This is a genomic window from Mesoterricola sp. JemC181 (genome assembly GCF_055384585.1).
In genome coordinates this window covers 3837060-4065545 of the sequence record NZ_AP045076.1, presented here as the reverse complement: position 1 = coordinate 4065545, position 228486 = coordinate 3837060, and the positions used below count along the sequence as shown (strand labels likewise).

Annotated in this window: 189 protein-coding genes (1 of these 189 cut by a window edge); 95 read left to right on the top strand and 94 right to left on the bottom strand. The window is 69.1% G+C overall.

Annotated elements, in window-relative coordinates; translation table 11 throughout:
* Window positions 1-174 precede the first annotated feature (174 nt).
* The 5 genes from ACZ5MC_RS17890 to ACZ5MC_RS17870 all read right to left on the bottom strand — a co-directional run bounded on the left by ACZ5MC_RS17890 (window position 175) and on the right by ACZ5MC_RS17870 (window position 5543).
* Entirely contained in the window at window positions 175-1422 is a 1248-nt protein-coding gene (locus tag ACZ5MC_RS17890; protein WP_464516421.1) for an ATP-binding protein, read from the bottom strand.
* A gap of 337 nt (window positions 1423-1759) precedes the next feature.
* The gene (locus tag ACZ5MC_RS17885) at window positions 1760-2176 is read right to left on the bottom strand and encodes a DUF1398 domain-containing protein (protein ID WP_464516420.1); all 417 of its coding nucleotides are present in this window, start codon (window positions 2174-2176) and stop codon (window positions 1760-1762) included.
* A 243-nt stretch (window positions 2177-2419) separates the two neighbouring features.
* Window positions 2420-3319 (bottom strand): hypothetical protein, encoded by a 900-nt coding sequence (locus ACZ5MC_RS17880; protein ID WP_464516419.1) that lies wholly within the window; start codon window positions 3317-3319, stop codon window positions 2420-2422.
* Window positions 3282-4322 carry a type IV toxin-antitoxin system AbiEi family antitoxin gene (locus ACZ5MC_RS17875; RefSeq protein WP_464516418.1) on the bottom strand — a complete coding sequence of 347 codons (1041 nt, stop codon included), beginning with the start codon at window positions 4320-4322 and terminating at the stop codon, window positions 3282-3284. The genes ACZ5MC_RS17880 and ACZ5MC_RS17875 overlap by 38 nt, the downstream gene beginning before the upstream one ends.
* 573 nt (window positions 4323-4895) lie before the next feature.
* Complete coding sequence (locus ACZ5MC_RS17870; RefSeq protein WP_464516417.1) at window positions 4896-5543, bottom strand: cysteine hydrolase family protein; 648 nt, start codon at window positions 5541-5543, stop codon at window positions 4896-4898.
* A 335-nt stretch (window positions 5544-5878) separates the two neighbouring features.
* On the opposite strand from ACZ5MC_RS17870, the gene ACZ5MC_RS17865 reads away from it, so the two are divergent.
* Window positions 5879-6292: a response regulator gene (locus ACZ5MC_RS17865; RefSeq protein ID WP_464516416.1), complete on the top strand. Its 414-nt coding sequence runs from the start codon at window positions 5879-5881 to the stop codon at window positions 6290-6292.
* 277 nt (window positions 6293-6569) lie between these two features.
* Window positions 6570-7016, top strand: coding sequence for a carboxymuconolactone decarboxylase family protein (locus ACZ5MC_RS17860; protein WP_306601835.1), 447 nt, complete (start codon window positions 6570-6572; stop codon window positions 7014-7016).
* A gap of 45 nt (window positions 7017-7061) precedes the next feature.
* Here ACZ5MC_RS17860 and trxA read toward each other — a convergent pair whose 3' ends face one another.
* The 5 genes from trxA to ACZ5MC_RS17835 are packed head-to-tail and all read right to left on the bottom strand — an operon-like array spanning window position 7062 to window position 13114.
* Entirely contained in the window at window positions 7062-7376 is a 315-nt protein-coding gene (gene trxA, locus ACZ5MC_RS17855) for a thioredoxin (protein WP_306601834.1), read from the bottom strand.
* Window positions 7369-8364 carry a thioredoxin-disulfide reductase gene (gene trxB, locus ACZ5MC_RS17850; RefSeq protein ID WP_464517793.1) on the bottom strand — a complete coding sequence of 332 codons (996 nt, stop codon included), beginning with the start codon at window positions 8362-8364 and terminating at the stop codon, window positions 7369-7371. Before trxB ends, trxA begins: the two co-directional genes overlap by 8 nt.
* A 4-nt stretch (window positions 8365-8368) precedes the next feature.
* Window positions 8369-10111 (bottom strand): protein-disulfide reductase DsbD family protein, encoded by a 1743-nt coding sequence (locus ACZ5MC_RS17845; protein WP_464516415.1) that lies wholly within the window; start codon window positions 10109-10111, stop codon window positions 8369-8371.
* Window positions 10112-10124: 13 nt separating this feature from the next.
* Complete coding sequence (locus tag ACZ5MC_RS17840; protein WP_464516414.1) at window positions 10125-11600, bottom strand: M16 family metallopeptidase; 1476 nt, start codon at window positions 11598-11600, stop codon at window positions 10125-10127.
* On the bottom strand, window positions 11600-13114 hold the full coding sequence (locus ACZ5MC_RS17835) for a M16 family metallopeptidase (RefSeq protein ID WP_464516413.1): 1515 nt from the start codon (window positions 13112-13114) through the stop codon (window positions 11600-11602). Before ACZ5MC_RS17835 ends, ACZ5MC_RS17840 begins: the two co-directional genes overlap by 1 nt.
* Window positions 13115-13496: 382 nt before the next feature.
* Here ACZ5MC_RS17835 and ACZ5MC_RS17830 point away from each other — a divergent pair, with 382 nt between their 5' ends.
* The 4 genes from ACZ5MC_RS17830 to ACZ5MC_RS17815 all read left to right on the top strand — a co-directional run bounded on the left by ACZ5MC_RS17830 (window position 13497) and on the right by ACZ5MC_RS17815 (window position 20243).
* Window positions 13497-14207: a response regulator transcription factor gene (locus ACZ5MC_RS17830; protein ID WP_464516412.1), complete on the top strand. Its 711-nt coding sequence runs from the start codon at window positions 13497-13499 to the stop codon at window positions 14205-14207.
* A 213-nt stretch (window positions 14208-14420) separates the two neighbouring features.
* The gene (locus tag ACZ5MC_RS17825) at window positions 14421-17405 is read left to right on the top strand and encodes a TonB-dependent receptor (protein ID WP_306601828.1); all 2985 of its coding nucleotides are present in this window, start codon (window positions 14421-14423) and stop codon (window positions 17403-17405) included.
* Between the two features lie 65 nt (window positions 17406-17470).
* Complete coding sequence (locus tag ACZ5MC_RS17820) at window positions 17471-18607, top strand: TlpA family protein disulfide reductase (protein ID WP_464516411.1); 1137 nt, start codon at window positions 17471-17473, stop codon at window positions 18605-18607.
* A gap of 10 nt (window positions 18608-18617) precedes the next feature.
* Window positions 18618-20243, top strand: coding sequence for a sensor histidine kinase (locus tag ACZ5MC_RS17815; protein ID WP_464516410.1), 1626 nt, complete (start codon window positions 18618-18620; stop codon window positions 20241-20243).
* A 61-nt stretch (window positions 20244-20304) separates the two neighbouring features.
* Here ACZ5MC_RS17815 and ACZ5MC_RS17810 read toward each other — a convergent pair whose 3' ends face one another.
* Window positions 20305-21201 (bottom strand): hypothetical protein, encoded by an 897-nt coding sequence (locus tag ACZ5MC_RS17810; protein WP_464516409.1) that lies wholly within the window; start codon window positions 21199-21201, stop codon window positions 20305-20307.
* A 147-nt stretch (window positions 21202-21348) separates the two neighbouring features.
* A complete protein-coding gene (locus ACZ5MC_RS17805; RefSeq protein ID WP_464516408.1) occupies window positions 21349-22389 on the bottom strand; it encodes a redox-regulated ATPase YchF in 1041 nt (346 codons plus the stop codon).
* Between the two features lie 161 nt (window positions 22390-22550).
* Between ACZ5MC_RS17805 and ACZ5MC_RS17800 the strand changes: the two genes are divergently transcribed.
* The 6 genes from ACZ5MC_RS17800 to ACZ5MC_RS17775 all read left to right on the top strand — a co-directional run bounded on the left by ACZ5MC_RS17800 (window position 22551) and on the right by ACZ5MC_RS17775 (window position 27473).
* A complete protein-coding gene (locus ACZ5MC_RS17800) occupies window positions 22551-22712 on the top strand; it encodes a hypothetical protein (RefSeq protein ID WP_306601823.1) in 162 nt (53 codons plus the stop codon).
* A 240-nt stretch (window positions 22713-22952) separates the two neighbouring features.
* A complete protein-coding gene (locus ACZ5MC_RS17795; RefSeq protein WP_306601822.1) occupies window positions 22953-23885 on the top strand; it encodes a cyclase family protein in 933 nt (310 codons plus the stop codon).
* Between the two features lie 127 nt (window positions 23886-24012).
* Entirely contained in the window at window positions 24013-24243 is a 231-nt protein-coding gene (locus ACZ5MC_RS17790; protein WP_464516407.1) for a hypothetical protein, read from the top strand.
* Between the two features lie 2 nt (window positions 24244-24245).
* On the top strand, window positions 24246-25370 hold the full coding sequence (locus tag ACZ5MC_RS17785) for a serine hydrolase domain-containing protein (protein WP_464516406.1): 1125 nt from the start codon (window positions 24246-24248) through the stop codon (window positions 25368-25370).
* A gap of 80 nt (window positions 25371-25450) precedes the next feature.
* Window positions 25451-26137, top strand: coding sequence for a response regulator transcription factor (locus tag ACZ5MC_RS17780; protein WP_464516405.1), 687 nt, complete (start codon window positions 25451-25453; stop codon window positions 26135-26137).
* The gene (locus tag ACZ5MC_RS17775) at window positions 26130-27473 is read left to right on the top strand and encodes a sensor histidine kinase (protein WP_464516404.1); all 1344 of its coding nucleotides are present in this window, start codon (window positions 26130-26132) and stop codon (window positions 27471-27473) included. Before ACZ5MC_RS17780 ends, ACZ5MC_RS17775 begins: the two co-directional genes overlap by 8 nt.
* A 4-nt stretch (window positions 27474-27477) precedes the next feature.
* Here the strand turns inward: ACZ5MC_RS17775 and ACZ5MC_RS17770 are convergent, their stop codons facing one another.
* The 3 genes from ACZ5MC_RS17770 to ACZ5MC_RS17760 all read right to left on the bottom strand — a co-directional run bounded on the left by ACZ5MC_RS17770 (window position 27478) and on the right by ACZ5MC_RS17760 (window position 29994).
* Entirely contained in the window at window positions 27478-28464 is a 987-nt protein-coding gene (locus tag ACZ5MC_RS17770; protein WP_464516403.1) for an alpha/beta fold hydrolase, read from the bottom strand.
* 105 nt (window positions 28465-28569) lie between these two features.
* On the bottom strand, window positions 28570-28989 hold the full coding sequence (locus tag ACZ5MC_RS17765) for a hypothetical protein (RefSeq protein WP_464516402.1): 420 nt from the start codon (window positions 28987-28989) through the stop codon (window positions 28570-28572).
* 105 nt (window positions 28990-29094) lie between these two features.
* Window positions 29095-29994, bottom strand: coding sequence for a LysR family transcriptional regulator (locus ACZ5MC_RS17760; protein ID WP_464516401.1), 900 nt, complete (start codon window positions 29992-29994; stop codon window positions 29095-29097).
* A gap of 109 nt (window positions 29995-30103) precedes the next feature.
* Between ACZ5MC_RS17760 and ACZ5MC_RS17755 the strand changes: the two genes are divergently transcribed.
* Together ACZ5MC_RS17755 and ACZ5MC_RS17750 are read left to right on the top strand one after the other, a co-directional pair.
* Window positions 30104-30451 carry an HPF/RaiA family ribosome-associated protein gene (locus ACZ5MC_RS17755; protein WP_306601820.1) on the top strand — a complete coding sequence of 116 codons (348 nt, stop codon included), beginning with the start codon at window positions 30104-30106 and terminating at the stop codon, window positions 30449-30451.
* A 63-nt stretch (window positions 30452-30514) separates the two neighbouring features.
* The gene (locus ACZ5MC_RS17750) at window positions 30515-30694 is read left to right on the top strand and encodes a hypothetical protein (protein ID WP_306601819.1); all 180 of its coding nucleotides are present in this window, start codon (window positions 30515-30517) and stop codon (window positions 30692-30694) included.
* Window positions 30695-30812: 118 nt separating this feature from the next.
* Here the strand turns inward: ACZ5MC_RS17750 and ACZ5MC_RS17745 are convergent, their stop codons facing one another.
* From ACZ5MC_RS17745 to ACZ5MC_RS17725, 5 genes are all read right to left on the bottom strand, one after another.
* Window positions 30813-31661 carry a hypothetical protein gene (locus ACZ5MC_RS17745; RefSeq protein WP_464516400.1) on the bottom strand — a complete coding sequence of 283 codons (849 nt, stop codon included), beginning with the start codon at window positions 31659-31661 and terminating at the stop codon, window positions 30813-30815.
* A 164-nt stretch (window positions 31662-31825) separates the two neighbouring features.
* Window positions 31826-33373: a glycoside hydrolase family 30 protein gene (locus ACZ5MC_RS17740; RefSeq protein WP_464516399.1), complete on the bottom strand. Its 1548-nt coding sequence runs from the start codon at window positions 33371-33373 to the stop codon at window positions 31826-31828.
* Window positions 33370-34962 carry a glycoside hydrolase 5 family protein gene (locus ACZ5MC_RS17735; RefSeq protein ID WP_464516398.1) on the bottom strand — a complete coding sequence of 531 codons (1593 nt, stop codon included), beginning with the start codon at window positions 34960-34962 and terminating at the stop codon, window positions 33370-33372. The genes ACZ5MC_RS17740 and ACZ5MC_RS17735 overlap by 4 nt, the downstream gene beginning before the upstream one ends.
* Before the next feature lie 8 nt (window positions 34963-34970).
* Complete coding sequence (locus tag ACZ5MC_RS17730; RefSeq protein WP_306601815.1) at window positions 34971-35813, bottom strand: glycoside hydrolase family 16 protein; 843 nt, start codon at window positions 35811-35813, stop codon at window positions 34971-34973.
* Window positions 35814-35928: 115 nt separating this feature from the next.
* The gene (locus ACZ5MC_RS17725; RefSeq protein ID WP_306601814.1) at window positions 35929-37107 is read right to left on the bottom strand and encodes a XylR family transcriptional regulator; all 1179 of its coding nucleotides are present in this window, start codon (window positions 37105-37107) and stop codon (window positions 35929-35931) included.
* Between the two features lie 273 nt (window positions 37108-37380).
* On the opposite strand from ACZ5MC_RS17725, the gene ACZ5MC_RS17720 reads away from it, so the two are divergent.
* Genes ACZ5MC_RS17720 through ACZ5MC_RS17690 form a run of 7 tightly spaced genes read left to right on the top strand, consistent with a single transcriptional unit; the run spans window position 37381 to window position 51536 of the window.
* Window positions 37381-40836, top strand: coding sequence for an Ig-like domain-containing protein (locus tag ACZ5MC_RS17720; RefSeq protein ID WP_464516397.1), 3456 nt, complete (start codon window positions 37381-37383; stop codon window positions 40834-40836).
* Window positions 40837-40882: 46 nt separating this feature from the next.
* Window positions 40883-41650 carry a hypothetical protein gene (locus ACZ5MC_RS17715; protein ID WP_464516396.1) on the top strand — a complete coding sequence of 256 codons (768 nt, stop codon included), beginning with the start codon at window positions 40883-40885 and terminating at the stop codon, window positions 41648-41650.
* 27 nt (window positions 41651-41677) lie between these two features.
* Window positions 41678-45103, top strand: a complete 3426-nt coding sequence (locus ACZ5MC_RS17710) for a carboxypeptidase regulatory-like domain-containing protein (RefSeq protein WP_464516395.1) — start codon at window positions 41678-41680, stop codon at window positions 45101-45103.
* Between the two features lie 12 nt (window positions 45104-45115).
* Window positions 45116-45703, top strand: a complete 588-nt coding sequence (locus ACZ5MC_RS17705; protein ID WP_306601810.1) for a hypothetical protein — start codon at window positions 45116-45118, stop codon at window positions 45701-45703.
* Window positions 45704-45716: 13 nt separating this feature from the next.
* Complete coding sequence (locus ACZ5MC_RS17700) at window positions 45717-47174, top strand: MFS transporter (RefSeq protein WP_464516394.1); 1458 nt, start codon at window positions 45717-45719, stop codon at window positions 47172-47174.
* 7 nt (window positions 47175-47181) lie between these two features.
* Entirely contained in the window at window positions 47182-48147 is a 966-nt protein-coding gene (locus ACZ5MC_RS17695) for a glycosyl hydrolase family 17 protein (protein WP_306601808.1), read from the top strand.
* Entirely contained in the window at window positions 48144-51536 is a 3393-nt protein-coding gene (locus ACZ5MC_RS17690; RefSeq protein ID WP_464516393.1) for a hypothetical protein, read from the top strand. The genes ACZ5MC_RS17695 and ACZ5MC_RS17690 overlap by 4 nt, the downstream gene beginning before the upstream one ends.
* A gap of 33 nt (window positions 51537-51569) precedes the next feature.
* Here the strand turns inward: ACZ5MC_RS17690 and ACZ5MC_RS17685 are convergent, their stop codons facing one another.
* The 3 genes from ACZ5MC_RS17685 to ACZ5MC_RS17675 are packed head-to-tail and all read right to left on the bottom strand — an operon-like array spanning window position 51570 to window position 53860.
* Window positions 51570-52283 carry a LytR/AlgR family response regulator transcription factor gene (locus ACZ5MC_RS17685; RefSeq protein WP_306601806.1) on the bottom strand — a complete coding sequence of 238 codons (714 nt, stop codon included), beginning with the start codon at window positions 52281-52283 and terminating at the stop codon, window positions 51570-51572.
* On the bottom strand, window positions 52276-53373 hold the full coding sequence (locus tag ACZ5MC_RS17680) for a sensor histidine kinase (protein WP_306601805.1): 1098 nt from the start codon (window positions 53371-53373) through the stop codon (window positions 52276-52278). Before ACZ5MC_RS17680 ends, ACZ5MC_RS17685 begins: the two co-directional genes overlap by 8 nt.
* Window positions 53374-53389: 16 nt before the next feature.
* Complete coding sequence (locus tag ACZ5MC_RS17675; RefSeq protein ID WP_306601804.1) at window positions 53390-53860, bottom strand: Spy/CpxP family protein refolding chaperone; 471 nt, start codon at window positions 53858-53860, stop codon at window positions 53390-53392.
* 445 nt (window positions 53861-54305) lie between these two features.
* Here ACZ5MC_RS17675 and ACZ5MC_RS17670 point away from each other — a divergent pair, with 445 nt between their 5' ends.
* The 6 genes from ACZ5MC_RS17670 to ACZ5MC_RS17645 all read left to right on the top strand — a co-directional run bounded on the left by ACZ5MC_RS17670 (window position 54306) and on the right by ACZ5MC_RS17645 (window position 58700).
* On the top strand, window positions 54306-54950 hold the full coding sequence (locus tag ACZ5MC_RS17670) for a class I SAM-dependent methyltransferase (RefSeq protein WP_306601802.1): 645 nt from the start codon (window positions 54306-54308) through the stop codon (window positions 54948-54950).
* A gap of 22 nt (window positions 54951-54972) precedes the next feature.
* Window positions 54973-55872, top strand: a complete 900-nt coding sequence (locus tag ACZ5MC_RS17665) for a sensor histidine kinase (protein WP_306601801.1) — start codon at window positions 54973-54975, stop codon at window positions 55870-55872.
* On the top strand, window positions 55869-56621 hold the full coding sequence (locus ACZ5MC_RS17660) for a LytR/AlgR family response regulator transcription factor (protein WP_306601800.1): 753 nt from the start codon (window positions 55869-55871) through the stop codon (window positions 56619-56621). Before ACZ5MC_RS17665 ends, ACZ5MC_RS17660 begins: the two co-directional genes overlap by 4 nt.
* Before the next feature lie 29 nt (window positions 56622-56650).
* Window positions 56651-56998 (top strand): type II toxin-antitoxin system VapC family toxin, encoded by a 348-nt coding sequence (locus ACZ5MC_RS17655; RefSeq protein ID WP_464516392.1) that lies wholly within the window; start codon window positions 56651-56653, stop codon window positions 56996-56998.
* Between the two features lie 179 nt (window positions 56999-57177).
* Complete coding sequence (gene yidC / locus ACZ5MC_RS17650) at window positions 57178-58485, top strand: membrane protein insertase YidC (protein ID WP_464516391.1); 1308 nt, start codon at window positions 57178-57180, stop codon at window positions 58483-58485.
* Between the two features lie 29 nt (window positions 58486-58514).
* The gene (locus ACZ5MC_RS17645; protein WP_306601797.1) at window positions 58515-58700 is read left to right on the top strand and encodes a hypothetical protein; all 186 of its coding nucleotides are present in this window, start codon (window positions 58515-58517) and stop codon (window positions 58698-58700) included.
* A gap of 266 nt (window positions 58701-58966) precedes the next feature.
* Here the strand turns inward: ACZ5MC_RS17645 and ACZ5MC_RS17640 are convergent, their stop codons facing one another.
* Window positions 58967-59455: a cysteine hydrolase family protein gene (locus ACZ5MC_RS17640; RefSeq protein ID WP_464516390.1), complete on the bottom strand. Its 489-nt coding sequence runs from the start codon at window positions 59453-59455 to the stop codon at window positions 58967-58969.
* A 102-nt stretch (window positions 59456-59557) separates the two neighbouring features.
* On the opposite strand from ACZ5MC_RS17640, the gene ACZ5MC_RS17635 reads away from it, so the two are divergent.
* Both ACZ5MC_RS17635 and ACZ5MC_RS17630 read left to right on the top strand, forming a co-directional pair.
* A complete protein-coding gene (locus ACZ5MC_RS17635; protein WP_464516389.1) occupies window positions 59558-60481 on the top strand; it encodes a GlxA family transcriptional regulator in 924 nt (307 codons plus the stop codon).
* Between the two features lie 168 nt (window positions 60482-60649).
* On the top strand, window positions 60650-62407 hold the full coding sequence (locus tag ACZ5MC_RS17630; RefSeq protein WP_464516388.1) for a multicopper oxidase family protein: 1758 nt from the start codon (window positions 60650-60652) through the stop codon (window positions 62405-62407).
* Window positions 62408-62454: 47 nt separating this feature from the next.
* On the opposite strand, the gene ACZ5MC_RS17625 is transcribed toward ACZ5MC_RS17630, so the two are convergent.
* Window positions 62455-65226: an MASE3 domain-containing protein gene (locus ACZ5MC_RS17625; RefSeq protein WP_464516387.1), complete on the bottom strand. Its 2772-nt coding sequence runs from the start codon at window positions 65224-65226 to the stop codon at window positions 62455-62457.
* 156 nt (window positions 65227-65382) lie between these two features.
* Window positions 65383-65826, bottom strand: a complete 444-nt coding sequence (locus ACZ5MC_RS17620; protein ID WP_306601792.1) for a hypothetical protein — start codon at window positions 65824-65826, stop codon at window positions 65383-65385.
* Between the two features lie 302 nt (window positions 65827-66128).
* Here ACZ5MC_RS17620 and ACZ5MC_RS17615 point away from each other — a divergent pair, with 302 nt between their 5' ends.
* From ACZ5MC_RS17615 to ACZ5MC_RS17595, 5 genes are read left to right on the top strand one after another with little or no spacing between them, the layout of a single operon-like run.
* On the top strand, window positions 66129-66965 hold the full coding sequence (locus ACZ5MC_RS17615; RefSeq protein ID WP_464516386.1) for an ArsA-related P-loop ATPase: 837 nt from the start codon (window positions 66129-66131) through the stop codon (window positions 66963-66965).
* The gene (locus ACZ5MC_RS17610; protein ID WP_464516385.1) at window positions 66962-68017 is read left to right on the top strand and encodes an ArsA family ATPase; all 1056 of its coding nucleotides are present in this window, start codon (window positions 66962-66964) and stop codon (window positions 68015-68017) included. Before ACZ5MC_RS17615 ends, ACZ5MC_RS17610 begins: the two co-directional genes overlap by 4 nt.
* Window positions 68017-68466 (top strand): polyhydroxyalkanoate synthesis regulator DNA-binding domain-containing protein, encoded by a 450-nt coding sequence (locus tag ACZ5MC_RS17605; RefSeq protein ID WP_306601788.1) that lies wholly within the window; start codon window positions 68017-68019, stop codon window positions 68464-68466. Before ACZ5MC_RS17610 ends, ACZ5MC_RS17605 begins: the two co-directional genes overlap by 1 nt.
* Window positions 68467-68508: 42 nt before the next feature.
* On the top strand, window positions 68509-68940 hold the full coding sequence (locus tag ACZ5MC_RS17600) for a phasin family protein (RefSeq protein WP_306601787.1): 432 nt from the start codon (window positions 68509-68511) through the stop codon (window positions 68938-68940).
* Window positions 68941-68947: 7 nt separating this feature from the next.
* Window positions 68948-70144 carry a patatin-like phospholipase family protein gene (locus tag ACZ5MC_RS17595; protein WP_306601786.1) on the top strand — a complete coding sequence of 399 codons (1197 nt, stop codon included), beginning with the start codon at window positions 68948-68950 and terminating at the stop codon, window positions 70142-70144.
* Here the strand turns inward: ACZ5MC_RS17595 and ACZ5MC_RS17590 are convergent.
* The 3 genes from ACZ5MC_RS17590 to ACZ5MC_RS17580 form a co-directional block, all read right to left on the bottom strand.
* The gene (locus ACZ5MC_RS17590) at window positions 70131-71393 is read right to left on the bottom strand and encodes a WS/DGAT domain-containing protein (protein WP_306601785.1); all 1263 of its coding nucleotides are present in this window, start codon (window positions 71391-71393) and stop codon (window positions 70131-70133) included. The genes ACZ5MC_RS17595 and ACZ5MC_RS17590 overlap by 14 nt on opposite strands.
* A gap of 2 nt (window positions 71394-71395) precedes the next feature.
* Window positions 71396-73093, bottom strand: coding sequence for an ABC1 kinase family protein (locus ACZ5MC_RS17585; RefSeq protein WP_464516384.1), 1698 nt, complete (start codon window positions 73091-73093; stop codon window positions 71396-71398).
* 164 nt (window positions 73094-73257) lie between these two features.
* A complete protein-coding gene (locus tag ACZ5MC_RS17580) occupies window positions 73258-73602 on the bottom strand; it encodes a hypothetical protein (protein ID WP_306601783.1) in 345 nt (114 codons plus the stop codon).
* A 337-nt stretch (window positions 73603-73939) separates the two neighbouring features.
* Between ACZ5MC_RS17580 and ACZ5MC_RS17575 the strand changes: the two genes are divergently transcribed.
* The gene (locus tag ACZ5MC_RS17575; protein ID WP_464516383.1) at window positions 73940-77086 is read left to right on the top strand and encodes a TonB-dependent receptor; all 3147 of its coding nucleotides are present in this window, start codon (window positions 73940-73942) and stop codon (window positions 77084-77086) included.
* 239 nt (window positions 77087-77325) lie between these two features.
* Here ACZ5MC_RS17575 and ACZ5MC_RS17570 read toward each other — a convergent pair whose 3' ends face one another.
* The 11 genes from ACZ5MC_RS17570 to argF form a co-directional block, all read right to left on the bottom strand.
* Entirely contained in the window at window positions 77326-77559 is a 234-nt protein-coding gene (locus ACZ5MC_RS17570; RefSeq protein WP_306601781.1) for a hypothetical protein, read from the bottom strand.
* A gap of 99 nt (window positions 77560-77658) precedes the next feature.
* The gene (locus ACZ5MC_RS17565; protein WP_464516382.1) at window positions 77659-79023 is read right to left on the bottom strand and encodes an aminotransferase class I/II-fold pyridoxal phosphate-dependent enzyme; all 1365 of its coding nucleotides are present in this window, start codon (window positions 79021-79023) and stop codon (window positions 77659-77661) included.
* Window positions 79024-79033: 10 nt separating this feature from the next.
* A complete protein-coding gene (gene alr, locus ACZ5MC_RS17560) occupies window positions 79034-80170 on the bottom strand; it encodes an alanine racemase (protein ID WP_464516381.1) in 1137 nt (378 codons plus the stop codon).
* A gap of 18 nt (window positions 80171-80188) precedes the next feature.
* Window positions 80189-81268, bottom strand: coding sequence for an alanine/ornithine racemase family PLP-dependent enzyme (locus ACZ5MC_RS17555; RefSeq protein WP_306601778.1), 1080 nt, complete (start codon window positions 81266-81268; stop codon window positions 80189-80191).
* A complete protein-coding gene (locus ACZ5MC_RS17550) occupies window positions 81268-82593 on the bottom strand; it encodes a glutamate mutase L (RefSeq protein WP_373432572.1) in 1326 nt (441 codons plus the stop codon). Before ACZ5MC_RS17550 ends, ACZ5MC_RS17555 begins: the two co-directional genes overlap by 1 nt.
* Window positions 82594-82603: 10 nt before the next feature.
* Window positions 82604-84808: a D-ornithine 4,5-aminomutase subunit OraE gene (oraE, locus tag ACZ5MC_RS17545; protein WP_464516380.1), complete on the bottom strand. Its 2205-nt coding sequence runs from the start codon at window positions 84806-84808 to the stop codon at window positions 82604-82606.
* Entirely contained in the window at window positions 84805-85179 is a 375-nt protein-coding gene (gene oraS / locus ACZ5MC_RS17540) for a D-ornithine 4,5-aminomutase subunit OraS (RefSeq protein WP_306601775.1), read from the bottom strand. Before oraS ends, oraE begins: the two co-directional genes overlap by 4 nt.
* Before the next feature lie 17 nt (window positions 85180-85196).
* Window positions 85197-86600, bottom strand: coding sequence for a 2-amino-4-oxopentanoate thiolase subunit OrtB (gene ortB, locus ACZ5MC_RS17535; protein ID WP_464516379.1), 1404 nt, complete (start codon window positions 86598-86600; stop codon window positions 85197-85199).
* On the bottom strand, window positions 86597-86878 hold the full coding sequence (ortA, locus tag ACZ5MC_RS17530) for a 2-amino-4-oxopentanoate thiolase subunit OrtA (protein ID WP_373432553.1): 282 nt from the start codon (window positions 86876-86878) through the stop codon (window positions 86597-86599). Before ortA ends, ortB begins: the two co-directional genes overlap by 4 nt.
* Window positions 86879-86944: 66 nt before the next feature.
* Entirely contained in the window at window positions 86945-88000 is a 1056-nt protein-coding gene (gene ord / locus ACZ5MC_RS17525; protein ID WP_464516378.1) for a 2,4-diaminopentanoate dehydrogenase, read from the bottom strand.
* A 13-nt stretch (window positions 88001-88013) separates the two neighbouring features.
* Window positions 88014-89000, bottom strand: coding sequence for an ornithine carbamoyltransferase (gene argF / locus ACZ5MC_RS17520; RefSeq protein WP_306601771.1), 987 nt, complete (start codon window positions 88998-89000; stop codon window positions 88014-88016).
* A 76-nt stretch (window positions 89001-89076) separates the two neighbouring features.
* Between argF and ACZ5MC_RS17515 the strand changes: the two genes are divergently transcribed.
* On the top strand, window positions 89077-89631 hold the full coding sequence (locus ACZ5MC_RS17515) for a helix-turn-helix domain-containing protein (RefSeq protein WP_306601770.1): 555 nt from the start codon (window positions 89077-89079) through the stop codon (window positions 89629-89631).
* A gap of 148 nt (window positions 89632-89779) precedes the next feature.
* Here ACZ5MC_RS17515 and ACZ5MC_RS17510 read toward each other — a convergent pair whose 3' ends face one another.
* Both ACZ5MC_RS17510 and ACZ5MC_RS17505 read right to left on the bottom strand, forming a co-directional pair.
* On the bottom strand, window positions 89780-90004 hold the full coding sequence (locus ACZ5MC_RS17510; RefSeq protein WP_306601769.1) for a MoaD/ThiS family protein: 225 nt from the start codon (window positions 90002-90004) through the stop codon (window positions 89780-89782).
* Window positions 90004-91734 (bottom strand): aldehyde ferredoxin oxidoreductase family protein, encoded by a 1731-nt coding sequence (locus ACZ5MC_RS17505; RefSeq protein ID WP_464516377.1) that lies wholly within the window; start codon window positions 91732-91734, stop codon window positions 90004-90006. Before ACZ5MC_RS17505 ends, ACZ5MC_RS17510 begins: the two co-directional genes overlap by 1 nt.
* A 223-nt stretch (window positions 91735-91957) precedes the next feature.
* Between ACZ5MC_RS17505 and ACZ5MC_RS17500 the strand changes: the two genes are divergently transcribed.
* Complete coding sequence (locus tag ACZ5MC_RS17500; protein WP_464516376.1) at window positions 91958-93931, top strand: sigma-54-dependent Fis family transcriptional regulator; 1974 nt, start codon at window positions 91958-91960, stop codon at window positions 93929-93931.
* On the opposite strand, the gene ACZ5MC_RS17495 is transcribed toward ACZ5MC_RS17500, so the two are convergent.
* A complete protein-coding gene (locus ACZ5MC_RS17495; protein WP_306601766.1) occupies window positions 93928-95097 on the bottom strand; it encodes an acetate/propionate family kinase in 1170 nt (389 codons plus the stop codon). The two genes, ACZ5MC_RS17500 and ACZ5MC_RS17495, sit on opposite strands and share 4 nt — an antisense overlap.
* Window positions 95098-95129: 32 nt before the next feature.
* Between ACZ5MC_RS17495 and ACZ5MC_RS17490 the strand changes: the two genes are divergently transcribed.
* From ACZ5MC_RS17490 to ACZ5MC_RS17470, 5 genes are all read left to right on the top strand, one after another.
* Window positions 95130-96395, top strand: coding sequence for an ATP-binding protein (locus ACZ5MC_RS17490; protein WP_464516375.1), 1266 nt, complete (start codon window positions 95130-95132; stop codon window positions 96393-96395).
* Window positions 96392-97096 (top strand): response regulator, encoded by a 705-nt coding sequence (locus tag ACZ5MC_RS17485; protein WP_464516374.1) that lies wholly within the window; start codon window positions 96392-96394, stop codon window positions 97094-97096. The genes ACZ5MC_RS17490 and ACZ5MC_RS17485 overlap by 4 nt, the downstream gene beginning before the upstream one ends.
* A 105-nt stretch (window positions 97097-97201) precedes the next feature.
* Window positions 97202-98956 (top strand): flavocytochrome c, encoded by a 1755-nt coding sequence (locus ACZ5MC_RS17480; protein WP_464516373.1) that lies wholly within the window; start codon window positions 97202-97204, stop codon window positions 98954-98956.
* Window positions 98957-99072: 116 nt separating this feature from the next.
* Window positions 99073-100170, top strand: coding sequence for a class II fructose-bisphosphatase (gene glpX / locus ACZ5MC_RS17475; protein WP_306601762.1), 1098 nt, complete (start codon window positions 99073-99075; stop codon window positions 100168-100170).
* Window positions 100160-101077, top strand: coding sequence for a class I SAM-dependent methyltransferase (locus ACZ5MC_RS17470; protein WP_464516372.1), 918 nt, complete (start codon window positions 100160-100162; stop codon window positions 101075-101077). The genes glpX and ACZ5MC_RS17470 overlap by 11 nt, the downstream gene beginning before the upstream one ends.
* On the opposite strand, the gene ACZ5MC_RS17465 is transcribed toward ACZ5MC_RS17470, so the two are convergent.
* Window positions 101052-102128, bottom strand: coding sequence for a hypothetical protein (locus ACZ5MC_RS17465; RefSeq protein ID WP_464516371.1), 1077 nt, complete (start codon window positions 102126-102128; stop codon window positions 101052-101054). The genes ACZ5MC_RS17470 and ACZ5MC_RS17465 overlap by 26 nt on opposite strands.
* Before the next feature lie 72 nt (window positions 102129-102200).
* The gene (locus ACZ5MC_RS17460; RefSeq protein ID WP_464516370.1) at window positions 102201-104072 is read right to left on the bottom strand and encodes a malate synthase; all 1872 of its coding nucleotides are present in this window, start codon (window positions 104070-104072) and stop codon (window positions 102201-102203) included.
* A gap of 168 nt (window positions 104073-104240) precedes the next feature.
* Between ACZ5MC_RS17460 and ACZ5MC_RS17455 the strand changes: the two genes are divergently transcribed.
* Window positions 104241-104648: an HIT family protein gene (locus tag ACZ5MC_RS17455; RefSeq protein ID WP_464516369.1), complete on the top strand. Its 408-nt coding sequence runs from the start codon at window positions 104241-104243 to the stop codon at window positions 104646-104648.
* Between the two features lie 160 nt (window positions 104649-104808).
* On the opposite strand, the gene larA is transcribed toward ACZ5MC_RS17455, so the two are convergent.
* Genes larA through ACZ5MC_RS17430 form a run of 5 tightly spaced genes read right to left on the bottom strand, consistent with a single transcriptional unit; the run spans window position 104809 to window position 109792 of the window.
* On the bottom strand, window positions 104809-106089 hold the full coding sequence (gene larA, locus ACZ5MC_RS17450) for a nickel-dependent lactate racemase (protein WP_464516368.1): 1281 nt from the start codon (window positions 106087-106089) through the stop codon (window positions 104809-104811).
* Window positions 106086-106490, bottom strand: a complete 405-nt coding sequence (locus ACZ5MC_RS17445; RefSeq protein ID WP_306601756.1) for a DUF1893 domain-containing protein — start codon at window positions 106488-106490, stop codon at window positions 106086-106088. Before ACZ5MC_RS17445 ends, larA begins: the two co-directional genes overlap by 4 nt.
* Complete coding sequence (locus ACZ5MC_RS17440) at window positions 106480-106983, bottom strand: ECF transporter S component (protein WP_464516367.1); 504 nt, start codon at window positions 106981-106983, stop codon at window positions 106480-106482. Before ACZ5MC_RS17440 ends, ACZ5MC_RS17445 begins: the two co-directional genes overlap by 11 nt.
* A gap of 27 nt (window positions 106984-107010) precedes the next feature.
* Window positions 107011-108153, bottom strand: coding sequence for a glycerate kinase (locus ACZ5MC_RS17435; RefSeq protein WP_464516366.1), 1143 nt, complete (start codon window positions 108151-108153; stop codon window positions 107011-107013).
* A 4-nt stretch (window positions 108154-108157) separates the two neighbouring features.
* Window positions 108158-109792, bottom strand: a complete 1635-nt coding sequence (locus ACZ5MC_RS17430) for an L-lactate permease (protein ID WP_464516365.1) — start codon at window positions 109790-109792, stop codon at window positions 108158-108160.
* 144 nt (window positions 109793-109936) lie between these two features.
* Between ACZ5MC_RS17430 and ACZ5MC_RS17425 the strand changes: the two genes are divergently transcribed.
* From ACZ5MC_RS17425 to ACZ5MC_RS17410, 4 genes are all read left to right on the top strand, one after another.
* Window positions 109937-110524 (top strand): isochorismatase family protein, encoded by a 588-nt coding sequence (locus ACZ5MC_RS17425; RefSeq protein ID WP_306601752.1) that lies wholly within the window; start codon window positions 109937-109939, stop codon window positions 110522-110524.
* A 115-nt stretch (window positions 110525-110639) separates the two neighbouring features.
* Window positions 110640-112685 carry an FUSC family protein gene (locus tag ACZ5MC_RS17420; protein ID WP_464516364.1) on the top strand — a complete coding sequence of 682 codons (2046 nt, stop codon included), beginning with the start codon at window positions 110640-110642 and terminating at the stop codon, window positions 112683-112685.
* Between the two features lie 72 nt (window positions 112686-112757).
* A complete protein-coding gene (locus tag ACZ5MC_RS17415) occupies window positions 112758-113405 on the top strand; it encodes a TetR/AcrR family transcriptional regulator (RefSeq protein ID WP_306602293.1) in 648 nt (215 codons plus the stop codon).
* Between the two features lie 49 nt (window positions 113406-113454).
* Entirely contained in the window at window positions 113455-115212 is a 1758-nt protein-coding gene (locus tag ACZ5MC_RS17410; RefSeq protein WP_306601750.1) for a methyl-accepting chemotaxis protein, read from the top strand.
* A gap of 61 nt (window positions 115213-115273) precedes the next feature.
* Here the strand turns inward: ACZ5MC_RS17410 and ACZ5MC_RS17405 are convergent, their stop codons facing one another.
* Window positions 115274-118330: an AAA family ATPase gene (locus ACZ5MC_RS17405; protein WP_464516363.1), complete on the bottom strand. Its 3057-nt coding sequence runs from the start codon at window positions 118328-118330 to the stop codon at window positions 115274-115276.
* On the bottom strand, window positions 118327-119475 hold the full coding sequence (locus ACZ5MC_RS17400) for a metallophosphoesterase family protein (RefSeq protein WP_306601748.1): 1149 nt from the start codon (window positions 119473-119475) through the stop codon (window positions 118327-118329). Before ACZ5MC_RS17400 ends, ACZ5MC_RS17405 begins: the two co-directional genes overlap by 4 nt.
* A 168-nt stretch (window positions 119476-119643) precedes the next feature.
* Between ACZ5MC_RS17400 and ACZ5MC_RS17395 the strand changes: the two genes are divergently transcribed.
* The 3 genes from ACZ5MC_RS17395 to ACZ5MC_RS17385 are packed head-to-tail and all read left to right on the top strand — an operon-like array spanning window position 119644 to window position 121536.
* Complete coding sequence (locus tag ACZ5MC_RS17395) at window positions 119644-120813, top strand: ATP-binding protein (RefSeq protein ID WP_373432552.1); 1170 nt, start codon at window positions 119644-119646, stop codon at window positions 120811-120813.
* A 41-nt stretch (window positions 120814-120854) separates the two neighbouring features.
* A complete protein-coding gene (locus ACZ5MC_RS17390; RefSeq protein WP_464516362.1) occupies window positions 120855-121340 on the top strand; it encodes a YaiI/YqxD family protein in 486 nt (161 codons plus the stop codon).
* On the top strand, window positions 121333-121536 hold the full coding sequence (locus tag ACZ5MC_RS17385; protein ID WP_306601745.1) for a hypothetical protein: 204 nt from the start codon (window positions 121333-121335) through the stop codon (window positions 121534-121536). The genes ACZ5MC_RS17390 and ACZ5MC_RS17385 overlap by 8 nt, the downstream gene beginning before the upstream one ends.
* 58 nt (window positions 121537-121594) lie before the next feature.
* Here the strand turns inward: ACZ5MC_RS17385 and ACZ5MC_RS17380 are convergent, their stop codons facing one another.
* From ACZ5MC_RS17380 to amrS, 4 genes are all read right to left on the bottom strand, one after another.
* Window positions 121595-122014, bottom strand: coding sequence for a GxxExxY protein (locus tag ACZ5MC_RS17380; protein ID WP_306598196.1), 420 nt, complete (start codon window positions 122012-122014; stop codon window positions 121595-121597).
* Window positions 122015-122234: 220 nt separating this feature from the next.
* Window positions 122235-123275, bottom strand: coding sequence for an IS630 family transposase (locus ACZ5MC_RS17375; RefSeq protein WP_464516361.1), 1041 nt, complete (start codon window positions 123273-123275; stop codon window positions 122235-122237).
* Between the two features lie 389 nt (window positions 123276-123664).
* Window positions 123665-126856: a S41 family peptidase gene (locus tag ACZ5MC_RS17370; RefSeq protein WP_464516360.1), complete on the bottom strand. Its 3192-nt coding sequence runs from the start codon at window positions 126854-126856 to the stop codon at window positions 123665-123667.
* A 55-nt stretch (window positions 126857-126911) separates the two neighbouring features.
* Window positions 126912-127955: an AmmeMemoRadiSam system radical SAM enzyme gene (amrS, locus tag ACZ5MC_RS17365; RefSeq protein WP_306601743.1), complete on the bottom strand. Its 1044-nt coding sequence runs from the start codon at window positions 127953-127955 to the stop codon at window positions 126912-126914.
* A 99-nt stretch (window positions 127956-128054) separates the two neighbouring features.
* Between amrS and amrB (ACZ5MC_RS17360) the strand changes: the two genes are divergently transcribed.
* The 4 genes from amrB (ACZ5MC_RS17360) to ACZ5MC_RS17345 all read left to right on the top strand — a co-directional run bounded on the left by amrB (ACZ5MC_RS17360) (window position 128055) and on the right by ACZ5MC_RS17345 (window position 132617).
* Window positions 128055-128840 (top strand): AmmeMemoRadiSam system protein B, encoded by a 786-nt coding sequence (gene amrB, locus ACZ5MC_RS17360; protein WP_306601742.1) that lies wholly within the window; start codon window positions 128055-128057, stop codon window positions 128838-128840.
* A complete protein-coding gene (gene amrA, locus ACZ5MC_RS17355) occupies window positions 128818-129384 on the top strand; it encodes an AmmeMemoRadiSam system protein A (protein ID WP_306601741.1) in 567 nt (188 codons plus the stop codon). Before amrB (ACZ5MC_RS17360) ends, amrA begins: the two co-directional genes overlap by 23 nt.
* A 54-nt stretch (window positions 129385-129438) precedes the next feature.
* Complete coding sequence (locus tag ACZ5MC_RS17350) at window positions 129439-130848, top strand: sigma-54 interaction domain-containing protein (RefSeq protein ID WP_306601740.1); 1410 nt, start codon at window positions 129439-129441, stop codon at window positions 130846-130848.
* A gap of 155 nt (window positions 130849-131003) precedes the next feature.
* On the top strand, window positions 131004-132617 hold the full coding sequence (locus ACZ5MC_RS17345; protein WP_306601739.1) for an acyl CoA:acetate/3-ketoacid CoA transferase: 1614 nt from the start codon (window positions 131004-131006) through the stop codon (window positions 132615-132617).
* Between the two features lie 149 nt (window positions 132618-132766).
* On the opposite strand, the gene ACZ5MC_RS17340 is transcribed toward ACZ5MC_RS17345, so the two are convergent.
* From ACZ5MC_RS17340 to fadB, 6 genes are read right to left on the bottom strand one after another with little or no spacing between them, the layout of a single operon-like run.
* Window positions 132767-133738 carry an electron transfer flavoprotein subunit alpha/FixB family protein gene (locus tag ACZ5MC_RS17340; protein WP_306601738.1) on the bottom strand — a complete coding sequence of 324 codons (972 nt, stop codon included), beginning with the start codon at window positions 133736-133738 and terminating at the stop codon, window positions 132767-132769.
* Window positions 133738-134505: an electron transfer flavoprotein subunit beta/FixA family protein gene (locus tag ACZ5MC_RS17335; RefSeq protein WP_306601737.1), complete on the bottom strand. Its 768-nt coding sequence runs from the start codon at window positions 134503-134505 to the stop codon at window positions 133738-133740. The genes ACZ5MC_RS17340 and ACZ5MC_RS17335 overlap by 1 nt, the downstream gene beginning before the upstream one ends.
* A gap of 15 nt (window positions 134506-134520) precedes the next feature.
* Window positions 134521-136545: a (Fe-S)-binding protein gene (locus ACZ5MC_RS17330; protein ID WP_464516359.1), complete on the bottom strand. Its 2025-nt coding sequence runs from the start codon at window positions 136543-136545 to the stop codon at window positions 134521-134523.
* 2 nt (window positions 136546-136547) lie between these two features.
* The gene (locus ACZ5MC_RS17325; RefSeq protein WP_306601735.1) at window positions 136548-138365 is read right to left on the bottom strand and encodes an acyl-CoA dehydrogenase; all 1818 of its coding nucleotides are present in this window, start codon (window positions 138363-138365) and stop codon (window positions 136548-136550) included.
* A 48-nt stretch (window positions 138366-138413) separates the two neighbouring features.
* Entirely contained in the window at window positions 138414-139577 is a 1164-nt protein-coding gene (gene fadA / locus ACZ5MC_RS17320; protein WP_306601734.1) for an acetyl-CoA C-acyltransferase FadA, read from the bottom strand.
* A gap of 2 nt (window positions 139578-139579) precedes the next feature.
* On the bottom strand, window positions 139580-141736 hold the full coding sequence (gene fadB, locus ACZ5MC_RS17315) for a fatty acid oxidation complex subunit alpha FadB (RefSeq protein ID WP_464516358.1): 2157 nt from the start codon (window positions 141734-141736) through the stop codon (window positions 139580-139582).
* Window positions 141737-142002: 266 nt separating this feature from the next.
* Here fadB and ACZ5MC_RS17310 point away from each other — a divergent pair, with 266 nt between their 5' ends.
* Together ACZ5MC_RS17310 and ACZ5MC_RS17305 are read left to right on the top strand one after the other, a co-directional pair.
* The gene (locus ACZ5MC_RS17310; protein ID WP_464516357.1) at window positions 142003-143811 is read left to right on the top strand and encodes an AMP-dependent synthetase/ligase; all 1809 of its coding nucleotides are present in this window, start codon (window positions 142003-142005) and stop codon (window positions 143809-143811) included.
* Window positions 143812-143885: 74 nt separating this feature from the next.
* Window positions 143886-145973: a prolyl oligopeptidase family serine peptidase gene (locus ACZ5MC_RS17305; protein WP_464516356.1), complete on the top strand. Its 2088-nt coding sequence runs from the start codon at window positions 143886-143888 to the stop codon at window positions 145971-145973.
* A gap of 1 nt (window position 145974) precedes the next feature.
* On the opposite strand, the gene ACZ5MC_RS17300 is transcribed toward ACZ5MC_RS17305, so the two are convergent.
* Both ACZ5MC_RS17300 and cadR read right to left on the bottom strand, forming a co-directional pair.
* Window positions 145975-148089: a hypothetical protein gene (locus tag ACZ5MC_RS17300; protein ID WP_464516355.1), complete on the bottom strand. Its 2115-nt coding sequence runs from the start codon at window positions 148087-148089 to the stop codon at window positions 145975-145977.
* 32 nt (window positions 148090-148121) lie between these two features.
* The gene (gene cadR / locus ACZ5MC_RS17295) at window positions 148122-148553 is read right to left on the bottom strand and encodes a Cd(II)/Pb(II)-responsive transcriptional regulator (RefSeq protein ID WP_306601730.1); all 432 of its coding nucleotides are present in this window, start codon (window positions 148551-148553) and stop codon (window positions 148122-148124) included.
* A 59-nt stretch (window positions 148554-148612) separates the two neighbouring features.
* Between cadR and ACZ5MC_RS17290 the strand changes: the two genes are divergently transcribed.
* On the top strand, window positions 148613-150754 hold the full coding sequence (locus ACZ5MC_RS17290) for a heavy metal translocating P-type ATPase (protein WP_306601729.1): 2142 nt from the start codon (window positions 148613-148615) through the stop codon (window positions 150752-150754).
* Here ACZ5MC_RS17290 and ACZ5MC_RS17285 read toward each other — a convergent pair whose 3' ends face one another.
* Complete coding sequence (locus ACZ5MC_RS17285; RefSeq protein ID WP_464516354.1) at window positions 150755-151354, bottom strand: YceI family protein; 600 nt, start codon at window positions 151352-151354, stop codon at window positions 150755-150757.
* Between the two features lie 149 nt (window positions 151355-151503).
* Between ACZ5MC_RS17285 and ACZ5MC_RS17280 the strand changes: the two genes are divergently transcribed.
* Genes ACZ5MC_RS17280 through ACZ5MC_RS17265 form a run of 4 tightly spaced genes read left to right on the top strand, consistent with a single transcriptional unit; the run spans window position 151504 to window position 154357 of the window.
* Window positions 151504-151950 (top strand): MarR family winged helix-turn-helix transcriptional regulator, encoded by a 447-nt coding sequence (locus tag ACZ5MC_RS17280; protein WP_306601727.1) that lies wholly within the window; start codon window positions 151504-151506, stop codon window positions 151948-151950.
* A 45-nt stretch (window positions 151951-151995) separates the two neighbouring features.
* Window positions 151996-152916: a metallophosphoesterase family protein gene (locus ACZ5MC_RS17275; protein ID WP_306601726.1), complete on the top strand. Its 921-nt coding sequence runs from the start codon at window positions 151996-151998 to the stop codon at window positions 152914-152916.
* On the top strand, window positions 152913-153326 hold the full coding sequence (locus ACZ5MC_RS17270) for a Rieske 2Fe-2S domain-containing protein (protein ID WP_464516353.1): 414 nt from the start codon (window positions 152913-152915) through the stop codon (window positions 153324-153326). Before ACZ5MC_RS17275 ends, ACZ5MC_RS17270 begins: the two co-directional genes overlap by 4 nt.
* A 29-nt stretch (window positions 153327-153355) precedes the next feature.
* Window positions 153356-154357 (top strand): RNA polymerase sigma factor, encoded by a 1002-nt coding sequence (locus tag ACZ5MC_RS17265; RefSeq protein WP_464516352.1) that lies wholly within the window; start codon window positions 153356-153358, stop codon window positions 154355-154357.
* Here ACZ5MC_RS17265 and ACZ5MC_RS17260 read toward each other — a convergent pair.
* The gene (locus ACZ5MC_RS17260) at window positions 154332-155936 is read right to left on the bottom strand and encodes a serine hydrolase (RefSeq protein WP_306601723.1); all 1605 of its coding nucleotides are present in this window, start codon (window positions 155934-155936) and stop codon (window positions 154332-154334) included. The genes ACZ5MC_RS17265 and ACZ5MC_RS17260 overlap by 26 nt on opposite strands.
* A 103-nt stretch (window positions 155937-156039) precedes the next feature.
* Here ACZ5MC_RS17260 and ACZ5MC_RS17255 point away from each other — a divergent pair, with 103 nt between their 5' ends.
* The 4 genes from ACZ5MC_RS17255 to ACZ5MC_RS17240 are packed head-to-tail and all read left to right on the top strand — an operon-like array spanning window position 156040 to window position 162202.
* The gene (locus tag ACZ5MC_RS17255) at window positions 156040-158808 is read left to right on the top strand and encodes a PAS domain S-box protein (protein WP_464516351.1); all 2769 of its coding nucleotides are present in this window, start codon (window positions 156040-156042) and stop codon (window positions 158806-158808) included.
* 25 nt (window positions 158809-158833) lie between these two features.
* Window positions 158834-159928, top strand: coding sequence for a S1C family serine protease (locus ACZ5MC_RS17250; protein WP_306601721.1), 1095 nt, complete (start codon window positions 158834-158836; stop codon window positions 159926-159928).
* Between the two features lie 4 nt (window positions 159929-159932).
* Window positions 159933-160970, top strand: a complete 1038-nt coding sequence (locus ACZ5MC_RS17245; protein WP_306601719.1) for an alpha/beta fold hydrolase — start codon at window positions 159933-159935, stop codon at window positions 160968-160970.
* A 59-nt stretch (window positions 160971-161029) separates the two neighbouring features.
* Window positions 161030-162202, top strand: coding sequence for a pentapeptide repeat-containing protein (locus ACZ5MC_RS17240; protein WP_306601718.1), 1173 nt, complete (start codon window positions 161030-161032; stop codon window positions 162200-162202).
* 10 nt (window positions 162203-162212) lie between these two features.
* Here ACZ5MC_RS17240 and ACZ5MC_RS17235 read toward each other — a convergent pair whose 3' ends face one another.
* The 8 genes from ACZ5MC_RS17235 to ACZ5MC_RS17200 form a co-directional block, all read right to left on the bottom strand.
* Window positions 162213-163055 (bottom strand): DUF3667 domain-containing protein, encoded by an 843-nt coding sequence (locus ACZ5MC_RS17235; RefSeq protein ID WP_306601717.1) that lies wholly within the window; start codon window positions 163053-163055, stop codon window positions 162213-162215.
* Between the two features lie 67 nt (window positions 163056-163122).
* Window positions 163123-163533 carry a hypothetical protein gene (locus tag ACZ5MC_RS17230; RefSeq protein WP_306601716.1) on the bottom strand — a complete coding sequence of 137 codons (411 nt, stop codon included), beginning with the start codon at window positions 163531-163533 and terminating at the stop codon, window positions 163123-163125.
* Between the two features lie 653 nt (window positions 163534-164186).
* Window positions 164187-165830, bottom strand: a complete 1644-nt coding sequence (locus ACZ5MC_RS17225; RefSeq protein ID WP_464516350.1) for a serine/threonine-protein kinase — start codon at window positions 165828-165830, stop codon at window positions 164187-164189.
* A 10-nt stretch (window positions 165831-165840) separates the two neighbouring features.
* Entirely contained in the window at window positions 165841-167463 is a 1623-nt protein-coding gene (locus ACZ5MC_RS17220; RefSeq protein ID WP_464516349.1) for a SpoIIE family protein phosphatase, read from the bottom strand.
* 89 nt (window positions 167464-167552) lie between these two features.
* Entirely contained in the window at window positions 167553-168776 is a 1224-nt protein-coding gene (dsrP, locus tag ACZ5MC_RS17215; protein ID WP_464516348.1) for a sulfate reduction electron transfer complex DsrMKJOP subunit DsrP, read from the bottom strand.
* 4 nt (window positions 168777-168780) lie between these two features.
* Window positions 168781-169713: a 4Fe-4S dicluster domain-containing protein gene (locus ACZ5MC_RS17210; RefSeq protein ID WP_464516347.1), complete on the bottom strand. Its 933-nt coding sequence runs from the start codon at window positions 169711-169713 to the stop codon at window positions 168781-168783.
* Window positions 169714-169736: 23 nt separating this feature from the next.
* Window positions 169737-170276 carry a hypothetical protein gene (locus ACZ5MC_RS17205; RefSeq protein WP_464516346.1) on the bottom strand — a complete coding sequence of 180 codons (540 nt, stop codon included), beginning with the start codon at window positions 170274-170276 and terminating at the stop codon, window positions 169737-169739.
* A gap of 721 nt (window positions 170277-170997) precedes the next feature.
* On the bottom strand, window positions 170998-172416 hold the full coding sequence (locus tag ACZ5MC_RS17200) for a pyridoxal phosphate-dependent decarboxylase family protein (protein ID WP_464516345.1): 1419 nt from the start codon (window positions 172414-172416) through the stop codon (window positions 170998-171000).
* Window positions 172417-172564: 148 nt separating this feature from the next.
* On the opposite strand from ACZ5MC_RS17200, the gene ACZ5MC_RS17195 reads away from it, so the two are divergent.
* Window positions 172565-174154, top strand: coding sequence for a methyl-accepting chemotaxis protein (locus ACZ5MC_RS17195; protein WP_306601707.1), 1590 nt, complete (start codon window positions 172565-172567; stop codon window positions 174152-174154).
* 7 nt (window positions 174155-174161) lie between these two features.
* Here the strand turns inward: ACZ5MC_RS17195 and ACZ5MC_RS17190 are convergent, their stop codons facing one another.
* The 4 genes from ACZ5MC_RS17190 to ACZ5MC_RS17175 form a co-directional block, all read right to left on the bottom strand.
* Window positions 174162-174968, bottom strand: a complete 807-nt coding sequence (locus tag ACZ5MC_RS17190) for an acyltransferase (RefSeq protein WP_464516344.1) — start codon at window positions 174966-174968, stop codon at window positions 174162-174164.
* A 65-nt stretch (window positions 174969-175033) separates the two neighbouring features.
* Window positions 175034-175414 carry a PilZ domain-containing protein gene (locus ACZ5MC_RS17185; protein WP_464516343.1) on the bottom strand — a complete coding sequence of 127 codons (381 nt, stop codon included), beginning with the start codon at window positions 175412-175414 and terminating at the stop codon, window positions 175034-175036.
* Between the two features lie 19 nt (window positions 175415-175433).
* A complete protein-coding gene (locus ACZ5MC_RS17180; RefSeq protein ID WP_464516342.1) occupies window positions 175434-176402 on the bottom strand; it encodes a LacI family DNA-binding transcriptional regulator in 969 nt (322 codons plus the stop codon).
* A complete protein-coding gene (locus tag ACZ5MC_RS17175; RefSeq protein WP_306601703.1) occupies window positions 176399-177442 on the bottom strand; it encodes a glucokinase in 1044 nt (347 codons plus the stop codon). The genes ACZ5MC_RS17180 and ACZ5MC_RS17175 overlap by 4 nt, the downstream gene beginning before the upstream one ends.
* Window positions 177443-177697: 255 nt before the next feature.
* On the opposite strand from ACZ5MC_RS17175, the gene ACZ5MC_RS17170 reads away from it, so the two are divergent.
* From ACZ5MC_RS17170 to ACZ5MC_RS17115, 12 genes are all read left to right on the top strand, one after another.
* Window positions 177698-179362, top strand: a complete 1665-nt coding sequence (locus ACZ5MC_RS17170; RefSeq protein WP_464516341.1) for an alpha-amylase family glycosyl hydrolase — start codon at window positions 177698-177700, stop codon at window positions 179360-179362.
* A gap of 45 nt (window positions 179363-179407) precedes the next feature.
* Window positions 179408-180763 (top strand): maltoporin, encoded by a 1356-nt coding sequence (locus ACZ5MC_RS17165; protein ID WP_306601701.1) that lies wholly within the window; start codon window positions 179408-179410, stop codon window positions 180761-180763.
* Window positions 180764-180855: 92 nt separating this feature from the next.
* A complete protein-coding gene (locus ACZ5MC_RS17160; RefSeq protein ID WP_306601700.1) occupies window positions 180856-182529 on the top strand; it encodes an alpha-amylase family glycosyl hydrolase in 1674 nt (557 codons plus the stop codon).
* 56 nt (window positions 182530-182585) lie between these two features.
* On the top strand, window positions 182586-183680 hold the full coding sequence (locus tag ACZ5MC_RS17155) for an ABC transporter ATP-binding protein (RefSeq protein WP_306601699.1): 1095 nt from the start codon (window positions 182586-182588) through the stop codon (window positions 183678-183680).
* Between the two features lie 38 nt (window positions 183681-183718).
* The gene (gene malE / locus ACZ5MC_RS17150) at window positions 183719-184918 is read left to right on the top strand and encodes a maltose/maltodextrin ABC transporter substrate-binding protein MalE (RefSeq protein WP_306601698.1); all 1200 of its coding nucleotides are present in this window, start codon (window positions 183719-183721) and stop codon (window positions 184916-184918) included.
* Window positions 184919-184976: 58 nt separating this feature from the next.
* Window positions 184977-186512 (top strand): maltose ABC transporter permease MalF, encoded by a 1536-nt coding sequence (gene malF / locus ACZ5MC_RS17145; protein ID WP_306601697.1) that lies wholly within the window; start codon window positions 184977-184979, stop codon window positions 186510-186512.
* 9 nt (window positions 186513-186521) lie between these two features.
* Window positions 186522-187412 carry a maltose ABC transporter permease MalG gene (gene malG, locus ACZ5MC_RS17140; RefSeq protein ID WP_464516340.1) on the top strand — a complete coding sequence of 297 codons (891 nt, stop codon included), beginning with the start codon at window positions 186522-186524 and terminating at the stop codon, window positions 187410-187412.
* A gap of 63 nt (window positions 187413-187475) precedes the next feature.
* Window positions 187476-187922 (top strand): pullulanase-associated domain-containing protein, encoded by a 447-nt coding sequence (locus tag ACZ5MC_RS17135; RefSeq protein ID WP_306601695.1) that lies wholly within the window; start codon window positions 187476-187478, stop codon window positions 187920-187922.
* 82 nt (window positions 187923-188004) lie between these two features.
* On the top strand, window positions 188005-189669 hold the full coding sequence (locus tag ACZ5MC_RS17130) for an alpha-amylase family glycosyl hydrolase (protein ID WP_464516339.1): 1665 nt from the start codon (window positions 188005-188007) through the stop codon (window positions 189667-189669).
* Between the two features lie 15 nt (window positions 189670-189684).
* The gene (glgP, locus tag ACZ5MC_RS17125) at window positions 189685-191313 is read left to right on the top strand and encodes an alpha-glucan family phosphorylase (protein ID WP_464516338.1); all 1629 of its coding nucleotides are present in this window, start codon (window positions 189685-189687) and stop codon (window positions 191311-191313) included.
* A 17-nt stretch (window positions 191314-191330) separates the two neighbouring features.
* Complete coding sequence (locus tag ACZ5MC_RS17120; protein ID WP_464516337.1) at window positions 191331-193571, top strand: alpha-amylase family glycosyl hydrolase; 2241 nt, start codon at window positions 191331-191333, stop codon at window positions 193569-193571.
* Between the two features lie 58 nt (window positions 193572-193629).
* Window positions 193630-195507 (top strand): AMP-dependent synthetase/ligase, encoded by a 1878-nt coding sequence (locus ACZ5MC_RS17115; RefSeq protein WP_306601691.1) that lies wholly within the window; start codon window positions 193630-193632, stop codon window positions 195505-195507.
* On the opposite strand, the gene tsaA is transcribed toward ACZ5MC_RS17115, so the two are convergent.
* On the bottom strand, window positions 195478-195984 hold the full coding sequence (gene tsaA, locus ACZ5MC_RS17110) for a tRNA (N6-threonylcarbamoyladenosine(37)-N6)-methyltransferase TrmO (RefSeq protein ID WP_306601690.1): 507 nt from the start codon (window positions 195982-195984) through the stop codon (window positions 195478-195480). The two genes, ACZ5MC_RS17115 and tsaA, sit on opposite strands and share 30 nt — an antisense overlap.
* 70 nt (window positions 195985-196054) lie before the next feature.
* Here tsaA and ACZ5MC_RS17105 point away from each other — a divergent pair, with 70 nt between their 5' ends.
* On the top strand, window positions 196055-196555 hold the full coding sequence (locus ACZ5MC_RS17105; protein ID WP_306601689.1) for a hypothetical protein: 501 nt from the start codon (window positions 196055-196057) through the stop codon (window positions 196553-196555).
* On the opposite strand, the gene ACZ5MC_RS17100 is transcribed toward ACZ5MC_RS17105, so the two are convergent.
* Window positions 196552-196962: a bacteriohemerythrin gene (locus ACZ5MC_RS17100; protein WP_306601688.1), complete on the bottom strand. Its 411-nt coding sequence runs from the start codon at window positions 196960-196962 to the stop codon at window positions 196552-196554. The genes ACZ5MC_RS17105 and ACZ5MC_RS17100 overlap by 4 nt on opposite strands.
* A 63-nt stretch (window positions 196963-197025) precedes the next feature.
* The gene (locus tag ACZ5MC_RS17095) at window positions 197026-197388 is read right to left on the bottom strand and encodes a proteasome assembly chaperone 4 family protein (protein ID WP_464516336.1); all 363 of its coding nucleotides are present in this window, start codon (window positions 197386-197388) and stop codon (window positions 197026-197028) included.
* 115 nt (window positions 197389-197503) lie between these two features.
* Between ACZ5MC_RS17095 and ACZ5MC_RS17090 the strand changes: the two genes are divergently transcribed.
* The 5 genes from ACZ5MC_RS17090 to ACZ5MC_RS17070 all read left to right on the top strand — a co-directional run bounded on the left by ACZ5MC_RS17090 (window position 197504) and on the right by ACZ5MC_RS17070 (window position 202626).
* Window positions 197504-198163: a methyl-accepting chemotaxis protein gene (locus ACZ5MC_RS17090; protein WP_306601686.1), complete on the top strand. Its 660-nt coding sequence runs from the start codon at window positions 197504-197506 to the stop codon at window positions 198161-198163.
* A gap of 121 nt (window positions 198164-198284) precedes the next feature.
* Window positions 198285-199229, top strand: a complete 945-nt coding sequence (locus ACZ5MC_RS17085; RefSeq protein ID WP_464516335.1) for a sensor histidine kinase — start codon at window positions 198285-198287, stop codon at window positions 199227-199229.
* A 6-nt stretch (window positions 199230-199235) separates the two neighbouring features.
* Window positions 199236-200576, top strand: coding sequence for a sigma-54-dependent transcriptional regulator (locus ACZ5MC_RS17080; RefSeq protein ID WP_306601683.1), 1341 nt, complete (start codon window positions 199236-199238; stop codon window positions 200574-200576).
* A gap of 32 nt (window positions 200577-200608) precedes the next feature.
* Window positions 200609-202054, top strand: a complete 1446-nt coding sequence (locus tag ACZ5MC_RS17075; RefSeq protein ID WP_464516334.1) for an amidohydrolase family protein — start codon at window positions 200609-200611, stop codon at window positions 202052-202054.
* A 68-nt stretch (window positions 202055-202122) separates the two neighbouring features.
* Window positions 202123-202626, top strand: a complete 504-nt coding sequence (locus ACZ5MC_RS17070; protein ID WP_464516333.1) for a DinB family protein — start codon at window positions 202123-202125, stop codon at window positions 202624-202626.
* A 22-nt stretch (window positions 202627-202648) separates the two neighbouring features.
* Here ACZ5MC_RS17070 and ACZ5MC_RS17065 read toward each other — a convergent pair whose 3' ends face one another.
* Genes ACZ5MC_RS17065 through ACZ5MC_RS17055 form a run of 3 tightly spaced genes read right to left on the bottom strand, consistent with a single transcriptional unit; the run spans window position 202649 to window position 206725 of the window.
* Complete coding sequence (locus ACZ5MC_RS17065; RefSeq protein WP_464516332.1) at window positions 202649-203482, bottom strand: aldo/keto reductase; 834 nt, start codon at window positions 203480-203482, stop codon at window positions 202649-202651.
* Between the two features lie 28 nt (window positions 203483-203510).
* Window positions 203511-206051 carry an ABC transporter permease gene (locus tag ACZ5MC_RS17060; protein ID WP_464516331.1) on the bottom strand — a complete coding sequence of 847 codons (2541 nt, stop codon included), beginning with the start codon at window positions 206049-206051 and terminating at the stop codon, window positions 203511-203513.
* Window positions 206048-206725 carry an ABC transporter ATP-binding protein gene (locus ACZ5MC_RS17055; protein WP_306601677.1) on the bottom strand — a complete coding sequence of 226 codons (678 nt, stop codon included), beginning with the start codon at window positions 206723-206725 and terminating at the stop codon, window positions 206048-206050. The genes ACZ5MC_RS17060 and ACZ5MC_RS17055 overlap by 4 nt, the downstream gene beginning before the upstream one ends.
* 30 nt (window positions 206726-206755) lie before the next feature.
* Between ACZ5MC_RS17055 and ACZ5MC_RS17050 the strand changes: the two genes are divergently transcribed.
* Window positions 206756-207385 (top strand): arylesterase, encoded by a 630-nt coding sequence (locus ACZ5MC_RS17050; RefSeq protein WP_306601676.1) that lies wholly within the window; start codon window positions 206756-206758, stop codon window positions 207383-207385.
* On the opposite strand, the gene ACZ5MC_RS17045 is transcribed toward ACZ5MC_RS17050, so the two are convergent.
* The 5 genes from ACZ5MC_RS17045 to ACZ5MC_RS17025 are packed head-to-tail and all read right to left on the bottom strand — an operon-like array spanning window position 207357 to window position 212630.
* On the bottom strand, window positions 207357-207905 hold the full coding sequence (locus ACZ5MC_RS17045) for an NADPH-dependent FMN reductase (RefSeq protein ID WP_464516330.1): 549 nt from the start codon (window positions 207903-207905) through the stop codon (window positions 207357-207359). The genes ACZ5MC_RS17050 and ACZ5MC_RS17045 overlap by 29 nt on opposite strands.
* A 31-nt stretch (window positions 207906-207936) precedes the next feature.
* Window positions 207937-208989: a lipocalin-like domain-containing protein gene (locus ACZ5MC_RS17040; protein WP_464516329.1), complete on the bottom strand. Its 1053-nt coding sequence runs from the start codon at window positions 208987-208989 to the stop codon at window positions 207937-207939.
* Window positions 208986-211481 carry an FtsX-like permease family protein gene (locus ACZ5MC_RS17035; protein ID WP_464516328.1) on the bottom strand — a complete coding sequence of 832 codons (2496 nt, stop codon included), beginning with the start codon at window positions 211479-211481 and terminating at the stop codon, window positions 208986-208988. The genes ACZ5MC_RS17040 and ACZ5MC_RS17035 overlap by 4 nt, the downstream gene beginning before the upstream one ends.
* Window positions 211478-212146, bottom strand: a complete 669-nt coding sequence (locus ACZ5MC_RS17030; protein WP_306601672.1) for an ABC transporter ATP-binding protein — start codon at window positions 212144-212146, stop codon at window positions 211478-211480. The genes ACZ5MC_RS17035 and ACZ5MC_RS17030 overlap by 4 nt, the downstream gene beginning before the upstream one ends.
* Window position 212147: 1 nt before the next feature.
* Complete coding sequence (locus tag ACZ5MC_RS17025) at window positions 212148-212630, bottom strand: hypothetical protein (protein ID WP_464516327.1); 483 nt, start codon at window positions 212628-212630, stop codon at window positions 212148-212150.
* A 74-nt stretch (window positions 212631-212704) separates the two neighbouring features.
* On the opposite strand from ACZ5MC_RS17025, the gene ACZ5MC_RS17020 reads away from it, so the two are divergent.
* The 4 genes from ACZ5MC_RS17020 to ACZ5MC_RS17005 all read left to right on the top strand — a co-directional run bounded on the left by ACZ5MC_RS17020 (window position 212705) and on the right by ACZ5MC_RS17005 (window position 218483).
* Complete coding sequence (locus ACZ5MC_RS17020; protein ID WP_464516326.1) at window positions 212705-213169, top strand: (2Fe-2S)-binding protein; 465 nt, start codon at window positions 212705-212707, stop codon at window positions 213167-213169.
* On the top strand, window positions 213166-215256 hold the full coding sequence (locus ACZ5MC_RS17015) for a xanthine dehydrogenase family protein molybdopterin-binding subunit (protein WP_464516325.1): 2091 nt from the start codon (window positions 213166-213168) through the stop codon (window positions 215254-215256). The genes ACZ5MC_RS17020 and ACZ5MC_RS17015 overlap by 4 nt, the downstream gene beginning before the upstream one ends.
* A 15-nt stretch (window positions 215257-215271) precedes the next feature.
* Window positions 215272-216408, top strand: coding sequence for an AmmeMemoRadiSam system protein B (gene amrB, locus ACZ5MC_RS17010; protein WP_306601668.1), 1137 nt, complete (start codon window positions 215272-215274; stop codon window positions 216406-216408).
* Between the two features lie 110 nt (window positions 216409-216518).
* Window positions 216519-218483 (top strand): PAS domain-containing hybrid sensor histidine kinase/response regulator, encoded by a 1965-nt coding sequence (locus tag ACZ5MC_RS17005; RefSeq protein WP_306601667.1) that lies wholly within the window; start codon window positions 216519-216521, stop codon window positions 218481-218483.
* Here the strand turns inward: ACZ5MC_RS17005 and ACZ5MC_RS17000 are convergent.
* On the bottom strand, window positions 218473-219237 hold the full coding sequence (locus tag ACZ5MC_RS17000; RefSeq protein ID WP_306601666.1) for an alpha/beta hydrolase family protein: 765 nt from the start codon (window positions 219235-219237) through the stop codon (window positions 218473-218475). The genes ACZ5MC_RS17005 and ACZ5MC_RS17000 overlap by 11 nt on opposite strands.
* Before the next feature lie 104 nt (window positions 219238-219341).
* Between ACZ5MC_RS17000 and ACZ5MC_RS16995 the strand changes: the two genes are divergently transcribed.
* From ACZ5MC_RS16995 to ACZ5MC_RS16970, 6 genes are read left to right on the top strand one after another with little or no spacing between them, the layout of a single operon-like run.
* A complete protein-coding gene (locus tag ACZ5MC_RS16995) occupies window positions 219342-220634 on the top strand; it encodes a 4Fe-4S dicluster domain-containing protein (protein ID WP_306601665.1) in 1293 nt (430 codons plus the stop codon).
* Window positions 220635-220646: 12 nt separating this feature from the next.
* On the top strand, window positions 220647-221591 hold the full coding sequence (locus ACZ5MC_RS16990; protein WP_306601664.1) for a CsgG/HfaB family protein: 945 nt from the start codon (window positions 220647-220649) through the stop codon (window positions 221589-221591).
* A complete protein-coding gene (locus ACZ5MC_RS16985; RefSeq protein ID WP_306601663.1) occupies window positions 221588-221884 on the top strand; it encodes a hypothetical protein in 297 nt (98 codons plus the stop codon). Before ACZ5MC_RS16990 ends, ACZ5MC_RS16985 begins: the two co-directional genes overlap by 4 nt.
* Window positions 221881-222246, top strand: coding sequence for a DUF4810 domain-containing protein (locus ACZ5MC_RS16980; protein WP_306601662.1), 366 nt, complete (start codon window positions 221881-221883; stop codon window positions 222244-222246). Before ACZ5MC_RS16985 ends, ACZ5MC_RS16980 begins: the two co-directional genes overlap by 4 nt.
* On the top strand, window positions 222243-222905 hold the full coding sequence (locus ACZ5MC_RS16975) for a DUF799 domain-containing protein (protein WP_306601661.1): 663 nt from the start codon (window positions 222243-222245) through the stop codon (window positions 222903-222905). The genes ACZ5MC_RS16980 and ACZ5MC_RS16975 overlap by 4 nt, the downstream gene beginning before the upstream one ends.
* A complete protein-coding gene (locus ACZ5MC_RS16970; RefSeq protein WP_306601660.1) occupies window positions 222906-223664 on the top strand; it encodes a YdcF family protein in 759 nt (252 codons plus the stop codon). It begins immediately after the preceding gene.
* Here ACZ5MC_RS16970 and ACZ5MC_RS16965 read toward each other — a convergent pair whose 3' ends face one another.
* The 4 genes in view from ACZ5MC_RS16965 to ACZ5MC_RS16950 are tightly spaced (at most 7 nt apart) and all read right to left on the bottom strand, a layout consistent with a single transcriptional unit that may run on beyond the window.
* The gene (locus ACZ5MC_RS16965) at window positions 223665-225665 is read right to left on the bottom strand and encodes an ATP-binding protein (protein WP_464516324.1); all 2001 of its coding nucleotides are present in this window, start codon (window positions 225663-225665) and stop codon (window positions 223665-223667) included.
* Complete coding sequence (locus ACZ5MC_RS16960; protein WP_306601658.1) at window positions 225665-226501, bottom strand: enoyl-CoA hydratase-related protein; 837 nt, start codon at window positions 226499-226501, stop codon at window positions 225665-225667. Before ACZ5MC_RS16960 ends, ACZ5MC_RS16965 begins: the two co-directional genes overlap by 1 nt.
* Window positions 226498-228360 (bottom strand): acyclic terpene utilization AtuA family protein, encoded by a 1863-nt coding sequence (locus ACZ5MC_RS16955; protein WP_306601657.1) that lies wholly within the window; start codon window positions 228358-228360, stop codon window positions 226498-226500. Before ACZ5MC_RS16955 ends, ACZ5MC_RS16960 begins: the two co-directional genes overlap by 4 nt.
* 7 nt (window positions 228361-228367) lie before the next feature.
* Window positions 228368-228486 carry the 3' end of a carboxyl transferase domain-containing protein gene (locus ACZ5MC_RS16950; protein ID WP_306601656.1) on the bottom strand. It continues 1489 nt past the right edge of the window, so 119 of the gene's 1608 nt are visible here — the last part of the coding sequence; its start codon lies off the right edge, out of view; the stop codon is at window positions 228368-228370.

Here is a 228486-nt window from a genome sequence, read left to right as displayed (position 1 = left end):
TGGCCCCAGGCAGTCGCATGAAACTGGCCTTCGGCTGCCTCGAAACTGTGTGATCAATGGCGACTCAGGAACGGGCGCCGGGGAATGGGCCTGCGAACGGCGTCAAGGAACCATGTGATGCACCTGGATAATTTCATTGCGGATCCGCCGTTCGGTTCCGAAGGCAGGGCGCGTTCAGTGATCTTCCCAGAGCATCCTGATGGGCACGGCGTACAGTCCCTCCCCGAAACCCACACAGGCCTCGCCATCATAGAGCACGACCCCTGCCTTGAAGCGTGAACCTGCGGTCTCCTTGAGTTTTCGCAAGCCTCTGAAATCGGAGGGGGTGACGGTCGCCGAAGCCTTGACTTCGATTCCCGCCAATTCCTGAGCGCCCCGTTCGATGACCACGTCCACTTCCACCCCGTCCCGATCCCTGAAGTGGAAGAACCGGCAGGGTGTTTCCGCCCAGTCAGCCTGGCGGCGCAGTTCCTGGAACACGAATGACTCGAGCAACTGCCCCAGGAGTGCCCGGTCTTTCCACAGGCCGGCCGCATCCACACCGAGCAGCGAACAGGCCAGGCCGGAATCGCCCAGGTGCAGTTTGGGCGTCTTGATGAGTCGGCTAAGCCGGTTGCTGTGCCAGGGCTGAAGTTCCTCCATAAGGAACACCCGCTCCAGCAGGGTCGTGTACTCCCGGATGGTCGCCCTCCCCATCTGGAAGGGCGATGCAAGATCACTGATATTTAGCAGACGGGCAGTTTGCCCTGCGGCAAGTTCCATGAGGCGAGGCAGGGAGTCCATGGATGCGATCCTGGCAAGGTCCCTGACGTCCCTCTGGATGATCGTATCCACGAAGTCGCGGTACCAGGCTGCGCGGCGGCCCGCGGTGGCCCTTGCCAAGGCTGCTGGGAACCCCCCAGAGGCGATCCTTTCAGCCAGTGCCGGGCCGAGTCTGGGCAGGGTACGGACGGTGAAGGCTGGCTGGAACAGCTTGTCCAGGAAGTGGCCATCCTTGCCGGCCAACTCGCACTGAGCCAAAGGGTGCAAGCGCAGGATGGCCATTCTCCCCGCCAGGGAATCCGCCAGTTTGGGGACCAGGAGGACATTGGCGGAACCCGTTAGCAGAAACCGGCCTGGGGTCCGGTTACGATCCACTGCCACTTTTATGGGCATGAATAGGGCCGGCACCCGCTGGACTTCATCCAGGATGGTCTTCTCTCCCAGATCGGCCACGAAGCCAGCAGGGTCCGAAGTCGCCGCCGCTAGGAGCGCGGTGTCATCAAAGGAGAGGTAGTCATAGCCGAGGGGTATGCCGACGGTGCGGGCCAGGGTGGTCTTGCCGCATTGCCTGGGGCCATGCACCAGGACCACGGGGGAGTCTTGCATGGCTTCAAGCAGGCGGGGAGCGGCGAATCGGGGGCGGAGGTGGGATGCGTTCATGTCGGCAGATTGTAATGCCATTGTTCGGCAGATTGTAACTAAACCGGTCGGCCAATCGATGATTTTGCCCTCGGCCAATTGTAAATTTGAACATAGAACCCCGCCTTCACCCACGCTTTCACGGCGATTACACAGGTTCGAATCCCGTTGGCCCTGCCAGTAAGCACCCTTGAGAAATCAAGGGTGTTCTTGCCTTTAAGCGGCGCTAATCGTTCTCTGGATGAGACTTGCTCCGCAAAATGCTCCAAAATGGGTAAGGCTTCGCTCCGACAGGATCTGGTGTGGGAGGAATATTGCGAGGCCCCATCGACTGATCTCGCTTTGAGCCGTCAGGCGCTCACTCCACCTCTACAGCAGGGTAGGCTTCGAGGTATTCCTCACCATTGCAGCCGTAGTAGGCGACCGTACGCGCTGCAAAGTCAACATCGTAGCGGACAACCCCAGCCCGCCAGGAGGCCTCCAGGAATTCGGGGAAGGTGCTCAGCCCCTCCTGATCGGTGCGCAACGCGGTGATGAGGGCCTCCTGGTCGAAGGGGAGGATGTCTGCGGGACCTTGCAGCAGGGGTGTTCCCTGAATCACCACCGGACCATCCTTGGTGAGGAAGGTGCTTTGGCAGGCGGGCAGAAACCACAGATTCCGGACAACGCCGGCCCGGCGAAGGGTCTCAGCCAAGTAGGGGAAGCCTCCGACCCTGGGCCTGCCGGCGGCCGCCCGCTGCATGGCCGCCTGCAGGTTTTCGATTGCCTTGCTCATGGCATTCCTCCGTTCAAAGGTCTTGTGGGGGCAGGGCGGTTGTTCCACGGGCACGTCGCGAAGCTGATGGAAATCCGTCAGCTTTTTCAGAAGGCTGCTTAGGGTGGCCCTTTCGTCCGGATCCAGACACCCTCTCAGTGTGATCCGATGCCGCGTGTGCGACGCGGTGCGGGGAAACTCCCTCCAGTTGTTTCCCAATCCCTATCGTCGGGATGAACCCCTGGCGATTTTTCCGGTCGATTTTCATTCCTGACCCAACCTTCTCAAAGGGGGGGTGGGTCCTTGAAGGCCGTTCAGAAATGATTCCAAGATGTTCATGATGGATTCATTCCGCTCCGTGGTAGGCATTCCCCCGCTCCCTTCAAGTAGCTGCGTTACGAGGTTTTCAGCCATGCCTTTGACCAAAATGGATGCAACTTCCTGGGCCATGACGGCTCCCACCGCCATTCTTGCTTCGGCACCCAGGACCTGCGCGGCCGCGAGTTGAAGGTCCCCGCCTTTGGCTTCCACAATCCCCAGGTGGTCGTCGTAAAGAACTTCCAGTCCGAAAATATCCTCAGCGCGGAGGAGCAGCTCAACCAAATCGAGCGCATCCCGGCCCCGGGTGGCCATTCCTCTGTCCTTCCAGGCCAAGGTCTTCATGACCGTCATGCACGCAGGGTTCGGCAGGAGAATTTCCAGGCCCGGTTTGATTTCAATCTGGATGCCATGGATGAGAGCCACTCCGAAGCCCCGCACGTCCATGACGAATTCTCCGTCAGGGGGCCAAGAGAGGGACCCCTTTGGGGCCTCGACGCCTCCGAATGGGACCAGGTCCACGGGCATCCGAATGCCCATTCGTTCGGCGACGGAGTAGATCCGGTGCGGGATTTTCAGGTCGGGCTGAAAATCATTCGCCGCAAACAAGGTTGTCTTCAGGGTTTCGAACGTCGCCCAGTTCGCCACCTGCATGCCGAAATCCACATCGCGAGTCGCCCGTCCCGGAGCGAGCCCATAGGCATGGACCAGGAGAATCTCCCGGGCCATGGCTCCTGTCAGGAGATAGGGAATTCCGACGATTCGGCATGCCTGATCCAAACCTTCCAGGATTCGGGTCAGGGGCTGGTCAAGAGCCCGTTCCTGGGGGATTGAGATATGTTTCATGGATCATCCTGGCAATGTCGAGGTTCCGCGGTTCTCCGCTGGCAATGAGATCGGTATAGACCAGCAGTGGAGGGGCCACCCCTGGCGGGATAGCTTTGGGATTCGGGAAATCCCAGAAGCGTTCCAGGAGTTCGATCGTTCCCCTTGGGTCCGGGCGCAGGCGAAGGGCAGCGGCGATCTTTCCGAACGGTTGCCGGGTGTAGATCCGGGCTCCCATCGGCTGGAGATTGGCGGTCAGAAGATCCCCTCCCGCTTCACCGCTCACGAAAGCGTCGATGCTTGCGAAGTCCACCGATCTCCAATCCTGGGGGATGGCCATCCGGAATTTCATGGGCCCAAGGCGAGGCCGGAGTTTCTGGGGATAATTCGCCACCCAGGCCTCCAGCAAGCGCTGGAAGTGGATGATCACCCTCCCCCCTGGCAAATCGGCCAGCAATCCGGCTTCCAGCAGATCATTCAGGACCATGCCGACCGTGCCCCGGGCCACACCCGACGCTTTGGCCAGATCCCGGTAAGTCGCGTTGGTCAACGCGGGGGCACTCAGCAAGGTGAACAGCACCTGGAGGCCTTTGCTGTTGTAGGGCCGGAAGGAACGCGGAACGCATGCCGTCAGAAGGTCCGGTTTCGGGTGCTCGCCGACCTGCAGGATGCGCAGCCCAGGCGCGGTCAGGTATGCATTCCCAGCTCCATCCAGGAATGGGATGCCCAGTTCAACGCATTTCCTCGCAAGGTTCTCGGTAAGGTAGGGCGTGAGCAGGAGGAAGTCTTCGGCGGGGGGGCGGCTGGCTTTGATCCGCCCTAAATCCTCCGCACGATGAATGCGCCGGACCACCAGTTGGTAGATTTTTTCGCGATCCTCCCACCTGATGGCCAACCGATCCCCGGATTCGCCAAGACCGACCGTTCCGGGGACGACCTCCCAGCCCAGCCCCAGCCCTTTGGGGAGCGCTGATTCGGCTGCCTGGAGGAGCGGTTCAGGAGGAATCGATATGAGATTGGGCATGGGAGGCCTGCAAGGGTGACGGGTTTGTCCATGATTCATGGACACGATTGATTTTTGGACAAGCCCGGTTCGCGAAACAGGATATGTCCAAAAATTTGGTTTGTCCATGATTCATGGACAAGCCTTGGGAAGATACAGTCTCGAATTGAACATGCAATTACTAAATGTCATTATCATTTAACTTGTGCGATGCCGTTGGTAGACAAGCCCTTTCACGGCGATAACACGGGTTCGAATCCCGTTGGCCATGCCCGTAAATACCCTTGAGAAGTCAAGTATACTCTTGTATATAAACGTCGTGGCATATAGCCGGCAGGACCTGTTCCGGCATAGATCCGGCATGGTTCTGGACCCGCAACCCGTTCTAAAGCCCCTCGAGGATTCTCGGGCCGAAGAACCTTGGCGATGTGGATGGGTGCTTGTGGAACTCACTCAAGGAAGAGGAGCTCCAGTTCAAGGCGATCGAGCGACCTCGAAACCTCACACCCCTGCCAGGTTGTCAACCCAAGCGGTCCTGCCCGCTTGCCGGAAAGACACTCTTCAACAAGGCTCTTTCTAAAATGACCCCGGAGCCTATTTGATGACGGCCCCCGCCTCCCGCCAGCCTCGGGCAAGCGCCTCCATGGGAACTCGGCCATGGATTGCAATACCCCCGGTGAACATTGTCACGGCATAGCCCCGCCCCAAGGCCCCTCTGGCCGTGGCGTCCACGCACATCGCGCCGTCCAGGCCGGTGATGAGGACCTGATTCACCTGGTTGGCCCGGAGGAAGGCGTCGAATTCAGGATTGGAAAATGCATCCGAATTCCGTTTCGTGAAGGTTTTGGCTCCCGGGACTTGGAGGAGGCGCCGGTCCATCTCCGTTCCCGGCGCGCCAGGCGCATTGATGCCCCCCACGAGGAGCTTGAGAATGGGATTGGCGATTTCATTTTTGATGTGGACGACCAGGATCCCCTTGGCTTGGGCCGATGCCAGGAGCCCATTGGCGAAGGATACGATCCTGTCCGCGTCACGGTAGGGTTGCTTGGCCTGGGGTCCGGTGTAGTCCTCCTGAAGGTCCACCACCAACAAGGCGGTCCGCGGGGTTGCGTATTCAGGGATTTTCGGACCTTTGGAAGGACCGGTCGCCGGGGCCACACTCAAGATGAGAGCCACCCCTGCGGCAAGGGCTCCGAAGATGCTGCCGGTGGTCCATAAGACAGCCTTTTTCCCGCGTTGCATTGGGTGCTCCTTGTGGGGACAGGGCATGGCATTGGTTCGTATGCTTGAGCCAGAAATGGGTTGGGATAACTGCAAGGTGTGCCGGCCCGTAGGGTTGGTTTCATCCTTCTGCTTTCCATCCCCAAAATCTCCCCCATTGCTGATGCTGAACCGGGGGGGCACACCCGTGCGGGGGCGCCCTATTCGTTGCTGCCAAGGGCCGGAGGACAGGCCTCCTATCCTTAATTCATACTTGAAAAGTCGACATTGAAAAATATGCAGGGAAGCCTATCCTGTGTAGGTTGGGACTGTGAAACCGCCCATTGCCTATCACCCTCTCGATAAGGGGGGGGGCTATGGATAATTACCCGACGTCTGCCAATTTCCAAGGCCGTAAGGTCCTCGTCCTGGTCGTCGATGATGAGGAAATGATGCGGAGAATGGCGCTGATGGCCCTTACAGCCGTTGGGTTCGAGGTTGTGTTGGCGGAAGACGGCATTGATGCTTTGGAGGCGTTTTCTGCCCGCCATGCCGATATTGCCGTGGTGCTGATGGACGTCACCATGCCTCGCCTGGGTGGCATAGAAGCCGCAGAGAAAATGCGCGAGGTTGATCCTTCGGTCAAGATCATCCTTAGCAGCGGGTACACGGACAAGTGCCCGGAGGCCGCAAAACCCAATGCCTTTCTGCCAAAGCCCTACACGGTCGATTCGCTTTTTGAAACGATCCGGAATGTGATCGGGAGTGGGTCCGAAATGGTTACCCCTTAGGGGCGGTGGGTGGCAGGCGGACGAACCAAACCGGGCCTCCGGGGATGGGGGCTTTGCCTCGATCTTCTGCCTGCTGGAGGCGCTCAGCATCCTGGGGGCTCCCCTTGACCCTGTCTTGATCGGCAGGTGCGCGGAACCGCGTCGGGCGATTGACCTGGAGCAGGGCCCTTGGACCCTCCGGCCCTCGGCCTTTGCCGACGGAGGTGTTGACAGGGCGGAATGGAAGCATAAACTAAGACATGTGAAGTAGCAGTTAATGAATTTCTCTGGAGTCAGCATGCATCAGCGTTTCGATATCACCCAGGCCGCCCCGGCGGGGTATGCCGCCATGCTCGGCGTGCACAGCTACGTGCAGAAGAGCGGCCTGGACCTGGGCCTCCTGGAACTGGTCAAGGTCCGGGCTTCCCAGATCAACGGCTGCGCGTTCTGCCTGGGAATGCACGTTCCCCTGGCCCGCAAGCACGGCGTCAGCGACGACCAGTTGAACCTGCTGGTGGCCTGGCGCGAAGCCCCGGTCTTCAGTGCCCGGGAACGGGCCGCCCTGGCCTGGACTGAAAGCCTCACGCTCCTGACGGGCGGCGACGTGCCCGACGCGGTCTACGCGGAGGCCTGCGCCCATTTCTCGACCCGGGAGATCGCGGACCTCGCGTTCGCCGTTGCCGAGATCAACGCCTGGAACCGGCTGATGATCTGTTCCCGGACGCCGCCCCAACTGGGCGCCTGAGGTCCCGGCAATTCGCGGCGCCTTCGGCGGTCCGCCGGAGCGGGCTCAGAGCGCCGATTCGATCAGCGCCCTGATCTGGGCCGCGGACTGGGATCCGCGCTGGTCGATGCGCTTGCCGTCCTTGAAGAGCACCAGCGCCGGGATGCTCATGATGCCCAGGGAGGCGGCGGTATCGGGGTTGGCGTCGATGTCCATCTTCACGATCCTCGCCCGGCCTTCCAGGTCGGCGGCGACCTTCTCCAGCACGGGGGAGAGGGCCTTGCAGGGGCCGCACCAGGGGGCCCAGAAGTCCACCAGGGTGACGCCCTGGGCGATGGCGGCCTGGAAGCCGGCGTCCGTGAGGGAGGCGAGGTCAGACATGGGTGGTCTCCTTGGGGATTGAGGTGGAGGTCTCCGCGAGCCAGCGCTCCGCGTCGATGGCCGCCATGCAGCCCGAGCCCGCGGCGGTGATCGCCTGCCGGTAGACGCTGTCCTGCACGTCCCCGCAGGCGAACACGCCCGGAATGACGGTGCGGCTCGAGCCCTTCTCCACCAGGAGGTAGCCGTTGGCGTCCACGGGGAGCTGGCCCTGGAGGAAGGCGGTGTTGGGGCGGTGGCCGATGGCCACGAAAAGGCCGTCCACGGCCAGGGAGGACTCGCGCCCGTCGCGGATGTCACGGAGCAGGAGGCTCCCGAGCTTCTCCACCTCGTTGCCGGGGGAGGCTTCAAACCGGCGCGTGCGCAGGTCGGCGACCACCTGGTTCCAGTGGACGGTGATCTTCGGGTGGGCCAGGGCGCGGTCCTGCATGGCCTTGGAGGCCCTGAAGCTCTCCCGGCGGTGGACCAGGTGCACACGGCTGGCGAAGTTGGTGAGGTAGAGCGCCTCCTCCAGGGCGGTGTCGCCCCCGCCCACCACGGCCACGTCCTTGCCGCGGTAGAAGAAGCCGTCGCAGGTGGCGCAGGCGGAAACCCCTCCACCCTTGCGGCCCAGGTCCTCGTCCTTGCCGATGCCCAGCCACTTGGCGGAGGCGCCCGTGGCGATGACCAGGGCGTCGCAGGTGTAGGCGCCGGATTCCGTCACCAGCCTGAAAGGGCGCTGGCCGAGCTCGACGGACAGGACGGTCTCCGAGGCGATCTCGGTGCCCAGGCGCTGGGCCTGGGCCCGCAGCTCCTCCATGAGCTCGGGGCCCTGGATGCCGTTACGGAAGCCGGGGAAGTTCTCCACTTCGGTGGTGATGGTGAGCTGGCCTCCGGGCTGGACGCCCTCCAGCACCAGGGGCTGCAGGTTGGCGCGGGAGGCGTAGATGGCAGCGGTGTAGCCCGCGGGCCCGGTGCCGATGATGATGATCCTGCGGTGGGTCATGGGAATCCCTCTACTGTTTGAGCCAGGCGAGCATTTCGGCGGGTTTCTGGAAGCCCAGGCTGCGGCGGACTTCGCGGCCTTCGCCGTTCAGCAGGACGACGGTGGGGAAGCTCCGGATCTGGAGGGTCCTGGCCAGGTCGGGGCGGTCCCTGTCGGCGTCGATCTTCACGGGCACGGCATGGTCCCTGATCCAGGCGGCGATCTGCGGATCGGGCCAGGTCTTCTCGTCCAGTTCCTTGCACTGGGCGCACCACACGGCGTAGGTGTCCAGGAGCACCAGCTTCTTTTCGGCCTTGGCCCGGGCCACGGCCTTCTCATAGTCGGAGCCCCACGGGTCCGGGGCCTTCTCCGTGGAAATCGCGCCGCCGGCGGGCAGAAGCTTGACCTCCAGGCCCGTCTCCACGGCGCGCAGCCCGAGGAGGACGGCCAGCGCCACCATCGCCACGGCGAAGCCCTTGCGAAGCTGGCCCGTGAGGCCCTCGGCGGCCTCGAAGGCGCCGAAGACGGCCGCGCCGGCCAGGGCGGTGACGAACCACATGCCGTAGTTGGCCCACTCGGGCACCACCAGCCTCACGTTCCAGGCCGCGAAGCCCAGCACCACGAGGCCCATGACGTACTTGAAGCGCGTGAGCCAGTCGCCGCTGCGGGGCAGCCCGGCCGAGAACGTGCCCACCACCAGGAACAGCACGCCCATGCCCAGGGCGAAGGTGAACAGCTGGATGCCGCCGCGCACGGCGTCGCCCTGCTGGGCGATGCCCACCAGCACGGTGCCGATGATGGGCCCCACGCACGGGGCCGCCAGGGGTCCCAGCACCAGGCCCATGAGGAAGGCGCCCAGGTAGCCCTTGCGGGGCCCGTTGCCCTGGAGCCGGCTCTGCAGGCCCTGGGGCAGCGCGATCTCGAAGGCCCCGAAAAGGGACAGGGAGAAGACGGCGAAGAGCACCGACACGGGGATCAGGAAGGCCGGCTTCTGGGCGAAGGCCCCGAAGGTGGCGCCGCTGCGGGCGGCCACGACGCCCAGCACCGTGTAGGTCACGGCCATGCCCAGCACGAGGACCAGGGAGAGGGAGAACCCCTTGAGCTTGCCGCCGCCCTTGGCGCCGATGATGGCCATGGTGATGGGGATCATGGGGTAGACGCAGGGGGTGAGGCTGGCGCCCATGCCCGCCAGGAAGACCACCACCAGGGCCAGCAGGAAGCCCCGCCGGGGGGCGGGTGCCTGGGGCGCCGGCGCGGCCTCGGGAAGAGGAGCCGCGGCGGCGGCGGGCGGATCCTGGGGAGCCGCGGGGGCCGTGGCGGTGGCCGCGGCCTTCTCGGGGCCGGCGGTCTTGGCGGGCTCCGCCGCCTTTCCCGCCGGGATCTCCGAGGCCTGGACCTTGATCGTCCGGGTCGTGGGCGGGAAGCAGTTGCCGCCCGCGCCTTCCGTGCAGGCCTGGTACTGCACGTCCAGGGCCACCTCGCCCTTGAGGCCGTTGCCGGTGACGGGGATGAGGATGGTGCCGTGGTAGACGTCCTCGTTGAGTTCGTCCCGGGCGTCGGCCTTGGGCAGGGGGCTCGCCTTGATGGCGCCGGGCTTCGAGGCCAGCATGACCTCGGTGAAGGATTTCTTGATGTGGGCGCCCTTGGGGGTGGTGATGACCACCGCTCCCTTCTGGAAGGACACCTGGACTTCCGGGTCGCTGTCAAAAGCGGATGCCGAAAGGGCCAGTGCCGCGGCCAGGGCAAGGAACTTCAGGATGCGGGGAAAGGGCATGGGGGCCTCTGAGTCAGGAAAGGGGCTTGAGCGTGAGGGGGTCGCGCAGGGGCAGGCGCGTCAGGGGCAGGGGCGCGACGTCCTTCAGGGCGCCGGGGTGGTCCTTCCCGTCGCCGGCTTCGGCCTCGCCGGCCTTGCCCACCACGAGGATCACCAGCTGGGCGGGGTCCAGGTACTTCCTCGCGGCGCGCAGCACGTCCTCGGCGGTGACGGCCTGGATCTTCTCCCGGTAGCCGGCCCACCCGTTTTCGGGCCAGCCCGTGAGCTGCTCCTGCGCGAACAGGTTCACGACGTTGGCCTTCTTGCCCCACTGGGAGGGGAAGGCCTGCACGATGCTGTCCTTGATGACGGCCAGTTCCTCGGGCGGGACGGGCTGGGCCTTGATCCGCTCCAGCTCCGCCAGGGCCAGGCGCAGGACGTAGGCCACCGACCGGTTCTTGGTCTGCACCGAGCCGGACCAGTTCCCCTTCCAGTGGGCGCCGTCGCTGAAGCCCGTGCCGATGCCGTAGGTGAGGCCCTCGTCGCTGCGGATCTTCTTCATGAGCCGGGAGGTGAAGCCGCTTCCGCCCAGGATCTGGTTCATCACCTGGGCCGCGTGCCAGTCGGGATCCGTGCGGCGGAGCCCCGGCAGGGCGAAGCGCACCAGGCTCTGGGGCACGTCCTTGTCCACCACGTAGATGCCCGGCCTTCGCCGGAAGGACGGGGCGGGAACCCTTGGGCTGACCTGTGCGGCGGCGCCGGGCTTCAGGGCGCCCAGGGTGCGGTTCAGGAGGTCCAGCATGGCCTCCTTCTTGAACCTGCCCGACACCGAGACCACCAGGTTCTCCGGGTGCAGGAGCCGGGCGTGGAAGGCCGCCAGGTCCTCGCGGGTGATCGCCTTGAGGCTGGCCCCGGTCATCTGGGCGGAACTGAAGTGGTCCTCGCCGTTGAGCAGGCGCGGCAGTTCGACCTTGGCGATCCCGTCGGTCTTGTCGTTGCGGGCCTGGAGGCCCTGCAGGAGGTTCTCCTTGGCCTGGTCCAGGCGGTCCTGGGCGAAGGCGGGGCGGGTCAGCACCTGCATGAACAGGTCCAGGCCCTCCTTCAGGTCCTTCTCCATGAACTCCATGGCCACGGCGCCGGAGGTATCCCCGATGTTGGAATCGATGTCCCCGGCCAGGAACTCCAGCCGCTCGTCCAGGGCCGCCGCGGGGGTCATCGCGGTGCCGCCGGCGCGCATCTGCATGCCGGTGAGGGAGGCGAGGCCCTCCTTGCCCCTGGGTTCCAGGAAGGAGCCGCCCCGGATGAACACCCGAAGCCGCACGAAGGGCACGCCGGCGGGGTCCGCGGCCACATAGACGGGGATCCCGTTCTTGAGCTTCGCCTTGAAATCCGCCGCGCGGGGGACCTCGAAGGCCAGGGGCTTGAACGTGAGCTGCTCCGGCCTCGGGGGCGGGGCCTGGGCCAGAAGGGCCCCTGTCACCAGCAGGGCCAGGATCGTTGCGCGGGCCATCACTTTGCCTCCTTGCGGCGGATCACCATCGTGTTGCGGGACTCGGGGCCGAAGTAGGCCTTGGCCACGCGCTGGACGTCCTCGCGGGTCACCGCGTTCAGGCGCGCGGGCTCTTCCAGGAAGTCCCTGTAGCTGCCGGCCCCTTCGGCCTCGGCCAGCTGGTCCCGGAGGTCCCCGTTGTTCTCCATGCGGGCGTAGGTGGAAGCCTGCACCTGGTTCTTCACCTTCTGCAGCTCCTGGCCGGTGACGCCCTCCTTCTGGATGCGCTCCACCTCCTGCAGGAGGAGGCCTTCCACCTCCTCGGGCGTGTGCCCGGGGGCGGGAACGCCCCCGAGATAGAAGATGCCGCCGAACTTCATGCCGCGGTTGCCGGCGCCGGCGTTGACGGCCACCCGCTTGCGGACCACGAGCTCCAGGTTGAGGCGCCCCGACTGGCCGTTGAGGATGGAGCTGAGCACGTCCAGGGCCGCCGCGTCCTTGTGGACGGAAGGGACGGTCTTGTGGGTGACCTGGACCATGGGCATGGCGTTGGCCGTGGCCACCAGGCGCTGCTCGGCGCCCTGGGGCGGCTCGAGGGTCGTGACCCTGGGGGCCAGGGTGGTCCGGGAGGGGATGCCGCCGAAGTACGTCTGGAGGGTGGCGAAGGCCTCCTCGGTCTTGAAGTCGCCCACGATGATCGCGGTGATGTTGTTGGGAGCGTAGTAGGTGGAGAAGAAGTTGTCCGCCTGGTCCCGGGTGACGGTGGTGATGTCGCTGGGCCAGCCGATGACGGGCCAGCTGTAGGGGTGGGCCTGCCAGATCAGGGCGTTGAAGGTCTCCTGCACCTTCCCCGTGGGCGTGGCCTCCACCCGGAGGCGCCGCTCCTCGAGCACCACGTCGCGCTCGCTGTAGAACTCCCGGAAGACCGCGTTCTTCAGGCGGTCCGCCTCCAGCCAGGCCCAGAGCTCCAGCTTGTTGGCGGGCACGTCGATGTGGTAGAAGGTGCGGTCCGAGGTCGTGTTGGCGTTGAGCCCGGTGGCCCCGGCCTGCTTGTAGACCTTGTCCAGCTCGTCCTTGACGATGAGGCCGCGCTGCTCCTGCACCAGCTTGTCAAGCTCGGCCAGGAGCTGCTGATGGCGGGGGCTGCGCGCCCCGGGATCGTTGATGTCGGCGATCTCCCCACGTCGCGCCTTCTCCCGGAGGGTGTCGAGCTCCTTGCGGATCTCGCCCACGGTCCGGTCCTGCAGGGCGTTCAGCTCGGCGTCGCGCTTCGCGTCCCGGGTGCCGATGACCTTGGTTCCCTTGAACATCATGTGCTCGAAAAGGTGCGCGATGCCCGTGATGCCGGGGCGCTCGTCGGCGCTGCCCACCCGGGCCACCCAGCCGCAGGAGATGGTGGGCTCGTCGTGGCGCTCGACCATGAGGACCCGCATTCCGTTGGGGAGGGTGCGCTCGGTTACGGGGATGTCCTGGGCCGAAAGGGGCGCCAGGGTGCATAAAGCGGCCGCGGCAACCCGGCCTGGGGTGCGGAACATGAATCCTCCTGGGAATGGCTACGGGAGCGGTGACGTGGTGGGAGACCTCAGCGGATCGAGGAAAGGAGGGAGCGTCATTTTGGGGATTTCCCCATGCTTCATCTTTTTCGGTGCCTCGCAAGATGACAATGTATCGTTCAGTGAAAAATTCGACACGATTTAAGACTGGAGGCAAGGAGCCATTAGTTCCTTTAGCTAGAGACTTTGCGCGACGCTTCGCATCAGGTTCCTGACAGGGAAGCGGTACCGGTTTTCCAGTATCGGGGATCAGCCCGGCCTGGTGACGGTCCAGTTTCGAAATTTGCAGGTAGTCCGGACGGTCCTGCGGGGAATTTCGGTCCTTGACATCGCGCGGGGCCAATCTTGTGGTTGAATCGGTTCCATGCGCCCCAATCCCCAGCGACCGCGCCGCGTCCTCGTCATCGAGGACGAGGAGGCCCTTGGGACGCTGCTGAAGACCAACCTGGAGTCCGAGGGCTTCAATACGGCGCTGGAGGCCGACGGCGAGGGCGGTCTCGCCGCCCACATCCGGGAGGCGGCGGACCTCATCGTCCTGGACCTGTCCCTGCCGGGCATGGACGGCTTCGAGGTGCTGCGCACCCTGCGCCGGCGCCAGGACAAGGTGCCCGTGCTCATCCTCACCGCCCGCTCCGGAAGCGAGGACCGGATCCAGGGGCTTTCCTACGGCGCCGACGACTACCTGGCCAAGCCCTTCGCCATGCTGGAACTCACGGCCCGCATCCGGGCCATCCTGCGCCGGGCCGCGCCGGAGGACGAGGGGCGGCGCATCGCCCGCAGCGGGCCCTACAAGATCGACTACCTGCACCTGTGCGTGCACCGGGGCCGCACGGACACGCTGCTGAGCCTGCGGGAATTCCGGCTGCTGGAGGTGCTGCTGGCCCACCCCGGGCGGGTCCACGGGCGCCAGGACCTGGTGAACCTGGCCTGGGAGGCCGACGCCCATCCCACGTTGCGCACGGTGGACAAGCACATCAACGCCCTGCGGAAGAAGCTGGGGGACTCGGACGAGAACCCGGCGATCCAGACCCTGGAGCGGGAGGGCTACCGCTGGACCCTGCCGGTGAAATGGTGAAGTCCGTTCGTCACGCGGAAACGACTTCTTTGTGACGAGAGGCCTGGTTTAATAGCGCAAGGCTAATAATTAGATATCTTAGCGCGCATTTGGATAACCTTGTTATGGAGCATTCTTTTCTCTTGATTTCTTCTTGCTGGAGGTATATCGAGCCCTGACCATGGTAACCAACCAAGGGAAAACCAACCCAACTCGATCCCCAGGAGGAATCCCATGATCAGACCCGGACATTCGTCGGGGCCAGGAAGGCTCTGCGCCCTCATCGTCGCCTCGTCCACCCTGCTGTTCAGCCAGAGCGCCGCCGTGGGCAACCTCACGGGCCAGGTCACCGGTCCGGGCGGAAAACCCATGGCGGGCGCCCTGGTGCAGGTGGACACCGGGCGCGGCGTGCGGGAGTTCCGCACCGCCGCCGACGGCCGCTTCATGGCGCCCCAGCTGATGCCCGGAACGGTGAAGATCCATGTCACCGCCAAGGGCATGACCTCTTTCCGCACCCAGGTCAACATCGTCTCCAACCAGAACGTGACCGTCAACGTGCCCCTGGCGCTGGTGGCGGAGGCCTTCGTGGAGGTGGTCGCCATCCAGGCGCCGGAGGTCGGGGTGGACCCCAACGTGGCCGTGACCGGCCGGAACTTCGATTCGGCAGCCATCGCCAACCTGCCCAACATCGGCTCCAACCCATACAACGCTGCACTCAAGACCCTCCCCGGAACGCCATCCGGGGGATACAATTTCCACGGAGCCGAGGACGGCGGCAACAACTACACCATCAACGGCGTCGAGTCGCGGTCCGCCAGCGGCGGCATCCAGCTGCTTCCCCTGAACCCCGATCTCATCGAGCAGTTCAACGTCCTCTCCGCAGGCGTATCCGCGAAGTACGGCCGCTTCGTGGGCGGGGTGGTGAATACCGTCACCAAGAGTGGCAGCAACACCTTTGAAGGGTCCGTGCGCCACGATTTCACGAGCGATTCCTGGAATGCGCTGCCACGCCAGTCGGCCTACACCACCAGCAAGAGAGTGCCCAGGCATGTCACGGATGTGCAGTCCTACACCTTCCTGGGTCCCATCATCAAGGACACCCTGTTCTTCGCGGTGGGCTACAAGACCACCACGCCGAGCGTCACCACCGTGCAGACCGGTTCCGTGGGCAGCGGCCTGTTCGCGCCCTACACCTTCACCACCACCAGTGGCGACGAACTCAAGGACATCCGCCTGGACTGGCAGGTGAACGCCGATAACCGGGTGTCGGGATCCTGGAGCCGCTACCTCTCCACCCGTTCAGGCTCCTCCAGCGGCCGGGGCATCTCCACCATTGCGGCCGGCAACGGCCCCCTGCGCTCGGAGAAATCCTACAAATCGCTGAGCTGGACCAGCACCCTGGCCAGCAACCTCCTGCTGGACGTCATCGTCAGCGAGACGCTCAAGAAGGACGGTGGCCCCGGAACCGGCTCCCAGGGCGGCGCCGGCGTCGTGACCTGGATGGACACCAAGGGCGCGGGCAACAACGACCTCTACGACAACGGCGTCAACGCCGGAAACCTGAACCAGGAGAAGATCCGCACCCTGGGCGTCAACCTTGCCTGGAGCAATGCCGGCCACTCCGTGGAAGGCGGCCTGCAGTACTACCACAGCCGCATCGATTCCATGGGGAGCTATGCCGGCTCCGATGGTGGCTACGCCGCCATGTCCCCTTCCCACGCCATCATCCGGTTCTACGGCTGGGAGGTGGCCGCGCCGCCCTCCATGGACCGGGTCTACCGCAACCTCGAGGTCAACGACTCCAACCGAACCAAACTGGTGATGTTCGATCCCCTCCAGGGTGGGGCCGACACGCGGATCATCGGCCTGTTCGCCAACGACGTGTGGACCCTGGACAACCACTGGACCATCAATGTAGGTGTGCGCTACGACCGGAACCAGGTTGACCTCGATCCCGAAGGGGACCGTTTCACCGCCACGTCCGTGACGCCCCGGCTTTCGGCCTCCTATGACCTCCAGGGCAATACGCGCCACGTCTTCACCCTGAGCCTGGCGGAATACGCGGGCCAGTACAACGTCAGCACCTTCTCGGCCACCAGCGTCTCCAATACGGTCCCCGTCCGCCAGTACAAGTACTACGGCGCCGGCAACGGCGGCGACGCCCTGAACGCCAACGGCTCCGTGAACTGGTCCGTATGGGGCAAGTCCGCCACGGAGCTCGGGGAAGGCAACCCCTACCAGGCCACCGCCAACCCCCTCGCCAGCCGCAAGGTGACAGCCGACCCCAACATCAAGCCGCCCCGGTCCCGGGAGGCGACCCTGTCCTACCGCTACACCGATCCCCGCCAGTCCCTGTCGGCCACCTTCATCCATAAGATCCAGGACAACTACGTGGGCCTGAAGTACCTGGGCGCACCCGGCACCGCCGCCGCCGCGGCTCCGCAACAGTACTTCACGGACTCGGGCATGGAAGCCCGCTACGAGGGCCTGGAAGTCCAGTACAAGCGCCAGATCACGCCTGAGTTCAATGTCGGCGGCAACTTCAGCTGGTCCTACACCCGGGCCAACGCGGGCCAGGGTGTGGGGAACAGTTCCCGCAACCAGTTCGGCAACTTCATCCCCAACGATCTGGTGGACCCCTTCGGTCCCCAGCCCGGCCAGTGGTCCTCCTCCTCCACCCCGCTCACGATGCACCTGGACGCCACCTACACCCACTCCTTCGGCAAGGCCGGCAAGCTGGAAGTGTCCATGCTGGGCAACTACTGGGGAAGGAGTTTCCGGGGCTACCGGACCTTTAACGGCCCCACCTCCGCCGCCGTACAGAGCTACGGATACCCCTCCAGCGTCACCCGGTACTACGCGGACTCCCCCACCTGGTGGCCGGAACAGTTCGGGTTTGACCTGCACGTGGGCTACGAAATCGAGCTCTACAAGAAGATCACCTTCTTCACCGCCCTGGACGTGCTGAACGTCTTCAACCACATGCAGCCCATGTTCGTGAACTACAGCACGGCGCTCACGGACGGCACCCAGGTCTTCAAGCCCTACGATCCGACCATTGCCACCGTCTACCCGGATTGGTACACCAATCCGAACCTCAGACCCGTGCCCTACAACGCGCCGAACCCCACCAACAACCCCTCCATTCTTGCGGATGGCCAAACCGGCGACTACACCGCCCCCCGCAAGATCCAGGTGCGCGTCGGGTTCCGCTTCTAGCCATCCATTCGTCCCACGGCCTGCCCGGAAATCCCGGGCGGGCCAACCTGAAAGTGAGTTCCTTCATGCTCCTCCGTCTCTCCGCAGCAGCCCTCCTGCCCGTCATGCTCATCGCCCAGGCCCCCGGCGAAGACACCCGGGCCCTGGTCGCCAAGTACGCCGCCATCGTCAAGAACTACCCCAGCCAGCTCAAGGAAGCCAAGGCCGGCAAGATCCACCTGTCCCTGGAGGGAACGCCCGAGGGCATCTCCGTGATGATCGCCCACGAGACCCGCCCCGGCGTCCGCCAGCTCCTGCTCCAGGCCCGCTACTTCATGCTCCGGTCCCTGGCGGCCGAGGCCGGAAAGCTGCCCGAGGCCCTGGCCAACTTCAGTTCCACCGTGAGCCAGAGTTCCATGCTGGAACTGGCCGGGCAGATCACGCCCGATTCCCCCGCCCTGGACCTGGTGGCGGAGGTGGATCCCCAGTTCCTGGGCTGGATCGCCTGGCACGCCAGCGGCGGGGGCTTCGCCAAGCAGACCGAGGCCGCCGCTGCGGCCAAGGCCTTCGCCTTCTATGACCAGGTCTTCGAGAAGCACCCCACCCGCGCGGTCAGGCTCATGGCCCTGGAGGGCGCCATCGAACTGCACTCCCGGCCCCGGATGATCCCGGAGGTGCGCAGCGGCCTGGCCCGCCTCCAGGCCTTCGAGCCCGGCTCGCCCGCCATCGCCAAATGGAACGCGTGGATCGCCAAGGCGGAGGTGGAGGACAAGGTCGCGCCCAAGGCCGGCAATCCCATGCCCGCCTTCAAGGTCGCCGAGCTGGGCAAGCCCGGGACCGTGCTGACTCCCGCCAGCTTCAAGGGCAAGTACTGGATCCTGGATTTCTGGGCCACCTGGTGCGGCCCCTGCAAGGGCGAACTGCCCTTCGTGCACAAGGCCTACGCCAAGTACCATCCCGCCGGCCTCGAGATCCTCAGCGTCTCCAGCGACAAGAAGGCCGGTGACATCGCGGCGTTCCGCAAGAACGCCGCGACCCCCATGCCCTGGCACCACGCCTTCCCCGAAGGCAAGGAGCGGGAGGCCCTCATGAACCTCTTCCAGGTGCGGGGCATCCCCCACGTGATCCTGGTGGGCCCCGACGGGAAGATCATCACCGTCAACGAGGGCCTTCGGGGCGAAGAGCTGGACAAGACCCTAGGCAAGCTTCTCAAGACGAAGTAGGGTTCCTTCCATGCCCCTCGTCCCGATCGCCAGGCCACGACCTGGCACCCGGCGCCTTCGCGCGGCCCTGCGGATCCTCCCGGGGCCGCGCGCGGCCGTGTGGCCCCTGGTGGTGGCCTGGGCCGCCATCTGCGCCATGCTGGCCTTCCTCCCGGGATGGTGGCTCACCGACTGGAAGGACCTGACCCTCAACCAGTGGTTCGCCGCCACGCACACCCAGGCCGCCAGGCTCACCCAGGAATGGGAGCACTGGACCCTGCGGTTTCCCGATTTCACCACCGGGACCGAACCCGCGCTCAGGACCTGGCTGGCCCGGGAGGCCCTGGTCACGGCCGTGGTGGATTCGGATTCAGGACGGGTCTGGCTCCGGGACGGCGACCGCCTGCGCGCGCCGGTGAACCCCGAGGAATCCCGGGAGCCGGCGGACTGGGCCCGCAGGGCCCTGGAACTGGCCCCCATCGAGCCCTACTCCAGCCCCGCCGCCAGCCGCAGGGCCCGCTCCGTCGACCTCGGCGCGTGGTGGCTGGTGGGGACCCTGGACCCCCAGAGCAGGAAACGCTGCTCCATCGTCGCCTTCTATGGCAAATGGTGCCTCATCAAGATCTGGGTTCCCGGCAGCCCCGAGGTGGAGCGGTGGCTCCAGGGCACCCTCAAGCCCGGCGCGCCCTACCGGTTCGGGGTGGTGTCGGGGTTCCGGAATACCGCCGACCTGGAGAGGCCCCGCAGCATTTCCAGCTTCCGGCGGCACTGCCCGGGCGATTCCCCGGAACGGCTGCAGTATGCGTGCCCGGACACGGCCCCCTTCCGGGTGGACAAGGAACTGAGCCATTCCTTCGGAGGGATGTGGCACGTGGTGCTCCAGATGTCCCCGGAGGCCTACCGAACCTTCTGGAAGGCCTACACCCTTCGCCGGCTCATGGCCTGGACCTCGTACGCCCTCGTCGTCGCCGCCAGCGGCCTCGCGGTGGCCCTCGTGCTCTTCGCCCGCAGCCGGGAGCGCCTCCTCGCCGACCGCCTCGCGTCCCTGACCCACAGCCTCAAGACCCCCCTGGCCGTGCTCAAGCTCCGCTGCGACACCGCCCTCAACCTCGACCTGCCCCGTGAGACCCAGGAGGCCCGCCTCCTGGAGATCCGCGGCGAGGTGGACCACCTGGTGCGCACCATCGAGGGCGGGCTGGAGGAGATGCGCTCCCGCTACTCGGGGCGGGTCCAGGACCGGGTGGACGCGGCCTTCTTCGAACAGCTTGACGAGGACCTGACCCCCGCCTTCGAAGAGCGGGGCCGCCCGCTGGAGGTCTACGGAGGCGAGGTCACCCTGCGGTGCAGCGCCAGCGTCCTGCGGGCCGCGCTGGACACCCTGGTGGAGAACGCCCTGGTGCACGGCCGCGGCCGCGTGGTGGTGAAGGCCTCCCGGCTGGAGGGCAGGGTCCGGGTGGAGGTTTTTGACGAAGGCGACGGGATGGATCCGGCCATCCTGGAGGGCCTGCGCAGACGGGCTCCGGCCGGTCCGGCTCCCCGGACGGGAGAGGGCATGGGCCTGCTGGTCCTGGCCCAGGTGGCGAGGCAGGAGGGGTGGGGACTGGCCTTCGGCAGGGAGGAAGCGGGTTTCACGGCCCGGCTGGAGCTTCCCGACTGACGCCCGGGCCCGGGCGTATGGATGGAAAGCCGTTCGCCTGGGGAGATTCGCGTGGCCTGCGTCACCGCAGGATCGGTTGCAGGGGCGCCGGCGCGGGCGCAGAGGCCAGATGTGCCCAGACGACCTCGCTCATCCACAGGTCGGCGCGAAAGCGCTCCAGCAGGGCCATCTTGGCCCTCCGGCGCAACATCAGCAGGTCCGGGTGTTCCAGGTTCGGGGCCCTGCGCTCGAGTTCCACCAGTTGCATGGCGCGGGCGTTCTGGTGGTCCACGAGGGGTTGCCAGGCAACCTGAAGGTCTGGCACGGCCGCGTTCGCGGCGCGAAGGGTCTCCTGGCTGGCTCGGGTTGCCCTGACCTGGGCGGCGAAAACCCTGGCCTGATCTGGGGTAAGCGCCTGTTCGCTCAGGCTCGGGCCCGGATCGAACGCCTCGTCCGTCCTGGCGGCGCTCAGTTTCGTGGCAGTCGTGAAGTAGCGCCGGTTCTGGCCCACGACCTCCTTCACCTTCCGGACGGTTTCGGGGTCAGGCTGGGTCGCGGCGGTACCTGGCGCTGTCCGTTCGGGTTCGGCCAGGCCACTGGCCACCAGCCCCTCGCGCATGCCGTTCCAGATTCCCAGGCAGGTCCGCCGCAGGGACGCATAGGAGCCGTCGGCGATGATGCCCAGCAGGGTCCGGGCATCCTCTCCCCGCCCGAGCGGAACCGACAGGGTCGAAGGAAGGGGCGTCCTGGGCCCGTTGGCCCGGTACAGATCCAGCAGATCCCGCTCCAACTCCTTGATTGCATTCACGTTCTGTCTGCTGATCGCGCGCTGGCGAGACCGGGCGTCCGCGACGGTTGCCGGCATGCCCTGGAGGACGATCATCCGGCCCTCCATCGAGACCTCGGCCGCCAGGCCGGGGTGGGGGGGCGCAGGCGTCTGGCCCAGCAGCGCCAGAACCAGAAGCGAAGACGGCATCATGGTCACTCCTCACGCATCAGTTCAGGCCGTACCTGGAGGACCTCTGCCGCGGGTGGGGGTAGTTGCAGGAGCATGCCGGAACTCCGATGGCCCATGGTGGCACCCGGTCAACGCATCGTTGACCAAGCCTTTGACCTGGCCAATCGCTCAGACGTTGAAGCGGAAATTGATCACGTCGCCGTCGTGGACCACGTACTCCTTGCCCTCGCTGCGGAGCTTGCCGGCCTCGCGGCACTTGGCCTCGCTCTTCAGGCGGACCAGGTCGTCCCAGCGGGTCACTTCTGCACGGATGAAGCCGCGCTCGATGTCGGAGTGGATCTTGCCGGCGGCCTTGGGGGCCGTGAGGCCGCGGTGGATGGGCCAGGCGCGGCACTCGTCCTCGCCGGCGGTGAGGAAGCTGATGAGGTCCAGGAGGGCGTAGGCCCCGCGGATGAACCGCGCGATGGCCGGTTCGGCCAGGCCCAGGGACGCCACGAACTCCTTCTGGTCCTCGGGCGACATCTGGGCGATGTCCATCTCGATCAGGCCGGCCAGGACCACCAGGCCCAGGCCCGCCTCGCGGGTGTGGCGCTCCAGGTCCCCGGGGGCGGGAGCGGCGGCCTCCTCCTCGGAGACGTTCAGGACGAGGAGCAGGGGCTTCTGGGTCAGGAAGCGGTACCCCGCCAGCGTCGCCCAGGCTTCGGCGGTGATGCCTTCCACCTTGCGCAGGGGAACGCCGGCCTCCAGGGCGGCCTTGAGGGTGCCCAGGAGATCGCCCTCGCCGGTCTTCGCCTTCTCCTTGGCGAGCCGCTCCAGGCGCTTCTCGATGAGGATGAGGTCGGCCAGGTTCATCTCGTCCTCGAGGCCCTTGGCCTCCGCGAGGGGATCGGCAGCCTCGCCCGCGGCGCCCGTGAAGCCGCGGACCACCTGGCACAGGGCGTCCACCTCGCGCATGGCCCGCAGCGTCGCCTCGTCCAGGCTCTGGCCGTGGCCGCCCGCGGAGGCCGCGGCCACGTCGCAGAAGGTGATCTCGGCCAGGGTGGTCTTCTTGGGGTGGTAGAGGCCCGCCAGGGCCGCGACCCGGTCGTCGGGGACCTTCACGGTCCCCAGGTTGGTCTTGCCGCGGGCCGCGCTGAAGCCGGTCTCGGCGGAGAGCCCCGTGAGGGCGTTGAACACGGTGGTCTTGCCGCTGCCTGGGAATCCGACCAATCCAACCTTCATGGCATGCCTCGAAAAGGACTGAACGAGCGCTGCGGCGATGACGGACTTCCTGCCATCCCGATCCCTGGAACCTGATCCGATCAGCCGATTGTAACCCCTGATCGCCGGGATGGGGCCCCCGCCGTGCGCCCGAATGGAATGCCAAGCCGGTGGGCGGCTCCGCGGGCAGCTTCAGCTTCGCCCCCTGCGGCCTGACCGTGAGGATCGGCGCCCGGACGTTCGAAGATGTCCGCGGCACGGAAGCAGGGGAATCCGTGCGCGTCTTCCACCTGGTCCAGGTGCTGGCGGAGGCCCGGTGTGGAACACCTTGACATATGACCTTTGCAACTGTGCAGTTTGGCCTCGGGGCCGCGGGTGTGGCGCCCGACAGCTTAATTTGTAATTATTGAAATAATTAAAGATTATATTAAATCGCAATGTGGCACGAATGATGAATAAGACAGTCCGAACCAGCTCTCCGGCCTCACCCCGGACAGGTCCATTGCCAGGTCCAAGCGGCCCAGGGCCTGGATTCCAATTTCCATTCCAACCCATCCAAGCGGAGGTCCCCCATGGGGAAGAACGTCATTGTCGACCTGAGCCACCCGTTCTACGGCGATATGCCCCTGTGGCCCTACTTCTCCAAGCCCGAGATCGCCCCGATGCACAGCCTGGCCAAGGGCGGCGTGCTCACCCAGACCCTGAAGATCACCATGCACACGGGCACCCACTGCGATGCCCCCCGCCACGTCATGGAGCGCATGTTCGACGGGCGCCGCGCGCTGTACACCCACGAGCTGCCGGTGGACGCCTACATGGGTGATGCGGTTTGCCTCGACGTGCGCACGGACTACTGGCAGCTGATCACCGCCAAGGACCTGGACGAGGCCGTGGCCCGGGCCGGCATGAAGCCGGACGAGCTCAAGGGCATGGTCGTCTGCCTGCGCACCGGCATGCACCTGAAGTGGGACGACAGCAAGGAGTACTACCACTACGCCCTGGGCTGCGGCATCGAGGCGGGCGAGTGGTTCGTGCAGCACCAGGTCAAGTGCGTGGCCATGGACCAGCAGGCGCTGGACCACCCCCTGCACACGTCCATGGGCAACAACGGAACCCGCATGAAGCTGGAAGGCTACACCGGCAAGCCGATCACGGAGGAGTTCATCGAGCGCTACGGCATCGAGGCCTACGCCGAGTTCGACAAGGACGTCTACATCCACGTCCACGGCATCGAGAAGTACAACAGGAAGTTCGGCAAGCTGGAAGCCGTAGGCTGCTACGGCACCTGGGAGCCCTGCCACAAGCTGATGCTCGGCAACGGCATCGTCGGCGTCGAGAACCTCGGCGGCGACCTGGAGAAGGTCGTGGGCAAGCGCTTCCGCTTCATCGCCCTGCCCATCCGCTGGCACATGGGCGACGGATCGATGGTCCGCGCCGTCGCGGAGATCGACGAGGACGACATCATCCCCCAGCCCCAGCGCATGTATCCCTACGGGGCCATGTAGAACCTGACATTTCCTGACAATTGTCCGACGAAACCCCACGGGCCGGACCGGGTCCAAGGCTCTGTGAACCACGCGGCCGGATTCCCCCTTTCCGGGAATCCCGCCCGGGTCACCGGAGGGCATACCCATGCGAATCACGCACAACCTTCTCCTTTCCACCCTCGCCCTGCTGGCCGTAACCGTCCAGCCGGCCCTGGCCGCCTCGCGGACCGTGACCCGGTCGGTCACCGGGCCCCAGGGCAGGACGGTCACCCGTTCCAGGACCGTGACGAGAGATGCCGCCGGGCGGACCGTCACCGGCACCGTCACGGGGCCCAACGGGACCACCGTAAGCCGCTCCCGAACGATCCGGCGCTAGTAATGAGAGGCATCGGGTATTGGGCGAAAGGCGCGGGGCCCGGGATCGCGCTCCTGCTGGTGGTCGGCCTTTCGGGCTGCCTCCGGGCCGTGCGGCGCGTGGCGGCCGAGGTGTCGACCCCGGACGTCGTGGTGAGCGGTGAACCGGGCCGGGTGCCGGCCGGGGTCCGGGAGGCCCTGACGGCCGCCGTCAGGCGAGGCGCCAAGGGCGTCACGGCCATCGTCATGCGGGACGGGAAGGAACTGTTCAGGCTGGACGTGGGGAAGATCGACCCGGAAGCCCCGTACCCGGTGGCCTCGGCCTCGAAGTGGATGACGGCGGCGCTGGTGATGACGGTGGTCGACGAGGGCAGGCTCTCGCTGGACGAACCCGTCTCGAAGCACCTGCCGGAATTCCAGGGCGGGAAGGGCCGCACGACGCTGCGGCACCTGCTGGCCCAGACCTCAGGCCTGGGCAGCCTGAAGGGCAGGGTGGACCTCCGCCAGGATCCGCGGCTCACCCTGGCTGAATCGGCCGCGGAGGTGGCCAGGCTGCCGTTGGAGAACCCGCCGGGCGCGGTGTTCGCGTACGGCGGGCCCGGTTTCCAGGTTGCGGGCGCGCTGGTGGAGAAGGTCACCGGCAGGCGGTGGGCGGACCTGTTCAAGGCGAGGATCGCCGGACCCCTGGGCATGGACCGGACCTTCTGGGAGCACCCGCCCGGCAGGGTCCCCTCCGGCGAGACGTCCAATCCCCTCCTCCAGGGGGGCGTGACCACCACGGCGGGGGACTACATGCGGTTCCTCTCCATGCTCGCCCAGGGCGGCGTCTACGCCGGACACCGGGTGCTGTCGGCCCAGGCCGTGAGGTCCATGGAGACGGTCCAGACCCTGGGACTGCCCAAGGACTACCTTCCGCCCGGCATCCCGGCGGAAGCGGACCTGCAATACGCCCTGGGGAACTGGTGCGAAACCTGGTCGGCGGACGGGCAGGGCGTCATGGTGTCCAGTCCCGGGGCCCTGGGGACCTACCCCTGGATCGACCGGAAGAGCGGGTTGTACGGGATCTTCTTCACGAAGCACAGGCTCCCGAAGGTCAGGGACGATTTCCTGAAGGCCAGGGCCGCGATCCTGCGGGGAATTGACGGCTGAAGCCGGCGGGAACCATCATGGTCCTGGGCCCGCCGGCCGCGACCCCCTGGAACGAAGGGCCCCCTGGAACAAGGAACGGCATGCCCACCGCGGTTCTCCTCATCGACGACGACCTGGCCCTGTGCGAGTCCCTGGCGCGCTTCCTCGCCATGCACGACCTTCAGGTCACGTGCCTTCCCACGGTGCGGGAGGGCGAGGCCGGGATCCAGGCGGGGGGCTGGGACCTGGTCCTGCTCGACGTGGGGCTGCCCGATGCCGATGGCCGGGAGCTGCTCCGGTGGATCCGGGGCCGGTCCCAGGTCCCCGTCATCATGCTCACGGCCCAGGGCGACGCGGGGGACCGCATCGCCGGGCTGGAGGACGGGGCCGACGACTTCGTGCCCAAGCCCTTCGTCCCCAGGGAGCTGCTCGCCCGGATACGGGCGGTCTTGCGCCGGAGGGGCGGAGCCGCCGGGGGATGCCTGGCGGTCGGGGACCTGCGGGTGGACGTGCCCACCCGGCGGGTGCTCCAGGGGGGCGGGGAACTCCCCCTCACCGCGGCGGAATTCGATATCCTGCTGATCCTGCTCCGGCGGTGCGGAACCTGCGTGACCCGCGAGGAACTGTCCGAACAGGCCCTGGGGCGGCCCCTCGGTTCCTGTGACCGGACCATCGACAACCACATCAGCAACCTGCGGCGCAAGCTCGGGCCCCGGTCCGGGCCCATCGACCGCATCCGGAGCATCCGCAACCTCGGGTACTGCTACACCGGGTTCCTGGATGCGTGATTTCTTCCTGAGGGTCTTCTTCACGTTCTGGGTCGCCTCGGTGCTGATGCTCCTCGGGTTCTGGGCCGTCACCGAGGCCACCGACGCCAGGCCCGTGGCCCGGCGGTGGATGGTGGACACCGTGGAGACGCTGGGGGCCACGGCGGTCGACCAGTTCGAGTTCGGGGGCAGGGACCGGCTGAACCTCTTCCTGGGCGCGCTCCGGGACCATTCCGGGATCCAGGCGACCCTGGTGAAGGATGGCGTCGATCTGGGCGCCTCGCCGCCGCCGCCGGAACTGGCGGACCTGATCGCCAAGGCCAGGGTGGAACGGCGGCCGGACTACGTCCTTCGGTCCCCCTGGCGCGGGGTGGTCGTTTCGGAGCGGGGGGCGAGCACCTACGTGTTCGCCGCCCAGGTCCGGCCCCGCCGGATGCTGGCCCAGTCCCTCACGACCGGCGTCCCCCAGATGAAGCTCGCGCTGGCCGTGCTGATATCGGCCGCCCTCAGCTGGCTGCTCGCCAAGAGCGTGACCGGTCCCATCGGGAAGCTCCAGGCCGTGGCCAGGGATCTCGCGGGGGGGAACCTGGCCGCCCGGGCGCGGCCCGCGGTGGCCGCCGGGGCGCCCGGGGTGGTCGCCGCCCTGGCGGAGGATTTCGATTCCATGGCCGCGCGGATCCAGACCCTGATGGACCAGCAGAAGGAATTCCTCCGGGACATCTCCCATGAGCTCCGCTCCCCGCTCTCCCGCCTCAGCGTGGCCGCCGGGCTCGCCCAGCGGGGGGACCTGGCGGGCGCCGAACGGATGGAGCGGGAAATCGGGATCCTGGAAGGCATGATCTCGGATCTCCTGACCCTTGCCCGCATCGACGCGTCCGTGCCGGCCTCGCGCCGGACGCCCGTGCATCTGGGCCGGCTGGTCCAGCAGATCGTCATGGACGCCTCCTTCGAAGGTGCGCCGGACCAGAAGACGGTAGTGCAGACGGGCCCCTTCGAGGTCCACCTCCAGGGCGACGCGGGCCTGCTGCACCGCTGCATCGAGAATGTCGTCCGGAACGCCTTGAGCTTCACCCCGCCCTGCGGGGAGGTGGAGGTCGAACTTTCCCGCGAGGCGCGTTCGGGCATGGACGGCTGCCTCGTGGCCATCAGCGACGGGGGCGTGGGCGTGCCGGAAGCCGACCTGGAGCGGCTCTTCGAGCCCTTCTACCGGGGGGCCGGCGAGCTGAACGCCGCCCGGGGCGGGGCCGGGCTCGGGCTCGCCATCAGCCGGAAGGTCGTGCAGTGCCACGGGGGAGCGATCGAGGCCGGGAACCTCGCCGGGGGAGGGCTCCAGGTCCGCCTCTGGCTTCCCCTCTAGGAGCTCAGTTCTGGGCGGCCAGGAAGGCCATCACCGCATCCATGACCACCGTCGGCGAAGCTGGGTCCATCCGGGCGGCGATCGCGTCGACGCCGTGGTCCGCTCCCCGCACCCGCTTGAGCACCAGCTTCCCTCCACAGGAGGTCCAGGTGTCGACGTTGCCTGTGTTCACGTAGCCGCCGAGGTCCAGGGTGGTGCCGCAGACCTGCAGGACCCGGTCGCTGTGCTGGTGCCATTCCCCGATCATGGTGCCGTTCAGGAAGGCCGCGTTCCCGGCCCAGACCACCACGGGATCGATGTACCAGTTCAGCTTCGTCCAGTTGCCGGAGGTCTGCATCACGGAATCGGCGTCCCCGAAAACGCCGAGGTAGGGAGGCGTCGCGTTGCCCAGGGTGCAGGCGCAGGGCGTGGCGGCCTGCTGGAACTGGGAGGAGGCCGGGCCGGCCAGGGAAACGTAGGCGTTGAACGTGGATGGGGATTCGCACCACATCCGGTTCGCCATCGTGCCTCCCATGGAGTGGCCCATCAGGGTGACGTGCGCAAGGCCGTAGGCCGTCCGGACCTTCGCCGCCAGGGCCTGCAGGAAGGCCTTGTCGTCCTGTCCGGAGGTCATCGCGTAGTTGGACCAGGTGGTGGCGCCTGACGACCCTTCGATGTGCTGGCCCTGGGGCAGGACGAGCATCACCTTGTTGGCGCTGAGCCAGGTCCAGTTGACGGTGCCGGTCGTGGTCGCGGCCGCGCTGGAATTCAGGGCCAGCTGGTACGCGATGGCGCTGCTGTTCCCCCCGCCGCCGTGCAGCGCCACGATGGCCCGGGTGGCGCCGGCGGGAATGCAGAAGGTCACGGCATGGGGGAAGCCGGGAAGCTGGGCGGTGATGACCTGGTTGCCCTGGGTGGCGGGCGGCTGGGATCCGGTCGCTCCTCCGCCGCAGGCGGTCATCATCCCGGACAGGACCAGAGCCGGGATCAGAAGGGCTGGACGGCAGTTCATCGGAAGGGGTCCTCCAGGGCTGGGTGCCTTCCTTAGGGAAGGAACGGTATCCCCATTAGATCCTGCGTCCGGCCGCTCCCCGGGGGATGGAATTGTAAGGAAGTGTCAGGGGAAGATCTCCTCCTTGGCGGCCTGTCCGGAGGTCATCGCGTAGTTGGACCAGGTGGTGGCGCCTGACGACCCTTCGATGTGCTGGCCCTGGGGCAGGACGAGCATCACCTTGTTGGCGCTGAGCCAGGTCCAGTTGACGGTGCCGGTCGTGGTCGCGGCCGCGCTGGAATTCAGGGCCAGCTGGTACGCGATGGCGCTGCTGTTCCCCCCGCCGCCGTGCAGCGCCACGATGGCCCGGGTGGCGCCGGCGGGAATGCAGAAGGTCACGGCATGGGGGAAGCCGGGAAGCTGGGCGGTGATGACCTGGTTGCCCTGGGTGGCGGGCGGCTGGGATCCGGTCGCTCCTCCGCCGCAGGCGGTCATCATCCCGGACAGGACCAGAGCCGGGATCAGAAGGGCTGGACGGCAGTTCATCGGAAGGGGTCCTCCAGGGCTGGGTGCCTTCCTTAGGGAAGGAACGGTATCCCCATTAGATCCTGCGTCCGGCCGCTCCCCGGGGGATGGAATTGTAAGGAAGTGTCAGGGGAAGATCTCCTCCTTGGCGGCCCTGAGGATGGCGAGCACGGCCGGGTGGACCAGCTTGCGCTCCGCCGAGACGGCGTAGGTGCGTTCCCGGACCCCTTCCAGGCTGCCCAGGGACCGCACGCCGTAGGTCCGCGCCACCTCTCCGCTGATGGCCGCGGGCGCGGCGAAGAAACCCAGGCCTTCGGCGCCGAAGGTCTCCAGCAGGGCGGTGTCGTCGAACTCGCCCACGATCACCGGCACGACGCCGTTCCGCTCGAACCAGGCGTCCAGGGACCGGCGCAGCGCGTTGCCCGGCGAGGGGAGGAGGAGGGGCGCACCGTTCAGACCGCCCGGGAACGGGCCCGGGTGGCGTTCCGCCAGGGCCGGGGTGCCGAAGAGCTCCACGCCGGATTCGCCCAGGAGGTGGTTGTAGGCCTTCGCTCCGCTGCGGGGCGTGCAGGGCGCGTCGGAGAGGACGATGTCGATCTCGTGGGTCTGGAGGGCGTCCAGGAGCCTGGGCAGGGGCGCCTCGCGGCAGGCGAGACGCAGGGGCTCCCCGAGCTCCAGGGCGGGGCGCAGGAGGCGGTGCACCATCAGCTTGGGGAGCACGTCCGAGATGCCGGCCACCAGCTGACGGGCCCGGCCCGTGGGGTGCCCCTTGAGCTGGTGCTGGAATTCCCGCCCCAGGGAAAAGATCTCCTCCGCGTACCGGAATGCCGTCTGCCCGGCGGACGTGAGCCTGAGGCCCCGGCCGGATTTCTCGAAGAGCTTCTCCCCCAGGCTCGCTTCCAGCTGGCGGATCTGGGTGCTGAGCGCCGGCTGGGAGAGGTTCAGGGTCCTGGATGCGGAAGTGATGGACCCTTCCTTGGCGGCTGTCCAGAAATAGAGCAGATGATGGTAGTTGAGCCATTCCATGCCAGAAGGATACATCCATTAAATGGATGGGATGGATAATAACAATATATAAAACATATCTTCATTTGCTCCCATCCTGTAGGTGCACGCGTCGTGCGGGGAGTGATCCATGAAGATCCTGATGAAGGCCCTCGGTTTCAACGCTGGCGATGCCTTGCACCAGCACGCGGTCACGCGCCTGGGCACGGCCCTCGAGCACTGGGAGGACCGCCTTGAAGGCGCGGTGGTGCGCATCGCGGATGCCAACGGACCCCGGGGCGGGGTGGACAAGGTCTGTTCCATCCAGATCGCCCTTCCGCACCGGGCCTTTGTCGTGGTGACCGCCGCGGCCTCGGACTACTACGCCGCGGTGGACCTGGCGATCCACCGCGCCTGCCGGGCCACGGCCCGCGCCTTCGGGCGCCTGTCCCAGGCCAAGGGGAGGGGCGTTTCCTGGCCCCTGGCCGCCTACGAATGATGCCGGGGCGCAATGGCGCCGCCTCGCTAGAATGGCATATCCACCCCATTGCCAGGAGGCGCCATGCCCACCGAAACCCCGACCCTCTTCACCGCCGGCGCCATGGCCAAGGAACTGGGCGTCTCCGACGCCAAGGTCAAGAAGGCCATCCTTGAACTGGGCCTGGTTCCGGCGGCCAAGAAGGGCTGCTGCTCCTACTTCACCGCAGAGGACCGGAAGAAGCTCACGGCCGTCTTGAAATAGCTGCATCCGGCAATCAACTTGACCGGGATCTCCATCTGGCCGGAGTTGGTGCATGCGTCCATGAGCAGTCCCTGGCATGCCTCTCCAAACCGGGCAGATGCTCTGCTCTAACCGTCAATCAAGTGCTTGATAGACGCCTGGTCAGATCGGCGATCAGGCGGTCCTTCATGACGAGGGCCTGATCCTTCTCCAACAGGGCCTGACGCAGGTCTGAAGACTCCCTCGCCTGCTCCTGAAAGGCTGTGAGCATGTCATCCTCCACGTCCATCCTGTCACGGACGTCCTGTTCGGCGCCGGCCCGCATGAGCCGGCGCAACACTTCCCGGTGGTGCTCCGGGAAATTCTCTTCCAGGATGTCCAGCACGTGGGGATCCGAACGGGAGGCCAGGCCCTGGTCGAACACCTCCAGCAGCCGCTCCAGTTCCGTGCGCCGGCGGTTCTTGAGGCGATTGATCTGAACGACGATCGCATCGTGGGTGAGCGCCTCCACGAACGGGTCCGTGATGCGCACTTCGTCGCCCGTGGCCACGTCCAGATAGTGCCTGTTGATCTTGAGCACCGGCACGTCCACGCATTCCAGGCCTTCACCCAGGAAGTAGATTGTAACGATCGGCAGCGCCTGCTTCTTCCCGCCCGGGTCGATGTAGACGTTCTCCGGACTGGCATAATTGGAGCCAAGGTAGCGCCGGAAGCGCTGCACGTCCCAGGCGCTGCGGGCCTTCTGGATCTCGATCAGGACCAGCTTGCGGCCGCCGTCCTCCAGGCGCACGGCGGCCGCGAAATCCAGGCGCAGGACCAGGAGCTGGGTGCCATCCGGCTTGGCCGCCTCATGGTGCACTTCGGTTGGGCGGAACTGCAACTCAAGCACCTCTTTGCCCAAGAGGGCAGAAAGCACGAGCCGGGCGACCTTCTCGTCATCGAGCAGGTACTTGAATACCACATCATAGATGGGGTTGGCGATGCGCACCGGCCGAAGACCTCCTGGGCGAAGTGTAGCGACCTCGCGCACCGAGGTGCCACAGAACGGCTCATGGCATGTCGAACGACAGGAGGGCCCAGTTGCCTGAAATGGGATCCAGGATTGAACACGCCTTCTTCTGCCGTTCCCGGCGCCTTCCTTCCTACCTTCAATTAGATTGGGATCCGAATGGACTGGAGGCTGTTGGCCGGGATGGCGACCGCCGCGCGGGATCCGCCCACCTGGAGGGTGTAGGTGATCGGACGATCGGACGGATTGAAGGCGATGACGGCCAGGTGCCGGCCGTCGCGGCTCCGGGCGGCGGTGGCAAGGAGGGCGCCGGGGTTCCGGGCCGTCACCCGCACGATGCGGTCCCCGGGGCGCAGGTAGCGGCTGAAGTGGGCCAGCACGGCGTGCAGGGGGGTGAGGTAGGCGTCGCCGGTGGCGGTGTCCACCATCACGGGGGCGGCGCAGAAGTTGCCCACGTGGTTGGGGCCGCCCTGGCGGTCCAGGACGATGTTCCAGTCGATCCACCCTGCCAGGCCGTGGTTGAGGCCCTCCAGCAGCTCCCGGGCGTAGCGGTGGACGGGGGCGTAGAGCGGGTGGTCGCCGCGCTCGGCTTCGGGGGCCCAGCGCCAGCCCCAGTCGGCGGCGCCGGGGCGCCACCACCAGGCGTCGTTGCGCCAGCCCAGGAAGGTTCCGCCGGGGGCGTTCTCCTTCAGGCTGATGGCGTCCACACAGCCTTCGGTGTGCAGGAGGGGCAGGGCGGGCCAGCGCGAACGCAGGGTCTCCAGGACCGCGCTGCCGCCGGGGCCGGTGCGCTCGTACCAGTGGACCCCGGTGCCCCACACGAAGGGCGCGGCGGCGGGGTCGGCCATGATCGCTTCGGAAAAGGCCAGGGCGTTGGCGTCGCGGTTGTGGTCGAACTGGATGATCTTCACGGCGCCCAGGCCGGCCTCCCGGAGCCGCGGGCCCAGGTGGCCGCCCACATATTGCGCCATGGCCGCGGGCGTGAATTCCATGCTCTCCCACTGGCCCCCGTTGCCCATGGGCTCGTTCTCCGGGGTCACGGCCCAGATGGACACGCCCGCGTCCCGGTAGGCCTGGAGGTAGCGCACCATGTAGCGCGCGAAGGTGTCGTGGTGGCGGGGCAGGAGGGTGCCGCCGCGGCCGGCGCCGTACCAGTCCTGGTTGTCCTTCATCCATGCAGGTGCGGTCCAGGGGCTGGCGACGAGCTTCAGGGCGGGCTCCCGGGCCAGGGCGTCCTTCACCAGGGGCAGCAGGGCGTAGGCGGGGTCGAGGGCGCCCTTGAAACTCCGGGTGTCGGGGGCGATGGAGAAGTGGGCGAGGGCGACGTCTCCGGCCACGTCGTCGTAGGAGAACCGCCCCTCCACGGAGAAGTCGCAGGCGCCCACGGGGATCCGGGCCATCGTGAAGGCCGCGCCGCCCGGGCCGAAGAAGAGGTCGAGGACCTCGTCCCGCCTGGCCTTCGGGAGCCGGGCCAGGACGCAGGCGGAGCTCTCGGTGAGGGCGCCGCCGATGCCTTCGAGGGTCTGCCGCGCATCGCCGGGATGCACGGTCAGAAGGGGGCCCCGCGCGGGCGCGCCCTTGCGGAACCTGGGCGCCGGCAGCTCCCGGAGGCGGTCCCCGGCGGCGCTGGACTGGACGAAGGGGGCGGGCGGGGCCGCCAGGGCCAGCAGGAGGAGGGCCTCCGGGATCATTCCCGGACCCGCAGGGGATCGGCCCAGGTCCCGGGGTACAGGAACCGGCGGGCGGTGACGGTCTTCACGAACTTGCCGAAGCGCAGGTCCACGCCGCCGTAGACCGCCAGCACGGGGCAGCCCGCGAAGGGCCGGAACGCATCGTCCACGGGCGTTCCGGGAAGGATGCGGCGGGCGCGGGTCTCGGCGGGCTCCCAGCCCTTGTGGGCGGAGAAGGCGTAGCGCAGGTCGCCGTCCACCTTGAAGGGACCCGTGGCCCCCAGGCGGAACGTCACGGGCACGGCCGCTTCGCCCTCCAGTCCCGCCGCGCCGGCAGTGAGTTCCAGCCGCGGCCACTCGATGGGGTCCTTGCCGGTGAGCACCACGAAGGTCTCCCACTTCACCACGCGGCCCGCGGCGTCCAGGGCCTCCACCACCAGCTCGCGGTCGGTGAGGCCCTCGCCGGGGAAGTCCAGCTCCCCGGTGGCGAGGCCCCGGGCGTCGGGCACCGCCTCCAGGAGAACCCGGTCCCGGAAGACCACCCGCAGGCGCCTCACGCCGGGCTGGCAGTGGGCCTCCAGGGGCACGCGGTTCCGGTAGAAGGCGTGGTTCTTCGGGGAGGCCACCAGGGCCTGGTTGTACTGGGCCAGGGCGTGCCAGGCGGGGCGGGGGTGGCCCGTGGTGTCCTTGAGGGAGGCGAAGCCGAGAAAGCCGAACCACTCCTCGGCCTCGTCGTCGTGCACCGCGGGGTTGCCGGCCTTCCACCAGCCGTCGGCGTAGTAGAAGGGGCACAGGCCCGTGCCGCCGGCGTCGAGGAAGTCGCGGTAGTACTGGGTCATGGCGTCGGCCTGCTGGCGAAGGGTATTGCCGCCGTAGAGGCCCTCGCCCTTGCGGGACACGGACCGGCCGAATTCCGTGAGAAGCGCGGGCTTGCCGTCGGTGCCCGAAAGCATGCGCTGGGCCTCGGCGAAGCCGTGCGTGTAGTTGGCGCTGTCCTTGTAGTCGTAGGCGTTGCGGCCGCGCACGTCGAACAGCGCCATGTCCACCCACTCCGTGATGGCCGAATTGCCCGAAATGGTCACGGGGATGCCGGGGTGGAGCTCGTGGATGAGGCCCACGGCGCGGGTCCACAGGTCCCGCGTGGCCTTCGCGCCCACCTTGCGGATGTGCTCGGGCATGGGCTCGTTCATGATCAGGTACGTGATCACGCAGTCGTAGTTCCGCGTGTAGGCCAGGGTCGCGCGGATGAGCTCCAGGTCCCGGGCGACCACGGCGGGGTCGGCGAAATCCTCGTCGGGCTTGAGCCAGATGCCGTAGACGAGCTTGAGGCCCGAGGCCTGCACCACCTTGAGCTCGGCTTCGCTCATCTGGGACCAGGTGCGGATGCCGTTGAAGCCCGCGGCCTTGATGACCGCCAGGTCCCTGCGCACCTGCTCCAGGTCCCGGCCGCGGGCTTCGTAGGGGGCCTCGCCGGGGCGGGCCCCGGTCTCGTAGCCGATGGCGTTCACCAGGAACCGGTGGCCGTCCAGGTGGTACCAGCCGTCCTTGAGTTCCAGGCCGCCGGCGGCGCAGGGATAGGCCAGGGCAAGGCCGAGCAGCAGCCGTCGCATGGTGCCTCCTAGGAGCGGCGGTAGACCCGCACGTAGTCCACGTACATCTTCTGGGGCCAGGGGGTGGAGCCGGTGGGGCTCCCGGGCCAGTTGCCGCCCACGGCGACGTTCAGGATGATGAAGAACGGGTGGTCGAAGACCCACAGGCCGCCGGTGGGGAGGTTGGCGGCGGAGCGGGTGGAGAAGAGCACGCCGTCCAGGTAGAAGCGGATCTCGGTGCCTTCCCATTCCAGGGCATAGATGTGGTAGTCGTCCGACAGTTTGCCGGAAGCTAGGGACTTGCTGGCGGAAAGGCCGTTGGCGCCGGAATAGCCGGGGCCGTGCAGGGTGCTCCAGGCCGTCGAAGGCTGGCTGCCCACGGCCTCCATGATGTCGATCTCGCCGCAGTTGGGCCAGCCGCTGGAGGACACGTCGGTGCCCAGCATCCAGAAGGCGGGCCAGATGCCCTGGCCCGTGGGGGCCTTGATGCGCGCCTCGAAGCGGCCGCCGGTCTGGGAGAACAGGCCCTGGGTCTTGAGCCGGGCGGAGGTGTAGTTCCGGGTGATGCCGTCGGTGCCGGTGTAGCTCTCGGGCTGGGCGGTGATCACCAGGTCGCCGCCCTGGATCTGCGCGTTCACGGCGCGGCTGGTGTAGGTCTCCAGCTCGTTGTTGCCCCAGCCGCCGCCGCCCAGGTCGAAGCCCCACTTGGCGGCGTCGGGGGCGCTTCCGTCGGCCCCGCCGAACTCGTCGCTCCAGCTGAGCACCCAGGAGCCGGAGGGGTTGGGGTTGGGGTGGTCGTTGGAGGACGAGCCTCCGCCGCAGCCCAGCAGGAGGGTCGCGAGGGCGAAGGGCAGGGCGGCGGGGATCTTCATGGGGGGAGCTCCATGCGGGGGACAGGACTGGCGGGGAATCGGAACCAGAGTGCCAAGCGAAAGAGGGTTATCCTATAGTCTTATTTCGTAACGGGTGTTCATTTTCCGTGGCGGGTCAGCGCGGGGCGTGGGCGGCCCGGTACTGGGTGGGGGTGGTCCCGCTCTCCCGCTTGAAGAACCGGCAGAAGTAGGTGGCCGACTGGAAGCCGCAGGCCTCGGCGATCTCCTCCAGGGTGGAGGGGGTGTTCTCCAGGAGGCGCATGGCATTGCCCAGGCGCACCCGCACCATTTCGCCCGCGATGGAGCGGCCGAGGTTCCTCCGGAACAGGCTGTCGAGGGTGGACCGGGAGCACCCGGCCAGTTCGCACACCTGCTCCACCGAGATGCCCCGGCAGGCGCGGTCCCGGATCACGCGGGAGGCGGCGAGCACCAGGGGGTTCTCGGCGGTGGTCACATCCGTGGAGCCGCGTTCCACGACCCGGAGGGGCGGCTGCTTGTACAGCCGGGCCTCCACCTTGTCGCCGTCCAGGATGCTGGAGAGGAGCCGGCCCGCCAGCTGGCCGATGCCCTCCGTGTCCGGGGCGATGCTGGTGAGGGTGGGCCGGCAGAGGCGGCAGAGGATCTCGTCGTTGTCCACGCCCATGACGGATACGTCCCCGGGCATGGAGATGCCCAGGTCCCTGCAGGCGGTGATGAGCTGCTGGCCCCGGGTGTCGTTGCAGGCCAGGATGGCCACGGGCTTGGGCAGGCGAACCAGCCAGGCCGCCAGGTTCGGCTCGTATTCGAGGCCGCGCATCTCGCGGAACTGCTGGCGGATGGCATTGGAGACCTTGGGTGGCGGCTCGTACACGTGGGGGTTCAGCCCCCGGTCCCGCACCAGGGCCGTGAAGGCCTCGGAGCGGCGGTCGGAGAAGAACACGCCGGGGTAGCCGCAGTAGGCGAAGTTGTTGAAGCCGGCCTTGGCGAAGAAGTCGTCGGCCAGGCTGGCCACGACGCCGGGATCCGTGTCGATCCAGGGGTAGTCGGGGCAGTTGCCCTCCCCCTGCACGTCCACGATGGGCACCCCGAGGGATTTCATCTGCCGGCCCAGGTCGGGGGTGGAGATGAAGCCGATGATGCCGTCGATGTGGCCCTTCTTGAGCCAGTGGGGGAGTTTCATGAACTCCGCCCGCTCGTACGGGAAGATCAGCCAGTCCTCCTGCTCCAGGGCGTAGGTGGCCACGCCCCGGCAGATGCCCCGGCTGTAGCCGCCGGAGGCGGGAACGAGGAGGGCAATGTGGCGGATCCTGGCCATCGGATGTCCTTTCTTGCCTCGGCTGGTGTGGGGAAAGGGCCGGCAAAGCCCAGAATCCAACGGCAAACGGGGGCTGTGCAGGTTTCCGAAAGCTTATCTCGAAAAATAAAAAAAGACCATTTACTTATGATTTTTTATAACGCAACCTTCTCGAGTCCTCTTTGAGTTGGTCTGCACTTCCGGTTCCCGTGCTCGGGTCCTGCACCCGCCACGGGGGGACCTCCCTCCATGTCTGTCTTGACGCACTTAATTCTTCTAAAAAAAGGAGATATCATGTTCACCCCACGACTCCGGGCTAGCTTCGCGCTGCTGGCGTTGATGCCCCTGATCTGGCTGCTGGCCTGCTCCAGCTCCAACAAGGGGGGCCGTGACCTCACCTACCTCTCCGTGGCCCCGACGCACGTGGCCCTGTTCCCCGGGGAGACCGCCCAGCTTGGGGTGACCGCCCACTACAGCGACGGCTCCACGGCGACGGTGACCTCAGGCGCCGCCTTCGTGGCCGCCGCCCCCACCGTGGCCTCCATAAGCGCCTCCGGCCGGATCACGGCGGTGGGCGCGGGCACCAGCGTCGTCTCGGCGGTCATCGGCGACAAGAGCGCCGACGCCGTGATCGACGTGGCGCCGGCCTTCTACCCGGTGTTCACGGACGCCTACCCCAAGAACGTGACCTTCGTTCCCTTCGGCGGGTCCGCCAATTCCCTGGCGGCCGATGCCGCCGAGAAGCACGCCGGCGCGGCCTCCCTGCGCATCGACGTGCCCGCCTCGGGCTACACGGGCGGCGCCCTCAAGGCCGGCGCGGCCCAGAACCTCTCCCTGTACAACGCCGTCACCTTCTGGGTCAAGGCCAGCAAGGCCGCGACCCTGAACGTCGCGGGCCTGGGCAACGACGGCGGCAACTCCGACTGGGCCGCCGAAGTGGCCAACATCCCCCTCACCACGGACTGGGTCAAGCAGATCATTCCGCTGCCCAACAAGGCCAAGCTCACCGCCACCACCGGGCTCTTCCACTTCGCCGAAGGGGCCGACGAGGGCGCCTATAGCATCTGGATCGACGACATCCGCTACGAGAACCTGCCCGCGGCCGAGCTGGCCGCCCCCACCGGCGCCACCATCGCCTGGGCCCCCACCAGCGTCGAGATCTCCAAGTCCAGGTCCCTGGGACTGACCGGCGCCATCACCTACGCCACCCCCGCCGTGACCGTGAGCAACGCGAGCCTGCGCTGGTTCGACCTGGCCTCGGCCACCACCACCGTGGCCACCGTGGACGGCACCGGCCTGGTCTCGGGCCTGACCCTGGGCACGTCGGAGATCACCGCCACCCTGGGCGGCCTGGCCGTGCCCGGTTCCGGCACCGTCACCGTCATCACCCCGATCGTGCCCACCGTGGCCCCGCCCCGTCCCACCGTGGACCCCTCCAAGGTCATCTCCCTGCTGTCCAAGGCCTACACCAACATCGCCGTGGACACCTGGGGCACCAGCTGGTCCAACGGCAACGCCGGACCGAACCTCACCAGCCTCACCGTCGGCGGTGACGACGTGAAGAAGTACACCAGCCTCGCCTACGTGGGGGTGGAGTTCTACGCCGCCGGCAACACCGTCGACGCCACCGGCATGACCTACCTCCACGTGGACGTGTGGACCCCCGACATCACCGACTTCCACGTCAAGCTGGTGGACTTCGGCGCCAACACCATCTATGCCGGCGGCGACGACTCGGAGTCCGAAGTGGCCGTGAACGCCACCACCACCCCGGCCCTCAGCGCCACCAAGCAGTGGGTGGGCCTGGACATCCCCCTCGCCAACTTCGGCAACCTGGCCAGCCGCAAGCACCTGGCCCAGCTCCTGTTCATCGGCGCCACCCCCTCGGGCACGGGCACCGTCTACGTGGACAACGTCTACTTCCACAACTCCCCCTTCATCGACACCGTGGCGCCGACCCTCGCCATCACCGACGACGCCGCGGCGCCCGTGGCCTACGGCCCCGTCACCTTCTCCTTCACCTTCAGCGAGGATGTGGGCACCAGCTTCCTGGCGTCGTCCATCACCACCACCGGCGGCACCGCCGGCACCCTCACCAAGGTCAACGGCACCACCTACACCCTCACCGTGACCCCGCCCGCCACCACCGCCGGCACCATCACGGTGAACGTCCCGGCCGGAACCTATGCCGACGCCGCGGGCAACGCGGGCGCCGTGGCCGCCACCCGGAGCCAGGACTTCGACACCCGGGTCATCATGCGCCAGATGGACCTGCCCCTGGTCACCTTCGACGCTGGCAACGTGGCCTACGGCTTCACGGACTTCGGAGGCGTGACCTCGGCCCTGGCGGCCGATCCCGTCACCGCGGCCAACAAGGTCGCCAAGGTCGTCAAGCCCACCTCCGCCCAGTTCTGGGGCGGGACCACCCTTTCGGCCAACGGCACCCTGGGCTTCCTGCACGGGATCCCCTTCGACGCCGCCCACACCCGCATCACGGTCCGGGTCTATTCCCCCGACGCCGGCACCCCGGTTCGCCTCAAGGTCGAGGATCACGCCAACGGCACCATCAGCTGCGAGGCCGAGGTGAACACCACGGTCGCCAACGCCTGGGAGACCCTCACCTTCGACTTCGCCACCCCCGCCAGCGGCACCGCCGCCCTGGACTTCACCAAGACCTACGACAAGGCGTCGATCTTCTTCAACTTCATGTATGGCGCCGGCGGCACCGCCCTTACCGCCGAGAAGACCTACTACTTCGATGACGTGGCCTTCGACCACTTCACCACGATCACCTTGGACGACCCCGCCATCGCCTACACCCTGGCCGGCTTCGGCGGCTCCGAGGACGCCTCGGTGGCCACCGACCCCGCTGTCAGCTCCAACAAGGCCGTCAAGGTCGTCAAGGCCGCCGGCGCGCAGACCTGGGCAGGGGCCACCTTCGCCCTGGGCTCCTCCAACCTGGCCGTCTCCCGCATCCCCCTGGGCCACGGGTCCACCCGCCTCCTGGTGCGCACCTACTCCCCCGACGCGGGCGTCAAGGTCAAGCTGAAGGTCGAGAACGCAAGTGACGGCACCCTCTCCTGCGAGACCGACGCCACCACCACCGTGGCCAACGCCTGGGAGACCCTGGTGTTCGACTACGCCAATCCGTCCAGCGGCACCGCCGCGCTGAACGCCGGCACCGTCTACAACAAGATCTCGATCTTCTTCGATTTCGGCAATGCCGGCACCGGCAAGACCTACTACTTCGACGACGTCACCTTCGACGCCTTCGAGGGGCCGGTCAGCTTCGACAACTTCCTGGTCACCTACGCCCTCGCCGGCTTCGGCGGCGACGAAGGCGCCTCCGTCGCCCCGGATCCCGCGGGCGGCGCCAACCAGGCCGTGAAGGTCACCAAGATCGCCGGCGCCCAGACCTGGGCTGGCGTGACCGTCTCCACCGGAGCCAACTTCTCCATCGGCCGGATCCCCTTCTCCGCCGCCGGACTCAACACGTTCACCCTGCGGGTGTACTCCCCGGCCGCGGGCACCCCGGTGCTCCTCAAGGTCGAGGACCAGGGCAACGGCACGATCTCCTGCGAGAAGCAGGCGACCACCACCCTGGCCAACGCCTGGGAGACCCTCACCTTCAATTTCACGGGGCTCTTCGACGTGACGAAGACCTACGACAAGGTCTCGATCTTCCCCGGCTTCGGTTCCGCCGGCACCGGCGCCGTCACCTACCTCGACGACCTGGCCTTCCTGCCCTGACCCTTTGCCAAGACATTCAAGGACATTTCCCCATTCGGAGGACGTCATGACTGGAGCAAATAACCTGGTTCGCGGGGGTTTGGCCCTGTGCCTCTGCGGCGCGCTGGCCCCCTTGCGCGCCCAGGATACCGGCTTCTCCAAGAGCTTCAAGTTCCGGCTCGCCGTGGCCGGCAGCCAGAAGGATCACCTGCGCGCGCCCTACAGCGGCCTGGGCTTCAACGTGGGCTACGGTGTGGGCCGCGGCATCGTCGGCCTGGAGCTCGGCTACATCTACAAGACCGGCGACGACTACTTCACCACGCCGGACGACTCACGGCTGGACCCGGCCCTGCTGCCCATGAACCCCGCCAAGGCGGTGGAGTCCAAGCGCAACGAGTTCGCGGGGCTCACCGTCCGGGCCTCGTACAGCCAGCCGCTGAACGCCGCCTGGCGCTGGCAGGCGGGGCTGCAGTTCGGCGGCAGCTTCAAGCACCAGTACGTGGGCGACGCCCAGAGCGCCCCCTGGGACGTGGCCTCGGGCGCCAAGGCCTGGCGGGACTTCTACCTGGCCTCGGAACGGAAGGCCAAGTACGTGCCCTCCCCCTACGCCGGCGTGACCTGGAGGGCCGACAAGGACTCCAGCGTGGAGTTCAATGTCGTGCTCCTGAGCTACACGGCCATGGAATACCACCACTACGTGGGCACGGCTTCGGCCTACGACACGGGCGCGCCGGGGCGCCGCTCGGCCTCCGGCGCCTCCTGGCCCATGGACGCGCTGGCCACCCGCAACCGGATGGTGCCCCACGCCGAAGTCGCCTATGTGTTCCATTTCTAGGCCCCCCAGAGAATCGCGGAGACTCAGATGACCATGCGCAATTTGCTGTTTCGCTCCAGCGTCGCGGTGATGCTCACCGGGGGCGCGGGCCTGATGGCCCAGACCACCACCGGCGCCCTGAGCGGCATCCTCACCGATGCCGCGGGCAAGCCCCTCCGGGGCGCCCGGGTCGCCCTGGAAAGCCCGGCCCTGTTCCAGACCAAGGTGTTCACGACGGACGCCAAGGGCGAGTACCACGCCCTCCTCCTGCCCGTTGGCAACTACACCGTCAAGGTGAGCGCCACCGGCATGATCGGCCGCACCGCCACCAACGTCCGGGTGGGCCTGGGCTCCAACCAGACCCTCAACTTCTCCCTGAAGGCGGTCCAGGCGGCCTCGGCCATCGTGGAGGTGGTGGCCACCTCCTCGGCCGCGGAGGCCAAGACCAGCGACAAGATCGCGGTCAACTATTCCGCCGACCAGCTGCTCAAGATGCCCGTCTCCATGCAGGGCTTCGACTCCATCACCAACATCGCCCCGGGCGTGACCGGCTACGGCAAGGATGCCCGGGTGCGCGGCTCGGACATGAACCAGATCCTCTACAGCATCGACGGCATCAACGTGAAGGACGACACGGGCACCTACTCGTCCCTCTACGCGCCCCTGCCCGACAGCATCGAGGACGTGCAGGTGGTGACCTCGGGCCTGAACGCAAGGAACGGCCTCGTCAGCGGCGGCCAGGTGAACATCGTCACGAAGACCGGCTCCAACACCTTCGAGGGCACGCTGCGGGCCAACATGAGCCGGGCCTCCATGGCCGCGGACTTCCCGCTCACCAACGCCAACAACAACTCCAACCTCCTGCGCGAGGACCTGACCCACACCACCGACTTCACCTTCAGCGGGCCCCTCATCAAGGACCGCCTCTGGTTCACCCTCGGCACCCGGGTCACCCCCAGCCAGGCCACCTCGGGCCTGCTGGGCTACACCGTGGTGGGCCTCAAGGCCGGCCAGCCCAACATCCCCTGGAGCCAGGTGCAGAGCCTGCTGCGCCCCATGTCCACCTTCGGCCTCAATGCGAACGTGGACAACGTCGTCAACACCGGTCCCGGCGGCAGCTACGGCAACACCGCCGAGGACGCCGGAACCAAGCTGAGCTCCTCGATCAGGTTCCAGAAGTTCGAAGGCAAGCTGACGGGCCTCCTCACCACCAACCACTCCCTCAGCGCCACCTTCCTCACGGAGAAGACCACGCAGGGCGGCGTCCAGGGCCAGCGGAACACCGATCCCTGGGAAGGCAACATCATGCGCGGCATCGGCGACATGGTCACCGAGACCAAGGCCTGGACCCTCGGCTGGAACGGCATGCTGGCCCCCAACTGGTCCATCGAGGCCCGCACCACCTACGCGGCCAACACCTTCAACGACGTCAAGAACCCCAACCCCGGCGTGTCGGTCTCCGGGTACTTCGCCAGCCCCGATCCCGCCATGGTCCTGCGGGGCGAGAGTGGCCCGCACTCCTGGCTGGGAAGCCCCGACAGCTACGACTACGGACCGCTGCTCACCAACATGTCCACCTACGACATCAGCCCCCTCAAGAAGGGCAACAGCACGTGGTCGATCAACGTCAAGACGCTTCAGGCCTACCTGGGCAGCCACGACATCGACATGGGCGCCGAGAGCGTGGCCACGCTCTACAATTTCGGCCGGTCCAAGTACGGCAACCGGGGCGTGTTCACGGGCGGCTGGTACCGCGATTCCGCCACGGGCAAGTACCTCTATCCCACCTTCCACCGCGGCGAAGCGGGCTCGGATCCCACCGAGATCCTCCAGGTCGGCCCCGGCGAGAACCCGGTGGCCAACGGCTGGAACGCCTGGGCGAACATGCCCAACGGCCTCGGGACCCAGGCCCCCTTCCTCCACTGGGAGGCCATCCGCGGCCCCAGCGCCCACATGGAGAAGTTCTACGACAACCCGGGCGACTCCAAGAACCGGACCACCTCGGTCTACGTGAACGACAACTGGACCGTCAACAGCTTCCTGAACGTCATGGCCGGCGCGCGGTACAACAAGCTCACCATGCAGGACCAGGGCGGCAACCGCCTGGACGACATGAGCGTGTTCGAGCCGCGCCTGCTCCTGAAGTTCAACCCCGACGGCAACAACCGGGAGATCTGGTCTCTGTCGGCCGCCAAGCTGGCCTCGGCCTATTCGGACGCGGTGGCCAACAACTTCCGCGGCAACGCCTGGGAAGTGCGCACCGTCCACCTGTGGAACGGCGCGAACCTGGACGGGGGCCAGCCCGGCTTCGACACCAACGGCGCCCTGGGCGACGCCCCCACCGGCACGCACAACGGCTACACGTACACCGGCCAGAACATGAACGGCGTGCGCTTCGTGGACTACGACACGCTCATCGACCCCAGGAACTACGGCCCCGCCTACGACATGCTGGACGCGCGGCAGACCTACCTCGCCAAGGGGCTGCGCGCCCCCTACGCCTACGAGTTCAGCGTGGGCTACCAGCGCAACTACGAGTCCGGCTACTTCAAGGCCAACGTCATCCGGCGCGTGTACAAGGACAACATCGTCAGTTCCATCCATGACTACGGCATGGATTCCATGGTCCACATGACCAGCCCGGACCCCAACGATCCCCTGCGCATGTGGAAGCAGAAGACCTCCTGGCTCAACTCCAGGTTCGACCGGGTCTACACCGGCCTGGAGATCGCCTTCCAGAAGCAGCTCAGCTCCCGCTGGAGCCTGATCGGGTCCTACACCTACGACCAGTCCACGGGCACCAACGACCTGGACTACTACAACTACAAGAACCTGCGGGAGAAGCTGCTGACCCCCGAGCAGCAGGAGCGCGCCGTGGGCAAGGGCCTGCTCAGCCGCAACCAGATCGCCCACGTGTTCCTGACCTACGCCCACCCCGTGGGCAAGGGCAACGTGTCCTTCTCCGTGAAGGCCGACGCCTGGACCGGCGGGGTCATCCAGGCCCAGGGCTGGACCGACTACCGGACCCTGTCGGGCTTCTCCGCCCTGCAGCTGCCCGGGTCCATCAACGGCGAGCGCGTGATCGACGTGGACCAGCGCACCGCGAACTGGCAGACCTTCTTCCCGACCTACTACGGGGACATGGGCGCCTTCAAGACCGGCGTGGACTACTACCAGGTCGGCGCGAAGGTCCAGTGGGACATCCCCCTGGGCCTGGGCAAGGTCCGCCTGATAGGCTTCGTGTCGATCGACAACATCTTCAACCACTTCGTCATGACCAACGTCTACGGCTACTTCACGGGGGATTCCCCCAGCGCCACCAACAACGTGGCCGCGGGCAGCCCCATGGCCCTGTTCAACGGGAACCGCTTCTACGGCCAGACCCCCGGGGACCTGGGCGCCAAGTACGGCGACTACAACCAGGGCTACGGCGGGCGGAAGGTCGGCGATTTCAGCATCGGGCTCAAGTTCTAATTGGAGAATGCCATGAACCACCTCCGCACCATCCTGATGGGCCTCCTGGCGCTTCCCCTGGCCGCAGGCCACCCCGGCTTCTCCGCCGGCGGCGGCCTGATCCTGGGCCTCGACAGCTACAAGAAGGCCGTGAACAGCACCACCGGCTTCATGATCAACGCGGGCTGGGAGACCACCCTGGCCAGGACCGACATTCCGGCCCGGGTATCCCTGAACCTGGGGACGATGCCCGGCAAGGCGAAGAACGGCCTCACGACGTCCCTGACCCTGGCCCAGCTCTCCGGGGACATCCTCTTCGACACCGGCACCCCGAAGCTGCGGGGGATCTTCGGGCTGTCGCTGAACAGCTACACCGCGAAGTTCAAGGGCGACGAGAGCCAGTCCATCTTCGACGCCGAGCACCATTTCCCGTTCCACGACTGCAAGGGGCTCAAGGGCGGCCTGCGCGTGGGGGCGGAATACGCCCTTACGCCCCGGGTCACCCTGGAGGCCCTCCTCCAGGCCACGGAACTCGCCGGACGCCAGCGCAACGACGTCCTGATCCGCCAGGGGGCCATCAACCCCGCCTGGCTGCAGCTCGGCGCCCGCTACCAGTTCTGATTCCGGAGTCCTCGTGACCACGACCCCCCAGACCGAAGAAGCCGGCCGCCTCGGATTCGCCGAGAAGGCCGGCTACGCCCTCGGCGACGCAGGCTCCAACTTCTACTGGAAGACCTTCGAGTTCTTCATCATCTTCTTCTACACCGACGTCTTCGGCATCCCGGCCGGGACGGTGGGCACCATGATGCTGGTGACCCGGGTGGTGGACGCCATCGCCGATCCCATCATGGGCACCATCGCGGACCGGACCCGCACCCGGTGGGGGCACTTCCGCCCCTACCTGGTCTGGTTCGGCCTGCCCCTGGCGGCCGCGGGGGTGCTGACGTTCACCACGCCCGCCATGGGGCACGGCGCCAAGGTGGTGTACGCCTACGTCACCTACTGCCTCCTGATGCTTCTCTACACGGCCGTGAACATCCCCTACAGCGCGCTCATGGGGGTGATGACGCCCAACAGCAAGGAACGCACCTCCCTGGCCTCGTTCCGGTTCGTGGGCGCCTTCTCGGTGGCGGTGCTGGTGCAGTACTGCACCCCCAGCCTCGCCCAGTGGTTCGGAATGGCGCCCGCCCTTCGGGCCCAGCACAGCCTGCTGGCCCACCCCGGCGAATGGATCCGCTGGTTCCTCTCCAAGGAATTCCTGGCCCTGCCGGCCGATCTGGCCAAGGGATGGCAGCTGACCATGGCCCTCTACGGGGTCATCGCGGTGGCGCTGTTCGCGCTGTGCTTCCTGGCCACCCGCGAGCGGGTGGCGCCCCCGGCCGACCAGGCCGCGGACCTCAAGGGGGACTTCAAGGCCCTCATGGGCAGCCGCGCCTTCGTGGTGATGATCGTGGTGGCCGTGGCCATGATCAGCGCGTTCGTCCTCAAAGGCTCGGTCTCGGCCTACTACTTCAAGTACTACGTGCACCGCAACGATTTGCTGGGGCCCTTCCTGGTGAGCAACGCCCTGGCCTTCCTGGCCGCGGTGATGCTGGCCCCGCCCGTGGCCCGGAGGTTCGACAAGAAGGTCATCTTCATGGCGGCCATCGGCCTGGGCGGCGCGATCGTCCTGGGGTTCTGGTTCGCCGGGCCCGGGGACGTCGCCCTGATGTTCGCCCTCCAGATTCTTTCCAGCTTCGTGATCGGGTTCAACTCCCCCCTGCTGTGGGCCATGTTCGCCGACACCGCCGACGACGCGGAATGGCGCTCGGGCCGGCGCAACACCGGACTCGTCTTCGCCTCGGCCATCTTCGGCACGAAGATCGGCCTGGCCGTGGGCGCGTGGATCACGGGCATCCTCCTCACCTGGTTCGGATACGTGGCCAACGTGGACCAGACGGCCCGCTCCCTGGTGGGCATCCGGCTCTCCATGAGCCTCTTCCCCGGGGCGCTGCTGATCGTTTCCGCCCTGCTCATGAAGCTCTACCCCCTCGACGACCGGATGATGGTCCGGATCGAGAAGGACCTCAAGGACCGCAAGCCCCAAGCCTGAGATGCGAATGCGTTATTTCCTCTGTCTGTGCCTCGCCCTATCCGCGCGCCTGTGCGCCGCCGAACCCGACCTGGCCCGCCAGGCCTGGTGGGGGAACGCGGTGTGCTATTCCGGATACCGGGAAGGCCAGGATCCCGACAAGGGTCTCTATCCCTCCCCCGCCCAGGTCCTGGAGGACCTGCGCATCCTCGACCGCAGGTGGAAGGTCATCCGCCTCTACGGCTCCGACCGCCACGCCGCCGACGTGCTGGAGGCCATCCGGGCCCACAAGCTGGGCCTGCGGGTCATGCTGGGCATGTGGCTCAGCGGCAAGCCCGGCAAGGCCCCCGAGAACGAGCGCCAGGTCGCCGAGGGCATCCGGCTGGCCAACGCCTACAAGGACGTCGTCGTGGCCGTGAGCGTGGGCAACGAGGCCCTGGTGGACTGGTCGGACCACAAGCTCACCGAACCGGTGGTGATCGCCTTCGTGAAGCGCGTGAAGGCCGGGGTGGCCTGCCGGGTCACCGTGGCGGACGACTTCCTGTACTGGGCCAAGGCCGGCAACCGCCTGGCGGAGCACCTGGACTTCATCACCCTGCACAGCTACCCCCTGTGGGGGAACCAGGACATCGACGAGGCCTTCGCCACGACCCTGGAGAAGTTCGCGGAAGTGCGGCGCGTCCATCCCGGGAAGACCATCGTCTTCGGGGAGGTGGGCTGGGCCACCTTCACCCAGGGCCCGCAGCACGCGCCCAGGGCCGGCAGCGAGGCCAAGCAGAAGCGCTACTTCGAGGAGATGAGCGCCTGGGCGAAGTCCATGGGCGTGACCACCTTCATCTTCGAGGCCTTCGACGAGCCCTGGAAGGGCGCGGGGACGGAAGGCCACTGGGGCCTGTTCTCGGTGGACCGCAAGGCCAAGCCGGCGGTCCTGGGCTGGTTCCCCGAGCTGCGCCCCGCGGGGCCCACCTCGCCGAGCTACGGGGAGCGGCCATGACCGGCGCCTGCGTCCCCCTTCAGCCCGCGGCCCCGGAAGTGGGCGGCGGCATCGTGGACCTTGACGGCGGGCGCTGGTTCCGCGTCTCCGGCCTGGACGGGATGCCCCCGTTCTTCATGAGCGTGGTGAGCGATTCCGACCACTGGCTGTTCGTGTCCAGCAACGGCGCGCTCACCGCCGGCCGGCGCGATCCGGACCACGCCCTGTTCCCCTACCACGCCGACGACCGCATCCACGACAGCCTGGAGCACACCGGAAGCAGGACCGTCGTGCGGGTGGCGCGGGACGGGCGCACCTGCCTGTGGGAGCCGTTCTCCGACCGCCACCAGGGCCTCTACCGCATCCGCCGCGACCTGCTCAAGAGCGTCCACGGCGACCGCATCGTCTTCGAGGAGACCAACGAGGACCTGGGCCTGGCCTTCCGGGTGTGCTGGATGACCAGCCACCGCTTCGGCTTCGTGCGCCGGTCCGAACTGGTGAACCTCGGCTCCGCGCGGGTTGAGGCCGACATCCTGGACGGAATCCAGAACGTCCTGCCCGCGCAGATCGGCTGGCGCTTCCAGTTGGAGTTCAGCACTTTGGTGGACGGCTACAAGCGCACCGAGCTCCTGCCCGGAACGGGCCTGGCCCTCTTCCGCCTGAGCTCCATCCCCGCCGACCGCCCCGAACCCAGCGAGGCCCTGCGGGTGAACACCGCCTGGAGCCTGGGGCTGGAAGCCCCGGTGCGGCTCCTCTCCACCGTCCAGCTCGCCGCCTTCCGCAGGGGGGAAGCCCTCGTGGAGGAGACGGACGTGTGCGGGCGCCGCGGCGCCTACCTGGTGAACGCCGCCCTGGCCCTCGAGCCCGGGACCTGCCGCGAGTGGTTCGTGGTGGCCGACCTGGCCCTGGACGCACCGGCGGTGGTGGCCCTGGAGGCACTCCTGGCCGGGGGCGGGGACCTGCGCGCGCAGCTCCTGGAGGACGTGGAGCGCGGCACCGAGGGCCTCCTGCGCCGGGTGGCCGGCGCCGACGGGCTCCAGGCCGGCGAGGACGAGCGCAGCGCCAGCCGCCACTTCTCCAACACCCTGTTCAACATCATGCGGGGCGGGATGCCCGGGCTGGGCACCCGCATCCCCCGGGACGACTTCCGGCGCTTCCTGGCCGCGTCCAACCGCGAGGTGGCCGCGCGCAATCAGGACGTCCTGGCAGCCCTGGAGGAGGCTCCCGGGCGCCGGGACTTCCTCGCGGCCCTGGAGGCCTGCGGGGACCCCGACCTGGAACGCCTGGGCCGGGAGTACCTGCCGCTGACCTTCAGCCGCCGCCACGGGGACCCCAGCCGCCCCTGGAACATCTTCTCCATCCAGGTGCGCGAGCCCGGCGGCTCCCAGCTCTACAACTACCAGGGCAACTGGCGGGACATCTTCCAGAACTGGGAGGCGCTGGCCTTCAGCTACCCCACCTTCCTGGAGGCCATGATCGCCAAGTTCCTGGCCGGCTCCACCGCCGACGGGCACAATCCCTACCGCGTCCTGCGGGAGGGCTTCGAGTGGGAGACCCACGACCCCCACGATCCCTGGTCCTTCATCGGCTACTGGGGGGACCACCAGGTGGTCTACCTCCTGCGGCTCCTGGAGGCCTCCGAGCGCACCTTCCCCGGCGCCCTGTCCCCGCTGCTGCACAGGCGGGTCTTCGGGTACCTCGACGTGCCCTACCGCATCAAGCCCTACGAGGACCTGCTGGCCGACCCCCACCGGACCATCGACTTCGACGCCGGGGCCCACCGTGCCATCCTGGCCCGGGCCGCGGCCCTGGGCGCCGACGGGCAGCTCCTGGCGGGACCGGACGGCCCGGTGCGGGCGGGCCTGGCCGAAAAGCTCCTGGTTGTGGCCCTGGCCAAGCTTTCCAACCTCATCCCCGGCGCCGGCATCTGGATGAACACCCAGCGGCCCGAGTGGAACGACGCCAACAACGCCCTGGTGGGCTACGGCGTCTCCATGGTCACCCTGTGCCACCTGCGCCGGTTCCTGGCCTTCTGCGGCGGACTCCTGGCCGGCGACGCCCCGGTGGCCCTGGAGGTGGCGGGGTGGTTCGGCGGCGTCGCCACGGCCCTGGAAGGGACCGCCCCGGAGGCGGCCGACACCGTCCCCGGCCGCAGGCGCATGCTGGACGCCCTGGGCCGCGCCGCCTCGGACTACCGGGAAGGCCTCTACGCCCGCGGACGCTCCGGCCTCCTCGCCCCGGTCTCAGCGGCGCGCCTGCGGTCCTTCTTCGCGGCGGCCCTGGGCCACCTCGACCACGCCATCCGCGCCAACCGCAGGGACGACGGCCTCTACCACGCCTACAACCTCATGCGGCTGGAGGTGGACGGCATCGCCATCCGGCGCCTGCAGCCGATGCTCGAAGGGCAGGTGGCCGCCCTGGGCGCCGGGGTGCTGTCGCCGGACGAGGCCGCCGGCCTCCTGGACGCCCTGCGCCGCAGTCCCCTGCGCCGGGAGGACGTGGACAGCTACCTGCTCTATCCCGACCGCGAGCTGCCGCGCTTCCTGGAGAAGAACATCCTCCCCCCGGACGCTCCCGCCCGGATCCCCCTGCTGGGGGCCCTGCTCGAGTCCGGCGACACCGCCATCGTGGCCCGGGACGTGAAGGGCAGGGTGCACTTCAACGCCGGCTTCCGCAGCCGGCGCGAACTGGAGGCGGCCCTGGGCGCCCTGGCCTGGGACGGTCCCGGCCGCGAGGAGGTGCTGGCCCTCTACGAGACGGTCTTCGACCACCAGTCCTTCACCGGCAGGTCCGGAACCTTCTACAAGTACGAGGGCCTGGGCTGCGTATACTGGCACATGGTGGCCAAGCTCCTCCTGGCCGCCGACGAGGCCCGGCGCGCCACGTCCCCGGACGATCCCGCCTTCCCCCGCCTCCAGCGCCACTGCCGGGAGATCCGGGAAGGCCTGGGCGTGCACCGGAGCCCCGCCCAGGTGGGCGCGATCCCCATCGACCCCTACTCCCACACTCCGGCCCAGGGCGGGGCGCAGCAGCCCGGCATGACCGGCCAGGTGAAGGAGGACTTCCTGTCCCGCTTCGGCGACCTGGGGGTGCAGGTGGAGGCGGGGCGCATCGTCTTCCACCCCGCGTGGATGCCGGAGGGGGAATTCCTGACTCGCCCCGCGGTCTTCCGGTATTTCGATCTGGAGGGCCGGTCCCGCACCTTGGGTCTGCCCGCAGGCTGCCTGGCCTATACGCTCTGCCAGGTCCCCGTGGTGGCCCAACGCGCCGGAACTCCGTCCTTGCGGATCCTCCTGGCCGATGGTTCCTTCCGGAGCTTCCCCGGGCTGTCCCTCGACCTTTCCACGAGCCGGGCCCTCTTCGACCGGACCGGGGAAGTGGAACGCATCGAGGTCGTGCTGGGAGTGTGATTCTCATGGCCGTGCTCGACCCCGGTTCCGGGCCTAGGGCAGGCCCAGCCGTTTCTTCAGCGCCGGCGCCGCCCCCCGGCTGATCTCCACGTCCAGTCCCCCCGCGAGCTTGACCTGCATGCGCCCCGAATCCAGGTTCCTCGCCCCCAGGATCGCCTCGGGGCGCAGGAGGAGGTGGCGGTGCCCGCGGATCAGGCCGCGGCCCTCCAGGGCCTGTTCGGCCTCGGCCAGGGTCTTCCAGAGGGTGCGCCACTCGCCCCCGGCGTGGGCCCACACGGCCCCGTCCTTGAACTCGAAATGGGAGGTCCGGGCCAGCTCCAGGAGGACCAGGCCTTCGCCGGCCTTCACGGGGTAGCGGAAGGGGCCCGCGGAGGGGGGCTTCGGGGGGCGGGCGGTCCTCAGGCGCTCGAGGGTCAGGGCCAGCCGTTCCTCCGTGACGGGCTTCAGGAGGTAGTCCAGGGCGGCGTGCTCGAAGGCCTTCACGGCGTGCTCGGCGAAGGCGGTGACCAGCACCACGGGCAGGCCTGCCTGGATTTCGGCCATGACCTCCAGGCCGGTGAGGCCGGGCATCTGCACGTCCAGGAACAGGGCATCCGCCGTGCCGCCGGCTTCCAGCCATTCCATGACGGCGAGGCCGTCCTCCAGTTCCGCCACGACCTGGCAGCCCTGGTCCTTCAGCAGCCGGACCAGGCGCTTGAGGTTGTAGGGCTCGTCCTCGGCCACGACGATGCGGAGCGGTTCAGGCACGGTCCCCTCCCGGCAGCTGGATGACAGCCCGGGTCCACTCGCCTTCCCGCCAGAGCCGGAAGGAGGTGGCGGGATCGGCTCCCAGCAGGGCCAGACGCTCCCTGAGGTTGCGCAGGCCGATGCTGTCCGGCGCGCCTTCGCCCGGGGGCCGGCCGGTGTTGGCCACTTCCAGCTCCAGTCCGCGGCCCCAGGGGCGCAGGCTGATGTGGAGCTCGCCTCCGGCGCGCTCGGGGCCGATGCCGTGCCTGACGGCGTTCTCCACCAGGGGCTGGAGGAGGAGGGGCGGCACTTCGCGGGCGTCCAGACCCGGATCCCAGGACCACCGGACCTGGAGGCGCCTGCCCAGGCGGAGCTGCTCCAGGGCCAGGTACTGCTCCACCACCTTCCGTTCCTGGGCCAGGGCCAGGGAGGCGCGGTCGCCCAGGTCCAGAAGGTGGCGCAGCAGGCCGGCCAGGTCCACCAGCACCTTCTCGGCGCCGGCGGGGTCCTCCCGGACCATCTCGGCCACGCCGCTGATGGCGTTGAAGAGCACGTGGGGATTCATCTGGTTCTGCAGGGCCTTCAGGCGGGCCTGGGCGGCGGCCTTCACGGCCCGGTCCTCGCTGCGTTCGGCCCGTTCCATCTGGGCCAGGACGCCCCCGAGGAGGACGGCGAAGCAGAGGTAGGCCGCCGCCAGGATCAGGAGCCTGGGCGGCAGGGCCCCCCCCATGGACCCGTGCATGCCCATGCCGCCCCGGCCCATCATGCCCCGGCCCATTCCGCGCGGGCCCATGGGCGGGGCGCCGGCGCCGAGCAGCACCAGAAGGAGGAAGGCGCAGGCCGCGTTGAAGGGGATGGCCTGGAGGAGACCCCGGAACGGCCCGGCCACGGCGTCCGCGGTGCCGGTCCACTGCCAGGGCAGGGGGGAGAGCACCAGGAAGAAGAAGCCCCAGGCGAAGGGCGCCAGGGCCTCCCCGTCCAGCGGGAGGCTCCCGGGCCCCAGGGCCCACCGGGTGAGGTTCCAGAGAAGGCCGAACACAAGGATGGCGCCCCAGGTGAGGGGGCGCCGGATCCTGTGGACGGTGGTCCTGAAAAGGTGCTCAGCCTGCATGATGAATCAGTCTAGTTCAGCGCATGCCCTGGGGACAGGCACCATTGCCGCGGCCCATGCCCCTGCCGTGACCCATGCCCCTGCCCATGCCGGGGCCTTCGCTCCAGCGCTTTTCCCACTGGGCCTTCTGCTCGGGGGTGAGGAGCTTCTCCATTTCCATGCGGTTGGCCTGGCGCGCTTCCAGGAGGGCGAAGCGGGCCTGGCTCTCCTTGTCGAAGAGGGCCTTGAGGTCGGCGCCGGGCTTGGCCATGGCCTGCCGGAGGGCGTCGTGGGCCTCCCGGACGGCCTTCCTCTTGGCTTCCATGTCGGGCCGGTGCTTGGCCTCCAGGGCGGCGAAGGCCGTCTTCTGGGCTTCCGTGACGCCCGGGAGGTTCGCGCAGACGCCGCCGCGCCGGCAGGACCCCGGTCCGCCCTGGGCCAGGGCGGGCAGGGCCATCAGGGCGAAGGCGCCGGCGCAGAGGATGAGGGTTCGGATGGATGTCTTCATGGTTGCCTCCAGGGTCCGGGGAACCTTGCCCCGTCCACAGCATTGGAGGCGCCTTTGGCCGGGAGGGCTGTCCGGGACGGTCGGGATGCACCGGGGAGGGATCGAACGACACGAAGCGGGGGTCGAATGACATGCGGATTGTTTTCCGGAATTCCTTCGGCACGGGACGGAGGTGGTCCTGCCCTGCAGGCCTTGACTCGGTTGTAGGCGCGCTTGATCTCGACGGCTTCCGCCATGAGTGGCGCCGCCAGCTGGAAGCCCCCCCGTTCCTTCCAGAAGGGCAGCTGCTCATGACGACCCACGTATTTCTGGGGGATCGGGCGCGAGCCGATCTCCACCGGCAGGCCATAGGCAGTCTCGACCAAACACCAGGTGAGGCTCGGACGGTTGGTTTTCATAGCCGGGCTCCGGACCGGGACCACGAAGTGCGGATAGGGTGGAGGGGATGTTCACCCGCTTTTTGGCCCACCAGCTTGCCCACCCTTCCGGCCTGTTCGGGCGCCTCGTCATGGCCCGCTGGCTCCGGAGCCACACCCGGTCCGTGAACGCCTGGGCCCTGGACCTGCTCGGGATGGGCCCGGGCGACCGGTTGCTGGAGATCGGCTTCGGGAGCGGGGACCTGCTGTTCGAGGTGCTGGACCGGGACCGCCAGGCCCGGGTTGCGGGCCTCGACCTGTCGGAGGCGATGGTCCGCGTGGCCTCGAAGCGGCTTCGCTCCTTTCTCCGGGAGGGGCGCTGCGAGCTCGCCCAGGGGTCCGTCGAGGCCATCCCCTTCGGCGATTCGGGCTTCTCCCGGCTGGTGAGCGTGAACGCCCTCTACTTCTGGCCCTCGCCCGCCTTGGCCCTGGCCGAATGCCGGCGGGTCCTGGCGGAGGGCGGGGTCCTCCTCCTGTGCTTCGACGCCAAGGCCAACCTGGAGCAGTGGGCGGGGCACCGCTTCGGGTTCCGGCTCTACGAGCCGCCCGAGGTCGAGGCCCTCCTGCGGGACGCGGGGTTCCAGGTCCTGGACCTGCAAAGCCGCTCCTTTCCGGGCTACGGGGAGGCACACTGCGTCCGGGCCCGGGCCGGATTCCGGGGGGGACAAACCTGACCGGTTGCCCGACAATGCTGGAATGCCCGAGACTCCAAGCGAACGCGCGCTGCCGACGTACCAGGACCTCCCCGTCTTCAACTGGTCCTGGCTCCTGGCGCGGTCCATGCTCTACAGCTCCTTCGGGCTGGGCATCAGCCTGGTGGTGGGGGTCAGCTTCCTGCTGGGGTCGGGGCGGTGGGCGCTGGGTGGGCTGCTGCTGCTGAACTACCTGCTCATCGGCGGGGGGTTCGCCCTGCGGTCGAGCATCAACCGGCGGCGCCACCTGGCGCGGGGCCGGCAGCGGCGGGAGATGGACGAGGCCCGCCGGGCCCGGCAGCGGGCCGAGCTGCGCCTCACGGTGCTGCAGGCCCAGGTGGAGCCGCATTTCCTCTTCAACACCCTGGCTTCGGTGCGGTCCCTGGTGCGCCAGGATCCGAAGCGGGCGGAGGCCACCATCGACGCCCTGGTGGGCTACCTGCGGGCGGCCATCCCGAGGCTCCGCCCGGACGACGGGGGCGCGGTGAGCACCCTCGAGGGGCAGTTCGCCATCTGCGAGAGCTACCTGAAGGTCATGAAGGTGCGGATGGGCGACCGCCTGTCCTACGGGGTGGACCTGCCGCCGGAGCTGGCCCAGACCACGTTCCCCGCCCTCATGCTCATCTCCCTGGTGGAGAACGCCATCAAGCACGGCCTGGAGTCCCGGCCGGGGCCGGGGCGGGTGGAACTGCGGGCGGACCGGCCGGAACCGGGCCGGGTGCGGGTGGTGGTGGCGGACGACGGCCTGGGCCTGGCGCCGGGGCTGGGCTCTGGCGTGGGGCTGGCCAACATCCGGGAACACCTGGCGACGCTCTACGGCGCCGAGGCTTCCCTGGAGCTCCAGGGCGGGGCCTCGGGGGGCGTGACGGCCACCATCCGGCTCCCGGAAAGGCGGGCGGCATGATCCGGGGCCTCATCGCGGAGGACGAGGAACCCCAGCGCCTGGAACTGGCGGGGCTGCTGCGGGAGGCGTGGCCGGAACTGGAGCTGGTCGCCGTGTGCGGGGACGGCCTCGCGGCCCTGGAGGCGCTGGAGGAGCACCGGCCCCAGGTGCTCTTCCTGGACATCCGCATGCCCGGGCTGAACGGCCTGGCCGTGGCCCGGGAGGTGGGGGCGCGGGCCCACGTGGTCTTCCTCACGGCCTACGACGAATATGCCGTCGCGGCCTTCGACGCCGGGGCCGTGGACTATGTCCTGAAGCCCGTCCTGCGCGAGCGCCTGGCCCAGGCGGTGGAGCGGGTCCGTGGGCGCCTGGAGCGGGACGCGCCGCCTCCGTCCATGGACGAGCTGCTGGAGCGGCTCATCACCCGCCAGCGGGAGGGCGGAAGGCGCCTGCAGTGGATCACCGCGGGCGCCGGCGACACGGTCAAGCTCTTCCCCATCGGGGACGTCATCTACTTCCAGGCCGACGAGAAGTACACCCGGGTGGCCACCCGGGAGGAGACCGCCCTCATCAGGGTCCCTCTGAAGGACCTGCTGGAGGGCCTGGACCCCGACCAGTTCTGGCAGGTGCACCGCTCGGTCATCGTGCGGGCCCCGGCCATCGAATATGCCAGGCGGGACGAACTGGGCCGGCTGCGCCTGAAGCTCAGGGGCCGGGACGAGCTGCTGCCGGTGAGCGCTGCCTTCCAGCACCGGTTCCGGGCCATGTGAGCCCGGGCGGGGACGAACCTTCCGCAGGGATGGACATTCCAGCCGGGAGGCCTGAACGCCATCCTCTTGCGGATTTCGCAGCGATATTGATTATGCAATTACAGAAATCCGACCACCCAACGAAGGACATGGAAAAGGCTGAAGCGTTCCTGAGGCCCATCACCATCATCCCGTTGGGACGGGAGGAATCGATGGACTGGGGTTTTATCGAAGCACGACTCCGAAAAGAGGGAACTCCGATCGAAGCCGAAGACGGCATGATTGGCGCCACCGCGCATAAGCATGACCTGACCCTTGTCACCGGAAATAGTAAACATTTTGGTCGGATCAAGGGGTTACGCATCGTTGATTGGGAACAACACCCACCCGAAGTCTGAACCCCTCTTGCGCTCCGGGACCGGCTCCTCGCTTCGTGGCGGTGGCGGGCCGTGACGGGGGCAGGTCCGTCGCGCCAGGGAGGGGTTCCATCCCGTGGGGAGGGGTGTCCGTCGCAATCCCCCGCGGGGCGGGCGGGGCATGACTAGGCTTGGGCCATCACCTTTCCCCGGGACGCCCCTTGAGAATCCTCCTCTCCCTCCTCCTCGCCCTGCCGCTCCTGGCGGGGGACACCCTGACCCTCGAGAACGCCGAACTCCGGATCACCTGGCGGAATCGCGACGCGGCCATCGAACAGGTGGAATGGAGGGCGGACCACGCCCGGTTCTTCCAGGGGCCGGGCCCGGGCGCCGCCGCGGCGGCCTTCGCGGGCGAGCCCGTGGTCGCGGACACGCCCCGGGGCCGGGAGGTCACCTTCGCCGGGGCCGGCGGCGCGCGGGTGGTCTACCTCCTGCCCGCCCAGGGGCACGTGCTGGAGCTGGTCGCCTCCACCGTGCCGCTGGAGCTCCTGCCCGCCCAGGCCGCGGGCCGGGTCTTCACCCTGGAGGACCGGCGCATCCACGCCGTGGCCTGGGCGGACATCGTGAAGGAGCCGTTCTTCGGGTTCCTGGGGGCCCGGCGCAAGGAACTGCCGCCGGCCGCGCCGCGCCTGGGCATGGACGCCGGGCCCTTCGCGGCCATCTGGCACCTGGCCTCGCCGCCCCAGCGCGGGCCCGGCGGGTACCTCCTGCCCCCGGGGGGCGCCGGGCGCCTCTACCTGGGGCCCAGGCAGGAATCCGCCCTGGGGGCGTTCGGGAAGCCCTTCACCCAGGTGCTGGACTACGGCTTCTTCGGTCCCCTGGGGAGGGCGCTGTACCTGGGCCTGAACCTGATCCACGCCGCGCTCCCGAACTGGGGGTGGACCCTCGTGGCGTTCTCGGCGCTGCTGCGCCTGCTGCTCTGGCCCCTGAACACGAAGTCCGTCGTGCAGGCGCTGCGGACCCGGGACCTGGAGCCCCACGTGAAGGCCCTCCAGGCCCGCCGGAAGGACGCCGGCGGCTCCCGGGCGGAGCAGCAGCAGGAGGTCATGGCCTTCTACAAGCAGAACGGCCACAACCCCATGGGCGGGTGCCTAGCCGCCCTCATCCAGATGCCCGTCTTCCTGGCGCTCTACAGCATGCTGGGCAACGTCTTCGAGCTGCGGAACGCGCCGTGGATGTTCTGGATCCGGGACCTGTCGGCGAAGGATCCCACCTATGTCCTGCCCATCCTGCTCTGCGTGGGCATGTTCGCCCAGCAGGCCGCGGCCCCGCCCGCCGGCGACCCGGCCCAGCGCCGCATGATGCTGGTGGTCCTGCCCGTGATGATGCTCTTCATGTTCGCGAGCCTGCCCGCGGGGCTGAACCTCTACTACCTGGTCTTCAATGGGGTGGGCATGATCCAGACCTGGTGGGTGACCCGCACCTACCGGTCCGGGCCGGTTGTTGCGATTGACATGCAATCACGTTGACCGATACTTCCGTATCCTGCAGGGAGGACATGGTCATGGTGGATTTCCGCGACAAGACGCCCCCGACGCGCTGCGCATGGTGCGGCTTCATCCGCATGGGCCAGGTCTGGCGCTCCGACCGGAGGGGGCTGAAGCTGGGCGGCTACCGCCACGCCATCTGCGAGAAGTGCCTGGGCGCCCATTTCCCCGGGGTCCAGCCCGCCCCCCGGGACTAGCCGAAGGTTTCCCGGGTACCTGGGAGAAGCAGCCTGGAAAGCGTATCTTTCTTTTTATCTGCTTTTATACCCGTCCATCCCCGGCTGGATACCGCCGGGGTGGGTCGGGAATGCCTGGGCTTGGTTCCGGTCTTGCCTCGGCATCATCCAGACACGGGTTTTGCCGAGGATGGAAAGGGATAAAAGCTGAAATACCAAAACCTAGCTTACCTGGCGCAGCCGGTGGTTGGGGCGTTGGGAGCAAGGCTGGTTCTGGATTTGCGCGACTAGGAAACCTTGACCCGGATCGAAAGCGCCTTCAGGGCCACGAGGTGCAGCAGCTGGCTCGCCGTCGCGCAGCAGTCCCCCAGGACGGTCACCTGGTAGGGCTCCGCGGCCCGGGAGATGGCGGTGTGGGTGACGCAGTTCTGGGTCATCATGCCCGCCACCACCAGCTCGGTGACGCCGAGGTCCCGCAGCGTGCGCTCCAGCGTGGTCTGGTGGAACGCGTCGGCGTGGTGCTTCACCACCACCGGCGCCTGCGGCGCGGCGGCGAGGATCCTGGGATGGATCCGGACCCCGGGCGTGCCTTCGTTGAAGAAGGGGGCCGGGCCCTCGGCGATGTGCTGGATGAGGATGACGGGGATGCCTTCCGCCGTGGCCTTGGCGATGGCTTCCACCACGTTGTCCAGGGCGGCCTCCGCGTTCCAGAGGGGATAGGCCCCTCCGGGGAAGTAGTCGTTCTGGACGTCGATGACCAGCAGGGCCTTGTTCATGGGTGTCTCCTTGGGCGGGCGCGCCGCAGGTCCAAGGTAGGACGCGGGGGTTGAACGATGGAGTGGCGGAAATGACAATCTTCGGGCTATAACTGACAGATCATGGCGACCCGCATCGGCATTCTGGACTATCCCGGCGCCCAGGCCTCGGCGGTGCTGGGCTTGAGGGATCTGCTGGAGGAGGCCTCCCGGCTCCACAAGCTGCGGGGCGGCGCGGGGCTGGACGTGGCCGTCCTGGCGGGTCTGCCGGCGCTGGACGCGCCCCTTACGGCCCTGGTCCTGCCCCCGGCCCTGGGGGGCGAGCCGGCTTCCGATCCCAAACGTCCGGCATGGCTGACGGCCCGCCACCGGGAGGGGACCCTCCTGTGCTCGGTGTGCATGGGCGCCATGCTGCTGGCCGAGACGGGGCTCCTGGCCGGCCGCCCCGCCACGACCCACTGGGGCCTGAGGGCCCGTTTCGCCGAGCGGTTCCCGGCCGTCCTCCTGGACACCGACCGCCTCGTCATCGACGACGGCGACCTCATGACGGCCGGAGGCCTGATGGCCTGGGTGGACCTGGGCCTGCGGCTGGTGACCCGCTTCCTGGGCCCCGAGGCCATGCTCGCCACCGCGCGCCAGCTCCTGGTGGACCCCGGGGGCCGGGAGCAGCGCTTCTACAGCACCTTCGCCCCGGTCCTCACCCACGGGGACCCGGCCATCCTGAGGGCCCAGGCCTGGCTGCAGGCGCACGGCGGCGGCAAGGTGGACGTGCCGGCCATGGCGGGGGCGGCCCGCCTGGGGGAGCGCACCTTCCAGCGCCGCTTCAAGCGGGCCACCGGGTTGAGACCGACGGAATACCTGCAGCACCTCCGGGTGGGCAGGGCCCGCGAGCTGCTGGAGCGGCCGGGCCTCGGCGTGGACGAGATCGCCTGGCGGGTGGGCTACGAGGACCCGGGCGCGTTCCGGAAGATCTTCCTGCGGCTGATGGGGCTGTCCCCGGGCGAGTACCGGCGGCGGTTCGGGACCGGCCCCTCCCGGGACGCCTAGGTCGAGGAACTACATGGAATTCCTGGGGGATATGGGGGGTACCACCCATACCGGGACGATGGCGCGGCCCCTATCCTGAGGGCGTCTTCAATGCCCAGCCCGCCTCCGGCCCCGGCTCCCGTCAAGGGCGTCCGCCAGGGGCCCACCCCTCTCTCCTGGAGGTTCCCGATGCGATCCGTCCTCGTCCGGAGGCTGGCGGGGCTCGCCGCCTTCGCCGTCTCCACCCTCGCGGCCCAATCCCCCGGCGTCAGCCCGGTGCTGACCAAATACGTGGACCTCCTCCCCGTCCCCCCGGTGGCCACCCCCGTGCACAAGGCCGGCCTCCCGGCCCTGGCCGACTACTACGAAATCGCCATGACCGAGCACAAGCACCAGTTCCATTCGGAGCTGGGGAAGGCCACGGTGTGGACCTACGGCCTCGGCGGCCAGCCCGGGGTCTACCTGGGGCCCACCATCGTGGCCCAGCGGGACCGTCCGGTGATCGTGAAGTGGATCAACAAGCTGCCCAACGACCCCGCCACCTTCCCCCTCCGGGATTCCATCGATCCCACGATCATGGGGGCGGACCTGCCCACGGGCCGGGCCATCCCCCACCTGCACGGCGGCAAGACCGCCGCGCGGTTCGACGGGACGCCCGAGCAGTGGTGGACGTCCACGGGCCAGAAGGGCGCGGCCTTCGTCTCGGATACGTTCATGTACACCAATGAGCAGCCCGCCACGCTCCTGTGGTACCACGACCACGCCATGGGTGCCACCCGGTTCAATCCCTACCTGGGCCTGGCCGCCGCCTACCTGATCTTCGACAAGGTCGACACCGGAACGGCCATCAACGGCCAGAAGGTGCCCTCGGGGGCCTACCACCTCCCCATCGTCCTCCAGGACAAGATCTTCAACCCCGACGGCACGCTGTACTACCCCACCCAGGGCAACAACGCCCTCCATCCCGTCTGGGTGCCCGAATTCTTCGGCGACACGCCGGTCATCAACGGCAAGGCCTATCCCCGGCTCAACGTGGAGCCCCGGCGGTACCGGCTCCGGCTGCTGAACGGGTCCCAGGCGCGCTTCTTCAACCTGGCCTTCGACCACGACGGCTCCCCGCTGGCCTTCCACGTCATCGGATCCGAACAAGGTCTCCTGCCGGCCCCCGTCCGCAAGACCTCCCTGCTCATCGCGCCCGGCGAACGGTTCGACGTGATCATCGACTTCTCACGTCTCCGCCAGGGCGCCCGCATCACCGTCACGAACGATGCGCCCGCGCCCTATCCCGACGGCGGCATGATGGAGATCCCCGAACTGATGCGCATCGTCGTGGACAAGCCCCTGGCCGGCCCCGATGCCACCGTGCCCGCGGCCCACCTGAAGCTCCCCCCGGTGCCCAGGCTGGCGCCCACCCGCGGCCTCGGGGCGCGGGAAATGGTCGGCGAGGAGACCGAAGACCCCGCCACCGGCACGCCTGTGGACATGAAGTTCAACGGCTACGGCTCCATGGATCCGACCACCGATTTCATCAAGGTGGGCACCACGGAGACCTGGGAGTGGATCAACCTGACGGGGGACGCCCACCCCATGCACGTGCACCTCATCGCCTTCCAGGTGCTGAACCGCCAGCCCTTCGATGCGGACGCCTACAAGGCCGCCTGGGACAGCTACCTGGCCGGAGGAAGGCAGCCCTCCCAGAAGCCGGACATCCGCCATTTCCTCACGGGCCCCGCCCAGGCTCCGGAACCGGAGGAGCTGGGCTTCAAGGACACGGTGAAGGCCTATCCGGGGTTCGTCACGCGCATCCGCGGCACCTTCGACGTGCCCTACACCTCCGCCCTGGACCTGGACTTCCGGAAGCGCTCCCTGGGCTCCTACGTCTATCACTGCCATATCCTCGAGCATGAGGAGAACGACATGATGAGGCCCTTCGAGGTCGTCTTCTGACGAAGGAGGGAAGGGGGCCGGAGCGATCCGGCTCCCTTTCCGTGGGGTCAGCCGTTCCTCCGGGTACGGCAGTCCTGGATGGCGGCGAGGATGGTGTCGACGGGATCGCTCTTGGAGACGAACCCCCGGGCCCCGGCCTCCAGCATCTCCCGGGTGATGTCGGGATCCTGGTGCATGGAGAGCCCGATGACGCAGATGCCAGGCAGTTCGGCCTGGAGGAGCCGCGTGGCCTCGATGCCGCTGATGCCCGGCATGTTGATGTCCATCAGCACCACCTCCGGGTGGTGCTGCCGGGCGAGCCGGAGGCCCTCGAAGCCGTCGCTGGCCTCGCCGACGACGTGGATGTGGCGCCGGCCTCCGAGGAGGCTGGAAAGCCCCTGCCTGACCACCTGGTGGTCATCCACGATCAGGAGGCGGATGCGGGTGTCCACCGGGACCTCCGGATGGGCGGGGCGCGGCGGCCGGGCCCCGGCGTCCGGGCGGGAGGCGGCTTCGGGTTCCTGCGCCCCGGCCAGGGGTTCCTCCAGGGGCACCATGAGGTGGAACTGGCTCCCCTGGCCGGGAGCGCTCTCGATCAGCATCCATCCGCCCAGGTGGGTCAGGCGCTCCTGGATGCTGAAGAGGCCCAGGCCGGTGCCGCTCCGCGCCGTCTTCGCCAGCTCCACGTCGAAGCCGGCGCCCGCGTCCTCGACGGTGGCCTCGAAGTGCGTGGCCGACTGCCGGACCCGGATCCGGGCCCGGGCCACCCGGGCGTGCTTGATCACGTTGAACAGCAGCTCGCGGATGGCGTCGAAGAAGAATTCCGTGAGGTGGGGCGGAAGGGGATGGAGGTCCTCCTCCATCTCGAGGTCCACGTCCAGGGCATGGCGTTCCTTCATGCGCTTGCCAAGCCAGGCGAGGGCCTGGGCGAGCCCCTTCTCGTGGAGGACCGCCGGGCTCAATTCGGCCGCGAGGTCGCGGGACGACTGGATGGCTTCGTCCATCAGGTCCTCCAGCTGGCGGCAGGATTCAAGGAATCCCTCCCCCTTCGGACCGGCGGCCAGGGCCCCGGCGCGCCACTTGGCGGCCACCAGGATCTGCTGCAGGTGGTCGTGGAGGACCTTCGCAAGGCGGCGCCGCTCGCGGTTGTCGGACTGCACAAGCTCCGACGCCAGGGCCCGGAGCATCCGGGTCCGGTCCTCCAGTTCCTGGCGGGCGCGGTCCCGCTCCGCCCGGGAACGGATGGTGAGGATCCCGGAGGCCAGATCGTTCGCGAGCTTGCCGAGCATGTCGGTCTCGACGGCCTTGAACCGCCCTGCCGCCGGGGAGAAGATCTCCAGGACGGCGCCGGTCCGGTCGCCGAAGCGCAGGGGGAATCCGAGGGCGTACCGGGCAGACCCCTTCGCCTGCTCCCGCAGGAGGACGGGTTCGGAGTCCAGGCAGGCCTGCCCGCCCAGGCAGCGTTCGCCGGTGTGGAGGCACCGGCCCGGCAGGCCGGTGTCGATGTCGCCCGGCGCATCGACGTACCGCAGGCAGGCCTTGGTGTAGCCGCCGATGGAAACGGCGATGCGGCAGATCTCCAGCACCAGTTCCTTCTCGTCCGTGGCCCGCACCAGCGCCTCGTTGCACGCGGAGATCACCCGGAGCAGGCGGTTGGCCTGGTCCAGGGCCGCCGTCCGTTCCGCGACCTTGTATTCGAGGCGCTCCTCGAGGTGCCTGCGGGCCGTCACGTCCAGGATCATGGGGAGCATGTACCTCGGGCCCTCGGCGCCATCCTGGAGCATCTTCAGGTTCAGGTGGCCCCACGCGACGGAGCCGTCCTTGCGGAGGTAGCGTTTCTCCACCTCATAGCGCTCCAGTTCGCCCGAGGCCAGCCGGGCCACCTGGGCGAGGTCCACGGGGCGATCGCCGGGATGGGTGACGTCCAGGTAGCCCATGGCCAGAAGTTCCTGCTCGGAGTAGCCCAGGAAGCGGCACAGGGCGTCGTTGACCTTGAGGAACCGGCCGCCGGGATCCACGATGGCCGTGCCGATGGGCGACTCGTCGAAGGTGCGCTGGAAGCGGCCTTCCGTGGCCTGGTGGGCGCGAACCTCGGCCTTCAGCCGCCCGTTGGCGTCCGCCAGTTCCCGGAAGACCATCTCGTAGGGCTGCTCCACGCCGTGCTGCACGATGGCCAGGTAGGTCAGGTAGTAGGTGAACACCTTGAAGTAGTGGCCCACCCGGTTGGCGAGGCCGTAGTTGCTCACGTAGAGGGTGAACATCACCTCGGTGAGGATCGCCAGCACCGTCGCGGCCAGGAGGGTCAGGTAGATGCTGCGGTGGAACCGCTCCCGGTTGCGGACCAGGAGGGCGGCGTCCACGGCGAGGACCGAGATGATGGCGTATTCGCTGAGGATCTTGAACCGGGTCTGGCCCTGGCCCGCCACGAAGCAGGCGGGGAAGACGCGCCACAGGAAGATGGCGGCGATCACCAGGGCCGTCACGGCCATGAAGGCGCTGAGCGTGAGCGCCGGGTTGGGCCGGCGCCCCGTGGTCAGGTAGGCGAAGCCGAGCAGGAGGGAGAGGCTCTCGATGAGCCGGGCCGCGACCCAGAGCTGGTTCGCCGCGAAGGGGTGCCCGGGGAAGGTGGGCATCCCGGTATACCCGATGGTGTGGAGCAGGTCGAGGAGACCCAGGGAGAAGTAGGCGATGCCGACGAACAGGAGGAAGCCGTTCCGGATGTATTTCCGGGCATTCCACGCGATGCTGAAGATCGAGCAGGCCACCACCACGCTGAACATCTCGGCCAGGGTGTGGAAGAGCAGATAGCTGGACCGGCTCGTCAGGTAGAGGCCGGCCACGACCGCACCGCCAAGGCCGAGTTTCCATCGCTGGTCCAGGACGAAGGCCACCAGGGGGTTGCCCGGGCCCGGGGCCCATTCGGACGGTTGGATTGAAGCCTCGCCTGCCGGCTGTTGCATCGCCTGCCTTTCGGGACGTTTCCTGCTCCGGGCGGCCTAGTTGGCCCGCTTCAGGGCCATGCCGCAGCCGCAGGTGCCGGGTTCGGCCGACAGCGTGTTGCAGGCGCAGGAGCCGCCGCAGTTGCAGAAGTACAGGCCCGTGCCCTTGAGCTCGACGGACTTGAGGGCCTGGCCGCAACCGCATTTCGTGGCGTCCTTGGCGTCGATCCTGCATTTGCATTTCTCGCCGCACATGCAGACGAGGGCGGTCGATCCCTCCACCTTGACCACGTGGCCCCCCTTCAGGGGCTTGCCGCAGGTGCAGTTCCCGGGCTTGATGGAGGCCGACGTGCAGTGGCAGTCCGGGCCGCAGGCGCAGGTGTACAGGACATCCGCCCGCGCGGCCTCCTTGGCGGGCTGGCCCTTGGGCGCCGCATGGGCGAACGCGGCGGAAGCCAGCAGGACCGAACCGCAGAGGACGAGGGATCGTATTGCGTTCATGGTCACTCCTTGCAGAGGCGGGGAAGACCTGGAGGGTTTTCCCGGAGGGTGGCAGGGGTGGGATGATGGATTTTGCAAAAAGCTACCATAGTCGGCGGGATTCCACCACGGGCAGAAACCTCCTGGATAGCGCCATTTGCCGCTTGCTTGCCAGGTGGTCGGCCATGCTCCGGAGGTCCCCCGGGCTCCCCGGATCCTGGGCCCGGAAGGCCGCCCCGGACCCGAAAATTTGCCTTCAACCCCTTGCCCCTCCGGTGGTAGGTTGACGCGTCGAATCGCCCCCCAGCCGGAGTCCCCTCCCCATGCCAGCCCTGGATCGGCTCGCCGAACGCCAGTTGATCGTCGTCACCGGCAAGGGCGGCACCGGCAAGACCACCCTTTCCGCTTTGCTGGGCCGGCTCCTGTCCCTGCGCGGGCTCCGCGTGCTCCTCCTGGAGGTGGATCCCCGGGAGAGCCTCCACCAGGCCCTGGGCACGGAGCCCTCCGGAGGCCGGGTGGTGGAGGCGGGCCGGGGCCTGCGCATCCAGAACCTGCAGCCGGAGGCCGTGATCGAGGCCCTGGTGCGGGAGAAGGTCCCCATCGGCTACCTTGCGAAGCTGGTCACGGAGAGCCCGGCCTTCCACACGTTCATCGAAGGGGCGCCGGGCCTGAAGGAGACGGCGCTGCTGGGCCACGCGTACCGGAGCCTGGAGGGGGCGGACATCGTGATCGTGGACGCGCCGGCAACCGGTCACAGCGCCGCGCTGCTGGCGGCGCCCGGGCTGCTGGCCGGGGCCGTCCGGGGGGGGCAGCTGGGAGCGATGGCGGCCGAACTGGCGGGGTTCCTGGCCGATCCGAACCGCTGCGGCGTGACGCTGGCCACCCTGGCCGAGGAGATGCCGGTGCAGGAGACCCTGGAACTCATCGAGCGGCTCCCGATGCGTCCGGAACTGGTGGTGGCCAACATGCTCTTCCCGCGGCTGCCCCGGGGGGCGGCCCAGGGGCTCTGGAAGGCCCGCCGGCGCCTCCACGAGGCGGAACTGGCCCGGCTGGCCGCGGCCTGGGACGGGCCCCTGCTGGAACTGCCCATGCTGGCCCTGGACCGGGGGCCCGAGCTGGTGGAGCGCCTGGCCTCCGTCTTCCTGGAGGTGGACCGGTGAGCGGGGAGCTGACGGTGGTGGTGGGGGCGGGCGGCGTGGGGAAGACCACCCTGGCCGCGGCCCTGGCCCTGGGGTCGGCCCGGGAGGGGCTGCGCACCCTGGTCATGACCTTCGACCCGTCCCTGCGCCTCAAGGACGCCCTGGGGGTGGGCGACGCCGCCCGGGACGACCCGGTGCCGGTGGTGGCGGGCCTGGACGCGGCCCTGCTGGACGCCCGGCGGACCTTCGATCGGCTGATCCGCGCCTACGCTCCGGACTCCATGGCCGCAAGGCGGATCCTCGCCAACCGCTTCTACCAGGACATGGCCGGCCACCTGGCGGGCATCCTGGAATACATGGCCATGGAGCGGCTCTTCGAGATGCGGGCCTCCCGCCGCTACGACCGGATCATCCTGGACACGCCCCCCACCCGCCAGGCCCTGGATTTCCTCCAGGCCCCCCAGCGGATGATGGACCTGGTGGACAGCAAGGCCATCCGTTTCGCCCTGGACCCCTGGTGGGACGACCCGGGCCACGGGAGCCTGCCCCTGCGCATCGCGGGACGGACGGCCCTGGGCCTTTCGGACCGGATCGTCGGGCGGCGCTTCCTGCTGGACGTGGTGGAGTTCATCCGGGCCTTCGCGCCGCTGTTCGAGGGTTTCCGGAGCCGCGCCCGGGAGGTGGGGGAGCTGCTCCGGGCCCCCGAGACCCGGTTCCTCCTGGTGACGGGGCCGGGCTCCGAGCGGGTGCCCGACGCCATGTTCTTCCTGCGCAGGCTGGAGGAGGCCGGACACCACCTCGGGCCCATCCTGGTGAACCCCGTGACCCCGGATCCGGGCCCCGGGGCGGGGGAGGGGGTGGTCCTGCTGCGCCACCTGGCGGACCGGGACCGGCGGGGCCTGGCCCTCCTGCAGCGGCTTTTCCCCGGCGAGCGCCGGATCCTCCCCGTGGCCCTGGAACCCTCGCCCCCGGCGGATCTGCCGTCCCTGGAGCGGCTCTACGGAAAGCTGGCGGAGAACCGGGCTTTTTTGCCGCAATGCGGTATATTTGGGGCGTACGGTAAGGGGTCGTGATGATCCGCCTCATCAAACGGTACGGCGGCACCAGCCGGAAGCTCTACGACACCGAGGAGAGCCGCTACGTCTCCCTGGAGGAGCTTTCCGCCTGGATCCGGGCCGGCCAGGAGCTCCAGGTGGCCGACAGCGCCACCGGGGAGGACGTCACCGCCCAGACCCTCGCCCAGAGCATCTACGAGGACCAGCGGGGCGGGCACGCCCTCCTCTCCGGGGACCTCCTCCACCAGATCATCCGCCGGGGGAACCAGGCCCTGGCGGAGGGGTTCGGGCAGGTCCAGGCCAAGGTGGACCGCATGCTCCGAACGTCCGTGGACCGGATCCAGGCCGTGAGCGGGGCACGGGAGGACATCACCCGGCTCCGCCAGCGCCTGGCCGAACTGGAGGCCGCCCTGGCCGATCTGGAGGCCCGCGCCGGGCGCCGCACGAAACGGAGACGACCCAGCTGACCCAAACCGCCGGCCCTTGCGCCGGATGAAAGGAGAGTGGGTATGGTTACCAGGAAGAAGGCACAAGCTCCCACCGGCCTGAAGGGCACCGCCAACGACATCTGGCTGGCGGGCCTGGGCGCGTTCAATCTCGCCGGCGAGGAGGGCGGTAGGATCTTCAAGGCGCTCGTCAAGCGCGGCCGCGAGCAGAAGAAGACCAACGCGGAGTGGATGGCGGGCCTGCAGGAACGCACCGACGGCCTGAAGGAGGACGCCAAGGGCCTCCTGGAGCGGGTCGCCGCCCCCATCGAGGACGGCCTCGCCGCCGCCATGCAGCGGCTGGGCGTGCCCACCCGCAGCGAGATCATCAACCTCACCCACCGGGTGGAAGCCCTCACCCGGAACGTGAGCAAGGCCGCGCCCAAGGCCGCTCCGAAGCCCAAGCCCAAGGCCAAGGCACGGCCCAAGGCCAAGGCCCAGGCCCCCACCGCCTGATCCGGCCATGGCCCCGCCCCGCCGCACGAAAGCGCGGAAGGTGGGCCTTGCCCTGGCTTCCGGGGGACTGCTGGGGGGCGTCTACGAGGTGGGCGCCCTCCGCGCCCTGGAGACCTATGTCCAGGGCCTCGACCTCAACCGCATGGACGTCTACGTCGGCGTCAGCGCCGGCGCCTTCGTGGGCTCCCACCTCGCCAACGGGATCACGGTGGCCGAGATGGTCCAGGGGATCCGGGCCGAACCGGAGGAGGACGGGCTCTTCGACGCCTCCATCTTCTTCCGGCCCGCCCTGCGGGAGCTGCGCAGGCGGGGGCTGAAGCTGCCCTGGGTGGTGGCGGACGTGGTCAGGCAGATGCTCACCGGCGACGCCTCCTTCCTGGGGGGCCTGGAGGGCCTCGGGGCCTCGCTCCCGGTGTGCCTGTTCGACAACGAGCCCATCCAGGCCTACCTCCACCGGCTCTTTTCCGCGCGGGGGCGCACCGACGATTTCCGCAGGCTGCCCCGAAGGCTGTTCGTGGTGGCCACGGACCTGGAGACGGGCTCGGCCATGGTCTTCGGGTCCAAGGGGCTGGACCACGTCCCGATCTCCCGGGCGGTGCAGGCCAGCAGCGCCGTCCCCGGCCTCTACCAGCCCGTGGACGTGGAAGGCCGGGTCTGCGTGGACGGCGTGCTGCTCAAGACCGTCCATTCCACCGTCGCCCTGCGGGAGGGCGCGGACCTGCTGCTGTGCGTGAACCCGCTGGTGCCCATGGACACGGGCTCCCGGGACGCCCGGGAGGTCCTGGGGCGCCGGGCGGTGCAGAAGGGGGGCCTGCCGGCGGTGCTGGGGCAGAGCTTCCGGATCCTCATCCATTCGCGGGTGGGCCTGGGCATGGAGCGGGCCGCCCAGGCGTTCCCCGGCGCGGACCTGGTGATGTTCCAGCCCCGGGCCACGGAGCACCGGCTCTTCACCAACCTGTTCCGGCTGCACTCCCGCCACAAGGTGTGCGAGATCGGCTTCGACCAGACCCGCCTGGACCTGTGGACGCGGCGGGAGGCCCTGGGGCCGGTCTTCGCGCGCAACGGGCTGGAATTGCGGGAGGACCTGCTGGCCGAGGCCGGGCGCAGCGTGTGGGACGGCCTGGAGCCCCGCCGGGCCCCCCGGGTGGCCCTGCGGCTGGATGAGGCCCTGCGCGCGCTGGAGGGGAGCCTCAAAGGCTGCTGAGCGACTCGAACTCCTCCTCGAAGGCCCGCACCAGGACCGAAGGGTCCGGCACCAGGGCCTCGTCGGCGATGATGCCCACCTGCACCCGGCCCGAGAAGCTGAGGATGGAGATCCCGATGCCGATGCGGGCGCGCTGGGGCACCCAGAAGATCATGGACCGGACCCGGCTCCCGGCCAGGGTCACCTCGCCCCGGGGCCCGGTGACGTTGGTGACCACGGCGGTGCATTTGTTGGCCAGGAAGTCGATGAGGCCCCTGCTCATGCGGTCCGGCAGGAGCGCGAGGGCGGCCCGTTGCAGCCCGTAGATGGCCCTGGGCACCGCGGAACCCTTCACACGGTCCATGCTGGCCTTCACCTCCAGGATCCGCCGGGCGCGGACCCCGGGGCCGGCCGGCAGCTCCAGGGGCACGGGGGCGAAGTGGTTGTCGCACAGGAGGGGCGCGCCCGGGGCCCGCACGTTCATGGGCATGGATACCAGGAACCGGGACGGCGGGGGGTCGCCGTGGTCCTCCAGGTAGTGGGAGAAGGCCGCCGAGACGGAGGCCATCAGCACGTCGTTGACCGTTGCCCCGATGGCCTGCCGGGCCCGCTTGACCACCGCCAGATCCATGGGCCGGGTCCAGGCCACGTGCTTGTGCCCCGAGAGCGCCGGGCCGTGCATGGGGCTGTGGTCCGGGTGCCAGGCCAGGCGGCGCAGGAGGATGCCCGGCGCCGCGAGCGGGACCGCCGCGGCCCGCAGGAAGCCGCCCCGGTCGGGCGGGACCTTGGCCGGAGGCTTGCCGTCGATGGGCTCGTCCACCAGGGCGAAGAGGAGGGACACGAGGGCCTCGCCGTCCCCGATGCTGTGGTGGACCCGCACCAGCAGCGCCGTGGTCCCGGGTTCGTAGCCGTCCATCACCCGGATCGACCACCGGGGATGGGCCCCGTCCAGTTCGCGCCCCGCCTCGTGGCCCACATAATCCTGGAAGGCCTCCTGGCTCTCCAGGGCCACGCGGTCCTCCACGATGTGGCGGTCCAGGTCGAAGTCCGGGTCCCGCTCCCAGTACTGCCGGTGGCCCCCGCCCGTGATCCGGCACCGCAGCCGCTCGAAGCGCGGGGCCTCCGGGCCCTCGAGGATGCGCCTCCGGAAGGTGGCCCGGAGGTCCGCGGCCTCCAGGCGGTCCGCGAGGAGCACGGCGTTGATCACCATCCGGTTGCAGGCCGAGTCCTGAAGCCAGATGGCATCGTTGGAGGCGACGGGTTCGCGCATGCTCACCTCCGGCGCAGGGCCAGGATGAAGGCGGAAAGGAGCAGGCCCGTCCACACGGGCCAGGGGGACCTGAACCACAGGGCCGCGGAGCCCGCGGCCAGGAACGCGATGGCGGAGAGGGCCGGCCCCAGGGAGGCCCAGGCGGGCTCCCGGGGCTGGCGGGTGAGCCGCTCCAGCACCCGGAGGCCGTCCGTGATGAGGAGCGGCATCTTGATCATGGCGTCCACCATCTCGGGCACCCCGCGCATGCTCTCGCTGAGCAGGCGCAGGGGGCTGAACTGCTCGAGGAAGAGCCCCCGGATGTGCTTGCGGCTCACCTCCGCCACGTTGAAGCCCGGCAGCAGCACGTTGCCCACGCCCTCGAAGGTGACCAGGGCCTTGACCATCAGCACCAGCTCCACCGGGAAGTACATGCGGTGCTCGGCGCCCCGGGCCAGGGACTGGAGGATGAGCTGGCCCAGGGAGAAGTCCTTGAAATTGGCCGCGAGCTTCCACCGGTTGGCGATGTCCGCGGCGTCCCTGCGGAAGGCCGCGGGATCGGCCCCGGGCCCGGGGATGGCGATGGCGGTGAGGTGGCGCGCGGCGTTCTCGCCGTCGCCCATGACCAGGGCGAAGTAGTAGTACATCAGGGACCGGCGCAGGTCCTCGTCCAGGCGGCCCACCATGCCCAGGTCGATGAACCCGACCTTGGGCCCGGGCAGGATGACGAGGTTGCCCGGGTGCAGGTCCGCGTGGAAGAACCCGTCCTGGTAGAGCATGCGGATGATGGCCATGGCGCCCAGGTCCGTGAGCCGGCGCCGGTCCTCCTCGGGGAGCTCCAGGGCCTCCTTCGAGTCCGGGCTCAGCCCGTCCAGGAATTCCATGCACAGGACGCTGCGCCCGCACCAGGCGCGGTGGATGCGGGGGAACACCACCTCGGGCGTGTCCGCGAAGTGCCCCGCGAAGATCTCCGCGTTGTCGGCCTCCAGGCGCAGGTCCACCTCGCGGAGGGTGTAGGTGCAGAATTCGTCGACGATCTGCCGGGGCTGGTAGCGGGGCAGAAGCACCTGGGCCACGGCCCCCAGCATCCGCAGGAGCCGCGCGTCCCGCTCCAGGGTCTGGCGGATCCCGGGCTTGACGACCTTCAGGAGCACCCGCCGGCCGTCCAGGGTCACCGCGGGGTGGATCTGGCCGATGGAGGCCGAGCCCATGGGCACCGGGTCGATGGACCGGAACAGCTCCCCCGCGGGCCGCCCCAGGTCCTTCTCGATGATCCTCCGGATCGCGTCCAGCGGCACCACGGGCAGGTTGTTGAGCAGGTGCTTGAGCTCGTCGGTGACGGGCCGGGGCAGCAGGTCCTCGCGCAGGCTCAGGATCTGCCCCAGCTTGATGTAGGTGGGCCCCAGGCGCTCCAGGCGCCGGCGCAGCTGCACGGGGAAGGGCAGGGCGCGCAGGTCCCGGTCCACGAACCAGCGCCCCGGGAGCGCCGCCGCCCAGAGCAGGGCCCGGCGCGGTCCCCCGCCCGAAGTGGCGGCCCACTGCCAGGCCAACCCGCCGAAGAGCAGGCCCGAGAAGTGCCGGACAGTGACGGCGAGGCGGCGCAGGTGCCCCTGGGGCCGCCATTCCGGCATGACCTCGAAGCCCAGGTCCCGGAGCTGGGCCTCCTGGTCCTGCGCGGCCCCCTCGAAACCGGGTTCGGCGGTCGCGGCCGTGTCACCCATGGGGGGAACCTCCTGCCGCGTCCTCGGGCAGCGGGCCGTACGGGTCGAGATCCTGGAGGACCAAGGGCGGAGTCATGCGGCCACCACACAGACGGGCCACAAATATACGGACGGAATTATCGCCCTGCAACTCCTTTATTGATGGTTCAGCACTTGGAGGGTCCTCAGCGCATGCCGGCCTTGAAGGTGGCGATGTCCTGGCGGAGCTGGCCGGCCTGCTTGCGGGCCTCGGGGGAGGTGAGCCTGGGCAGGAGGTCCGCCAGGTCCGCCTCCAGGCGCTCCAGTTTCACGAGCGGGGTCTCGGTGATGGTGCCGGTGTCCATTCCGAAGGTGCCGGCCCGGCCGGCCTGCTTCCATTGTTCCCGCACGACGTCGAAGGCCGCCCGCTGGGCGGCGACCAGGGTCTCGTCGGGCGACGGGGCGGCCCAGGGAAGCCTGCCGGTCCGGACGTAGTAGCCGCCCACGCCGGCTCCGGCGATGAGGACGAGGGCGATCAGCAGACGTTTCATGGCAGCCTCCGGGGATGGTTCAACTTTCAAGGGTTTGCCGAGAATAGCGAGGATTTTCAAAAACCGAATGTCCGTTATCGTATGTGCGACGTATGGGGCGACTTACGGGAAATGGCCGGCGGAGGGCGAGGCCGCATAATCAACGATCACGGGATCATTTTTTCCCTTGCAATTTCATCTGCCCAAGGGATTAATAGTGCACCACTCATTACCACCCCATTAGCACCGAAATTCCACCCCCTACGGATCCCGCCCATGGGCAGGGCTCCTTCGGTGCACCTCGAAAACCATCCTGCCGCCCCCAGGGGCGGCCGAATCGCAGAGGGAGGACTTCGTCATGAGCAACATCCGTTCCAGGGTTCTCTGCACCATCGTCGCGGGGCTGTGCTCCGGCGGGGTGCTGATGGCCCAGCAGACCTTCGGGGCCTTCAAGGGCCGGGTCACCGACAAGGCCACGGGCAACCCCAAGGGGGCCGTGACCATCACGATCCTGAACCAGGGCACGGGCTACACCCGCACGGCCGTGACCGCGGCGGACGGCACCTTCCGGTTCCAGGCGGTGCCCCTGGGGAACTACCGGATCCTCTTCAAGAGCGCGGATTCCACCTCCTCGGTGACCCGCACCAGCCAGCTGGGCGTGGAGACGGATGCCTCCATCGCCCTGGCCCCGGCCCTGGCGGCCACGGTCACCGTGGTGGCCACCGCCGACACCGTGGACCAGGCCAACACCAACTCCGCCGAAGTGGGCGTGAACGTCTCCGCGGACCGCCTGGAGTCCCTGCCGGTCCTGTCCCGGAACGTGGTGGCCGCGGCCGTGCTGGCGCCTGGCGTGCAGCTCATCGCCGGCTCCAACGTGGATCCCACGAAGAAGACCAGCACCTACATGTCCACGGGCGAGGGCCAGGGACGCGGCACGAACTTCAACATCGACGGCGGCGACAACAACTCCACGGACGTGGGCGGCTACGTCTCCCCCATCCCCATGGACGCCATCGGCGAGTTCCAGGTGGTGACCAACCAGTACAAGGCCGAGTTCGGGCGCTCCAACGCGGGGTTCCTCAACGTGGTGTCCAAGTCGGGCTCCAACGCCTTCACGGGCATCGTGAGCGGCCAGTACACCAACCAGAGCATGCGGGCCCGCAGCACGGACGAGGGCACCAAGAAGGACAACAACAGCCAGACGATCTCCGCCACGGTGGCCGGGCCGATCATCAAGGACAAGCTGTTCTACATGTTCTCGGTGGAGCGGAAGAAGGAGGAGGCGGTGCCGACCACCTTCGCCACCAACGCCGTGGCCGCCTACCCGTCCCTGGGCGGGCTCATGGCGGAAGTGAAGGAGACCAACGTCTACGCCCGCCTGGACTGGTCCGCCAGCCAGACCGTGAACGCCACCTTCACCTACGGCTACGACAAGAACGAGACCCCCAACCAGGCCTTCTCGCACACCACGGCCGTCTTCGGGCGCGTCGACCCCTCCATGCTGGGCAACGGCCTGAACAAGACCAACCGGTACGGCGTGAAGGTCACGACGAACCTCACGCCCAACATGATCTGGGAAAGCAACCTGGTGTACTTCGACTACACCAACCTGATCCAGCCCGGCAGCCAGGGCGACGGCGTCGGCAACCTGCAGATCCGCACCCGCAACAGCACGCTGCTGCCCCTCCAGCCCACGGAACTCGGACGCGTCGGCCATGACCCCAACGCGATCCAGAACACCGGCATCAAGCGGACCCAGTGGCGCAACGACGTGGCCTACCAGACCGGGGACCACTTCCTGAAGGCCGGCATCGACTACCAGGCCTACACCTACGCGGACCAGACCCTCTTCTACCCCGAGACGGGCCCCTACGTCTTCTTCGAATCGGGCATCACCTTCGGCCCGCAGCTCTGGGGCAACGTTCCGGCAAACACCAACGTCGTGGGCCTGATCATGCGGCCCAAGGGCGTCCAGGAAGGCGACAAGATCAAGCAGTACGGGTTCTACGCCCAGGACGACTGGACCCTCACGCCCAACTTCTCCATCTACCTGGGCATCCGGGCGGACAAGGACACCTCCTTCGACTTCCTGAAGAACTGGGCGGGCCTCTACAGCCAGATCGGCTCAGCCAACCCCATGCTCCTCCACGGCACGACGCCCCCCGACAACAAGACCTACATCTCGCCCCGCCTCCAGGCCATCTACAAGCCCCGCGGGGATGACAGCCTCACCCTCAAGCTGGGCTACGGGCGCTTCGTCGCCAACGTCATCGACAACGTCACCGGGTTCAGCCGGGCCCTAAACGACCGGGCCAACGGACTTTCCCGTTCCACCTTCAACAACCAGGCGGCGCTGACCGCGAGCGGCGCCTCGGCGCCGGGCACCGTCAACGTGGCGAACTTCTCCCAGGGAACCACGCTGACCAACGTCAACGGCCACGCCCTGGTGCTGCCCGCGGATCTCACGCCCTACAACTACACCCACAACGTCAACGGGCTGCGGGACTACTTCCTCAACACCGTGGACGGCTGGCTCACCCAGGCCTCCTTCGGCACGGCCGGCAAGCAGCTCATGGCCTCGGACTTCGAGTATCCCACCACGGATACGTTCAACCTGGGCATGACCGTCCGGATCGGCGAGCACCAGAACATGGACCTGCAGTACATCCACAGCAAGACCAAGCACGCCTCCTCCCAGTTCGCCTCGGACGGCAGCGCCCCCGAAGCCTGGTCCCCCGCCGCCCAGGGCGTCACCTGGGCCCCCGGGGTCGCCGACATGGGCGACACCGTCTTCCTGTCCAACCAGACCAGCAGCAGCCACCAGCTCCAGGTGAAGTGGTCCTACACGTCGCCGGCCTTCACGGGCATCATGACCTTCGTGGCCAAGGACGTGCGCTCCTCCTACGGCGGCTCCTCCAGGTCCTTCGACAACAACGGCAGCGCGGACTTCTACGGGGCGGGCGCCGTCTATCCGTACAAGACGAATCCCGAGCGCCCGAGCGTGGGCACCGAGCACTTCTCGGGTTCCTTCGCCTTCACCTACAACTTCGACTTCGGCACCCACGTGGGCGTGCTGGGGACCTGGCACAGCGGCAAGTTCTACGACATCTACAACGGCTACAACAACGATGCGGATCCCGTCACCGGCTACCCCATCTACATGGGCGCCGCCTCCCTGGCCCATCCGAACTACGTGATCGGCACGGGCGTGGGCGACTGGAACCTGGACATGGGCCTGCGCATCTCCCACACCATCAAGTTCACGCCCCGGATGATCCTCGAGCCGTTCGTGACGATCTCCAACCTGCTCAACAACTACGACTACGGCTCCAACTACAACAACCAGCTGAACTCCACCGCGGCCATCACCGGCAACCCGCTCTTCCCGGGCACCACGGTGCGCATGCGCGCCGCCTACAAGAACAGCACCTTCGGCAACCGCGGGTTGAATTACCAGGCCAACGGGCCACGGACCGCCGCCTTCGGGTTCAAGTTCGTTTTCTAGATTTGGGATGGCGGGGATCCTTCAGGGGGTCCCCGCTTTTTGGTCATTCATCCTTTTTATCCTGTTGATCCGATTTATCCCTGTTCCAGCAGGGCCAGCCAGGGTGTGGGTCGGCGCGACGCATTCCTTCGCGTGCCGACCCATCCGTTCGCTGGCCCTGCTGAACGGGGATGAATGGATGCGGGGGATGAAAGGGATGAAAAGGAAGCGGGAACGGGGGGCGGTGAGGGCCCGTCCGTTCATGCCAGCAGGTTGATCGACGACTTGGCCGGTTTCCCGAACAGGTCCTGTTCAAGGGCGAGCTTCGTTTCGGCCCGCAGGTTGCCCTGGGCCGCCTCCAGGCGGAGATCCGCCAGCGATTCGGTCGCTTCCTTCAGTTGCTCGGCCGGTGTGGGCGCGCCAGGGAGCTTGAAGGACGGCTGGGTGGGGATTTGCGGAACAGTCGTACCGGTGATTCCGGGAATCGAGGCCATGGGTTGCCTCCCTGAAGCCGCCGGGGCGGGAAGGCCCCGGCTCTTAAATTATCGGCTTCCTGTCAAGGGAATGGAGGTGAAATCCAGGCGGCCGTCCGTTCAGACCCGGGCGCTGTAGGCCCGGTGGAAGGCGGCCAGCTTCTCCACCACCGCGCGGATCTTCTCGGTGGGGGGCAGGATGGTGGTGCGGAAGTGGGCGGTGCCCTCGGCCTGGCCGAAGCCGGAGCCGGGCACCACGCAGATGCCGGTCTCCTCCAGGAGCGCCATGCACCAGGCGTCGTCGGTGACGCCGGGGGGCAGGGCGACCCGGGGGAAGGCGTACATGGCGCCGGCGATGACGTTGCAGGTGATGCCTTCGATGCGGTTCAGGCCCTCGGCCAGGATGACGGCGCGCTGCTTCATGCTCTCGAGGATGCCGCCGCGCTCCTGCTGGTAGAGCGCGTAGGAGGGGGTTCCGGGGCGGGGGGGGCGCACCATGGCGTACGTGGCCACCTGGCCGGCCAGGTTGGCGCAGAGGCTCACCGACTGGAGCTTGAGGATCTGGGCGGCCACGTCCTCGGGGACGTTGCGGTACTCGAAGTAGCCGCCCCGCACGCCGCACTCGCCCTGGAAGCCCTTGGAGCAGGAGTGGAAGCTGAAGAGCGACACGTCCCGGATCCCCCGTTCCTGGAGGACCTTGTCGAAGGAGACGAACCTGTCGCCGGCCAGGTAGATGTTCTCCTGGTAGACCTCGTCGGCCAGGACGGAAAGGCCGTGCTTCCGGGCGAACTCCAGGACCATGGCGATGTTCGCCTCGTCCAGCACCGCGCCGGTGGGGTTGCCCGGGTTGATGACGCAGATGGCCTTGACCCGGGTGCCCTCGGCCTGGGCCTTGGCCAGGGCGGCCTCCAGGAGGGCGGGGTTGAGCCGCCAGTGGTCGGCCTCGTCCAGGCCGTACGGCACGATGCGGCCCTCGTAGAGGGTGATGGTGGCGCTGTAGAGGGGGTACTGGGGAATGGGGATCATGATCCCGTCGGCGGGCCCGGCGATGAGGAGCTTCAGGATGCTCTGGACGCCCTTGCTGGCGCCGTCGGTGAGAAACACCTGGTCGGGGTCGATCCCAGCCCCGTCGCGCTCCTGGATGAACTCGGCCACGGCCTCGCGGATGAAGCGCACGCCGCGGCTCTCGCTGTAGGCCCCCAGGCCGTGGCGGGAGCCCTTGAGGATGGCCTGGGCGGTCTCCAGGACGTCGGCGGGGAAGAGGCCGGCGGCGGCCGTGATCAGCTCGGGATACTCGCACAGGGCCAGGAGCTGGCGCACGTAGGTGATGGGGCGCTGGCCCAGGGACTGGGGGTTTCCGATGTTGCAGTAGATGACCTCCCGGCCATGCTTCTCCAGCTCCTGGGCACGGGCGACGATGGGGCCGCGCACCGCGTATTCCGTGTCCAACACGGCTTTTCCGAGATCCTTGAGTTGCATGGTCATGGCTGCTCCCTCAGGCTGTTTCCGGGTCGAAGACCCGCTCCACGCGGGCGTTGATCTGGCAGGTGACTTCGTAGGTGATGGTTCCGAGGACGTCCGCCCACTCCTGGGCGGTGATCTCCTCGCGGCCGCTGCGGCCCATGAGCACCACCTCGTCGCCCGGGGCGGCGGAGGTCTCGGGGCCCAGGTCGATCATGCACTGGTCCATGCACACGCGGCCGACGACGGGGTAGGAGCGCCCCTGGAGCAGGACCCGGCCGCGGTTGGAGAAGAGGCGGTTGAAGCCGTCGGCGTAGCCCGCGGGGATCGTGCCGATCCAGGTGTCCCGTTCGGCCACCCAGGTGCGGCCGTAGCCGATGGCGGTGCCGCCGGCGACCTGCTTGACGAAGGCGAGGCGGGTGACGACGGACATGCCGGGGTGGAGGGGGATGGTCCGCGGCGTGGTGGCGTCCGGGTAGTGGCCGTAGATCATGACGCCGGGCCGCACCATGGAGAGCCAGCCCTCCTCGTGGCCCAGGACCGCGCCGGAGTTGGAGCAGTGCACCAGGCCCGGCATGCGCCCGATGGCGGCGGCCAGGGCCGAGGCGGTCTCCCGGAAGAGGGCGATCTCGGCCCGGGTGTAGGGGATCCCGGCCTCCTCGTCGCTCACCGGCAGGTGGGTCATGAGCCCTTCCAGCACCAGGTCCGGGCAGTCGCGCTCGATGAGGAGCGCCAGGGCGGGCGCCTCTTCCGGCGTCACGCCGATGCGGCCCATGCCGGTGTCGATCTTGAGATGCACCCGCGCCTGCCGCCCCAGGCCGCGGGCGACGGCCTGAAGGAGGCGGATGTTCTCCGGCTCGCAGACGGTCAGGGTGAGGTCCGCCGCCACCGCCGCGGCCATCTCTTCCGGGAACGTGGGGGAGAACTTGAGGATCGGCAGCCTGAGCCCGGCCTCCCGCAGTTCCAGGCCTTCGGGGACGGTGGCCACGCCCAGCCAGTCGGCGAGACCCAGGCCCTCGGCCATGCGCGAGACCGCCACCGCCCCGTGTCCGTAGGCGTTCGCCTTGACGGCGATGAGGACCAAGCGGTCCGGGCCCACCTGGGCGCGGATGCCCTCGAGGTTCCTGCGGATGTTCCCGAGATGCACCCGGGCGTGGGTCTGGTAGAGCATGGGTTCCCCTGCTTGATTCTAGCCCCTGATGACGGCCTTCTGCACGTAGGGAGAGGTTGATAAAGCCAGCAAAGCACTGTAGTTGGGTGAAAATCCCAGCTCCATTCCCAGCTTCACGGGCGTTTCGGCCTCCTCCACGTCCAGCACCAGGTGGTCGCTGCTGCCGCCCAGGACGATGATCCCCTTGTCCTCGGGCACGATGCCGTCCACGGTGACGTCCTGGCGGCCCAGGTTGCAGATGGCCCGCAGGCGCACGCCCCGGTCCGTGAACTCCTCGAAGCCGCCGAAGGCGTCCTGGCCACGGTCGCCCACGGGCACCGAGGGCTTTCGCTCCAGCTCCACCACCTCGGCGACCATGCGGAACGTGTCCTGGCGGGTGCCGGTCCAGGGGCTGCGGTCCAGGACGTTGCGGCCCAGGACGATGGCTTCCCCGATGCGGAACTGGTTGATTTCCTTGGGCATGAGACCGGATTCCAGGAGCGGGAGGCTGGCGCTGTTGCCCCCGGACAGGGTGGCCAGCTCCAGGCCCGTGGCCCGGCGGCAGGCGTCGCGGACCTCGATGAGGGCGTTCATGTTCTCCACCGACGGGATGACCCCGCCGTAGCAGGCCAGGTTGCAGCCCAGCCCGGCCACGTTGATGTTGGGCAGCCGGCTGGCCTCGCGCACCACGCGGATGGCCTGGTCGGGCCAGACGCCCTCCCGCAGGTCGCCCACGTCCACCATGACGATGATGTTGTGGTGCACGTTCAGGAACTGGGCCGCCTCGGAGAGGAGCCGGATGGTCTCCACGCTGGAATTGAGGGTGGTGTCCGCGCAGCGCACCACGTCGGCGGCCCGCGAGGGCGCCGGGATGCGAAGGAGCATCAGGGGCAGGGCCTGGCCCGTGTTGGCCATGGACATGAGGTTGGAGATGCGGGAATCGGCGATGAGGTCGGCCCCCCCCAGCTCCAGGGCGTGCACCACCGCGGGGTGGGCGCAGGTGACCTTGGTGACGCAGGCCACCTTGGCGCCGTGGGCGTGGCAGCGGGCGATGACGGACCGGGCGTTGGCCGTGATGCGGTCGGGGTAGATCTCGAGGCGGGGGGTCCGGTAGTACATCAGGGCTCCGATTCGGCCCAGCGGCGGAAGGTGGTCCTCACGTCGTCCGGGTAGGCCTGGGCCAGGGTGCCCAGGGCCGAGAAGAGGTAGTCGCGGTCGATGAGGATGCGCGCCTCCGGGGGGGGCAGCAGGTGGGTGCCGGCACCGGTGCAGACGGCCCGCAGGCACTCCGAACCCCCCGGGACCCGGGTGAGGGCGCCGCCGGTGGCCACCACCCACTTCACGGAGGTGAGGTCCTTGCCCTTGATGATCTGCTTGCGCCCGGTGGGGGTGTAGAGGTCCGAGACGATCCCGGCGTGGCGCCGGATGCCCACCTCCACGGCCCGGGCGCAGAGCCACCGGGTGAGCTCCCGCTCCCGTTCCGTGGCGGGCAGGGCCTGCAGGTCCAGGAGGCGCGCGCGCCACTCCTCGGTGCCGAAGGTGTCCACGATGTGGTGGGCGTTCACGTAGACCCCCAGGTCGCCCTCCACGGTGCGCTTGGCCCGTGGCTCGGGGTCCACCAGCCGGCTGGCGAACTCCAGGCTGCCGTCGGTGACGGAGTGCACGTCCGTGGTGGCCCCGCCCACGTCGAAGACCAGGCAGTCCCCCATGCTCTCCGCGAACAGCTCGGCCCCCCGCAGCACCGCGCCCGGGGTGGGCAGGATGCCCCACCGGGTGAGGTCCGCGAAGGGGGCCATGCCCGGGGCGTGGACGATGTGGCGGCTGAAGAGGTCGTGGATCTGGCCGCGCAGGGGCTGGACGTTGAGGACGTCCACGTCGGGGAAGACGTTGTCGGCCAGGAGCAGCTCGAGGCCGGCCTCCTGGAACAGCCTGCGGATGGGGCGCTGCAGCGCGATGTTGCCGGCGTAGACCACCGGCACCTTCAGGCCCAGGCCGGCGATGCGCTCGGCGTTGCGCATCACGATGTCCTTCTCGCCGTAGTCCACGCCCCCTGCGAGCAGGATCATGTTCGGGGCGATCTCCCGGAGCTCCTCCAGGTCGAAGTCGTCCAGGGGGCCCGCGGTCACCTGCTTGACGATGGCCCCGGCGCCCAGGGAGGCCTCCTGGGCGGCGCGGGCGGTCATGCCCTTCGTGAGCCCGTGCACGGTCATGCGCAGGCCCCCTGCGGCGGAGCTGTTCACGAAGGTCTCGGGCGTCCCGGCGGGGCCGCCGAAGCGGCCCTCCAGGTCGGCCACGGCCTCCCGCACGCCGATGCCCACGTCGCCCAGGGCCACGCTGGTGGGCGCGAACCCCTGGGCCAGGTGCCGGAACCCGTCCCGGCCATCCCGCGCGAAGCCGTTCACCTTCGTGATCGTGCTCCCCACCTCGATGGTCAGGACCTGGATTCCGTCCACGCTACACCACGCCCCGGGCCCGGAGGACCTTGACCATGGCGTTGACGACGTGGATGCCCTTGGTGCCCCGCCCGAAGGTGGCGTCCAGGCCCGTCTCGGCGGCCATGTCCCGGTTCACCTGGGTGCCCCCGGCGATCAGGACCACGCTGTCCCGGATGCCCTTTTCCCGGCAGAGTTCCGCCAGCTTGCGCATCTGGGCGCGGTGCACGTCGTTGTGGCTGATGATCGTGGAGATGAGGATGGCCTGGGCCCCGGTCTCGATGGCCGCGTCCACCAGCTTGCCCAGGGGCACCGAGGTGCCCAGGTAGGTGTACTTGACGCCGTACTTCTCGATGCCGCCGTGCTTGATGTCCAGGATCTCGCGAAGGCCCACGCTGTGCTCGTCCTCGCCCACGGTGCCGGCCACCACGCGCAGGCCCGTGGCCTTCACGGCGGCGCGCAGGACCTCCTCGGGGAGGATGATCTCCTTCTCGGGGATCTTCAGGGTGCTCTTCTCGATGTCGAAGGCCACCTTGCCCTTGACCTCCACGAAGCAGCCTTCGGAGGGGTGCAGGACCATGGTGTTGATCACCTCGGGGTCCGTGAGGCCCATCTTGCGGGCCATCTCGGTGGCGTACACCGGGGCGATGTCCTCGTTCTCGGGCACGAAGAGCTGGATGAGCACCGTGCCGTCCCCGGCCCACTCGGCCTCGGGGCGGATGAGGCCGCCCTTGCGGTAGGGCAGGGTCTTCTCCAGGCGGCGGTCGCAGGAGTCCTCGGGGTCCAGCTCGTCGATGTAGACGATCTTCCCGGGCACGCAGAGGGTGCAGCCCTGGATGGGGGCGCAGGGCTTGTCCAGGCCTTCGGGCACGTGGTTGTGGCCGAAGTGGCTGCACACGGGGGCGAAGTAGTCGGCGTCCCGGGGGATCAGGGAGCCCGCGCCCACGCCGCCCTTGGCGTCGCGGGCGATGCCGTCGCCGCTGCGCTCGGGGTACTTGGCGGAGTCCACGAAGAAGCCCTGCTCCACGGCGGCGAAGTAGCCGCCCTGTTCCACCACCTCCTCCAGGAAGGCCACGGCGCGCTCCTTGAGGTCGCGCACCATGCCGCCCAGGGGGCCGTCGTGGTTGAGGGTCAGCAGCTCCTTGATGCCGTCCAGGGCGGCCCAGGTCTGCTTGACGGTCTGGACGCCGCGGATGTTGTTGTAGTGCCAGGGCACGTTGCGGCCTTCGTCCGGGGTGATGGTGGACTGGATGTCGGCGCGGGTGAGCATGGAGATGAGGGTGTCCACCGTGTGGGTGCGCACGGCCTCCTCGATGTCGGCCTCGATGTAGCGGGTGTTCTGCTGGGCCCGCATCTTGTACTCGCTGAAGAAGTCGCGCAGGGCCACGGCGTAGGGCAGGTCGAACCAGAGCTTGGGGGCCGGGGGGGAGTTGGGGGGCACGGTGGACAGCCCGATGAGGCTCCGGTCCATGCCCGCGGCCACGGAGAAGGCGCAGTTGATGCCGTGCTGCACCATGAGCTCGGGCATCACCAGCCAGCCCGCCTTGGCGGTGGCGTTGGCGTTGTGGGCCCCGTCGATCTGGAAGATGCCGGCGCCGGCCATCACCGACTTGGCCTCGGCGGCGTCCACGAAGGAGCGGTACATGTTCACGTTGCGGTAGAGGACGTTGTACTGGGGGTCCTGGTGGGCGCCGTTGATGCCCTCCTCGGCGAACAGCACGGCCACTTCGGGGCCCGCCACGCCCGAGACGTAGGAATGGAAGTTGATGGGCCGGCCCACCTCCTCCTCGATGAGGTCGCAGGCCTTGCGGCTGGCGCGGATCTGCTTGCGGGTGATGGGCACCCCGCCGATGCCCTCGGGGGTGCCTTCCAGCAGGCCGTCGATGTGGCTCTGGCCGGTGGTGCGGATGACCATGATGTGGTCCGCCCCGTGCCAGGCCGCCATGCGCATGCGGCGGATGTCGTCCTCGAAGCGCCCGGAGGCGATCTCGGTGGTGACCACGCAGGAGGGCTGGGGGTCGATGTGGTCGAAGTACTTGGAGGCGGGGAGCCCGATGGAGTTCTTCAGGGGCTTGGACATGTCCCGGAAGTGGAAGGGGCCCATGTTGACGCCCTCGGTGGGCACGTCGCGCCAGGTCCAGCCCTTGCGTGGGGGATGGTAGTCCTCCAGGCCCTCGAGGATGTGCTCGATGTCGAGCTTGACGTTGGGTTCGAGATGCTCGCTCATGCGTTCACGCTCTGGAAGAGGTTCTTGAGGACGTCCTTGTTCTCGAGGATGGCCGCGGCGGCGCCGCGCACGTCCTTGCCTTCCCGCTCACCCACCTTCAGGAGCACGTTGCCCGCGCCCTTGGGCAGCAGGCCCGCCTCGAAGATGCGGTCCACCACGCCGTGGGAGCTGACGCTGTCCACGCCCATGCGCAGGAGCACGGAGCGCTCGATGGACGGGCTGGTGTGGGTGCGGGCGAGGTCCACGATGGGTGCCACCACCTGGTTGCAGAGCTGCCAGAAGCGTTCCTTGAGCTGGGCGTCGCTCAGCTGGGCCAGTTCGGCCTGGCGGAGCGCGAACCGGTCTTTCCGGGCCTGGGTTTCATCCGTCATGGGGTTCTCCGTTGGGTTCAGAGGGTCGCGGCGGCCTGGGCCACCCAGTCGAGGTCCTTCTTGAGGTCGGCGGCGAGGAAGGCCCGGTCCGCATCGCTCCACAGCGGGATGGGATGGGCCTTGGCGGCGTTGCGCAGGTAGGACAGACGCAGCTTGTCCATGTCCTGGACGCTGCCCCGCACCTGCTCCAGGCGCTCGGGTATGACGATCACCCTGCCGGGGACGTTCTCCCGGGGATCGCCCACCCGCACCTCGATGCCGTTCTCCCGGGCGAAGGAGAGCTGGCGGTTGTGGTGCTTGCCGGCGCCGGTGTACTCCGTCTCCTGAACCACCACGATCTGGTCCCGGTCCATGGCGCGGGCCAGGGTCACGGCCGCCGTGAGGCTGGTGTTGCCCGCCGGGCCCCGTTCCAGGCCCTCCAGCTTGGCCAGGAGTTCGGTGACGTAGAACACCTCGCCCTGGGTGACCAGCTGGTACTCGTCCATGTAGCGCAGGCTGCGGGCCGCGTTGCGGGGCACGTCCACCCGGTCCGGCCAGGTGGCGAAGGGCACGCCGAAGCCCGTGTGGCCGGTGGTGAAGGACTTGCGGTTGAAGTCCGTGTCGGAGGCCATGTGCAGGCCCCCCAGGTCCACGGAGCAGGCCACGACGCGGGTGCCGGTGCTGCCGGCCGCGATGAGGCCCCGGGCGGTGCCCGTGAGGTTGCCCCCGCCCGCGTGGGTGATGACCACGGCGTCGGGGTCCTTGCCGTAGCGCGCCCGCACCTGCTCGGCCACCTCGACCCCCAGGGTCTCCACGCCCTTGATGCCGAAGGGGGTGTAGAGGCTGGCGTTGAAGAAGCCCGTGGTCTCGAGGGTGAGCAGCAGCTGGAAGAAGAGCTCGGGCCCCACGGAGAGGCGCTGCACTTCGGCCCCGTAGGCTTCGCAGGCCCGGCTCTTCTCCAGGATCTCGGGCTGCCCCACGCCGCGGCTGTCGAAGACCTCCTGGACGATGATGCACTTCAGCCCGCGCATGGCGGCCTGGGATGCCACGGCCGCGCCGTAGTTGCCGGAGGTGGCCGCCACGAGGCCCGCGTAGCCGCGCTTTTTCGCCTCGAAGGCGCTGATGGCCGCGCGGCGCGCCTTGAAGGACCCGCCCGCGTTGGCGGCCTCGTCCTTGACGAGGATGCGGGCGCCCTTGCCGGGGCCCGCGAAGGCGCGCACCGCCTCGGTGAGGTTGGTCAGTTCGAACAGCGGCGTGTTGCCGACCTTGGTCTCCGCCTGGATGCGGACGATGTCCTCCAGGGCGTACCCGGTCTCGCGCATCATGCGCTCGTAGTCGAAGGCGATGGGACTCTGGATGTAGTCGGTGAAATCGATCCCCAGGCTGGCCTTCATGATCTCGTTGCGCCGGCCCATGACGGCCTGGTAGGACATGTCCTTCATGGGCGCACCCCGATGTGGAGGAGTTCCGGAACGGTCGTGCCGAAGCTGTGGGAATAGCCGGGATTGACGACCTTCAGGGCGCCCTGGTGGGCATGGCCGATCAGGCTGTGCACCGTGACCTGGGCCCCCAGTTCGGCATCCTCCTGGAGGAAGCCCGAGATTCTGAGGACGTAGGGACAGATCCGGGTCTCTTCCGGGAGATTGGGGGCCCGGTCCCCGGGCTGAAGCAGCACCCGCTCGATCTCGACCCAGGTGCCCTTGGGAATGACGTTCATCATTGGCTCCCTTTTTTGGCTTATCCGGCGATCCTCCGCGAGGCCTCGCAGAGGATCGCCGGGGAAAAGCTACGGATGGATCTGTTCCCTCATGTCGCCCATGATGGCGCGGGGCACGGGCAGGTCGATCATCGTGAACAGGCCCGGGCGCGCGTTGATCACCTGGGGGATCATGTTGATGCACATGGCGATGGTGCCGATGCCGCCGGGGATCTCGGGCTTGTTGGACAGGTTCACGTTGGGGGTGCCCTTGATCACCACGTAGTCGCCGGTGTCGGTGCCTTCGAGTTCGGGTTCGATCTGCTGGGGGTGGACCATCTCGACGGCCAGCTTGCCGTCCACGGTGCCGAAGCCCAGCATGGTGCAGCCGGCGACGTTCCCTGGCTTCACTTCCGCGTACTTCGTCTTGCGCAGGACGTTCGAGACGATCGGGGCCATGGACTGCTCCACGGGCTTGTCCAGCTTCCAGCCGATGGCGTCGCAGATCATGTTCACGGACTCGTTGAAGCCCACGTGGCCGGCCAGGTGCCCGGAGGCGGACTGGGCGTTGAACTCGTCCAGGGTCAGGCCCACGCCCTGCTCCTCCATGACGGCGGGGCCGAAGGGGGACAGGCTGTTGACGCGCTCGGCCTTGATGTAGTCCACGTCGGTGCAGGCGCCGGTCATGAGGATCACCAGCAGGTCCATCATCAGCCCGGGGTTGATGCCGGTGCCCAGGATGCTGACGCCGTTGGCCTTGGCCAGGCGGTCCAGTTCCTCGGCCAGGGCGGGCTCCTTGGCCTTGGGGTAGGCCATCTCCTCCGCGGTCGAGATGACGTTGATGCCCTGCTCCACGATCAGCTTGATCTTGTCGAAGGCCTTGCGGGTGAAGCTGTCGGTGGCGAGGATCACCACGTCGGCGCTGCCGCGGGTGACCACCTTGTGGATGTCGCCCTGGATGACCACGTCCCGGCGGTCCCCGCGGGGCACGCCCAGGACCTCGAACATGCTCTTCCCGACGCGGTCGGGGTGGATGTCGCACACGCCGACGATGTCGACGCCCTTCTTGCGCAGGAGCACTTCGGCGATGCCGCCGCCCATGGCTCCGAATCCCCAGATGGAGACCTTCACGTTTTCCTGTCTCATGTCTTCTCCCGGTCTACAGCGTGGCGACCATGACGGCCTTGATGGTGTGCATCCGGTTCTCCGCCTCGTCGAAGGCCTTGGAGTGGTGGCTGCGGAAGACCTCGTCGGTCACTTCGCGGATGTCGTAGCCCTTGTCCATCATGTCCTTGGCCAGCTTCGTCTCGAAGTCGTGGAAGGCCGGCAGGCAGTGCAGGAAGATCATGTCGGGGTTGTTCGTCTTCTTCACGAGGTCCATGGTGACCTTGAAGGGGGTCAGGAGGCGCACGCGCTCGGGGATCTGGTCCTCCTCGCCCATGGAGGCCCACACGTCGGTGTAGATGACGTCGGCGCCCGCGACGGCGTTCACGTCGTCGGTGATCTCGATCTTGGCGCCGGTGAGCCTGCCCACTTCGCGCACCCGGTCCAGGATCTCCTGGCTGGGGTAGAGCTCCTTGGGCCCGAGGCCGACGAAGTGCATGCCGGTCTTGGCGGCGCCGTACATCAGGGCGTAGCTCATGTTGTTGCGGATGTCGCCGGCGAACACCAGCTTGACCTTGTTGAGGGGCTTGGCCACGTGCTCCTCGATGGTGAGGAAGTCGGCAAGGATCTGGGTGGGGTGGTCGACGTCCGTGAGGCCGTTCCAGACCGGCACGCCGGAGAACTTCGCCAGGTTCTCCACCACTTCCTGCTTGTAGCCGCGGTACTCGATGCCGTCGAAGAACCGGCCCAGGACCTTGGCGCTGTCCTCCAGGGACTCCTTCTTGCCCATCTGGGAGCTGTTGCTGTCCAGGAAGGTGACGTGGGCGCCCTCCTCCAGCGCCGCCACCTCGAAGGCGCAGCGGGTGCGGGTGGAGGCCTTCTCGAAGAGCAGGACGATGTTCTTGCCCTTCAGGAGGTAGTTGTAGATGCCCATGCGCTTCTTGGCCTTGAGGTCCCGGGAGAGGTCCAGGAGGTAGCGCACCTCCTCAACGGTGAAGTCCATGAGGCTGAGGAAGCTGCGACCCTTGAGGTTGACGGCCATGGTGGTTCTCCTTTTCGGCATGGCAAGTATATTGCGCATTTTTGGGATGTGCAATATATTACCCTTTGAGGTTCCCATGGCCTTCGACCCGCGAAAACTCTTCCTCCCCATCTCCCTGAACATTGTCAAAAAGCGGCACGACCTGAAGTGGAGCCAGCAGGAGCTGGCCGACCGCGCCGGGCTCTCCCGGCGCATGATCGGCATGATCGAGAGCGGCGAGAGCAACGTGAGCCTGGCCACCCTGGGCCACATCGCCGCGGCGTTCGAGCTGACCTTCTCCGAGCTGGTGAACGCGGCCCAGGAGGCCCCCCACCCCGACCGGGGCGTCCAGCTCTGGCAGGGCAGCAGCCCCGGCACCAAGGTGGACCTGCTCCAGAGCTTTCCCGCGAAGCGCACGGTGGAGCTGTGGAAGTGGACCATCGCGCCCGGGGACCGCTACCAGGGCGAGCCGGACCTGCCGGGATACCGGGAGATGGTGTACGTGGTGCGGGGCGAACTCACCCTCGAGCAGGGCGGCGCGACCCAGGTGCTCAAGGCCGGCGAGTCCATCGCCTTCCCCTCGGACACGCCCTACGCCTTCGCCAACACGGGCAAGGGGAGCCTGAGTTTCATCCTGAACGTCGTGGCCTAGCTTTTCCTCGGCGAACCTCGGCCCCTCGGCCACCTCGGCGATGCATTCTGTTTCAAGACGGTGCGGCGCAATGGATCTTCGCGCCGCGGCATCCATGAATAGAAAGGCATCGCCGAGGTGGCTGAGGGGCCGAGGTTCGCCGAGGAAACTACCCGCCCCCGACCAGGGGGAACAGGGCCAGGATGTCCCGGTCCTCCAGGGGCCTGTCCAGGGCGGCATGCAGTCCGTTCACCATCACGATCCCCATGTCCCTGGCGGTGAATTCGAGGCTCTGGATGACGTGGAGGCAGTCCACGCCATCCGGGAAGGCCTTCTCGGCCTCCTTGAACCTGCCGTTGCGGAAATGCGCGAAGAGCTTGACGGTGACGATCATCAGAAGTTCCAGAACGCGTCGACCTCTTCGTCGGTGAAGTCCCACACGGCGTCGTGCGGAGCGACGGGATCGGTGCGGAAGAACTCGGGAAGCCGGTCGTGGACGCTGGTCATGCCGGCGGCCATGTTGAAGCCGCGCTCGGTCTTGAGGACGGTCTTGCCCAGGGCCACCACGTCGTCGCCGGTGAGCTCGGCGCCGTACCGGGCGTTGATCATGTCGATCATGGCCGGCAGGCACTCGGGGATGTCCAGGGCGGGGAAGGCCACGAAGATGCACATGCCCGTGGAGTCGATGGCGGCGGTGGCGATCTGCAGGTTGCGGCTGAGCTCGACCTGGCCGTCCTTCTTGAGGGGATCCACCTGGCCGCCCACGTTGAGGATGTTGGTGGCGATGGTGTAGCCGGCGGTGTGGTCGGCGCCCATGGGGGTGGTGGCGTACGTGATGCCGATGCCCTTGACCGAGCGCGGATCATAGGCGGGGATGCCCTGGTTCTTCACCACGGGGACGCGGGTGATGCCGTAGGTGCGGCCCACGGCGCCCGCGCCCGAGGCGATGACGCGGCCCAGGGCGGTGCCCTGGCCCACTTCCTCGCGGAGGATGCGCAGCATCTCCTTGCCGTCGCCCCAGGGGAGGATGCCGGCCTCCATGGCCACGCCGAAGGCGACCGCGGTCTCGATGGAGTCGATGCCCAGGTCGTCCATGATGCTGTCGGCCGTCGCGATGTCGTCCAGGTCGGTGATGGTGCAGTTGGCGCCCAGGCCCCAGATGGTCTCGTACTCGAAGCCGGAGGTGAGGTAGTTGCCGTCCTTGTCGTTGTAGACCTGGGAGCACTGGATGACGCAGCCGGCATGGCAGCCGTGGCGCGGCTTGCCGCCGCGGGCGACGATGGTTTCGTGCATGGTCTCGCCGCAGATGGACTCGTGCCCGTCGAAGCGGCCCGAGGTGAAGTTGCGGGTGGGCAGGCCCCCCGCCTCGTGCAGGATGTTCACCAGGACGTTGGTGCCGTAGGTGGGCAGGCCGGTGCCGCTCACGGGATGGTCCATGAGGGCCTTGGTGAAGACGCGGGAGGCCGCCTTGAACTTGTCGGGATCGGCCAGCTGGATGCCGGGGGCGCCTTCGTCCTCGATGGTGATGAACTTGACGCGCTTGGAGCCCATGACGGCGCCCAGGCCCCCGCGGCCGTGGCTGCGGAGCTTGCCCGAGGGGTCCCGGACGGAGATGTTGGCGGCCGTCACGCGCATCTCGCCGGCGGTGCCGATGGAAAGCACGCCGGCCTTCTTCCCGAGGCGGCCCTCGATGGCCTCCAGCACCGCGAAGTTGTTCTTGCCGACCAGCTCCCGCTCCTCCTGGATGGCCACCCCGTCCCTGGTGACCCGCAGGCCGTACCACGCGGCGCCCTTGGGCATGCCCTCGACGATCAGGGCCTTGATGCCGAGCCGCGCGAACATCTGGGCCGCGGTGCCGCCCACGTTGCTCTCCTTGATGCCGCCGGTCAGCGGGCTCTTGGCCCCGCAGGAGAGGCGGCCCGAGTTGGAGGCCGACGTGCCCGAGAGGAGGCCGGGGGCGAAGACGAGCTTGTTGTTGGGGCCCAGGGGGTGGCAGGCCGGGGGGACCTCCCTGGCCACGATGGTGGAGGTGAGGGCGCGGCCCCCCAGGCCCGCCCACTCCCCGGGCGTCTCCTCGATCCGGGTGGTGAGGTCGGTCAGGTTGACCCTGAGAATCCTGTCCATCGTGTTCTCCCTTTGAGCCGCATGGCGGAACCCGTGTAAATGCATGGGTTGTGCCACGGGTGGCGCTGGGGTCCGGATGCCAGCCTCCATCAGGGGCGGTTCAGGAAAAAAGATGGGATTATCAATGTTCCATGCATGTGCAACTCCGTCACATGTTGCGCAACAGCGTACCGCCGCCCGGACGATATGTGACACTTCGGTACGGTCCACGCCAGGAGCAGTCATGGGTTATCGCAAGATCAACACGCCGGCCATCCTTTCCGCCTGGGAGCAGTTCGTCAGCACGGGGGACCTGGAGCCGGGCGTCCTGGCCCCGGAGGTGGAGGCGTCCTGGCGCCGGTGCCAGGAGGCGGGGGTGGATCCCTTCGCGGGCCGGGCCATGGGGGTGCTCCGCCCCTCGGCCTTCGCCGCGCTGGTGGAGCGCAAGCAGGACCTGATCCGGGTCGCCAAACCCTTCATGGACAACCTGTTCAGCCTGGTGGCCGGAGCCTTCGTGGTCCTGCTCTTCGACGAGAACGGGATCCTGCTGGAGGCGGTGGGGGATCCTGAGCGCATCCGCACCTGCCAGGACCTGAACCTCAACGGCGGGGCCCTGTGGGACGAGCACGAGGTGGGGACCAACGGCGCCGGCACCTGCCTGGTCCTGGGGCGGCCCTTCCAGGTGTCGGGCCCGGAGCATTTCTGCCGGAAGCACCACCGCTGGACCTGTTCGGGCGCCCCCATCCTCGACCCGGAGGGCAGGGCCCTGGGCGTCCTGGACCTGTCCGGGCCGGTGGACGAGACCCACTCCCACACCCTGGGGCTGGTGATGGCTTCCGTGGCGGCCATCCAGAACTCGCTGGTCCTGGAGCAGCGGAACCAGGAGCTGACCCTCCTGAACGACCGGCTCTCCCGCATCCTGGGCACCGTCACCGACGGCGTGATCGTGGTGGACGCCCAGGGCGCGATCGGCCGGATCAACCCCGTGGCGGAGCGCATCCTGGCGATCCGGGGGCCCCAGGCGGAAGGGACGGCCATCCAGGACCTGGTCCTGGACCCCGAGCCCCTCGCGGCGCTCCTGGCGCAGGGGCGGGAATTCCTGGACCGGGAGGTGGACGTGCGCAGCGGCCAGGGCCTGCAGCACTGCCTGGCCAGCGGAAAGCCCATCCTGGGCGCCGCCGGGGCGGTGCGGGGGGCCGTGCTGTTCGTGAACCCCATCAACAAGCTCAAGCGGCTCGTCAACCGCTTCTCGGGGGCCCAGGCCACCTTCCGCTTCGAGGACATCCTGGGGGGCGGGGAGGCCCTGGTGAAGGCGGTGCAGCTGGGGCGGGCCGCCTCGGAGAACGACAGCAACGTCCTGCTGACGGGCGAGAGCGGCACGGGCAAGGAGATGTTCGCCCAGTCCATCCACAACCAGTCCGACCGGCGCAGGGGGCCGTTCGTGGCGGTGAACTGCGGGGCCATCCCCCGGGAGCTCATCGCCAGCGAGCTCTTCGGCTACCAGGACGGCGCCTTCACCGGGGCCGCCCGGGGCGGCCGCCCCGGGAAGTTCGAGCTGGCCGGGGGCGGCACCCTCTTCCTGGACGAGATCGGGGACATGCCCCTGGAGCAGCAGGTGGCCCTCCTGCGGGTGCTCCAGGACCGCACCATCACCCGCCTCGGCGGGGACCGGGCCTTCCTCGTGGACGTCCGGATCATCTGCGCCACCCACAAGGACCTGCGGGAGGAGGCCCGGCGGGGCACCTTCCGCCAGGATCTCTACTACCGGCTCAACGTCTCGACGATCAAGCTCCCCCCGCTTCGCGAGCACCCCGAGGACGTCCCGGTGCTCCTGGAGGCCTTCCTCCGCAAGCTCAAGGGCCGCGCCGGCCTGGCCATCGACCCCGCCGTGGTGGCCGTCCTCCAGGCCCACGCCTGGCCCGGCAACATCCGGGAGTTCCAGAACGTCGTGGAGCGCATGGCCCTTTCGGTGCGGGGCGGCCGGATCCAGGTGGAACACCTGCCCGAGGAGCTGCTGAGGCCGCCGGAGGCGCCTCCGGCGCGGCTGACGGCCGTGGCCTCGGGGCCCGTGAAGCTGCGCGACCTTCTGGCGGAGGAGGAGCGGGAGGACATCCTCGCGTGCCTGCGCTCGGCGAAGGGGAACATGACCCGGGCGGCGCAGGATCTCGGGATCTCGAGGAACACCCTCTACCGGAAGATGGAGAAGTTCGGGATCTAGCGCACCGCTTCCCTTGCGATCATCAGTTCCTCGTTCGTGGGCACGACGGTCACCACCACCTTGGAATCCGGCGTGCTGATGATCCGCTCGCCCTTGCCGTGCTCGTTGGCCTCGGGGTCCAGCTTGACGCCCAGGAACGTGAGCTTGCTGCAGACCTTGGCCCGGACGAAGGTGCTGTGGGTGCCGATGCCGGCGGTGAAGGTGATGGCGTCGACGCCGTCCAGGACCGTGGCGTAGGAGCCGATGAACTGGCGCACGTTGTAGGTGAGGAGGTCCCGGGCCAGGCGGGCACGCTCGTTACCTTGGTTGGCGGCCTGTTCGATCTCCCGGAAGTCGGAGGAGACGCCTGAAATGCCCAGGAGTCCGGACTTCTTGTTGAGAAGATCGGTGATGGCCTTGTAGTCGAGGTTCTCGTATTCCATGAGCATCTCGACCACGCTGGGGTCGATGGTGCCGCAGCGGGTGCCCATGATCACGCCCTGCAGCGGCGTCATGCCCATGGAGGTGTCCATGCTCTTGCCGTTGAGCACGGCGCAGATGCTCGTGCCGTTGCCGATGTGGCAGGTGATGATCTTCAGGGAGCGCAGGGGGCGGCACAGGAGCAGGGCGGTGCGCGCGGCCACGAAGGCGTGGCTGGTGCCGTGGAAGCCGTAGCGCCGGATGCCGTACTTCTGGCTGAGGTCGTACGGGATGCCGTAGATGCGGGCGAAGTCGGGGATGTCGTGGTGGAAGGCCGTGTCGAAGACGGCCACGTGGGGGACGTCCGGGAAGGCCTCCATGGCCGTGCGGATGCCCAGCGCGTTGGCGGGGTTGTGCAGGGGGGCGTAGAGGGCGAAATGCTCGATGTCGCTCACGACCTCCTCGGTCACCAGGACCGAGTCCCCGTACTTGGGCCCGCCGTGCACCACCCGGTGGCCCACCGCGTGGATGGGGGTATCGTGGAGCACCGCGGCGCGCAGGCGCTCCAGGATGGCCTCCAGGGCCTCCCGGTGCGTGGGCAGGGGCAGGGCCTCCTTGCGCTTGTCGCCGGCGAGGTTGCACTCCAGGTTGGCTTCCGCCAGCCCGATGCGCTCGGCCATGCCGTCGGCGATGGAGACCTCCTTCGCCATGTCGAAGAGGTTGAACTTGAGACTGGAGGAGCCGGCGTTCAGGACGAGGACGAACATGGGACAAACAATAGCAGGAGATGCAAGGGATAATGGCCCCGATGAGAATCTTCCCCGTCCCCAGCCTCCGCACCCGGATCCTGCTCCTGGTCTGCGCCACCCTCGTCCCGGCCCTCCTGGTCACCGGGCTCCTGGTGAGCTGGCAGATGGAGCGGCACACCCGTGCCCTGCTGGCGGACAAGGCCGCGGTGGTGGCGAGCCTGGCGGCCCGGGACGAGGAGGTGGTGGAGACCCTGTCCGGGAGGCGTTCCGGGGCCCAGGCCTCGGCGGAGCGGCTGCGCCTGGCCTCGGGCGTGGACTACGTGGTGGTCCTGGACCTGGCCGGCAAGCGCATCACCCACCCCAACCCCTCCCTCATCGGGGACCGCTTCCAGGGCGGGGACGACCGGGAGGTGTTCCTGGGCCGCACCTACACTTCGGTGGCCCGGGGCACCCTGGGGACGGCCCTGCGGGTGTTCATGCCGGTCTACGGCCGGGACGGTGGGCAGGTGGGGGCGGTGGCGGTGGGCGTGCTCATGACCGGCATCGACCACCACCTCCTTGTGGTGCGCCGGATGGTCCTGGGAGGCCTGCTCCTGGGCCTGGCCACGGGGGTCCTGGGGGCGTTCGCGGTGGCCTCCCGCATCAAGCGCAACCTCCTGGGCATGGAGCCGGTGGAGATCGCCGCCGCCCTCCAGGAGCAACTGGCGGGCGTGAAGCTCTACGCCGACGCGCTGCGGGGCCAGACCCACGAGTTCATGAACAGGCTCCACGTGATCCTGGGGCTGGCGCGCCTGGGGGAGATGGAGCGCCTCGCGGACTACCTCGCGGACCTCGCCCGTACCGCGGACGGCGACGTGGGCGGCGTCGTGAGGGCCGTGAAGGACCCGGTGATCGCGGGCTTCCTCCTGGCCCGGACCGCCTCGGCCCGGGAGAAGGGCCTGCGGGTGGTCCTGTCGCCGGACTCCAGCGTGCCGTCGCCGGGGGCGCCCGCAAGCGTCCACGACGTCATCACGATCCTGGGCAATTTCCTGGAGAACGCTGTGGAGGCCATGGGCGCGGGAGGCGACATCGACGTCTCCCTGCGGGCGGAGGAGGGCAGCCTGGCCATCCAGGTGGAGGACCGCGGACCGGGGCTGCCCCCGGGGCCCGTGTTCGCCAAGGGCTTCTCCACCAAGGGCGCCGACCGGGGCTACGGCCTGCACCATGTCCGCCAGCGGGTGGAGGCCCTCGGGGGCACCCTCGCCGCGTCCGGCCGCGAAGGGGGCGGCGCCCGTTTCCGGGCCGTGATCCCCTTCCCCGAGGAGGTTCAGCCATGATCCAGGTGCTGCTGGTCGAGGACGATCCCATGGTGGCCGAGGTCAACCGCCTCTACGTGGACCGGGTGCCGGGCTTCCGTACCGCGGCCAGCGCCCGGGACGGCGCGGCCGCCCTGGAGGCGCTGCGGACCCGCCGGATCGACCTGGTGCTCCTGGACATCGGCATGCCGGGCCCGGACGGGCTGGACCTGCTGGCCGCCATCCGGGCCTCGGACGTGGCGGTGGACGTCATCTTCGTCACGGCCGCGAGGGACACCCGCACCATCTCCCGGGCCCTGAAACTGGGGGCCATGGACTACCTCATCAAGCCCTTCGAGTTCGAGCGCATGCGGCAGGCCCTGGAGCACTACGCCCAGACGCACCGGATGATGAGCCTGGACCGCCCCGCCAGCCAGGACGAGCTGGACCGGGTCTTCGCGCGGTCCGCGGCGGCCCCGGACCTGCCCAAGGGCCTGGACCGCGGAACCCTCGGCAGCGTGTGGGAGGCCCTGGGGCCCCTTGCGCAGGGGGAGCGGGGCTTCACGTGCGAGGACCTGGCCCGGCGGGTGGGGCTCAGCCGGGTCTCCGTGCGGAAGTACCTGGAGTTCCTCTGCACGATCCAGGTGCTGCGCCGGGGCTCGGCCTACGGCGCCATCGGGCGGCCCCTGCACCTCTACCAGCTGCAGGCCGGGGGCGGAGAGGCCGTCCGCCCCTTTCTTTAGTTATAAAACTTGAAAATACTTTCAATAGCTTCCACCCGGAGGGGCGCCCCGCAATCATGGGGTTGAGATCGATAAAAAAATATCGATTTAAGGGTTGGAGGCAGCATGCACCGAGTGATCCGGAAATTCCTGGCCGGCATGGCCGTGGCCGCGGCGGCCCTGGCAGCGCCGGCCCCCCTGGCCCGGCTCCACGCGGACAAGGGCGTGGCCTGCGCGGACTGCCACGGCAAGGGCAAGGCGCGGGTGGACGACAACGAGCAGGCCCCGAACCTCGCCTGCGTGCGCTGCCACGGCGACCTCAAGGCCATGGCCAAGGGCGCCGCCGATCCCCTCAACCCCCACGCCTCCCACCTGGGCGCGACCAGCTGCACCATCTGCCACCGGGGCCACGAGGCCTCCCGGTCCTACTGCCTGAGCTGCCACGATTTCGACATGAAGATGCCCGGCGGGACCGACGCGGCCTGGAAGCCCCGGCCCGATCCGGCCCGCAGGGACAGGCGCGTGGACCACGCGGACGTCGTGGTGGTGGGCAGCGGCGCAGCGGGCATGGTGGCGGCCATCACCGCCCACGACGCCGGGGCCCGGGTCATCGTCCTGGAGAAGCAGCCCCTCACCGGCGGCAACTCCATGCTGGCCGAGGGCGGCATGAACGCCGCCGGCACGAAGGCCCAGGCCCGCAAGGGGATCAAGGACAGCGTCGAACTCATGCGGGAGGACACCCTCAAGGGCGGCAAGTTCCTGGCCGAGCCCGCCCTGGTGGAGATCCTGGCCCGGGGCTCCGCGGCCTCGGTCGACTACATGGAAGGTCTCGGGGCCGATCTCTCGGACGTGGGCCGCCTGGGCGGGGCCAGCGTCAGCCGCGCCCACCGGCCCACGGGGGGCCTGCCCGTGGGCGCCCACCTGGTGGAGGTGCTCCGGCGCAACGCGGCCTCGCGCAAGCTGGACGTGCGCGTGAACTCCCGGGTCGTCAAGCTCCTGGAGGGCAGGGACGGTGCCGTCACCGGCGTCGAAGTCTGCGGCCTCCACCGAGGGACCTACCGGATCCTCGCGAAATCCGTCGTGATGGCTTCGGGCGGCTTCTCGGCCAACCCCGCGCGGGTGGCGCGCTACCAGCCCTCCCTCGAGGGCATGGCCAGCTCCAACCAGCCCGGCGCCACCGGCGACGGCCTGGACCTGGGCGAAGCCAGGGGCGGCAAGCTGCGGGACCTGGAGCAGATCCAGATCCACCCCAGCGTCGCCAAGGGCAGCCGCATCCTCATCACCGAGGCCGTGCGGGGCAACGGCGCCATCCTGGTGAACCGCCAGGGCGAGCGCTTCTTCAACGAGATCGGCACCCGGGACGCCGTGTCCCAGGCCATCCTGCACCAGGAGGGCAAGTCCGCCTTCCTCCTCTTCGACGAGGGCGTCCGGCAGAGCCTCAAGCAGATCGACGGCTACTTCCACCTGAAGCTGGTCAAGGAGGGCGCCACGCCCGAGGACCTGGCCCGGGTGCTGGGCCTTCCCGGTGCGGCCCTCCGGGCCACCCTGGACGCCTACAACGCGGCGGTGGACGCCAAGCTCGATCCGCTCTTCAAGCGCCCCGACCTGCCCAGGGCCCTGCGCACCCCGAAGTTCTACGCCATCGAGGTGAACCCCGGCATCCACTACACCATGGGCGGCCTGGCGGTGGACACGGCCACGCGGGTGCTGGCCAAGGACGGCAAGGCCATCCCGGGCTTCTTCGCCGCGGGCGAAGTCACCGGCGGCGTGCACGGCGCCAATCGGCTGGGGGGCAACAGCATCTCCCAGACGATCACGTTCGGGCGCATCGCCGGCGAGACCGCGGCGGGTTTCGCGAAGCGCCAGCCGGAGCGAAAGTAATTAACGTTTAATCCAAATCGGCCGGCTCCGACCGAATTCTTTTCCGCCCCCGGCCGGACCCGGGGGCGGTTCCGTTGTACCTTGCCTTGTGGGCCCATCGCCCAAAAGGTGTCCTCATGGCATTTGTCCCTTCTCCCATCCCCGACGGAAGCCCCTACGATCGCGAGCGGATCCTCGAGTTCGAGTTCGTGCGGGCTACGGAAAACGCGGCCCTGCAGGCCATCCGCTGGTCGGGGCGGGGCGAGAAGGAGAAGGCGGACGCGGTGGCGTGCGCCGCCATCGCAGGGGTCTTGGACCAGCTGGACATCCAGGGCGAGGTGGTCATCGGGGAGGGGATCAAGGATCAGGCCCCGGGCATCTTCGTGGGCGAAAAGCTGGGCACCTGGCGGCCCGGCGCCCCCCGCTTCGACATCGCCCTGGACCCCATCGACGGCACGACCAACATCGCCAAGGGGCTGCCCAACAGCATCTCGGTGATCGCGGCGGCCCAGGTGGCCGACGGGGCGACGCACGCCCTGCGCAACCTCCCCAGCTTCTACAGCCACAAGATCGCCTACGGCCCGGCCGTGAAGGCGGCCCTGGACCTCCACCCGCGCCCCTCCTTCCTGGACCAGCCCTTGAGCGAGGTGCTGGGCTTCGTGGCCGAGGCCCTGGGCAAGCGGGTGAGCGAACTGGTGGTGGTCACCATGGACCGCCCCCGGCATGACGACATCATCCACCAGGTGCGGAAGGCCGGCTCGGCCCTGCGGCTCATCTCCGACGGCGACATCACCGCGGCGGTGGCGCCTTCGCTGCCCCTGTCGGGCGTGGACCTCTACATCGGGATGGGCGGCTCGCCGGAGGGCGTCCTGGCCGCGGCGGCCCTCAAGTGCCTGGGCGGAGACATCCAGCTGCGCATGTGGTTCGACCCTGCCCGCCACCCCGAGCACCTGGCCGAGGTGAGCGCCCAGGTGCCCGCGGCCGAGCTGCGGCGCGTCTTCCACGTGCGGGACCTGGTGGTGGGCGACAGCGCCCTGTTCTGCGCCACCGGGATCACGGACAGCTCCCTGCTGCCCGGCGTCAAGCTCATCGGCCACCAGGCCGAGACCCACTCGATCCTCATGCGGGCCCGAAGCGGCACCGTGCGCCACATCCAGGCCATCCACCAGCTGGACCGCAAGGGCACGCCCATGCGGGAGGATTTCCTGAAGGGGCTGGGGATCCATGGCCATTGAGGATGCCCTCGAGCATCCGTCCTGCCCCATCTGCGGGGCGACGGAGGCGCGGGCCCTCCTGCTGGCGGGGGACGACTGGATTCCGGACGGACCCGCCCGGGAGCAGCGGTTCTGCGTGATGCGCTGCGCCCGGTGCCGGGCCAGGTACACCAGCCCCCGGTTCTCCGAGGCCACCAAGCACCTGGCCTTCGAAGGGGCCTACCCCTTCTACGAGCGGGCCCGGAAGGCCGCGGGCCCGCCCTCCCCCCGGGAGACGGCCGCCTTCCTCCGCCGGATCGAGCTCGTCACCGGGGTCCATCCGGCGCCGGGACGCGTCCTGGACCTGGGGATGGGCGATGGCCTCTTTCTCGCGGCCATGCGGGAACGGGGCTGGGACGTGGAGGGCGTCGACATCGAGCCGGGGGTCGTGGCCTATGCGAGGACGCACCTTGGCCTCCCGGGCTGCAGGGTGCTGGACGCGGACCGGGAACCGTTCCCGCCGGGCCCCTTCGATGCCGTCACCCTCTGGGGGATGTTCCAGCTTTCCTACCACCCGCGGGAACTGCTTGAGAAGATCCGCCCTTCGCTGGCGCCCGGGGGCATCCTGGCCATCGGCCTCTCGAACATCGAAGGCCTTGGAGCCAGGCTCTTCGGGCGCCACTGGCGCGGCCTCGGCCTGCCCCGGCATCTGGTCCACTACACGCCGGGAAGCCTGGAAGCCCTTCTCGTTGAAACGGGCTACCGGATCCGGGCCACGGCCGGCGAGACGCCCGATTGGATCGTGGACGGATCCATGAATTCAGCATGCCCCCTCCCCGGCAACCTGGGCCGGGCCTCGCGCTTGGCGGCCCGGTCCGTCCTGGGCTGGCTGGGGCGGGGCCGGCTGGGGGATACCTTCACCGTCATTGCTGGTGGCGCCGGATCCTGAGGGGCACGGGCAGCCTCGCGAACCCTTCGGCCGGGGCCTGCCCCGGGCGTGGGGTCCGGCCCCAGGGCCACCGGATCAGCTGGACGCCGAAGGCTGCTTCCAGGCTGTTCAGGCGCTCGTGCCAGGCCTTCCGCAGCCGGCCGTGGAAGCCCTTGGTATGGCCCTTGTACTCCCAGGGACCGATGCGGAAGTCCTCGGGTGAGCGATCCGGCGGGAGGGTGGCCAGCTGATGGGAAAGGCGATGGATGAACCATTGGGTGGCCCAGGCCTCGAACCGATCCCCCAACCGTCCGGACAGGGGCCATTCCAGCAGGCGCTGAAGGAACGGCGGGCGGTGGGGCGCCTCCGGGGGGGCCGCGGGTTCCAGGTTCGGATAGAACGCCCGGAACCAGCTGTTCTGCTCGAAGAAGGCGGCGCTGCCCGGGGTGTTCCACAGGGGCTTCAGGCAGGCCACCTCCGTGGCGGAGAACAGGGTGCGGTCCGGGATGCCCAGCCGGTCCTCGGGGAGGAAGTAGTTCATGCAGAAGTTGCGGCGGCCGGATTCGGGGATCGACTTGAGAAGCAAGCTGGCGAAGAAGCGGGTCGTCCAGAGGCGGTTCCCGGCCGTCACGAGGAGGAAATCGATATCCCCTCGCTCGTCCTGGGTTCCCTTGGAGAGGGAGCCGGACAGGAACAGGCCCCGCAGGAAGGGCAGGCGGGCCAGTACGGAGGCCGACCGGGCCACCCGGACCCGCCAGGTGGCCGCCCGGGCCTCCCGTTCCCCCCGGATCGCAGGGAGGGCGTCATCGCCTCGAAGGTGGAACAGGGCCCCTGACTTGACGAGGATTCCCTGGTCCAGAAGGGCCCCGAGGGTGTCCCTGAAGGCGGCCGGGCTGATGGCGAAGAAGTGGCAGTACCGGAGGAGTTCGTCCTCCCGCAAGGGGTGGTTGAAAAGGCTGAAATACGCCATGGTCAGGATCATGGCGGTGGAGGCGGGACCCATGACAAGTGGTTCATCCTGGGGCTGGGCATTGTGGCGCGGGGCGTCCGTCATGGTTACCAGGGTAGTCACGTATGAACGCCAGGCCAGACCCAGGTCCGGCTAATTGCCATTACTTATCGGCCAATTGGGCATTCCACCCGGTCAGAAGTCCAGGTTCTCCGTGATGCGTTCCCCCGTGGCCTTGAAGGTCTCCAGGAACCGGGCGATCCGGCCCTGGGCGGCCTCCAGCTTGTCCACCCCCAGGTTCAGGTTCAGGAGGTCCACGTACCAGGGGGGTTTCACGTCGCTCTGCACATAGGCCCAGGCGATGGCCCGGGCGATGGGCAGGGTGGTGGTCTTGGAGTCGTCATGGACGTCCTTGCTGCGGGCGGCGAGCAGCTTGGCGTACTCCTCCTCCAGGAGCCGGTTGAAGAGGGCGGGCGTGAGGGTGTCGCCGGGCCGCACGCCCAGGATCTCGTCGCCGTCGGTGAGGGGGGCCTTCTTGTGGATCCACTCCCAGAGGATGGACAGCCGGATCTCCCCGGTGGCCATGTCCTCCATCAGGTAGAGCACGTCGTCGTTGCCGAAGTGGTCGGCGGGCTTGAGCGCCGCGGCCTGGAGGCCCTGAAGGAAGGCGTTGCCGTACTGGATGGCGACGGAGAGGAGGTCCCGGGCGCCGGGGACCGTGCGGGGGGCGGGTTCCAGCAGGGTCAGGCCGGCGGCGTCCTCCGGGCCGTAGGTGAGGGCCGGGAAGGAACGGCCCGCCTGGTTGTCCTGGCCGGCCTTCTCCCACACGGGGCGCACGATGTGGACCATCTTCCAGTGGGCCACCCACTTGCCCGAGGCGCCCTCCCGCTGTTCCCGCTCGGCCCCGGCCACGGCCCGCCGCATGCTCGCGGCCACGCCCACGTCCGAGCCCACGGGGATGTTGGGTTCCATGCCGCCCTGCCAGAGGGCGTGGCGGCCCAGGCGGTCCGGGGTGTTCACGGCCCGGCGCACCCGGTCCTCGTAGTTCCGCATGTACCCGTAGGTCATGGTGATGGTGTCGATGTTGGGGTTGTGGAAGGCGGGATCCCAGGCCAGGGCGTCGGAGACGCTGTTGATGTAGTCCCAGCGCCCGGTGTTGAAGCCCACGAAATGGGGCGCGAGGGCCGCGCGGATCTCCATGAGCTGGAAGCTCTGCTCCAGCTGCTCCACCAGGACGTAGACCTTGATGGTGCCGGCCCGCAGGTCCAGGTGGTCCTCCAGGGCCAGGAGGAGGGTGTTCCACCAGGCGGCCTCGGCGGCGGTCTGGATCTTGGGCAGGTAGTACACGAGGCTGCGGCCCGCGGCGCGCAGCGTGGCCGCGTTGTTCACGGCGAAGGTGGCCAGGTCGGCGATGGAGGCGGAGAAGGCGGGGCCGCCGGCGTGGCGGATGTGGCGGTCGTCCAGGTGCAGGCCCCGGGCGCGGTAGAGCACGGTGGTGAAGTCCAGCTGCTTTCGCCAGTCCTCGATGATCGGGTGGCCGAAGAAGCCCTGGGCCCAGCGGTTCATCTCGTGCGAGACCCCTTCGGCCACGTCCAGGAAGAGGGGGTCCCGGGCCAGGGCCAGCTTGAGGTTGCGGTGGTTGTCCAGGCTCATGGTCTCCACCTGCCCCAGGGCGTCCTCCCCGTCGAACATCCACCCGTCGGCGCCGGACAGGAGGGCGTACGCCACGTTGCGGATGCCCGAGCGGGGATCGGCGTGGGGCTTGGTGGCCGGGCCCGTGCCCTGGATCCACTGCCGGCGCAGGTCGGCGGGGACCTCCGCCCCGTCGAAGCTGCCGGCCCGGGCCTCGGCCACGGTGATGGAGGTGCCCGGGATGGTGGAGGCGGGGTCCAGGAAGCCGATGGGCTCCCGCCGCTGGGCCCGGGCCTTCCGGCGGGCGGCGCGCTCGGTCATGAGGTCCCGGCGGCGCGCGTCCAGGGGTGCCAGGGTCTCCAGGGCGCGCTGGACCTGGGGAGTCAGGACATCGGGGTACTGCGAGAGGATGCCTTTGCGGTATTCGAGGACCATGGGGAACCTCCATCGGTGAACCAATTTGGCCCCGGATCCTCATCGGATCCAGCGAAAAAAGCAGAGGACCGGTATCGAATAATCCGATAATCGGTTCCATGGATACCCGGACGCCCCGCACCCTCCTCGACCACGTGCCTGGGCACGCCGTCAATGCGTGAGGCCCCCATGCGCCCCTGCCCCTTCTGCGGTCCCGACACCAAGCGCGTGATCGCCAGCAACGGCCTCGCCTATGCCATGCGGGACGCGTTCCCGGTCACGGAATTCCACACGCTGGTCATTCCCCACCGCCACGTGGCGGACTTCTTCGGCCTCACGCCGGAGGAGCGGGAGGCCTGCAACGAACTGGTCCTGGGGCTGCGCGAGGCCATCCTGGCCGAGGATCCCACGGTTGAGGGATTCAACATCGGGGTGAACGCGGGGCACGTGGCGGGACAGACGATCTTCCACAGCCACATCCACCTGATCCCGAGGCGCGCCGGGGACGTGGAGAACCCGCGGGGCGGGGTGCGGATGGTGATCCCCTGCAAGGGAAACCACATGCGGGAAATCTGCCCGTTCGAAGCGAAAGACTAGCTTTCCTCTATTCTCGGCGAACCTCGGCGCCTCGGCCACCTCGGCGATACTTTTCTTTTCCAGACTGCTTCGGCGCAAAAATTCATCGCGCCGCAGCGTCTTGAAACAGAATTTATCGCCGAGGTGGCCGAGGCGCCGAGGTTCGCCGAGGAAGGATCTGTCAGCCTACGGCCACGGGGACTTTGACGTACGGGATGGTAAGGGGGCCGTAGGGCAGCACCGCCACCCTGGCCCCGGGACCGAACTTCTCCAGGAGCGCGGCCAGGGCCGCTTCGGGGTCCTTGATGGGCGTGAACTTCGCCTTTCGGACCGTCTCGTCGTCCAGGGTGGAGTACAGGAGGCACTCCGCCTTCAGCTGGATGATGGCCTGCACCTGCACCTGCCACTGGTCGAACATGGAGAAGCTGCGGTCCTCGATCATCTCCAGCAGTTCCCTCGGGGTATCGCGCATCTGGAGGATCTTGGCGTAGTTGCCGTGGTTGGGGACGCCGTCGCAGCACTCGCTGGTGCTGAGGATGGCGCCGCCCTGCCTGACGATGAGCGCGGCGGCGCTCATGCCCTTCACGGTCTGGTAGAGGTTCTGGTCCAGCGGGTAGCCGGAGTTGGTGGTGATGACGATGTCGAAGGGCCGGTCCACGGCGTACATCGCCGACTCCCGCACGAAGTCGCAGCCCACGCGGTGGGCCTCGATGACGTCGCCGGCGAAGACGTTGGTGATGTCCTTCTTCCCGTTCAGCGTCACGTTCAGCATGAACTGGGGCTTGGCCATCAGGCAGTTCTGGGTGGCGGAGTCCTGGAGGATGTTGCCTTCGATGAGGCCCCAGGTGCTGTTGGGGTGCCCGATCATCTCGGCGTTGTGGAAGTCCAGGATGGTCTTGATGCCCACGATGCCGGGGTTGATGCCCTTGGGGCCCCCCGAGAAGCCCGCGAAGAAGTGCGGCTCGATGAAGCCCGTGACGATGCGGAAGTCGCATTCGACGTACGTCCTGTTCAGCCAGATCTCTGAGCCGTAGGTGTTGCGGCCCACGTGGACGAGCCTGGCGTCGTCGAAGGCGTCGTGGTTCTCGATGGCCACGGTCTCCACGATCTCCCGGCCCAGCATCTGGATGAGCTCGTCGCGCGTGTTGGCGCGGTGGCTGCCCAGGCCGTTGATGATGATGAAGTTCTCCCGGGGGACGTGGGAGAGCTCGCTCATGAGCCAGGGCACCAGCTTGTGGTTGGGCGTGGGGCGGGTGATGTCGGAGATGACGATGGCCACGCGGTCGGTGGCCTTGACCATCCCCTTCAGGGGCGGGGTGCCGATGGGGTTGCGCAGGGCGGCGCGCACCGCGCCCTCCTCGTCCGGGAGGCCCTCGAGGTGCCGGGGCTCGATGACGTGGGCGTCGCCGGGGACGGCCATCTTCAGGCCATTCCTGCCGTAGGCGAGATCAACCGTCTTCATGGTGCCTCCTTGGCGAGGGCCCTGGCCCGGCGCTCCTGGAGGACGGCCCAGGCCGCCTCCGGATCCCGGACATCCGCGAGCAGGTCCTCGGTGGCGCAGGCCACCTTGTCGACCAGCTCGCGGCATTGGTAGGTGATGCCGTGCGCCTCCAGCACCGGGATGGCCCGGCGGCTGAGGAGCCCGGTGCGCAGGTCCCGGAGGCCCAGCCTGGCCACCAGGAACGCCGCGGCGCGGCCGGTGATGCGGTCCAGCAGGACCGCACCGGCGGGATCGACGGGGCTGGAGGCCAGGAAGCCCTCCAGGTCGAAGAGGGGATGCAGCCAGTGCCTCCCGCTGGTGAAGACGGCCTCGGACCCGGCGTAGAGGGCCAGGGTCTCGCTGTCCCCCAGCTCAGGCCTCACGGCGGGGCTCGAGGGCCCGCAGCAGCGCCCAGCCGCCCAGGATCTGGAGGAGGATGGCGGGGGCGTGCAGCCTGAAGAGGCCGAAGGCGGCCGCGCCCGAAGGCGCCAGGGTCAGGGCCTGGTGCGCGAGCACCACCAGGGCCAGGAGGGGCAGGGTGGCCCTGCGGCCGCGGGTGGCCGCGGCCAGCACGCCCAGGAGGGCGCCCTGGAGGATGAGGGTCTGGAGCATCGCCGCCGGCGGCATGCCGGTGAGGAAATGGTTCGCCAGGGGCGAGAGCACCGCGGTGAGCAGGCCCGCCGTGAGGCCGTAGCGCCAGCCGGCGACCAGGGTGAAGAAGAGGATCGGCAGCAGCGCCCGGCCCGCGCCGGGAATGCCGTGCACGGCATAGGGCAGGAGGACGTTGCCCAGGACCATGGCGGCGGTGGCGAGGTACAGGCGCGCATCGCCAAGGCTGGGGGTCTCGTGGACGACGGCAGGGTTCGAGGCGGTCATGGGAACTCCTGGAAGGGTTTGATGCTACTACCGAATGGCCATGCCCACCTTCACGAGCCTGCAGACCCGGGCCGCGGCGGCCTCGAGCAGGGCGGCGCCCTGGCTGATGCAGTCCTCCAGGGCCATGGGCGCCGGCACGATGCTCGCAACAGCATCGATGCCGTGGGCCAGCACGTCGTCGGCGCCCTCGATGAGGCCACCAGACAAACATACGACCGGCACCCGGTGGCGCCGGGCCACCGCGGCCACGCCCACGGGGGCCTTCCCCATCGCGGTCTGGGCATCGGTGCGGCCTTCGCCGGTGATGACCAGGGCGGCGCCCTTGACCAGGTCCTCGAAGCCCGTGGCCTCCAGCACGATCTCCACGCCCGGGCGGAGCAGGGCGGGGGTGAACCACATGAGGCCCGCTCCCAGGCCGCCCGCGGCGCCCGCGCCGGGGCGCAGGGCCACGTCGCGGCCGGTGGCGGCGGCGGCGACCCGGGCGAGGACGCCGAGCGCGTGGTCGAGCTCCTGGACCGCCTCGGGGCAGGCGCCCTTCTGCGGCCCGTAGATGGCCGAGGCCCCGCGGGGGCCGCAGAGCGGGTTGTCCACGTCGCAGGCCACGAGGATGCTGGCCGTGGCCAGGCGGGGGTCGAGGCCGGAGAGATCGATGGTCTTCAGCCGCGCGAGGGCGGCCCCGCCTTCGGGGAGGGGGCGGCCTTCGGCGTCCAGGAACCTCACGCCCAGGGCCCGGGCCATGCCCGTGCCGCCGTCGTTGGTGGCGCTGCCGCCGATGCCGATGACGAGCTTGTCCAGGCCCGCGTCCAGGGCGGCCTTGATGAGGTGGCCCGTGCCCGCGGTGGAGGTGACGCGGGGATCGCGCCGGTCCCTGGGAACCAGCGGCAGCCCTGAGGCGGCCGCCATTTCGATGACGGCGGTGACACCGTCGCCCAGGACCCCCCAGGTGGCCGTGACCGGCTCGCCGAGGGGCCCCGGCACCTGCGTGCGGAAGAACCGGCCCCGGGTGGCCGAAACGAGGGCCTCCACCGTGCCTTCACCGCCGTCGGCGATGGGGACCTTCCGGACCTCCGCTTCGGGGAACACGGCATGGATGCCGCGTTCGATGGCGTCGGCGACACCGATGGCCGAGACGCTTCCCTTGTAGGAGTCAGGTGCTACGACGATGCGCATGGCGCTACCTCCCCAGGGGGACCAGGCCCGGGAACAGGAACGCGAAGCCCCACACCATGAGACCCAGGAGGATCACGTAGGGGATCGTGTACTTGATGGTCTGGCGCATGATCTGGCCTTCCTTGCCGGAGAGGCCCACGGCGGTGGCGGCGATGACGATGCTCTGGGGGCTGATCATCTTGCCCGCGGAGGCGCCGGCGCTGCCGGCGGCCGCCATGAGGATGTCGGACAGGCCCATGGCCTTGGCGGTGAGCACCTGGAGGTTGCCGAACAGGGCGTTGGCCGACGTGTTGGAGCCGGTGAGGAACACGCCGATCATCCCGAACAGGGGGCTCAGGAGGGGATAGATGGAGCGGCTCACCACGTGGACGATGCTCTGGCTCAGGGTGGCGACCATGGAGATCTGCTTGACGCCCAGCGTGCCCCACACGGCCAGCTTGGTCTTGGGGTCGACGATGGGCAGGGAGACGTTCATGACTTCAGAGATCGCCAGGATGCAGGCCACCGCGATGAAGGAGGGGATCATCTGCTTGAACGTCTTGCCGAACTGGGAGCCTACGACGCTGTACTTCACGCCCATGAAGGGGAAGGCCACCATGCCGGCGATGAGCATGACGGTGCCGGGGGTCTGCAGCCAGGAGAAGGCGTACATCTTGTTGGGGTTGTAGATCTGGAACTTGATGAGGAGGGCGTGCCAGCCGGGGGCGGTGCCCGCGAACAGGGGCTTGGTCTTGGCCAGGTTCACCAGGATGATGAAGACGGCCAGGAGCAGGTAGGGCAGCCAGGACAGGAACAGCTCCTTGGGATGGAACTCGCGAACCACGGTCTCGGAGGCCTTCTCGCCCTCGAAGAGCCAGGGCTCCTCCTTGGCCTTGAACTTCAGGAAGACGGCCGTGGCCGTGAGGCACACCAGGGCGGCCAGGACCGAGGTCAGTTCGGCGCTGACGAAGTTCGACACAAGGAACTCGGTGACGGCGAAGCTGATGCCCGTGACGAAGATGGTGGGGAGGATGCCCCGCATGCCCTTGCCCTTGCTCATGGCGTAGACGGTGGCGAAGGCCATGATGAAGGCCAGGGGCGCCATGAGGCGGCCGGTCATCATCGAGAGGCTCATGAGGTCCTGGCCGGTGGTCTTGGCCAGGGTGACCGTGGGGATGGCCAGGGACCCGAAGGGCACGGGACCGGTGTTGGCCACCAGGCAGACCATGGCGGCCATCATGGGGTTGTAGCCCAGGCCGACGAGGATCATGGCGGGAATGGCGACGGGGGCGCCGAAGCCGCAGATGCCTTCCAGGAAGGCGCCGAAGCCGAAGGCGATGAGGAGGGCCTGGGCGCGGCGGTCGATGGTCAGGTTGGCCATGGCCCCCTGCATCTTGTCCATCCAGCCGGTGACCTTGAGGACGTTGTAGATGACCAGGGCGCCGAAGGGGATGTACATGATGGGGAAGATGCCCGTGATCCCGCCCTGCAGGGCCGAGAGGAGCACCACCTTCGCGGGCAGACCGAAGCCGAGGATGGCCCCGAGAATGGTCACCAGCAGTGCGATGGGAGCCACCTTGGCCGCGGGTTTCATCATCAGCGGGATGCCGATGAGCAGAACGAGAAGCGGCAGGGAAGCCACTAGAGCCCCGGTCAACATATATTGCCTCCTGGTTTGAATGGATATGAACATATCAGGGGACGTGACCGGTCCGTGTATTAATATTCGGCCTCCTTTTTTTTCCAGCCTCCGGCCCCGCCCCGGTGGTTCCCGGATCGTGCGAAAATCGACCAGGAGGCACCCATGGCCCTTCTTGACGCAAACCGGAGCATCCTGGTCGTCATCGACCTGCAGGGCAAGCTGGTCCATATGGTCCACCGCCCGGACATGGTCCTGGAGGCCACCCGGAGGCTCCTGCGCCTGGCGGACCTGTTCCAGGTTCCGGTGGTGATGACCGAGCAGTATCCCCAGGGGATCGGCCCCACCGAGGCGAGCATCCAGGCCGCCTTCGACGGCCTGTCCACGCCCACGTACTATATGGAGAAGACCTCCTTCGGCTGCTGCGGGGATCCCGGTTTCGAGAAGCTGCTCCAGGCCGCGAGGCCCGACGTGGAGCCCCGGAAGCGCCAGATCGTCGTGGCGGGCATCGAGGCCCAGGTGTGCGTCAGCCAGACGGTCCTGGAGCTCCTGGCCTCCGGCCAGGAGGTGCACCTCTGCTGGGATGCGGTGAGCGGACGGGGGGAGGACTACCGGAAGCACGCCATCGAGCGCATGGCCGCGGCGGGCGCCGTGCTCACCAACCACGAATCCGTGGCCTTCGAGTGGTGCCGGGACAAGGTCCACCCCCAGTTCAAGGCCATGTCCGCGATCATGAAGGAAGGGCAGCCCTGAAATAAGCCTCTGATACCATTGCGGAATGGCCCTTTCACGACTGCTCGGACGCGTTGCCGCCCGGGAACTGGTTGACCCCTCCGCCACCCGCGCCCTCCGGGCCACGGTGGCGTTCATGCTGCCGCTCGTCCTGGCCTCCCTGGGGCTGATCACGGGCACCCAGGCCGTGCTGGCCTCCTTCGCCGGCCATGCCGTGGGGGGGCTGGACGTGAAGGGCGCCTATTCCCTGCGCCTCTTCCTCCTGGTGGGCCTCAGCCTGGTGTTCGCGGGCGCGGCCTGGCTGGGGGTGGGGGCGGGGCGCAGCGTGCTGATGGCGGTGCTGGCCACGGGGCTCATCGCCCTGGGGGCGGGGGCCTGGCGGCACGGCCTGGGCGAGTACGGGCCCTCGGTGGCCTCCACGGCGGCCCTGCTCTTCTTCCTGGGACTCATCTCCCGGGAGGGGGCCACGCCCCCTGCGGCCGCGGCGGCCACCCTGGCCGGGTGCGGCTTCAGCATCGTGGTGCACGCCGCCTTCTGGCCCTTCCTGGCCCAGCATCCCCTCCGGCGCACGGTGGCGGCGGTCTGGCTCGCCCTGGCGAACCTGGCCGAGGCCCTGCCCGCGGTGGAGGCGGCCGACGCTCCCGCCCGGCATGCCCGGGTGGCGGCCTGCGAAAACGACCTGCGCGCGGCCCTGGACCTTTCGAAGGAGGCCCTCAAGGGCGCCAACGCCAAGAGCAGCCGTCCCCTGGTGCGGGAGCTGGAGGCCCTGAACCAGGCCGCGGCCCAGCTGGCCAACTACCTCATGGCCCTCAACCCCAGCATCGAACGCCTCATGGAGCCCCCAGGCCCCGGGGCCCTGGCGGCCTCCTTCCGGTCCTTCCTGGCCTCCGCCGTGAACTCGACCCGGTCCCTGGCCCTGGCCGTGGTGTCCCACCAGGCCGGCCACCTTGCCCGGTTCGAGGTGCGGCTGCGGCGGCTGGGGGGCCTGGTGCGGGTGCTCCAGTCCCGGGTGGCCGCCAAGGTGCAGGACTCCCCGGAGCGGGCCCACCTCTCGGACGTCCTGGGCAAGCTCCAGGAGCACCTGCCCACCCTGCGCGCCACTCTGCGGGCCTCCATGGAGCGCGTGCGGGAGCGGGGGCCCATCTCCTTCGAGCTGTTCGATCTGCGCGCCTGGAGCCTGCGCCCCCTGGCCTCGGCCCTGAACTTCAGCCTCCAGGTGGACCCGGCCCTGGTGCGGTTCACCTTCCGCCTGGCGGTCATCATGATGGCGGGCACCTGGGTCTGGCGCGCCTGGCACCTGCCCCACGGATTCTGGATTCCGCTGTGCGTCATGGTGGTGCTCCAGCCGGACTACGGCGCCACCCGGGTCCGGGCCACCCAGCGCGTGGTGGGCACCATCGCGGGCGGACTGGCGGGCAGCGCGCTGCTCTGGCTGCACCTGCCCCTTTGGCTCCTCCTGGCGGCCACCGCCGCGGTGTGCTGGGCCTTCACCTGGTACGTGAAGCGCAACTACGCCGTGGCCGTGTTCTACATCACGCTCCTGGTCGTGCTCCAGTTCGAGGCCGCCGGGCCGGTGACCCTGGCCCTCACGCTTCAGCGCCTGGCCTTCACCATGGCAGGCTGCCTGCTGGCCATGCTGGCCGCGCTGAGCTTCTGGCCGGTGTGGGAGCGGGATCGTTTCCCCCCCCTCCTGGCCGACGCCCTCCGGGCCAACGCCCTTTTCCTCGAACGCCTCAGCCAGGGGCTGGGGGGGGACCCGGACCTGACGCCCGCGCTGGTGCTCAAGGCCAAGCGCAAGGCCCAGCGGGCGAACAGTCTCGTCTTCTCCTCCCTGAACCGCATGGCCGGCGACCCGGACGTGATGCGGGAGGGCATCGAGCGCAACGCGGCCCTGGCCAACCACAACCTGCGGATCACCCGGTGGCTCAGCGTGGCGGCGGTGCATTTCCGGGCCGGCGGCCCGCCGATACCCGGCCTGGAGCCCCTGGCCCGGGCGGCAGGGGAAGCCCTGGAGGCCATGGCCGCCGTTGCCGAGGGGGCGGACCCCGCGGCCCTGGCCGGTCCGCGGGAAGCCCTGGAGGCGGCGGAACTGCCCGGCCTGTCGGACCCCCGAACGGCCTACGTCACGTCCCAGCTGGATCTGGCGGGGACGGAGTTGAACGCCATGCTTATCGAGTTCTAGAAATTGTAGATATAGTGCATAGTGCCTGATTCCAGGCTTTGGTAAATTTCCGAGGGGGGCAGGGGCTTGAGAGTGTCGCAAGGGGAGAAATCGGAACGCAGCCAGGTGGCCATCCTGGAGGCGGCCTTGCGGCTGTTCTCGAAGCAGGGCTACCGCGGCACGAGCATCCGCGAGATCGCCGCCGAGGCCGGCCTTTCCACCGGCAACGTCTACCACCACTTCCCGGACAAGGAGACGCTGTTCACCACCCTGCTGGGCGAATACTGGGAGGCCATCGAGAGCCCCGAGTTCCCCTTCAACAAGGCCCTGGCGGCGGGGGCCTTCCCCTTCGACCTGGAGGCCCTGGCCCAGGCGGCGGAGGAGAGCGTCCGGACCTGGCGGCGCCACGTGATCCTCATCTATGTGGACGTGGTGGAATTCGAAGGGAACCACATCCGGAAGTTCTACACGGAGATGGCGGGCCGCTTCGAGACGTTCCTGAACAAGCGGTTCCCGGACGGTTCCCTGAAGGACGAGTTGGGCGACGGGTTCCAGCCCATCACCGCCTCCATGCTGGCGAGCCGGGTGTTCCTCCAGTATTTCGCCGTGGAGATCCTTTTCGGCATCCCGAACCAGTTCGGCCTGGATTCCGCCACGGCCATGAAGGAAGTGTCCGCGATCCTCCGGCACGGCATGCTCCATGCGTCCGCCGAAAGGAATCTGGAGGCAGAAGCGCGCTGATCGGTCAGTATGGATGGTGAAATAACCAACTCTGCCGAGGGGGACTGCAATGTTCCTGTTCAAGCTCCTCTACCAATTCCTGGAGAGGACCTTCTTCCATTCGCTCCTGCGCAAGATCCTCGGGATCATGGTTCCCTTTTTCCTGCTGATGCTGGTGCTCAGCGTCCAGCTGCTGCGCATGGCCGGTGCCCTGAAGGCCGGCGCCCCGCCTGAGGCCCTCGAGGCGCTGTCCCGGGCGCAGACGCTGGCCGTCGCGGTGCCCCTCCTGGCCCTGGCGGTGGGGGCCGTCGCCTACCTCACCTTCCACCTCTCGGTGACGGTGCCGCTGCGCCAGATCTCCTCGGTGATCGGGGCGGGGGATTTCTCCGGGGACCTGAAGCTGGACACCCACGACGAGATCCGCCAGCTGGCCGACGCCTTCAACCTGTTCTCGGGCAAGGTGCGCGACATCCTCAACGAGTCCAAGCGCCTGGGGCTCACCATCGCCGTGGGGTCAACCCGCACCTTCAAGCTCTCCGCCGATTCCGCCAAGGGAGCCCAGCAGCAGGGCGAGCTCTCCGAGCGCATCACCCGCACCAGCCAGGAGGTGGAGGAGGCCGTCCGCGAGGTGGCCCTGGCCACCTCCTTCATCGCCGCCTCGACCATGAGCAACCTGGATTCGGCCCAGTCCACCCGCCAGGAGCTGCTGGAGGCCGAGCAGGGCATGGCCGCCACCAACCGCCGGCTGACGGACTTCTCCGAGCTGGTGGCGAGGCTGAAGGAGCGCTCCGAGCGCATCAGCGGGGTGGCCCAGCTCATCGAGGGCATCTCCGACCAGACCAAGCTCCTGGCCCTCAACGCCACCATCGAGGCGGCCCACGCCGGCAACGCCGGGCGGGGCTTCGCCGTGGTGGCCGAGGAGGTGCGCAAGCTCTCCGACCGGGCCCGGGAGGCCGCCATCGAGATCACCCGGAACCTGGGGAACATGCTCCAGGACACCGAGAGCACGTCGCTGGGCATCGCCGAGATCAGCCAGGACATCCAGGGCACCTCCGCCCTCCTCGGCCGGGCCTCGGAGCACTTCGGCAAGCTCGTGGGGGACTTCGAGGACAACACCTCCCAGCTCAGCGGCGCCACCAGCGCCGTGGAGGGCATCTCCACCACCAGCGAGGCCATCCACGGCCAGTCCCGGGAGATCCTGGCGCTGAGCCGGGACGGGGCCCAGCGGCTCGAGGAGTCCACCCGGCTGTCCAGCGAGATGAACCGCGCCACGGAGAAGCTGCTGGAACTGGTGAGCAGCTTCCGCACCGGCGACAGCGAACTGGAGACGGTCATCGCCAAGGCCTACCGGTGGCGGGACGCCATGCAGGCCCGCATCGCCGCCCTGGCCGGGAAGGGCGTGGACGTCTTCGACCGGAACTACCGCCCCGTTCCCGGCACCGATCCCCAGAAGTTCGTCACCGGCTACACCGAGGTGGTGGCCGCCGACCTGCAGCCCCTCTTCGACGAGGCCCGCAAGGACCTGGGCTCCATCTACGCCGTGGCGCTGGACGTGAACGGGTACCTCGCCGTCCACCACTCCGGCGTCAGCGACCCCATGACCGGCGACCCCAAGGTCGATCTCCTGAAGAGCCGCAACATGAGGCTCTACTTCAACGTGGAGACGGAGAAGCGCCGCTCCCGGAACCTCGAGGCCTTCCTCTTCCAGACCTATATGCGCGACACGGGGGAGATCCTGAACGACCTGTCCATGCCCATCCACGTGGGGGGCAAGCACTGGGGGGCGCTGGTGATGGGGTTCAACCCCGAGCGGTTCATGCAGGGGTAGCAAGATCTGCTGTGGCGCCTGCCTCGACCCTCCTGGGGCCAAGCCAGGCGCCACAGCAGATCTACCGGGACACCCGCACCAGCTCCACCCGGCTCCCCCCGTCCTGCCTGCGCACCCGGATCTGGCAGTCGATGGCCTGCTTCATGGCCTCCACGTGGCTGATGAGGCCGACCATCCGGCCCTGGCCGAGCTTGTCCAGGACCCGCATGGCCTTCTCCAGGGTCTCGTCGTCCAGGGAGCCGAAGCCCTCGTCGATGAAGAGGGCGTCCAGCTCGATGCCGCCGCTGCGGCTCTGGATGACCTCGGCCAGGCCCAGGGCCAGCGACAGGGAGGCCAGGAACTTCTCGCCGCCCGACAGGGTGCGCACGCTGCGGGTGCCGTTGGCGTAGGCGTCGTGCACGTCGATCTCCAGGCCCGCGGAGCGGCGCTTGTCGTCCACCTCGGTGCGCAGCCGGAACCGGTAGCGGCCCCCGGAGAGCAGGTCCAGCTGGCGGGAGGCGTGCTCCAGCACCCGCTGCAGCCACCAGGCCAGGGCCCAGGAGGAGAACTTCATGCGCCGGCGGTTGGCGCCGTCCAGTTCCGCCGACAGCTGGATGAGGTCGGCGGAGGCCTCGGTGGCGGCCTGGAGCTCGTCCTGGAGCTGCTGGACGCGGCTCCGGCGCGAGCGGAAGGCCTCGAGGGCGGCGGCTGCCGCCTGCGCCTCGGCGGCGGCCCGGGTGAAGGCCCCGGCGGCTTCCTCCCGGGCGGCGTCCAGGGCCTCCAGGTCGGGGCGGGCCTTGCCGTCCAGTTCGGCATCCAGGGTCTGCAGGCGGGCCAGGCGGACCGCGCGGTCCTCGGCCGCCTTGCCCAGGGCGGCTTCGATCTCGAGGAGCCTCGCCGCCTCGCGCCGGGCCTGGAGCTGCTCTCCGGGCGATGCGAAACCGGAGGCCGCCAGGGCGGTCTCCATGGCCTCCTGGGCCGCGGCCAGGACCGCCCGGGCCTGGTCGAGGTGCTCCTTCCGGACTTCCAGGAGCCGGGTCAGGCTGGTCAGGGCGGCGTCGGCCTTCTCCCGCCGGGCGTCCAGGTCCGCCAGGGCCCCGTCCAGCTCCTCGATGCGGAGCCCGCGGGCGTCGTGCGCCGTTTGCGCCTCGCGCCAGGCCTTCACCGGGTCCTCGATGGCAAGGCCGAGGCTCCGCTCCAGGGCCTGGCGCTTCTCCCGGGCGGCGGTGTCGGCCTGCAGGGCCTCCTCGCGCTGGTTCCGGGCGGTGTCCCGGACGGTTTCCGCTTCCCTCAGCCTGCGCCTGAGGTCCTCGCGGCCCGCCAGAAGGTGCGCCTTCTCCCGGAGCCGCACCTCCAGCCCCGTTTGTATGGTCGTTAGGTTGGTCCGGGCGGCGTCGTAGGCGGCGATCTCGGGCCAGCCGGCCTCCTGCAGGCGAGCCAGGGCCTCGCCCTGGCGTTGCCCGGCCTCCTTCAGACGGCTGACGGCCAGGTCAGACGCCGAACGGGCCTTCTGGTCCGAGGCCATCAGGGCCGCATCCACGCGGGGCGGTTCCAGGGCCAGGGCCTCCGGGTCCAGATCCGGGTGCGGCAAAGCCGGATGCGGGTGGTCGGCGGAGCCGCAAACGGGGCAGGGGGAGCCCGGGGCGAGGCGGGTGGCCAGGGCCGCGGCGAGGTTGGCTTCGCGCAGCGCCCGGGCCGCTTCGACCCGGTCCACGTCCGCCCGCAGACGCTCTGCGGCTGCGCGGGCGTTCGTTTCCGCGCCCTCCACGGCCGCGCGCAGCTTCGTTTCCAGGCCGGGCCAGGCGCGCACCACGTCCGCGTCGGACTGCAGCCGGTCCAGCCGGGTGCGAAGGGGCGCGAGGCTGTTCCATTCCTCCTGGAGGGTCCCCCGGTCCCGCTCCACCGGTTCGAGGGCCTCCAGCCCCCGCTGGTTTTTCGAGACCTCCGCTTCCGCCGCCTCGAGGCCCTCCGTGGCCTTCGCGAAGGCCTCCGCGGCCCGGGCGCCTTCGCGCCAGACCGTGCCGAACGCCTTCAGGTCGTCGAGCCGCTTGAGGCTCAGAACCTGCTCGTCGCGCAATTTCATCAGGGCGGACCGTCGTTCCGGGGCGCCGTCCAGGTCCGGCTGGAGGCCGTCCCGTTCCCGCCGGGCCGCTTCCAGATCCACGCCGGCCTTCCGGCACGCCTCCTCGGTCTTCCCCAGGGCCGCTCCGGCGTCCTCCCGGGCCTTCACGGCGGGCTCGCAGGAGGCGGCGCCCCGCGCCCGCTCCCGTTCGCGTTCCAAGCCCTCCCGGTGGGCCCGGGCGTCCTCGTAGGCCTGCTCCCCGGCGCGGAGGGACGCCTGCTCCTGGAAGGCGGCTTCCGCCCGCCGGGCGTTCTGCGCCTCGCGCTGGGCCTCGTCGCGCAGCTTCAGGGCCAGGTCCCTGGCCGCGTCGGCGGCGCCGGCGGCCCCGCTCAGCTCCTCCTCCATGGTCTGGGCCTGGGCGGCGTCCTGGTGGGTCCCGCCCTGGGCCTCCTCCAGGCGCAGGCCCAGCTCCGTCTTGAGGTTCCTGGCTTCTTCGGCCCGCCTGCGCGCGTACTCCGCGAGCCGCTGGTGCTCCTTGATGGGGAAGAGCTTTTCGAGGATGGCCTCGCGCTCCCCGGTGCCCATCTCCAGGAACCGCTGGAAGTCGCCCTGGGGGAGCACGAGGATCTTGGCGAACTCGTCCTGGGTGAGGCCCAGGATGGCCTCGACCCGGGCGTCGATCTCGGATTTCCGGGAGGACAGGGTCACCCAGCCGGCCTCCCCCCACCTCTTCAGGTTGTGGATCTCCTCGGGCTTCCGGAAGCCGGCGCCCTTCTTCTTCGCCTCGAACCACGCCGGGGACCGGGTGGCGAGGTGGCGCACCCCGCGCACCTCGAATTCGAACTCGGCGAAGGTGCTCTCGCCGTCCGCGGCGAGCTTGGACCGCACCGAGGCCTCGGTGCGGGTGCCCAGGGGGGCGCCGTACAGCGCGTAGCAGATGCCGTCGAAGAGCGAGGTCTTGCCGGCCCCGGTGTCCCCGGTGATGAGGAAGAGGGGGTCCAGGTGGGTGAAATCCACCACCACGGGCTCCCCGGCGTAGGGGCCGAAGTTCTGCAGGGTCAGGCGCAGGGGCTTCATGCGGTCTCCCGGCGGGCGAGTTCGGCGGCGAGGACCGCGGCCAGGGCGGTGCGGCGCTCCAGCGCGTCGTCCTCCAGGCCCAGGTCGGCCACGAACTGCCGGTAGTCGGACAGGAGGTCCCCGGCGCGTTCCGCCGCGGGCGCGCCTTCCGCGGCCTCTCCGGCCTCGGGGCCGAGGTAGCACAGGTGCAGCAGGAACGGGAACCGCCCCTTGAGGAGCGCGAAGGGGTTGGCGCCGGCGTCCCGGGGATCCAGGGTGATCTCCACGAAGCTGTCCGCGTGGGCGGCGAAGGCCGGGTCCTCCAGGAGCTCCCGGAGGCCTCCCCGCAGGCGCGCGAGGGGGTGGGGCGGGTGGAGGGGGAGCTGCGTGACCGCGGGAGGCCGGCCCTTGGCGAGCTCCACCGCGAGCACGGCCTTGGCGTCGCCGGTCTCGGAGAAGGAGTAGGGCAGGGGGGAGCCGGAGTACCAGACCCCGTCCAGCACGCGCTGGCCCCGGTGCAGGTGCCCCAGGGCCGCGTAGTCGAAGGACGCGAAGAGCGCGGCCTCCACGTCGGTGGCGGTGCCCACCAGCACCCGCTCGGAATCCGAGGCGAGGGCCCCCCGGGCGAAGCAGTGGGCCATGGCCACCTGCACCGCCCCCGGGTCCTGGAGGGGCCGGATTCGCTCCACGGCCGCGGCCAGGGTCTCCTCCTGGGTGCGGATGCGCCGGTCCTCGCCGCCGCCGTCGCAGTCCCCCGCCCACAGGAAGGGGATCATCCACACCTGCATGCGGGAGCCCGCCGCGTCCCGGATCTCCACCGGGGTCTCCAGGGCGTCCGGGCCGCCCCGCACGTGGATCTTCGCCAGGGCCAGGGCGTCGGCCGCGTAGGCGATGCGGGTGGCGGAGTCGTGGTTGCCCGCGATGACCAGGAGGGGCAGGTCCGGACAGTCCGCGCGCAGGTCGCGCAGGAAGCCGCTCCAGAGGCGCACCGCCTCCTCCGAGGCGAGGCTTCGGTCGAAGACGTCGCCCGCGACGAGGAGCGCGTCGTACGGCTCGGCCCTGCAGTGCGCGATGAGCTGCCCAAGCACCTGCCGCTGGTCCTCCAGGAGCGGGAACTCGTGGAGGACGCGGCCCAGGTGCCAGTCCGAAGTGTGGAGAATGCGCATGGGGAGGTCCGTTCCGGTTGAGGCTAGATGGTACTCTGCCCCCGTGGGAGCGACAGGGGCTGACGAGGGTCCGGATGCGCTCCTTATGCATTTAACTATAGTTAATAAATGGGTTCACAAAATTAGAGTTGAATTGACAATTTGTGATGACCCCTTTACCCTCTCCCCATGATCGCCCGTGCCGCCAGCGAAACCCTGATGCGCCTCGCAAGGGGGTTCCCTATCGTTGCCATTACGGGGCCCCGCCAGTCGGGCAAGACGACCCTCGCCAAGGCCGCCTTCGCCGGGAAGGCCTACCTCAGTCTGGAGGACCCGGATCTCCGGGACCTTGCCGAATCCGATCCCCGGGGCCTCCTTTCCCGGTTCCCGGAAGGCGCGATCCTCGACGAGGTCCAGCGGGCGCCGAACCTGTTTTCCTACCTCCAGACCCAGGTGGACGAGAGCCTTCGTCCCGGCTCCTTCGTCCTTACCGGCTCCCAGCAGTTCGGGCTGCTTTCCGGCATCACCCAGACCCTTGCGGGGCGGGTCGGCCTGGTGCAGCTGCTCCCCTTCTCCATGGGCGAGCTGAGGGAGGCCGGGCGGCTGCCCGGAGACTTGGACGAATTCCTGCTCCGCGGATCCTACCCTCCCCTTCATGACCGGGATCTGGCTCCGGCGGACTGGCATGGGAACTACATCAGCACCTACGTGGAACGGGATGTGCGCCAGCTCATCGCCTTGCGGGACCTCTCCGCCTTCCAGAGGTTCATCAGGCTGTGCGCCGCGAGGGTTGGGCAGTTGCTGAACCTTTCTTCGCTCGCCGCGGATTGCGGTGTCTCCCACAACACCGCCTCCGCCTGGCTTTCGGTTCTCGAGGCCAGCTACATCGTCTTCCTCCTCCGTCCCCACTTCTCGAATTTCAGCAAGAGGCTGGTCAAGGCGCCAAAACTCTATTTCTGCGACACAGGTCTGGCAGGGTGGCTCCTGGGCATCCGGGAGCCGGCCCAGATGGCCTTCCACGCCCTGCGGGGTTCCCTCTTCGAGAATCTCGTGGTGACGGATCTCCTGAAGGCGCGCCTGAACCGGGGGGTGCCTCCCGACCTTCACTTCTGGCGCGACAGCCGAGGGCTGGAGGTGGATCTGGTGGTGGAGAAGGACGGAGGAATCCAGCCCATCGAGGTCAAGTCGGGGCGTACGATCGCGACGGATGCCTTCGATTCCCTGGACCGCTGGAATGCGCTCGCGGGCAGGACGGGAGGAGCCTCCTGGCTCGTCTATGGAGGCGAGGCCGCCCTGCGCCACGGCGGCGTGGAGGTCGTGCCCTGGAAAGGCCTGCCCGAACTGGAGGCCAGCCTGTAGCCGGCGGTGCGGTAGCATGGACTGGACCGCCAGGAGCCCGCTTGATCCAGATCTACGTCGACGCCGATGCCTGCCCCGTGAAGGACGAAGTGTTCAGGGTGGCCAGGCGGCACGGCCTGACGGTGCACGTGGTGTCCAACAGCCGCCTGAACCTGCCCCGGGACCCCCTGTTCAAGGCGGTGGTGGTGAGCGGGCGCTTCGACGCCGCCGACGACTGGATCGTGGAGCAGGCCGCGGCCGGCGACATCGCCGTCACCTCCGACATCCCGCTGGCGGACCGCTGCCTGAAGAAGGGGGCCCGGGTCCTGGATCCCAAGGGCCGCCTCTTCACCGAGGACTCCATCGTCGACGCGATGGCCAGCCGCGAGATCAGCGCCTTCCTGCGGGACATGGGCGAGCTCGGCACCGGTCCGAAACCCTACGCCCCCGCGGACCGCTCCCGGTTCCTGGGCGCCCTGGAGAACCAGATCCAGGCCCTGCTCAAGCTGGAGCGCACCCGCGCCCCCGGAAGGACGCCCCATGATTGACGTGATCACCCCGCTGCGCCTGAGCCTGCTCCTGACCGTGGCCCGGCACCCGGACGCCCCGAGGGAGAAGCTTCTCTCCCTGAAGGGGGTGCAGGCCGCCGACCTTGACTACCTTCTGCAGCACGACCTGATCCGGGAGGGGGAGGTGGGCAGGTACCGCATCTCGCGCATCGGCCAGATGGCGCTGAAGCGCTAGTGTAGGCCGCCAGAAGAACAGGTAACACCTTGTCCCCCCCCTTCGCCTCGGGTCCAGTTCAGGGCTTGGTGTTGACGAGTCGCTTGATGCCCCCGTCCTTGAGGGGCCAGTTATGAAAATTGATCAGCAGGCCCACTTCGAAATTTGCAAAGTGGAGGCAACTATTCAGTTGGGCGAAGTCGGCATCCGAAAACTTCGCAATGGCCTTCGCCTCGACGACCACCTTGTGGTCCACCACGATATCCATGATGTAGGCATTCTCGACGCACAATTCCTTGTAGGTGATGTCGAGGTGAACCTCGCGTAGGGCCTCGTGTCCGGCCAACCTGAGTTCATGGGCGAGGCAAGCCTTGTAGGCATTTTCCAGGAGTCCAGGCCCCAGAACTATCTGCACCCTGATGGCAGCGAGGATGATGGCTTCGGTGATATCTCGATGGGGATAGTTGTCGCCCCAATCTTCGCCCCAATGCCGACCCATGACTTCCTCCTTCGGGTCAGGAGTGCGCTCAATCACGCCGGGACGTTCAGGCCAGAATTCTTTCCTCGGTATCCTCGGCCTCCTCGGCGCCTCGGCGATGGGCTTTTCGACGGGTGCTTCGGCGCATGTAATCTTTGCGCCGAATGATACTTGAGAAAGCCATCGCCGAGGCGCCGAGGAGGCCGAGGATACCGAGGAAAAGAAAAAGGCAGGTTCGCCGTCAACCCTTGGCAGAGGCCGTCCGAATGGCCGCGAGGGCCTGCCGTGCTCGTGTCACCTTGGCGAGGATATCGTTCGCGGACGCGGTCCAAACAAATGGTTTCGGAGCGGCATTGTGTCTCGCGATATAGGTGTGGATCGCTGCTTCGAGTTCCGGGACGGATCTGAAAATACCCATTCGGATGCGGTTCTCCGTGATGTCCCGGAAAAATCGCTCCACCATGTTCAACCACGATGAACTGGTGGGGGTGAAGTGAACGTGGACCCTCGAATGGCCTTTCAACCAGCTTTTGACCGCCGGATGTTTGTGGGTGGCGTAGTTGTCGCAAATGATGTGCAGAGCGAGTCGCTTCGACGTACCCCGCTCAAGCCGCTTGAGGAACTTCAGCCACTCCTCATGGCGATGACGTGGCATCGTGGCCGAGATCACCGTACCATCCAGCGTGTTCATGGCCGCAAAGAGGGTGGTCGTTCCATTGCGCTTGTAGTCGTGCGTCATGGTGCCGCAGCGACCCTTCTTCATCGGTAGGCCAGGCTGAGTCCGGTCCAGGGCCTGAATCTGGCTCTTCTCATCTACGCTCAGCACGATGGCATGCTCCGGAGGGTCCAGATACAGGGCCACGATGTCCACCAACTTCTCTTCGAAATGAGGATCGTTACTTAACTTGAAACCAACGGTGCGGTGCGGCTTGAGGCCATTCTGACGCCAAATGCGTCCCACCGTGCTCTCGCTCACCCCGGTGGCCTGCGCCATGGAGGCCCGGCTCCAGTGCGTGGCATTGACGGGCTGTTCCTGCGTCGTCTTATGGAGCACCTCTTGCCCCTTCAAAGCAATCACCCAAGACTTCCGGCCTCGACCTGGGCGTTCCCTCTCGAGGCCATCGAAGCCCGCTTCCTCCCATCGCTTGAGGCATTGCCAAGCAGTCCGATGATCACAGCCCAAAGCCTGGCCGATGTCACGAAAGGACTCGCCAGAAGCTCGATGAAGAACAATCTTGGCCCGCAGGATGCTGCGCGCAGGCAAGGTCCGGCTCCGCGCCATTTCCTCAAGGCGTCTGAATTGCTCCACAGTTAGATCAACTCGCCCCACTTGCGCCAAAGTTCTCACCTGCCGCTTGGATGCGACGAGCTGTATTGGCGTTACAGGTATTTCTGGCGGCCTACACTAGGACGTGTCGGCATACCCAAAGCGATGAACAGCTGGGTTGTACTCATGGTTCGAAAGCGGTATCCAGATTCCATAAGGAGGTGGCTGGATGCCGAGGTGCATTCTGACTGACTTGATGTGGGACAAGTTGGTCGCGATCGCGTGTCGGGTCCTCTGGCTCAGGCTTTGACCAGCCTGTCTTTATCCTGCTTTTCCTTTCAATCCAATTCACATCCCCGTTAGAACCCGGCAGCGGGGGCCCCTGTTTCGGAGACAGTCTCCGCCTATTTCACGGGATAGGCCGGCACCGGCGGGAACGCGGGGGTGGGGTTCTCCTTGAGCTGCTTCAGGAGGGTCGCCACGCCCACCTCCAGCTGCCGGTCATGGCCGGCCAGGAAGCTGGCGGGGTCGTTCTCCACGCGGATGTCGGGGATGGCGCCCTCGTTCTCCACCCACCACTTGCCCTCCTTGCCGTAGAAGGCGTTGTTGGACTGCTCCACGCGGCCGCCGTCCAGGGTGATCTGGGTGTTGATGATGCCCACCAGGCCGCCCCAGCTGGGAACGCCGACGACGGGGCCCAGGTTCCGGGCCTTCACGTGGCTGAGGAAGGCCTCGCCGTCGCTGCCGTTCTGCTCGTTGCTCAGGAACACGTAGCGGCCGTCGGAGGCGGTGTTGGGCACCCGGAAGGGGGTCATGCCGCGCAGGACGTTGAAGCCGACCTGGTGATTCTCCAGCTTGGCGGCCATGAAGTACTCGGTCCAGCCCCCGTGGTTGCCGCGCACGTCCACCACGATGCCCTTGCGGTAGCGGAAGGCGCGCCAGAACTTGTCGAACTGGCCGATGTTGGGCGCGCCCATGGCGGACAGGTGCAGGTAGCCCAGCTGGCCCCCGGAGAGCTTCTCCACGGTGGCGACGTTGTCGGCGATCCAGCGTTCGTACCGCAGGGGGAACTCGTTGGAGATGGGCTCGACCTCCACGGTCCGGGCTCCGCCGGCCACGGGCCGGGTGTTGACGGTGAGAACGACCTTCTGGCCGGGCACGACCTGGAGGCGCTCGTAGACGGCCTCCGGGGCCTTGAGGGGCGTGCCGTCGATCGCGATGAGATACTCGCCCTCCTTCACCTTTCCGGCCAGGGGGCCCTTCAGTTCAGGGGCGTAGGGGGTGGGGCCCAGGATCCGCGTGAAGCGGTAGAGGCCTCCCTCCGCCGCCAGGTCCGCGCCCAGGAGGCCCGCGGCGCGCACGGGGCCGGGGGCGGGGGCGGGTCCGCGGTCGCCCCCGCCCACGTACGTGTGGCTCACGCACAGGTCGCCCACCATCTGGCTCAGCAGCCAGTTGAGGTCCTCCCGGCTGGTGAGCTGGGGCAGCCACTGGGCGTAGCGGTCATGGTCGGCCTTCCAGTCGCGTCCGTGCATGTTGGCGTCGTAGAAGAAGTCCCGGTACCAGCGCCAGGCGTCCTCGAAGATCTGCTTCCACTCCTCGCGGGGGACCACCGTGAGGGCCAGCCGGTCCAGGTTGACGCGCTCGGGAAGCGCCTTGGAGGCCAGCACGGCCTGGACGGGGCCGGCATGGACGGCGTCGGCCCTGCGCACATAGAGGCTGGCGCCGTCGGGGGAGAAGCCCCACTCGGCGACGGGGTCGGGCAGGACGGTCTCCTTCTTCGGCCCGGTCTCGAAGAAGTGCATCTGCCATTTGGTCTGGCCGCGGGGCCTGAAGACCTCCTCCACCACGGAGTCGTCCCAGCCTTCCACCGTGGAATAGCCCACGAGGCCCTTGCCGGCCTTGAGGTGGAAGATGTTGCCCGGCTTGACGGGCAGCAGCGCGGTGCGGTCCCCGAGCCCGTCCACGTCGATGCGGAACGGGCCCGCCCCGTTTTCCCGCAGGCCGACGGCCATGACCTGGACCGGGTTGGGCTCGATGGCGTTCATCTCGCCGGCGTCGAGGCGCACATGGAAGTTGTTGTAGCTCAGGTAGTAGAGGGTGGTCCCGTCCAGGTCGAAGCAGGGATTGAGGGAGTCGAAGAACCCGTCGGTGAGGGCGACCTTCTGCTTCGTCTTGAGGTTGTAGAGCCAGATGCGGTTGTTGCGGTTGGCCTCGGGGTACGAGTAGGCGATCCAGGTGGAGTCGGGGGCCCAGGCGTAGTCGGCCACCTCCCAGGTGAACTCGTCGTTCTTGAGGTTGGCGGAACCGTCGATGCGCTCGAGCCTGCCGGTGGCCACGTCCATGACGTAGATGGAGAAGCTCTTGTCGCCGAACATCAGCTTCTGGCCGTCGGGGCTCCAGGAGAGGTGGTAGAGCGTGGTGGCCAGGCCCGTGGCCAGGCGCGTGGCGGGGCCCCCCTCGGCGGGGCGGACGTAGAGGTCGTACTCGCCGCTGGCGTCGGAAAGGTAGGCGACGCGCTTGCCGTCCGGGGAGATCTCGGGGAAACGCTCGCGGACGCCGGGGGTCAGGGTGAGGTTCCTGGCGGATCCGGCGGCGTCGGCGGGAAGCGAGAACAGCTCGCCCCGGGCTTCCAGGAGGAGGCTCTTCCCTCCGGGCGCCAGGCGCACCGACTGGATGTAGTCCTTGGCGTTGATGGTGCGGGGGCCGAAGCGCCAGCCGTCGGTGGGCGCCGTGATCTCGAGGCGGCGGGCCTCACCCGTGGCGGGGTCCAGAAGGTGGAGGAAGCCCCCCTTGACGAAGACGACCTTGCGCCCGTCGGTGGCCGGCCACTGCACGTCGAAGTCCTTGTAGGAGGTCAGCGCCCTGGCGGCCCCCGTGGCCAGGTCGAGGGTGTGGAGGTTGGAGAAGCCCCCCTCGCCCCGGTCGGAGAGGAAGAGGACGCCGCCCTGGGCCGTCCACATGGGGTAGGCGCTCTTCCCGGGATGATCGGTGACCCGCCGCCAGGTGCCGGCCTTCACGTCCTCCAGCCAGAGCTCCGCGTGCAGGCCGCCCTTGTACCGCTTCCAGAAGTAGTCCTCGCTGCCCGTGGGGTTGAAGAGCACCTTCGATCCGTCGGGGGAGATGGCGGCCTGGAATGCGGTCTTGCCCAGCGGCAGGGCCTGGGGCTCGTGGCCCTGGAGATCCACCGACCAGATCTGGGTCATGGGGTTGCAGTCGCCCTGCACCGCGGCCCGGAAGAGCACCCGGGCCCCATCCGGAGACCAGCCCTGGACCGTGCACGCCCCGCGCCAGGTGAGGCGCCGGGGCGTACCCCCTCCGGCGGGCATCACGTACACGTTGCTGCCCCCGTCATACTGGCCGGTGAAGGCCAGCCATTTCCCGTCCGGGCTGAAGCGCGCCGCGAACTCCGCGCCGGGATGGCTCGTGAGCCTCCGGGCGGGCCCGCCCTTGACGGTGCCGGTCCAGAGGTCGCCCTCGTAGGTGAAGACCACCTCGTCCCCGTGGATGTCGGGATAGGTCACGAACCGGGGCAGGTCGCTCTGTCCCAGGAGGAGGGAGGGAGCCAGGACGAGGGCGTGGCAGAGGTTGGGGCGCATCGGGCCTCCGGAGGGTTGGGTTCCCCAGTTTACCTCAAAACCCGATGCATGCCCGTCATCCCGGGTCGGCCCCGAAGACGCCGGGGAGGGATGTTCCGCAGCGGACGCAGTCGCCGCGGGGCGTGAGGTCCCACCGCGTCAGGCGGTACCCGTCCCGGCCGATGAGGAGGTGCCCGCACCCCGCGCACACGGTGGCGCTGCCTTCGGGTTCCCGGACGTTGCCCAGGTAGACGTGGCGCAGGCCGTTGCGCAGGCCGGTGTTCCGGGCTTCCAGGAGCGTGGCGGCGGGGGTCGGGGGGAGCGCGGTGAGCTTCCAGGCGGGGTGGAAGGCCGTGAAGTGGAGCGGGACGTCGGGCCCGAGGTTGTCCGCGACCCAACCGGTGAGGGCGTCCAGTTCCGCGGGGGAGTCGTTGGCGCCGGGGATGAGGAGGGTGGTGACCTCCAGCCAGGTGCGCGTCTCCCGGCGCACGTACTTCAGGGTGTCCAGCACCGGCCCCAGGCGCCCGGCGCAGTACCGCCGGTAGAAGCCGTCGGTGATGCCCTTGAGGTCGATGTTGACGGCGTCCATGTGCCGGTAGAACTCCGCGCGGGGTTCCGGGCACTGGTAGCCCGCGGTCACGGCCACGGTGGCCAGGCCCAGCTCCCGGCAGGCCTGGGCGGTGTCCACGGCCTGCTCGTGGAAGACCACGGGGTCGTTGTAGGTGAAGGCGACGCCTCGGCAGCGGCGGGCCAGGGCCATGCGGGCCACGGCCTCCGGTGCGGCGCCGTCCGTGAGCAGGGCCTCGGCGCTCGCGCGGCTGATGTCCCAGTTCTGGCAGAACCGGCAGCCCAGGTTGCAGCCCAGGGTGCCCAAGGAGAGCACCTGGGTGCCCGGCAGGAAATGGTAGAGGGGCTTCTTCTCGATGGGGTCGGCGCACAAGCCGCTGGACCGGCCAGGGCCGCGCAGCACCATGGCGCCGCCCTCGTTGCCCCGCATGAGGCAGTAGCCCCGCTGGCCCTCCCGCAGGCGGCAGCGGCGGGGACAGAGTCCGCAGGCCACGGCCCCGCCCTCCAGGCTGCGCCAGAAGCGTGCGGAGGGAGACTGCGTCGCAGGCACCATGGTTCCCTCGGATGAGCACAATTTCGGTCATTGACAGGGGGGCGCGCAACCCGGATGTTGGGACGGACAAGCTAGTTCGTTCGGCTGCGGAGGTCCCCCATGGGCCACATTCGCCAGCCCGCCTTCGCCGGCTCCTTCTACCCCGCCGATCCCCTGCGGCTGCGGGCCCTGGTGCAGGGCTGCCTGGGGAAGGCGCGGCCCGGGGGCGCGGCGCCCCTGGCCGTCATCGCTCCGCACGCGGGCTACGTCTACTCCGGCCCGGTGGCGGGCCAGGCCTTCGCCAGGCTGGGCCTGGGCCGGGACCGGATCCGCCGGGTGGCGGTGCTGGGACCTTCCCACCGGGTGGCCTTCCGGGGGCTGGCTTTGAGCGGCGCCGGCGGGTTCGCCACGCCCCTGGGCACGGTGCCCGTCGACCGGGAGGGTTCCGACGGGCTCCTGGACCTGCCCGCCGTGTGCCTCCTGGAGGCCGCCCACGAGCTGGAGCACAGCCTCGAGGTGCAGCTGCCCTTCCTGCAGGAGGTGCTGGGCGCCTTCACGCTGGTGCCGGTGGTGGTGGGGGAAGCGGGACCCGGCGAGGTGGCCGGGGTGGTGGAGCGGCTCTGGGAGGAGGCGGGGACGGCGGTGGTGGTCTCCTCCGACCTGAGCCACTACCTGACGTCGGCGGAAGCGCGGAAGATGGACCTGGCCACGGCCGAGGCCATCCGGCGCCTGGACGCGGCCGCCCTGGGCGACGAGGCCGCCTGCGGCTGCGCGCCGGTGCGCGGGCTCCTGGTGGCGGCGCGCCGCCGCGGGCTGGAAGCCGAGGTCCTCGACGTGCGCAATTCCGGCGACACGGCCGGGGGCCGGGACCGGGTGGTGGGCTATGGCGCCTTCGCTTTCGCCTGAAGCCGTCCTGGGAGCCACCGGGCGCCAGCTGCTCCTGGACCTGGCGCGGGCCTCCATCCGCCACGGCGTGGAGGCGGGGACGCCCCTGCCGGTGGAGCTGGCCCTGCTGCCGCCCGCCCTGGCCCGCCCCCGCGCCACCTTCGTCACCCTCCGCCGCTGGGGGGAGCTGCGCGGCTGCACGGGCCGCCTCGAGGCCACGCGTCCCCTGGCCCGGGACGTGGCGGACAACGCCTTCGCCGCGGCCTTCCTGGATTCCCGGTTCCCGCCGCTGCGGGCCCGGGACCTGGAGGACCTGGAGGTGTCCATCTCCATCCTCACCCGGCTCCGGCCCCTGGAATTCGCCTGCGAGGCGGACCTGGTCCGCCGGCTGGTGCCGGGCCGGGACGGCCTGGTCCTGTGCGCGGGGGCCCTGCGGGCGACCTTCCTGCCCTCGGTGTGGAAGGAACTGCCGGACCCCTGGGAGTTCCTGAGGGAACTCAAGCTCAAGACCGGGTGCAGACGGATCGGCCGGGCCCTGCGCTACCGGGCCCTGCAGATCCCCTAGCGACTCATGAGTAATCCATGTAGAATCGGGGGCATTTCCAGCAAGGGCGCTCCGGTGACACGCCACTACCTCCTCCAGGATCCAACCCGGTTCCAGCAGGCCGCCATCCAGTCCGTGTTCCAGTGCCTGGAGCAGAGCGAAGGCACCCTCATCGTGGACAAGGACGCCCGGGTCGTCTGGATCTGCGAGCGGTACGCCGCCCGGCTCGGCGTGGACCCCGTCAAGGCCCTGGGCCAGGTGGTGGAGGAGGTGATCCCCGGAAGCCTCATGCGCCAGGTGCTTGTCACCGGCAAGCCGCACCTCCTGGACCTCTTCCACGTCGCGGGGCAGAACTTCGTGGTCATCCGCATGCCGGTGAAGGACGAGGACGGCACGGTCGTGGGTGCCGTGGCCTTCGCCCTTTTCAGCGACCTGGAGCCCCTGCGGCCCATGCTCGAGACCTACTCCCGGCTCCAGACGGACCTGGCCCGGGCGCGGCAGAAGCTGGCCGAGGCCCGGCGCGCCAAGTACACCTTCTCCTCCCTCATCGGCATCAGCCCCAAGACGATGGAGGCCAAGCGCCTGGGGCGCCGCGCGGCCCTCCTGGAGGCGCCGGTGCTCCTCACCGGCGAGACCGGCACCGGCAAGGAGCTCCTGGCCCACGCCATCCACGCGGGAGGGCCCCGGGCCGAGAAGCCCTTCGTGGCGGTGAACGTGGCCGCGGTGCCCGAGAACCTGCTGGAGGCCGAGTTCTTCGGGGTGGCGCCGGGGGCCTACACCGGAGCGGACCGCAGGCCCCGCCCCGGCAAATTCGAGCTGGCCGACGGCGGCACCCTGTTCCTGGACGAGATCGGCGACATGCCGCTGCCCCTCCAGGCCAAGCTCCTGAGGGTGCTCCAGGACCACGAGGTCGAGCCGCTCGGATCCAACCGGGTCATCACGGTGGACGTGCGGATCCTGGCCGCCACCAGCCGGGACCTGGAGGCCATGGTCGCCGAGGGGCGGTTCCGCAAGGACCTCTTCTACCGCCTCAACGTCCTCTGCATCCCCCTGCCGCCCCTGCGGGAGCGCCCCGGGGACCTGGACCTGCTCTGCGAGCACCTCCTGGAGGCCGCCGGCCTGAGGACGGGCAGCGTCGGGCGGGAGCTGAGCCCCGGCGCCATGGATCTCCTCCGGCGCCACGCCTGGCCCGGCAACGTGCGCGAACTGGGCAACGTCCTGGAGCGGGCCATGATGAACAGCGACGAGCACATCCTGGACGTCCAGGACTTCCAGGGCCTGGTGAAGCCCGGCCAGGCGCCGCCCGTCCCGGCCGGGCCGGATCTTAGCTACTCTGAGGCCGTGGCGCAGGCGGAGCGGAGCATCCTGACGGCCGCGCTCCAGGCCTGCAACGGCAGGGCCGCCGACGCCGCCAGGCGCCTGGGCATGTCCAGGGCCACCTTCTACCGCCGAATGGGTGAACTGCAGGCTGCGTCCCGGAACTGAGACGTGTCGCACGATGGAGACCCGGATTCCGGTCCCGGTGTCTCAAACCCGGGACGCGGCGCCTGGCGGGGGTTGTTTAACTGCTTATTCCGTGCGGTTTAGAATGTTGGCATCCCCATTGCGATACGCCAGCCGACCTTTCGACAGGAGCCGCCATGCACGCCCCAGCCCCCGCCGCCCAGGAACCCCGTCTGCGCAGGAGCAAGGTCACGTCCGTGGCCGGGGCGGTCGCCATCATCAAGGACGGGGACGTCATCTCCACCGGCGGCTTCGCCGGCATCGGATTCGCCGAGAACGTGGCGCTGGTCCTCGAGAAGCGCTTCCTCGAGACCGGGTCCCCCCGGGACCTGACGCTCTTCTTCGCCGCGGGGCAGGGGGACGCCGGGGAGCGGGGCGTGAACCACCTGGCCCATCCGGGCCTGCTCCGGCGGGTCATCGCGGGGCACTGGGGCCTGACCCCCAAGCTCCAGAAACTCGTCTTCGCCGAGCAGATCGACGCCTACAACCTGCCCCAGGGCGTCATCGCGCACATGTTCCGGGATATCGCCGCAGGCAAGCCGGGAACCATCAGCCACGTGGGCCTGGGCACCTTCGTGGACCCGGAATTCGGGGGCGGCAAGCTCAACGCCCGAACCACGGCGGACGTGGTCGAGCGCATCGTCATCCACGGCCGGGACTACCTCCTCTACAACGCCTTCCCCATCCAGATCGGGATCATCCGCGGCACCACCGCCGATCCCGACGGCAACGTCACCATGGAGCGGGAGGCCCTCACGCTCGAGGCCCAGGCCATCGCCATGGCCGTGCACAACAGCGGCGGCAAGGTGATCGTCCAGGTGGAGCGCATCGCCGAGCGGGGCACGCTCAATCCCAGGGAGGTGAAGGTGCCCGGAGTCCTTGTGGATTACGTGGTGGTCGCCGAGCGTCCCGAGTACCACATGCAGACCTTCCTGGAGCAGTACAACGCCGCGTACAGCGGCGAGATCCGCGTGCCTCTCTCCTCCCTGGCTCCCATGGCCCTCGACGAGCGCAAGGTCATCGCCAGGCGCGCCGCCATGGAACTCGAGCCGGACTGCATGGTGAACCTGGGCATCGGCATGCCCGAGGGCATCTCCTCGGTCGCGGTGGAGGAAGGCGCCTCCGGGCTCATGACCCTGTCCACGGAGCCCGGGGTCATCGGCGGCGTTCCGGCCGGGGGCCTGAGCTTCGGCGCGGGCACCAATGCCGCCGCGGTCATCGACCAGCCCTCCCAGTTCGATTTCTACGACGGAGGGGGCCTCGACCTGGCGTTCCTGGGCCTGGCCCAGGCGGACGCCCGCGGCAACCTGAACGTCAGCAAGTTCGGCCCGCGCCTCGCCGGCGCCGGAGGCTTCATCAACATCTCCCAGTCGGCCAAGACCGTGGTGTTCGTGGGCACCTTCACCGCCGGCGGCCTGGACGTGGCCGTGGAGGAGGGCCGCCTGACCATCCGCAAGGAGGGTTCGGCACGCAAGTTCGTCAAGGAGGTGGAACACCGCACCTTCAGCGGCGAGGTGGCCTTCCGCCAGGGCCAGAAGGTGCTGTACGTCACCGAGCGCTGCGTCTTCCGCCTCATGGAAACCGGCCTGGAGCTCACCGAGATCGCCCCCGGCGTGGACCTGGAGCGGGACATCCTCGGTCGGATGGATTTCGTCCCGGCCATCGCCGGGGATCTCCGCCTGATGCACCCGGCCATCTTCCGGCCGGAACCCATGGGGCTGCTGGCCCTTTTGTCCCCGCGGCCGGAATGAATCCGGAACCGGCCGCCCGGAGCGCGTCCCAGGCCCGAAACACCTGATCCTTCCCACCCCCTTCATCCCCTGCATACGGTTCATCCCCGTTCCAGCAGGGCTGGCGCGGGGATGAACCGGATCGAAGGGATGGATGGAATGAGATCCGCCTACTTCCCCTTCTGGATCGCCTCCGTCAGCGCCGGCACCAGCTCCAGCAGGTCGGCCACGATCCCCACGCTGGCGGCCTGGAAGATGGGCGCCTTGGGATTCTTGTTCACGGCCACGAGGAAGGGGCTGCCCTTGATGCCGCCCAGGTGCTGGAAGGAGCCGCTGATGCCCAGGGCCAGATAGACCTTGGGCTTGACGGTCTGGCCCGAGGTCCCCACCTGCCGGGGCTTCTCCAGCCACTTGGCGTCCACGATGGGGCGGGAGCAGCAGAGGGCCGCGCCCATGGCCTCGGCAAGCTCCTCCACCAGGGCGATGTTCTCCTTGTCCCCGATTCCCCGGCCCACGGACACCAGCACGTCCTCGCGGGTGATGTCGATGTCGCCGGCCTCGGCCTGCACCAGCTTGACGAAGCGGCGCCGGGCGGAAAGGCCCCCGGCGTCGGCGGACCGGTCCACCACCCTGCCCCCGGCGGACCGGGACGGCTCGGCCTTGAAGGCGCCGGAACGCAGGGTGACCACGGCGCCGCCGGACACGTCACAGGCCACGTGGGCCGACACCTGGCCGCTGAACTCCTGGCGCACGGCCTGCAGGGAGGTCCCCTCGAGGGGGCTTCCGCCCACCACGTCGGGCAGGTAGGCCGCGCCCAGCTTCACGGCGAGTCCGGGGCCCAGGTCCATGCCGAGGGTGCTGTGGGGCAGGAGCACCAGGGCGCCGGGGGGCAGGACCCTGGCCAGGAGCGGGCGGAGCAGTTCGGCGTTGGGATAGGCCAGGGCCTCCTGGTCGAACTTCCACACCTCGGCGAAGGAGGCGGCGGCCTCCTGGCACGCGGCCTCCAGGGAGGGGCCGGAGCCGGCCACCAGGGCGACGGGGTCTGCGCCCGGGAACAGCGTGCGGACGGCAGCGAGGAGCTCCAGGGCGGAGTCGTCGGCCCTGCCGCCGGCATGGGCGATGTAGGCGAAGACGGTAGCCATCACTTGATCCCTCCCTTGGCCTTCAGGAGCCCCAGCAGCTGCCCGGCCAGCTCGGCCGTGGTCCCCGTGAGCATGTCCGCCCCGGCTCCCGCCGGGGGCACGAAGTAGTCGAGGCGCCGGACCTTCGCCGCCGCGGGCGTCACGCCCAGGGCCGCGGCGTCCAGCACCGGGATCTCCACGGAGGCCACCTTGCGGATGCCCCGGAGGCCCACGTAGCGGGGCTCGTTGATGCCGGTCTGGATGGAGAGGACGCAGGGCAGGTCGATGTCGCTGACCTCCTGGGTGCCGCCCTCGATCTCGCGGCCCACCCTCAGGCGGGACCCGTCCACCTCGACGAGGTTCACGAGGGACGCGAAGGGCCAGTCCAGGAGGGCCGCCAGCATGCCGCCCACCTGGGCGGCGCCGTCGTCGGCCAGGGCCCCGGTGAGCACCAGGTCGTAGGCGCCCTTGCGCACGGCCGCGGCCAGGATGGTCGCCAGGCCCAGGCCGTCGGCGCCGGCGAAGGCGGGGTCGGACAGCAGCAGGCCCTGGTTGGCGCCCATGGCCATCTCGCGGCGCAGCACCTCCTCGGCGTCGCCGTCGCCCACGGTGACCACGGTGACGCTGCCCCCCTCCCGCTCGACGATCTGGATGGCCTCCTCCACCGCATAGTTGTCCCACTCGTTCACTGAGTAGACGAGGTCGTCGCCGCGGATGGCCCCGCCCTCCACGGCGATCTCGTTCTCCGCGGCGTCGGGAACGCGCTTCACGCAAACCAGGATCTCCATTCCTCTCCTCCGGGGTCAGTCGTTCTGAAGGTGGCCGTCGACCAGTTCGCACAGGTCGATGGCTTCCATCTTGCCTTCGAGGCCGGCCACCTTGATGGCGTCCTCGATGTTGGTGAGGCAGTAGGGGCAGGCGGTGACGATCACGTCGGCCCCGGCCTTGCGGGCCATCTCGACCCGGACCACGCCCATGCGCTGCTCCTCGTGGGGCTCGTAGAAGAGCATGAGGCCGCCCCCTCCGCAGCAGAAGGAGCGGTCCCGGCAGTTGCCCTCCATCTCCACGCGCTTGAGGCCCGGGATGGCGTCCAGGGCCTGGCGGGGCGCGTCGTAGACCCCGTTGTGGCGGCCCAGGTAGCAGGGGTCGTGGTAGGTGTAGGTGCGGCCGTCGGCGGGGGTCCGCATGCGCAGCTTGCCGCTTTCGATCCCGGCGGCGATGAGCTCGCTCATGTGCTGAACCGGGGGAATCCCCGGGTAGTCGTGCTTGAGGGCGTTGTAGGCGTGGGGGTCGTTCGTGACGATGCGCCGGGCCTGGGAGGCCCGGATGCCTTCGGTGTTCTGCTCCTTCAGGCTCTGGAAGAGCATCTCCTCGCCGAATCGCCGCACGTCGTGGCCGCTGTCCTTCTCGTCCTTGCCCAGCACCACGAAGTCGACGCCGGCCTTGTCGAGGATCCGGGCCGAGGCCTGGGCGATCTTCTGCATGCGGTCGTCGTAGCTGGTGATGCTGTCCACGAAGTAGAGGGCCTCGGCGGTGTCGCCCTTGTCCACCTGCTTGACGGAGGCGCCCGCATGCGCACACCAGTCGGCGCGCTTCTTCTCGAGCTTGCCCCAGGGATTGCCGCGCTTCTCGATGGCGCCCAGGGGCTTCTGCATGGACTGGGGCACGAGGCCCTCGTCCACCATGCCCCGGCGCAGGTCCACGATCTTGTCCACGTATTCGATGCCCAGGGGGCACTCCTCCTCGCAGGCGCCGCAGGTGGTGCAGCTCCAGATCTCGTCCTCGCTGAAGATGCTCCCCACGAGGGGCTTGCCTTCCACCGCGGAACCCAGGAGCGGATAGTGGGCGAAGGCGTAGTCCCGGGCCTTGATGCTGATGAAGCGGGGGGAGAGGGGCCGCTTGACGAAGTTGGCCGGACACCGGTCCGAACACCGTCCGCAGTCCGCGCAGCTGTAGAAGTCCAGCATGTGCTTCCAGGTGAAGTCCTCGAACTTCTTGACGCCGAAGGATTTGATCTCGTCAAGCTGCGCGTCGCCGACGCCGTGGCGAACCGGCTTGACGTTGCCGGTCTCCACCCGCATCCAGAACACGTTGAAAAGGGAGGTGATGACGTGGAAGTGCTTGCCCAGGGGAAGGAAGCACAGGAAGAGGAAGAACGTGAGGTCGTGGACGGCGTACCCGGCGAGGTTCAGGTGCCCCAGCACCGGCACCGGGGCCGAGGCCAGGGCGTGGCGGAAGGCCCAGGCCAGGGTCAGGGGAGAGGCGGTGCCGCCGGCGGCGGCCAGGAGGCTGCCTTCGAAGAGGCTCTCGGACAGGAGCAGGGTGAGGATCATGCCCAGGATCAGGAGGGCTTCCGGGGTGTGGTCCTTGCCCATGTCCGCCGGAACGGCGTAGCGGGCCGGCTTGAAGGCGGCACGGCGCACGGCGAGGATGGCCACGGCCACGAACGTGGCCGTGGCGGCATAGTCCTTGAGCACGTCGTAAGCGTGGCCGAAGCCCGGCAGGGAGAACCCGTCGATGAAGCCCAGGAACACCAGCTGGGTCGAGCGCGCGCCCAGGACCAGGAAGCCGAAGAAGAGGATGATGTGCAGGACCCCCGCCAGCAGGTAGCGGGGGTGCCGCCACTGGGCGAGCCAGATCTTCAGGACCAGCAAGAGGCGGGCCCCGGTCTGGCCGCGCCGGGGATCCGGCGCGGCCCGGAGCAGGGGCTCCAGGCGCCGGCGGATGATCCAGGCGAAGACCGCCAGGCCCGCCAGGGGGATGAGGAGGAACGGGATCCTGGCGGGAAGGCCCGCCAGGGTTGCGGTGGCCGGCGAGAAGGGTGTCATGTTCACTTGCCGCCGAAGGCGTCCTCGGGGATCTCCACCGCGATGGCGCAGCCGGAGAGGATGGCGTCCATGCGGCCCAGGGCCACGGGGAGGAGGACCGCGTTGAAGAACTGGGCGCTCCGGATCTGGCCTTCGTAGAACGCGATGTCCTTCTCCTTGCCGCCCACCGCCAGGGCCTCGGCCGCGACCTTGGCCCGCCACAGGAGCTGCCAGCCCAGGACCACGTCGCCGCACACCTCCATGAAGGGGTGGGCGTGGGCGGCGGCCGTGAGGAGGTCGCCGTAGAGGGCGGTGGTGCCCATGTGGCGGGCCACCTCCTCCAGGCGGATCACGGCGGGTTCGAGGGCCTCGGCCAGGGGCGCGGCGCGGTCCACGTCCCGGGCCTCGGCCAGGGTCGCGCGGAACGCCTCGAACAGGTCCATGATGGGCCGGCCCTGGTTCTGGCCGAGCTTGCGGCCCAGCAGGTCCATGGCCTGGATGCCGTTGGTGCCCTCGTAGATGGCCGTGATCCGGCAGTCCCGCAGCAGCTGCTCCATGGGGTATTCGCGGATGTAGCCATAGCCGCCGTAGACCTGGACGCCCAGGCTGCAGACGTCGAAGCAGCGCTCGGTGACGTAGCCCTTGGCGATGGGGATGAGGAAGTCGATGATGCCCTGGAGCCGGGCCTTCTCGTCGGCGTCGGTGGAGACCGCGATGCTGTCCGAGCAGTGGGCGAGGTAGTAGAAGAGGCTGCGGATGCCCTCCACGTAGACCTTCATGAGCATGAGCATGCGGCGCACGTCGGGGTGCTGGATGATGGGCACGGCGGGGGCGCTCTTGTCCATCATCTTGAGCAGGTGCCGGCCCTGGAGGCGGGTGCGGGCGTAGTTCACGGCGTACAGGTAGGAAGGGCTGGCGCAGGAGAGGCCCTGGTTGCCCACCATGAGCCGGGCGTCGTTCATCATCATGAACATGGCCCGCATGCCCTTGTTGGCCTCGCCCAGGAGGGTGCCCCGGCACCCGCCCTTGCCGCCCAGGGCGATGGAGCAGGTGGCGTTGCCGTGGATGCCCATCTTCTCCTCGATGCCGGTGCAGACCACGTCGTTGGGTTCGCCGAGGCTGCCGTCGTCGTTCACGCGGATCTTGGGCACCACGAAGAGCGAGATGCCCGCGGTGCCGGCCGGCGCCCCCTCGATGCGGGCCAGCACCGGGTGGATGATGTTGGGGGTCAGGTCGTGCTCGCCGCCGGAGATGAAGATCTTGTTCCCCGTGATGGTGTAGGTGCCGTCGGGGTTGGGGGTGGCGGTGGTGGTGAGGGCGCCCACGTCCGAGCCCGCCTCGGGCTCGGTGAGGAGCATGGTGCCCGTCCACTCGCCGCTGAAGAGCTTCTTGAGGTAGAGGCGCTTCTGGGTGTCCGTGCCGAAGGTCTCGATGAGCTTGCCGGCCCCGTGGGTGAGCCCGCCGTGCATCATGAAGGCGAAGTTGGCCCCCATGAGGTAGTCGGAGGCCGCCGTGGCCACGACGCGGGGCATGCCCTGGCCGCCCCACTCCGGGTCCTCGGTCATGGCGAGCCAGTCGCCCGCGCGCAGGGCCTTCCAGGCCTTGTGGAAGGACTCCGGCACCTTGACCCGGCCCTCGTCGAACCGGGCCCCGACGCGGTCCCCGTCCACCTGGGTGGGGAGGATCTCCTTCACGGCCAGGTTCCGGGCTTCGTTGATGATCAGGTCGATCGACTTCCGGCTGAAGTCCGCAAAGCGGTCATGCGTGCTTAGGGTCTCGACCTTCAGCTGCTCGTGAAGGACGAAGTCGATATCCCTGCGGTCCGCAAGAATCTGAGCCATAGTGCCTCCGTATCGGTGAGGAAACCTTGTGGGCTGGATTGTCAGGTACTATACGCGTTCGAAGACGGTGGCGATGCCCTGTCCGAGGCCGATGCACATGGTGGCCACGCCGGTCGAACGGTTGCTTGCCTTCATGAGGTGGAGGAGGGTGGTGGTGATGCGGGCCCCCGAGCAGCCAAGCGGGTGCCCCAGGGCGATGGCGCCGCCGTTGAGGTTGACCTTCTTTTCCACCTGGTCCCGCAACTGCAGATCCTTGAGGACCGGCAGGGCCTGGGCGGCGAAGGCCTCGTTGAGCTCCCACAGCTCGATGTCGCCGGCCTTCATCTGGGCGCGGGCCAGGGCCTTCTTCACGGCCGGCACGGGGCCGTAGCCCATGATGGAAGGATCCACACCGGCGGTGGCCATGGCCTTGACCCGGGCCATGGGGGTCAGGCCGAGGGCCTTGGCCCGGTCCAGCGACATGACCAGGAGGGCCGAGGCCCCGTCGGAGATGGCCGAGGAGTTGCCGGCGGTGACGGTGCCGTTCCTGGGGTCGAAGGCGGGCTTGAGGGCCGCCAGGGCCTCCAGGGTGGAATCGGGGCGGATCACCTCGTCGAAGTCGTAGAGGCGGGAGAAGCCGTTCTCGTCGTGGCCCTCCACCGGGACGATCTCGTCCTTGAACCGGCCTTCCGTGGCCGCGGCATGGGCCTTCTGGTGCGAGCGCAGGGCGAACTGGTCCTGGGAGGCGCGGTTGATGCCGTGCATCTTCGCCAGCACCTCGGCGGTGAGGCCCATCATGCCCGAGGCCTTCGCGGCGTGCTTGCTGAACGCGGGATTGGGGTCCACGCCGTGGGACATGGGGAGGTGGCCCATGTGCTCCACCCCGCCCACCACGAACACCTCGCCGTTGCCCGTCATGATGGCCATGGCGGCTGCGTGCAGGGCCTGCATGGAGGAGCCGCAGAGTCGGTTCACGGTCTGGGCGCTGGCGGTGTGGGGGATGGCGGTCATGAGGGAGGCGAACCGCGCGATGTTGAAGCCCTGCTCCAGGGTCTGCTGCACGCAGCCCCAGATCACGTCCTCCACCTCGGCCGGATCGACCTTGGGGTTGCGCTGGAGGAGCGCGGTGATCATGGCCGCCGAGAGGTTCTCGGCGCGGACGTTGCGGAACATGCCCCCCTTGGACCGGCCCATGGGCGAGCGCACGGCATCGACGATGACGACGTCTTTCATCGCTATTTCTCCTGATGGAAGCCGAGACCGGCTTCGGCGAGCTTTTGCATCTGGGCCGTGGGTTCATAGAGCCTGCCGAGCCGCTTGAGCTTCTCCGCCTTCTCGCAGAGTGCCCGGAGGCCCACGGCGTCGGCGTATCTCAGGGCCCCTCCCCGGAAGGGCGGGAAGCCCAGGCCGTACACCAGGCCGATGTCGACCTCCACGGGCGTGGCGACGATCCGGTCCTCGAGGCAGCGCGAGCACTCGATGATCATGGGGAGCATCATGCGGTCGATGATGTCCTGGTCCGTGACGGGCGCGGCGTCCGCGCGCGCCAGGGACTGGAGGATCGCCGGGACCTCCGGGTCGGCCTCCTTCTTCGGGGCGCCCTTCCTGTCCGGCACGTAGGCGTAGAAGCCCTTGCCGTTCTTCTGGCCGAAGCGCTTGAGTTCGAACATGGCCTCGATGGCGGTCCTTCCTTCGTGGGCCATGCGGTCGGGGAATTCCCGTGCCATGACGGCGTCGGCGTGGTGGGCCGTGTCGATGCCGACGACGTCCAGCAGGTAGGCGGGCCCCATGGGCCAGCCGAACTTCTCCATGACCTTGTCGATGCGCTGGAAGTCCACGCCCTCGTTCACCAGCATGATGAACCCGGCGAAGTAGGGGAACAGCACCCGGTTCACCAGGAACCCGGGGCAGTCGTTGACGACGATGGGGGTCTTGCCCATGGCCAGGGCGTAGCCCACGGTGGTGGCCACCGCGCGCTCGGAGGACGCGCGGCCCCGGATCACCTCCACCAGGGGCATCTTGTGCACGGGGTTGAAGAAGTGCATGCCGCAGAAGTTCTGAGGCCGCTTGAGGCCCTCGGCCAGGCGCGTGATGGAGATGGTGGAGGTGTTGCTGGCCAGGATGGCGTCCTCCCGCACCTGCCCTTCCACCTCCGCCAGGACGGCCTTCTTGACCTGCTCGTTCTCCACCACGGCTTCCACGGCCAGGTCGACGGCCTTGAAGTCCCCGTAGGAAAGGGTTGGCCGGATGCGGGTGAGCACGTCGGCCATGGCCGCCGCGGTGAGCTTGCCCCGCTCAACGCGCTTGACCAGGAGCTTGTCGGCCTCGGCCAGGCCCAGGTCCAGGGCCTTCTCGGCGATGTCCTTCATGACGATGCGGGTGCCCCGGGAGGCGGACTGGTACGCGATGCCCCCGCCCATGATCCCGGCCCCCAGCACGGCGGCCGATTCCACCTTGGCCCCGGCCTTGGCCAGCTTCTTGGCCACCTTGCCCACGTAGTGGTCGCCCAGGAAGATGGTCACCAGGTTGTAGGCGGTGGGCGTCTTGGCCATGCGCGCGAAAGCGGCGGCCTCGATGGCCAGCGCGTCGTCCCGGCCCCGGGTGGCGCCCCGCTGCATGGCCTCGATGGCCGCCACGGGGGAGGGGTAGTTGGGGCCGGCCTTGGCGGCCACGAAGGCCTTGGCGCCCTCGAAGACCATCATGGTCTCGGTGGGGTTGAGCTTGAGCGGGGAGACCTTCTCCAGCCGCCGGGCCTTCCAGTCCCGGCGCCCGGCCATGGCCTGGGCCAGGAGGTCCAGGGCGGCCTCCCGGACCTTGGCGGGGGGCACCACGGCGTCCACCGCGCCGATCCTGAGGGCCTCCTCCGCGCCGTGCTGGTCGCCGCCGGCGATCCACTCGATGGCGTTGTCGGCCCCGGTGAGGCGGGACAGGCGCACCGTGCCGCCCCAGCCCGGGAAGATGCCGAGCTTGGTCTCGGGGACGCCGATGCGGGTGTCCGAGGCCATGACCCGGTAGCTGGTGGCCAGGCAGAACTCGAGGCCGCCCCCGAAGGCGAAGCCGTTGATGGCCGTCACGGAGGGGAAGGGGAAGTCCTCCACCGTGGAGAAGATTTTGTCCACTTGCAGCAGCCATTCGGCGAGCTGGTCCTCCGGATTCTTGAAATATTCAGTAAATTCCGTGACGTCGGCCCCAACGATGAAGCAATCCTTGCCGCTTGTGACCAGCAATCCACGGACCTCGGGGTCGGCTTTGATCAGGCCGATCGCTTCCGCCAATTCGGAGAGTGTGGCTTTGTTGAACTTGTTGACGGAGTCATCCTTCAGGTCGAACCGGAGCTCGACCCTTCCGCCTTCGAGCATGGAACACTGGATGGACTGGCCTTCGAATTTCATGGTGCGGGTGCTCCTATAAATTGACCGGGTTGTCCTGGGGTGTCGGCGGGGGATAACGGTGAGAATCGATCAATTAATATCGAATAAACTATTTAGTTTTTCAGTTTCCCGCTCCGCCCAGATTCTCGCCGAAACCCATCAGCACGGCGGCGTAGCTGGAAAAGATGGAGCATTCTGCCGCCTCCCGGACCCCCATGCAAGATTTGATTATTTCTTTTTTCCCGGTGAATTGGATATAGGATGACCCAACCTCGGAGGAGATCCCGTTGATCAAGACCATTGCAGAGCTTTTTTACGAAGCCCTGGGTCATGACCTGCCCGATGCCATGGCCTACAAGGCCGGGGGAACATATGTCCCGCTCTCCCATCGGGATATCCAAACGACGGTGGAGCGGCTGGCCCTGGCGCTCCGGCACGAGGGGATCCTGGAGGGCGACCGGGTGGCCATCCTCTGCGAGAACCGGCCCGAATGGGCCATGGCCGACTACGCCTGCGCCATCCTCGGCATCGTCTCCGCCCCGGTCTATCCCACCCTGAACCCCCTCTCCACCGAGTACATCATCCGGCACAGCGGGGCCCGGATGATCTTCTGCTCCACGCAGACCCAGCTCGACAAGGTCCTGGCGGCCTGGCCCCGGCTGCCGGAGCTTCAGACCGCGGTGCTCATGGACGGCGAGCCTCCGGAGGTTCCCGGGCGGCGCATCCTCACCTGGAAGGGCCTGCAGGCCGCAGGGAGGCTCCAGGAGGACCTGCGGCCCCAGGTGCGGGTCTGGGCCTCGCAGCGGGACCCGGGCCAGCTCCTCACGCTCATCTACACTTCGGGCACCACCGGCGAGCCCAAGGGGGCCATGCTCACCCACGGGAACCTGGTCTCCAACATCCTGGCGGCCCTGAAGGTGCTAGAGATCCATCCGGGCCAGCGCTGCATGAGCTTCCTGCCGCTTTCCCACATCTTCGAGCGGATGGGGGGGCACTACACGATGTTCCACGCGGGGGTGGCGATCTACTACGTCACCGACCTGGAGAACCTGCCCGCGGCGTTCCTGGAGGTCCGTCCCCAGGTGCTGCTGGCGGTGCCGCGGGTGTACGAGAAGGTCTACGCGCGGATCCGCGAGGCGGTGGCCGCGGCGGGCCCCGCAAAGCGCTACGTCTTCCACTGGGCCATGTGGGTGGGGCGGCGCATGGCGGCCCTGCGCTACGTGGGCAAGGCGCCGGGGCTGCTGCTGGGGGCGCTCTACGGGGCGGCCGACAGGGCCGTCTTTTCCAAGGTGCGGGACCGGCTGGGGGGGCGCCTGGAGATCTCGGCCTCGGGCGGGGCCGCCCTGGGCGCGCCCGTCATGGAGTTCTTCTGGGCGGCCGGCGTGCCGGTCTTCGAGGGCTACGGCCTGTCGGAGACCAGCCCCATCCTGACGATCAACATGGTCAACCAGGTCCGGCCCGGATACGTGGGCAAGCCCCTCCTGGACGAATGGCAGGGCAAGCCCTTCCTCAAGCTCAGCGAGGACGGGGAGATCCTCTGCCAGGGGCCCAACGTGACCCTGGGCTACTGGAACGACCCCTTCGCCACGGAGCAGGCCTTCGACGAGGAGGGCTACTTCCGCACCGGCGACATCGGGGCCCTCGACGAGCTGGGCCGCCTTCGGATCACGGACCGCAAGAAGGAGCTCCTGGTCACTTCCGGCGGCAAGAACGTCGCCCCCCAGCCCCTGGAGCGGCTCCTGACCCAGGACAGGTACATCGCCCAGGCCGTGGTCATCGGGGACCACCGCAACTTCCTCAGCGCGATCATCATCGCCAACATGGCCAGCCTGCGCCGCTGGGCGGAGCGCGCCGGGGTCGCGTACGCGTCCGACGCCGAGCTGGTGGCCCGGCCCGAGGCCATGGCCAAGGTCATGTCGCGCATCGAACGCATCAACGAGCACCTGTCCAACTTCGAGCGCATCCGGAAGATCGTCCTCTCCAGCGAGGAGATGACCCTGGACTCCGGTCTGCTCACCCCCAGCCTCAAGATCAAGCGCAAGGCGGTGTGCGAGCGCTACGCCGACGCCATCGGGAACCTGTACGAAGGTTGCTGACGTTCTTTGACAGGCCGGCCCGTCCGGTGGGAAGGTTGTTTGGTTACCCCAGGTAACTGGACTTGGAGCCACAAATGGAAAGAAGATGGTTGCCCCTCCTTCTAGGGATCACGCTCATGGCCTCAGGCAAGACCCCCGCACCCACCCCCGCCCCCGAGGACGCCTACCTCTGGCTGGAGGACGTCACCGGCGAAAAGTCCCTTGACTGGGTCCGGGCGGCCAACGCCGTCACCGCGAAGGAGCTGGAAGGTTCTCCCGCCTACAGGAAGCTCGAGGACGATCTCCTCGCGATCATGGATTCCAAGGCGAAGATCCCCTACATCACCAAGTCGGGCGCCCACTACTACAATTTCTGGAAGGACGCGGCCCATCCCCGCGGCCTCTGGCGGCGCACCACCCTGGCGGAATACCGCAAGGCCGAGCCCGCCTGGGAGACCGTGCTGGACATCGACGCCCTGGGCAAGGCCGAGAAGCAGGGCTGGGTGTTCCACGGCGCGCAGTTCCTGCGGCCCGGCTATCGCCGGTGCCTGGTCTCGCTGTCTCCGGGCGGCTCCGACGCCGCGGTGGTGCGGGAGTTCGACGTGGAGACCCGGACCTTCGTGGAGGGCGGGTTCCAGCTGCCCGTGGCCAAGTCCGATGTGAGCTGGATCGACCCGGACACCCTTTTCGTGGGTACCGACTTCGGCAAGGGATCCATGACCACGTCCGGGTACCCCCGGATCGCGAAGATCTGGAAGCGGGGCACGCCCCTCGGGCAGGCCAAGGCGGTCTTCGAGGGCCTTGAGACCGACCTGTCGGCGGGGGCGTACCACGACGCCACCCCCGGTTTCGAGCGGGACTTCCTGATCCGCAAGCCCGGCTTCTACACCCAGGAGACCTTCCTCCTGGCCGGGGACGGCTCCCGGCGCCGGCTCGAGGTCCCGGACGACGCCGATCCCTCCTGGCACCGGGAATGGCTGACCCTCAAACTGCGCACCTCCTGGACGGTGGGCGGGAAGACCTACGCCGCGGGGTCCCTCCTCGCCGCGAAGTTCGACGACTTCCTGGCCGGAAAACGCGACTTCGCCGTGCTCTTCCAGCCCAGCGCCACCACCTCCCTGGAGGATGCGACCTGGACCCGGAACCGTCTGGTCCTCAACGTCATGGACGATGTCAAGAACCGCCTGACGGTGCTGACCCCCGGCACCTGGAAATCCGAACCGCTGAAGGGGGCTCCGTCCATGGGCACGGTCCACATCGCCGCAGTGGACGAGGACGTCTCGGACGAATTCTTGATGAACGTGACCGACTTCCTCACCCCCGACCGCCTGTGCCTGGGGACCCCCGGCCGCGAACCTGAGACGCTCAAGTCGCTGCCGGCCCTCTTCGACGCCAAGGGGATGGAGGTCACCCAGCACTTCACGCCCTCCAAGGATGGAACCCGCATCCCCTACTTCCAGGTGTCCCGGAAGGGCATGAGGCTGGACGGCACGAACCCCACTCTGCTGGACGGCTACGGCGGCTTCGAGGTTTCGCGGATGCCCGCATACAGCGGCGTCGTGGGGCGCGGGTGGCTGGAGGCAGGCGGAGTCCTGGTCGTCGCCAACATCCGCGGGGGCGGCGAGTACGGCCCCGCCTGGCACCAGGCCGCCCTGAAGGCGAACCGCCCCAGGGCTTACGAGGACTTCGCCGCCGTGGCGCGGGACCTGGCGGCCCGAAAGGTGACCTCCGCTCGGCACCTGGGCGTCAAGGGCGGCAGCAACGGAGGCCTCCTGGTGGGCAACATGCTCGTCATGTACCCGGAGCTCATGAATGCTGTGGTCTGCCAGGTCCCCCTGCTGGACATGAAGCGGTATTCCCACCTCCTGGCCGGCGCCTCCTGGATGGCCGAGTATGGTGACCCCGACAAGCCCGAGGAGTGGGCCTACCTGCAGACCTTCTCCCCCTACCAGAACGTCAAGCCCGCGCAGAAATACCCCGCCACCTTCTTCATGACCACCACCCGGGACGACCGGGTGCACCCCGCCCACGCCCGCAAGATGTTCGCGAAGATGAAGGACATGGGCTACGACGTGCGGTACTTCGAGAACATCGAGGGCGGCCACGGCGCGGGCGCCGACAACCGCCAGACCGCGCATTTCTGGGCCCTGGCCTACACCTTCCTGGACAAGACGCTGCGCTGAATCACTTCCGCCCCGGAACCCGCAGGTCCGTGAGCGCCGCGAAGGCGCCGGGCGCGGGTTCCGCCGAGGGCGGGCGCGGGGCGGGGATGCTCGCCAGGAGGGCGTCGCGCTCCCTGGCCAGTTCCGTGCCGTCCTCCCCGGCGGCCTTGAGGAAGGGGAAGACGAGGTCCACCTGGGCGGAGGTGATGCGCACCGGAAGGTCGTCGGCCACGAGCTTCAGCCCCTCCCAGCATTCCTGGAACCAGCCGCGGCATTCCACGTCGCGGTGCGCCTCCAGGAGCTCCCGGGCCACGGCCCGGTGGACCTTCTCCGGCAGGAGGCAAAGCCACCGGGAACGGGGCTCGGCGGCGGGCATCGTCCGGGCGAAGGCGTAGGCGGAGGGCCGGTCCGGGCACAGCCGGGCCCAGGAGATCCAGGTCTCCCAGAGCCCGGCGGAGCTTGGCCACCGGCGCAGGGCGGCCTCCAGTTCGGGCATGGCGGCGGCGAGGGGCGCGGCCCAGGCGGCGGTATCCGGGCGCCAGCCGCCCTCGCCGGTCTCCACCTCCAGGAACGCCGCCGTGGCGTCGGCGGCGAGGGCGGGTTCCAGCCCGGGGGAGGGCATGCGGTCCCGCAGGATGCGGAACCGCTTCCGGCGGGCGTCCAGGTGGATGGGGTCCCGGCGGATGAAGGGGTTGAGCCAGGCCAGCCGGGGCGTGTCCAGGGCCTCGAGGGTATGGCCCATCGCGCCGGGACGCGCCGGATCCTCCCAGGCGGCGAGGAGGGTGGTGGCGCCCCGGAAGGCCCCCCAGGCGCTCTGCCCCATGATTTCCGCCTCCCGGGGCGAAGCCATGCCCCAGCGGAGTTCCCGGGGCCCCCAGAGGAGGAAGGCGGGGTCGCCGCGGAGCGCGGCGTCCTGCGCAGGCTTCAGGGGCGGTCCCTTGCGGACCAGGCGCAGAGGCTCCTCCCGCACCGGGATGGGCCAGTCGGGGAGGGCATCCAGCCCCAGGATGCCGGAGAAGCTGCGGGGCAGGGGCTCCATGGCGAAGGCGTCCAGCAGGGCCTGCGCGGCCGCGGGCCAGGAGCCTCCCGCCCACCGGCGGCACTCCAGGGCCGCGGCGTCGGCGTTCTCCCAGAGAAGCTGCTTGCCATAGGCCACCGCCAGCAGGAGCCGCACGTGGACCTGCAGTTCCACGAAGCGCCGCCAGTCCCCGGGCCCCGCGGCCCGGCCCGGGATGACCTCGGGCAGGTCCTCCAGGAAGGCCGCCACGCCTCTCCACTCCTTGCGCATCCAGGGCCTGCGCACCAGGAGGTTGACCTCGAGGCGGCTGGGCCAGGTCTCCCCCGGCGGCGGGACCAGGTCGGGCAGGATACCCACCCGGTCCTCCTCCAGCCCGCGCTCCAGGGCGATCCACAAGGCCCCCTCCCGGGCGCTGCCCGAGGCCGGGGAGCGGGCCCAGCGCTCCCGGGCGGCCTCCCGCAGGCCGGTCATGATGCCTCGCATGCGAGGGGAGCGTCCCGCCTGACCCTCCTCCAGGGCCCGGGCCAGGTCCGGCATGCGGGAGAGCCGCCACCAGTCCGGAAGCTTGAGGAGCTGGTCCAGGGTGTCGGCGGTCTCCTGGTACAACCGGTCCGCCTCGGGCTCCGTCAGGGCCTGGGACAGGCGCAGGCGCGCCCCCAGGACGCCCAGGGCCGAGCCCAGCTTCTCGTCCAGCGCCTCCCCGTGGTCGGGGAACTCCTTCAGGAAGGCCTCCCGGCGCACCCGCACGGTGCGGTAGCCTCCCGCCGTCATCGCCGCGAGCAGGGCCTCGCCGGAAGGCAGCCCCCGGAACTCGAGGATCGTCCTGAAGTCCCGGCTCACCAGCAGGCATCGCGCCTCGGAGGAACGGCTCCAGTGGTCCCACATCAGCACGGCCGGGGACGGGGGCGCCGCGAAGACGGAGAGGTCCTTGTCCTCCTGGAGCCTCAGGAAGGTCTCGTCCAGCCGCCACGGGTCCGGGGCCAGGTCCCGCTCCCGGGCCACCAGGACCCAGGCGGAGCGCCGCGCCGCGTTCTGGAGGACCTGCCTGACGAAGTGCGTCCGGGGGCCGGAGGCCTGGGCCGACAGGGCGCCGGCGAGAAGGATCGTCGGGAGGATCATGCGCGCTCTCTTGGAGGTGGAATCCCAGTCTACTACCCCAGGTGGGTGGGTCTGCCCGTGCGGGCCTCCCCCTCCATCTCCGCGAGGCCCTGGAGGATGCCGCAGTCCTCCACCGTGCGCTCCGTGCGGCAGCGGTCCCGCAGGCTCTTCAGCTGGGCCTCCAGCTGGACCAGCTGGTCGATGCGCACCCGCACGTGGTCGATGTGCTCGTCCAGGATGACGTTGACGGCGCCGCAGTCCAGCTGGGGCTGGTCCAGCAGGGCGGTGAGGGACCGGATCTCGGCGTGGGCCATGTCCAGGGCCCGGCAGTGCCGCACGAAGCGCAGGCGCTCCAGGTGCACGGCGGCATAGCGCCGGTAGTTGGCGCCGGTGCGGCCCGGGGCCGGCAGGAGGCCCTCCTTCTCGTAGTAGCGGATGGTCTCCACGGTGCACTGGGCCGCCTGTGCCAATTCGCCTATGGTCATGGACGGCCCTCCCCGGAAATCCCTTGACCCTAAAGTAGCTTCAGGGTTTGAAATGGGCCATGGCTTTCGACCGAGAACCTTCAACCTGCTCCCACTGCCACTGCGAGGCGGCCGTCCCGGACGCCCCCGGGGAGGTTCCGGAAGGCGCCCTGCGCAGCCGGCTGCGCATCGCCCAGATGGACTGCCCCACCGAGGAGGCCCTGATCCGGAAGAAGCTGGGGGGCCGCAAGGGCCTCCACGGCCTGGAGTTCAACCTGATGGAGCGGGTCCTGTCGGTCGTCCACGCCCCCGGGCTCCTGCCGGAGATCGAAGGCGCCATCCGGGAGCTGGGCATGACGCCCGAGTCCATGGACGCCCCCCCGGCGCCCCCGGCGCGGACGTGGCCCTGGTCCCTGGCCCTGGGCGCCCTGGCCGCCCTGGCCTCCGAGGCGGCGGCCCTGGCCGGACTGCCGTCCTGGGCCTCCCCGGTCCTGGCCGTGGCGGCGGTGGCCGCCTGCGGCCTGGGCACCTACCGCAAGGGCTGGATCAGCCTGCGCAACGGCGACATGAACATCAACGCCCTCATGAGCATCGCCGTCACCGGGGCCATGGCCCTGCGGGAGTGGCCGGAGGCGGCCATGGTGATGGTGCTGTTCGCCCTGGCCGAGCGCATCGAGACGCTGAGCCTGGACCGGGCCCGGAACGCCATCCACGGCCTCCTGCGGCTCTCCCCGGCGACGGCCACGGTCCTGGGCCCCGGCGGCTGGGCCGAGGCCGAGGCCCGGTCGGTGCGGGTGGGGGACCGGGTGCGGGTGGGCCCCGGGGAGGCCATCCCCCTGGACGGGAAGGTGGCCGCGGGGCGCTCCTCGGTGAACCAGGCCCCCATCACCGGGGAGAGCCTCCCCGTCGACAAGGGCGAGGGGGATCCGGTCTTCGCCGGCACCCTCAACCTCACCGGCTCCTTCGAATTCACGGTCACCGCCGAGGAGGGCTCCACCACCCTGGCCCGCATCATCCACGCGGTGGAGGAGGCCCAGGAGTCCCGGTCACCCACCCACCGGTTCGTGGACCGCTTCGCGAAGATCTACACCCCCGCGGTGCTGATCGTGGCCGTGGCGGTGGCGGTGGCGCCGCCGCTCCTCCTGGGGGGCGCCTGGTCCGTGTGGGTCTACCGGGCCCTGGTGCTGCTGGTGATCGCCTGCCCCTGCGCCCTGGTGATCTCCACCCCCGTGACCGTCGTCAGCGGCCTCGCCGCCGCCACCCGCCACGGGATCCTCGTCAAGGGCGGGCGCTGGCTGGAGGAGGGCCGGAACCTCGCCTGGATCGCCTTCGACAAGACCGGCACCCTTACCCGGGGCGAACCGGCGCTCACGGATTTCGCGCCCCTGGCCCTGGAGGGGGACGCCGCGTGGCGCCTGGCCACGAGCCTGGCCTCCCGTTCGGACCACCCCGTGTCCCGGGCCCTGGTGCGGCCCGGCGTCCCCGTGGCCGAGGTCGAGGCCTTCCGCGCCCTGCCCGGCCAGGGGGTGCAGGGGAGCATCGGCGGCACCGTCTACAGCCTGGGCAACCACCACCTCATCGAGGAGCTGGGGGTCTGCTCGCCAGAACTGGAGGCGCGCCTCGAGGCCCTGGAGCAGCAGGGCAAGACCACCCTCCTGCTCACCGACGGCAAGGCCGTCCTGGCGCTGTTCGCCCTCGCCGACGAAGTGCGCCCCGGCAGCCGCGACGCGGTGGCCGCGCTGCACGCCCTGGGCCTCCGCACCCTCATGCTCACGGGGGACAACACCCATACCGCCAGGTCCATCGCCGCCCAGGTGGGCATCGACGAGGCGCTGGGGGACCAGCTCCCCGAGGACAAGGCCCGGGCCATCCGCTCCAAGGCCGGGAAGGTGGGCATGGTGGGCGACGGCATCAACGACGGACCGGCCCTGGCGGCGGCCCACATCGGCTTCGCCATGGGCGCCGCGGGTTCCGACACCGCCATCGAGACCGCCGACGTGGCCCTCATGGACGACGACCTGGGGAAGATCGCGCGCTTCATCCGCCTGTCCCGGGACACCCGCGCGATCCTGGCCCAGAACATCGTCCTCGCCATCGGCATCAAGACGGTGTTCCTGGGCCTGGCCATCGCGGGGCGGGGCACCATGTGGATGGCGGTGTTCGCGGACATGGGCGCCAGCCTTCTGGTGGTGTTCAACGGGCTCCGGCTGCTGAGGAAGTGATCAGTTCGCCTTCTTGGCTTCGATGTTCAGCTCGATGTCGACGTCGTCGCCCACCAGGCCCGCGCCGTAGGAGACGCCGTAGTCCATTCGGTTGACCTTGACCGCGCCCTCGAAGGCGGCGACCACGTTCTTCCAGGGATCCACGGCCGTGCCCAGGTTGTTGATGGGGAGCACGATGGTCTTGGAGACGCCCTTCATGGTGAAGGTGCCGGTGATCTCCAGCTTGCCCTTGGCCACTTCCTTGACCGCGGTGCTCTTGAAGGTGATGGTGGGGAACCTGGCGGCGTCGAAGAAGTCGGGGCCCTTGAGGTGGGCGTCGCGCTTGTCCTCGTTGGTGGAGACGCTGGCCACGTCGATGGTCACGTCCACGCTGGACTTCGTGATGTCCTTGGTGTCGACCACCACGGTGCCCTCGGCCTTGCCGAAGCGGCCCTGGACCTTGGAGAGGAGGTGGCGCACCCGGAAGCCGACGCTGGAGTGGACGGAGTCGATCTTGTAGGTGTCGAGGGTGGAAGGGGTCGCGGCCAGCAGGCCAACCGAGGGGACGGAGAGCAGCAGGGCGATGGCGGGAAGAACGAAGCGGGAAGCGGGGTTGCGCATGGGGGTCTCCGATTAGGTGTTCAAACACCATATAGCCATGGTAGGCTCTTTTTTAGATGTTGCAACATCTTTCTTGAAAAAGATCCCGCCCCCTCCACAAGGACCCCGCCGCCATGCCGATCCGAGACGAATTGTTGATTACAAAAGATATGCACCCAGGCCAGGAGCTCCTTCTCTCCATCCTCCTCACCCGGGAATTCGTCTCCCGGCTCTCCGACGAGCGCCTCTTCAAGCCCGCGGGGATCACGGACCAGCAGTTCAATGTCCTGAGGATCGTGAAGGGGGGTCCCGCGGAGGGGTCCCTGATCCGGGAGATCCGCCGGCGCATCCTCACCTGCCGCGCCGACGTGCCGCGGCTCGTTGACCGCATGGTCCGGGCCGGCCTGGTCACGCGCCGGGAGGATCCCGCGGACCGGCGGGGCTGCCTCGTGAGCCTCACGGTCGAGGGGGACCGGTTGGCGGCGCAGCTGGCTCCGGTCCACGACGCCTTGTGCCGGGAGGTGGAGGCGCTGCTTCCGGCCGAGAGCCGCGCCATGCTGTCCGGGCTTCTGGAGGAATTCCGGGCGGGGATCCAGAAGAAGTTCAGGGAAGCCTGAATCCGTTCGCCCCGGTCCGTCGTATTCATCAGTGAGGAGGCGGACATGGACAGCGGCATGAGCAGGAACCAGTTCCTCAAGATGATGGGCGTCGGCGGGCTGGTGTTCGCGACGGGGCTGCCCGGGTTCGGCGGCGGAGGTGCCAAGGGGGACGACTTCTGCTTCGTCCAGCTCTCGGACATCCACTGGGGCTTCGAGGGACCGAAGGCCAACCCGGACGCCGCGGGCACCTTCCCCAAGGCCATCGAGGCGGTGAACTCCCTGAGCCCCCAGCCGGACTTCATCATCTTCACGGGCGACCTCACCCACGACACGCCCGACGGCGACGCCCGCCGGAAGCGCATGGCGGAATTCAAGGCCCAGGCCGCGCGGCTCAAGGCGCCCAAGATCTTCTACCTGCCCGGGGAGCATGACGCCGGCGAGGACCGGGGCGAGGCCTACCGGGAGGCCTTCGGACCCTCCCACTACGCCTTCAGCCACAAGGGCGTCCATTTCATCGCCCTGGACAACGTCTCCCAGGAGGGGTCCATCCTGGGCAGGCCGCAGCTCGCATGGCTCGCCTCGGAGGTGGCCAAGGTCCCCAGGGACGCGCCCCTGGTGATCTTCGCGCACAGGCCGCTCTTCGACCTCTTCCCGGACTGGGACTGGGCCACCCTCGACGGGGAGGACGCCCTGGCCCTGCTCAAGGACCACCGGAACGTCACCGTCTTCTACGGCCACATCCACCAGGAGCACCACCGCCTCACGGGGCGGATCGCGCACCACGCGGCCACCTCCCTGATCTTCCCGCTCCCGGCCCCGGGCTCCCAGCCCAAGCGCGCCGCCGTGCCCTGGGATCCCGCACAGCCCTACAAGGGCCTCGGGTTCCGCCAGGTGCGCGACGTGGTGGCAGGCACGGCCCTGCGCCAGGAGATCTCGGAGCAGGCGCTGGCGAAATTCCTTCAGGCCGCCAAGGTGCCCGCGTGAGCACGCGGCGGGAATTCTGCGCGGGCTGCTGCCTCCTGGCCTGCGGCGCGGTCCTGGGGGCGCAGCCCGCGCCCGACGGGGAGGCTCCCCTCAAGCGGACGCAGGAGACCCGCGCGGGCATGAAGCCCGGATCGGTGCGGGACTACCGCAAGCTGGGACGGTTCTTCCTCGTGGCCGACGCCGCGGGGATCTACGCCCTCACCTCGGTGTGCACCCACCGGGGCTGCAACGTGAACGCCGCGGGCGCCGAGGGCTTCCACTGCCCCTGCCACGACAGCGAATACGACCCGCAGGGCCGGGTCACGGAGGGACCCGCCCAGCTTCCGCTGCGCCACCTGCTTGTGCGGGAGGCCGGAGGGCTCCTGGAGGTGGACGTCTCCGTCACGGTGGATCCAACCGTGCGCATCTGAGCTATCCTTTCCGGATCGGAGCCTGCGCCATGGCCATCGCGCCCGTCCCCAGGACGCCCCAGGAGGAGGAAGCCGCCCTGGCCGCGGGAATCGCCGCGGGGGACGAGGAGGCCCTCCAGGAACTGCACCGGAGGTACGCCCCCCTGGTGTTCCACCTGGCCTGCAAGTCCCTGGACCGCCCCGCCGCCGAGGAGATCACCCAGGACGTCTTCGTGGCGGTGTGGCGGAGGGGGGCAAGCTACGATCCCGGGCGCGGGACCGTGCGCACCTGGCTGCTGGGCATCGCGCACAACCGCATCCTGGACGAGCTGCGGTCGCGGTCGAGGCGGCCCGGGTCCGAGGGGACGGTGGACGACCTGGAGCTTGCCGCCCAGGATCCCCTTCCCGACGAGGCCCTCTGGCGGGACTACCAGCGCCGCGCCATCGCCCAGGCCCTGGCGGCCCTGCCCGAGGCCCAGGCCCGGGCGCTGCGCCTGGCCTACTTCTCCGAGCTGTCCCACGGGATGGTGGCCGACGCGCTCCACGTGCCCCTGGGCACCGCCAAGACCCGGATCCGGTCCGGGCTGAGGGGCCTCTTCCTGCGCCTGGGCGCGCTGGTGGCCGCACTGCTGGTGGTCCTGGGCGTTCCGGCGGTCATCGTCGGCCAGCGCCAGCGCGCACGGGACGCCCGGGCCCTGGACGTGCTGGCCAACAGCCACCTCCGGATCCTCAAGCTGATTCCCCCCGGCCTGGCCTCCCAGCCGGAGACGGCACAGCACGCGGCCTTCCGCGGCGTCCCGGGCCGGGAGACCGCCGTGCTCACCCTCACCCGGTTCCCGGCGCCCCCCGCCGGAAAGCACTATGTCCTGTGGTTCGGCCCCCGCCCCGTGGTGCTGCCGGATCCCGACCGGGAGGGCAAGGCGCTCGCCGTCCTCGAAGGGAGCTGGCTGGCCGCGCCCTGGCCCGCCGAGCTGTCCATCACGGCCGAGGCGGGGAGGCCGCTGGTGCCCACGGGGCCGGTGGCGGTCAGCGCCGCTCCGCCTTCACCGTGAGCCCGTTCTGCCTGATGACGAGGGCCACGACCTTGCCCGCGCCGTCCCGGGTGAAGGTGAATTCGGCGCCGGCGCCCGGGGCCTGGAAGATGTCCTTGTCCACAGGCTCCACCAGCACCTCGGCCTGATGCGTGCCCTGCACGTAGAGGAGGGTGCCCCGGCGGGTGACCTTCACGGTGAAGTCGTCGGAGGCGCGGTACTTCCCGACCAGGCGCTGGAGCGCGGCCTCGTCCATGGGGTCGGCCAGGACCCGCTCCGCCTTGACCTGGCCTCCGCCCTGGCGCAGGAAGAAGCTGTATCCGCCCGTGCCCCGCACGGGGTGGAGCACGGCGTCCAGGGTCAGGGCGTAGAAGTCGCCGGCGCTGTCGAAGCCCAGGTCCAGGGCGGGCTGCCCCTCGATCTGCGCGACGAGGCCGCCGTCCTTCGTCCAGAGCGCGATCTTCGTCCCGCCGGGAAGCGTGTACCGGCCGGTCATGCCCTCCAGGAGGCCGCTGCCCGGGGGCACCGGACGGCGGGGAAACCCGGGCGACGGGACACTGCCGTCCAGAAGGGAGAGGCCCATGGGCACCAGGCCCCCGAGGTTGGAGAGGGAGGTGTCCGCCAGGAGCACCACGCCCCGGCGCCGGTCGGGATCGAGGGCCACGAGGCTGGAGAACCCGCCGGTGGCGCCCTCGTGGTAGAGGATCTTCCGCCCCGCGACGGTCACGATCATCCAGTTCATGGCCACGGGGGGCATGGAGGCCTCGAGGGGCGTCTGGGTCCTCCTCATGGCCGCGGTGATGGGGGACTCGCGCCTGCCCAGCTCGGCCTCGACGTAGCGGACCATGTCGGCGAGGGACGCGCGCACGCCGCCCACGCCCGCCATCTCCACCGGGAAGTCCCAGGCCCCCGCGGGGCGCCCGTTGGAGGCGTGGCCCTGGGCCTCGTTCCGCCCGGTGCGGCGGATGTGGGCGTCCTCCATGCCCAGGGGCTTGAAGACGTCCCTGGCGAGGAGGGCCTCGTAGTCCAGGCCGGCGCGCCGGGCCAGTCCGCCGGAGAGCAGCATCATGGCGAAATTGGAATAGCGGTAGCGGGTGCCCGGGGCGGCGTCGAGCCTGACGTCCTCGAGCGAACCCAGGAGCTGCGCGGGCGTGAGGGAGGCGAAGGGGTTCGAGTCGTCCTCGGGCCGGAGGCGCCCCGGTAGGGAGGGCAGGCCGGAGCGGTGGGTGAGGACGTGGGCGAGGGTGATGGGCCGGCCCTCGAAGTCGGGGACCTTGGCCTCCTTGGGCAGGTACTTGGACAGGGGGTCGTCCAGCGACGCCTCGCCCTTGAGGATGAGGTCCGCCACCAGGGCGGAGGCCATGGTCTTGGCCACCGAGCCGATCTCGAAGGCGGTGTGCGCGTCCAGCCTGGCGGGGTGCAGGGCGTCGGCGGAGACGATGGCCTCGGCCGTGGCGTCGCCCACCAGGGCGGCGGCGACGGTGACCCCGGTGCGGTCGCCCAGGAACCGGGCCTCGAGGGCGGCGCGGAGCTCCTGCTGGGGGGTGGCGGCGGGCAGCACGGCGGCGGCCAGGAGGAAGGCTAGGACGGGGTGTTTCACGGTTGACTCCCTTCCCGAGCCTAACGCAAATCCGGGGAGCGCGTCGTTCCGGGCCGCCCCCGGGAACGATGCTATAGTTCAGCTCTCGTCTTCCGGAACGTACATGAGCCTTCAGGGCCCCAGCGCGTCGTGGCAGGATCCCCGGGACCGCCTCGGCGGCTACCTGGGCGGCTGGCGGGCCTACGTCTTCGCGGCCCTCGCCACGTCGGCCACCCTGGGCCTCCGGCTGACCTTGCACAAGGCCTTCGGGGAACGCCCCCTGATGATCCTGTTCATGCTGCCCATCATCTTCAGCGCCTTCCTGGGGGGCATGGGCCCGGGTCTCCTGGCCACGGGGCTCTCCGGCCTGCTCCTGCTCTACTTCCTCCTCCCTCCCGCGCACTCCCTGGCCGTCGCCAGCCCCTTCGACCTGGCCCAGCTCACCATACTGCTGGCCAGCGGAGGCCTGGTGAGCGTCCTCGCGGGCGCCCTCCTGCGGTCCCGGGCCCGGGAGGCCACCGCCACCGCCGAGCTCCAGGCCGCCCTGGAGGAGGACATGGCCGCCCACCGCGCCCTGGGGGTCAGCGAGAACTCCCGCCAGCTCCTGGACGCCCTCTACCGCGGCCTCATGGAGACCACGCCCGCCGGGTGCTTCGTCACCGACGGGGACTGGCGGATCATCCTGGTGAACCAGGCCTACGTCCAGCGTTCCGGGTACGGCCGGGAGGAACTCCTCGCCATGCGGGTCCCCGACCTGGCCACGGACGGGGCCGACGCGTCCTACCGGCGGATCCTGGCCGAGGGGCAGGTCCGGTTCGAGACCCGCCACCGGGCCCGGTCCGGCGAAGTCTGGCCCGTGGAGGTCGTCGCCTCCTACTCGCCCATGGAGGGCGGGCGCTGCTTCGTGTTCTGCCAGGACATCACCGAGCGCGTCGAGGCCCTGGAGACCGTCCGGTCCATGGAGCACTTCAACCGCGCGATCCTGGATTCCGTCAACGCCCAGCTGGCGGTGCTGGACCCCCGGGGCGCGATCCTCGCGGTCAACGCCCCGTGGAGGGCGTTCGGCAGGGCCGGTGGCGCGGGGCCCGGTGGGGACGTGGGGGACAGCTACCTGGCCGCGTGCCGCAAGGGGGCGCAGGAGGGCGCTCCGGGGGCCCGGGAGGCCCTCGACGGCATCCTGGCGGTCCTGGAAGGCCGGCTGCCCCGGTTCTCCCTTGAATACCCCTGCGACACCCCCGACGACAAGCGCTGGTTCACCATGTACGTCACGCCGCTGGGGGACTCGGGGGGCGGGGTGGTCATCGCGCACACGGACAACACCTCGCGCAAGCGCATGGAGATGGCCCTGGTGGAGAGCGAGAAGCGCTTCCAGGACATCGCCAGCGCCTCCTCGGACTGGTTCTGGGAGATGGACCGGGAGGGCCGCTACACCTACGCCTCGGAGAGCGTGGCCAAGGTGCTGGGCTGGAGCCCGGCCGAGATGGCCGGACGGTCCGTGCTGGACGGTTTCCCGGCCGGGGAGCGCCAAGGGATGGAGGCCCGGTATCTCCGCCTCTTTTCCGAGGCCAGGGGCTACCGGAACCTGCCCGCGACCCAGGTGCGCAAGGACGGGACGCTCTGCCACGTGCTCACGTCCGGAACCCCCCTCCTGGACGACGCCGGGACCTCGAAGGGCTTCCGGGGCCTGGACCGGGACGTGACGGACGTGAGGGCCGCGGAGGAGCAGCACCGGCGGCTGGAGGGCGAGCTGGCCCAGGCGCAGAAGCTGGAGTCCATCGGCAGGCTCGCCGGCGGGGTCGCGCACGACTTCAACAACATGCTGGGGGTGATCCTCGGGCAGGCGGAAGTGGCCATGATGATGCCCGGCTCCAAGCCCTTCCACTCCTTCCTCGGGGAGATCATCAAGGCGGCCAGGCGCAGCGGGGACCTCACCCGCCAGCTGCTGGCCTTCGCGCGCAAGCAGGTCATCACGCCCCGGGTGCTGGACCTGAACGAGACCATCCAGGGCATGCTCAAGATGCTGGGCCGGCTCATCGGCGAGGACATCACCCTGGCCTGGATGCGCAAGGAGGGCCTCTGGCCGATCCGCATGGACCCCTCCCAGATCGACCAGATCCTCGCCAACCTGGCCGTCAACGCCCGGGACGCCATCCTCGGGGTGGGAAGGGTCACCATCGGCCTGGAGAACGTCCGCGTCGGGAAGGACTTCCTGCAGGAGCACCCGGAGGCGGTGGAGGGCGAATTCGTGGCGCTCTCCGTGGCCGACTCGGGTTGCGGGATCGACCCCGAGGTCCTCAAGCACATCTTCGAGCCCTTCTTCACCACGAAGCCCCTGGGCAAGGGCACCGGCCTGGGCCTCGCCACCGTCTTCGGGATCGTCAAGCAGAACGACGGCTTCATCCTGGTGGAGAGCCAGCCCGGGAAGGGCGCGCGGTTCCGGATCTACCTGCCCCGGCACCTGGGCCCGGAGGACGTGGCCGGGGGGGACTCCGCCCCGGCGATCCCCACGGGCAACGGCGAGACGATCCTCCTGGTGGAGGACGAGGCCACCGTCCTGGTGGCGACCCGGATGCTCCTGGAGCAGCTGGGGTACGTCGTGCTCCCCGCCCAGGGCGCCGCCAGGGCGCTGGAGATCGAGGGCGCCTTCCAGGGGAACCTCGACCTCCTGCTGACGGACGTCGTGATGCCGGAGATGAACGGCAGGGAGCTGTCCGAGTGGATCCGGAACCGCAGGCCGGGCCTGCCGGTGCTGTTCATGAGCGGCTACACGGCCGACATCCTGGATCCCCACGGCGTACTGGAGGAGGGCGTGCACTTCATCCAGAAGCCGGCCTCGGTCCTGGAGCTGGCCCGGGGCGTGGAAGGCGTCCTGGGGCGCCGCCCCAGGGTATGATGGGGCCATGCAAGGTGGGAACCCCATGCGAAAAGCCGCAGCCATCCTGTTCATCCTGGCCTCGGGCCTCGTCATCGGCTGGTGCGCCGGCCAGGGGGCTGCGAGGGGCCCCGCCGCGCCGCGCCCGGTGACCCCGCGGGGCGCCCTGCCCGCCGCCGAGCAGAGCGTCGTGGACCGGTTCCGGGAGGCCCGCGCCTCCGTGGTCTACCTCACCAGCCTGGCCTACCAGCAGGACCTCTTCTCCCTGGACGTGCAGGCCGTGCCCACCGGCACCGGCTCGGGGTTCATCTGGGACTCCGGCGGGCACATCGTCACCAACTACCACGTGATCCAGGACGCCCAGGAGGTCGAGGCGGCCCTGGCCGACGGCAGCCGGCACAAGGCCAGGGTCATCGGCGTGGCCCCGGAGAAGGACCTGGCCGTGCTCCTGCTCCAGGACGGCGCCTCGGCCAAGCTGAGGCCCCTGCCCCTGGGCACGTCCGCCGACCTGCAGGTGGGCCAGGGGGTCATGGCCATCGGCAATCCCTTCGGGCTGGACCAGACCCTCACCACCGGCGTGGTGTCGGCCCTGGGCCGCGAGATCCAGAGCGCCACCCGCCGGCGCATCACCGGCGTGATCCAGACCGACGCGGCCATCAACCCCGGCAATTCCGGCGGCCCCCTGCTGGACAGCGCGGGCCGGCTCATCGGCATCAACACCGCGATCCAGAGCACCTCGGGCAGCTCCGCGGGCATCGGCTTCGCCGTGCCGGTGGACACCATCAACCGCATCGTCCCGCAGCTCATCTCGAAGGGCCGGCCCGTGCGGGTCGACCTGGGCTTCGACCCCCTTCCGGAGGGCTGGGCGGCCTCCATCAACGTGCCGCCCGGGGTCATCGTTGGCCGGGTGCGGCAGGGCGGCTCCGCGGAGCGGGCCGGGCTGCGGGGCCTGACCCGCCAGGGCCGGGGCTACGCCCTGGGCGACGTGATCGTGGGCGTCAACGGGGCGGCTGTGAAGGACATGGACCGCCTCCTGGACCTGGCCGAGGCGGAACCCTCCGGCGGGCGGCTCCAGCTGGAGGTCCTGCGCGACGGCAAGCGCGTCAGGCTGAACCTGGACCTGGAGCCCGGCAGGATCTGAGCGGATGTGGGATCATGGCCCCATGGCCATCCACCTGCGCACCTTCCTGGCGTTCCTCGTCCTGGCCTTCGGGTGCGCGGCCCAGGAGCAGAAGTTCGTTTCCATCGGCGACCTGCCGCTGACGAGCGGCGAAGTCCTCCAGGACTGCCGCGTGGGCTACCGCACCTTCGGGGAGCTCGACGCCGCCGGGTCCAACGCCGTCCTCGTCCCCTCCTGGTACGGGGGGACCACCCGGGAGCTCCTGGGCCAGGTGGGTCCGGGGCGCGTCTTCGATTGTCCCGGCGCCTTCGTGATCCTCGTGGACGCACTGGCCGACGGGGTCTCCACCTCCCCGTCCAACAGCGTCCGCCAGCCCCGCATGAGGTTCCCGCGCATCTCGGTGCGGGACATGGTGGAGAGCCAGCGCCGGATGCTCAAGGTCCTGGGCATCGGCCACCTGCGGGCGGTCATGGGCATCTCCATGGGCGGCATGCAGACCTTCCAGTGGCTGGTGTCCTACCCGGACTTCATGGACAGGGCCGTGCCCATCCTGGGCTCCCCGCGCCTGGCCCCCTACGACGTCCTGCTGTGGCGCACCATGAACCTCGCCATCACCGGCGACGCCGGCTGGCAGGGCGGCGACTATGCGGAGAATCCCGCCCGGGCCCTGCGCGCGGGCCTGTCCAACCTCACCCTGGGCACCCCGGCCCAGGTGAACGCCGGCGGCACCCGGGCCCAGGTGGACGCGGACCTGGCGCGGTACGCCCGGGATCCCGCCTTCGACGCGTGCGACCAGGTCCGCCAGGGCGAGGCCATGATCGGCCTGGACATCGCCGAGGGCTTCGGCGGTTCCATGGAGAAGGCGGCCGCCGCCGTGAAGGCCCAGGTCCTGGTGGTGGTGGCCGCTTCCGATCAGACCGTCACCCCCGGCCCGGCCCTCGCGTTCGCGGCGCTCCTGAAGGCCCGGACGCTGACCCTGGAAGGGAGCTTCGGCCACCGAAGCCTGCGGGTCGAGAGCGGGAACGTGGGCCAGGCCGTGCGCACCTTCATGTCCGGGCATTGACGGAGAGACTCAATCGCCCCATATTGCGGTGTGCTTCGAAACCCGGGGAGAGTTGTGCCATGGCCGAACTGACGCGGGATGAGGTCATCGAACACGTTAAGAACAAGGTATCTCTGGAGTTCGCGAACCTGTCCGGTCTGGACCTGCGGGGGATCGACTTCAGGAAGACGAACCTGAGCGGGGCGGACATGACGTCCTGCCGCCTCCAGGGCTCCCACTTCCTGGACACCAACCTGACCCGGGCGATCCTCTACGAGGCGGACCTCTCGGGCACGAACCTCTCGGGCTCCGACCTTTCCCACGCCAACCTGCAGAAGGCCATCCTGGTCGAAGCCAACATGACCAACGCCAAGATGGTGCAGGCCAGTCTCCGCCAGGCGGACCTCTCCCAGGCCGACTTCACCCAGTCCGACCTGGCCAAGGCCGACCTCCACTTCGCCAAGTGCAGCGGCACGGATTTCCGCCGCGCCGTGCTGGCCGACGCCAACTTCGGCCGGGCCTTCCTCCGGGGAGCCATGTTCCGGGGGGCCAACATCATGGGCGCCACCTTCGAGGGGGCCCTCGGCATGGACCCGGCGGTGCTCAAGGGCGACATCGGCGGCGGCATCGAGCTGGACGAGCCCGGTACCGGCTCCACCCTCCTGGGCATGCTCAAGGTCACCACCACGGTGGACTACAACGCGCCCCGCCCCATCGGGGAATCCGGCAAGGGCGCCCCCGCGCGCAAGACCAAGTACCATCCCCCGCTGCGGGGCATCCCCTCCGTCATCTACACCACCGGCGGCTGGATCAGGGGCACCTTCCACGTGCCCACCATGCACGGGTTCCTGGAGTACCTGAACCTCTCCGGCGACATGCTCAAGCTCACCGGCGTCATCCTGCCCTACCTCGAGATGGAGCTGCGGTTCTTCGCGCTGCGCCGGGGGAAGGCCCTCCTGGTGATGCCCGACTGCGACCTGGCCCTCCTCCAGCTGCCCGAGCCCACCGCCCAGTATCATGTGCATCGCGTCTCGTTCCTCCTGGAAGGCGGCACCGTCACCGGCAGCCTCGCCATCGAGGAGGACATCCGGGTCTCGGACTACCTGGCCAACCACGACGGCTTCCTGGTGCTGCGCAACTGCCGGTTCGGCGCCCACGACGCCCCCGTGGAGGAGGAGAGCCACTTCCCCATGCTCCTGGTGAACAGCGCCACGGTGGTGGGGGCTTCGGACGAGCGCCTCAGGGATACGTAGGGGCCCCCTGTTACGTGGACAGGCTCCTTGTGATCACCCAGAGCACGACGCCCAGAAGCGCCGCGCCCACGACGACGACGTAGATCGCCGTCAGGGCGATGCCCTTGAGGTGCCGCTTCCAGCCGGGGCCCCCGTGGACCCGCTTCAGGGCGAGGCACAGGTGGACCGGCAGGGCCAGGGTCAGCAGCCCCCCCGCAAGGCGCACCCAGCCCAGGGGAACCAGGCCCAGGAGCCCCTGTGCCAGGAACACGCTGAAGGCGAACGTGTGGAAGTGCAGCGAGAAGATCACGTGCTCCACATAGTAGGTGCCGCTTCGCGGGTGGAACAGGAAGAGGAGCCCCGCGAAGGCCGGGAGCAGCAGGAACATCACCCGCGAGAGCCAAACCAGGAGGGCGGCCTTGAACGCCCGCGGGTTCTCCACGGCCTTCTCGATGCCCCGCTTGAGGCGCCCCGCCTTCTCCTGCATGGCCGGGTTCTGCTTCCCGGCGTCATCACCGAGGTTGATCACGATGTTGGTCTCGGCCTTTCCCTGGGTGGCGACCGAGGAGGGACCGGAGCCCAGGAGCAGGAACAGCAGGAAGCTGACGAAGACGTAGAGCCGGAAGGGAGGCAGGAACCGCGCCCTGCGCCCCGCGAAGTATTCCAGCGTGAGCTGGCCCGGCCGCAGGAAGAGCAGCCTCAGGGAGGTCAGGATGCGGTTGTCCAGGCTGAAGACCTCCGCGACCACCTCGCCCACCACGTGCCTCAGCCGCAGGTCCCGGTCCTGCCGGGGCTGCCCGCACCGGGAGCAGAAGCGGCCGTGGAGCGGCGTGCCGCAATCGAGACAGGGTTCCAGCGCGGGAAGAGGTTGCATGGGACTCGCCATGGAAGTGGATACCCAACCATAGCATCGGGCCGGATCGTTCGGTCCCATGGCCGGATCACGGCGGGGGCGGGCCCGTCGGCTCCGGCACCCCCTGCGCCCGGAGCCATTCCGCGGCCAGCCGGGCATTCCGGCCACGGGCCAGACAGACGTCGCCCCGGGGATGGCCGTGCAGGAGCAATTGGTTGCCAAGCCATTCCAAGCGAATGAACCCCAAGGGGATTTTCAGGCTGCCATCCCGGATGGGGGGAAAAGCCTTAATGAAGAACCGCGTTGCCAGGCCAAAGGGAAGCCGGCCCGCCATCAGGACCACCTTGTCGTCCTCCCGGATCATTTCACGCCAGGAGAAGAACCGGCTGATCAGGAAGTAGTGGCCCAGGACCAGCAGGCCCGCCACCGACACCCCCGCAGGGAGCCAGAAACCCTGGCCCCGCCGCAGGTAGGCGGACCAGAACAGCGATGCCGCCATGCCACAACCGCACGCGAAAGGGAGGATCCGGCGGTCCCAGACCGGGTGGAGATGGAAGGGGTCACGGGTGTCCCCTGAAGGGATTGGGGTCGATTCATTCCGCATTCTTCACGTTCCTCTGCGAGCCTTCTGCACCCGTGCGCCATGTGATTTTCCGGTTCTTCACGGATTTGAGGGGTGGCGCCGACCCACACTCACTTTAGCTTGGTGCTGACGAGGAGGCCGGGTCCGGTCGATAGGGGCCGTTCTGAGCCCGTCATCCAGGTAAGTTGAAACGAAAAGCTTATCGCCGAGGCGCCGAGGGGCCGAGGTTCGCCGAGAAAAGATCTTCTTTTTATTCCTCGGCGATCCTCGGCTCCTCGGCGCCTCGGCGATAGGCCCTTCGATCGAGATTGCCGGATTCATCGGGTAACAGGTCGGCAGCAGTGGACTTCAGGCATCTTGGAGTTGTCGAGAAACCAGGATGAGAGGAGGCCGGAAAGGCCGGCCACCCTCGAGGATCGACCGACGAAGGGATAATCCTTTGCATATGCATGGAATCCCCCCGAGCCTGACGCTGCATGGACAATCCGCCATACGCGTGCTCCCTGGAATGTGGGGATGTCTCTCGGGTGGAAGACGACCCGAAAAATGGCACTGCCTCGGCCAAGGCCCTATTTCCCTTCCTTCCTCAGCACGATCGGCACCGGCGGTTTCCGTCCGGGCCCAAGCTTCCCTTCCCAGCGCTTGAACCCGCGCAGGGACACCACCAGCACAGCGGGGTTGTCCGGCACGCGGACGCCGTCGCAGGGCGTCGTTCCCAGGCTGCGTCCGTCCAGGGTCACGGTGGCCCCGGGGGGCGTGCTGCGGATGTCGGCCCAGGACGTGGCGGGCTGGAGGGCCAGATCCAGCGGGGGCTGGCCGGCGCGGACCTCCTGGACGAGGGTGTCGTAGCCGTTCAGCCGCACTTCCAGGAGGTGCGTGCCGAACGAGACGGAGCCGCTGTAGGGCGTCTCGCCCACGGGCTTGCCGTCCAGCAGGACCTGGGCCCTGGGGGGGGTGGTCTGGATGCTGATGGACCGCGGGTAGAAGAAGAAGAAGGAGAGGGCCGCGGCGGCCATGGCGCCCACGACCCAGACCGCTTGGCCGCTGCGGCCGGAGCGGGCCGGGGTGAGGATGGGGGTCCAGCCCTTGGGGTGGGACTTGGAGGTGTACCCGGCCAGCGTGATGCCCTGGGGGGTGGAGTTCCGCGGGGGGGCGCTTTCGTTGGGGGAGGCGGCGTCGCCCTTGAAGAGGCCCGGGGGAGGGCCGGTGAGGGGGGCCACAGGCTTTGCGGGGGACGCCGCAGCGCGGGCCCTGGGGGCGGCCGTCGCTGCGTGGCCGCCGGTCGCGGCAGGGGCGGGCAGGGCGAAGGCCTCCGTCTCGTCGGGCCGCTGCAGCTTGGGGGAGGACGGATGGGAGGACCCCGCGCCGCCTTCGGGGGCAAGGCCCCGGGTGACCAGCTTGTCCTTGAGGCCCATGGCCTCGGCGAGGGCGGTGAGGAAGGCCAGGACGGACTCGTAGCGGCGGGTGGGGTCCTTGTGGAGCGCCTTGAAGAAGACCCGGGCGAGGGGGGCGGGGGTGCCGGGGGGGATGGCGGGCGGATCGTGGGCGATGGAGCTCAGCACGGACGAAAGGGTCTCCCCCGGGTGGGGGAGGGTGCCCAGCACCATCTGGAACGCCATCACCGAGAAGGCCCAGCGGTCCGTGGCGGGCGTCGCGCGGTCGCCCCCGAGGAGCTCGGGCGCGGTGTGGGTGGGCGTGCCCATCATGGTGCCGGTGTGGGTGAGGCTGCTGTCGTCGTCCCGGGCGAGGCCGAAGTCGGTGAGCTTGAGCTGGGAGTCCCTGCTCACCAGGATGTTCTCGGGCTTGATGTCCCGGTGGACCACCCCGGCGCGTTCCGCGGCCACCAGGGCCTGGCCGAGCTGGGTGAGCCAGTCCAGGGCGGTCGCGGGGTCCAGGGTCCGCTCCGAGAGGATCTTGGAGAGCGAGCTTCCGTCCACGAACTCCATGGTCAGGAAGGGGCCGACCTCGGGATCCTCGCCCACGTCGAAAACCGTGATGATGTTGGCCTGGTTGAGCTGGGCGCTGATCTCGGACTCCCGCTGGAACCGCGCGATCATGGTCTCCGAATCCGAGCGGGTCTTCTGGACGATCTTCACGGCGACGCGGCGCTTCAGGAGCGGGTCCTGGGCCAGGTAGACCACGCCCATGGCCCCGGCACCCAGCCGCTCCAGGACCGTGTACCGCCCGATGGCCGCGGGGTCTACGAAGTCCATGGGTCCCCTCCTAGGAGCGTCTTACCATCACGATGGTCCGGTCATCGGTCGCGGCCGCGCCCCGGGTGTGCTCCTGGAGGGCGGCGGCCAGGCCCTGGTTCAGGTCGGGAAGAGGCAGCGCGCCCAGGGTCCTGAGGGTCCGGCAGACCATCCCGAGATCGAATTCGACCCCCTGCGGGTCTGCGGCCTCGGTGATGCCGTCCGTGTACAGGAAAAGCAGGTCCCCGGCCTCCAGGCGGACGACGCCCTGGCCGTACTCGGTGCCGGGGAACATGGCCAGCGGGAAGCCCTGGGAGGCGAGCTCCTCGATCGTGCCATCCGCGCGCAGCACGGGGATGGGGTTGTGCCCGGCATTGACGTAGGCTATGGTCCTGGCCACCGGGTCGAGCAGGCCCAGGAAGGCCGTGATGAAGCGGTTGGCCGTGGTGCGCTTGCTGAGGGCCAGGCTGATCTTCTTGGCGAGGACGGCGGGATCCTCGGCGCCCTCGGTCCAGGCCTGCATGAGGGCCTGGAAGGTGGCCATGAGGAGCCCTGGGCCGATGCCCTTGCCGGAGACGTCGGCGATGGCCATCCAGGTCTTCCCGTCGGGGCCGGGCCAGAACCCGTAGAGGTCGCCCGAGACGTTCCAGCACGCCACGTTGATCCCGAAGAGCTCGAAGCCTTCCAGCTCGGGGCAGCGGTCCGGGAGCAGCCGCTCCTGGATCCTGCGGGCCACCTCCATCTCCTTCTGCATGGCCTGCTTGACGACCAGCTCCTCCAGGAGCCGGGTGGTGCGGATCTTGGCGGCGGCCATGTGGCTGACCACCGCCACCAGGCGGAGGTCCTCCTCGGTGAACGCGCCGCGCATGGGCCCGGCGTCCATGTAGATGATGCCCACCACCTCGCCGCCGTGCTCCAGGGGCACGGTCATGATGGAGGTCACGCCGCTGGACATGATCGACTGGGCCTGCGCCAGCTTGGAGTCCAGCATGGGATTGTTGATGAGGAGGGCCTCCCTGCGCTCCACGGCGGCCTCGAGCATCGTCTTCGACAGCTCGACCTGGAAGTCGTGGCCCCGCGAGCGGGACCGCGCGGCCACCTGGGTCATGGGCCCCTTCCCGTTGCGCAGGAGCACCGCGCCCCGGCCCGGCTTCAGGTAGGCGTAGAGCCGCTCCAGCAGGTCCCAAAGCATCATCTCGGTGGAGACGTCGCCCAGCATGTCCAGGCTGAGGGCGTGGACGATGTCCAGGGCCTCCTTCCAACGCCTGGCGGTGCCGGTGTCGAGCGTGCCCGGGGACGAGGACCTCAGCCGGTCCACGTCCATGAGGAAGGAGACGCTGGAGTCCAGGCCCGCGGGGATGTCCGGGCCCTCCTCGAGGCGGATGGAGAGCCGCCCGAAGATGATCTCGTCGCCCCCCCTGACCTGGCGGGGCTCCAGGATCCGGTCGCCGTTGACCAGGGTGCCGTTGCGGGAACCCAGGTCCTCCAGCATCGCCATGCCGTCCCGCCACGTCAGCCGGGCATGGTTGCGGGAGAGGCTGGAGTCCTCGAGCACCACGTCGTTGGCGGGGTCCCGGCCGATGGTGAGGGCCGCGTGCTCGCGCCCGAGTTTGACGGGGGCCCGGTCGGGTAGGCGGATCCAGAGTTCGGCCATGGGATTGCCTTTGGTGTGGCAATCTTCATGGGATTTCTTGACTTGTCAACTATGAATTATAAGTGGTTGAAGATTGGACGGTTTGACACCTATTCCGCTTTCCGGCCGGTGAACTCCCCCAGCATGATGGGCACCGCGATCTTCAGCATGAGGGTGAACACCAGGAACCCCATCGCGAAGATTCCCGCGGCCACGAGGAGCTCCGTGAGGGAGGGCCGGTAGACGTAGATGTCGCCCAGCACGTCGGGGGTGAGGCCCGGGATGATCAGCGCCATGCCCTTCTCGATGTAGACCGACGCGTAGATCAGCACGCAGCCGATGTTGAGGGTCACCCAGTTGGTGCGTGTCTTCGGTATGAGGAAGAGGAGGAAGGCGACGGCGCCCGTGAGGATGGAGGCCCAGGCGAAGGGCACCAGGCCGTTGTGGCCCTTGAGGCCGAAGAAGAGGTACCTGATGAACACCAGGTGCTCGGTGTTGGAGTAGAACTCCTTGAAGACCTCCGCGACGGTGAGCAGGAGGTTGAAACCCATGGTGTAGGCCATGAGCTCGGCCACCTTGAAGATGGCCTCGTCCTGCACCTTGAGCCGGGTGGTCCTTCGCAGGATCTGCAGGAGGATGAGCAGGATCGCGGGGCCCGAACAGAAGGCCGAAGCCAGGAAGCGCGGCGCGAGGATGGCGGAGTTCCAGAAAGGGCGCGCCGCCAGTCCGTTGTAGAGGAATGCGGTGACCGTGTGGATGCTCACGGCCATGGGGATGGAGCTCAGGACCAGGGGGATGACGACGGACTTGTTGTATTCCTTGCCCGTGTAGCTGCAGTAGAGGAGGTAGGTCACCACCGTCCAGTTGAGGAGGAGGTAGCCGTTGAGGGCGAGCACGTCCCAGGCCAGGAGGGAGCTGGGCAGGTTGAGGCGGCCCACGAAGGGGATGATGTGCCAGAACCGGTCCACCCTGCCGATGTCCACCAGGACGAAGCCCAGGCACATGACCAGGGCGCTCACGGCCAGGAGCTCGCCCAGGAGCGTGATCTCCTTGATGGGGCCCCAGTGGTAGACGTAGGCGGGGATGACCAGCATGATGGCCGCCGCGGCCACGCCCACCAGGAAGGTGAAGTTGCCGATGTAGAAGCCCCAGGACACCTGGTCGCGCATGTTGGTGACGATGAGGCCCTCGCGCACCTGGCCCGCGTAGGCGAAGCCGCCCAGCGCCATGAGAAGCAGGAGGAAGGCGACCCAGGCGTAGTAGTAGCGGTCCCCCTTGAGGACGAGCGGGAGGCTGTCGATGGTGAAATGGCCGAACGTCCGCAGCGTCTCCATGGCCTCACACCCCGTAGAAGTAGAAGAATTTCGGTTGGGTATTGAGTTCCCCCTTGAAGACGAAGACCCGCTTGTTCTCGAGGATGTAGCGGATCTCGCTCTTCGGGTCGGCCAGGTTGCCGAACTTCCGGGAGCCTGTGGGGCACACCTCCACGCAGGCCGGGTAGAGGCCCTTGCGGGTGCGCTGGATGCAGAAGGTGCACTTCTCCACCACGCCCTTGGGGCGCGGGCGGTTGCCCAGGTAGTGCGTCTCGGGGTTGAGGTCGGCCGGCTGCACCGTGGGCTCGCCCCAGTTGAAGTGGCGGGCTCCGTAGGGGCAGGCCGCCATGCAGTAGCGGCACCCGATGCACCAGTTGTAGTCGATGACGACGATGCCGTCCGGGTCCTTCCAGGTGGCGCCCACGGGGCAGACCTTCACGCAGGGCGGGTTCTTGCACTGCTGGCACTGGACGGGCATGTAGAAGTGGCCTTCCTGGGGCACCTCCTCCGGGTTGTAGTAGGCGTCCGCCGCCTCCAGGTCGACGCCCTTCTCCTTTTCCATCTGCAGGACCCGGATCCACTGGATCTCTGGGCTCCGGGACGGGTTGTTCTCCTGGACGCAGGCATGGACGCAGCGGCGGCAGCCGATGCACCGGGAGAGGTCCAGGGCGTAGCCGAAGACCACGCCCTGCATCGCGGGCTCCTTGCCGATGCGGATCTTCTTCCCGTACCTGCGCTCGGCCTCCGCTTCCAGGCGCTTGATGATCCTGTCCAGCTCGTCCCTGGAGAGCTCGCGGAAATTGTGCTGGAGGAAGGCCTCCATGCCCTCCCTGCCGCAGCCCGTGGCCAGGGCTCCCGCCACCGCGGCCAGGGCGCCGCCAAGGAAGGCGCGCCGGGAACCGGCGGGCCGGAGGCCCCGTCTCGTCATGCGCAGGGACCGGCTGGTAGCGTCGCTCATCGTCTTCTCCGGTTCGGGGGGGATCATCTGCGGGCCCTGATCTGGTCAGGCGGCACCGGCGGCGGCAGGGGCCTGAGGGCCTTGAAGCGAGGCGAGTGGGGGTTGTGGCAGTGGACGCAGAGGAGGTACTGCTTGGCGCCGTTCCAGCTCCCGGTGCGCTTGCCGTGGACGCCCACGCGCCAGTCCCGGAGCTTGTCGCCGTGGCACTGGCCGCAGAGCAGGTAGGAGGCCGTGAAGTCGAGCTTCTCGCCGTTCACCAGGTGGAGCCGGTCGCGGTCCTTGAGGTCGTGGCAGTCCAGGCACCAGCGGCTTTCGGGCCCGTGCCGGAGCTCGATGTCGGCATGCATGCCCTCCAGGGGCCGGCGCTTGGGATTGGGCGCCAGGGCCTTGGGATCGTGGCAGGAGGAGCAGGGGAAGATGCCGTCCGAGAAGGGCGGGGGCGGCGCCTGGAAGTCACGGTGGTCCACCACCGGCGAAGCCGGCGGCGTGGCCCGGAGCAGGGTGCCCATGGCCAGCAGTCCCGACAGGATCGGCCGCAGGGCGCGCGGGGCGGATGAGGGCATTTCGTCTCCTCGGACAGGGGCCATGTCGTGCCAGGGCCGGACCCGGTGGCGGGCCCGCGAAGAAGGACGTTTCCGGGAACGGGGGCCCCTGGATGGAAGCCTGGATTGAGAATGAGTGCATGAACTATCCCATGTGTCCCGGGGTTGTCAATTGCGGAGTATCGGATCTTTTTTGAACAGGATGATGTTTGAACATTCATATGTGCCGTGCATCACTAGGAGCTGTATTACCCAGGGGCAGGTTCCGATGACGGGGTCCCCGATTCATGGGGAAAGGCCCGGATCCGAGCCCAAGCACCCTTCCCGACATGGGCCCTTGACGCAGGGAACCGGGGGATCAGAAATAAAGGCGTTTCCAATCTCAAATAAACAATCGTTCCCCGGGGTGGCCACCCTGGTCGGCGGTTCCATCGACACCTCCAGCGAACTCCTTGCCCGGCTGGTCTCCCTGGAGGCGCGGGTCGCGGCCCTGGAATCCGGGCGGGCCTGCCTCATCCTCGGCGGGGGGCTTCCTCCTGCGGCCGCTCACGGATTCCGGGATCCTCGCAGCGCCGGCGGGGATCGCCGAAGGGCTCGGCTACGCCGGCTTCTGGGCGTAAGGGGCGCACCGCTCCGGCCTCAAGGTGCTTCCGCCGGCCCTCGCCGCCCTCGTCGCGGCGCGCACGGCCATCCTGGTGTCCCTCGGCACGGGCTGCGCTCCGGGGCGTCTCCGGCTCGAGGGTCAACCTCTCTCCGCGGCAAGGACGTCCCTGACGGCCGCTACGGCCACGGCAACGTCGGCCTCCGTGGTGCGCCAGTTGCAAACGGAGATGCGCATGCACCGCCGGCCGCGCCAGGTGGTGCCGCCCACAAAGACCCTGCCGGTGCCCACGATCTCCGCGATGATCCGGTCGGTGTGGGCGTCGTGGTCCTCCTGGCTGGCGCCGGGACGGGGATCCGGGAAGCGCAGGAGTCCCTGGTTGATCACGGGTTCCCACATGACCTCGGCCCCCTCGAGGGCCCCCATTCCGGCCACCAGGGCCCGGGCGTGGAGGCAGCACCGGTCCACCAGGGCCGCCACGCCGCTCCGCCCCAGTTCGCGGATGGCCGCGTAGGTGGCCACGCCCCGTCCGCGCCGGGACCATTCCGGGTTCCAGTCGAAGGGGTCGCGGGCCTCTTCGGCATGGGTGAGATAGCTGGCGCGCATGGACATGGAAGCCCGGTGGGCGGATCCGGCCGCCACGAAGGCGTAGCCCGAGTCGTAGGGTACGTTCAGCCACTTGTGGCCGTCGGTGGCCCAGGAATCGGCGCCCTCCACGCCCTCCAGGAGATGGCGGTGGATCGGGCTGGCGTTGGCCCACAATCCGAAGGCGCCATCGACGTGGACCCAGGCTCCAAAGGCGCGGGCGATGGAGATGAGCTCCCGGAAGCGGTCGAAGGCGCCCATGTTGATGTCGCCCGCGCAGAGCAGGACGATGGCCGGGTCCGGGCAGGACGCCAGGGCCCGCTCCAGGGCGGCGGGCTCGACCTGGCCCCGGTCGTTCACCTCCAGGTTCCGGGCGCAGTCGGTGCCCAGCCCCAGGAACCGGAGAACGCGCAAGACGGAGCCGTGGGCGTGGCTGTTGCAGAGCACGCGGATGGGGGGCGCGCCCGCGAGCCCCATCCGCTCGACGTCCCAGCCCCGGGCCGAAAGCACCGCGTTCCGGGCGGCGGCGAGGCACGTGAAATGCGCCATCTGGCAGCCGGTGGTCAGGGCGAAACTGGCGTCCGGAGGCAGCCCCAGGAGCTCCTTGAGCCAGGCGCCGCACACCTCCTCGATGACCGCCTCCGCCGGGGAGCAGGCGTAGAGGGCCGCGTTCTGGTCCCAGGCGGACGTGAGCCAGTCCGCGGCCAGGGCCGAGGGCACGGAGCCCCCGATGACCCAGGCGAAGAACCGTCCGCCTGCGCTGCCCAGGAGGCCGCCCTCCACGCCCGCCGCCAGCTCGTCGATCACCTGCTCGGGATCGGTGGCGCACGGAGGCAGGGGACCCGCCAGGCGGTCCCGCAGCTCCTCGAGGGTCCGGGTTGCGCCCACGGGGGCCGTCGCCAGGGACCGGAGGTAGGCCACCGAATGCCGCAGGGCGGCCTCCAGGGCGGGCTGGTCGGGATTCGCGCTCTCCATGGTGCACCTCCGGGGGAAGGGCAAGCATGGGGCAGGGGGGGCCCGGAGGGCGACCCGATTCTTGCGGGGTGCCGATCCCTTTCCTGGCATCTCCGGAAAAGAGTGTTAGCTTTGTGCCATTCAAATTGTCCATACCTGGGAGGTCCCAATGGCAGGCACGTCGATGCGGTCCTATTTCCAGTCCTTGGCAGGCAAGGTGTTCGGCACCGCCATGATCCCCGTGGCCGGCTTCCTCGTCCTCATCGCGGCCTACATGCTGCCGACGGTCCACTCCCTCCTGCTGGGCGCCAAGAAGGAGGGGCTCCGGAACGTGGTCGAAAGCGCCCAGGCCCAGGTGGCGGGCCTGGCGGCCGAGGCAAAGGCCGGGCGAATGAGCCAGGAGGAGGCCCAGAAGCGGGCCAAGGAACTGGTGAACGCCATCCGGTTCGCCGACAAGAATTACGTATTCATTCATGGGCCCAACCACACGATCCTGGTCCTGCCCCTGGCCAAGCAGCTTGAGAACAAGCCCTCGAACGAGCTTCCCGCGGCCACCTTGGGGATAGTCAAGGCCCTGCGGGAGGCATCGAGCGTGCCCGAAGGGGGCTTCTACGACTACCCCTACGGCAAGCCCGGCAAGGAGGGCCTCTTCCCGAAATCGGCCTTCGCCAAGCGCGTGCCGGACTGGGACTGGGTGGTGGGCGCCGGGATCTACGTGGACGACGTCAACGCCGAGATGTGGCGCATCTCCTTCGCGCTCCTGGGCGGCGCCCTGGTGGTGGCCGCACTGGCGGCCTACATCTCCCGCAACCGCTCCCGGGCCATGGTCAGGCCCCTCCTCCAGCTGGTCCAGGGCCTGCGCGACAGCGACCTCTCCAAGCGCATCGACGTGGCCACCAAGGACGAGATCGGCGAGGCCGCGGACGCCTTCAACGGCTACAACGGAAAGATGCGCACGACGGTGCGGGACATCGCCAGCTACGCCGAGCGCGTGGCCTCGGGCAGCGCGGAGCTGGCCGCCACCTCCCAGGAAATGGCCCGGGCGGTCCACGACATCGCCCGGGTCAGCGAGGAGCTCAAGGGCGCCGGGGACCAGGTCTCCCAGGCCATGAAGAGCCTGAGCGCCAACGTCGAGACCATGCGGGAGCGCACGGGCCAGACCTCGGCCCAGTCCGACAGGGCCGTGGAGGACACCGCCCGGGGCGCCGAGGCGGGGCAGGGCGCCGCCCACGGCATGGAGGAGATCCGGGAGGCCACGAGCCAGGTCGTCAAGGCCGTTCAGGTGATCCAGGACATCGCGCGCCAGACCAACCTGCTGTCCCTGAACGCCGCCATCGAGGCGGCCAAGGCCGGCAGCGCGGGCAAGGGCTTCGCCGTGGTGGCCGAGGAGGTGCGCAAGCTCGCCGAGCGGTCCCGCTCCGCGGCGCTGGAGATCGCCGAGCTCAACCAGCGCACCCAGGACGCCGTCGCAGGCGGGGTGGAGGGCGTCAAGGTCAGCGTGGACAACCTGCGGGCCATCGGCGAGCGCATCACCGGCATCGCCGCCAGCATCCAGGAGATCGGCAGCCTCAGCCGGGCCCAGGAGGAGACCAGCCGCGACGTCGCCCAGCGCATGGCCCACACCGCCCAGGGCCTCGCCCAGAACGCGTCGGCCACCCAGGAGCTGTCCGCGACGGTTTCGGAGATCACCAAGACCTCCGACGACCTCGCCGGCGTGGCCGAGGGGCTCCGCCACGTGGTGGACGGGTTCAAGGTATAGGGGCAGCCTAGATTTCGCCCCGGATCACCTTCTTGAAGGCGTCCATCTCGCCCTTGGCGATGGGCCGCGCCGGCACGCCGCCCCAGGTCTCGCCCGCCCCGACCCGGCTTCCGGGCAGGACCACGCTCTCGGGGAGGATGACGGCGTCGTCGCCGATGATCACGTCCCCCATGACGCAGCAGGCCAGTCCCAGGGTGGCGCGGTGGCCCACGACGACCGGGGCCACCACCAGGTTGCCGCCCCCGCCGTAGTGGGCGAAGATCCGCACGCTGCCTCCGATCACGGCGTCGTCGCCCACGGTGATGAGGGAGGGGTCGCTGATGTACTCGGTATTGATGAAGGCGTGGCGGCCGATCGTCATGCCCATGGCCTTCAGGAACCAGACGCCGTAGGGGGTGAGGGTCACGAAGGGCATGAAGGTGAAGCGCACCAGGTAGAAGAGGCCGTTGTGCAGGAACCAGGGGACGGCGTCCAGGGTGTAGTAGCCGCCCTTGTAGGGCTTCACCCGGGTGGGCAGGACCTTGTTGTAGGCCGCCACCACCACCAGGAGGGCCATGCCGAAGACGAACCAGGCCAGGGCCACGGCGAAGCCCCGCAGGAGCCAGGCGGGGATGGAGGGCAGGCGGGACGCCCACCCGACCAGGAGGTGGGTCAGGGCCAGGGCCGGGGCCAGGGCGGCGCCCAGGGCCGTGGCCGCGAGGAGGTAGAGCAGGAGCACCACCACGGCGTAGCTGGTGCGGGCATAGCGGCGGAGGAGGGTCTCGAAGACGTTGCGCGAAGGGGCTGACTTCGCGTGGCCGATGGGGTCGCGCATGGGGATTCCTGAGGTGGGGAGAGGCGTGCCATTATGCGGCCGCCCCGCCCCCTCCACAAGGGGCCCTATTCCTTCCGGCGGATCCCGGCGTGGGCCTGGAACTCCTCCTCGACCTTCTCCACGTCCGGGGAGTTGAAGAGGACGAGGTTCCTCAGGTGGATGTAGCTCTCCAATCCGTCGATGGTGGAGAACTCCATGCCGAAGCCCAGCGGGTTCTCCGCGGCGACGACGCCGGAGGTGCGGATCTCCACTTCGCCCTCGACCAGCGAGATCACCGCCTGGCAGGGCGTGCCCACGGGGTGGCGCTCCGCGGTGAGCACGAGCATGCCCTTCATGCTGAGGTCCTTGACGCGGGCACCTTCGACGGGCCTCCCGTCGACGGCGATGCGCACCTCGAAGGTGATGGGCACCCTGGTGAATTCTCGCTTCTCGGAGTCGGGAGTCATGGCGGCGTCCTCGCAGGCTCTAGGATACCTTCGGAGCGGGCCCCAGGGTGGAACCTTCGATGAGGGCCACCGGAACGATCGTTTGGTGGACCGTATCCTTGCCAATGGCGGCCAGGGCCAGGGACACCGCCTGGTGGGCGATGGCCGGGATGTCCTGGGCCACGGAAGCCAGGCCGGGGTGCAGCTCCACGAGCCCGTCGAAGCCCAGCACCGACACCTGGCCTGGCACCTGGACCCCCTGGTCCGCCAGGGCCCCCAGGGCTCCCACGGCGATCTCGTCCGTGGCGCAGAACACCCCGGTCGGGCGGTGCCCCTGGCGCCAGGCGTCCCGCATGAGGCGGTAGCCGCCCAGGACCGAGGCCTCGCCCTTCACCGTCGCCGCCCGGATTCCCGGGAGGCTGGACCCGGCCAGCACGGACGTGAACCCGTTGGCGCGGTCCTGGGCCCACTGGACTTCGCACTCGACGGTCAGGTGGAGCAGGTTCCGGTGGCCCAGGGAAAGCAGGCTGTGGGCCGCAAGGCGGCCGCCGCCCATGTCGTCGGGGGCCACGCAGGAGATGCCGGGATGGTGCCCGATGAGCACCGCCGGCACGCCCCGCTCCCGGAGCTGCTCCAGGCGCCCGTCGACCCCGTCGCTGTTGAAGACCAGCACCACGTCGAAGCGGGTGCGCACGCCGCTGATGTCCTCGGGCAGCTCCACCACCTGGGTGGCCCGCACCTGCATCTCCCGCAGGAGCGCCCGCCAGATGAGGTTGAAGTAGGGGGAGAGCCGGTTCTCGCCCGCCCCCACCCAGATGCCCAGGGTGTGCTTGGTGCGCATGGAGAGTTCGCGGGCGATGGGGTCGGGCTCGTAGCCCAGGCGCTTCATCACCGCCAGGACGTTCTTGCGGGTGGTCTCGGCCACGGTGGACTTGCCGTTGATGACCCGGCTCACGGTGCCCTTGGATACGGCGGCCTGGCGCGCGATTTCACCGATGGTGATCTTCATGGTCTTCCCATGCGGAGGGCGGTGTCCGCGGCACCATAGAGGCTCACGTCGTAATCCCGGACGATGTGGACGGGCGTGGCCCGGGTGATCCCGTCGAGGTGCTCCCGGTAGTTGCGGTCGAACGCCGACATGAAACGCCGGCCGTCCAGGAGGAGCCCGGCGTTCTTGGAGGCGATGCCCCCGGCCAGGAAGATCCCGCCCGTGGGGAGGAAGGCCACGCAGAGCTCGGCGCAGACCCGGGCGTAGAGCTCCACGAAGAGTTCCATGGCCCTGCGGCAGGCCGGGTCCCCCGGCTCCGCCGCGATGGCCCCGGGGCGCAGGGCCTCGGGCAGGGCGAGGATGGCCGCGGAGGCCGGGGTCGCGGGAAAGCGCCCCGATTCGGCCAGGAACCGGTGGAGGGCCGCGATGCCGGGGCCCGACACGGCCGTCTCGGCGCCCGGGGGTCCCGGGTACTTCCGGCTGAGGTGCTCCCAGAGCTCCAGCGTCTCCGGGCCGGTCATCGGCAGGCCGATGTGGCCGCCCTCGCTGGGGTGGACACGGGGCCCGTCCGTGCCGCGGGTGATGAAACCCACGCCCAGGCCCGTGCCCGCGCCGACCACCAGGACGGTGCCCTGGGGGTCGGGAGCCGGTTCAGGAGAGCTCCCGTGGGGCAGGGGGAGCAGCTGTTCCCGGTCCGCGGGGTCCAGGAGCAGGACGCCCTGGGCCACGGCCGTGAAGTCGTTCACGAGCATCACCGGGATGCCAAGCTCTGCTTCCAGGGCGGGGCCATCGATATCCCAGGCGGCGTTGGTGAGCTGGATCCTGCCGTCCTGCACCTGGCCGGCGGCGGAGACGCAGAAGGCCACCGGCGGCCCCAGCCCGGCGCAGCCGTCCAGGAAGCTCCGGAGCGGCCCCAGCAGGGAGGTCGCGGCGGCGGTGCTGAAGGCCGCCTTGCGCAGCATCCGGACCCGGCCCGGGCTCCCGGCCAGGAGGGCCAGGGTCAGGTTGGTTCCCCCCACGTCCGCGGCGAGGACGATCCGTTCCGGGCTTGCGGTGGGCATTGCAGCCTCCTGAAAAACAAGGCACTAAATTTTTCTTGTTGACAACCCTACCTTGATTGGCCAAACATTGCGTGACTTCTTTGTAACCGGTTTCATCCCCTGAGCGCTAGGGTGAATTCTCACCCGCATAAGCAGACGGCCAACGGGCCTTCTTTTTCGTCCGAACTTTGTAACCGGTTGCAGCCATTCCTTCCGACTAGAGTAGCTGAGCAAATCAGTCAAGCACACCCGGGCGCGCCCAAAAGGACACGAATCATGACCTCGCAGTTCACGGAAGACCAGGGCACCCGCCGGGCCGAATGGTGGCGGGGAGCCTCGATCTACCAGATCTACCCCCGGAGCTTCCAGGACACCAACGGCGACGGCGTCGGGGACCTGCCGGGAATCACCGCGCACCTGCCCTACATCGCCGACCTGGGCATCGAGGCCATCTGGATCTCCCCCTTCTTCACGTCGCCCATGCGGGACTTCGGCTACGACGTGTCCGACTACCGCAACGTCGACCCCATCTTCGGGAATCTGGCCGACTTCGACGAACTGGTGGCCAAGGCCCACGCCCTGGGCCTGAAGGTGCTCATCGACCAGGTGCTCTCCCATTCCTCCGACCAGCACCCCTGGTTCAAGGAGAGCCGCTCCAACCGCACCAACGCCCGCAGCGACTGGTACGTGTGGGCGGACCCCAGGCCGGACGGGTCCCCGCCCTCCAACTGGCAGTCCGTCTTCGGCGGGGCCGCCTGGGGCTGGGAGCCGCGCCGGCGCCAGTACTTCCTCCACAACTTCCTGGAGTCCCAGCCGGACCTCAACTTCCACTGCCAGGCCGTGCAGGACCAGATGCTGGAGGAATGCCGGTTCTGGCTGGAGCGCGGGGTCGACGGGTTCCGCTTCGACGCCTGCAACTTCCACTTCCACGATCCGCAGCTCCGCAACAATCCGCCGGCCCGCGGCAAGGCCCTGGAGGTCTCCTCGGTGCGCCCCGGGAACCCCTACGGCATGCAGGTGCACCGCTACGACAAGACCCGGCCCGAGAACCTGCCCTTCCTGCGCCGCCTCCGGGAGCTGCTGGACGCGTACGGCGCCGTGAGCGTGGGCGAGGTGGGCGACGAGGACTCCCTGGTGACCATGGCCGAGTACACCGGCGGGGGCGACAAGCTCCACATGGCCTACGGCATGCACCTGCTCACCGACGAGTTCAGCGTGGCGCGCATCCGCGGGGCCGTCGAGGCCTTCGAGAAGCGGGTGAAGCAGGGCGGAGGCTGGGCCTGCTGGTCCCTCTCCAACCACGACTGCGTACGGGTTGTGACCCGGTGGGGCAACGGCACCCAGGATCCGGCCTTCCCCAAGGTGCTCCTGGCCATGCTGGGCTCCCTGCGCGGCACCTTCTGCGTCTACCAGGGCGAGGAACTGGGCCTCACCGAGGCCGTGGTGCCCAAGAACCGCCTCACCGACCCCTACGGCATCGCCTTCTGGCCCGACTTCAAGGGCCGCGACGGCTGCCGCACCCCCATCCCCTGGACGCCCGAGGCGCCCTTCGGGGGCTTCTCCGGCGTGGACTCGTGGCTGCCCATGCCCGCCGAGCATCTGGCCAGGGCCGTGTCCCTGCAGGCCGAGGCACCGGGCTCCGTGCTCGACTTCTACCGCACGTTCCTGGCCTGGCGCCGCCGCCAGCCCGCCCTGCGCGAAGGCTCCATCACCTTTTCCCGGGCCCCCGAACCCCTTCTGGTCCTGCGGCGGGAGAGCCCGGGGCAGTCGATCCTCGCCGTCTTCAACCTCGGGCCCGTCCCGGCCGAGTTCACCCTTCCTCCGCACATCGATCCCCTCCACGGCCATGGCCTGGAACCCGCCCAGCTCCACGGGCGGCGACTGGGCCTGCCTCCCTGGGGCGGATTCTTCGGGCAATCACGCCCCGCAACCCAGCAGTAACCCCAACCACTGCCGCATATGCGGCATCTTCAAGGAGCCAATCCCATGAAGAACAAACTCTACCTGGCTGCGCTGCCGCTGGCTCTCGCCTGCGGGACCCTGGCCGCCCAGGACACCTTCGACCTTCACGGCTACATGCGCTCCGGCGTCGGCCGTTCCTCCAACGGCGGTGAGCAGGTCTCCTTCTTCCTCGCCAACACCGGGGGCTCCCCCACCGGCGGCCCCGGCTACCGGCTCGGCAACGAGACCGACAACTACCTCGAGCTGGCCTTCGACGTGCGCGCCTACGACAAGGGCGAGGAATCCTTCAAGCTGCACTTCCGCCCCTCCTTCCGCGGCTACTACCAGGTGCGCGACGCCTCGGCCGACGCCGGCGGCGATGTGGACAACAGCAAGGCCGGCAACCAGACCCAGCAGGTTTGGGTCCGTGAGGCCTGGGGCGAGGCCTCCGGCATCTTCGGCAAGAGCCAGTTCTTCAAGGACGCCACCCTGTGGGCCGGCCGCCGCTTCTACATGCGGCAGGATCTCCACCTCCGCGACCAGTGGTACTGGAACGACAGCGGCGACGGCGTCGGCATGGAAGGCATGAACCTGGGCTTCGCCAAGTTCCACTACGCCTTCATCCAGCATGATTCCGGCAACATCACCAGCGACTGGAACAACGGCGCCATCCGCGGCCAGCTCGCCCCCTACAGCCAGTGGGTCGGCGGCAGCGGCCACTTCGTGATCGGCTCCCACGACCTGCGCATGAGCGACATCAAGCTCTGGCAGGGAGGCAGCCTGACCCTGGGCTACCAGTACAACGACGCCCACGGCGACGCCAAGGCCGACGCCGCCGGCATGAACAACAAGGGCACCCAGTACAGCCTGATCTACAACCAGTCCAACGTCCTCGGCGGCGACAACCGCGTCTACGCCACCTACGGCAACGGCAACACCTTCTGGAACTGGTACAACCCCGAGGTGAAGACGGAGAACACCTGGTGGATGGTGATGGACGCCCTCTACTTCAAGCCCGTGCAGAACGTCGAAGTGGCCGCCACCGCGATCTACCGCAAGCAGAACGGCAAGAACTCCATGGCCGGCAACACCAACACGTGGCAGTCCGTGGGCGTGCGCCCGATGTACTTCTTCACCAAGCACTTCTCCATCGCCGCCGAACTGGGCTACGACAAGCTGAAGTTCGACAACGAGAAGGAGGACCGGCACCTCTTCAAGGAGACCCTCGCCCTGCAGTGGAGCCCCCAGGCCTCCTTCTGGAGCCGTCCCTCCATCCGCATCTTCGTGACCCGCGGCCAGTGGAACCAGAACGCGAACAGCTGGAACAAGGTCGGTGAAGGCCACTTCGGCGCCGACACCCAGGGCGTGACCTTCGGCGCCCAGATCGAAGCCTGGTGGTAAAAGGGGACTGACGGATGGAACGCCTCCCCTTCGGCATCTTCGCAAGCCGTCCCCGGCGCGGGAATCCGCGCCGGGGGCCGAAGGGAGGCTCCATGCGCCTGACCTGGCTCCTCGCAACGACACTCGGTCTCGTGGGCCCGCTGGGATGCGCGGGGGGTGGGGGGGGAACCTCGGCCCCCGCGTACCCGGCGGACACCTCGACCATCGCCCCCGGCCAGCAGCTGGAGAACGCCCCGCGCTGGTACGACGACGCGATCATCTACCAGGTCTGGGTCAAGAGTTTCGCCGACGGCATCTACAACGACGGCATCGGCGACCTGCCCGGCCTCCAGGGCAAGCTGGACTACCTCCAGTCCCTTGGCGTCAACACCATCTGGCTGTCCCCCATCTTCGAGTGCGCCTACAAGGGCGCGAACATGCATGGGTACGACACCACCGACTACTACGCCGTCAACAACCGGTTCGGCCTGAAGTCCGACCTGAAGAACCTCATCGACGCCACGCACGCCCGCGGCATGCGCATCATCTTCGACTTCGTCCCGAACCACACCTCGGCGTCGCATCCCTGGATGGACGACCCGCTCAAACGGAACTACTACGTCTGGCAGTCCACCCTGCCTTCGGGCTGGGGCTTCCCCTGGGGCGGGGGCACGTCCTCGGACGTCTGGAAGGAATACGAGGGCGCCTTCTACTACAGCGCCTTCTCCGGCGACGCGGACCTGAACTACTACAATCCCGAGGTGCGCTCCACCATGCAGGCCGTGGAGAGCTACTGGCTGGACCGCGGGTTCGACGGCATGCGGGTGGATGCCGTGCGCTACCTCTGCGAGTCGGGGCCCGGCAGGGCCGCCGACACGCCCGACACCCACGCTCGGCTCCAGGAGTTCCGGTCGGTGATCGACGGCTACCTGGCGCCCGGCAACGCCCACCCCCGTCCCGGCGGGGACGCCGCCAGGTACAGCGGCAAGATGATGATCGCCGAGGCCTGGACCAACGACGCCGCGGGCGTCGCGCCCTACTACGGCAACGGGGCGAACGAGTTCCACCTGTGCCTGGACTTCAGCGCGCCCTGGGCGGTCTTCAACGCCATCAACGGCCCGGACGCCACGAGGCTGACCTCCCTTTGGGAGTACGAGCGGGACACCTACCCCGCGGGCTTCCGTTCCGCCACCTTCGATTCGAACCACGACAACGTGATCTCCCGGCCCGGCACCCAGTACGCCGCCAGCCGCCCCAGGATCGTCCTGGCCGAGGCGCTGAACCTCCTCTCCCCCGGCACCCCCATCATCTACTACGGCAACGAGGTGGGCATGACGGGCGCGTCGGGCACGGACCTGAACCTGCGCGGGGCCATGGACTGGGCGGCGGTGACCGCCCAGACCGCACAGCCGGATTCCATCCTGAGCTGGGTCAAATACCTGAACAAGGCCCGCGCCGCCTATCCCGCCCTGCGGGGCAGCTACGCGACCCTCGCCACCGACCTGGGCCCCTCGAAGGTCCTCGCCTACATCCGGTCCGCCGGCGCCGAGCGCGTGGTGGTGGTGGCCAACCTCACGCCCACGGTCCAGACGGCGGTGCTCACGAACCTCACGACCAGCGGCGTGGCCGCGGGCGCGACGGTGGCGGCCATCCTGGGCGATACGAAGTCTAATAATTCATTGACTGGCACCCAGTACACCGTGAGCGCGCTGCCGCCCTACGGGGTGCGCGTCCTCCACATGGGCGGGGACACCTTCAAGGGCAACCTTCATGGCGATATCCAGTAACCGGTTCTAGACTCTTTACCGCATTCCCACCTCTCCACTCACCTGGAAGCAACCTCATGGGCGATCTCCAAATCAAAGCACTGAAAAAGGCCTATGGCGACGTGATGATCCTCCAAGGCCTGGACCTGGACATCCACGACGGGGAGTTCATCGTCTTCGTCGGCCCCTCGGGCTGCGGCAAGTCCACCCTCCTGCGCTGCATCGCGGGCCTCGAGGAGATCACGTCCGGGGAGCTTCACATCGGGGGCAAGCTGGTCAACGACGTGCCGCCCTCCAAGCGCGGCATCGCCATGGTCTTCCAGAGCTACGCCCTCTACCCCCACATGACCGTGGCCGAGAACATGGCCTTCGGCCTCAAGCTGGCCGGGGCGTCCAAGCAGGAGATCTCGGCGGCCGTGGCCCGGGCCGCGGCCATCCTCCAGATCGAGCCCCTCCTGGACCGCAAGCCCAAGGCCCTCTCCGGCGGCCAGCGCCAGCGCGTGGCCATCGGCAGGGCCATCGTCCGCAAGCCGGACGTCTTCCTCTTCGACGAGCCGCTTTCCAACCTGGACGCCGCGCTGCGGGTGCAGATGCGGGTGGAGCTCAGCAGGCTCCACCACGAGCTGAAGACCACCATGGTCTACGTCACCCACGACCAGGTGGAGGCCATGACGCTGGCCAACCGCATCGTGGTGATGAACAAGGGCCTCATCGAGCAGGTGGGCACGCCCCTGGAGCTCTACCACAAGCCCGCCAACCTCTTCGTGGCCGGTTTCATCGGCTCGCCCAAGATGAACTTCCTCCCCTGCACCCTGGTGTCGGCCCAGGAGGGCTCCACCCTGGTGAGCCTCACGGACGGCACCTCCATCCGCGTGCAGGCGAAGTCCCATGGCCTGGCGCCGGGCTCGCCGCTGACCCTGGGGATCCGCCCGGAGCACCTCCTGGCCTCCAAGCAGGGCGTGGAGGGCGCCGCGCCGGCCCACATCCAGCTGGCCGAACACCTGGGGGACATCACCTACCTCTACGTGGTCGCCCCGAGCTGCCCCGAGACCCTCACCGTGAAGTCCGATCCCGACAATCCCCTCACCACGGGCGACAGCGCGTTCCTGACGTTCCCCGCGGAGCACTGCTACCTGTTCGACGCATCCGGCAAGGTCCTTCCGAAGGACTGAGCCCCCTCCATCCACATCCCATCACCAAGGAGAATCCCGTGAGCACGCACTCGAAAATCGCCAGGCTGGCCACCGCGGCCGCGCTGGTCGTGGCCGGCGGCATCAGCGCGCTGACCGCCGCGGCCCCCAAGGGCCCCCTGACCATCTGGATCAACGGCGACAAGGGGTACAAGGGCCTGCAGAAGGTGGGCGACGACTTCACCAAGAAGACCGGCATCAAGGTCGTCGTCGAGCACCCCGAGGACGCCCCGGGCAAGTTCCAGCAGGCCTCCAGCGAAGGCAAGGGTCCCGACATCTGGATCTGGGCCCACGACCGCGTCGGCGAGTGGATGGCGGGCGGCCTCCTCACCGAAGTGCGCCCCAACAAGAAGTTCAAGGACGGCGTGGTGCCCATGGCGTGGGAAGCCTTCACCATCCAGGGCAAGACCTGGGGCTACCCCCTCTCCATCGAGGCCGTGGGCCTCATCTACAACAAGGCCCTGGTGCCCGAGCCCCCCAAGACCTGGGACGAGGTGTTCGCCATCGAGAAGAAGCTCAAGCCCCAGGGCAAGCACGCCATCCTCTGGGACTACAACAACACCTACTTCACCTTCCCCATGCTGCAGGCCTGGGGCGGCTACGCCTTCAAGCGCCGTCCCGACGGCACCTATGACGCGCGCGACACGGGCGTGAACAACGCCGGGGCCGTCAAGGGCGCCGCCATCCTGGACAGGCTGATCAAGGAGGACGTCATGCCTCCCGAGGCGGGCTACGCCGAGATGGAGACCGCCATGGCCGAAGGCAAGATCGGCATGATGATCAGCGGCGCCTGGGCCTGGGACAACGTGGCCAAGGCCAAGATCAACTACGGCGTCGCCAAGCTCCCCGCCGTGGACGGCAAGCCCTCCCGGCCCATGGTCGGCATCACCGGCGCCATGATCCCCAAGGCCAGCAAGAACCCCGCCATCGCCAAGGAGTTCATCGAGAACTGGATGCTCGTCCCCGCCGGCCTCAAGAAGATCAACGCCGACGTGGCCCTGGGCGCCCCCGCCAACCTGGAGTTCTTCAACCAGATCAAGGGTGATCCCCGCGTCCAGGCCACCATGGCCAGCGCCAAGGACGGCGTCATCATGCCCAACAACCCCGAGATGGGCCGCTTCTGGGCCGCCATGCTCAGCGCCCTGGGCAGCATGACCGACGGCCGCCGGAGCCCCAAGGAAGCCATGGACGCCGCCGCCAAGCGGATCCTCGCCAAGTAGGCTCATCCCAGGGCGGGGGGCCGCAAGGCCTCCCGCCCGTTTCCGCGGACACGACGAAATGACCCTCCCACCCGCCATCCGACGCAACCTGGGCCGAGCCTTCCTGGCCCTGCTCGTCGTCGCCGCGCTGTTCCTCGTCACCGTCATCTACGCGACGGGCGAGGCGCTCCTGGCCGGCACCTTCCTGGTCATCATCGCCCTCGCCGCCTGGATCTACCTCTCGAAGAAGACCTATGCATACCGGTACCTGTTCCCCGGCATCGCGGCGGCCATCATCTTCGTGGTCTTCCCGGTCATCTACACCATCTTCATCGGCTTCTCCAACTACAGCTCCAAGAACCTCCTCGAGTTCCCCCGGGCCACCCAGTACCTGCTGGACCAGACCTACGCGGGCGAGAGCAACACCTTCGGCTTCTCCCTGTTTCCCGACGGCGCGAAGTTCCGCGCCCGCCTCGAGGACTCCGAGGGCGGGGCCGTCTACTTCACGCCCGCCTTCGCCATGCCCGGCGACGCGCCGGTGGAAGTCAAGGCCGGACCCGAGGCGGAGGCCGGCTTCACCCCGGGCGACCCGGTGGAGCTGGGCGACATCATCGCCAACGAGGACAACCTCAAGAAGCTCACCGTGACGATGCCCAACGGCGCCAGGCTCGGCATGACCGGGCTCAGCGAATTCGCGGCGATGAAGCGCCTCTACACGCCCAAGGGGGACGGCAGCCTCCTGAACAACCAGGACGGCACCGTCATCAGGCCCAACGTCCGCACCGGCTTCTACGAGACGCCGGCCGGGGAGCAGGTGCTCCCCGGGTTCCAGGTGAAGATCGGCTGGGACAACTACAAGCGCATCTTCCTGGAGCCCAAGTACCGCGAGCCCTTCATCCGGATCTTCATCTGGACCGTGATCTTCGCCGGGCTCTCGGTGCTCTTCTCCTTCTCCCTGGGCATGGTGCTCGCGGTGATCCTGAACTGGGAGGCCCTGCGCTTCCGCAGCGTCTACCGGCTGCTGCTCTTCCTGCCCTACGCCGTGCCCGGGTTCATCTCCATCCTGGTGTTCAAGGGCCTGTTCAACAACAACATGGGCGAGATCAACCTGATACTCGACGCCATGTTCGGCATCCGTCCGGGCTGGTTCTCGGATCCCTTCCTGGCGAAGGTGATGCTGCTCATCGTCAACACCTGGCTGGGCTTCCCTTACATGATGGTGGTCTGCATGGGCCTCATCAAGGCCATCCCCATGGACCTCTACGAGGCCTCGGCGGTGGCGGGGGCCGGGCCCCTCACCAACTTCTTCAAGATCACCCTGCCGCTCATCAAGCGGCCCATGCTGCCCCTGCTGATCTCGTCGTTCGCCTTCAATTTCAACAACTTCGTGCTCATCTCGCTGTTGACCGGAGGCCGGCCGGACTTCCTGGACACCACGATCCAGGCGGGCACCACCGACATCCTCATCTCGTACGTGTACCGGAACGCCTTCGTGGACTCCGGGCAGCAGTTCGGCCTCGGGGCCGCCATCTCCACGGTGATCTTCCTGCTGGTCGCCGCCATCACCCTCGTCCAGATCCGCTACACCAGGATCGCCGACGACGAGAAGCGCTGAGGGGGAACCATGGCCATCGTAACCAACAAATCGCAGCGCTGGAGGGTGTACGCGGCCCACCTGTTCCTCGTGTGCCTCTGCGCCCTCGTCATCTTCCCGTTCCTGCTGACCATCTCCATCTCGCTGCGGCCCGGCAATTTCGCCACCGGCCGGCTCATTCCCAGGGAGATCAGCTTCGAGCACTGGCGCTTCGCCCTGGGCCTGCCCTCGGTGGGCCCCGACGGCGCCCTCGTCTCTCCCGACCTGCCCGTGCTGCGCTGGCTCTGGAACTCCATCCGGGTGGCCATGGTCTCGGCCTGCATCGGGCTCCTGCTGAGCACCACCGCGGCCTACGCCTTCGCCCGCATGCGGTTCGCCGGGAAGAAGGCCGCGCTGACGGGCCTCATGCTCATGCAGATGTTCCCCTCGGTCCTGGCCCTGGTGGCCATCCACTCCATCTTCACCCGCATCGGCAACGCCTTCCCGCTGTTCGGCATGGACAGCCTCTGGTCCCTGGTGCTGGCCTACTCCGGCGGCATCGCCCTGCACGTCTGGACCATCAAGGGGTTCTACGAGACCATCCCCGCCGAGATCGAGGAGGCCGCCACCGTGGACGGAGCCACGCCCTGGCAGGCCTTCTGGCGCGTGCTGCTGCCCATGGCCCTGCCCATCCTCATGGTGGTGTTCCTGCTGGCCTTCATCGGGGCGATCATCGAGTACCCGGTGGCCTCCATCCTGCTCCACTCCCAGAAGAACCTCACCCTGGCCGTGGGCGCCAACTCCTTCCTCTACCCCCAGAAGTACATGTGGGGGGATTTCGCAGCGGCGGCCATCCTCTCCGGCCTGCCCATCACCGTCGTCTTCATGCTGGCCCAGAAAGGCCTGATCGCCGGGCTCACCTCCGGCGGCACCAAGGGCTGAGCCGGCCCTCCCCTTCACCCCTTCCGAGGGCCGTGCCCTCGAACCTCAACCCAGGAGCCCGACATGAGCCTCCGTTCCACCCTCGTTAAGGTGTTCGCCGCCGTCGCGCTGGCCTTCGCCACCCTCTCCCCCGCCCAGGCCCAGGCTCCCGCCGCCGGCCCCAACATCACCATCCACTACCACCGCGTGGACGGCAACTACGAGAAGTGGGGCATCCACCTCTGGAAGAGCCCCAACATGCCCCTGGAAGGCGTGGAGTGGCCCACCCCCATGCCCCCCACCGGCAAGGACGCCTTCGGCGTCTACTGGACCCGGGAAGCCGCCGAGTTCAAGACCCGCACCAAGATGGTCGTCAACTACATCATCCACAAGGGCGACATCAAGGAGCAGGGCGGCAAGGACATGAGCTTCGACGGCATGACCAACAAGGAAGCCTGGGTCTGGGAAGGGGACAGCAAGACCTACTTCTCCCTGGACGAGGTCAAGGCCGGCCACCCCGAGTACAAGTAGCCGGAATTCCAAGCAACTGGGGCCGGTGGTGACCGGAAGGCCATCACCGGCCCGGCCCCTTTTCACGACCAGCGAGCCTCCCATGACCCTGCGAACCCTCTCCCACGCGTTCCGGCTTTCCCTGGCGCTCTCCGGCGCCGCGCTCCTGGCCCAGGGGGCCCCGGCCTCCGTGCCCGGGTCCTTCGCGGACAATCCGATCGTGTACTTCCTCATGACCGACCGGTTCGTCAACGCGGACCCCTCCAACGACGGCAGCTACGGCCGCAGGCGGGAGGTCCTGCCCAAGGACGACGTGGCCACCTTCCACGGGGGCGACCTCAAGGGCGTCACCCTGAAGCTCAAGGAAGGCTGGTTCAAGCAGCTGGGCGTGAACGCCATCTGGTTAACGGCGCCCTACGAGCAGATCCACGGCTGGGTGCAGGGGGGCAAGGCGGAGTTCAAGCACTACGCCTACCACGGCTACTACGCCCTTGACTACACGGTGGTGGACAGGAACCTGGGCACCCCCGCGGATCTGAAGGAGCTGATCGACACGGCCCACGCCCAGGGCATCCGCGTCCTGTTCGACATCGTCATGAACCACCCCGGCTACCTGGACCTGCAGACCGCCCGGGAACTGAAGGTGGACGTGCTCTTCGAGGGCTCGGAGAAGGCCACGCTGAAGAACTACCACAACTACATCGACTACAACAGCTTCAAGTTCCTGGACTGGTGGGGCAGGGACTGGGTGCGGGCGGGCCTTCCCGGGTACCTCGACGGAGGGCGCGACGACCTCACCATGCAGCTGGCCTTCCTCCCCGACTTCCGCACCGAGAGCAAGGACTTCGTGAAGCTTCCGAAGTTCCTCAAGAACAAGCCCGACACCCGGGCCGTGGACCTGCCCAACACGACCGTGCGGGGCTACCTGATCAACTGGCTCACCGACTGGGTGCGCACCTACGGCGTGGACGGCTTCCGCTGCGACACCGTCAAGCACGTGGAGCCCGAGGCCTGGGCGCAGCTCAAGGCCGAGGGCGTCAAGGCCCTGGCGGAGTGGAAGGCCGCGCATCCCGCCAACAAGATCGACGACGCCCCCTTCTGGATGGTGGGCGAGTTCTGGGGCGTCGGGCCCGCCAGGCACAAGATGCATTCCTTCGGCTTCGACGCGATGCTCAACTTCGACTTCCAGAACGACGAAGGGGAGTTCGCCAAGCCCGAGAAGCTCTTCGCCGGATACGCGAAGCTCCAGGCCGGCATGCCCGTCCACATGCTGAACTACCTTTCGTCCCACGACACGAAGCTGTTCGACCGGGAGAAGCTCGTGGTCGGCGGCGCCGCCCTGATGCTGGCCCCCGGCGGGGTGCAGATCTTCTACGGCGACGAGACCGCGCGGCCCGCCGGGTACGAACCCCGCACCGACTTCCAGCAGGGGACGCGGTCCGACATGAACTGGACGGCCCCGGACGCGAAGGTGCTGGCCCACTGGCGCAAGCTCGGCACGTTCCGCAGCCGCCACCTGGCCCTGGCCAAGGGCGTCCACAAGCAGCTCGGTTCCTCCCCCTACGTCTTCAGCCGCATCGACGCGCCCTCCGGGGACTGCGTGGTGGTGGCCATGGGCGCCAAGGGCGAGGCGACCATCCCCGTGGCCGGCGCCTTCAAGGACGGCGAGAGCCTCCGGGACGCCTACACGGGCCGCACCGCCACGGTGGCGGGAGGGGCCGTGAAGGTCCAGGCCGAAACCTATGTCCTGCTCGAGCGGGCCAACTAGTCAAGGAACTCCACGATGGCTTCGAAACTACCTCAGGTCGCCTATTTCTGCATGGAATACGCCCTGGAGAGCACCTTCAAGATCTATTCCGGAGGCCTGGGCATCCTCGCCGGCGACTACTTCAAGGGCGTCAAGGACCACGGCTTCCCCATGGTGGGCCTCGGCATCCGCTGGAAGCAGGGCTACGGCGAACAGCACGTGGACCCGGTCACCGGCAAGGTCTTCGACGCCTTCCGCACCGGGGACCACGGCTTCCTGGAGGACACCAAGGTCACCGTCAAGGTCGACATCAAGGGCCGCCCCGTGCACATCAAGGTCTGGAAGGTCACGTCCTACGGCGTGGACACCCTCTACCTGCTGGACACCGACCTGGAGGCCAACGACGGCGAGGCCCGCTGGATCACGGGCCAGCTCTACGGCTGGTTCGGCGAGGAGCGGGTGGCCCAGGAGATGGTGCTGGGCATCGGCGGCGTCCGGGCCCTGCAGGCCCTGAAGATCAAGCCCGACGTCTACCACTTCAACGAGGGCCACGCGCTCTTCGCCGGGTTCGAGCTCATCCGGCGGCGCATGGCTCGGGGCGCCACCTTCCAGGACGCCCTGGCCCGCACCCGGGAGGAGGTGGTCTTCACCACCCACACCCCCATCGTGCAGGGCAACGAGTCCCACCCCATCGACCGGTTCATGTACCTGGGCGCCAACCTGGGCCTGACCCGGGCCCAGCTCAAGCAGCTGGGGGGCTCGCCCTTCAACATGACCGTGGGGGCCCTGCATATGAGCCGCATCGCCAACGCCGTGGCCGAGCTGCACCGGGTCACCGCCAACGACATGTGGAAGGGCATCAAGGGCCGCTGCGAGATCATCGGCATCACCAACGCCATCCACCAGGGCACCTGGGTGGATCCGAAGATGCTGGAGCTGGCCGCCAAGGGGAGGAAGGACGCCCTCTGGAACCGCCACATGGAGAACAAGCATAAGCTCATCGCCTTCGTGGAGGCCCGCAACGGCGTGAAGCTGGATCCCGAGGCCCTCCTCATCGGCTTTTCCCGGCGCGCCGCGCCCTACAAGCGCTCCAACTTCATCTTCACGGACCGCAGCTTCATCGAGCCCCTGCTCAGGAGCGGCAAGGTTCAGATCGTCTTCTCGGGCAAGGCCCATCCGCTGGACGACAACGGGAAGGTCATCGTGGAGGACATCCTGGAGATGACCCGGCTGTATCCCGGCCGCGTGGTCTTCCTGGAGAACTACGACATGGAGATCGGCGCCCTGCTCACCCGCGGCTCGGACGTGTGGCTCAACAACCCGCGCCGGCCCAAGGAGGCCTCGGGCACCTCGGGCATGAAGGCCGCCCAGAACGGCGTGCTCAACCTCTCCATCCTCGACGGCTGGTGGCCCGAGGCCTGCGACCACGGGAAGAACGGATGGCAGTTCGGCGACGGCTTCGAGAGCGCCAGGGACGCGGTGCTGGACAGGCACGACTTCAAGGCCTTCCGCAAGGTCCTGGCCGAAGAGGTCCTGCCCACGTACTACGACCACCGGGACCAGTGGGTGGACATGATGGTCCGTTCCATCCAGGACACCCGGGAGACCTTCGGGGTCAAGCGGATGCTGGACGAGTACTACGCCCGGATGTACAAGCGCTCGTGATCGCATAGGAGGCCGCCGTGGCCAGGAACCCGTTCTTCGTTTTGGCGGCCGCCTCGGCCCTTTTATGGACCGGCTGCGGCGGGGGCGGGGGCGGCGCGTCCCTGACGACGCCCACCACCTCCATCGACGCCGACCTGGCCCAGTCCCCGGCCCCGGACGCCGCCTACCACAAGATCCCCAGCAACGACCTGGGCGCGGTGGTCAGCGGCGCCAACGTCACGTTCAACTACTGGAACCCCACGGCCTCGACGGTGGCCGTGAACCTCTACGCCAACTGGAACGACAGCCTGGGCTCCCCGGCGGCCACGGTGAGCCTGTCCAAGGGCGCCAACGCGATCTGGACCAGCGGCTCCATTCCCATCCCGGCACAGAAATACTACGTCTACAACGTCGGCGGCACCTACGTCCTGGACGCCTACGCCAAGTCCATGGCCCAGTGGGTGCACACGGGCAAGGCCTCCATTCCCGGCGACACCAAGGGCAAGGGCGCGATCCTCGACCCGGCCGGGCCCCTCCCCGACGGCGGTTGGGTGCCCTATGCCGGCACCTCCAGCTATTTCGACGGCTCCGCCATGAAGGCCCCGAACGGCTCCACGGCCCCGTACGGCTACGCCTCCGCCCGGGACGCCATCATCTACGAGGCCGGGGTGCGGGACCTCACCGTGGACCCCGCGGTCACCGGGTTCGCATCGGGCCACGCCTGGGGCACCTTCAAGGGCCTGGTGGACATGCTCCCCCACATCCAGAAGCTGGGCGTCACCCACGTGCAGCTGCTCTGCCCCCTCCAGAACTACAACTACGACCAGACCGCCGTCGGCACCCGGGAGCTCGACCCGTCCGTGACCAGCGGCGCCAACTACAACTGGGGCTACGACCCCCAGAACTACTTCACGCCCTCGGGCATGTACTCCGCCAGCCCCTCCACGCCCGCGGCCCGCATCAGCGAGCTCAAGACCCTGGTCAACGAGATCCACAAGGCGGGCATGGGCGTGATCCTGGACGTGGTCTACAACCACACCGCCAACACCTCCGTCCTGGGCGACCTCTCGGGCACCAACTACTACTACCGCACCACCAGCAGGAACGGCGCGGGCAGCCAGGACGTCATGTCCGAGCACAAGATGGTGCGCAAGCTCATCGTGGATTCCGTGAAGCACTGGGTGAACACCTACCATGTGGACGGCTTCCGGTTCGACCTCATGGGGGTGATGGACACCGGGACCATCAAGGCCGCCTACGCCGAGGCGGCCGCCGCCAACCCGAAGACCCTCTTCGTGGGCGAGGGCTGGACCGGCTTCTACTCCGGGGCCGCCGCCGACTACAACGGCGACGCCATCGCCGGGGCGGACCAGGGCAACGCCTCGGCCTTCGCGGGAATGAACATCGGCATGTTCTCCGACAGCTACCGCCAGATCTTCAAGAACGGCTACCCCAACGACGGCGCCACCGCCTTCCTCACGGGCGCGGGCCAGGCCCTGGCGGGCCTGTTCGCCAACGTCTCCGGCAAGCCGACCAATTTCACGGCGCCTTCCACCAACAACGTGGTGAACTACCTCACCTGTCACGACAACCTCTGCTACTACGACGTGCTGGCCTGCGCCACCAACGCGGCCAGGAGCCAGGACGCCACCATCCTGCAGCGGGCCAAGGTGGGCTACGCGACCCTGCTCACTTCCCAGGGCATCGCCTTCCTCCATGCCGGGGACGAGATGTTCCGCACCAAGGAGACCACGGCCGGCAAGGGCGCCCAGAACACCAAGTCCAGCACCATCCGGACCTTCGTGGACAACTCCTACAACGCCTCCGACGCCGTCAACATGGTGGCCTGGTCCAACGTCTACGCGGGCGACCCCATCACCGGAGCCTTCGCCAACTACGCCACCGCCCAGGACGGCTACAAGCTCTACGCCTACACCCAGGGCCTCATCGCCCTGCGCAAGGCCACCAACGCCTTCCGCCTCCCCGACGCCTACCTGGCGGCCAACCTCGCCTCCATCGCCCCCGCCGGGGCCGGCTCCACGGTCCTGGCCTTCGGGTACAAGGCCGTATCCACCGACCTCACCGGCACCTACTACGTCTTCCACAACGCCGACACCTCGCCCCAGACCTTCACCGCGGACGTGAGCCTCGCGGGCGCGACGCTGATCGTGGACGGGAACTCGGCGGGAGTCACGGCCATCGCATCGTCGACCACCGTGACCGTCAGCGGCGCGAGCGCGACGTTGGCGCCCCTGTCCTCGGCGGTATTCAGGTTCTAGGCATTATTTGCCCTGCAAGCCCACCAATTCCGCTATCAAGGGCGCGCTTTCCGATATAATGACCCTTCTGCCCTGGAGCACCCACCGTCTCCGGGGCATTTCATTGGAGTCTTCATTGCGGCAGGATTTCCATCTGGTTCGATTCCTGAGGGAACAGGCTCCGGTCCGTGGGGCCAAGGTGGCCCTCAGATCCCACGGCGAAGGCGCCACGGTCACCTGGGCGGAACTGGGCGAGCGCATGGACCGGATCGCCCGGGGCCTGCTCCGGCTCGGCCACGAACCCTGCGGGATGGTGGGGCTGTGCGGCCGGAACATGCCGGAATGGACGATGTCGGACCTGGGCATCCTCGCTGCGAGGGGTGTCCCGGTTCCGCTCTATCCCACCAGCAACCTCGAGCAGGCGGTCTTCATCATCCGGGACGCGGGCATCCGGATCCTCTTCGCGGGCGAACAGCCCCAGGTGGACCTGGGGATCGAGCTCCTGGCCCAGGGCGAGATCGCGCATCTGGTGGCCCTGGATGCCTCCGTCGACCTGCGGGGCTGCCCCCAGGCGCTGACCCTCCAGGCGCTCATGGACCTGGGCGGGGATCCGGCCACGGCCGCGGAACTGGAGGCGCGCGCCGCCGGCTACCGCCTGGACGACCTCTACACCCTGGTGTACACCTCGGGCACCACCGGGGAACCCAAGGGCGTGATGCTCGACCAGGCCAACATCGCCGCGGCCATGCACCTCCACGACCTGCGGCTCAAGGTGGGCCCGGAGGACGTCTCCCTCTGCATGCTGCCCCTGTGCCACATCTTCGAGAGGGCCTGGACCGCGTACCTGCTGTACCGGGGCGCCGAGGTGGTGTACCTGCGGGATCCCCAGACCGTGGTGGCGGCCATCGGCGTCGTGCGCCCGACCCTGATGTGCTCGGTGCCCCGGGTCTACGAGAAGGCCTACGCCGGCATCCAGGCCCGCATGGCCAAGGCCGGGTGGCCCATGGCCGCGCTCTTCGGCTGGGCCCTGGGCATCGGCCTGCAAGTGGTGCGGCTGCGCATCGAAGGGAAGGGGCCCGGGCCCTGGCTGGGGCTCCGCCACAAGGTGGCCGATGCCCTCGTGCTCCGCAAGATCCGCAACCTGTTCGGGGGCCGCTGCCGGTTCCTGCCGGTGGCCGGTGCCAGCCTCGCGGACGACGTGAACCTCTTCTTCCAGGCCGTCGGGCTCAACCTCAAGTACGGCTACGGCCTCTCGGAGACCTGCGCCACGGTCTCCTGCTGGGAGGACGGCTCCATGCCCATCGGCACCATCGGCAGGCCCATGGAGGGGCTGGAGGTGCGCCTGGGCGAGGAGAACGAGCTGCAGGTGAAGGGGCCCACGGTGATGCGCGGCTACTACAGGCGCCCCGAGGAGACCGCCCGGGTGATGACCGCCGACGGCTTCCTGCGCACCGGCGACGCCGGCGGCATCGATTCCGGCGGCAACCTGATCTTCACCGAGCGCATCAAGGAGCTGATGAAGACCTCCAACGGCCAGTACATCGCGCCCCAGCGCGTGGAGGGCACCCTGGCCAAGGACGCCTTCATCGAGCAGGTGGCCATCATCGCCGATTCCCGGAACTTCGTCTCGGCGCTCATCGTGCCGTACTTCGACCGCCTGGAGGAGTACGCCCGGTCCGCCGGGGTGGCCTACCGGAGCCCCTCGGACCTGCTGCGCGACAGCAAGGTGATGGCGTTCTTCGAGAGCCGCATCCTGGAGCTGCAGAAGGGCCTGGCCAAGTACGAGCAGGTGAAGAAGTTCACGCTCCTCTCGCGGCCGTTCTCCATGGACCTGGGGGAGCTCACCCCCACCCTGAAGCTCCGGCGCAAGTTCATCGAGAAGGCCTTCCGGGCGGAGATCGAGGCGATGTACTCGGCCCTCCCGGGCCTACCGGGGACGCCTGAGGCCGGGAACTGACCGCAGGCCGGTGGCCTCGTCCACCGCGTCGATCCAGCCGGCCCGGGCCTCCGGGAAGGCGTCGGCGTAGGGGACGTAGGGCTTGATGTCCAGCACCGGCGTGCCGTCCAGGAGGTCCACGTCCCCCAGGAGGAGCGTGCGGCCCTCGATGCCGAGCAGTTCCACGGCGGAGAGGCCGATGGCGTTGGGGCGGTGGGGGGAGCGCGTGGCGAAGACGCCGCGCTTCACCCGGGGGCCTCTGGGGGGCCGCACGGTGGGGGCCCAGCCCTCGCTTTTGTGCAGGGCGAAGACCACCCAGATGTAGGCGAACCCCTCCAGGTCGCGGAGGGTCTCCTCCGGCAGGCCCGGGTCCAGCTCCAGGGTGGCTCCGCCGGGCCCCCGGGCGTCGACCGTGGCCTGATGGGGGGCATCGATTCGCTGCCGATAGGGCGAGCGAACGGTGCCGATGGGGTGGAACGTGAAGGCGGTCTGGGTCATCCAGCCAAGCCTAGCAGGCGGGAAGTGCTATAGTCAGGCCTCGAACGGGGGCCGGATGTCGGTGAGAGGGTTGATCGGGTGCCTCCTGGGTTGCGCGGCGGCACTTGCCGGGGCGGCCCAGGCGCGCACCGTGAACGAGCGCCTGGTGGAGCTCTCCGCCATCCTGGGGTCCGAGTCCACCTCCAGCCACCAGGTACGGATCCGGGCCATCGAGGAGATCGCGGGGATGGGCACCATCAGCGGCCTGGCGTCGGGACTGATCTTCGACCGCGCCAGCTTCCGGCTTGAGGAGTCCCCCGAGGTGCGCGAAGCCGCCGCCCTGGCCGTGAGGAACGTGTGCGACATGCGCAACCGGGCTTTCGCGCTCAGGCTCCGCCGGATTGCCGACGCCACCCAGGAACCCGACCCCAGGGTCCGCATCGCCGCGCTGCGCAGCCTCGCGGCGTTCCAGTGCGCGGATGCCGCAGCCGGCGTCCTCGACGCCACCAGCGAAGCCAGGGAACCGGACCCCGCGGTGCGCGAAGCGGCCCGGGAGCTCATCCGCAAGGGCCTCGCGTCGAGCGCCTACTAGGCGTCCACCGGGTGTTCCTTCAGGTACCGGAACAGCGCCAGGTCCCAGGTGAGGATGTGGTTCGTGAGCCAGTCCCCCAGGAACTTGCCCAGCCCTTCCGGGGGCACCAGGGAGGGATCCTGGTCGCGCAGTTCCCGGATGAACTTGACCCGCAGGAGGAGCCGCTCGTGCTCGGTCCGGTGCAGGGGCCGGTCGGGGAACTCCGAGCGCACCATCAGGAACTCCTCGGTGACGAAGTGCTCCCGGGCGTAGCGCTCCAGGAAGGCCAGCATCTCGTCCATCCGCTGGGGAGCCAGGCCCTCCTCCAGGGCCTGGTCGAACGCGTTGATGGCGTCGAACAGGGCCACATGCTGGTGGTCCACCAGGGTGTGCCCGGTGGCGAACTGCTCGCCCCACTGGATGCGCATGGAAGGCTCCCCTTTGCCTGGTACTTCGGTTGGGTCCATCCTCCCGGCAATGGGGGCGGTTGTCTACCCTTCCACCTGGGAGACCAGGCGGTCGGCCAGTTCCGCCGACAGCTCCAGGACGGCCGCCAGCTCCTCCCGGCTGATGCCGTCCACGTGGATGCCGCAGGCCACGCACACCGCCACGCCGAGGCGGGACGCCAGGCGGGTGGCGAGGCTCCGTGCCAGGTCGTCCTCCCGGTGCCCCAGCACCGCCAGCACCGAGGTGGTCGCCCCGTCCCCCTTGGGCCTGGGCAGGCCCAGGGCCACCGCGCCGATGTGCTCCCGGTCGCCGCCGGCAAGACTCACGGCCAGGTCGCGGCCCATGGCCACGCAGGTCATCCTCAGGGCCACCCGGCCCCGGGAAGCGGTGAGCGTGACCGGCTCCATGGGTTCCTCCAGGGGTCCATGGTCCTAGCGGGAAGCGCCTCCCGTCAAGTTCAGGGGCCGACACGGGCGGCGAAGTGTGGGACCATGGGGGATATCCATCAGACAGGTGCGCATCGTGAGCGAATGGTTCGGCAAGCAGGTCTTCACCATCGGGATCATCGGCGGCGGGCGGGGCGGCCTGGGCCTCCTGAAGTTCTTCGGCAACAGCTCGGTGGGGAAGGTGGTCTTCGTGGTGGACCCGAACACCTCCGCTCCGGCCATCCTCGAGGCCCGGCAGAGGGGCATCCGCGTCTTCCACGACGACGAGGAGGCAACCCGCGGGGACCTGCCCGACTTCCTCTTCGACTCCAGCGGGGACGCCGAACTGGAGGCTCGGATCCGCGCGCGGCTGCGCGGCACGGCCACCATGTTCCTCACCTCCCTCACCAGCCGGATGATGGTGGAAGTCCTGGCCGAGAACGCCGCCCAGACCCGCGAGGACATCTCCCAGGTGGTCTCCACCATCAAGGACGACATCGCCTCCAGCCTGGACGCCAGCAACAGCATCGTGAGCCGCATCAACTCCATCATGTCCAACATGCAGATGCTGGCCCTGAACGCGAGCATCGAGGCCTCCAAGGCCGGGGTCCACGGCCGGGGGTTCACGGTGGTGGCCGACCATCTGGGCAAGTCGGTGGAGGCGGTGCGCAATCTCACCCAGGAGATCAACCACGTGAACCAGAACCTCACGTCCGTCTCCCACCGCAGCGACTCCGTGCTGGAAAAGCTGAAATAGCGATTAATATAAGTCATTTCTTCAGTTAGGGTGATCCTGGCGGTTACCATGGGCCCTTCCGAGGTGTCCCTTGGACCCGAACTCCGCCACCCCTGCCGTCCGTGCGGAACGTCTCCGAAGGATGGGGTTCTGCGATCCCGTCGAGGTGGACCAGGTGCTGGAGGCCGTGGAGGCCTTCTGCGGGGCCCCGGTGCGCCTGGAGGTGGAGGCGATGCCGGCGCCGGCCCCCGGGGATCCGTGGGAGGAGCCCGGACCGGGCCTCCAGGGCCGCCGGCTCCTGGGCCCCGGGCGCATGGCATGGGGCGTGCTCTCCGTGGACGGGCCGCTGGGGCCCCGCCTCCGCGAAGGGGTGGAGCGGGCCGCGCGGCTCCTGGAGGGAATGGCGGCCCGGGCCCGGGCGCGGACGGAACGGCGGGACCGCGGCCGTGGCCCCGCGGGAGCCTCCTTCGTGCCCGGCCTGGTCCACGAGCTTCGCAACGCGGCCTTCGGGTTCTCGGCCGTCCTGGACGCCTTCGAGGCGCGCTACGCGGACCGGGAGGAGGCCCGGCGCTACGGCGGGGCCCTGCGCAGGAACCTCGAGCAGCTCACGGGATTCATCGAGGAGCTGAACGCCTACGGCGAGGTCCGCCTGGAGGCACCGGTCCCCCTTTCCCTGCCGCAGGTGCTGGGCGAGGCGGTGGCCACCTGCGAGCCCCATGCCCGGGACCTCTCCAGGGAGCTCCGGCTGGAATGGGCGGGGCCGCCGGTGCGGGTCCTGGCCGACGGAGCCCGCCTGCGGGAGGCCTTCGTGTGCCTGTTGCGCTGGGCCCTGGGGCAGGGCGGGGGCCCGGCCCTGCCGGTGGTCCTGGAGGCGGGGCCCTCGGCGGCTGGCCACGTGGACGGCCTCCAGCCCGGGAACCTGGACCCCGGGCGGATCTTCGAGCCCTTCCATTTCCGGGCCTCCGGCATGGGGCGCCTGGCCCTCCCCGTTGCCCGGCGGATCCTGGAGGCCCACGGGGGCACCCTCTCCGCCGCTCCCGGTCCCGGCGGCGCGCTTCGCATCGCCTTCACCCTCCCCAACCTCTGAGGCCCCATGTCCAAGCCGAAGATCCTCGTGGTGGACGACGAAGGCGCGGTGCGCTTCGCCCTGCGGGACTACCTGGAGTTCCACGGCTACGCCGTGGACGAGGCCGCCACCTGCGCCGGGGCCGAGACCCGCTACCGCAAGGACGTGTACGACGCGGTGACCCTGGACTACGCCCTTCCGGACGGCAACGCGCTGGAGCTCCTGCCCCGGCTCAAGGCCATCGACGCGGGCGTCCCCATCGTCCTGGTCACCGCCCAGGGCAGCATCGAGCTGGCGGTGCGGGCCATCCAGCTGGGGGCGGAGCAGTTCCTGGTCAAGCCCGTGGACCTTTCCGCCCTGCAGGTGGTGCTGGAGCGGGTCCTGGAGAACCAGCGCAACCGCCGGAAGCAGGTGGCCACCGACACCCGGGAGAAGCCCCAGCGGGCCATGGACCTCTTCCTGGGGGAAAGTCCGGCCATCCGGAAGCTGGAGGAGCAGGCCACCCGCGCCGCGGCGGCGGAGAGCCCCATCCTCATCCAGGGCGACACCGGCACCGGCAAGAGCGAACTGGCCCGCTGGCTGCACCGCCACAGCTCCCGCGGCCTCGAGCCGCTGCTGGAGCTGAACTGCGGCGGGTTCACGCGGGAGTTCCTGGACACCGAGCTCTTCGGTCACGAGAAGGGCGCGTTCACGGGCGCCGTGGCCGCCAAGGTGGGGCTGCTGGAGGCCGCCAACCGCGGCACGGTCTTCCTGGACGAACTGGGCGACATGGATCTCCAGATCCAGCCCAAGCTGCTGAAGGCCCTGGAGGAGAAGCGGTTCCGGAGGCTGGGCGAGGTGCACGACCGGAAGGTGGACTTCCGCCTCATCGGCGCCACCCACCGGAACCTCGAGGTCCTGGTGCAGGAGCGGCAGTTCCGGGCCGACCTGTTCTACCGGGTCAGCGCCATCCAGATCACCGTGCCCCCCCTTTCGGAGCGGGCCGAGGACATCCCGGACCTGGCCCAGAGCCTCCTGGGCCGGATCACCGAGGAGTGGGGCCGCGAGCCCGTCAGGCTGAGCCGCGAGGCCCTGGGCGTGCTGCAGCGCCACGGCTGGCCCGGCAACATCCGGGAACTGCGCAACGTCCTGGAGCGGGCCCTGCTGGGGGCCCGGACCCTCCTCATCGAATCGGTGGACCTGGACTTCGCCTCCAGCCCCAGGGCCGGGGCCGAGGCCGTTTCCTCCCGGCTGACCCTCAAGGAGATGGAGAGGTTCCACATCGTCCAGGTGCTCAAGGAGGAGGGGGGCAGGGTGGAGCTCGCCGCGCGCCGCCTGGACATCCCCCGCAGCACCCTCTACCAGAAGATCAAGGCGCTGGGCCTGTGACGCTACAATGGGCCCTTTCGAGGAGCCCGGCGATGATCCTCCCACGGCTGATCCTGATGCTGGCCCTCTGCCCCCTCCGGGCCGCGGCCCCCCTGGGGCCCGAGGTCCGGCCCTTCGTGAAGTACGACGCGCCCAGCATCGTCCTCGCGCATGCGCGCATCGTGGACGGCCTGGGCGGCCCCGCCGTGGAGGACCGGAACCTGGTCATCGAAGGGGGCCGCATCGCCCGCATCATGCCCGGGGCCGACGTCCAGCCCGCTCCCGGCCGGGTGGTGGTGGACCTGCGCGGAGCCACCGTCCTGCCGGGGCTGGTGGGCATGCACGACCACCTGTTCCACATCGCCCGCCCCAACCTGCGCCCCGACGGCACCGCCGACTCGCCCCTCCTGGTGCCGCAGATGACGTTCTCCTCTCCGCGCCTGTACCTGGCCGCGGGGGTCACCACCATCCGCACCGCAGGCAGCGTCGAGCCCTACGCCGACCTGAACCTCAAGCGCCTCATCGACGAGGGCAGGCTGGCCGGCCCCCACATCGCCGTCACCGCCCCGTACCTGGAGGGCGCCGGGAGCCCCTTCATGCAGATGCACCAGCTTTCGGGGCCCGAGGAGGCCCGGCGCATGGTGGACTACTGGGCGGACCAGGGCGCCACCTCCTTCAAGGCCTACATGTACATCACCCGCGCGGAGCTGGGCGCGGCCATCGAGGCCGCCCACAGGCGCGGCCTCAAGGTCACCGGCCACCTCAACTCCGTGACCTACCCCGAGGCCGCGGCCCTGCACATCGACGACCTGGAGCACGGCTTCTTCGTCAACACCCAGCTGGACCCGGGGAAGACCCCCGACCAGGCCTCCCCCGCCAACGGCACCCCGACCCTCATGGCCATGGACCCCTCCGGGGACGAGGCCAGGCGCCTCATCGCGACCCTGGTGGCCGGCCACGTGGCGGTCACCTCCACCCTCCCGGTCTTCGAGCACAGCATCCCCAACCGGCCCCCCCTGCGCCCCCTGGCCCTCGAGGTCCTGAGCCCGCAGGCCCGCGAAGCCTGGCTCCTGGCCCGGAACCGCACCGCCGCCCGCGCCCCGGAGGCGCCCCTGGCCGTCTTCAAGCGCGGCATGGCCCTGGAGCGCGCCTTCGCCGCGGCGGGAGGCCTGCTCATCGCCGGCTGCGACCCCACCGGCAACGGCGGCACCATCCCCGGCATCAGCGACTGGCGCGAGGTGGAGCTCCTGGTCGAAGCCGGCTTCACCCCCGTGGAGGCCATCCAGGTCGCCACCCGCAACGGCGCCGTCTTCCTCGGCCGGCAGGACCGCATCGGCTCCGTGGCGCCCGGCATGGACGCGGACCTGATCGTGGTTCGGGGCAACCCCGCCGTCCGCATCGCGGATCTCGAGAAGGTGGAGACGGTGTTCAAGGCCGGGATCGGCTACGACTCGGCCAAGCTGTTCGAGTCGGTGCGGGGGAGGTACGGGCAGTATTGATTTTCCCGCCCCGGGGTGTTGCTTTTCGCTTTTTTTGCGCTACATTGAGGTCCTCACAAGGAGCAACGATGTCCATCGCCCAAGCCCTTCTGCCTGAGTTCGAACACGAGATCGCCGGGGTGCGCCGCGTGCTCGAGCGTATTCCCGTGGAGCACCTGGAGTACCGTCCCCACCCGAAGTCCATGACCCTCGGCCAGCTGGCCAACCACCTGGCGACCATGCCCGGCTGGATCGTCAGCACCCTCTCCCGGACGGAGTTGGATTTCGCGTTGCCGGAAACCCGGGCGCTCATGCCCAAGCCGAGCACCACCATCGAGGGGCTGCTCACCACCCTCGATGCCGGCAGGGATGAGGCCTCCAAGGCCCTGGCCAAGGCCAGCGATGCCGATTTCCAGGTGATCTGGAGCGGGAAGGCCGACGGCAAGGTGCTCTTTTCCATGCCGCGAATCGCGGTGGTCCGAGGGTTCGTGCTGAACCACGCCATCCATCACCGGGCCCAGGCCACGGTCTACCTGCGGATGCTGGACGTGCCGGTGCCGTCCCTCTACGGCCCCACGGCCGACGAGGCCTGATCCCGAACCCGGGCAGGCGGGCTCAGAGCATCTCCAGGGCCCGCTTTCGCCGGGGGGCGGCAAACTGGGCGTCCAGCAGCGCCAGTTCGGCTTCCGTCAGCCGAAGGGCTTGCGCCGCCTTGTTTTCGCGCAAGTGCGCTTCCAGCGAAGCCTTCGGGATCGCAAGGGTGCCAGGGCGGCGCAGCACCCAGGCCAGCGCCACCTGCCAGGGGGTCAGGCCATGGTGCGCGGCGATTTCGGCCACCGCACCATCCCTGGCGATCCCCCCCTGTTCGAGGGGGCTGTAGGCCATCAACGGAACCCCATGGGCTTCCATCCATGGGAGCAGATCGAATTCCGGTCCCCGCCGGGTCAGGTTGTACAGGACCTGGTTGACCGCGCAGGCATCCCCGCCGGCCACGGAGAACAGGTCCTCCATGTCGCCCGTATCGAAGTTGCTGACGCCCCAATGGCGGATCTTTCCAGCCGCCTTCAGGGTTTCGAACCCGGCGACGGTTTCCGCCAGCGGCTCGTTCCCGGGCCAATGCAGCAGGTAGAGGTCGAGCCGGTCCGTGCGGAGCCGGCGCAGGCTCGCCTCGCAGGCGCGCACCACGCCCGTGCGGCTGGCGTTGTGGGGGTAGACCTTGCTGACCAGGAACACCCGATCCCGCATTCCGGCAAGCGCCTCGCCCAGGAACTGCTCCGTCCGTCCTTCCCCATACATTTCCGCGGTGTCGACGAGCGTCAGGCCCAGCTCGACGCCCAGCCTCACGGCTGCAATCTCCGTGGGGCGGCGGGCGGGGTCCTCCCCCATCCTCCAGGTTCCCATCCCCAGCGCGGGGACCTTCTCGCCATCCGGCAGGGTCACGGATTCCATGGACGCCTTCCTCCACCTGAATTCACGATCAGTCCCCCCGCAGCACGTCCATGGGCTTGGCCTGCAGGGCCCGGTAGCTCCCGGCAAGGCCCACCGCCGCGGTGAGCGCCGCGGCCAGCAGCACGAGCGGCATGGCGGTCCAGGGGTCCGGGGCCACGTCCAGTTGAAGCACCCGGGAGCTGTAGGCCCGTGCCAGCCACCAGGCCAGGAGTCCGGCGCTCACGGCCGCGCTGCCGCCCAGGATCAGGAACTCCCACGCAAGGCTCGCCAGCAGGGTGCCGTGGCTTGCCCCCAGGGTGCGCAGCAGGGCGAGGTCCCGCTGGCGGCCCAAGCGGCCGGCCAGGAGGCTCGCGGCCAGCACCAGCAGCGCGGAGGCGAGCATGAGACCCGACAAGGCGCGGGTCACCAGACCCACCAGGTCCAGGACTTTGCCCACCCGCTCGACGATCTCGCCCACATCGATGGTGCTGATGTTGGGAAAGCGCCGGGCCGCCTCGTTCTGGAGCGCGGCGCGGGCGGGGGCGCCGTCCACCTCGGCGGCCATGATCCACACGGCGGGGGCGCCCCGCAGGAGGGAGGGGTGGACCACGATGAAGAAATTAATCTGGAAGCTCTGCCACACCACGTGCCGCAGGCTGGTCACGCGGCCGCGCACCTCGGTGCCGGCCACGTCGAAGGCCAGTTCGTCCCCCAGCTTCGCGCCGATCTGCCTGGCGAAGCCCTCCTCCAGGCTCAGCTCATCCCGCGGGGCGGCCCCGGGGAGGGTGTCGTCCGGCCAGAAGGCGCCCTTCGTGACGGTCTCGGATTCCCGCAGGCGGGAGCGCCAGGTGAGGTTCTGCTCCCGGCGCTGCATGGAGCGGGCCTCGCCGCCGCCGTCCTCCACCGGGTGGCCGGCGATGGCGGTCAGGCGCGCTCGCACCATGGGCGCGTCCATGGGCTCGAAGCCGCTGGCGGAGCGGGCCAGGGCGCGCATGGCCTCCACCTGGTCCCGCTGCACGTCCACGAAGAAGAGGTTGGCCCGCTTGCCGTCCCCCTTCCGGCTGGCCAGGGGCCGCACCAGGTCGTCCTTCACGAACTGCGTGGCGAGGACGAGGAAGACCGATAGGCCGATGACGGACATGAGCAGCGAACCCAGGGCGGGCCGGGCCCCCATCTGGCCCAGGGCCAGCTTCAGGGGCAGCGGGAGGGTGGCGGCGCCCCGCCGGTAGAGGAACAGGAGAAGGCGGAAGGCGGCCAGAAGGACCCCGAAGAGGGCGGCCATCCCCGCCGCGGTGGCGAAGCCGACCCTCGGCGCAGGGGCGTTCAGCACGACCAGCCCGCAGGCCAGGATCCCGGCCCCCGCGCCGCAGACCCGGGCCAGGACCTGGCGGCCCTTGACCTCGGGCCCATCGCGCAGGAGGAGCAGGGGGCTCACGTTTCTCAGCCGGGCGAGAGTGGGGACCGTCACGAGGACCAGCATGAGGACCGCCGCCGCCGTCTCGGCCACGGGCAGGGCGGGCGCCTTGCCCTGGCGGATGGCCTGGGGGATCAGGTCGCCCAGGAGCCCCGGCAGCACCCGCGCCGCGGCGGACCCGGCCCCCAGGCCCAGCACCAGGGCCAGGGCCACCAGGACCGCGGCGATGAGCGCGAAGATGGCCGCGGGCGCCCCGGGCGGGGCCCCCAGGCACCTCAGGATGGCGGCGTCCTTCTCGCGCCCCTTGAGGTAGGCGGCGAGGATGGCCCAGGCGCCCAGGCAGGACAGGAGCAGGGTGAAGAGCCCCAGCTGCCGGATGAAGAGGTTGGTGTTGCGGATGGGCTGGGCCAGGGCGGTGGCCGCCTCCTCGTGGGTCTGGATCCGCAGGCCCCGGGGCAGGGCGGTGCGCAACCGCTCCGCGGCCCGGGCAGGGGAGGCCCCGGGTTCGAGGTTCAGGAGCAGGCGCGAGGAAAAGCGCGCCCGGGGCGAAAGCAGGCCCACCCGCCTGGCCGTGGCGGCCCCCAGGTAGAGCCTCGGCCCCAGGGCGAAGGCGGTGGCCTGGCGCGTGTCGTCCTGGCCCACGATGCCCTGGACCGGCACCACGCCGTCGCCCAGGCGCAGGCCGCGGCGCTGCTCCAGGAGCTGTTCCGCCGGCATCCCGGGCTCGGCAACGCGCAGGCCCCAGGCCTGGGCGAGGCCCGGGTCCACCAGGGCGCCCCAGGGTTCACCACCGTCCCGGGCCGGCTCCACCTGCAGGCGCCCGGCCAGCGGATAGCCGGCCTCGATGCTCCGGACTTCCACCAGCCGCGAGACCGTGTCCGCCGCCGGGCCCGTGGAGGTCATGGTCGGGAAGTCGCTCACCAGGCACCGGGCCCCCTTGACGGCCCTGGCCTGCTCCAGGGCCGCTTCGGGCATCGCGCCCCGGGCGGTGACCACCAGATCGGCGCCCAGCATCGCCCGGGATTCCGAGGCGATGCCCTCCAGCACCCGCCCCGAGAACCCGTACGTGGCGAAGAAGGCGGCGAAACCCGTGGCGATGCACAGGGCGATGAGCAGGAGCCGTCCCGCCTGGTTGCGGAGCTCCCGCAGGGCGCTGCGGAGCACGAAGCCGGTCAAGGCTCCACCGCCGGGCCGACCATGCGCCCCCGCTCCAGGATCATGCGCGTTCCCAGCCGCTCCGCGAGCCTCGGGTCGTGGGTCACCATCACCAGGGTGGTGCCCAGGTCACGGTGGAGTTCCATGATCAGCTCGAACACGTGGTCGGCGTTGCGGGGGTCCAGGGAGCCCGTGGGCTCGTCGCAGAGGAGGATGGGGGGCCGGGCGACCATGGCCCGGGCGATGGCCACCCGCTGGCACTCGCCGCCGCTGAGCTGGCCGGGCAGATGGCCCATCCGCTCCGCGAGGCCCACCCGGTCCAGGGCCTCCCGGGCACGGGCCAGCGGGGAGGGCAGGCCCGCGATCTCAGCGCCGATGCAGACGTTCTGCAGGGCGGAGAAGTGGGGCAGGAGGTGGAAGGCCTGGAACACGAAACCCAGGTTCCGGGCCCGGAAGGCGGACAGCTCCCGCTCCCCCAGGTCGTCAATTCGCTTGCCCGCCACCCGCACCTGCCCCGAGGTGGGCCGCTCCAGCCCGGCCAGGATGGCAAGAAGGGTGCTCTTCCCGCTGCCGCTGGGGCCCTGCACCGCGAGGGAGCCGCCTTCGGGAAGCCGGAAGTGGAGGTCCTCCAGGACGGTGAGCCGTTCCCCGCCCGGGGCCGTGAAGGTCTTGGTGAGGCCGGAGAGCTCGATCATCGATCAAGATTAACCGGTACAATCCCCTTCATGCGCTTCCTGCCCCATCTGGCCGTCCTCGCCTCCCTGATCCTCCCCCATCCGGTCCATGCCCAGCGGACCCTGGTCTTCCTCGGGGACAGCCTCACCGCGGGCCTGGGCCTGGACCGCTCCCAGGCCTTCCCGAGCCTGATCGAGGCCCGGCTTCGCAAGGCCGGCCTGGACTGGAAGGTGGTGAACGCCGGGGTGAGCGGGGACACGACCGCAGGGGCCAGGGCCCGCCTGGACTGGATCTACCGGAACAAGGTGGACCTCATGTTCGTGTGCATCGGCTCCAATGACGGCCTCCGGGGCCTGCCTCCCGCGGAGGTGGAGCGCAACCTCCGTGCCATCCTGGACCGGGCCCGCAGTTCAGGCACCCAGGTGGTGCTGGCCGGAGCCATGGTGCCGGACAACTACGGCCGCGCCTACCAGCAGGCCTTCGGCCGCATCTTCCCCCGCCTCGCCAAGGACTACCGCCTCCCCTTCCTCCCCTTCCTGCTCGAAGGGGTGGCCCTGCGTCCCGAGCTCAACCAGGAGGACGGCATCCACCCCAACCCAGCCGGGACCCGGAAGGTGGCCGACAGCGTGTGGAAGGTGCTCGAACCGCTGCTCAGGGCCTCGCAGCAAGCTTCCCGGTAAGATCCAGGAACGCCGCCAGGGCCTTCTGGACCTCGGCCGCCGTCCTGGGATCCAGCGGCACGCCGTCCGCGTCCAGGTTCCGGTCGGCCAGCGGCACCGTGATCCCCCCCGGCAGGGCGATGGCGCCCAGGTTGGCCAGGGTGGCGCGCCACTGCATCTGCGCCCGGGCTCCGCCGAAGGCGCCGGGGGAGGCCGACGCCAGGAGCACCGGAAGGCCGCGGAACGGGGTGGGGGTCATGGTGGAGACCCAGTCCACGGCGTTCTTGAGATGGGCCGGGATGCCCGCGTTGTATTCGGGCGAGACGATGACCAGGGCCTGGGAATCCGTCAGCAGGTTGTGCAGGGCCACGGCCTCGTGAGGGGGAGGGGCGTCGGCGTCATAGAGGGGGATGCGCAATTCGTGGCCGGAGGCGATGCGCACCTTGGGCCCCAGGGCCATGATGCTGCGGGCGAGGTGGCCCAGGAGCCTGAGGTTGAGGGATCCCTTCCGGAGACTTCCGCCCATGATCGCGATCTTCACGGCAACCTCCCGGGGACACCCGAGATTGTGACTAGAATCGGCCCGCCATGGAATGGGCGTATCCGGTAAGTTCCACGTAGGCGTCGCCGGCCTCGCGGCCCTGGGCGTCCAGCACCCGGCAGGCCCCTTCCCAGTAGGTGATCCGCGGGCCCTGGCGCGTGCGGAGCTCCTGGGCGGGCACCAGGGGCGCCAGGGTCCAGGTCTCGCCGAAGGCCTCCAGGCGCAGGGGGAGCGGATACTCCGCGCCGGATCCGGGGCTCCTCCAGGCGCCGCCCTGGAGGCGGAAGCTCCGGGTGGCGCGCCTGATCCGGCCCGCCGCGTCCACTTCCGACACCATGGACCAGGGATCCTGGGAACCGTCGGCGCGGCGCAGGCGGTACATCATGAGGCTGCGGCCGTCCCGCAGCTGGATCCCGGCCCAGTCCCAGCCCACCTGGCCGCGGGAGAGCTGGCTGGAGCTGAACTCGTGGTCCATCCAGGAGACCCCGTGGAGGGTCTCGGCCACGGGGCCCTTGAGGCTGCCCCGGGTCGCCAGGCGCGGGAAGGTGACGTAGTGGCTGGCCGCCGCGGGATCGTCCCCCTTGCGCACGATGCCGTTCTCGCCGAAGACCACCGGGGCCTCCGGGGCCTCCAGGTCCAGCTCCAGGTCCGCGTCCCCCACGGAGAAGGCGAGGCGGATGGCGGTCCCCTCCATGCGCGCCGTCCACGACGCGTTGCGCAGGTCCAGGCGGCCCGCGGCCGCGGAGGCGGGGATGCCCTCGCGGTTCAGGCGCTCGTCGAAGCGGAAGGTGCCCTTGGCCACGTCGGTGAGCGCGGCGTGGGCCAGATGGATCTGGTCCGTGCGCCAGGCCGCGCTGCCCCGCCAGGAGCCCGCGGGCAGGGCCTCCCGGAAGAAGGTGAGCTGGTAGCCGTAGCGCCTGGCGCCGTCGGCGCTCCAAAGGTGGCCCGTGAAGTACCACCATTCGGTGGCGAAGGCCGGGTGGGAGCCGTGGTCCCGGGGGAACTGGAAGACGCGGCCGGGGCGGGCCGGCTGGAAGGGCTGGGCGGCGAGAATGGAAGCGAGGAGCAGGGCTGCCAGTTTCACGAGGCGCCCTCCTCGGCCTGGCGGTCGGCGGGAAGCCTCGCGGCCCAGCGCGCCACCGGCACCAGCAGGGCGCCCGCGAAGAGGAGGCAGAGGCCCGAGAGCCCGCCCAGGAAGCCCCAGGGCAGGTGGTACGCCAGGGTCCAGCCGAAGGCCTGGGGGTTGAGCACCTGCACCAGGATCCGGGACAGGAGGAGCCCCAGGCCCAGGCCGCCCAGGCACCCCGCCAGGGCCACCCCGCAGCCCTCCCCCAGCAGCACCAGGGTGATGGCGGCATCCCCGCCGCCCAGGGCCCGCAGGGTCCAGATGTCGCCCCGGCGCGCCAGGGCCAGGCCGGCCAGGGACTGCACCAGGCCCGCCAGGGCCACCGCGAGCCCGATCACCTCCAGGGCGTACGTGATGGCGAAGGTCTGGTGGAAGATGCGCTCCACCTGGGTGCGCAGGGCGAGGTTGGAGCGGATCAGGAGGCCCGGGTGCGCCGCCGCCAGGCGCCGCGCGGCGTCCTCCGCCGGCACCCCCGGCCGCAGGTACAGCGCCAGGCTCGCGGCCCTGTCGTCGCCCACCCAGGCCAGGAAGACGGGGCGGTCCAGGATGAGGCTGCCCCGCTCGTTGCCGTAGTCGCCGTAGACGCCGCGCAGCGTCGCGGCGCGCCCGGGGGCGAGCTGCAGCACGTCCCCCACCCGCACCCCGAAGCGGCGCGAGAACGTCTCGCTGACCACGGCCCCGGGGTCGCCAAGGCCGTCGCGGTGGATGCGGGAGAGCACCTCGGCGCTGGTCCCGCCCTGGATCATGGGCAGGCGGCCCCGGGTGCCCAGCACCTGGAAGTCGCCTGTGGCCAGGCTGGTGATCTGGCCCCGGAACGTGAAGGGCACGGCCTGGTAGCGGTCGACGGCCGCGACGCCGGGATCGGCCTGGAGGGCGGCGGCCTCCTCCGGGGGGATGCGGTGGCGCGAGCCGGCGCCGCCGGAGCCCAGGGGCGCCACATAGATGTCGGCCCGGAGGCTGTCGCCGATCCACCCCTCCACGGTGGCCTCGAAGCTGCGCACCATCACCCCCATGCCCACGGTCATGCCCACGGCCACGGCGAGGGCCGCCGCGGCGAACCCGTGGCGGCCGGTGGGGTTGCCCAGGGGCCGCAGGGCAAGGCGCAGGCCCCAGGAGCGGGTGGCGCGCCCCGGAAGGCCGATGAGGGGCAGCAGGGCCACGGCCGCGAGGCTTCCGCCGAAGAGCACCAGGGCCGAGCCCAGGTAGGCGTGCCAGAGGGTGCCCTGGGCCAGCCTCGGCAGGAAGGCCACGGCGAGGCCTGCGCCCAGGATGCAGAGGCCCGCCAGGGCGAGGGGCTTCCAGCGCATGGGACGGGCGCCAGCCCCGCGCGCCAGGAGCTGCACCGGCGGCGTGGCCGCGGCGCGGCGCGCCGGGACCCACGCCGCCAGGAGGCAGGTGAGCGTCCCCAGCACGAAGGCCGCCGCCGTTTCAGGCGCGCCCAGGGCCGCGGAGCGGGCCGAGGCGGCGCCGTACAGCGCCTCCATGGTCCGCGCCACGAACCGCACCGCCCCCTGGGCCCCGGCCCAGCCCAGGCCGATGCCCAGGAGGCTGCCCAGGCCGCCCAGGATGGCCGCCTCGGCCAGGACGAACCCCAGGATGCGCCCCCGGGGGCAGCCCAGGGCCTGGAGGAGGGCCCAGGTCTCCCGGCGGCGGTTGACCGTGGCGTCGAAGGCCTGGAAGAGCAGGTAGGCCCCCACCGCCAGGGCGATGAGGGAGAGCACCGTGAGATTCAGGCGGAAGGCCCCGCTCATGGCCCGGGCACTGCTGGCGCGCTGCTCCGCGGCCTCCAGGGCCCAGCCCGGGGGCAGGGCCGCGGCGATGCGTTCGGCGGTGGCGCGCCGCCCCGGGAGGAGGCCCAGGTCCAGGCGGTCCAGTTGGCCCGGCCTATGCAGGAGGGCCTGGGCGGCGGGCAGGTCCATCACCAGCAGGTTGCGCTGCACCGGGGGCCGCTCCGGCACTTCGGGAATCCGCCCCGCCACGCGCAGCGTCACGGCCCGCCCGTCCACGAACCCCTCCAGCGCCTTCTCCGGGCCCAGGGCCGCCGACACCAGCACCGACGCGGGATCCAGGAGGCCGCCGTCGCCCCCCGCGCCTCCGCCGCCCAGGCCCACCAGGTCCGTGGCAAGTATCTGGAAGGTCTCCACGCCGCCTGGCCCGGTGCGGCAGAAGCTCCCCTCCAGCACCGGCCGGATCCACAGGTCGCTCCGCAGGGACTCCAGGCGCCTCAGATCGTTCTCGGCCAGGGGCCCGAAGGGGGCCTTCACGGTCCATTCGGCGCCGGTGCCCACGCCCTGGGCGAAGCCTTCGAAGCTGGCCACCGCGGCGCGGTTGGCGAGGCGGATGGCCAGGAACACCGAGACCCCCAGCGACACGGCCAGCACCGCCAGGAAGGCCCGGCCCGCCTCCAGGCGCAGGGGGCGCCACACGAGGCGGGCGTGGAGGCCGTTCACGTCGCGGGGTCCACGATGCGGCCGTCCTTCATGCGGACGACGCGGTGGCACATGGAGGCCGCGGCGTCGGAGTGGGTCACCATGACCAGGGCCGCCCCCTCCCGTTCCGTGAGCGCCGCCAGGAGGTCCAGCACCCGCTCCCCGCTGGCGCTGTCCAGGTTCCCGGTGGGTTCGTCGGCCAGCAGGAGCGCGGGCCTCGCGGCCAGCGCCCGGGCCACGGCCACCCGCTGCATCTCCCCGCCCGACATCTCCCGGGGCCAGGCCGAGGCCCGGTCCCCCAGGCCCACGGCCTCCATGAGTTCGGCCACGCGGGCTTCCAGGGCGGGCCGGGCCCAGCCCAGGAGCTGGAGGGGCAGTTCGACGTTCTCCCGGGCCGTGAGGGTGGGCACCAGGTGGAAGAACTGGAAGACCGTGCCCAGGCACTCCCGGCGGAGCCGCGCCAGCCGCGCCGGGGCGGCAGCGGCGAGGTCCTCGCCCCGGAAGAGGGTGCGGCCCTCGTCGGGGCGGTCCAGGCCGCCCAGGAGGTTCAGGAGGGTGGTCTTGCCGCAGCCGGAGGGGCCCAGCAGGGCCACGCGCTCACCCTTCTCCACGGCCAGGTCCAGGTCCTTGAGCACCCAGCGCGCGTCGTACCGCTTGCCGACCCCCACGGCCTCCAGGAGCGGCATCCTACGGCGCCGCCTTGTAGGTGAGGGCGTAAACCACGGGCTTGGGCAGCTTGGCGCTGGTCACCGTGACCGTCAGCGTCATCGCGTGGGTGGCGGGGTCCAGGTGGAAGACGTTGGTGCGCTCCCCGTCCTCGGCCTTGTACCGCTGCACCAGATCGTCCTTGTCGGCGCGGGCGGAAATGAGGAACTCGTCGCCGTCCTCGCGCTTCCAGGGCACCGCGGCGCCGTTGGCGGGCATGCGCTGGGGGGCGCGCACGTCGTAGGTGATGACGAACTCCCCGGGGGTGCGCTCGAGGCGGATGGCCTGGTAGACGGGGTTGGTCTTCTTGAGGCGGGACCTGGCGATGGGCCGGGTCACGAAGTTCATGGGGGCGGTGGCGGCCTCGATGACGGCGGGGACGTCCGGGGCGCTGGCCAGGGTCCAGTGGCCCAGGGGGGCCTGGGCCGCGAGGGGGAGGGCGAGGAGGAAAGGCAGGGCTTTCACGGGTGGGCCTCCGGTGGTCAGCTTTCCACCATACACGCCTTGCGCCGGGAGGATAATGGGGTTGCGGAGGTCCCATGCCGATCTCATTCAATCTCAACGGAAAGAAGGTCTCCGTGGACGCCGCCGGATCCCGGATGCTGGCCTACGTGCTGCGCGGCGACCTGGGGCTCACCGGGACCAAGGTGGGCTGCGGCGCGGGCATCTGCGGCGCGTGCACGGTGCTGGTGGACGGCGAGGCGGTGCGGTCCTGCTCCACGCCCCTGGAGGCCGTGGCGGGCAGGGAGGTGACCACCATCGAGGGCCTGGAGCGCTCCGGCGCCCTCCACGCCGTGCAGGAGGCCTTCCTGGCCCACACCGCCTTCCAGTGCGGGTTCTGCACCCCTGGCATGATCCTCAACGCCTGCGCCCTGCTCCGGAAGAACCCCAGGCCGACCCGCGAACAGATCGCCCAGGCCATGGAGGGCAACCTGTGCCGCTGCGGGACCCACGGGAGGATCCTGGACGCCGTCCAGGACGCCGCGAAGGGAGGTGCGCGATGAAGCGCCGGGACTTCCTCAGGACGGCGGGGGCCGCCGGGATCTTCGTGTCGTTCCCGGTCTTCGGTCAGGAGCCGGAGAAGATCCCCGCCAAGCTTCCGGGCTATCCCTCGGACTTCAACGCCTACCTCCGGATCGGCCCGGACGGGCGCGTGGGCTGCTTCGTGGGCAAGGTCGAGATGGGGCAGGGCAACATGACCAGCCTGGCCCAGCTGGCCGCGGAGGAGCTGGACGTCCCCGTGGACCGCGTGGACATGACCATGGGCGACACGGACCTCTGCCCCTGGGACATCGGGACCTTCGGATCGCTGAGCATCTGGCAGTTCGGGCCCGTGCTGCGCGCGGCGGCGGCCGAGGCCCGGGCCGTGCTGGTGCAGCTGGCCTCGGAGCGACTGGGCGAACCCGCGGAGCGGCTTCATGTGGAGGACGGCGTGGTGTCGGTGGCGGGCTACCCCTCCCGGAAGGCCACGTACGGCCAGCTGGTGGAGGGCAGGAAGATCGAGCGCCACGTGCAGGGCGCCCCGGTCAAGCCGGCCTCCGCGTTCAAGGTCGTGGGCAAGGACGCAAAGCGCCTCGACGGTCTCCGGAAGGTGACGGGCGCGGCCAAGTACGCCGCGGACTTCGCGCTGCCGGGAATGCTCCACGCCTGCGTCCTCCGGCCTCCCGCGCACGGAGCGAAGCTGGCCTCGGCGGACACCTCCGCGGCCGAAAGGCTGCCCGGAGTCCGGGTGATCCGGGACGGGGACCTGGTGGCGGTGCTCCACGCCCACCCCGACCTGGCCCGGGAGGCCCTCGGCCTCGTGAAGGCGAGGTACCTTCCCTCGCCCTCCACCCTGGACGACGCCAACATCTACGACCATCTGTCCAAGGCCGCGCCGGCCCCCAAGGGCGTGGGCGCCAAGGGCTCCCTGGAGGCCGGGGAGGCCGCCGCGACCCGGAAGCTCGAGGCCGTCTACCGCCACGCCTACGGCGCCCACGCGGCCATCGAGCCCCATGCCGCCGTGGCGAAGTGGGAGGGGGGCCGCCTGACGGTGTGGGCCTCGACCCAGGCCCCCTTCATCGTGAAGTCGCAGGTGGCCCAGGCCCTGGGCCTGGCGGCCCGGGACGTGCACATCGCCGCCCCCTTCGTGGGCGGCGGCTTCGGCGGCAAGACCGAGGGCCCCCAGGCCGTGGAGGCCGCGCGCCTGGCCCGGGCCGCGGGCTGCCCCGTGCAGGTGGCCTGGGACCGCAGGGAGGAGTTCTTCCTGGACACCTTCCGCCCCGCCGCCGTGGTGACGGTGCGTTCCGGCCTGGACAAGGCCGGGCGCATCCCCTTCTGGGACCACCTCGTCGTCGGCGCCGGGGACGGGGAATCCCCCACCTTCTATGACATCCCCCACCAGCGGGTCCGCGCCGCGGGCAGCTGGTACGGGGGCAACCCCGCGGGGCTCCACCCCTTCGCCGTCGGGGCCTGGCGCGCGCCCGCCTCCAACACCAACGTCTTCGCCCGGGAGTCCCACATGGACGCCCTGGCCGCCCTGGCCAAGGCCGATCCGGTGGAGTTCCGGCTGAGGCACATCAAGGACCCGCGCATCGCCGCCGCCCTCAAGGCGGCCGCGGAGGCCTTCGGCTGGAAGACGGCCCCCGCCCCGAGCGGCCGGGGCTTCGGCGTGGCCTGCGCCATCCACCGCAACACCGTGGTGGCCGCCATGGCCGAGGTGGCCGTGGACCGGAAGACCGGGGCCGTGACCGTCAGGCGGGTGACCGTGGCCCAGGACATGGGCGTGGTGGTGAACCCCACCGGGGCGCGCCAGCAGGTGGAGGGCTGCGTGACCATGGGCCTGGGCTACGCCCTCCACGAGGAGGTGCGTTTCCGCAACGGGGAGGTGCTGGACGTGAACCTCGACACCTACCACGTGCCCCGCTTCTCCGACGTGCCCCCCGTGGAGACGGTGCTCATCCCCAACCCGCGGCTGGTCGCCCAGGGCGGGGGCGAGCCGGCCATCATCGTCATGGGCGCGCTCATCGCCAACGCCGTCCACGACGCCACCGGCGTTCGCCTCCGGCAGCTGCCCATGACCCCGGAGCGGGTGAGGAAGGCGCTAGGATAGGTCCGGAGAAACCCCATGCGAACCTCCCAGACGCTCTGCGCGGCCTTCGCCGCCGCGGTCCTTTCGGCCCAGGCGGCACCGACCCCGGCGGCTCCCGCGGCCCCGCCCACCCTGGCGGAGACCCGCAGGGCCATGGGCATCCCCTCCTCCGGAGACCTGCGCGGCCAGCAGGATGCCGTGGGCTTCGCCTCCCGGGCCGACCAGATGGCCAAGGTGTGGGAGCTTTCGGCCACCCCTCCGGCGCCCGAGCTCCTGGGCCCCAGGCCCGCCCCCGGCGTGGCGGGGGTCATCTGCCCTCACGACGACTACCTGTACGCGGGCCGGGTCTACCGGGAAGTCCTGCCGCTGGTGAAGGCCCGCACCGTGGTGCTGGTCGGCGTGTTCCACAAGTACCGGCGCTACGGCGCTACGGACGTCATGGCCATCGACCCCTACCGGGCCTGGCGTTCCCCCGACGGGGAGATCCGCGTGTCCCCCCTGCGGGACGAGGTGGTGGCGGCCCTCCCCCCCGGCGACGTCGCGCGGGACGCCGCCTGGTCCGACAGCGAGCACTCCCTGGAAGCCATCGCCTACTGGCTCAGGCACCAGGACCCCGCCGTGGAGATCCTTCCCGTGATCCTTCCCTCGGCCTCCTTCGGGCGGCTGGAGGCCATGGCCGGCGAATTCGGGCGGGCCCTGGCCGCGGGCATGAAAAAGCGCGGCTGGATCCTGGGCAGGGATGTGGCCGTCGTCATCTCCTCGGACGGCATCCACTACGGCGCCGACTTCCGCTACACCCCCTACGGCGAGGGCGGCGCCGGCCCCTTCCAGAAGGCCATGGACCGCGACCGGCAGCTCCTGCGGGGCCCCCTGGCGGGGCCCGTCAGCGCCGCCAAGGCCCGGGATTTCTTCGAGGCGATGGTGGACCCGGCCCGTCCCGACACCTACCGGATGCCCTGGTGCGGGCGGTTCTCGGTGCCGTTCGGGCTGATGGCCCTGGAGGCCGCGTCCTGCGGGCTGGGCCTCGGGGTCCCCGCGGGGATGCCCGTCGCCTTCGGCGCCTCGGTGGACGCGCCCGAGCTGCCCGTGAAGGCCCTGGGCATGGGAGCGACGGCGCCGGCGAACCTCTACCACTTCGTAAGCTATCCGGCCGTAGCGTATGTGAACGATTGACCGCTTTGCCGGAATTTCTTCCGGCCCATCCTGACCGCCGGCGGAGCCAAAGGCGGATATGATCACTTCACTTCCCCCCCCGCCCCAGCAATTCCCGAGACCCGTGGACCATGGACCCCCTCCAGCCGCCAGACGTCCCATCCCAGGTTCCGCCGCCTTCCGGCGCCGGGCCGGAGCTGCCCCGGGACGCACTCCTGGATTCCCTCCGCGAGAGCGAGTTCTTCTTCAGGGAGTCCCAGCGGGCCGCCAAGATCGGGTCCTACAAGATGGACATCCAGAAGGGCACATGGCTGTCCTCGGAAGTGCTGGATTCGATCTTCGGGATCGGCCCGGACTACCCCCGGACCGTCGAGGGTTGGCTGGAAATCGTGCACCCCGCCGACAAGGAGATTATGAACCGCCACCTGGCGGAGGACGTGATCGGCCAGCGACAGCCCTTCTCCAGGGAGTACCGGGTGATCCGGAAGAGCGACGGGGAGGTGCGCTGGCTCAACGGCCTGGGCGAGGTGACCTTCGCCGCGGACGGCACGCCCCTCACGATGATCGGGACCATCCAGGACGTCACGGAACGCAGGCTCGCCGAGGAGGCGCTGGCCGAGGCTCACGAGTTCAACGAGCAGATCATCCGCAGCACGCAGGAGGGGATCATCGTCTACGGCCTCGACCTGGCCTACCAGGTCTTCAACCCGTTCATGGAACGGATCTCCGGCGTGCCCGCGGCCGAGGTCATCGGCAGGCACCCCTGGGAGGTGTTCCCCTGGCTGGAGGAAGCGGGGGTGCTCCCGAGGCTGGAGGCGGCCCTGCGGGGCGAATCCGTGGACGCGGTGGAGTTCCCCTACCGCACGGCCGCGGGATCCGGGTGGGCCTCGGACAGCAGCAGCGCCCTCCGGAACGCCCAGGGAAGGATCATCGGGGTGATCGGCATGGTCCGCGACATCACCGAGGCCCGGCGCGCCGAGGAAGAACGGCGGACCCTGAACGCCCAGCTGCAGCACGCCCAGAAGATGGAGAGCCTGGGCAGCCTGGCGGGCGGCGTGGCCCACGATCTCAACAACGTGCTGGGCGCCATCCTGGGCATGGCCACGGCCCACCTGGAGCTGCAGCCCCCGGACTCCCCGGCCCACCGGGCCTTCGCGACCATCACCAAGGCCGCCCAGCGGGGGGGGAAGACCCTCAAGAGCCTCCTCAACTTCGCGCGCCAGAATCCCGCCGAGGAGCGCGAACTGGACCTGAACGCCCTCCTGCGGGAGGAGGTCCATCTCCTCGAGCGCACCACCCTGGCCCGGGTGCGGCTTGAACTGGAACTGGAGGCGGGCCTGCCTGCGATCATGGGCGACCCCGGCGCCCTGACCCACGTCTTCATGAACCTCTGCGTGAACGCGGTGGACGCCATGCCGGAGGGGGGCACCCTCACCCTCCGCACCCGGCGGGAGGGGGCGGGCTGGGTCCAGGCCTCGGTGGAGGATTCGGGCTGCGGCATGCCCCCGGACGTTCTGGAACGGGCCATGGATCCCTTCTTCACCACCAAGGCCCTGGGCAAGGGCACCGGGCTCGGGCTCTCCATGGTCTACAGCACCATAAAGGCCCACCAGGGGCGCATGGAGATCCGGAGCGAGCCGGGCCGCGGCACGTGGGTGGGCCTGTGGTTCCCCGTGCGCAGCGGCGAGGCGCGGACCCAGGACGTTCCGGCTTCGCTCCCCAAGGCCCCCGGCCGGGCCCTGAGCGTGCTCGTGGTGGACGACGACGAGCTGATCCGGGAGACGCTGCAGGCGGTCCTGGAAGCGCTGGGGCACAGCCCGACCCTGGCCTTCCGGGGGGAGGAGGCCCTGGCGATGCTGGAAGCCGGGTTCAGGCCGGATGCGGTGATCCTGGACGTGAACATGCCCGGCCTGGGCGGGAAGGGCACCCTCCCGGCCCTGCGCGCCCTGTGCCCCGGCCTGCCGGTGCTGCTGGCCACGGGGCGGGCCGATCAGGCCTCCCTGGACCTGGCCAAGGCGCACGCCGGGGTCGCCATGCTGCCCAAGCCCTTCGGCAAGCGGGAGCTGCAGGAGCTCCTGGTGAAGGTCACAAGCTAGCCAGCGTCGCCTCCATGGCCCTCCGCAGGGCCGCGGGGGGTTCGGCCTGGAACGGGTGCGTGGAGCCGAAGGTATGGTCGGCGCCCTCCACGACCACCAGGCGCGCCCCGGCCTTCTCGAGGCGGCGGGCATGGGCCAGGGGCACGGCGGGGTCTGCGCTGCCGTGGATGGCCGTGGCCCTGCCGCCTCCGGCCACGAAGCGCGCCAGGGCGGCCTCCACGTCCAGCTCCTTCCGGTGGGCCTCCCAGTCCTCCAGGAGGGCCGCCCCCAGGCGCATGACCTGGCCGGTGCGGGCGTTGCGCGCCTCCACGAAGCCGTCCCGGCGCCAGGCCTCCTCCTGGCCGCGGAACCCGTGGAGGTCCTCCAGCCCCGCCAGGGACGCCCAGGTCACGACGCTGGACACCCCCTCCGAGGCGAGCAGCGCGATGGCGCCGCCGCGGCTGTGGCCCAGGAGGGAGACGCGCTCCGTGCCGGGGAGGTCCCCGGCGGCGCGGACCGCCGCGCGCAGCTCCCCCACCTCCCGGGTGAAGGTGTTGGCCTGGAAGCGCTCCAGCTCGGTGAAGGCCTGGGGATCCCCGCCGATGCCGTTGTGGCTGAAATTGAACCGGAGGCACGAGACGCCTGCCTTGGCGAAACGTTCCGCCACCCAGGGCCAGCAGCCCCAGTCCATGAACCCCTTGAAGCCGTGCGCGAGGACCACCACGTGGCCCGGGGCCGCTGCGCGGGTGAGCGCGGCCGTCAGTCGAAAATCCACGCCAGGAAATGTAAATGATTCTATTTTCATGTGGTTCCCCTTGGCTGCATTGACCCCGGGGCGAACCTGCCCCATGCTCTGATCATCCCACCCGCAGGCCCGCCATGTCCCACCTGACCCTCAAGGAAAGCTACACGACCCTCTCGGAACGTCTCAACCGGTTCCCCCAGGGCGCTCCCCCGGGGGACCTGCTCTTCCGGATCCTGGAGGTGCTCTTCACGCCGGAGGAGGCCGGACTGGTGGCGCTCCTGCCCATCAGGCCCTTCACGGCCGAGGCCGCGGGGAAGGTGTGGAAGAAGCCGGTCCTGGAAGCGAGGAAGACCCTGGAGGCGCTGGCCTCGCGGGGCATGCTCCTGGACATGGAGATCCGGGGGGAGCAGCTGTTCGTGCTGCCTCCGCCCATGGCGGGCTTTTTCGAGTTCTCCATGATGCGGGTGGGCAACGGCTACGACCAGAAGCTCCTGGCGGAGCTCTTCCACCAGTACCTGAACGTGGAGGAGGACTTCGTCAAGGCCCTCTTCGCGGGCGGGGAGACCCAGCTGGGGCGGGTCTTCGTGAACGAGAGGGCCCTGCCGGACCGCCAGCTGCAGGTTCTCGACTACGAGAGGGCCGGCGAGGTGATCCGCACCGCCACCCACATGGGCGTGGGCACCTGCTACTGCCGGCACAAGATGGAGCACCTCGGCAGGGCGTGCAAGGCGCCCATGGACATCTGCATGACCTTCAGCACCACGGCCCAGAGCCTCATCAAGCACGGCATCGCGCGCAGGGTGGACGCGAGCGAGGGCCTGGACCTCCTGGACCAGGCCCGGGACCACAACCTGGTTCAGTTCGGCGAGAACGTCCGGGAGCGGGTGGCCTTCATCTGCAACTGCTGCGGCTGCTGCTGCGAGGCGATGCTCGCGGCCAAGCGGTTCGCCAACCTCAACCCGGTGGCCACCACCAACTTCCTGCCCCGGGTGGCCCAGGAGGCCTGCGACGGGTGCGGCAAGTGCGTGGCGGCGTGCCCGGTGGAGGCCATGGGCCTGGTGTCCGCGGGCGACCCCGCGAGGCCCCGGCGCATGAAGGCGCGCCTGGACGCGGACCTGTGCCTGGGGTGCGGGGTCTGCGTGCGCACCTGCGCCAAGGGCTCCCTGGTGCTCGAGCCCCGCGCGGCCCGGGTGATCACGCCGGTCACCACGGCCCACCGCGCCGTGCTCATGGCCATCGAACGGGGCAAACTTCAGAATCTCATCTTCGACAACCAGGCCCATTGGAACCATCGCGCCATGGCTGCCATCCTGGGGGTGATCCTGAGGCTGCCGCCCATCAGGCAGGTCATGGCCAGCCGGCAGATGAAGTCCAGGTACCTCGACCGCCTCCTGGCGACCGGCACGCCCGTCCACAGGGAACATTGAGAGGTGAAGAACATGAAGACTCCCACGACCCTGGCCGCGCTCCTGCTCCTCGCGGGCTGCGCCACCGTCTCCACGCCGAGGTACGAGCCGGTGCAGGCTCCCGCCCCGGTGCCCCAGGCCGTGCCGCCCCAGGCCGGGAAGGTGCTGCGCCGGAAGATCGCCGTGGCGCGTTTCACCAACGAGACCCGGTACGGGAAATCGCTCCTGGTCGACCAGAACGATGATCCCCTGGGCAAGCAGGCTTCGGACATGGTCTCCAACCGCCTCATCGCCTCCGGCCAGTTCCTGGTCTTCGAGCGGCCCGACCTGCAGAAGGTCCGCAAGGAGCAGCACCTCTCCGGCCAGGAGAACCTGGTGGGCGTGGACACCCTCCTGGTGGGGGCCGTCACGGAATTCGGGCGGAGCGACTCGGGCAAGGTGGGTTTCCTGAGCGCGACCCGGAACCAGGTGGCCCGGGCCAAGGTGGAAGTCCGGCTCCTGGACGTGCGCACCGGCCAGGCCTTCTTCACCGCCACGGGCACGGGGGAGGCCAACACCGAGACCGGCAGCATCGCCGGCTACGGCAGCAGGGCGGACTACGACGCGACGCTCAACGACCGCGCCATAGGCGCCGCGGTGTCCGACCTGATGAACACCATCGTCAGGAGCCTCGGGGACCGTCCCTGGACCAGCGACATCCTGAAGGTGGAAGGCTCCCGGGCCTACGTATCAGGGGGCGAGCGCCAGGGCCTCAAGGTGGGCGACTCGCTCGCCGTGATGCTCCAGGGACCCAAGGTCAAGAGCCAGCAGACCGGCTTCGAGATCACCCTCCCCGGCACCCGCGTGGCGGGCCTCAAGGTGGTCTCCCTGTTCGGGGACTCCGAGGCCAGCGAAGGCGCCGTCTGCGAAGTGGTGGACGGCTCCATCCCGGCTGCCGGCACCCTGTACGTCACCGACGCCAAGGAGACCCGCAAATGAGAACCGCCGCCCTGGCCCTGCCCCTGCTCCTGCTCTGCTGCGCCGACCCGGTCACCGTCACCCGCGCCGTGGACGACCGCCCCAGGATCCTCCTCCAGGGCGCGCCCAAGGGGGCGGTCCTGTTCCTGGACGGCAGGCCCATGGGCAGCGCCGAAGCCTATGCCGGCGACCCCGGCGTGCTCCGGGTGGAACCCGGCACGCACGTGATCGAAGTCAGGCTCGGTGACGACCTGCTGATGTCCGAGAAGGTGTTCCTGGGCGGCGGGGAGCAGAGGACCCTGGTCGTCAGATGAGGAAATGGCCGCCCCTGGCCCTGGCGCTCGCGCTGGGCTGCGCCGTCCCCGCCACCCGCCCCGGCTTCGATTGGGGCGGGTACGAGGACCATCTCCACCGGCTCATGGGGAATCCCGGCGGCCTGGAGGCGTACGGGGCCTCCCTGCGCAGGACGATCGAACGGAATCCCGACGGGACCCGGGTGCCCCCGGGCATCTACGCCGAGTACGGCTACATCCTCCTCCTGTCCGGCAGGAAGGCGGAGGCCGCGGAGTACTTCACGAAGGAGAAGACCCGGTGGCCGGAAGCGACCCTGCTCATGGACCGCATGATCCGCGCCTGCGCCCCGCCTCCGGCGGAACCCACGAAGGATCCGTCATGAAGCGGCTCGCCACCCTCCTTCCCCTCCTGGCCCTCCTCGCGGGATGCGTGCCGCCCGCCGCCGCCCCCGTCAAGGACTACACAAGGCTGCGCGGGGAGGACCCCGCGTCCATCCTCGTGGTGCCGGTGGTCAACCGCAGCGTGGACGTCACGGCCGCCGACCTCTTCCTTTCGACGCTCACCGTGCCCCTGGCCAGCCGCGGCTACTACGTCTTTCCGGTCTACCTGGTCAAGCGGCTCATGGAGGACGACGGCCTCGGCGACGCGGGCATGGTCCACCGGGCGGATCCCCGGAGGCTGGGCGAGCTCTTCGGGGCCGATGCCGTCCTCTACGTGACCATCAACAAGTGGGATGCGAAGTACGCCGTGCTCGCCACCAGCGTCGAAGTGGACTTCGACTATGTCCTCCGGAGCGGAAGAACCGGCGAGGAGCTCTGGAAGACCCACCAGGCCTGGACCTACGTCCCCAGCCACAACTCCAGCGGCAATGCCGTTGCGGACCTGGTCGCCATGGCCGTCACCGCCTCGCTCACCAAGGCCGCCCCCGACTTCATGCCCCTGGCCCGCACCGCGAACCAGAAGGCCTTCCGGACGCTGCACCAGGGCCTGCCCGCGGGGCCCCATTCCCCGCGGCACGGCAACGACAAGGGGGAATACTAGATGACGTTCTTCGATCTGGCCAAGGCCGTGGGGGCGCTGGTCATGCCCGCGGGGCTCCTCTGGGTTTTCACCCTTGGCGTCGCGTACCTCCTCCTGCGCCGGAGGCAGTGGCTCGCGGGGATCCTGGTCCTGTTCGTGTGGATCCTGTACGCCGTCGCGGGCAATTTCTACGTGGGGACGGCCCTCATGGCGGGCCTGGAGCGCACCGTCCCCCTCCTGGAGACCGGCCGCCTCGACCCCTTCGACGCCGTGTGCGTGCTGGGCGGCGGCACGGAACTGGATCCCGCGGGCCGGCCCATCCTGGGCGAGGCGGGGGACCGGATCGTCACCGCCGCGCGCCTGTGGCACGCAGGGAAGGCCCATCTCCTCGTGGCCAGCGGCGCCGGCCTGGACGTGATGACCGGAGCCCGCGACCTGGGGCAGGAGACCCGCGCCATCTGGCTGGACCTGGGCGTTCCCGACGGGGCCATCGTGACGGTGCCGGAGCCCTGCCTGAACACGCGCGAGGAGATCGCCGCCTACCGGAGGCTCCAGGACGCCAGACACTGGAAGCGCCTGGCCCTCGTCAGCTCCGCCAGCCATCTGCCCAGGGCCCTGCGCCTGGCGGAGAAGGCCGGGCTCGCCTTCACCCCCGTGGGGGCCGACTGGCACGGCAGGCGCCACCCCTTCCAGCCCCAGCGGCTGGTGCCCACGGGGGAGGGGTTCCATCTGGTCTCGCGCGCGACCTGGGAGTACCTGGGCCGGCGGCTGGGCAAATAGTCACGCCAGCACGGCCACCGTCTCCGGACCCTGCAGGGCCTGGCCCACCTCCACGCAAACCTCGGCCACCGTGCCCGCCCGGGGCGCGGTGATCTCGAACTGCATCTTCATGGACTCCAGGACGAACATCAGCTGGCCCTGCTCCACCTCGTCCCCCCGGGCCACGAGGCACTCCAGGATCCTCCCGGCCATGGGGGCGTTCACGCCGCCTCCCGCCGCGGCCTGGACGCGGGGCCGGGCCAGATCCGCGGAGGGGTCCTCCAGCACCAGGGTCTCCCCGAAGACGGCCACGGCCATGCCGGCGCCCTCCAGGCGGCAGGCGCGGAAGGGCAGGGCGGGATCGGTCTCGCCCGCGGCGGCCAGGGCCCGGGCCAGCCCGGGGCCCCGCTCCCCGGGGGCCACGGGGCCGTCCAGCATCCGGCGCAGGGCGGGCCCGCGCAGGGTGAAGAGGACGGGGCCGCCCTCCAGATGGAAGACCTCCTTCTCCTGGGCGCCGCCGGTGCGCAGCTCGGGGCAGCCGGCCTGGGCCTTGAACCGCGCGGCGGGGCCCGGGGCGGCCGCGCCCGCGCCGCGGAAGGCCATGGACAGGGCCTCCCGGAACGCCGTGGAGCGGAAGAACGCGAGACACGCCGCGGGCAGGAGGGGCGCGTTGAGGTCCGCCAGGTGCTCCTGGATCCAGCCCGTGGATTCCCGCCCCGCCAGGAAGTCCCCGGAACGGGCCACGGCCTGCAGGAAGGGGAGGTTGGTGGTGCACCCCAGGACGGTGAAGTCCTCCAGGGCCGCGGCGAGGCGCGCCACGGCCGAGGCCCGGTCCGGCCCCCACGCCACGAGCTTGGCGATCATGGAGTCGAACCCCGCGTCCACGCGCCCGCCCTGGGTCACGCCCGAATCCACGCGGACGCCCGGGCCCGAGGGCTCCACGTAGACCCTGAGGGGGCCGGGGGTGGGCAGGAACCCGTTGCGCGGGTCCTCTGCGAGCACCCGCGCCTCCAGGGCCACGCCGGCGGGCGCGGGCACCGCGAACACGGCGGGATCGCCCAGGGTCGCGGGCCAGCCGCCCATGGCCAGGTCCAGCTGGGCGAGCACCAGGTCCACGCCGTAGGCCAGTTCGGTGACCGGGTGCTCCACCTGGAGGCGCGTGTTCATCTCGAGGAAGTGGAAGGCGCCCGCCTCGTCCAGGAGGAATTCCACGGTGCCCGCGCCGCGGTAGGCGGTATGCCGCACCAGGGCCAGGGCGGCCCGGCCCATGGCCTCCCGGAGGGCGGGATCCGCCACGGAGCTGGGGGCCTCCTCGAGCACCTTCTGGTGGCGCCGCTGCAGGGAGCACTCCCGCTCCCCCAGGAAGACCCCGCCGCCCCGGCCGTCGCCGAACACCTGGATCTCCAGGTGCCGGGGGGACCGGAGCAGGCGCTCAACGAAGACGGTGCCGTCCCCGAAGCTCGCCAGGGCCTCCCTGGAGGCCCGGAGCACCGCGTCGGGAAGGCCCGCGGGCTCCTCCACCACACGCATGCCGCGCCCGCCGCCGCCGCCGCTGGCCTTGACCAGGTACGGCGCCAGGATGCCGCGCCCGGCGAGGGCGTCCTGCCAGGCCGCGGGGGGGAGGGCGGCCAGCTCCCCGGAGAGGAGGGCCTCCAGCACCGGCACGGAGCAGGCCCTGGCGACGGCCTTGGCGGACTCCTTGCCGCCCAGGGCGAGCATGTTCTCGGGAGTGGGCCCCACGAAGCCGATGCCGGCCTCCTCCACGGCCCGCGCGAAACCGGCGTTCTCGGACAGGTAGCCGTAGCCGGGATGCAGGAGCCGGGCCCTCCAGCGCAGGGCGGCCTCGACGATGGCGGCCCCGTCGAGGAAGCTGTCCACCTCCAGTACCGCGTCCGCCTCCCGGCGCACGGGACTGCCGGCGTCGCCGGGGGTGGACACCACGGCCACCTCGAAGCCCCGGGCGCGGCCCGCGCGCAGGATGCGGCGGGCGATCTCCCCCCGGTTGGCGATGACGAGGCGCATCAGGGCCTCCACGGTGGAGGGGCCTTGCGGAAGTAGGCCTGCAGGCCCTCCTGGCCCTCGGCGGACATGCGCGCCGCGGCGATGGTGTGCGCGGTGAATTCGAACAGCTCGGGGTCCGGCAGCGGCGCGATGCGGCGCAGCAGCTCCTTCGTGGCCCGGGCCGCCCGGGGCCCGGCGGCCAGGAACTCCCGGAGGACGCGCGTCAGGGCCTCTTCGTGGGACTCGGAGGGGTCGATGAGGCGCTGCGCCAGGCCCGCCTCCAGGGCCTCGGCGCCGCGGATGCGGCGCCCCGTGAGCATCAGGGGGGCGGCGGCGGCGATGCCCAGCTTGCGCACGACGAAGGGCCCGATCACCGACGGCACCAGCCCCAGCATCACCTCGGACGTGGCGAAGACGGCCGCGGGCTCGGCCAGGACGAAATCGCTGCACGCGGCCAGGCCCAGGCCCCCGCCGATGGCCGCCCCGCGCACGCAGCACGCCACGGGCGCGGGAAAGGAGGCCAGGCGCGTGAACATCCGCCCCAGCTCCCTGGCGTTCTCCAGGTTAAGCTCCTGGGCGGCCGCGCCCTGCTCCTTCATGTAGGCCAGATCGGCCCCGGAGCAGAACACCGAGCCCTCCCCTTCCAGCAGGAGGAGACGCATGCGCGCCGGGTCCTGGATCGAGGCCAGCTCGGCCATGGCCAGGGACAGCTCCCGGATCATGGCCGCGTCGAAGGCGTTGCACACTTCGGGCCGCGTCAGCACCAGCCGCATGACCCCGTGGGCCAGGGCCTCCACCCGCAGGGTCCGGCCCTGGAAGGCGTCGCCCTCCCTGGGGAAGGCGGAGAGGGGGATCACGGCCGGCTCCCTTCGGGCACGATCTCGCCGGGACAGGGACGGTTCTCCGGGGCGATGGTGGCCAGGAGCGCGGCGGGCACCTCCACTTCGCACCGGAGCAGGGCCTGGGCGAGGGTCTTGCCCTGGGCGTCCAGGTGGAGGCTGACGGTGCCGCCTCCGCCCAGGGTCTCCTCCAGCAGGAAGTTGAGGGCCCAGAGCCGCGGAACCGGGTGGCGCTCCACCCGCCCGCGGCAGTGGCCCTTGAACCAGGCCTGCACCTTCTCGGCCGTGATGTGGTCCCGGAGCCAGGCGTAGCACGGGCCGGAGCGGCCGATGAGGCCGATGTTGGCGGTATCGCCCTTGTCGCCGCTGCGGGCGTGGGCGATGCGCATGAGCGGCACGCGCACCTGCGCGCCGGCGCCGGGGGCCAGGGTCCAGGGGTCGGTGGCGTCGAAGGGGGTGGTGCCCTCGCCTTCGCTCTCGGGCCAGGGCAGGGGCCCCGAGGACCAGGACGCCCGGCCCTCCTCCAGGATCCGCGCCTCCGGGAGAACGAGCCCGCGGGGCACCAGGGCCGGCCAGTAGCTCACGACTTCGGAAACGGCCGGGGCCCCGCCGGTGACCGCCACCCCGGGCGGGCCGGACAGGATCATGGCGGGCAGGAGCTTGCGGAAGGCCTGCAGGTCCCCGGCGCTCGCGGACCGGGCCGAGAGGCGCAGGAGGATCTCCTGGGCCCGGTGGCGGGGCGTGAGCGAACGGTGGGCGGAGTCGTCGCCCACGAACTCCGTGCAGGTGTGCTCCAGGGGGGCCTCCAGCTCGGCGGCGCACCGCTTCCAGAAGACCGAGGCCAGCAGTTCGGCCTTGGCGCGGGCGTCGGGGCCGGAGACGATGAGGGCGCCCTGGGACTTCCAGCCGTCGGCATAGGCGATGCTCACCTTCAGGAGGTCCGTGGGGGGCCGGCCCTGCACGCGCTCCACGCGGACCCGGTCGGGCCCGTCCTCGCGCAGGTCCACCGTGGAGAAGTCGGCGACGACGTCCGGCGTGAGGTAGGTGCGGGGGTGGCCCATCTCGTAGAGGAGCTGCTCCCGCACGGTCTGGCAGGTGACGAGGCCGCCGGTGCCGGGGTGCTTGGTGACGGTGAAGGCGCCGTCCCTGCGGCACTCCACGATGGGGTAGCCGATGTCGACGAAGGAGGGGACCTTCTTCCAGTCGGTGAAGTTGCCGCCCGTGGCCTGGGCGCCGCACTCGATGATGTGGCCGGCCACGATGCCGCTGGCCAGGAGGTCATAGTCCCCCGGGCCCCAGCCGAATTCGTGCATGAGGGGCGCCAGGGTGATGCCGGTGTCGGTGACCCGGCCGCAGATGACGACGTGGGGTTCCCTCGCCAGGGCCGCGGCCACGGGCATGGCGCCGAAATAGGCGTTGGCGGCCAGGATCCGGTCCGCCACCGGGGCCAGGGGCTGCCCGGTCTCCATGTGCCGCAGCTCCACCCCCGAGGCCAGGAGCTCCCCGATGCGGGGAGCGATGTCGTCCCCGTCCACCACGGCGATGCGCAGCTTGAGCCCCCGGGCCCGGGCCGCGGCGGCCAGGGCCTGGGCGCAGGCGGAGGGGTTGACGCCTCCGGCGTTGGTGATGACCCGGATGCCCTTGGCCAGGATCTCCTCCAGGAGCGGGTCGATCTGGGTGACGAAGTCCCGGGCGTAGCCCAGGAAGGGGTCCTTGGCCATCTGCTTGCGCAGGATGCTCATGGTCACTTCGGCCAGGTAGTCGATGGAGATGTAGTGGAGGTCGAGGCCGCCCCGCACCTGCCGGCGCAGGGCCCAGGGGTCGTCCCCCCAGTAGCCCCCGGCGTTGGCGATGCGGATGATCTTCCGGTCGGTCATGGCTTCCTCACATTCGCAGCACGCCCAGGCGCGTGTCGGGCACCGGGGCGCAGAGGGTGGTGGCCAGGGTCGCCGCGAGCCAGCCCCGGGTGTCCCGCATGTCCATGACGCCGTCGTCCCAGAGGC

Coding starts and splice junctions, on each gene's coding strand:
- ACZ5MC_RS17890 (WP_464516421.1), bottom strand. CDS start 1,422: ATGAACGCATCCCACCTCCGCCCCCGATTCGCCGCTCCCCGCCTGCTT.
- ACZ5MC_RS17885 (WP_464516420.1), bottom strand. CDS start 2,176: ATGAGCAAGGCAATCGAAAACCTGCAGGCGGCCATGCAGCGGGCGGCC.
- ACZ5MC_RS17880 (WP_464516419.1), bottom strand. CDS start 3,319: ATGAAACATATCTCAATCCCCCAGGAACGGGCTCTTGACCAGCCCCTG.
- ACZ5MC_RS17875 (WP_464516418.1), bottom strand. CDS start 4,322: ATGCCCAATCTCATATCGATTCCTCCTGAACCGCTCCTCCAGGCAGCC.
- ACZ5MC_RS17870 (WP_464516417.1), bottom strand. CDS start 5,543: ATGCAACGCGGGAAAAAGGCTGTCTTATGGACCACCGGCAGCATCTTC.
- ACZ5MC_RS17865 (WP_464516416.1), top strand. CDS start 5,879: ATGGATAATTACCCGACGTCTGCCAATTTCCAAGGCCGTAAGGTCCTC.
- ACZ5MC_RS17860 (WP_306601835.1), top strand. CDS start 6,570: ATGCATCAGCGTTTCGATATCACCCAGGCCGCCCCGGCGGGGTATGCC.
- trxA (WP_306601834.1), bottom strand. CDS start 7,376: ATGTCTGACCTCGCCTCCCTCACGGACGCCGGCTTCCAGGCCGCCATC.
- ACZ5MC_RS17845 (WP_464516415.1), bottom strand. CDS start 10,111: ATGCCCTTTCCCCGCATCCTGAAGTTCCTTGCCCTGGCCGCGGCACTG.
- ACZ5MC_RS17840 (WP_464516414.1), bottom strand. CDS start 11,600: ATGGCCCGCGCAACGATCCTGGCCCTGCTGGTGACAGGGGCCCTTCTG.
- ACZ5MC_RS17835 (WP_464516413.1), bottom strand. CDS start 13,114: ATGTTCCGCACCCCAGGCCGGGTTGCCGCGGCCGCTTTATGCACCCTG.
- ACZ5MC_RS17830 (WP_464516412.1), top strand. CDS start 13,497: ATGCGCCCCAATCCCCAGCGACCGCGCCGCGTCCTCGTCATCGAGGAC.
- ACZ5MC_RS17825 (WP_306601828.1), top strand. CDS start 14,421: ATGATCAGACCCGGACATTCGTCGGGGCCAGGAAGGCTCTGCGCCCTC.
- ACZ5MC_RS17820 (WP_464516411.1), top strand. CDS start 17,471: ATGCTCCTCCGTCTCTCCGCAGCAGCCCTCCTGCCCGTCATGCTCATC.
- ACZ5MC_RS17815 (WP_464516410.1), top strand. CDS start 18,618: ATGCCCCTCGTCCCGATCGCCAGGCCACGACCTGGCACCCGGCGCCTT.
- ACZ5MC_RS17810 (WP_464516409.1), bottom strand. CDS start 21,201: ATGATGCCGTCTTCGCTTCTGGTTCTGGCGCTGCTGGGCCAGACGCCT.
- ACZ5MC_RS17795 (WP_306601822.1), top strand. CDS start 22,953: ATGGGGAAGAACGTCATTGTCGACCTGAGCCACCCGTTCTACGGCGAT.
- ACZ5MC_RS17790 (WP_464516407.1), top strand. CDS start 24,013: ATGCGAATCACGCACAACCTTCTCCTTTCCACCCTCGCCCTGCTGGCC.
- ACZ5MC_RS17785 (WP_464516406.1), top strand. CDS start 24,246: ATGAGAGGCATCGGGTATTGGGCGAAAGGCGCGGGGCCCGGGATCGCG.
- ACZ5MC_RS17780 (WP_464516405.1), top strand. CDS start 25,451: ATGCCCACCGCGGTTCTCCTCATCGACGACGACCTGGCCCTGTGCGAG.
- ACZ5MC_RS17775 (WP_464516404.1), top strand. CDS start 26,130: ATGCGTGATTTCTTCCTGAGGGTCTTCTTCACGTTCTGGGTCGCCTCG.
- ACZ5MC_RS17770 (WP_464516403.1), bottom strand. CDS start 28,464: ATGAACTGCCGTCCAGCCCTTCTGATCCCGGCTCTGGTCCTGTCCGGG.
- ACZ5MC_RS17765 (WP_464516402.1), bottom strand. CDS start 28,989: ATGAACTGCCGTCCAGCCCTTCTGATCCCGGCTCTGGTCCTGTCCGGG.
- ACZ5MC_RS17760 (WP_464516401.1), bottom strand. CDS start 29,994: ATGGAATGGCTCAACTACCATCATCTGCTCTATTTCTGGACAGCCGCC.
- ACZ5MC_RS17755 (WP_306601820.1), top strand. CDS start 30,104: ATGAAGATCCTGATGAAGGCCCTCGGTTTCAACGCTGGCGATGCCTTG.
- ACZ5MC_RS17750 (WP_306601819.1), top strand. CDS start 30,515: ATGCCCACCGAAACCCCGACCCTCTTCACCGCCGGCGCCATGGCCAAG.
- ACZ5MC_RS17740 (WP_464516399.1), bottom strand. CDS start 33,373: ATGATCCCGGAGGCCCTCCTCCTGCTGGCCCTGGCGGCCCCGCCCGCC.
- ACZ5MC_RS17735 (WP_464516398.1), bottom strand. CDS start 34,962: ATGCGACGGCTGCTGCTCGGCCTTGCCCTGGCCTATCCCTGCGCCGCC.
- ACZ5MC_RS17730 (WP_306601815.1), bottom strand. CDS start 35,813: ATGAAGATCCCCGCCGCCCTGCCCTTCGCCCTCGCGACCCTCCTGCTG.
- ACZ5MC_RS17725 (WP_306601814.1), bottom strand. CDS start 37,107: ATGGCCAGGATCCGCCACATTGCCCTCCTCGTTCCCGCCTCCGGCGGC.
- ACZ5MC_RS17720 (WP_464516397.1), top strand. CDS start 37,381: ATGTTCACCCCACGACTCCGGGCTAGCTTCGCGCTGCTGGCGTTGATG.
- ACZ5MC_RS17715 (WP_464516396.1), top strand. CDS start 40,883: ATGACTGGAGCAAATAACCTGGTTCGCGGGGGTTTGGCCCTGTGCCTC.
- ACZ5MC_RS17710 (WP_464516395.1), top strand. CDS start 41,678: ATGACCATGCGCAATTTGCTGTTTCGCTCCAGCGTCGCGGTGATGCTC.
- ACZ5MC_RS17705 (WP_306601810.1), top strand. CDS start 45,116: ATGAACCACCTCCGCACCATCCTGATGGGCCTCCTGGCGCTTCCCCTG.
- ACZ5MC_RS17695 (WP_306601808.1), top strand. CDS start 47,182: ATGCGTTATTTCCTCTGTCTGTGCCTCGCCCTATCCGCGCGCCTGTGC.
- ACZ5MC_RS17690 (WP_464516393.1), top strand. CDS start 48,144: ATGACCGGCGCCTGCGTCCCCCTTCAGCCCGCGGCCCCGGAAGTGGGC.
- ACZ5MC_RS17680 (WP_306601805.1), bottom strand. CDS start 53,373: ATGCAGGCTGAGCACCTTTTCAGGACCACCGTCCACAGGATCCGGCGC.
- ACZ5MC_RS17675 (WP_306601804.1), bottom strand. CDS start 53,860: ATGAAGACATCCATCCGAACCCTCATCCTCTGCGCCGGCGCCTTCGCC.
- ACZ5MC_RS17670 (WP_306601802.1), top strand. CDS start 54,306: ATGTTCACCCGCTTTTTGGCCCACCAGCTTGCCCACCCTTCCGGCCTG.
- ACZ5MC_RS17665 (WP_306601801.1), top strand. CDS start 54,973: ATGCCCGAGACTCCAAGCGAACGCGCGCTGCCGACGTACCAGGACCTC.
- ACZ5MC_RS17660 (WP_306601800.1), top strand. CDS start 55,869: ATGATCCGGGGCCTCATCGCGGAGGACGAGGAACCCCAGCGCCTGGAA.
- ACZ5MC_RS17655 (WP_464516392.1), top strand. CDS start 56,651: ATGGACATTCCAGCCGGGAGGCCTGAACGCCATCCTCTTGCGGATTTC.
- ACZ5MC_RS17645 (WP_306601797.1), top strand. CDS start 58,515: ATGGTCATGGTGGATTTCCGCGACAAGACGCCCCCGACGCGCTGCGCA.
- ACZ5MC_RS17640 (WP_464516390.1), bottom strand. CDS start 59,455: ATGAACAAGGCCCTGCTGGTCATCGACGTCCAGAACGACTACTTCCCC.
- ACZ5MC_RS17635 (WP_464516389.1), top strand. CDS start 59,558: ATGGCGACCCGCATCGGCATTCTGGACTATCCCGGCGCCCAGGCCTCG.
- ACZ5MC_RS17630 (WP_464516388.1), top strand. CDS start 60,650: ATGCGATCCGTCCTCGTCCGGAGGCTGGCGGGGCTCGCCGCCTTCGCC.
- ACZ5MC_RS17620 (WP_306601792.1), bottom strand. CDS start 65,826: ATGAACGCAATACGATCCCTCGTCCTCTGCGGTTCGGTCCTGCTGGCT.
- ACZ5MC_RS17615 (WP_464516386.1), top strand. CDS start 66,129: ATGCCAGCCCTGGATCGGCTCGCCGAACGCCAGTTGATCGTCGTCACC.
- ACZ5MC_RS17605 (WP_306601788.1), top strand. CDS start 68,017: ATGATCCGCCTCATCAAACGGTACGGCGGCACCAGCCGGAAGCTCTAC.
- ACZ5MC_RS17600 (WP_306601787.1), top strand. CDS start 68,509: ATGGTTACCAGGAAGAAGGCACAAGCTCCCACCGGCCTGAAGGGCACC.
- ACZ5MC_RS17595 (WP_306601786.1), top strand. CDS start 68,948: ATGGCCCCGCCCCGCCGCACGAAAGCGCGGAAGGTGGGCCTTGCCCTG.
- ACZ5MC_RS17590 (WP_306601785.1), bottom strand. CDS start 71,393: ATGCGCGAACCCGTCGCCTCCAACGATGCCATCTGGCTTCAGGACTCG.
- ACZ5MC_RS17585 (WP_464516384.1), bottom strand. CDS start 73,093: ATGGGTGACACGGCCGCGACCGCCGAACCCGGTTTCGAGGGGGCCGCG.
- ACZ5MC_RS17580 (WP_306601783.1), bottom strand. CDS start 73,602: ATGAAACGTCTGCTGATCGCCCTCGTCCTCATCGCCGGAGCCGGCGTG.
- ACZ5MC_RS17575 (WP_464516383.1), top strand. CDS start 73,940: ATGAGCAACATCCGTTCCAGGGTTCTCTGCACCATCGTCGCGGGGCTG.
- ACZ5MC_RS17570 (WP_306601781.1), bottom strand. CDS start 77,559: ATGGCCTCGATTCCCGGAATCACCGGTACGACTGTTCCGCAAATCCCC.
- ACZ5MC_RS17565 (WP_464516382.1), bottom strand. CDS start 79,023: ATGACCATGCAACTCAAGGATCTCGGAAAAGCCGTGTTGGACACGGAA.
- alr (WP_464516381.1), bottom strand. CDS start 80,170: ATGCTCTACCAGACCCACGCCCGGGTGCATCTCGGGAACATCCGCAGG.
- ACZ5MC_RS17555 (WP_306601778.1), bottom strand. CDS start 81,268: ATGTACTACCGGACCCCCCGCCTCGAGATCTACCCCGACCGCATCACG.
- oraE (WP_464516380.1), bottom strand. CDS start 84,808: ATGAGCGAGCATCTCGAACCCAACGTCAAGCTCGACATCGAGCACATC.
- oraS (WP_306601775.1), bottom strand. CDS start 85,179: ATGACGGATGAAACCCAGGCCCGGAAAGACCGGTTCGCGCTCCGCCAG.
- ortB (WP_464516379.1), bottom strand. CDS start 86,600: ATGAAGGACATGTCCTACCAGGCCGTCATGGGCCGGCGCAACGAGATC.
- ortA (WP_373432553.1), bottom strand. CDS start 86,878: ATGATGAACGTCATTCCCAAGGGCACCTGGGTCGAGATCGAGCGGGTG.
- ord (WP_464516378.1), bottom strand. CDS start 88,000: ATGAGACAGGAAAACGTGAAGGTCTCCATCTGGGGATTCGGAGCCATG.
- argF (WP_306601771.1), bottom strand. CDS start 89,000: ATGGCCGTCAACCTCAAGGGTCGCAGCTTCCTCAGCCTCATGGACTTC.
- ACZ5MC_RS17515 (WP_306601770.1), top strand. CDS start 89,077: ATGGCCTTCGACCCGCGAAAACTCTTCCTCCCCATCTCCCTGAACATT.
- ACZ5MC_RS17510 (WP_306601769.1), bottom strand. CDS start 90,004: ATGATCGTCACCGTCAAGCTCTTCGCGCATTTCCGCAACGGCAGGTTC.
- ACZ5MC_RS17505 (WP_464516377.1), bottom strand. CDS start 91,734: ATGGACAGGATTCTCAGGGTCAACCTGACCGACCTCACCACCCGGATC.
- ACZ5MC_RS17500 (WP_464516376.1), top strand. CDS start 91,958: ATGGGTTATCGCAAGATCAACACGCCGGCCATCCTTTCCGCCTGGGAG.
- ACZ5MC_RS17495 (WP_306601766.1), bottom strand. CDS start 95,097: ATGTTCGTCCTCGTCCTGAACGCCGGCTCCTCCAGTCTCAAGTTCAAC.
- ACZ5MC_RS17490 (WP_464516375.1), top strand. CDS start 95,130: ATGGCCCCGATGAGAATCTTCCCCGTCCCCAGCCTCCGCACCCGGATC.
- ACZ5MC_RS17485 (WP_464516374.1), top strand. CDS start 96,392: ATGATCCAGGTGCTGCTGGTCGAGGACGATCCCATGGTGGCCGAGGTC.
- ACZ5MC_RS17480 (WP_464516373.1), top strand. CDS start 97,202: ATGCACCGAGTGATCCGGAAATTCCTGGCCGGCATGGCCGTGGCCGCG.
- glpX (WP_306601762.1), top strand. CDS start 99,073: ATGGCATTTGTCCCTTCTCCCATCCCCGACGGAAGCCCCTACGATCGC.
- ACZ5MC_RS17470 (WP_464516372.1), top strand. CDS start 100,160: ATGGCCATTGAGGATGCCCTCGAGCATCCGTCCTGCCCCATCTGCGGG.
- ACZ5MC_RS17460 (WP_464516370.1), bottom strand. CDS start 104,072: ATGGTCCTCGAATACCGCAAAGGCATCCTCTCGCAGTACCCCGATGTC.
- ACZ5MC_RS17455 (WP_464516369.1), top strand. CDS start 104,241: ATGCGCCCCTGCCCCTTCTGCGGTCCCGACACCAAGCGCGTGATCGCC.
- larA (WP_464516368.1), bottom strand. CDS start 106,089: ATGAAGACGGTTGATCTCGCCTACGGCAGGAATGGCCTGAAGATGGCC.
- ACZ5MC_RS17440 (WP_464516367.1), bottom strand. CDS start 106,983: ATGACCGCCTCGAACCCTGCCGTCGTCCACGAGACCCCCAGCCTTGGC.
- ACZ5MC_RS17435 (WP_464516366.1), bottom strand. CDS start 108,153: ATGCGCATCGTCGTAGCACCTGACTCCTACAAGGGAAGCGTCTCGGCC.
- ACZ5MC_RS17430 (WP_464516365.1), bottom strand. CDS start 109,792: ATGTTGACCGGGGCTCTAGTGGCTTCCCTGCCGCTTCTCGTTCTGCTC.
- ACZ5MC_RS17425 (WP_306601752.1), top strand. CDS start 109,937: ATGGCCCTTCTTGACGCAAACCGGAGCATCCTGGTCGTCATCGACCTG.
- ACZ5MC_RS17420 (WP_464516364.1), top strand. CDS start 110,640: ATGCTGCCGCTCGTCCTGGCCTCCCTGGGGCTGATCACGGGCACCCAG.
- ACZ5MC_RS17410 (WP_306601750.1), top strand. CDS start 113,455: ATGTTCCTGTTCAAGCTCCTCTACCAATTCCTGGAGAGGACCTTCTTC.
- ACZ5MC_RS17405 (WP_464516363.1), bottom strand. CDS start 118,330: ATGAAGCCCCTGCGCCTGACCCTGCAGAACTTCGGCCCCTACGCCGGG.
- ACZ5MC_RS17400 (WP_306601748.1), bottom strand. CDS start 119,475: ATGCGCATTCTCCACACTTCGGACTGGCACCTGGGCCGCGTCCTCCAC.
- ACZ5MC_RS17395 (WP_373432552.1), top strand. CDS start 119,644: ATGATCGCCCGTGCCGCCAGCGAAACCCTGATGCGCCTCGCAAGGGGG.
- ACZ5MC_RS17385 (WP_306601745.1), top strand. CDS start 121,333: ATGATTGACGTGATCACCCCGCTGCGCCTGAGCCTGCTCCTGACCGTG.
- ACZ5MC_RS17380 (WP_306598196.1), bottom strand. CDS start 122,014: ATGGGTCGGCATTGGGGCGAAGATTGGGGCGACAACTATCCCCATCGA.
- ACZ5MC_RS17375 (WP_464516361.1), bottom strand. CDS start 123,275: ATGGCGCGGAGCCGGACCTTGCCTGCGCGCAGCATCCTGCGGGCCAAG.
- ACZ5MC_RS17370 (WP_464516360.1), bottom strand. CDS start 126,856: ATGCGCCCCAACCTCTGCCACGCCCTCGTCCTGGCTCCCTCCCTCCTC.
- amrS (WP_306601743.1), bottom strand. CDS start 127,955: ATGGTGCCTGCGACGCAGTCTCCCTCCGCACGCTTCTGGCGCAGCCTG.
- amrB (WP_306601742.1), top strand. CDS start 128,055: ATGGGCCACATTCGCCAGCCCGCCTTCGCCGGCTCCTTCTACCCCGCC.
- amrA (WP_306601741.1), top strand. CDS start 128,818: ATGGCGCCTTCGCTTTCGCCTGAAGCCGTCCTGGGAGCCACCGGGCGC.
- ACZ5MC_RS17345 (WP_306601739.1), top strand. CDS start 131,004: ATGCACGCCCCAGCCCCCGCCGCCCAGGAACCCCGTCTGCGCAGGAGC.
- ACZ5MC_RS17340 (WP_306601738.1), bottom strand. CDS start 133,738: ATGGCTACCGTCTTCGCCTACATCGCCCATGCCGGCGGCAGGGCCGAC.
- ACZ5MC_RS17335 (WP_306601737.1), bottom strand. CDS start 134,505: ATGGAGATCCTGGTTTGCGTGAAGCGCGTTCCCGACGCCGCGGAGAAC.
- ACZ5MC_RS17330 (WP_464516359.1), bottom strand. CDS start 136,545: ATGACACCCTTCTCGCCGGCCACCGCAACCCTGGCGGGCCTTCCCGCC.
- ACZ5MC_RS17325 (WP_306601735.1), bottom strand. CDS start 138,365: ATGGCTCAGATTCTTGCGGACCGCAGGGATATCGACTTCGTCCTTCAC.
- fadA (WP_306601734.1), bottom strand. CDS start 139,577: ATGAAAGACGTCGTCATCGTCGATGCCGTGCGCTCGCCCATGGGCCGG.
- fadB (WP_464516358.1), bottom strand. CDS start 141,736: ATGAAATTCGAAGGCCAGTCCATCCAGTGTTCCATGCTCGAAGGCGGA.
- ACZ5MC_RS17305 (WP_464516356.1), top strand. CDS start 143,886: ATGGAAAGAAGATGGTTGCCCCTCCTTCTAGGGATCACGCTCATGGCC.
- ACZ5MC_RS17300 (WP_464516355.1), bottom strand. CDS start 148,089: ATGATCCTCCCGACGATCCTTCTCGCCGGCGCCCTGTCGGCCCAGGCC.
- cadR (WP_306601730.1), bottom strand. CDS start 148,553: ATGACCATAGGCGAATTGGCACAGGCGGCCCAGTGCACCGTGGAGACC.
- ACZ5MC_RS17290 (WP_306601729.1), top strand. CDS start 148,613: ATGGCTTTCGACCGAGAACCTTCAACCTGCTCCCACTGCCACTGCGAG.
- ACZ5MC_RS17285 (WP_464516354.1), bottom strand. CDS start 151,354: ATGCGCAACCCCGCTTCCCGCTTCGTTCTTCCCGCCATCGCCCTGCTG.
- ACZ5MC_RS17280 (WP_306601727.1), top strand. CDS start 151,504: ATGCACCCAGGCCAGGAGCTCCTTCTCTCCATCCTCCTCACCCGGGAA.
- ACZ5MC_RS17275 (WP_306601726.1), top strand. CDS start 151,996: ATGGACAGCGGCATGAGCAGGAACCAGTTCCTCAAGATGATGGGCGTC.
- ACZ5MC_RS17265 (WP_464516352.1), top strand. CDS start 153,356: ATGGCCATCGCGCCCGTCCCCAGGACGCCCCAGGAGGAGGAAGCCGCC.
- ACZ5MC_RS17255 (WP_464516351.1), top strand. CDS start 156,040: ATGAGCCTTCAGGGCCCCAGCGCGTCGTGGCAGGATCCCCGGGACCGC.
- ACZ5MC_RS17250 (WP_306601721.1), top strand. CDS start 158,834: ATGCGAAAAGCCGCAGCCATCCTGTTCATCCTGGCCTCGGGCCTCGTC.
- ACZ5MC_RS17245 (WP_306601719.1), top strand. CDS start 159,933: ATGTGGGATCATGGCCCCATGGCCATCCACCTGCGCACCTTCCTGGCG.
- ACZ5MC_RS17240 (WP_306601718.1), top strand. CDS start 161,030: ATGGCCGAACTGACGCGGGATGAGGTCATCGAACACGTTAAGAACAAG.
- ACZ5MC_RS17235 (WP_306601717.1), bottom strand. CDS start 163,055: ATGCAACCTCTTCCCGCGCTGGAACCCTGTCTCGATTGCGGCACGCCG.
- ACZ5MC_RS17230 (WP_306601716.1), bottom strand. CDS start 163,533: ATGGCGGCATCGCTGTTCTGGTCCGCCTACCTGCGGCGGGGCCAGGGT.
- ACZ5MC_RS17225 (WP_464516350.1), bottom strand. CDS start 165,830: ATGGACTTCGTAGACCCCGCGGCCATCGGGCGGTACACGGTCCTGGAG.
- ACZ5MC_RS17220 (WP_464516349.1), bottom strand. CDS start 167,463: ATGGCCGAACTCTGGATCCGCCTACCCGACCGGGCCCCCGTCAAACTC.
- dsrP (WP_464516348.1), bottom strand. CDS start 168,776: ATGGAGACGCTGCGGACGTTCGGCCATTTCACCATCGACAGCCTCCCG.
- ACZ5MC_RS17210 (WP_464516347.1), bottom strand. CDS start 169,713: ATGAGCGACGCTACCAGCCGGTCCCTGCGCATGACGAGACGGGGCCTC.
- ACZ5MC_RS17205 (WP_464516346.1), bottom strand. CDS start 170,276: ATGCCCTCATCCGCCCCGCGCGCCCTGCGGCCGATCCTGTCGGGACTG.
- ACZ5MC_RS17200 (WP_464516345.1), bottom strand. CDS start 172,416: ATGGAGAGCGCGAATCCCGACCAGCCCGCCCTGGAGGCCGCCCTGCGG.
- ACZ5MC_RS17195 (WP_306601707.1), top strand. CDS start 172,565: ATGGCAGGCACGTCGATGCGGTCCTATTTCCAGTCCTTGGCAGGCAAG.
- ACZ5MC_RS17190 (WP_464516344.1), bottom strand. CDS start 174,968: ATGCGCGACCCCATCGGCCACGCGAAGTCAGCCCCTTCGCGCAACGTC.
- ACZ5MC_RS17185 (WP_464516343.1), bottom strand. CDS start 175,414: ATGACTCCCGACTCCGAGAAGCGAGAATTCACCAGGGTGCCCATCACC.
- ACZ5MC_RS17180 (WP_464516342.1), bottom strand. CDS start 176,402: ATGAAGATCACCATCGGTGAAATCGCGCGCCAGGCCGCCGTATCCAAG.
- ACZ5MC_RS17175 (WP_306601703.1), bottom strand. CDS start 177,442: ATGCCCACCGCAAGCCCGGAACGGATCGTCCTCGCCGCGGACGTGGGG.
- ACZ5MC_RS17170 (WP_464516341.1), top strand. CDS start 177,698: ATGACCTCGCAGTTCACGGAAGACCAGGGCACCCGCCGGGCCGAATGG.
- ACZ5MC_RS17165 (WP_306601701.1), top strand. CDS start 179,408: ATGAAGAACAAACTCTACCTGGCTGCGCTGCCGCTGGCTCTCGCCTGC.
- ACZ5MC_RS17160 (WP_306601700.1), top strand. CDS start 180,856: ATGCGCCTGACCTGGCTCCTCGCAACGACACTCGGTCTCGTGGGCCCG.
- ACZ5MC_RS17155 (WP_306601699.1), top strand. CDS start 182,586: ATGGGCGATCTCCAAATCAAAGCACTGAAAAAGGCCTATGGCGACGTG.
- malF (WP_306601697.1), top strand. CDS start 184,977: ATGACCCTCCCACCCGCCATCCGACGCAACCTGGGCCGAGCCTTCCTG.
- malG (WP_464516340.1), top strand. CDS start 186,522: ATGGCCATCGTAACCAACAAATCGCAGCGCTGGAGGGTGTACGCGGCC.
- ACZ5MC_RS17135 (WP_306601695.1), top strand. CDS start 187,476: ATGAGCCTCCGTTCCACCCTCGTTAAGGTGTTCGCCGCCGTCGCGCTG.
- ACZ5MC_RS17130 (WP_464516339.1), top strand. CDS start 188,005: ATGACCCTGCGAACCCTCTCCCACGCGTTCCGGCTTTCCCTGGCGCTC.
- glgP (WP_464516338.1), top strand. CDS start 189,685: ATGGCTTCGAAACTACCTCAGGTCGCCTATTTCTGCATGGAATACGCC.
- ACZ5MC_RS17115 (WP_306601691.1), top strand. CDS start 193,630: ATGACCCTTCTGCCCTGGAGCACCCACCGTCTCCGGGGCATTTCATTG.
- tsaA (WP_306601690.1), bottom strand. CDS start 195,984: ATGACCCAGACCGCCTTCACGTTCCACCCCATCGGCACCGTTCGCTCG.
- ACZ5MC_RS17100 (WP_306601688.1), bottom strand. CDS start 196,962: ATGCGCATCCAGTGGGGCGAGCAGTTCGCCACCGGGCACACCCTGGTG.
- ACZ5MC_RS17095 (WP_464516336.1), bottom strand. CDS start 197,388: ATGGAGCCGGTCACGCTCACCGCTTCCCGGGGCCGGGTGGCCCTGAGG.
- ACZ5MC_RS17085 (WP_464516335.1), top strand. CDS start 198,285: ATGGGGTTCTGCGATCCCGTCGAGGTGGACCAGGTGCTGGAGGCCGTG.
- ACZ5MC_RS17080 (WP_306601683.1), top strand. CDS start 199,236: ATGTCCAAGCCGAAGATCCTCGTGGTGGACGACGAAGGCGCGGTGCGC.
- ACZ5MC_RS17075 (WP_464516334.1), top strand. CDS start 200,609: ATGATCCTCCCACGGCTGATCCTGATGCTGGCCCTCTGCCCCCTCCGG.
- ACZ5MC_RS17070 (WP_464516333.1), top strand. CDS start 202,123: ATGTCCATCGCCCAAGCCCTTCTGCCTGAGTTCGAACACGAGATCGCC.
- ACZ5MC_RS17065 (WP_464516332.1), bottom strand. CDS start 203,482: ATGGAATCCGTGACCCTGCCGGATGGCGAGAAGGTCCCCGCGCTGGGG.
- ACZ5MC_RS17055 (WP_306601677.1), bottom strand. CDS start 206,725: ATGATCGAGCTCTCCGGCCTCACCAAGACCTTCACGGCCCCGGGCGGG.
- ACZ5MC_RS17050 (WP_306601676.1), top strand. CDS start 206,756: ATGCGCTTCCTGCCCCATCTGGCCGTCCTCGCCTCCCTGATCCTCCCC.
- ACZ5MC_RS17030 (WP_306601672.1), bottom strand. CDS start 212,146: ATGCCGCTCCTGGAGGCCGTGGGGGTCGGCAAGCGGTACGACGCGCGC.
- ACZ5MC_RS17020 (WP_464516326.1), top strand. CDS start 212,705: ATGCCGATCTCATTCAATCTCAACGGAAAGAAGGTCTCCGTGGACGCC.
- ACZ5MC_RS17015 (WP_464516325.1), top strand. CDS start 213,166: ATGAAGCGCCGGGACTTCCTCAGGACGGCGGGGGCCGCCGGGATCTTC.
- amrB (WP_306601668.1), top strand. CDS start 215,272: ATGCGAACCTCCCAGACGCTCTGCGCGGCCTTCGCCGCCGCGGTCCTT.
- ACZ5MC_RS17005 (WP_306601667.1), top strand. CDS start 216,519: ATGGACCCCCTCCAGCCGCCAGACGTCCCATCCCAGGTTCCGCCGCCT.
- ACZ5MC_RS16995 (WP_306601665.1), top strand. CDS start 219,342: ATGTCCCACCTGACCCTCAAGGAAAGCTACACGACCCTCTCGGAACGT.
- ACZ5MC_RS16990 (WP_306601664.1), top strand. CDS start 220,647: ATGAAGACTCCCACGACCCTGGCCGCGCTCCTGCTCCTCGCGGGCTGC.
- ACZ5MC_RS16985 (WP_306601663.1), top strand. CDS start 221,588: ATGAGAACCGCCGCCCTGGCCCTGCCCCTGCTCCTGCTCTGCTGCGCC.
- ACZ5MC_RS16980 (WP_306601662.1), top strand. CDS start 221,881: ATGAGGAAATGGCCGCCCCTGGCCCTGGCGCTCGCGCTGGGCTGCGCC.
- ACZ5MC_RS16975 (WP_306601661.1), top strand. CDS start 222,243: ATGAAGCGGCTCGCCACCCTCCTTCCCCTCCTGGCCCTCCTCGCGGGA.
- ACZ5MC_RS16970 (WP_306601660.1), top strand. CDS start 222,906: ATGACGTTCTTCGATCTGGCCAAGGCCGTGGGGGCGCTGGTCATGCCC.
- ACZ5MC_RS16965 (WP_464516324.1), bottom strand. CDS start 225,665: ATGCGCCTCGTCATCGCCAACCGGGGGGAGATCGCCCGCCGCATCCTG.
- ACZ5MC_RS16955 (WP_306601657.1), bottom strand. CDS start 228,360: ATGACCGACCGGAAGATCATCCGCATCGCCAACGCCGGGGGCTACTGG.